This is a genomic window from Paenibacillus hexagrammi (assembly GCF_021513275.1).
Taxonomy (GTDB): domain Bacteria; phylum Bacillota; class Bacilli; order Paenibacillales; family NBRC-103111; genus Paenibacillus_E; species Paenibacillus_E hexagrammi.
Genome location: NZ_CP090978.1, coordinates 4322398 through 4553083, shown reverse-complemented (window position 1 = coordinate 4553083; position 230686 = coordinate 4322398). Strand labels below are relative to the sequence as shown.

At 48.5% G+C, this 230686-nt stretch carries 215 protein-coding genes, 1 tRNA gene, 11 pseudogenes and 2 other annotated features (2 of these 229 running past the window's edge); of the genes and pseudogenes, 179 read left to right on the top strand and 48 right to left on the bottom strand.

The window, feature by feature from the left end; all coding sequences use genetic code 11:
- A protein-coding gene (locus L0M14_RS20565) for a UDP-glucose dehydrogenase family protein (RefSeq protein ID WP_235118452.1) crosses the window boundary here: on the top strand, nucleotides 1–28 show its 3' portion. 1346 nt of this gene lie to the left of the window's left edge; only the last 28 of its 1374 coding nucleotides appear in the window; its start codon lies beyond the left edge, outside the window; the stop codon is at nucleotides 26–28.
- Nucleotides 29–51: 23 nt separating this feature from the next.
- On the top strand, nucleotides 52–822 hold the full coding sequence (locus tag L0M14_RS20560) for a HipA family kinase (RefSeq protein ID WP_235118451.1): 771 nt from the start codon (nucleotides 52–54) through the stop codon (nucleotides 820–822).
- A 46-nt stretch (nucleotides 823–868) separates the two neighbouring features.
- Here the strand turns inward: L0M14_RS20560 and L0M14_RS20555 are convergent, their stop codons facing one another.
- The 4 genes from L0M14_RS20555 to L0M14_RS20540 are packed head-to-tail and all read right to left on the bottom strand — an operon-like array spanning nucleotide 869 to nucleotide 3809.
- Nucleotides 869–1981, bottom strand: a complete 1113-nt coding sequence (locus tag L0M14_RS20555; protein ID WP_235118450.1) for a glycosyltransferase family 61 protein — start codon at nucleotides 1979–1981, stop codon at nucleotides 869–871.
- An 18-nt stretch (nucleotides 1982–1999) separates the two neighbouring features.
- Nucleotides 2000–2911, bottom strand: coding sequence for a glycosyltransferase family 61 protein (locus L0M14_RS20550; protein WP_235118449.1), 912 nt, complete (start codon nucleotides 2909–2911; stop codon nucleotides 2000–2002).
- 26 nt (nucleotides 2912–2937) lie between these two features.
- A complete protein-coding gene (locus tag L0M14_RS20545; RefSeq protein ID WP_235118448.1) occupies nucleotides 2938–3120 on the bottom strand; it encodes a hypothetical protein in 183 nt (60 codons plus the stop codon).
- 5 nt (nucleotides 3121–3125) lie between these two features.
- On the bottom strand, nucleotides 3126–3809 hold the full coding sequence (locus tag L0M14_RS20540; protein WP_235118447.1) for a galactosyltransferase-related protein: 684 nt from the start codon (nucleotides 3807–3809) through the stop codon (nucleotides 3126–3128).
- 217 nt (nucleotides 3810–4026) lie between these two features.
- Here L0M14_RS20540 and L0M14_RS20535 point away from each other — a divergent pair, with 217 nt between their 5' ends.
- The 6 genes from L0M14_RS20535 to L0M14_RS20510 are packed head-to-tail and all read left to right on the top strand — an operon-like array spanning nucleotide 4027 to nucleotide 9816.
- Nucleotides 4027–5130: a glycosyltransferase family 4 protein gene (locus L0M14_RS20535; protein ID WP_235118446.1), complete on the top strand. Its 1104-nt coding sequence runs from the start codon at nucleotides 4027–4029 to the stop codon at nucleotides 5128–5130.
- A gap of 18 nt (nucleotides 5131–5148) precedes the next feature.
- The gene (locus L0M14_RS20530; protein WP_235118445.1) at nucleotides 5149–6246 is read left to right on the top strand and encodes a glycosyltransferase family 4 protein; all 1098 of its coding nucleotides are present in this window, start codon (nucleotides 5149–5151) and stop codon (nucleotides 6244–6246) included.
- Nucleotides 6247–6259: 13 nt separating this feature from the next.
- On the top strand, nucleotides 6260–7354 hold the full coding sequence (locus L0M14_RS20525) for a glycosyltransferase family 4 protein (protein WP_235118444.1): 1095 nt from the start codon (nucleotides 6260–6262) through the stop codon (nucleotides 7352–7354).
- An 11-nt stretch (nucleotides 7355–7365) separates the two neighbouring features.
- Nucleotides 7366–8169, top strand: a complete 804-nt coding sequence (locus L0M14_RS20520) for a glycosyltransferase family protein (RefSeq protein ID WP_235118443.1) — start codon at nucleotides 7366–7368, stop codon at nucleotides 8167–8169.
- Nucleotides 8169–8480 (top strand): glycosyltransferase family protein, encoded by a 312-nt coding sequence (locus tag L0M14_RS20515; RefSeq protein WP_235118442.1) that lies wholly within the window; start codon nucleotides 8169–8171, stop codon nucleotides 8478–8480. The genes L0M14_RS20520 and L0M14_RS20515 overlap by 1 nt, the downstream gene beginning before the upstream one ends.
- Before the next feature lie 7 nt (nucleotides 8481–8487).
- The gene (locus L0M14_RS20510; RefSeq protein WP_235118441.1) at nucleotides 8488–9816 is read left to right on the top strand and encodes a UDP-glucose dehydrogenase family protein; all 1329 of its coding nucleotides are present in this window, start codon (nucleotides 8488–8490) and stop codon (nucleotides 9814–9816) included.
- A gap of 259 nt (nucleotides 9817–10075) precedes the next feature.
- Here L0M14_RS20510 and L0M14_RS20505 read toward each other — a convergent pair whose 3' ends face one another.
- Nucleotides 10076–10657: an RIO2 family protein gene (locus L0M14_RS20505; RefSeq protein WP_235118440.1), complete on the bottom strand. Its 582-nt coding sequence runs from the start codon at nucleotides 10655–10657 to the stop codon at nucleotides 10076–10078.
- 178 nt (nucleotides 10658–10835) lie between these two features.
- On the opposite strand from L0M14_RS20505, the gene L0M14_RS20500 reads away from it, so the two are divergent.
- From L0M14_RS20500 to L0M14_RS20485, 4 genes are all read left to right on the top strand, one after another.
- On the top strand, nucleotides 10836–11336 hold the full coding sequence (locus L0M14_RS20500) for a hypothetical protein (protein ID WP_235118439.1): 501 nt from the start codon (nucleotides 10836–10838) through the stop codon (nucleotides 11334–11336).
- A 295-nt stretch (nucleotides 11337–11631) separates the two neighbouring features.
- Complete coding sequence (locus tag L0M14_RS20495; RefSeq protein ID WP_235118438.1) at nucleotides 11632–11922, top strand: hypothetical protein; 291 nt, start codon at nucleotides 11632–11634, stop codon at nucleotides 11920–11922.
- A 21-nt stretch (nucleotides 11923–11943) separates the two neighbouring features.
- Nucleotides 11944–12300 (top strand): alpha-helical endospore appendage domain-containing protein, encoded by a 357-nt coding sequence (locus L0M14_RS20490; RefSeq protein WP_235118437.1) that lies wholly within the window; start codon nucleotides 11944–11946, stop codon nucleotides 12298–12300.
- Nucleotides 12297–12590 (top strand): hypothetical protein, encoded by a 294-nt coding sequence (locus tag L0M14_RS20485; RefSeq protein ID WP_235118436.1) that lies wholly within the window; start codon nucleotides 12297–12299, stop codon nucleotides 12588–12590. Before L0M14_RS20490 ends, L0M14_RS20485 begins: the two co-directional genes overlap by 4 nt.
- A gap of 84 nt (nucleotides 12591–12674) precedes the next feature.
- On the opposite strand, the gene L0M14_RS20480 is transcribed toward L0M14_RS20485, so the two are convergent.
- Nucleotides 12675–13325 carry a glycosyltransferase family 2 protein gene (locus L0M14_RS20480; RefSeq protein ID WP_235118435.1) on the bottom strand — a complete coding sequence of 217 codons (651 nt, stop codon included), beginning with the start codon at nucleotides 13323–13325 and terminating at the stop codon, nucleotides 12675–12677.
- A gap of 522 nt (nucleotides 13326–13847) precedes the next feature.
- Between L0M14_RS20480 and L0M14_RS20475 the strand changes: the two genes are divergently transcribed.
- Both L0M14_RS20475 and L0M14_RS20470 read left to right on the top strand, forming a co-directional pair.
- Nucleotides 13848–15095 carry a glycosyltransferase family 4 protein gene (locus L0M14_RS20475; RefSeq protein ID WP_235118434.1) on the top strand — a complete coding sequence of 416 codons (1248 nt, stop codon included), beginning with the start codon at nucleotides 13848–13850 and terminating at the stop codon, nucleotides 15093–15095.
- 203 nt (nucleotides 15096–15298) lie between these two features.
- Entirely contained in the window at nucleotides 15299–16123 is an 825-nt protein-coding gene (locus tag L0M14_RS20470; RefSeq protein ID WP_235118433.1) for a glycosyltransferase family 2 protein, read from the top strand.
- Nucleotides 16124–16145: 22 nt separating this feature from the next.
- On the opposite strand, the gene L0M14_RS20465 is transcribed toward L0M14_RS20470, so the two are convergent.
- Nucleotides 16146–17546: a SulP family inorganic anion transporter gene (locus L0M14_RS20465; protein WP_235118432.1), complete on the bottom strand. Its 1401-nt coding sequence runs from the start codon at nucleotides 17544–17546 to the stop codon at nucleotides 16146–16148.
- A gap of 10 nt (nucleotides 17547–17556) precedes the next feature.
- Nucleotides 17557–18696, bottom strand: a complete 1140-nt coding sequence (locus tag L0M14_RS20460) for an NAD(P)-dependent oxidoreductase (RefSeq protein ID WP_235118431.1) — start codon at nucleotides 18694–18696, stop codon at nucleotides 17557–17559.
- 263 nt (nucleotides 18697–18959) lie between these two features.
- On the opposite strand from L0M14_RS20460, the gene L0M14_RS20455 reads away from it, so the two are divergent.
- The 13 genes and pseudogenes from L0M14_RS20455 to L0M14_RS20390 all read left to right on the top strand — a co-directional run bounded on the left by L0M14_RS20455 (nucleotide 18960) and on the right by L0M14_RS20390 (nucleotide 31095).
- A complete protein-coding gene (locus tag L0M14_RS20455) occupies nucleotides 18960–19745 on the top strand; it encodes a glycosyltransferase family 2 protein (protein ID WP_235122983.1) in 786 nt (261 codons plus the stop codon).
- A gap of 4 nt (nucleotides 19746–19749) precedes the next feature.
- Complete coding sequence (locus L0M14_RS20450) at nucleotides 19750–20823, top strand: glycosyltransferase family 2 protein (protein ID WP_235118430.1); 1074 nt, start codon at nucleotides 19750–19752, stop codon at nucleotides 20821–20823.
- A complete protein-coding gene (locus L0M14_RS20445) occupies nucleotides 20820–21542 on the top strand; it encodes a glycosyltransferase family 2 protein (RefSeq protein ID WP_235118429.1) in 723 nt (240 codons plus the stop codon). The genes L0M14_RS20450 and L0M14_RS20445 overlap by 4 nt, the downstream gene beginning before the upstream one ends.
- A gap of 23 nt (nucleotides 21543–21565) precedes the next feature.
- Nucleotides 21566–22294, top strand: a complete 729-nt coding sequence (locus L0M14_RS20440; RefSeq protein ID WP_235118428.1) for a sugar phosphate nucleotidyltransferase — start codon at nucleotides 21566–21568, stop codon at nucleotides 22292–22294.
- The gene (gene lhgO / locus L0M14_RS20435) at nucleotides 22291–23499 is read left to right on the top strand and encodes an L-2-hydroxyglutarate oxidase (protein WP_235118427.1); all 1209 of its coding nucleotides are present in this window, start codon (nucleotides 22291–22293) and stop codon (nucleotides 23497–23499) included. The genes L0M14_RS20440 and lhgO overlap by 4 nt, the downstream gene beginning before the upstream one ends.
- Nucleotides 23499–24092 carry a dTDP-4-dehydrorhamnose 3,5-epimerase gene (rfbC, locus tag L0M14_RS20430; protein WP_235118426.1) on the top strand — a complete coding sequence of 198 codons (594 nt, stop codon included), beginning with the start codon at nucleotides 23499–23501 and terminating at the stop codon, nucleotides 24090–24092. The genes lhgO and rfbC overlap by 1 nt, the downstream gene beginning before the upstream one ends.
- The gene (locus tag L0M14_RS20425) at nucleotides 24089–25132 is read left to right on the top strand and encodes an NAD-dependent epimerase/dehydratase family protein (protein ID WP_235118425.1); all 1044 of its coding nucleotides are present in this window, start codon (nucleotides 24089–24091) and stop codon (nucleotides 25130–25132) included. Before rfbC ends, L0M14_RS20425 begins: the two co-directional genes overlap by 4 nt.
- Entirely contained in the window at nucleotides 25129–25971 is an 843-nt protein-coding gene (rfbD, locus tag L0M14_RS20420) for a dTDP-4-dehydrorhamnose reductase (protein WP_235118424.1), read from the top strand. Before L0M14_RS20425 ends, rfbD begins: the two co-directional genes overlap by 4 nt.
- A 49-nt stretch (nucleotides 25972–26020) precedes the next feature.
- Nucleotides 26021–27219: pseudogene (locus L0M14_RS20415) on the top strand (CgeB family protein).
- A gap of 20 nt (nucleotides 27220–27239) precedes the next feature.
- The gene (locus L0M14_RS20405) at nucleotides 27240–28343 is read left to right on the top strand and encodes a CgeB family protein (protein ID WP_235118421.1); all 1104 of its coding nucleotides are present in this window, start codon (nucleotides 27240–27242) and stop codon (nucleotides 28341–28343) included.
- A 25-nt stretch (nucleotides 28344–28368) separates the two neighbouring features.
- Nucleotides 28369–29454 carry a GT-D fold domain-containing protein gene (locus L0M14_RS20400; RefSeq protein WP_235118420.1) on the top strand — a complete coding sequence of 362 codons (1086 nt, stop codon included), beginning with the start codon at nucleotides 28369–28371 and terminating at the stop codon, nucleotides 29452–29454.
- Nucleotides 29451–30833 carry a glycosyltransferase family 2 protein gene (locus L0M14_RS20395; protein ID WP_235118419.1) on the top strand — a complete coding sequence of 461 codons (1383 nt, stop codon included), beginning with the start codon at nucleotides 29451–29453 and terminating at the stop codon, nucleotides 30831–30833. The genes L0M14_RS20400 and L0M14_RS20395 overlap by 4 nt, the downstream gene beginning before the upstream one ends.
- Before the next feature lie 7 nt (nucleotides 30834–30840).
- A complete protein-coding gene (locus tag L0M14_RS20390) occupies nucleotides 30841–31095 on the top strand; it encodes a Yae1 family protein (protein WP_235118418.1) in 255 nt (84 codons plus the stop codon).
- On the opposite strand, the gene L0M14_RS20385 is transcribed toward L0M14_RS20390, so the two are convergent.
- Nucleotides 31090–32082 carry a ketoacyl-ACP synthase III gene (locus tag L0M14_RS20385; RefSeq protein WP_235118417.1) on the bottom strand — a complete coding sequence of 331 codons (993 nt, stop codon included), beginning with the start codon at nucleotides 32080–32082 and terminating at the stop codon, nucleotides 31090–31092. The genes L0M14_RS20390 and L0M14_RS20385 overlap by 6 nt on opposite strands.
- Before the next feature lie 410 nt (nucleotides 32083–32492).
- Nucleotides 32493–32720 (bottom strand): annotated as a pseudogene (locus L0M14_RS20380) (transposase domain-containing protein); the annotation flags it as partial.
- A 589-nt stretch (nucleotides 32721–33309) separates the two neighbouring features.
- Here L0M14_RS20380 and L0M14_RS20375 point away from each other — a divergent pair.
- From L0M14_RS20375 to L0M14_RS20360, 5 genes are all read left to right on the top strand, one after another.
- On the top strand, nucleotides 33310–33654 hold the full coding sequence (locus L0M14_RS20375; RefSeq protein WP_235118416.1) for a hypothetical protein: 345 nt from the start codon (nucleotides 33310–33312) through the stop codon (nucleotides 33652–33654).
- 101 nt (nucleotides 33655–33755) lie between these two features.
- Entirely contained in the window at nucleotides 33756–35114 is a 1359-nt protein-coding gene (locus L0M14_RS20370; protein ID WP_235118415.1) for an IS4 family transposase, read from the top strand.
- Nucleotides 35086–35439, top strand: a complete 354-nt coding sequence (locus L0M14_RS32060; RefSeq protein WP_350340521.1) for a matrixin family metalloprotease — start codon at nucleotides 35086–35088, stop codon at nucleotides 35437–35439. The genes L0M14_RS20370 and L0M14_RS32060 overlap by 29 nt, the downstream gene beginning before the upstream one ends.
- 24 nt (nucleotides 35440–35463) lie before the next feature.
- Nucleotides 35464–36105, top strand: a complete 642-nt coding sequence (locus L0M14_RS20365; RefSeq protein WP_235118414.1) for a hypothetical protein — start codon at nucleotides 35464–35466, stop codon at nucleotides 36103–36105.
- A gap of 61 nt (nucleotides 36106–36166) precedes the next feature.
- The gene (locus L0M14_RS20360; protein ID WP_235118413.1) at nucleotides 36167–36475 is read left to right on the top strand and encodes a hypothetical protein; all 309 of its coding nucleotides are present in this window, start codon (nucleotides 36167–36169) and stop codon (nucleotides 36473–36475) included.
- 18 nt (nucleotides 36476–36493) lie between these two features.
- Here L0M14_RS20360 and L0M14_RS20355 read toward each other — a convergent pair whose 3' ends face one another.
- The 7 genes and pseudogenes from L0M14_RS20355 to L0M14_RS20330 form a co-directional block, all read right to left on the bottom strand.
- Nucleotides 36494–36664, bottom strand: a complete 171-nt coding sequence (locus tag L0M14_RS20355) for a hypothetical protein (protein WP_235118412.1) — start codon at nucleotides 36662–36664, stop codon at nucleotides 36494–36496.
- A 140-nt stretch (nucleotides 36665–36804) separates the two neighbouring features.
- A complete protein-coding gene (locus tag L0M14_RS20350) occupies nucleotides 36805–37836 on the bottom strand; it encodes an iron chelate uptake ABC transporter family permease subunit (RefSeq protein ID WP_311198918.1) in 1032 nt (343 codons plus the stop codon).
- Nucleotides 37751–38638: a FecCD family ABC transporter permease gene (locus L0M14_RS20345; RefSeq protein ID WP_311198752.1), complete on the bottom strand. Its 888-nt coding sequence runs from the start codon at nucleotides 38636–38638 to the stop codon at nucleotides 37751–37753. Before L0M14_RS20345 ends, L0M14_RS20350 begins: the two co-directional genes overlap by 86 nt.
- Nucleotides 38592–38906, bottom strand: coding sequence for an iron chelate uptake ABC transporter family permease subunit (locus L0M14_RS31615; protein ID WP_311198751.1), 315 nt, complete (start codon nucleotides 38904–38906; stop codon nucleotides 38592–38594). Before L0M14_RS31615 ends, L0M14_RS20345 begins: the two co-directional genes overlap by 47 nt.
- Before the next feature lie 6 nt (nucleotides 38907–38912).
- Nucleotides 38913–39881 carry an ABC transporter substrate-binding protein gene (locus tag L0M14_RS20340; protein WP_235118410.1) on the bottom strand — a complete coding sequence of 323 codons (969 nt, stop codon included), beginning with the start codon at nucleotides 39879–39881 and terminating at the stop codon, nucleotides 38913–38915.
- A gap of 96 nt (nucleotides 39882–39977) precedes the next feature.
- Nucleotides 39978–40043, bottom strand: a pseudogene (locus tag L0M14_RS20335) (hypothetical protein); the annotation flags it as partial.
- A complete protein-coding gene (locus tag L0M14_RS20330; protein WP_235122982.1) occupies nucleotides 40031–40219 on the bottom strand; it encodes a helix-turn-helix domain-containing protein in 189 nt (62 codons plus the stop codon). The gene L0M14_RS20330 and the pseudogene L0M14_RS20335, both read right to left, overlap by 13 nt.
- Before the next feature lie 799 nt (nucleotides 40220–41018).
- Between L0M14_RS20330 and L0M14_RS20325 the strand changes: the two genes are divergently transcribed.
- The 10 genes from L0M14_RS20325 (at nucleotide 41019) to L0M14_RS20280 (ending at nucleotide 55115) form a co-directional block, all read left to right on the top strand.
- On the top strand, nucleotides 41019–41507 hold the full coding sequence (locus tag L0M14_RS20325; protein WP_235118409.1) for a PCYCGC domain-containing protein: 489 nt from the start codon (nucleotides 41019–41021) through the stop codon (nucleotides 41505–41507).
- A 517-nt stretch (nucleotides 41508–42024) separates the two neighbouring features.
- Nucleotides 42025–43788: a cache domain-containing sensor histidine kinase gene (locus L0M14_RS20320; protein WP_235118408.1), complete on the top strand. Its 1764-nt coding sequence runs from the start codon at nucleotides 42025–42027 to the stop codon at nucleotides 43786–43788.
- Between the two features lie 12 nt (nucleotides 43789–43800).
- Nucleotides 43801–44673: a response regulator gene (locus tag L0M14_RS20315; RefSeq protein ID WP_235118407.1), complete on the top strand. Its 873-nt coding sequence runs from the start codon at nucleotides 43801–43803 to the stop codon at nucleotides 44671–44673.
- A gap of 167 nt (nucleotides 44674–44840) precedes the next feature.
- Nucleotides 44841–45092, top strand: coding sequence for a hypothetical protein (locus L0M14_RS20310; protein ID WP_235118406.1), 252 nt, complete (start codon nucleotides 44841–44843; stop codon nucleotides 45090–45092).
- Nucleotides 45044–46177: an ABC transporter substrate-binding protein gene (locus tag L0M14_RS20305; protein WP_235118405.1), complete on the top strand. Its 1134-nt coding sequence runs from the start codon at nucleotides 45044–45046 to the stop codon at nucleotides 46175–46177. Before L0M14_RS20310 ends, L0M14_RS20305 begins: the two co-directional genes overlap by 49 nt.
- A 301-nt stretch (nucleotides 46178–46478) precedes the next feature.
- A complete protein-coding gene (locus tag L0M14_RS20300; protein ID WP_235118404.1) occupies nucleotides 46479–47360 on the top strand; it encodes a carbohydrate ABC transporter permease in 882 nt (293 codons plus the stop codon).
- Nucleotides 47361–47444: 84 nt separating this feature from the next.
- On the top strand, nucleotides 47445–48263 hold the full coding sequence (locus tag L0M14_RS20295) for a carbohydrate ABC transporter permease (RefSeq protein WP_235122981.1): 819 nt from the start codon (nucleotides 47445–47447) through the stop codon (nucleotides 48261–48263).
- Nucleotides 48264–48326: 63 nt separating this feature from the next.
- Nucleotides 48327–50576 (top strand): FAD-dependent oxidoreductase, encoded by a 2250-nt coding sequence (locus L0M14_RS20290; protein WP_235118403.1) that lies wholly within the window; start codon nucleotides 48327–48329, stop codon nucleotides 50574–50576.
- Between the two features lie 345 nt (nucleotides 50577–50921).
- The gene (locus L0M14_RS20285; protein ID WP_235122980.1) at nucleotides 50922–54143 is read left to right on the top strand and encodes an S-layer homology domain-containing protein; all 3222 of its coding nucleotides are present in this window, start codon (nucleotides 50922–50924) and stop codon (nucleotides 54141–54143) included.
- Between the two features lie 177 nt (nucleotides 54144–54320).
- Nucleotides 54321–55115: a CAP domain-containing protein gene (locus tag L0M14_RS20280; RefSeq protein ID WP_235118402.1), complete on the top strand. Its 795-nt coding sequence runs from the start codon at nucleotides 54321–54323 to the stop codon at nucleotides 55113–55115.
- Nucleotides 55116–55181: 66 nt separating this feature from the next.
- Here the strand turns inward: L0M14_RS20280 and L0M14_RS20275 are convergent, their stop codons facing one another.
- Both L0M14_RS20275 and L0M14_RS20270 read right to left on the bottom strand, forming a co-directional pair.
- Complete coding sequence (locus L0M14_RS20275) at nucleotides 55182–56213, bottom strand: anthranilate phosphoribosyltransferase (protein WP_235118401.1); 1032 nt, start codon at nucleotides 56211–56213, stop codon at nucleotides 55182–55184.
- Entirely contained in the window at nucleotides 56210–56860 is a 651-nt protein-coding gene (locus tag L0M14_RS20270; protein WP_235118400.1) for an ANTAR domain-containing response regulator, read from the bottom strand. Before L0M14_RS20270 ends, L0M14_RS20275 begins: the two co-directional genes overlap by 4 nt.
- A gap of 544 nt (nucleotides 56861–57404) precedes the next feature.
- Here L0M14_RS20270 and L0M14_RS20265 point away from each other — a divergent pair.
- From L0M14_RS20265 to L0M14_RS20245, 5 genes are all read left to right on the top strand, one after another.
- Nucleotides 57405–58640, top strand: coding sequence for a nitrate/nitrite transporter (locus L0M14_RS20265; RefSeq protein WP_235118399.1), 1236 nt, complete (start codon nucleotides 57405–57407; stop codon nucleotides 58638–58640).
- 283 nt (nucleotides 58641–58923) lie between these two features.
- On the top strand, nucleotides 58924–61341 hold the full coding sequence (nirB, locus tag L0M14_RS20260; RefSeq protein ID WP_235118398.1) for a nitrite reductase large subunit NirB: 2418 nt from the start codon (nucleotides 58924–58926) through the stop codon (nucleotides 61339–61341).
- Nucleotides 61342–61372: 31 nt separating this feature from the next.
- Nucleotides 61373–61723, top strand: coding sequence for a nitrite reductase small subunit NirD (gene nirD, locus L0M14_RS20255; protein WP_235118397.1), 351 nt, complete (start codon nucleotides 61373–61375; stop codon nucleotides 61721–61723).
- A 32-nt stretch (nucleotides 61724–61755) separates the two neighbouring features.
- Complete coding sequence (locus tag L0M14_RS20250) at nucleotides 61756–63633, top strand: molybdopterin oxidoreductase family protein (RefSeq protein WP_235118396.1); 1878 nt, start codon at nucleotides 61756–61758, stop codon at nucleotides 63631–63633.
- Entirely contained in the window at nucleotides 63609–63863 is a 255-nt protein-coding gene (locus L0M14_RS20245) for a molybdopterin dinucleotide binding domain-containing protein (protein ID WP_235118395.1), read from the top strand. The genes L0M14_RS20250 and L0M14_RS20245 overlap by 25 nt, the downstream gene beginning before the upstream one ends.
- Before the next feature lie 300 nt (nucleotides 63864–64163).
- Here L0M14_RS20245 and L0M14_RS20240 read toward each other — a convergent pair whose 3' ends face one another.
- A complete protein-coding gene (locus L0M14_RS20240; protein ID WP_235118394.1) occupies nucleotides 64164–68567 on the bottom strand; it encodes a DEAD/DEAH box helicase in 4404 nt (1467 codons plus the stop codon).
- A 151-nt stretch (nucleotides 68568–68718) separates the two neighbouring features.
- The gene (locus L0M14_RS20235) at nucleotides 68719–68940 is read right to left on the bottom strand and encodes a helix-turn-helix domain-containing protein (RefSeq protein ID WP_235118393.1); all 222 of its coding nucleotides are present in this window, start codon (nucleotides 68938–68940) and stop codon (nucleotides 68719–68721) included.
- 193 nt (nucleotides 68941–69133) lie between these two features.
- Here L0M14_RS20235 and L0M14_RS20230 point away from each other — a divergent pair, with 193 nt between their 5' ends.
- The 7 genes from L0M14_RS20230 to L0M14_RS20210 all read left to right on the top strand — a co-directional run bounded on the left by L0M14_RS20230 (nucleotide 69134) and on the right by L0M14_RS20210 (nucleotide 73603).
- The gene (locus tag L0M14_RS20230; protein WP_235118392.1) at nucleotides 69134–69823 is read left to right on the top strand and encodes a DUF6483 family protein; all 690 of its coding nucleotides are present in this window, start codon (nucleotides 69134–69136) and stop codon (nucleotides 69821–69823) included.
- Nucleotides 69824–69895: 72 nt separating this feature from the next.
- A complete protein-coding gene (locus tag L0M14_RS20225; protein WP_235118391.1) occupies nucleotides 69896–70627 on the top strand; it encodes a class I SAM-dependent methyltransferase in 732 nt (243 codons plus the stop codon).
- A gap of 10 nt (nucleotides 70628–70637) precedes the next feature.
- A complete protein-coding gene (locus tag L0M14_RS31190) occupies nucleotides 70638–71090 on the top strand; it encodes an MBL fold metallo-hydrolase (protein ID WP_260115377.1) in 453 nt (150 codons plus the stop codon).
- The gene (locus L0M14_RS20220; protein ID WP_260115376.1) at nucleotides 70973–71617 is read left to right on the top strand and encodes an MBL fold metallo-hydrolase; all 645 of its coding nucleotides are present in this window, start codon (nucleotides 70973–70975) and stop codon (nucleotides 71615–71617) included. The genes L0M14_RS31190 and L0M14_RS20220 overlap by 118 nt, the downstream gene beginning before the upstream one ends.
- Nucleotides 71618–71769: 152 nt before the next feature.
- Complete coding sequence (locus tag L0M14_RS32055; protein ID WP_350340480.1) at nucleotides 71770–72330, top strand: DUF6597 domain-containing transcriptional factor; 561 nt, start codon at nucleotides 71770–71772, stop codon at nucleotides 72328–72330.
- Nucleotides 72245–72502: a helix-turn-helix domain-containing protein gene (locus L0M14_RS32050; RefSeq protein WP_350340520.1), complete on the top strand. Its 258-nt coding sequence runs from the start codon at nucleotides 72245–72247 to the stop codon at nucleotides 72500–72502. Before L0M14_RS32055 ends, L0M14_RS32050 begins: the two co-directional genes overlap by 86 nt.
- Nucleotides 72503–72688: 186 nt before the next feature.
- Nucleotides 72689–73603 carry a haloalkane dehalogenase gene (locus tag L0M14_RS20210; protein WP_235118390.1) on the top strand — a complete coding sequence of 305 codons (915 nt, stop codon included), beginning with the start codon at nucleotides 72689–72691 and terminating at the stop codon, nucleotides 73601–73603.
- 97 nt (nucleotides 73604–73700) lie between these two features.
- On the opposite strand, the gene L0M14_RS20205 is transcribed toward L0M14_RS20210, so the two are convergent.
- Entirely contained in the window at nucleotides 73701–74435 is a 735-nt protein-coding gene (locus L0M14_RS20205) for a phosphatidylglycerophosphatase A family protein (RefSeq protein ID WP_235118389.1), read from the bottom strand.
- The gene (locus tag L0M14_RS20200) at nucleotides 74432–74662 is read right to left on the bottom strand and encodes a hypothetical protein (RefSeq protein WP_235118388.1); all 231 of its coding nucleotides are present in this window, start codon (nucleotides 74660–74662) and stop codon (nucleotides 74432–74434) included. The genes L0M14_RS20205 and L0M14_RS20200 overlap by 4 nt, the downstream gene beginning before the upstream one ends.
- Nucleotides 74663–74946: 284 nt before the next feature.
- Here L0M14_RS20200 and L0M14_RS20195 point away from each other — a divergent pair, with 284 nt between their 5' ends.
- The 3 genes from L0M14_RS20195 (at nucleotide 74947) to L0M14_RS20185 (ending at nucleotide 77614) form a co-directional block, all read left to right on the top strand.
- Entirely contained in the window at nucleotides 74947–75996 is a 1050-nt protein-coding gene (locus L0M14_RS20195; RefSeq protein ID WP_235118387.1) for a GerMN domain-containing protein, read from the top strand.
- Nucleotides 75997–76230: 234 nt separating this feature from the next.
- Nucleotides 76231–76989 carry a ribonuclease PH gene (rph, locus tag L0M14_RS20190; RefSeq protein ID WP_235118386.1) on the top strand — a complete coding sequence of 253 codons (759 nt, stop codon included), beginning with the start codon at nucleotides 76231–76233 and terminating at the stop codon, nucleotides 76987–76989.
- Complete coding sequence (locus L0M14_RS20185) at nucleotides 76973–77614, top strand: XTP/dITP diphosphatase (RefSeq protein WP_235118385.1); 642 nt, start codon at nucleotides 76973–76975, stop codon at nucleotides 77612–77614. The genes rph and L0M14_RS20185 overlap by 17 nt, the downstream gene beginning before the upstream one ends.
- A gap of 128 nt (nucleotides 77615–77742) precedes the next feature.
- Here L0M14_RS20185 and asnB read toward each other — a convergent pair whose 3' ends face one another.
- Nucleotides 77743–79587, bottom strand: a complete 1845-nt coding sequence (asnB, locus tag L0M14_RS20180) for an asparagine synthase (glutamine-hydrolyzing) (protein ID WP_235118384.1) — start codon at nucleotides 79585–79587, stop codon at nucleotides 77743–77745.
- A 147-nt stretch (nucleotides 79588–79734) separates the two neighbouring features.
- Between asnB and L0M14_RS20175 the strand changes: the two genes are divergently transcribed.
- The 3 genes from L0M14_RS20175 (at nucleotide 79735) to L0M14_RS31185 (ending at nucleotide 80642) form a co-directional block, all read left to right on the top strand.
- Nucleotides 79735–80118 (top strand): hypothetical protein, encoded by a 384-nt coding sequence (locus tag L0M14_RS20175; RefSeq protein WP_235118383.1) that lies wholly within the window; start codon nucleotides 79735–79737, stop codon nucleotides 80116–80118.
- A gap of 46 nt (nucleotides 80119–80164) precedes the next feature.
- Nucleotides 80165–80278, top strand: a complete 114-nt coding sequence (locus L0M14_RS20170) for a DUF4023 family protein (protein WP_235118382.1) — start codon at nucleotides 80165–80167, stop codon at nucleotides 80276–80278.
- A gap of 232 nt (nucleotides 80279–80510) precedes the next feature.
- Complete coding sequence (locus L0M14_RS31185) at nucleotides 80511–80642, top strand: hypothetical protein (RefSeq protein WP_260115375.1); 132 nt, start codon at nucleotides 80511–80513, stop codon at nucleotides 80640–80642.
- Between the two features lie 151 nt (nucleotides 80643–80793).
- On the opposite strand, the gene L0M14_RS20165 is transcribed toward L0M14_RS31185, so the two are convergent.
- Nucleotides 80794–80867 (bottom strand) — tRNA-Arg (locus L0M14_RS20165).
- Between the two features lie 187 nt (nucleotides 80868–81054).
- Here L0M14_RS20165 and L0M14_RS20160 point away from each other — a divergent pair.
- The 6 genes and pseudogenes from L0M14_RS20160 to L0M14_RS20135 all read left to right on the top strand — a co-directional run bounded on the left by L0M14_RS20160 (nucleotide 81055) and on the right by L0M14_RS20135 (nucleotide 87695).
- A complete protein-coding gene (locus tag L0M14_RS20160) occupies nucleotides 81055–81936 on the top strand; it encodes a hypothetical protein (RefSeq protein WP_235118381.1) in 882 nt (293 codons plus the stop codon).
- A gap of 144 nt (nucleotides 81937–82080) precedes the next feature.
- The gene (gene tig, locus L0M14_RS20155) at nucleotides 82081–83382 is read left to right on the top strand and encodes a trigger factor (protein ID WP_235118380.1); all 1302 of its coding nucleotides are present in this window, start codon (nucleotides 82081–82083) and stop codon (nucleotides 83380–83382) included.
- Between the two features lie 244 nt (nucleotides 83383–83626).
- A pseudogene (clpP, locus tag L0M14_RS20150) lies at nucleotides 83627–84216 on the top strand (ATP-dependent Clp endopeptidase proteolytic subunit ClpP).
- Between the two features lie 12 nt (nucleotides 84217–84228).
- Nucleotides 84229–85497, top strand: coding sequence for an ATP-dependent protease ATP-binding subunit ClpX (gene clpX / locus L0M14_RS20145; RefSeq protein ID WP_235118379.1), 1269 nt, complete (start codon nucleotides 84229–84231; stop codon nucleotides 85495–85497).
- 98 nt (nucleotides 85498–85595) lie between these two features.
- Complete coding sequence (ispG, locus tag L0M14_RS20140; RefSeq protein ID WP_235118378.1) at nucleotides 85596–86693, top strand: flavodoxin-dependent (E)-4-hydroxy-3-methylbut-2-enyl-diphosphate synthase; 1098 nt, start codon at nucleotides 85596–85598, stop codon at nucleotides 86691–86693.
- Nucleotides 86694–86861: 168 nt separating this feature from the next.
- Complete coding sequence (locus L0M14_RS20135; RefSeq protein ID WP_235118377.1) at nucleotides 86862–87695, top strand: divergent polysaccharide deacetylase family protein; 834 nt, start codon at nucleotides 86862–86864, stop codon at nucleotides 87693–87695.
- On the opposite strand, the gene L0M14_RS20130 is transcribed toward L0M14_RS20135, so the two are convergent.
- A complete protein-coding gene (locus L0M14_RS20130) occupies nucleotides 87651–88361 on the bottom strand; it encodes an N-acetylmuramoyl-L-alanine amidase family protein (RefSeq protein WP_235118376.1) in 711 nt (236 codons plus the stop codon). The genes L0M14_RS20135 and L0M14_RS20130 overlap by 45 nt on opposite strands.
- Nucleotides 88362–88560: 199 nt before the next feature.
- Between L0M14_RS20130 and lonB the strand changes: the two genes are divergently transcribed.
- The 18 genes and pseudogenes from lonB to hemG (L0M14_RS31610) all read left to right on the top strand — a co-directional run bounded on the left by lonB (nucleotide 88561) and on the right by hemG (L0M14_RS31610) (nucleotide 107031).
- Nucleotides 88561–90279 (top strand): ATP-dependent protease LonB, encoded by a 1719-nt coding sequence (lonB, locus tag L0M14_RS20125; RefSeq protein WP_235118375.1) that lies wholly within the window; start codon nucleotides 88561–88563, stop codon nucleotides 90277–90279.
- Nucleotides 90280–90383: 104 nt separating this feature from the next.
- Nucleotides 90384–92731: pseudogene (gene lon, locus L0M14_RS20120) on the top strand (endopeptidase La).
- An 18-nt stretch (nucleotides 92732–92749) separates the two neighbouring features.
- Nucleotides 92750–93379: a ribosome biogenesis GTP-binding protein YihA/YsxC gene (yihA, locus tag L0M14_RS20115; protein WP_235118374.1), complete on the top strand. Its 630-nt coding sequence runs from the start codon at nucleotides 92750–92752 to the stop codon at nucleotides 93377–93379.
- A gap of 174 nt (nucleotides 93380–93553) precedes the next feature.
- A complete protein-coding gene (locus L0M14_RS20110; protein ID WP_235118373.1) occupies nucleotides 93554–93826 on the top strand; it encodes an autorepressor SdpR family transcription factor in 273 nt (90 codons plus the stop codon).
- Nucleotides 93823–94497: an SdpI family protein gene (locus L0M14_RS20105; RefSeq protein WP_235118372.1), complete on the top strand. Its 675-nt coding sequence runs from the start codon at nucleotides 93823–93825 to the stop codon at nucleotides 94495–94497. The genes L0M14_RS20110 and L0M14_RS20105 overlap by 4 nt, the downstream gene beginning before the upstream one ends.
- Nucleotides 94498–94707: 210 nt before the next feature.
- A complete protein-coding gene (locus L0M14_RS20100; RefSeq protein WP_235118371.1) occupies nucleotides 94708–95295 on the top strand; it encodes a non-ribosomal peptide synthetase module in 588 nt (195 codons plus the stop codon).
- A gap of 317 nt (nucleotides 95296–95612) precedes the next feature.
- A pseudogene (gene speD, locus L0M14_RS20095) lies at nucleotides 95613–96013 on the top strand (adenosylmethionine decarboxylase).
- 107 nt (nucleotides 96014–96120) lie between these two features.
- Nucleotides 96121–96657 carry a hypothetical protein gene (locus L0M14_RS20090; protein WP_235118370.1) on the top strand — a complete coding sequence of 179 codons (537 nt, stop codon included), beginning with the start codon at nucleotides 96121–96123 and terminating at the stop codon, nucleotides 96655–96657.
- 157 nt (nucleotides 96658–96814) lie between these two features.
- The gene (gene hemA / locus L0M14_RS20085; protein WP_235118369.1) at nucleotides 96815–98218 is read left to right on the top strand and encodes a glutamyl-tRNA reductase; all 1404 of its coding nucleotides are present in this window, start codon (nucleotides 96815–96817) and stop codon (nucleotides 98216–98218) included.
- 36 nt (nucleotides 98219–98254) lie between these two features.
- Nucleotides 98255–99085: a cytochrome C assembly family protein gene (locus L0M14_RS20080; RefSeq protein ID WP_235118368.1), complete on the top strand. Its 831-nt coding sequence runs from the start codon at nucleotides 98255–98257 to the stop codon at nucleotides 99083–99085.
- A gap of 14 nt (nucleotides 99086–99099) precedes the next feature.
- Entirely contained in the window at nucleotides 99100–99795 is a 696-nt protein-coding gene (locus L0M14_RS20075; protein WP_235118367.1) for a precorrin-2 dehydrogenase/sirohydrochlorin ferrochelatase family protein, read from the top strand.
- Nucleotides 99796–99814: 19 nt separating this feature from the next.
- A complete protein-coding gene (gene hemC, locus L0M14_RS20070; protein ID WP_235118366.1) occupies nucleotides 99815–100768 on the top strand; it encodes a hydroxymethylbilane synthase in 954 nt (317 codons plus the stop codon).
- Between the two features lie 7 nt (nucleotides 100769–100775).
- A pseudogene (gene cobA / locus L0M14_RS20065) lies at nucleotides 100776–102322 on the top strand (uroporphyrinogen-III C-methyltransferase).
- Nucleotides 102323–102357: 35 nt separating this feature from the next.
- Complete coding sequence (gene hemB, locus L0M14_RS20060) at nucleotides 102358–103359, top strand: porphobilinogen synthase (protein ID WP_235118365.1); 1002 nt, start codon at nucleotides 102358–102360, stop codon at nucleotides 103357–103359.
- 164 nt (nucleotides 103360–103523) lie between these two features.
- Complete coding sequence (gene hemE, locus L0M14_RS20055) at nucleotides 103524–104588, top strand: uroporphyrinogen decarboxylase (RefSeq protein ID WP_235118364.1); 1065 nt, start codon at nucleotides 103524–103526, stop codon at nucleotides 104586–104588.
- 1 nt (nucleotide 104589) lies between these two features.
- Nucleotides 104590–105534 (top strand): ferrochelatase, encoded by a 945-nt coding sequence (gene hemH / locus L0M14_RS20050; RefSeq protein ID WP_235118363.1) that lies wholly within the window; start codon nucleotides 104590–104592, stop codon nucleotides 105532–105534.
- A gap of 40 nt (nucleotides 105535–105574) precedes the next feature.
- Nucleotides 105575–106618, top strand: coding sequence for a protoporphyrinogen oxidase (hemG, locus tag L0M14_RS20045; RefSeq protein WP_311198750.1), 1044 nt, complete (start codon nucleotides 105575–105577; stop codon nucleotides 106616–106618).
- Nucleotides 106570–107031 carry a protoporphyrinogen oxidase gene (hemG, locus tag L0M14_RS31610; protein ID WP_311198749.1) on the top strand — a complete coding sequence of 154 codons (462 nt, stop codon included), beginning with the start codon at nucleotides 106570–106572 and terminating at the stop codon, nucleotides 107029–107031. Before hemG (L0M14_RS20045) ends, hemG (L0M14_RS31610) begins: the two co-directional genes overlap by 49 nt.
- On the opposite strand, the gene L0M14_RS20040 is transcribed toward hemG (L0M14_RS31610), so the two are convergent.
- Complete coding sequence (locus tag L0M14_RS20040) at nucleotides 107032–107691, bottom strand: Crp/Fnr family transcriptional regulator (RefSeq protein WP_235118362.1); 660 nt, start codon at nucleotides 107689–107691, stop codon at nucleotides 107032–107034.
- Between the two features lie 84 nt (nucleotides 107692–107775).
- Here L0M14_RS20040 and hemL point away from each other — a divergent pair, with 84 nt between their 5' ends.
- A complete protein-coding gene (gene hemL / locus L0M14_RS20035; RefSeq protein ID WP_235118361.1) occupies nucleotides 107776–109074 on the top strand; it encodes a glutamate-1-semialdehyde 2,1-aminomutase in 1299 nt (432 codons plus the stop codon).
- Between the two features lie 71 nt (nucleotides 109075–109145).
- Here hemL and L0M14_RS20030 read toward each other — a convergent pair whose 3' ends face one another.
- On the bottom strand, nucleotides 109146–110702 hold the full coding sequence (locus tag L0M14_RS20030) for a phosphodiester glycosidase family protein (protein WP_235118360.1): 1557 nt from the start codon (nucleotides 110700–110702) through the stop codon (nucleotides 109146–109148).
- A 260-nt stretch (nucleotides 110703–110962) separates the two neighbouring features.
- Here L0M14_RS20030 and L0M14_RS20025 point away from each other — a divergent pair, with 260 nt between their 5' ends.
- The 9 genes from L0M14_RS20025 to L0M14_RS19985 all read left to right on the top strand — a co-directional run bounded on the left by L0M14_RS20025 (nucleotide 110963) and on the right by L0M14_RS19985 (nucleotide 122562).
- The gene (locus tag L0M14_RS20025; protein ID WP_235118359.1) at nucleotides 110963–111850 is read left to right on the top strand and encodes an RluA family pseudouridine synthase; all 888 of its coding nucleotides are present in this window, start codon (nucleotides 110963–110965) and stop codon (nucleotides 111848–111850) included.
- Nucleotides 111851–111963: 113 nt separating this feature from the next.
- Complete coding sequence (locus L0M14_RS20020; RefSeq protein ID WP_235118358.1) at nucleotides 111964–113043, top strand: LysM peptidoglycan-binding domain-containing protein; 1080 nt, start codon at nucleotides 111964–111966, stop codon at nucleotides 113041–113043.
- A gap of 134 nt (nucleotides 113044–113177) precedes the next feature.
- Nucleotides 113178–113474, top strand: a complete 297-nt coding sequence (locus tag L0M14_RS20015) for an alcohol dehydrogenase catalytic domain-containing protein (protein ID WP_235118357.1) — start codon at nucleotides 113178–113180, stop codon at nucleotides 113472–113474.
- Nucleotides 113475–113497: 23 nt separating this feature from the next.
- Nucleotides 113498–114208 carry a zinc-binding dehydrogenase gene (locus tag L0M14_RS20010; RefSeq protein WP_235118356.1) on the top strand — a complete coding sequence of 237 codons (711 nt, stop codon included), beginning with the start codon at nucleotides 113498–113500 and terminating at the stop codon, nucleotides 114206–114208.
- A 15-nt stretch (nucleotides 114209–114223) separates the two neighbouring features.
- On the top strand, nucleotides 114224–114631 hold the full coding sequence (locus L0M14_RS20005) for a MerR family transcriptional regulator (RefSeq protein ID WP_235118355.1): 408 nt from the start codon (nucleotides 114224–114226) through the stop codon (nucleotides 114629–114631).
- A gap of 114 nt (nucleotides 114632–114745) precedes the next feature.
- Nucleotides 114746–114998 (top strand) — a binding site (T-box leader).
- 573 nt (nucleotides 114999–115571) lie between these two features.
- On the top strand, nucleotides 115572–118238 hold the full coding sequence (locus L0M14_RS20000; protein ID WP_311198748.1) for a valine--tRNA ligase: 2667 nt from the start codon (nucleotides 115572–115574) through the stop codon (nucleotides 118236–118238).
- Between the two features lie 71 nt (nucleotides 118239–118309).
- Nucleotides 118310–119683 (top strand): bifunctional folylpolyglutamate synthase/dihydrofolate synthase, encoded by a 1374-nt coding sequence (locus L0M14_RS19995; protein WP_235122977.1) that lies wholly within the window; start codon nucleotides 118310–118312, stop codon nucleotides 119681–119683.
- A gap of 55 nt (nucleotides 119684–119738) precedes the next feature.
- Nucleotides 119739–121073, top strand: a complete 1335-nt coding sequence (gene murC / locus L0M14_RS19990) for a UDP-N-acetylmuramate--L-alanine ligase (protein WP_405031105.1) — start codon at nucleotides 119739–119741, stop codon at nucleotides 121071–121073.
- A 184-nt stretch (nucleotides 121074–121257) separates the two neighbouring features.
- The gene (locus L0M14_RS19985) at nucleotides 121258–122562 is read left to right on the top strand and encodes a hypothetical protein (protein WP_235118353.1); all 1305 of its coding nucleotides are present in this window, start codon (nucleotides 121258–121260) and stop codon (nucleotides 122560–122562) included.
- Nucleotides 122563–122743: 181 nt separating this feature from the next.
- Here L0M14_RS19985 and L0M14_RS19980 read toward each other — a convergent pair whose 3' ends face one another.
- Both L0M14_RS19980 and L0M14_RS19975 read right to left on the bottom strand, forming a co-directional pair.
- Nucleotides 122744–123319 carry an S-layer homology domain-containing protein gene (locus tag L0M14_RS19980; RefSeq protein WP_235118352.1) on the bottom strand — a complete coding sequence of 192 codons (576 nt, stop codon included), beginning with the start codon at nucleotides 123317–123319 and terminating at the stop codon, nucleotides 122744–122746.
- Between the two features lie 2 nt (nucleotides 123320–123321).
- Nucleotides 123322–124017, bottom strand: a complete 696-nt coding sequence (locus L0M14_RS19975; protein ID WP_235118351.1) for an N-acetylmuramoyl-L-alanine amidase family protein — start codon at nucleotides 124015–124017, stop codon at nucleotides 123322–123324.
- Between the two features lie 95 nt (nucleotides 124018–124112).
- Between L0M14_RS19975 and L0M14_RS19970 the strand changes: the two genes are divergently transcribed.
- The 20 genes from L0M14_RS19970 to L0M14_RS19875 all read left to right on the top strand — a co-directional run bounded on the left by L0M14_RS19970 (nucleotide 124113) and on the right by L0M14_RS19875 (nucleotide 140943).
- Complete coding sequence (locus tag L0M14_RS19970; protein ID WP_311198747.1) at nucleotides 124113–124415, top strand: DUF4321 domain-containing protein; 303 nt, start codon at nucleotides 124113–124115, stop codon at nucleotides 124413–124415.
- 52 nt (nucleotides 124416–124467) lie between these two features.
- The gene (locus L0M14_RS19965) at nucleotides 124468–125070 is read left to right on the top strand and encodes a Maf family protein (protein ID WP_235118350.1); all 603 of its coding nucleotides are present in this window, start codon (nucleotides 124468–124470) and stop codon (nucleotides 125068–125070) included.
- A 94-nt stretch (nucleotides 125071–125164) separates the two neighbouring features.
- The gene (locus L0M14_RS19960) at nucleotides 125165–125617 is read left to right on the top strand and encodes an RrF2 family transcriptional regulator (protein WP_235118349.1); all 453 of its coding nucleotides are present in this window, start codon (nucleotides 125165–125167) and stop codon (nucleotides 125615–125617) included.
- 112 nt (nucleotides 125618–125729) lie between these two features.
- The gene (gene radC / locus L0M14_RS19955; RefSeq protein WP_311198746.1) at nucleotides 125730–126419 is read left to right on the top strand and encodes a RadC family protein; all 690 of its coding nucleotides are present in this window, start codon (nucleotides 125730–125732) and stop codon (nucleotides 126417–126419) included.
- 52 nt (nucleotides 126420–126471) lie between these two features.
- A complete protein-coding gene (locus L0M14_RS19950) occupies nucleotides 126472–127506 on the top strand; it encodes a rod shape-determining protein (RefSeq protein ID WP_235118348.1) in 1035 nt (344 codons plus the stop codon).
- Nucleotides 127507–127605: 99 nt separating this feature from the next.
- On the top strand, nucleotides 127606–128472 hold the full coding sequence (gene mreC / locus L0M14_RS19945) for a rod shape-determining protein MreC (protein ID WP_311198745.1): 867 nt from the start codon (nucleotides 127606–127608) through the stop codon (nucleotides 128470–128472).
- Nucleotides 128473–128487: 15 nt separating this feature from the next.
- Nucleotides 128488–129015, top strand: a complete 528-nt coding sequence (mreD, locus tag L0M14_RS19940; protein ID WP_235118346.1) for a rod shape-determining protein MreD — start codon at nucleotides 128488–128490, stop codon at nucleotides 129013–129015.
- A 72-nt stretch (nucleotides 129016–129087) separates the two neighbouring features.
- Nucleotides 129088–129753 (top strand): septum site-determining protein MinC, encoded by a 666-nt coding sequence (minC, locus tag L0M14_RS19935; protein ID WP_235118345.1) that lies wholly within the window; start codon nucleotides 129088–129090, stop codon nucleotides 129751–129753.
- 34 nt (nucleotides 129754–129787) lie between these two features.
- A complete protein-coding gene (minD, locus tag L0M14_RS19930) occupies nucleotides 129788–130582 on the top strand; it encodes a septum site-determining protein MinD (protein WP_235118344.1) in 795 nt (264 codons plus the stop codon).
- 6 nt (nucleotides 130583–130588) lie between these two features.
- Nucleotides 130589–131737, top strand: a complete 1149-nt coding sequence (locus L0M14_RS19925; RefSeq protein ID WP_235118343.1) for an FtsW/RodA/SpoVE family cell cycle protein — start codon at nucleotides 130589–130591, stop codon at nucleotides 131735–131737.
- 133 nt (nucleotides 131738–131870) lie between these two features.
- Entirely contained in the window at nucleotides 131871–132755 is an 885-nt protein-coding gene (locus tag L0M14_RS19920) for a peptidoglycan DD-metalloendopeptidase family protein (RefSeq protein ID WP_235118342.1), read from the top strand.
- Complete coding sequence (locus tag L0M14_RS19915) at nucleotides 132748–133623, top strand: M50 family metallopeptidase (protein WP_235118341.1); 876 nt, start codon at nucleotides 132748–132750, stop codon at nucleotides 133621–133623. The genes L0M14_RS19920 and L0M14_RS19915 overlap by 8 nt, the downstream gene beginning before the upstream one ends.
- A 21-nt stretch (nucleotides 133624–133644) precedes the next feature.
- Nucleotides 133645–134808 (top strand): Rne/Rng family ribonuclease, encoded by a 1164-nt coding sequence (locus L0M14_RS19910; protein ID WP_235118340.1) that lies wholly within the window; start codon nucleotides 133645–133647, stop codon nucleotides 134806–134808.
- 54 nt (nucleotides 134809–134862) lie between these two features.
- Nucleotides 134863–134953, top strand: a sequence feature (ribosomal protein L21 leader region).
- A 12-nt stretch (nucleotides 134954–134965) separates the two neighbouring features.
- Nucleotides 134966–135277 (top strand): 50S ribosomal protein L21, encoded by a 312-nt coding sequence (gene rplU / locus L0M14_RS19905; protein WP_235118339.1) that lies wholly within the window; start codon nucleotides 134966–134968, stop codon nucleotides 135275–135277.
- A gap of 11 nt (nucleotides 135278–135288) precedes the next feature.
- Nucleotides 135289–135633 (top strand): ribosomal-processing cysteine protease Prp, encoded by a 345-nt coding sequence (locus L0M14_RS19900; RefSeq protein ID WP_235118338.1) that lies wholly within the window; start codon nucleotides 135289–135291, stop codon nucleotides 135631–135633.
- A gap of 12 nt (nucleotides 135634–135645) precedes the next feature.
- Nucleotides 135646–135957 (top strand): 50S ribosomal protein L27, encoded by a 312-nt coding sequence (gene rpmA / locus L0M14_RS19895; RefSeq protein ID WP_235118337.1) that lies wholly within the window; start codon nucleotides 135646–135648, stop codon nucleotides 135955–135957.
- Between the two features lie 130 nt (nucleotides 135958–136087).
- Nucleotides 136088–136843, top strand: coding sequence for a Spo0B domain-containing protein (locus tag L0M14_RS19890; protein WP_235118336.1), 756 nt, complete (start codon nucleotides 136088–136090; stop codon nucleotides 136841–136843).
- Nucleotides 136844–136855: 12 nt separating this feature from the next.
- The gene (obgE, locus tag L0M14_RS19885; protein WP_235118335.1) at nucleotides 136856–138157 is read left to right on the top strand and encodes a GTPase ObgE; all 1302 of its coding nucleotides are present in this window, start codon (nucleotides 136856–136858) and stop codon (nucleotides 138155–138157) included.
- A 169-nt stretch (nucleotides 138158–138326) separates the two neighbouring features.
- Nucleotides 138327–139400, top strand: coding sequence for an anthranilate phosphoribosyltransferase (locus L0M14_RS19880; protein ID WP_235118334.1), 1074 nt, complete (start codon nucleotides 138327–138329; stop codon nucleotides 139398–139400).
- Between the two features lie 517 nt (nucleotides 139401–139917).
- The gene (locus tag L0M14_RS19875) at nucleotides 139918–140943 is read left to right on the top strand and encodes a C40 family peptidase (protein WP_235118333.1); all 1026 of its coding nucleotides are present in this window, start codon (nucleotides 139918–139920) and stop codon (nucleotides 140941–140943) included.
- Nucleotides 140944–141011: 68 nt separating this feature from the next.
- Here the strand turns inward: L0M14_RS19875 and L0M14_RS19870 are convergent, their stop codons facing one another.
- Nucleotides 141012–141521, bottom strand: a complete 510-nt coding sequence (locus tag L0M14_RS19870; protein WP_235118332.1) for an NUDIX domain-containing protein — start codon at nucleotides 141519–141521, stop codon at nucleotides 141012–141014.
- A gap of 184 nt (nucleotides 141522–141705) precedes the next feature.
- On the opposite strand from L0M14_RS19870, the gene L0M14_RS19865 reads away from it, so the two are divergent.
- From L0M14_RS19865 to L0M14_RS19845, 5 genes are all read left to right on the top strand, one after another.
- Nucleotides 141706–142191, top strand: coding sequence for an ACT domain-containing protein (locus L0M14_RS19865; protein ID WP_235118331.1), 486 nt, complete (start codon nucleotides 141706–141708; stop codon nucleotides 142189–142191).
- Nucleotides 142192–142218: 27 nt separating this feature from the next.
- Nucleotides 142219–143505 (top strand): homoserine dehydrogenase, encoded by a 1287-nt coding sequence (locus tag L0M14_RS19860; RefSeq protein ID WP_235118330.1) that lies wholly within the window; start codon nucleotides 142219–142221, stop codon nucleotides 143503–143505.
- A gap of 14 nt (nucleotides 143506–143519) precedes the next feature.
- Nucleotides 143520–144485, top strand: coding sequence for a homoserine kinase (gene thrB, locus L0M14_RS19855; protein WP_235122974.1), 966 nt, complete (start codon nucleotides 143520–143522; stop codon nucleotides 144483–144485).
- A gap of 48 nt (nucleotides 144486–144533) precedes the next feature.
- Nucleotides 144534–145412 (top strand): prephenate dehydratase, encoded by an 879-nt coding sequence (gene pheA / locus L0M14_RS19850; protein ID WP_235118329.1) that lies wholly within the window; start codon nucleotides 144534–144536, stop codon nucleotides 145410–145412.
- Between the two features lie 184 nt (nucleotides 145413–145596).
- Entirely contained in the window at nucleotides 145597–147276 is a 1680-nt protein-coding gene (locus L0M14_RS19845) for a LysM peptidoglycan-binding domain-containing protein (RefSeq protein ID WP_235118328.1), read from the top strand.
- Between the two features lie 72 nt (nucleotides 147277–147348).
- On the opposite strand, the gene sigW is transcribed toward L0M14_RS19845, so the two are convergent.
- Entirely contained in the window at nucleotides 147349–147960 is a 612-nt protein-coding gene (sigW, locus tag L0M14_RS19840) for an RNA polymerase sigma factor SigW (protein ID WP_235118327.1), read from the bottom strand.
- A 171-nt stretch (nucleotides 147961–148131) separates the two neighbouring features.
- Complete coding sequence (locus L0M14_RS31180) at nucleotides 148132–148266, bottom strand: hypothetical protein (RefSeq protein ID WP_260115374.1); 135 nt, start codon at nucleotides 148264–148266, stop codon at nucleotides 148132–148134.
- 214 nt (nucleotides 148267–148480) lie between these two features.
- Between L0M14_RS31180 and L0M14_RS19835 the strand changes: the two genes are divergently transcribed.
- From L0M14_RS19835 to yajC, 9 genes are all read left to right on the top strand, one after another.
- Nucleotides 148481–149164 carry a BofC C-terminal domain-containing protein gene (locus L0M14_RS19835; protein WP_235118326.1) on the top strand — a complete coding sequence of 228 codons (684 nt, stop codon included), beginning with the start codon at nucleotides 148481–148483 and terminating at the stop codon, nucleotides 149162–149164.
- 163 nt (nucleotides 149165–149327) lie between these two features.
- Entirely contained in the window at nucleotides 149328–149831 is a 504-nt protein-coding gene (gene ruvC / locus L0M14_RS19830) for a crossover junction endodeoxyribonuclease RuvC (RefSeq protein ID WP_235118325.1), read from the top strand.
- Nucleotides 149828–150460 carry a Holliday junction branch migration protein RuvA gene (gene ruvA, locus L0M14_RS19825; protein ID WP_235118324.1) on the top strand — a complete coding sequence of 211 codons (633 nt, stop codon included), beginning with the start codon at nucleotides 149828–149830 and terminating at the stop codon, nucleotides 150458–150460. Before ruvC ends, ruvA begins: the two co-directional genes overlap by 4 nt.
- Before the next feature lie 31 nt (nucleotides 150461–150491).
- Entirely contained in the window at nucleotides 150492–151499 is a 1008-nt protein-coding gene (gene ruvB / locus L0M14_RS19820; RefSeq protein WP_235118323.1) for a Holliday junction branch migration DNA helicase RuvB, read from the top strand.
- A gap of 276 nt (nucleotides 151500–151775) precedes the next feature.
- Nucleotides 151776–152474: an SPOR domain-containing protein gene (locus tag L0M14_RS19815; protein ID WP_235118322.1), complete on the top strand. Its 699-nt coding sequence runs from the start codon at nucleotides 151776–151778 to the stop codon at nucleotides 152472–152474.
- Nucleotides 152402–154012, top strand: a complete 1611-nt coding sequence (locus tag L0M14_RS19810; protein ID WP_235118321.1) for a SpoIID/LytB domain-containing protein — start codon at nucleotides 152402–152404, stop codon at nucleotides 154010–154012. Before L0M14_RS19815 ends, L0M14_RS19810 begins: the two co-directional genes overlap by 73 nt.
- A 10-nt stretch (nucleotides 154013–154022) precedes the next feature.
- Nucleotides 154023–155105 carry a tRNA preQ1(34) S-adenosylmethionine ribosyltransferase-isomerase QueA gene (gene queA / locus L0M14_RS19805; RefSeq protein ID WP_235118320.1) on the top strand — a complete coding sequence of 361 codons (1083 nt, stop codon included), beginning with the start codon at nucleotides 154023–154025 and terminating at the stop codon, nucleotides 155103–155105.
- A gap of 34 nt (nucleotides 155106–155139) precedes the next feature.
- A complete protein-coding gene (tgt, locus tag L0M14_RS19800; RefSeq protein ID WP_235118319.1) occupies nucleotides 155140–156276 on the top strand; it encodes a tRNA guanosine(34) transglycosylase Tgt in 1137 nt (378 codons plus the stop codon).
- Between the two features lie 15 nt (nucleotides 156277–156291).
- The gene (yajC, locus tag L0M14_RS19795; RefSeq protein ID WP_405030795.1) at nucleotides 156292–156609 is read left to right on the top strand and encodes a preprotein translocase subunit YajC; all 318 of its coding nucleotides are present in this window, start codon (nucleotides 156292–156294) and stop codon (nucleotides 156607–156609) included.
- Nucleotides 156610–156680: 71 nt separating this feature from the next.
- Here the strand turns inward: yajC and L0M14_RS19790 are convergent, their stop codons facing one another.
- Nucleotides 156681–157307 (bottom strand): phosphatase PAP2 family protein, encoded by a 627-nt coding sequence (locus L0M14_RS19790; protein ID WP_235118318.1) that lies wholly within the window; start codon nucleotides 157305–157307, stop codon nucleotides 156681–156683.
- Nucleotides 157308–157608: 301 nt separating this feature from the next.
- A complete protein-coding gene (locus L0M14_RS19785; RefSeq protein WP_235118317.1) occupies nucleotides 157609–157998 on the bottom strand; it encodes a TIGR04086 family membrane protein in 390 nt (129 codons plus the stop codon).
- 97 nt (nucleotides 157999–158095) lie between these two features.
- Between L0M14_RS19785 and L0M14_RS19780 the strand changes: the two genes are divergently transcribed.
- Both L0M14_RS19780 and L0M14_RS19775 read left to right on the top strand, forming a co-directional pair.
- Nucleotides 158096–159433, top strand: a complete 1338-nt coding sequence (locus L0M14_RS19780) for an SLC13 family permease (RefSeq protein WP_235118316.1) — start codon at nucleotides 158096–158098, stop codon at nucleotides 159431–159433.
- 129 nt (nucleotides 159434–159562) lie between these two features.
- A complete protein-coding gene (locus L0M14_RS19775) occupies nucleotides 159563–160243 on the top strand; it encodes a DUF421 domain-containing protein (protein ID WP_235118315.1) in 681 nt (226 codons plus the stop codon).
- A 5-nt stretch (nucleotides 160244–160248) separates the two neighbouring features.
- Here the strand turns inward: L0M14_RS19775 and spoVB are convergent, their stop codons facing one another.
- A complete protein-coding gene (gene spoVB / locus L0M14_RS19770; RefSeq protein WP_235122972.1) occupies nucleotides 160249–161814 on the bottom strand; it encodes a stage V sporulation protein B in 1566 nt (521 codons plus the stop codon).
- Between the two features lie 149 nt (nucleotides 161815–161963).
- Between spoVB and L0M14_RS31605 the strand changes: the two genes are divergently transcribed.
- The 12 genes from L0M14_RS31605 to L0M14_RS19710 all read left to right on the top strand — a co-directional run bounded on the left by L0M14_RS31605 (nucleotide 161964) and on the right by L0M14_RS19710 (nucleotide 175816).
- Complete coding sequence (locus L0M14_RS31605) at nucleotides 161964–162380, top strand: post-transcriptional regulator (protein ID WP_311198744.1); 417 nt, start codon at nucleotides 161964–161966, stop codon at nucleotides 162378–162380.
- A 122-nt stretch (nucleotides 162381–162502) separates the two neighbouring features.
- A complete protein-coding gene (gene secD / locus L0M14_RS19760) occupies nucleotides 162503–163735 on the top strand; it encodes a protein translocase subunit SecD (protein WP_235122970.1) in 1233 nt (410 codons plus the stop codon).
- The gene (secF, locus tag L0M14_RS19755) at nucleotides 163725–164648 is read left to right on the top strand and encodes a protein translocase subunit SecF (protein ID WP_235118314.1); all 924 of its coding nucleotides are present in this window, start codon (nucleotides 163725–163727) and stop codon (nucleotides 164646–164648) included. The genes secD and secF overlap by 11 nt, the downstream gene beginning before the upstream one ends.
- Before the next feature lie 141 nt (nucleotides 164649–164789).
- On the top strand, nucleotides 164790–165743 hold the full coding sequence (locus L0M14_RS19750) for a cation diffusion facilitator family transporter (protein WP_235118313.1): 954 nt from the start codon (nucleotides 164790–164792) through the stop codon (nucleotides 165741–165743).
- Between the two features lie 62 nt (nucleotides 165744–165805).
- Nucleotides 165806–168259, top strand: a complete 2454-nt coding sequence (recJ, locus tag L0M14_RS19745; RefSeq protein WP_235118312.1) for a single-stranded-DNA-specific exonuclease RecJ — start codon at nucleotides 165806–165808, stop codon at nucleotides 168257–168259.
- The gene (locus L0M14_RS19740) at nucleotides 168256–168768 is read left to right on the top strand and encodes an adenine phosphoribosyltransferase (protein ID WP_235118311.1); all 513 of its coding nucleotides are present in this window, start codon (nucleotides 168256–168258) and stop codon (nucleotides 168766–168768) included. Before recJ ends, L0M14_RS19740 begins: the two co-directional genes overlap by 4 nt.
- A 407-nt stretch (nucleotides 168769–169175) precedes the next feature.
- A complete protein-coding gene (locus L0M14_RS19735; protein WP_235118310.1) occupies nucleotides 169176–171362 on the top strand; it encodes a RelA/SpoT family protein in 2187 nt (728 codons plus the stop codon).
- A gap of 16 nt (nucleotides 171363–171378) precedes the next feature.
- The gene (gene dtd / locus L0M14_RS19730) at nucleotides 171379–171819 is read left to right on the top strand and encodes a D-aminoacyl-tRNA deacylase (protein WP_235118309.1); all 441 of its coding nucleotides are present in this window, start codon (nucleotides 171379–171381) and stop codon (nucleotides 171817–171819) included.
- Between the two features lie 61 nt (nucleotides 171820–171880).
- Complete coding sequence (locus L0M14_RS19725; RefSeq protein ID WP_235118308.1) at nucleotides 171881–172054, top strand: hypothetical protein; 174 nt, start codon at nucleotides 171881–171883, stop codon at nucleotides 172052–172054.
- A gap of 220 nt (nucleotides 172055–172274) precedes the next feature.
- A complete protein-coding gene (locus L0M14_RS19720; protein WP_405030794.1) occupies nucleotides 172275–173834 on the top strand; it encodes a coproporphyrinogen III oxidase in 1560 nt (519 codons plus the stop codon).
- 24 nt (nucleotides 173835–173858) lie between these two features.
- Entirely contained in the window at nucleotides 173859–175583 is a 1725-nt protein-coding gene (locus L0M14_RS19715) for an FAD-dependent oxidoreductase (RefSeq protein ID WP_235118307.1), read from the top strand.
- Between the two features lie 5 nt (nucleotides 175584–175588).
- Nucleotides 175589–175816: a hypothetical protein gene (locus tag L0M14_RS19710; protein ID WP_235118306.1), complete on the top strand. Its 228-nt coding sequence runs from the start codon at nucleotides 175589–175591 to the stop codon at nucleotides 175814–175816.
- Nucleotides 175817–175992: 176 nt separating this feature from the next.
- Here L0M14_RS19710 and L0M14_RS19705 read toward each other — a convergent pair whose 3' ends face one another.
- Both L0M14_RS19705 and L0M14_RS19700 read right to left on the bottom strand, forming a co-directional pair.
- Nucleotides 175993–176391: a hypothetical protein gene (locus L0M14_RS19705; RefSeq protein WP_235118305.1), complete on the bottom strand. Its 399-nt coding sequence runs from the start codon at nucleotides 176389–176391 to the stop codon at nucleotides 175993–175995.
- A gap of 262 nt (nucleotides 176392–176653) precedes the next feature.
- Nucleotides 176654–177046, bottom strand: coding sequence for a DoxX family protein (locus L0M14_RS19700; RefSeq protein WP_235118304.1), 393 nt, complete (start codon nucleotides 177044–177046; stop codon nucleotides 176654–176656).
- Nucleotides 177047–177167: 121 nt separating this feature from the next.
- Between L0M14_RS19700 and L0M14_RS19695 the strand changes: the two genes are divergently transcribed.
- The 6 genes from L0M14_RS19695 to ltrA all read left to right on the top strand — a co-directional run bounded on the left by L0M14_RS19695 (nucleotide 177168) and on the right by ltrA (nucleotide 185483).
- Nucleotides 177168–177473, top strand: a complete 306-nt coding sequence (locus L0M14_RS19695; protein WP_235118303.1) for a winged helix-turn-helix transcriptional regulator — start codon at nucleotides 177168–177170, stop codon at nucleotides 177471–177473.
- Nucleotides 177474–177988: 515 nt separating this feature from the next.
- The gene (hisS, locus tag L0M14_RS19690) at nucleotides 177989–179248 is read left to right on the top strand and encodes a histidine--tRNA ligase (protein WP_235118302.1); all 1260 of its coding nucleotides are present in this window, start codon (nucleotides 177989–177991) and stop codon (nucleotides 179246–179248) included.
- Between the two features lie 51 nt (nucleotides 179249–179299).
- Complete coding sequence (aspS, locus tag L0M14_RS19685) at nucleotides 179300–181078, top strand: aspartate--tRNA ligase (protein WP_235122968.1); 1779 nt, start codon at nucleotides 179300–179302, stop codon at nucleotides 181076–181078.
- 120 nt (nucleotides 181079–181198) lie between these two features.
- Nucleotides 181199–181966, top strand: a complete 768-nt coding sequence (locus L0M14_RS19680; RefSeq protein ID WP_235118301.1) for a tRNA threonylcarbamoyladenosine dehydratase — start codon at nucleotides 181199–181201, stop codon at nucleotides 181964–181966.
- An 11-nt stretch (nucleotides 181967–181977) separates the two neighbouring features.
- The gene (locus L0M14_RS19675; RefSeq protein WP_235118300.1) at nucleotides 181978–183303 is read left to right on the top strand and encodes a replication-associated recombination protein A; all 1326 of its coding nucleotides are present in this window, start codon (nucleotides 181978–181980) and stop codon (nucleotides 183301–183303) included.
- A gap of 1013 nt (nucleotides 183304–184316) precedes the next feature.
- Nucleotides 184317–185483, top strand: a complete 1167-nt coding sequence (gene ltrA, locus L0M14_RS19670; protein ID WP_235118299.1) for a group II intron reverse transcriptase/maturase — start codon at nucleotides 184317–184319, stop codon at nucleotides 185481–185483.
- Between the two features lie 155 nt (nucleotides 185484–185638).
- On the opposite strand, the pseudogene L0M14_RS19665 reads toward ltrA, so the two are convergent.
- Nucleotides 185639–185821 (bottom strand): annotated as a pseudogene (locus L0M14_RS19665) (polysaccharide deacetylase family protein); the annotation flags it as partial.
- An 80-nt stretch (nucleotides 185822–185901) separates the two neighbouring features.
- Between L0M14_RS19665 and L0M14_RS19660 the strand changes: the two are divergent.
- A complete protein-coding gene (locus tag L0M14_RS19660) occupies nucleotides 185902–186852 on the top strand; it encodes an S-layer homology domain-containing protein (RefSeq protein WP_235122967.1) in 951 nt (316 codons plus the stop codon).
- A gap of 45 nt (nucleotides 186853–186897) precedes the next feature.
- Here L0M14_RS19660 and L0M14_RS19655 read toward each other — a convergent pair whose 3' ends face one another.
- From L0M14_RS19655 to mnmA, 3 genes are all read right to left on the bottom strand, one after another.
- Complete coding sequence (locus L0M14_RS19655; RefSeq protein WP_235118298.1) at nucleotides 186898–187350, bottom strand: DUF3889 domain-containing protein; 453 nt, start codon at nucleotides 187348–187350, stop codon at nucleotides 186898–186900.
- An 88-nt stretch (nucleotides 187351–187438) separates the two neighbouring features.
- On the bottom strand, nucleotides 187439–188125 hold the full coding sequence (locus tag L0M14_RS19650; protein ID WP_235118297.1) for an AlkZ-related protein: 687 nt from the start codon (nucleotides 188123–188125) through the stop codon (nucleotides 187439–187441).
- 31 nt (nucleotides 188126–188156) lie between these two features.
- Nucleotides 188157–189242: a tRNA 2-thiouridine(34) synthase MnmA gene (gene mnmA / locus L0M14_RS19645; protein ID WP_235118296.1), complete on the bottom strand. Its 1086-nt coding sequence runs from the start codon at nucleotides 189240–189242 to the stop codon at nucleotides 188157–188159.
- Between the two features lie 256 nt (nucleotides 189243–189498).
- Here mnmA and cymR point away from each other — a divergent pair, with 256 nt between their 5' ends.
- The 16 genes and pseudogenes from cymR to L0M14_RS19565 all read left to right on the top strand — a co-directional run bounded on the left by cymR (nucleotide 189499) and on the right by L0M14_RS19565 (nucleotide 205889).
- The gene (gene cymR / locus L0M14_RS19640) at nucleotides 189499–189918 is read left to right on the top strand and encodes a cysteine metabolism transcriptional regulator CymR (protein ID WP_235118295.1); all 420 of its coding nucleotides are present in this window, start codon (nucleotides 189499–189501) and stop codon (nucleotides 189916–189918) included.
- 9 nt (nucleotides 189919–189927) lie between these two features.
- Nucleotides 189928–191076 (top strand): cysteine desulfurase family protein, encoded by a 1149-nt coding sequence (locus L0M14_RS19635; protein WP_235118294.1) that lies wholly within the window; start codon nucleotides 189928–189930, stop codon nucleotides 191074–191076.
- A 28-nt stretch (nucleotides 191077–191104) separates the two neighbouring features.
- Nucleotides 191105–191626, top strand: coding sequence for a PRC-barrel domain-containing protein (locus L0M14_RS19630; RefSeq protein WP_235118293.1), 522 nt, complete (start codon nucleotides 191105–191107; stop codon nucleotides 191624–191626).
- Between the two features lie 10 nt (nucleotides 191627–191636).
- Nucleotides 191637–191840 (top strand): hypothetical protein, encoded by a 204-nt coding sequence (locus L0M14_RS19625; RefSeq protein ID WP_235118292.1) that lies wholly within the window; start codon nucleotides 191637–191639, stop codon nucleotides 191838–191840.
- A 183-nt stretch (nucleotides 191841–192023) separates the two neighbouring features.
- A complete protein-coding gene (locus L0M14_RS19620; RefSeq protein WP_235118291.1) occupies nucleotides 192024–193094 on the top strand; it encodes an AI-2E family transporter in 1071 nt (356 codons plus the stop codon).
- 858 nt (nucleotides 193095–193952) lie between these two features.
- A pseudogene (gene alaS / locus L0M14_RS19615) lies at nucleotides 193953–196581 on the top strand (alanine--tRNA ligase).
- Between the two features lie 156 nt (nucleotides 196582–196737).
- Nucleotides 196738–196998 carry an IreB family regulatory phosphoprotein gene (locus tag L0M14_RS19610; RefSeq protein ID WP_235118290.1) on the top strand — a complete coding sequence of 87 codons (261 nt, stop codon included), beginning with the start codon at nucleotides 196738–196740 and terminating at the stop codon, nucleotides 196996–196998.
- 17 nt (nucleotides 196999–197015) lie between these two features.
- Nucleotides 197016–197432: a Holliday junction resolvase RuvX gene (ruvX, locus tag L0M14_RS19605; RefSeq protein ID WP_235118289.1), complete on the top strand. Its 417-nt coding sequence runs from the start codon at nucleotides 197016–197018 to the stop codon at nucleotides 197430–197432.
- Nucleotides 197433–197438: 6 nt separating this feature from the next.
- Nucleotides 197439–197747, top strand: a complete 309-nt coding sequence (locus L0M14_RS19600; protein WP_235118288.1) for a DUF1292 domain-containing protein — start codon at nucleotides 197439–197441, stop codon at nucleotides 197745–197747.
- Entirely contained in the window at nucleotides 197744–198040 is a 297-nt protein-coding gene (locus tag L0M14_RS19595; RefSeq protein ID WP_235118287.1) for a DUF1292 domain-containing protein, read from the top strand. The genes L0M14_RS19600 and L0M14_RS19595 overlap by 4 nt, the downstream gene beginning before the upstream one ends.
- Nucleotides 198041–198108: 68 nt before the next feature.
- The gene (gene mltG, locus L0M14_RS19590; protein WP_405030793.1) at nucleotides 198109–199215 is read left to right on the top strand and encodes an endolytic transglycosylase MltG; all 1107 of its coding nucleotides are present in this window, start codon (nucleotides 198109–198111) and stop codon (nucleotides 199213–199215) included.
- A 46-nt stretch (nucleotides 199216–199261) separates the two neighbouring features.
- Nucleotides 199262–200194, top strand: coding sequence for a peptidase U32 family protein (locus L0M14_RS19585; RefSeq protein ID WP_235118286.1), 933 nt, complete (start codon nucleotides 199262–199264; stop codon nucleotides 200192–200194).
- Nucleotides 200195–200212: 18 nt separating this feature from the next.
- Nucleotides 200213–201498 (top strand): annotated as a pseudogene (locus tag L0M14_RS19580) (peptidase U32 family protein).
- 179 nt (nucleotides 201499–201677) lie between these two features.
- Complete coding sequence (locus L0M14_RS19575) at nucleotides 201678–202667, top strand: cache domain-containing protein (protein ID WP_235118285.1); 990 nt, start codon at nucleotides 201678–201680, stop codon at nucleotides 202665–202667.
- Nucleotides 202601–203902: a methyl-accepting chemotaxis protein gene (locus L0M14_RS19570; RefSeq protein WP_235118284.1), complete on the top strand. Its 1302-nt coding sequence runs from the start codon at nucleotides 202601–202603 to the stop codon at nucleotides 203900–203902. The genes L0M14_RS19575 and L0M14_RS19570 overlap by 67 nt, the downstream gene beginning before the upstream one ends.
- Before the next feature lie 181 nt (nucleotides 203903–204083).
- The gene (locus L0M14_RS19565) at nucleotides 204084–205889 is read left to right on the top strand and encodes a peptidoglycan D,D-transpeptidase FtsI family protein (RefSeq protein ID WP_235118283.1); all 1806 of its coding nucleotides are present in this window, start codon (nucleotides 204084–204086) and stop codon (nucleotides 205887–205889) included.
- Here the strand turns inward: L0M14_RS19565 and L0M14_RS19560 are convergent.
- Nucleotides 205860–206579: an ATP-binding protein gene (locus L0M14_RS19560; protein ID WP_235118282.1), complete on the bottom strand. Its 720-nt coding sequence runs from the start codon at nucleotides 206577–206579 to the stop codon at nucleotides 205860–205862. The two genes, L0M14_RS19565 and L0M14_RS19560, sit on opposite strands and share 30 nt — an antisense overlap.
- A gap of 189 nt (nucleotides 206580–206768) precedes the next feature.
- Nucleotides 206769–207068, bottom strand: a pseudogene (locus L0M14_RS32045) (LytS/YhcK type 5TM receptor domain-containing protein); the annotation flags it as partial.
- A gap of 300 nt (nucleotides 207069–207368) precedes the next feature.
- Between L0M14_RS32045 and L0M14_RS19555 the strand changes: the two are divergent.
- On the top strand, nucleotides 207369–208046 hold the full coding sequence (locus tag L0M14_RS19555) for a lipoyl protein ligase domain-containing protein (protein WP_235118281.1): 678 nt from the start codon (nucleotides 207369–207371) through the stop codon (nucleotides 208044–208046).
- A 142-nt stretch (nucleotides 208047–208188) separates the two neighbouring features.
- Here the strand turns inward: L0M14_RS19555 and L0M14_RS19550 are convergent, their stop codons facing one another.
- A complete protein-coding gene (locus tag L0M14_RS19550; protein ID WP_235118280.1) occupies nucleotides 208189–208917 on the bottom strand; it encodes an alpha/beta hydrolase in 729 nt (242 codons plus the stop codon).
- Nucleotides 208918–209179: 262 nt separating this feature from the next.
- On the opposite strand from L0M14_RS19550, the gene pdhA reads away from it, so the two are divergent.
- The 4 genes from pdhA to lpdA all read left to right on the top strand — a co-directional run bounded on the left by pdhA (nucleotide 209180) and on the right by lpdA (nucleotide 214121).
- The gene (gene pdhA, locus L0M14_RS19545; RefSeq protein ID WP_235118279.1) at nucleotides 209180–210262 is read left to right on the top strand and encodes a pyruvate dehydrogenase (acetyl-transferring) E1 component subunit alpha; all 1083 of its coding nucleotides are present in this window, start codon (nucleotides 209180–209182) and stop codon (nucleotides 210260–210262) included.
- 103 nt (nucleotides 210263–210365) lie between these two features.
- Nucleotides 210366–211346 carry an alpha-ketoacid dehydrogenase subunit beta gene (locus L0M14_RS19540; protein ID WP_235118278.1) on the top strand — a complete coding sequence of 327 codons (981 nt, stop codon included), beginning with the start codon at nucleotides 210366–210368 and terminating at the stop codon, nucleotides 211344–211346.
- 32 nt (nucleotides 211347–211378) lie between these two features.
- Nucleotides 211379–212701 carry a dihydrolipoamide acetyltransferase family protein gene (locus tag L0M14_RS19535; RefSeq protein ID WP_235118277.1) on the top strand — a complete coding sequence of 441 codons (1323 nt, stop codon included), beginning with the start codon at nucleotides 211379–211381 and terminating at the stop codon, nucleotides 212699–212701.
- Between the two features lie 4 nt (nucleotides 212702–212705).
- The gene (gene lpdA, locus L0M14_RS19530; protein ID WP_235118276.1) at nucleotides 212706–214121 is read left to right on the top strand and encodes a dihydrolipoyl dehydrogenase; all 1416 of its coding nucleotides are present in this window, start codon (nucleotides 212706–212708) and stop codon (nucleotides 214119–214121) included.
- Between the two features lie 103 nt (nucleotides 214122–214224).
- Here lpdA and L0M14_RS19525 read toward each other — a convergent pair whose 3' ends face one another.
- The 3 genes from L0M14_RS19525 to L0M14_RS19515 all read right to left on the bottom strand — a co-directional run bounded on the left by L0M14_RS19525 (nucleotide 214225) and on the right by L0M14_RS19515 (nucleotide 217362).
- Complete coding sequence (locus tag L0M14_RS19525; protein WP_235118275.1) at nucleotides 214225–214923, bottom strand: YdeI/OmpD-associated family protein; 699 nt, start codon at nucleotides 214921–214923, stop codon at nucleotides 214225–214227.
- A gap of 219 nt (nucleotides 214924–215142) precedes the next feature.
- The gene (serC, locus tag L0M14_RS19520) at nucleotides 215143–216150 is read right to left on the bottom strand and encodes a 3-phosphoserine/phosphohydroxythreonine transaminase (protein WP_405030792.1); all 1008 of its coding nucleotides are present in this window, start codon (nucleotides 216148–216150) and stop codon (nucleotides 215143–215145) included.
- A gap of 327 nt (nucleotides 216151–216477) precedes the next feature.
- Nucleotides 216478–217362 carry a helix-turn-helix transcriptional regulator gene (locus L0M14_RS19515; protein ID WP_235118274.1) on the bottom strand — a complete coding sequence of 295 codons (885 nt, stop codon included), beginning with the start codon at nucleotides 217360–217362 and terminating at the stop codon, nucleotides 216478–216480.
- A gap of 255 nt (nucleotides 217363–217617) precedes the next feature.
- Here L0M14_RS19515 and L0M14_RS19510 point away from each other — a divergent pair, with 255 nt between their 5' ends.
- From L0M14_RS19510 to L0M14_RS19475, 9 genes are all read left to right on the top strand, one after another.
- Nucleotides 217618–218565: an aldo/keto reductase family protein gene (locus tag L0M14_RS19510; protein WP_235118273.1), complete on the top strand. Its 948-nt coding sequence runs from the start codon at nucleotides 217618–217620 to the stop codon at nucleotides 218563–218565.
- A gap of 25 nt (nucleotides 218566–218590) precedes the next feature.
- On the top strand, nucleotides 218591–220321 hold the full coding sequence (locus tag L0M14_RS19505) for a permease (protein WP_235118272.1): 1731 nt from the start codon (nucleotides 218591–218593) through the stop codon (nucleotides 220319–220321).
- Nucleotides 220322–220498: 177 nt separating this feature from the next.
- Nucleotides 220499–222856, top strand: a complete 2358-nt coding sequence (locus tag L0M14_RS19500; RefSeq protein ID WP_235118271.1) for a glycoside hydrolase family 95 protein — start codon at nucleotides 220499–220501, stop codon at nucleotides 222854–222856.
- 241 nt (nucleotides 222857–223097) lie between these two features.
- A complete protein-coding gene (locus L0M14_RS19495) occupies nucleotides 223098–223841 on the top strand; it encodes a glycerophosphodiester phosphodiesterase (protein WP_235118270.1) in 744 nt (247 codons plus the stop codon).
- A 211-nt stretch (nucleotides 223842–224052) separates the two neighbouring features.
- Nucleotides 224053–224784, top strand: a complete 732-nt coding sequence (locus L0M14_RS31600) for a 1-acyl-sn-glycerol-3-phosphate acyltransferase (RefSeq protein ID WP_311198743.1) — start codon at nucleotides 224053–224055, stop codon at nucleotides 224782–224784.
- Nucleotides 224763–226220: an AMP-binding protein gene (locus tag L0M14_RS19490; protein ID WP_311198742.1), complete on the top strand. Its 1458-nt coding sequence runs from the start codon at nucleotides 224763–224765 to the stop codon at nucleotides 226218–226220. Before L0M14_RS31600 ends, L0M14_RS19490 begins: the two co-directional genes overlap by 22 nt.
- 1 nt (nucleotide 226221) lies before the next feature.
- Nucleotides 226222–227400 carry a lysophospholipid transporter LplT gene (gene lplT, locus L0M14_RS19485; protein WP_235118269.1) on the top strand — a complete coding sequence of 393 codons (1179 nt, stop codon included), beginning with the start codon at nucleotides 226222–226224 and terminating at the stop codon, nucleotides 227398–227400.
- 526 nt (nucleotides 227401–227926) lie between these two features.
- Nucleotides 227927–229636 (top strand): methyl-accepting chemotaxis protein, encoded by a 1710-nt coding sequence (locus L0M14_RS19480; protein ID WP_235118268.1) that lies wholly within the window; start codon nucleotides 227927–227929, stop codon nucleotides 229634–229636.
- A 416-nt stretch (nucleotides 229637–230052) separates the two neighbouring features.
- On the top strand, nucleotides 230053–230686 hold the 5' portion of the coding sequence (locus L0M14_RS19475) for an S-layer homology domain-containing protein (protein ID WP_235118267.1). Its footprint extends 611 nt past the window's final position; only the first 634 of its 1245 coding nucleotides appear in the window; the start codon lies at nucleotides 230053–230055; its stop codon lies beyond the right edge, outside the window.

The following is a 230686-nucleotide window of genomic DNA, read 5'->3' as shown; positions in this document are numbered from 1 at the left end:
TTTTATTTACGAGGGTTTAGGTAAATAACTTCCTAGGAAGGGGGGGATAGTATGGGGACCATTAAGCCCGTCACCTACATTCGGCCCATGTCCAGAGGCAAATCTTCACCGCATTTGATTGCATGCAGCGACGGACGACGGTATGTGGTCAAATTTAAAAATAATCCGCAAGGAGATTGGGTACTCATCAATGAATTCATTGTTAATCATTTAGGGGCATTGCTAGAGCTGCCCATTCCCCGTTACAAAACAATCCGCATCACCAAGCAGTTTATTGAAGAGTATGACGAGCTTCGCAGCAAATCGTTCCGATCCGGCCGGCAATCGGCAAGCCGGTTTGTGGAACGAGCGTTGCATGTTACCGATCTGGATAGCAGGCCCAAAAGACACGAGATCAAGAATGTGGATCAGGTTCCGGGACTGATCGTGTTTGATCACTATACGAGTAATTCGGACCGAAATGAAAAGAATTTGCTGCTTGTGCCCAAAGGCAACCAATATGTGTTCCAGATGATAGACCATACGAATTGCTTTAATATAACGCCGGATAACCCCAGCAGGGAATTCTTGCCTTTGTCCGTCAGGAGGGGCAAAGTATTCCGCTGGTTCCATACATTGATTACCCATAAAAAGCAGCTGATGGATTATGTGGATAAAATCACGGCTATTCACAATGATGATCTTAGGCACATTATCGATATGCTGCCCGACGATTGGAACGTGTCCGACTCCTATCAGGAGGCACTGTATAAGCATTTGAAATATGCGAAAAAAGCGCTGCCCGGCGTGATGAGGGAATATATCGACAAGAATAATATATGATGTGGAAAAAAGCGTCTCCGCTTCAGGGAGACGCTTTTCTTTTGTGCTAAAGTCGGGCCATCTTCAACAGCCGGTGCAGCTCGTTCAAGTTGACGCGAATGTCAGCCTTATGGTCATGAGGGTCAATATACTCCGGCGGGCGCTCCCCTTCGCCGATGAGGTAGTAATGCTGATGCTTCATGTGGCTGCTCAGGATCGGATAACAGTTGTGTACCAACTGGGGAGAAAGCATCTCAATGACCTTGATGCCGGGGGGACTGAACACAATATTGGTCAGCCCGGCTCCATGAGGCGCCACGACAGCCTCCGCACCGGAGAAGATTTGAATTTGCTGGGAAACAGGCATCGTTTCCAGACTTACGCTTCGAAAGCCGTACTTCTGAAGAAGCCTTATGACCTCAGGCTCATTAAGGAGCTTTCTCTTACGGGCATTGGCTCTACTGATGTAAATCCGTTTATAGCCGGGAATCGGCGCCAGCTTTGGCTGGATCATCAGTTTTTTACGCAGAAATTCACACACCCACTGGGGCCGAATTCCGGAAGTAAAATGCGGCATGATCAGCTTTCTCGCTTGCAGATGCAGCTCATCGTGGCTTTCGATAATTTGGCTGCGCCGGATGCCCAGCGCCTGGAGAGTTTCATATTGAAACGGGGCCAGCCGCTTGCCGTTAATGACATATTTGTCCGCTAGGATGCCGCGTTTGTGCATGAGATAGATGCGGGGGAGCACATCGAACATCCAGTGGTAATAGATATGGCTGTCTTTGCTGCTGAGCAGTGCCACAATATCGTCTGTGTACGTAAGAGGCGGCAGCTTCTGCAGCTCAAAGATGGAATGCTTCTGCGGATCCTTATGCATCTCACGGGAATGCTCCCAGATCAGCTTATGATCGGGTGAGAGTACATCGGGCTTCGCACCGCATATCCGTCCTTTGGGCATGATGTCGATGATCCCGTTTCGCTGACGGTAAGGATCCCTCGCCTCGGAAAAGCGCAGCGTCCAGAATGTCGGGCTCTCTAACCCAAGGGGCTCGCTCAGATCAACGGGATCGTTAAAATGCTTGCGTTTTCGATGCTTTCGCTTACGCAGACTTGTCGTGTTCAGCCATTCCTTGAAGGTGCTGTAATAGCCTTCAGGCGGCAGCTCTCTATGCGTCATGCGCTCACCTCTCATCTTTTATCTTCGATCGATTCCTGCTTTCTGCAGCAATTCTTTGACAGACGTTACATCGATCTTCATATCCTCAGCCAGCTCTTTTTCAGGACGATGAGTCAAGTCTCTGTCCCCTATTAAATAGTAATAATTTAGTTTCATATAGCTGCTAATGATCCAATAATACTCTCTGACGTATTTAGGAGAGAATAATTCAAGCAGCGTCGTGCCAGGTTTCGCAAAAACGAGGTTGGTCAATGCAGCTCCGTGCGGTGAGACGATAACTTTGGCCGAATGGAAAATGTGTGCTTGCTCCGCCTGTGAAAGCTGCTCCGGATAGATGCAGCGAAACCCATATTTCTGTAAAAGTCGAATGAGCGCATCTTCGTTCGTAATTCTACGGCGGCTCGCATGTGTGCGGCTGATATAAATTCGTTCATACGCACGGGAGGGCTTTTTATTCGGATCGAGGAACTGATCTCTTATGAAGTCGCAGGCCCACTGCGGATAGACATGGGAGTGGCTTCCCCACCGTGACAGGGTGTCTGTCACTACCAGCCGGTTGGCTTCCATATGAAACTCGGGGCTGTCGGCTATCCATACCTTTTTCATTGGAATGCCTAAACGATCCAGTGTTTCTTCATATGGAAAGCTGCCGGGCTTGCTGATGATATACCGGTCGATGGGAATCCCGCTTTTACGGATAAGTTGAATCCGGGGAAGTACGTCCATCATCCAGTGAAAATAGTTGTGCGTATATTTGAATGTCAATACACCTACTGTTTTCCTTGTAATTCGGGGCCCCGGCAATGATTTGATTTCTTTATCAATTACAGCCCTTGTCACACTCTTGAGCACCTTATGGTCCGGCGTGATCACAACGCCTTTGTCTCCCCATACTCTTCCGTTTGGGATGACGGCAACCTTGCCTGGCAAGGGTTGTCTGTTGACCTTCCATACATTCAAGCATACTTGAAAATAGGGTGAAGCTTCTTATCGATGCTTATAGGCTTGATTAACGATCGGGACTTTTTCATTGGATAGGTCAGCAGGGTATGGCGATCCGCCGATCGTTGCGTCTTCACCCATTGGTCCAGGCTCATGCAGTCCTGCTTGGAAGGAACAATCATTCGGGAATCGGTCATTCTGATCACTTCCTGTTTCCAATTAATCTGCGCATGCTTTCTTTCGAATCAGCTTGTTTATAACGCTCAAGGAGCTTCATATTGTTATCGAAATTGGGATTTCCTTTTGGACCGACTCTCGGATGCCACAGGTGGTAAATGGAATGATCCAATCTTTTATACGGTCCGCAAATTGCATTCAAGGCTAGGGCAAAAGCAGTGTCTTCACAGCCCCATCCGCTGAATCGTTCATCGAGACCGCCTACTTTTTTAAACGCTTCCCGAGGCACAATGTTTAATTTCCCTGTCCACTTGGAGTATTCTCTGACTTTGGCATGTTGGATTTTTGCTTGTAACGGCCAGGCTGCTTTGCTTTCATAGATGCGTTTGGTATTCTTCTCTGACAGATTTATGACTTGGCTAAAAGGTACCACCCAAGCATGCTTTTTCAGCAATTTAATAGATTGTTTCAGAATAGCCGGATCATAGAATACATCGAGATCGGCGATGACTAGGATTTTTCCTTTGGATTGTTTAGCAGCTCTATTGAGCGCCTTGGATCTATTGAAATTGCGGCTTGAATCCTCGCCGATACAGATTTCAATGCCCGGCATCGCTCTTTTATAGAAGCTTGTCGTCCATTTGAGCGCAGCGTCTCTTGGACCCTTGTCCGGTTTATAAGCAAATAAGACGGATACCTGATGAAACATGAGCGGGCCTCCTTTACATCGTTACTTCCAATACTTCTATCGTATGTTCGACATGGTGCAGGGGTATCGGCGCTTGAAGGGATGGTTTGCAGCAGTTTTTGTAAGAAACGGGGTACCTGCCCCAACACGGGCACAACTAGGGATAAATATATTGTAGATAGAGGTCTATCGATAGAGACATCCAGACGAGCAGCGAACGTGAAGGAGGATGACGCTGTTGAATATTTTGTTCAAAGGATATTTCTATTCAGGCAGTGGATATGCGGAAGGCAATCGGGCGCTGCTGCGCATTCTTGATGGTTGCGGTTATCGCGTACGAATTGCTCCGAGAGATCGGGTGGAGGATAAGGGGATGGCTTTGACCCCTGAGGAGATCCGTTATGTCTCTTCTTTCGAGCAGACGGAGCTGCGGAGAAGCGACATTTTCCTGTACCGGGGATCGGGGGCGGCGCTTCATACTCAGCCTGAGTTTCGCGTTAATATTGCCCACACAACTTTTGAAACGGACCGTCTGCCAGCCTCCTGGGTACCTGTACTGAATCAGTTTGATGAAGTGTGGGTGCAGTGCGCATTTAACCGGGAGACGTTTGCGGCTTCCGGCGTGCAGGTCCCTCTGAGGTTTATTCCTTATTTCTTTAACGATCCGCAGTATCGTCCTCAGGGTCCTGTACTCGACCTGCCGATTGCTTCCTCTTATAAGTTTTTATCCGTATTCGATTTAATCGAGCGTAAAGGGTACGATGTGCTGCTTAGGGCGTACCTCGATGAATTCACTTCGGAAGAAGATGTAGCTCTTGTGATTAAAGTAAGAGACAGCCAAGGAACCGATAAGCTGCGCGAGCTGATCCGTTCCCACCCTAAGCCCGGACATCTGCAGCCGGCGATTTGTGTGATCGACCATATGCTGCTTACTCCGGAGCTGCACAGTCTATATAGAGCCTGTGACGCTTTTGTGCTGCCTACCCGAGGAGAGGGCTGGGGAAGGCCGTTTTTTGAAGCGATGCTGATGGAAATACCGGTGATCGGTACGAATTGGAGCGGTCAGACCGAGTATATGAACGAGAGGAATTCCTATTTAATTCGTGTGAAAAAGCTTATACCTGTACGCTTGAAGGATCATCCGGACCCTTCCAAATACGAAGGACATTATTGGGCAGAGCCTTCGATGAAGGATTTGCGCAGAAAGATGCGCTATGTCTTTGAGCACCGGGAAGAAGCACGGCTGGTGGGGAAAAGGGCGCGTGCCGATCTGCTTGAGACATATAGTCTTAAAGATGTCGGCTTGAAGGTTGCAGAACAGATCGAAAAATTTAGGATGTAGAGAAAAGTGGTGGCCTCCTTGAACATTTTGCTGGAAGGCATTTTTTACAATGGCCATGGATTTGCCGAAGGGAACCGCATTCTGCTGCGCATCCTGGACCAAGCGGGGTTCCGGGTTCGAATTGTTCCCTGGGATACGAATGAACGGAAGCTTGTGCTGGATGCCGATGAAGCGGCCTATATCTCATCCTTTGAGCACACAAGGCTAAAGTCGAACGATGTATATCTCTATAATTTCGTAGGCTCCTCCATTCGCCATCGTCCCGAGTTTCGCTTTACGATTGCCAGGACGACATTTGAGACAGACCGTATTCCGGCCAGTTGGGTGCCGCAGCTGAATCAATTCGACGAAGTATGGGTGCAGAGCAGATTTAACATCGATACGTTTACCTCTTCCGGTGTACAGGTACCTCTTCGGCACATTCCCAATTTCTTTGATACTGGCGCGTTTGATGTGTACACCGAGCCGCTGCGGCTGCCGGTCGCAGAGACCTTCAAGTTCTTATCTATCTTTGATTTGCAGCTGCGCAAGGGCTACGACGTTTTGCTCGATGCATTCCTGCAGGAGTTCTCCGACAAGGATGATGCCGCATTGATTATCAAAGTCCGAAGCGATCAGCAGCTAATTAAGCTTTTGGCCTATATCGATGATCATCCTACACTCAGAGAAAGACGTCCTCCGGTCTATATTATTGATCAAATGCTGCACATGCGGGAGCTCCTTGGACTGTATAAAGCTTGCGATGCCTTTGTCCTTCCGACGCGCGGAGAGGGCTGGGGAAGACCTTACTTTGAGGCCATGCTGATGTGTATGCCTGTCATTGCGACCAACTGGAGCGGGCATCTTGATTATATGAACGAAGAGAACGCCTACCTAATCGATGTTGACCGCTTAGTCCGAATTAAGGATAGCGATTTTCCTATGTTTAACGGACATTATTGGGCGAACCCCTCGATCAAGGATCTCCGAGCCAAAATGCGGCATGTCTATGAGAACCGGGAAGAAGCGCAATCGGTGGGTAAACGGGCGCGTGAGGATATTCTTCGCAGCTATGATATGCGCCGGGTAGCAGACATGGTCGTTGAAGAAATCTATAAGTATGCCAAGCTGCTGTAGGGAGGTGAGGAATGTGAATATTTTATTGGACGGTAAGTTTTACAACGGGCATGGGCTTGCGGAAGGGAACCGCATCCTGCTTCGAATACTGCACAAAGCCGGTTTCCGAGTTCGCATTGCCCCGAGAGACCGGGAAGAGAAGCATACGGTGCTGCCGCCCGAGGAAATTGCATTTATCTCTTCCTTTGAACATGTAGAACTGCCGAGCAACGATATATACATCTATAACTGGATTGGCGCAGGTGTGAAATATAATCCTGAATTTCGGATTAACATCGCCAGGACTACGTTCGAAACGGACCGGATTCCCGCGTCCTGGGTACCGGAGCTGAACGCATTCGATGAGGTGTGGGTGCAGAGTACCTTCAATCTGCAGACATTCTTGTCTTCCGGAGTCCGAGTCCCGCTGAGACTGATACCGAACTTCTTCGATATCGGCCAGTTTCAACCCGAGGGGCCGACGCTGGACCATTCCTTTTCTGAATCCTTCCGGTTTCTTTCTATTTTCGATTTGAAAAAAAGAAAAGGGTACGACGTCCTTCTAAATGCGTACCTTAATGAGTTTTCCATAGACGATGATGTGGCCTTAATTATGAAAGTGAGGGACAACAACAGAAACGAAAGAATTGAACAGTTCATTGCCGGACACCCCAAACCGGCTGAGCAGCAGCCCCGCATTTATATGATCGATCATATGATGCTCCTGGAGGATATGCTCAAGTTATACCGGGTATGCGACGCCTTTGTGCTGCCGACGCGCGGGGAGGGCTGGGGAAGACCGTTCTTTGAAGCCATGCTGATGGAGCTGCCTTCGATCGGTACGGAATGGAGCGGCCATACGGAATTCATGAATTCCGGCAATTCGTATTTCATTCGAGTTAAGAAGCTCATCCAAATCGAGAATGAGCTGCCGATGTTCAATGGACATTATTGGGCAGAGCCTTCCATGAAAGATTTACAGCGGAAGATGAGGCATGTATTCGAAAATCGGGAAGAAGCGAGGGAGAAAGGGAAACGGGCAAGAAGGGAACTGTTGGAGAAATTTCACGAGCAAGAAGTTGCGCAAAGGGTCATGCGGGAGATCAATAAATTTAAGATTTTGGTGTAGAGAAGGGAGCGGTGAAGAAGCCTGTGAACATTCTGCTTGAGGGCATCTTTTACAATGGACACGGACTTGCTGAAGGAAACCGTATCCTGCTTGGTATTCTGGATCGGGCGGGATATCGCGTGAGGATTGAAGCTCGCGATGCGTCGGAAAAGGATTTGACTCTTCCTGCGAGGGACGTGGCGTACATCTCTTCCTTTGAGAACAATCGACTGCCGTCCAATGATGTGTATTTGTATAACTGGGTTGGAAGTGAGGCGCGCTGCCGTCCTGAGTTCCGGGTAAATATTGCAAGGACGACATTTGAGACAGACCGCATTCCTGCGGGCTGGACCCATGAACTGAATCAATTTGACGAAGTCTGGGTGCAGAGCTGGTTCAACCTGCAGACGTTCTCTTCCAGCGGAGTTCATGTGCCGCTTCGTCATATTCCCAATTTCTTTGATATGCACCGCTTCTCTCCCAAAGGCCCCAAGCTGTCGCTGCCTATACCGGAATCGTTCATCTTTTTATCAGTCTTTGATTTGAAGAAACGCAAGGGCTATGATGCGCTGCTGCAGGCTTACTTGCAGGAGTTTCGGTACGAAGATGACATAGCACTACTCGTCAAAGTGCGAGATGAAATCGCAAAAGAACGGTTAGAGCACTACATGTCTCAGCTGAGCGTGCCGAGTGCAGGTTCCCGTCGCCCTCCCGTATATATCATTGACCAGATGATGGGACCGGAAGACATAGTGAAGTTGTATCGCTCGTGCCATGCGTTTGTGCTTCCAACCAGGGGGAGGGCTGGGGGAGGCCCTTCTTCGAAGCTATGCTGATGGAGCTGCCGGTAATCGGTACGAATTGGAGCGGGCAGACGGATTTTATGAATGAATCCAATTCATACTTAATCGATGTGAAGGCGCTAGTCCGCATATCCGATAATGAGAACCCCCTTTTCAATGGACATTACTGGGCGGAGCCATCTGTTAAGGATCTGCGGAAAAAGATGAGACAGGTTCTGGAGCGGCCCGACGCAGCTAAAGGCAAAGCGCGCCAAGCCAGAAAGGATTTACTCGAAACGTATGATCCCAAGGCTATTTCAAAACAAGTCATAGCTGAGATAGAAAAGTATCGCATAGGGAGATGACAGGATAATGAGCACTCAGAAATCTTCTTATACCATTGCCGTATTCGGTTTGGGTTATGTTGGCTGCGTGTCGGCCGCTTGTTTAGCCCAGCTCGGCAATCAGGTGATTGGCGTGGATGTGAATCCGCACAAGGTTGAATTAATAAACCAGGGGAAGCCCACGGTCATCGAGAAAGGAATTGCCGAATTGGTCGCACAGCAGCATGCTGCCGGCCGGTTATCTGCAACTAGCGATATCGGCGCCGCCGTTAAGAATGCGGATATCTGCTTGATTTGTGTCGGAACTCCATCCGATCGGCATGGAGCTCCCGATTTGTCCTTCATCTGGCATGTAGCGGAACAGATCAAAGAAGCCGCTTCCCAGCGCGAAGGCTTCCAGACGATTATTATTCGCTCCACCGTTCCCCCGGGAACATGCCACGAGGTCGAGCAGATTATTGCGAGGTCCGGCAAGAAGGTGGACGAAGATTTCGCGGTCGTCAGCAATCCGGAATTTTTACGCGAGGGAACAAGTATTGAGGATTATTTCAATCCTCCTTATACGCTAATCGGTACACAGAATGAGCGTGCGCTGGAGATGCTGAGAGGCATGTATGGACCGATCGAAGCTCCGCTGCTGGAGACGAAACGGGAAGTAGCTGAGATCATCAAATACGTCAACAATTCGTTCCATGCGCTCAAGGTCGTCTTCGCCGGGGAGATAGGTGCTCTGTGCCATTCCATGGGAGTTGACCCGCATGCTGTCATGAGCTTATTTTGCGAAGACCGGCAATTGAACATTTCACCGGCTTATCTGAAGCCAGGCTTTGCTTACGGCGGCTCCTGTCTGCCGAAGGATCTTAAAGCGCTCAACAGTATGGCGAGAAGCCGACACGTAGAGCTGGCTGTTCTCTCTGCCGTAGAACGGAGCAATGAGCTTCTGATTGAAAGAGCCGTAGACATGATCGTTGCTCAAGGCAAGGTGAAGGTTGGTGTGCTGGGGCTGGCCTTTAAAGCGGGGACGGACGATTTGAGGGAATCACCTGTGGTTAAACTGCTGGAGAGACTAATCGGCAAGGGCTACTCCATCAAAATCTATGATCAGAACGTGCTCACATCCCAACTGGTAGGGGCAAATAAGCAGTACATCGAATCGACCGTGCCGCATCTGGCGAATTTGCTTACGCCAAGTCTCGAGGAGCTTCTGGCATTCTCAGACGTCATTGTCGTGACTCAGAAAAATGAGGAGTATCGGAAGCTTGCAGAGGAAGCACTCACTTCGAAGATCGTCGTCGATTTGGTCAGAATACTAGATAAGCTTCCCGAGACCGACCGATATAAAGGGCTATTATGGTAAAAAACAGAGAGTAAGGGCTCACGTCCTTACTCTCTGTTAGTTTGTAGATCAAGTAGGGTCCATTACGAGCTTCCGTAGCTTTTCTCCAATCGCTGTTGACATTTTATTATTCGATTGAATGAAAGCTTATAAGGTGATAACAAACTGTCAAAGGCGACCGCTACGCTTCTCCGAAAACTACGGAGCTCTTCATTCCACTTTATCCACAAACATAGAGAGTAAGGGCTCACGTCCTTACTCTCTGTTTTTTCGTTACGTGTCAAGCATTCGCACTCTGAACGCTCCATGATTCATACAGACCAGAGTCCAGCGCTTTCACTTTGTGAAGGAATTGCTCCCGAAGTCCGATTGCTGCGAGCCCATTCAAGATTTTCTCGGGATATGGGGTGAGAGTGCGATAGGAGTTGACATGATCGATAACGACGATACGTTTCTCCTTTGTGATAAGGACATGTCTGGGGCTTGCGTCAAGTCTCGTGAAGTTTAACTTCTTCATATGCGTGATCATGGCTATAAATTCTTTAGCCAACCATGCCGGTACTTTCTTCTTGTCCTTCAGGAAGTCGAGGATGGGAACGCCATCAATAAATTCCATCTCCACATATTTTTTCCCTGCAGCATACAGCTTCGGAAAGTAGGGGGACTTCAATGATTTCGCAGCCTTTAGCACTTTGCGCTCCTGTTTGCAATGTTTCTCCGACATGTAGATTTTTACACATCTCTTCGAGGATAGCTGAAATACGGCCCCTTGAGCGCCTTGACCGATCTGCTTGTACGTTGTTGGATTGTGTACGATAAGCGGTTTCCCTTTACTAAGGGTAATGGACGTATATTCCTTCATAGCATTACACCTTCTCCTGGAAAAGATAGTCTTTCTATTATTCTATGTTCGAAGGCCTTAATCGGCTTGGGTGAAAAAATAGACCAATTCCTTCCAGTTTTTACCCAAGCAAATGACTTCCTACTTGCATCTATTATTCTGTAATACAAAATTCTCATTTATTTAAGGAGGAGATAGAATGGCTAGAGAAGCAAGATTGAAGTTCGTAGATTTCAGTGAACCAAGCAGTGGAATCGTAACACTTCCACCTTTTACTCCAATTTTGTTAACAACCACACCTGTTGAGCTAGCGTCTGTAACTTTACAAGGTTCCAACAGCAACGATAGACAAGTCGTTATGGGCTCTATCGGAACTCAACTTGTAGTTACTGCACAAGCTGCAGCATCCGCGACTGGACAATTTAGCGTACTTTATACGCTTACTAGAAATGGAGTAACAGTATACGAGTTTACAGACGGAGGCGCAACGCCTCCAACAGCTGCTGCGGTGGGCGCAATCTCGATTGCATCAGTAACCTCTTCCTTCCAGCATGCAGAAACAGGAAATTCGGGAACCTTAACGTACCGGTTGTTCGCACAATTAACGTTCAAAGCGGGTCAAGGAGATTCCTCTCCTGTAGCTAGCATCCCCGGACCTCTTACACTAATCGGCATGGTTATCGACAAAAACGAAGTGTAAGAAGATGATCGAAACTCCCCCAGGCTAATGTGTTAGGCGGCTTGGGGGAGTTTTTGTTGGTGAATAAGAAATGAGTTTTATATTTTGTTTTGCATCCACCTCGACTGTTGATCAAGGGATTTAGAAGGCTTTTATTCCGGAGTAAGCCGTTTATCTCAACATATAAGAATTTATAAGTTTTGGGGTGAGCGAAGCTTGCCCCTTATTTAATGTGAAAAGTTATGTATCGCACTTTCCTAAAAGCCGCATATGATATGGGGTAGTTATCCATGTGCTTCCTTGAGGAGGATCTATCATGCAGGAACGAATATCTGCCATTGTAGAGCATATGGCAAAGTCTCAGCACGAGCTGGCGCGCACATTGGAAGCCAAGCGGTCCGTTGTTGCGCATATGGCAATGCTGGTGGAGCAAATTCCCGACCATGGTCCGTCATTCGGCGAGATTGAGGCTCTCATGGAGCACTCCCTGGACGTCACCAAAGGAATTACCAGCTATCTGAACAGTTTGGCCGATTTGGAGGATGCGATCGCCGACAACTTGGCGCCTATTATGAAGGCGATGAAGGAACAGCCGGGAGAAGAATAAATCGCGACGGGGGTGAACCTGATGGATAGACACGAGAGTTATTTGTCCATACTAGACGCCACAGCGAAGATCCAGCACAATGTTGCGTTAATACTTGAGGCCAAAGCGCTCCATGCAGAAAAATCCCGCAATTGGATTTGCCATCATCTGGCGACATCTGCTTATGAAAGCAATGCCGATCATATCAAGCAAGCGACGGATATCCATGAGCAGCTTATCGCCGTGATTGACGGAATTACCAAGATGGAGGTCGCTTTCGCTAAGAATTTGAACGTTCTGATCAGCGAAGAGGAGGATGCTTCCGGAGGCGGACTAGGCGGGGGATTCGGAGATTTGTTCGGCGGACTAGGCGGCGGGTTAGGCGGGCTAGGTAAATGAGTCTGCATGACAGGGAACAGTGGATCAAGCTGGATTTGTTAAACTCCCTGGCGCTTAGCCAGCGGGCCTTAGCCCGAATTATCGAAAGTGTGGCCGAGTGTGTGGAAGCCTCACCGCCACTGGCCAAGCAAGTTGCAGAAAACTTGGATGTCATTGTACATCACCAGCAGGTTCTGACGCGCCGGATTACGGGCATCCACATCCGTGAACGGCAGAAAGGGACTCCAGGCAAGCCGTGGATCAATCGGCAGCCTGGGGTCCAAGGAACAAGCGTGCCTCCTTCTCATTGAAGTAGAAGAGGAGGTTTTTTTATACCGGTTTGCTCCGCATCAACCTAGACAAACGCAATCGTCCTGTCAGGATGGCGAGGTCTTTTATCCTTGGTTGAAAGGCGTGGCGTATACCTCTTTCCCCGTCGTTCCTCCCCATTTGGCTACATAGTAATCATGGTGGATCTTAATCGCCGATCGGTATACCCGGGTACGGTATGGATCGGATTTAGTTGTTTGTCCGCCGTGGTGAGTGACTGGCAGATGCGTCCAGGGAACACTATAGCCAGCCATCTGCATGCGCCGATGGTACTCGCAATCCGAGAAGAAGTTCGGCATAACCGTATCCCATAGTCCCACTTCCCGCACGGCATTCAGGTTGAAGGCGCACAAGATATCATACTGCGTCAAGGCAACTCCCCATCGTTCTCCCTTCGCCTGCCAATCCTCCAAAATTCCGATAAAGCGTTCCGGTGTGCCGGGATGCGCCTCCGCATCGTTGTGCATAAAGAGAACCGCGTCACAGCCCTCCTGCATGCCCCTTTTAAGCAAATAGTTGAACATCTGTGTGACCGAAAGAGGGACAGGCGGTTCAAAAACTTGAACCTTGCCTTGCAAATCATGCTCGTTACGAAGATCCTGATTGTCCGAATTGTCTACAACAATCGTATGCGGCCAATAAGCCGGAATACTGTTGATGGCTTGGTGCAGCAGATCCAGCCGATTCGCATAGCCGATACCGACGATATATTTCATCAACCTAGCTCCTTTCCGAATATCAAAATAAGCACCAGACAATGGCGGGGGTATGTACCATCGTATGTCTATGTTCTTCGGCCCGCTATAAACAAATTCATCATTCCGTGCAGGTCATTCGCCAATTTCTAGTCAAGCTAGGTTAACGCATATGAATCTGCAAATAGGTATTCATAGTATAAAAGCAGGTCGAAACGAACCCATGCAAGAGATACCTGAAAGGAGTGAAGGTGGAGTGAGGATATCGGCAAAATCCGCCAAGACCCCGCGACCTCTGATAGCGACTAGGAAACCCTTGTCTTCCGGTGCAGGCAAGCCAAAGGCAAAAAGAAAAAAAGCTGCAGCCGGCAAACGAAGCTTGAAAGCTAAATATAAAAAAAGAAGCGCCTTTATCCGGTAAAAAAAGGAATTATCGCCAAACGTAAGAAAAGACGTCTGCGCCGCCGATTGGCGCTCAGACCAAGAACTAGAGCTAGAACCAGGCTGCTGAAGCGAAGACGGAAACGCAGAGTCTTTCGTCGGTTGATTCGCCGTCGTTACATTCCCGCGCCGGTGGCAGTTCCAGCAGCTCCGCCACAAGCTGATGTGCCGCCAGCAGAACCCCCTGCTCCCCCGGAACCTCCGGCGCCGCCGCCGTACATGGGCCTTGAGCCAGGGATAAATCTCATCGGTTACATTCGAACGGAGATTGGACTGGGTGAGGCATGCCGTTTGATGGCCAAAGCGTTCGAAGCCGCTGAGCTGCCGTTTGGCATCGTTAACTTCGCTGATCCGGGGGCTAGGTCCGCGAGAAACGAGGATTTGAGCTGGGTTCATAAAGAACGAGAGGATGCTCCATTCCGGGTTAATTTCTTTCATATGAACGCCAACAATTTGCGAATGGCGCACGATCATCCTTTTCATCCTCTTGGGCAGGAGGTATTCCATAACCATTTCAACATTGGTTACTGGGCCTGGGAGCTGCCGGATTTCCCCGACGAGTGGTGCAACAGCTTTGAGCTGGTGGGCGAGGTCTGGGCGCCTTCGCAGTTTATCGTCGATGCCGTTCAAAAGAAGTCGCCGCATCCTGTTATCCGTATTCCGCATGCTGTGCATCTCAAGCAGCCGGTCTCCTACGACCGCGCATCCTTTGGGCTTCCGGACAATCAATTCCTATTCCTGTCCATGTATGACACTCACAGCTTGAAGGAAAGGAAGAATCCGCAGGCGGCCATTCATGCTTTCAAGAAGGCTTTTTCAGCAAAGGATAAATCCGTTGGACTCGTCATTAAGGTCAACAATCCGAATTCGAGTCCCGGAGATCTTGAAGTATTCAAGCAACTAAGTGAAGGGTACAAAAACATTTATTTTATTCATGAAATCATGAGCAGGGACAGAGTCAACACGTTGATCAATTCCGTAGATTGCTTCGTTTCGCTTCACCGTTCGGAAGGCTTTGGGTTGGTGCTTTCCGAGGCGATGTATCTGGGAAAACCGGTGATCGGAACGAATTGGTCGGGCAATACGGATTTTATGAATGCGGAGAATTCCTGCCCTGTTAACTACACCTTAGTTCCTGTAGGTCAAGATATCGGTCCTTACAAGGCACATCAAATATGGGCGGATCCGGATATCCAGCATGCTGCTGATTATATGCGCAGATTGGTTCAGGACACAGCTTACCGCAACTGGGTCGCCCATAACGGCATGCAAACGATTCATAACGAATATTCACCATTTGTCGTCGGGCAGCAGGTAAGGAAGCGATTGTCAGAGCTTGGCTTGTTGTAAGGAGCTTGAGGATTTCATACAGGAGGCGAAGAGATGCTCAAAAAAAGAAGCGCCGCCTTACGTTAAACAAGAAGAAGATCGGCGCGCTGAAGAAATCCCGGAAGAAAGTAACGGCTAAGAGGCGCACGGCGCTTCGTCCAAAGAAGAAAAAAACGCTGCTGAGAACTAGAAATCGCCGCATATTGAAACGGAGAAGGCGCCCCTTGCAAAGGAAAAAACGGCGAATAGTTAGGAGGGTTGTTCCGCTGCTTCCCGCTGCTGTAACTATGGAGCCTCCACAGCCGCAGGCGGAGACAGAACAACCGGCTCACGGTCCGGAGCCTGCTGAAGCAGCATTGCCTTATACGGTTGTTGTCGGATACGTCAACCGTCCGGATCTGCTTCGTCAAGCGCTCAACAGTATCGAGCCGATGTGGCCGATTACGACGGTGATCGATAATTCCAATAAAGTCAATCTGACCGACAACCCGATCGGACTTCCTGTTCGCGTCTATCAACCGCCTGACCCGTTATCCATGAGTCAAACGGTCAATCTGATGCACCGTCTGGCTGCCGAGAACGGTTCCGAGGCAGCGATCTTCCTGCATAACGATGCTGAGCTGCATCCTGGAGCCGCCGATCAGCTGCTGCAAACTCTTGAGGATTGGAAGCAGTCCGGTCGAAGATGGGGAATTCTGAAGGCAGGCGGATCTTCCCTGATCGCTTTTCATATGGAGGCAGTTCGCGCTATTGGACCGATGGATACAACGCTTCCGCATGATTACGCGCAGCAGGACTACGACAAACGAATGAGTCTGCTCGGCTACGATGTCGTCGAACACGAGCTCCCCGTTACCCATCATAACGGAGGGGGTTCGACCTACAAGGACGATGGGGATTTAAACCATATCCGGGAACTGATGAGACCCTTCTATCGGAATTATTATGTGGATAAATGGGGAGGTCCTCCAGGAGAAGAGAAGCATTCACTCTTATTCGGGGAGTTTCCATTGAATCCGAATCCGGATTACTTGAAGAGGTTTATGTAAAAGCAGACTGAGAAGCCCCTGATTAAGGGGCTTTCAGCAGCAATTGAACTTCTTTGCCATTGTTCCTCAGCTTCTCTTCCAGTCGCTTCAGAATGAGGGAGGCGGTGTGATCCGTAACTCGGGCGTTCGTCAGATCCAGCGTGACTTTCTCGTAATCGTGATGAATGTCCATTTGCTCCATCAGCTCATTGGCGCTTACGAAGAAGAGAGGGCCTTTAATATGAATAGTTTGCTCATTATCTTGGATGGTCTGCGACACTTCAACCTGAGAAGCTGCTTTATAAGCATAAATTAAGGCGCTGATCAGGACACCGACGAGCACGCCAATCGCGAGGTCGTGTGTATATACGACGACTGCAACCGTAGCAATCATGACGAAAACTTCATTTTTGGGCAGCTTCGGAATTTGCCGGATATAGCTCCAGTCGAAAATTTCGTAACATACCATCATCATAACACCGACCAGCGCTGCCATCGGGATCAGACTGACATAGGTGCCGAAGAGCTGAATGAGAATTAGCAGAAAGACGGCGGCTGATAGCGTAGACAATCGGCCTCGTCCACCGAGCTTCACGTTAATGGCGGACTCCGCCACGAGAGCGCAGCCCGCCATGCCCCCGAAGAAGCCGGTGACGACATTGGCGATGCCTTGCCCAGTGATTTCTTTGTTCCGGCTTGTTTTCGAATGGGTCATATCATCGATGATGGCTTGAGTCAGCAGCGTTTCCGAGTAACCGACAACGGCGAGAGAGAGGGAGAACGGAAGGATAATCCGCAGCGTTTCCCACGTAAAAGGAATGTCGGGTATAAGGAAGCTTGGAAGCGAAGGGACGATTTCTGCGACTTGCCCGACATTGCGCAGAGGGAGGTCCCAGATCAGCGTAGCGATCATCATAATGACTACGGCGACAAGCGGTGAGGGGATGGCTTTGGTGAGATAAGGAAACAAATAGATGATCGCCAAGGTGCCGGCAACCATCAGGTACATGGGCCAGGATTCGCCTTGAAAGTTACGAAATTGAGCCAAAAAGATCAGAATGGCTAATGCATTAATGAAGCCGGTGATCACCGCATGAGGTACAAAGTTCATGAGCTTGCCCAGTTTAAACAGACCCATCAGCAATTGAATGATGCCGGTCAGGATCGTAGCTGCAAACAAATACTGAATGCCATGCTCGCTGACTAAGGCAATCATAAGCACCGACATGGAACCGGCAGCAGCGGAAATCATACCAGGTCTTCCGCCGAAGAACGAGATTAAGAGCAGAATGCAAATGGAGGAATAAATCCCTACCATCGGATTCACACCTGCAATAAAAGAAAAAGCAATCGAGTCGGGAATGAGTGCCAGTGTAGCTGTAATTCCCGCCAACACATCCGCCCGCACGTTAAATAGCCAATTATCTTTCAAAGAATTCAGCATGGTAGACCTCCTAGTTCTTCTTCATGATGTCCTGCCATGCTAGAGAAGCGAGACTATCCGGGATATCTACATCACGAAATTGCAGAATCTGTCCGGGCTCGATATGTTCTTTAACCACGGCGTAAGATAGCAGTCCAATGGGAATGTGATTCGGATTAGCTGCGATATCGACAGCGATGCCTCTGACATCGAAGCTGCCGATTCCTTTTTTTATCACAGTTCCAGGTGTAAGGGCCCGTTTGGCTACGGCTGCTACGCTAATCTTAGGACTCGCCGAATTGTTCAGCAGCGGAGCCTCGCCTAGCAAGGTGCGGCGAATGGTCTTCACTACTTCCAAATGGCAAAGGTGATAAGGCTGCAGCAGGGTATAGAACGGACCTTTGCCCATTTTAAAGTAAGCCAGGGCATCCTTCTGCCGTTCGTCATGCTCCGCTGTAATAAATACGCCCGGGGGCGACTTGGCTGAGAGCAGATAATCGGCGATGGGCTTGCCCAGACGTTTGGCTTCCGCAGCCAAGACCTCTGCGCCTTCCTGGAGGTCTTCGGCCGCCGTACCGAGCAAGCCGTCCTTGGCTATGCCGGTACCCAGTCCGTTGGCAACTAGAGCCTGCTCAATCTGAACTTTCGTGCCGTCCGTGAATGAAGTCACCATCTGGAGACTGATACCGCTGCGCTTGCCCCAATAGAGCATGTCCTCCAAGGGAGGGTTCAGATTGAGGAAGCCCTTGATGTTGCCGTATACGAGCGGCTTGAAGCCCATGCTCTCTACATTGGCTTTGAGCGCTGCCAGACATCCGGGCTGATCTCCCTCGGCCTCCGTGATGTAGCCCTTTGATACAAAGAAAGAGCCAGTGGTCACTTGAAGCTCGGCATCCATCGTGACAACAGGGAGTGCTGCTTCCATCGCTTTGGCAATCACACCTGTGGCATGAATGACGTCTCCGCTGCATTCCACGATCAAGTCCGATTTGGCGAGCAGTTCTTGAATGGAATTCGTCAGCACATGAGGCAGAGGCACTTCCGTACATTCATTTAGCTTCCGGCGGGTTAGAACAGCTGTTACTTCCATATCCGGCATCGATGAAAGAAGCAGCAGCAAACCGCGCGCAATAAAGCCGGTTCCTACAAGGCCAATACGGTGTTTCTGCATCCTAGTTCTCCTCCTATCCTAGCAATAGACCTGCTATGTTTGTCTGCAAGTCAAAATAGGATATGAGATTCATAGAAAAGTGGCATGTATGAATAACTAGAAAGCGTAAGGTTGGGAGTCCCAAATTTTAGAATCAACCCTATAGGGTTACGCGAATGCCGTGCCCTCCCAGGTAGACAGACATACAATGGGAACGAGCAGGGCAGGAAAGAGGAAATCAGAAGGAGAGGAAGTGGTCACCGTTGCAGCGACGGAAACGAAACATGTTGAAGCCGAAAGCGCGATCTCCTCGTGTCATCAAGCCCTCTTCTGATCAAACCGTTCCGACCGTGTCCGTCATCATACCGGCAATGAATGAGAGAAGGACCATTGCCTCTGTGATTCGCCAAGCTCGTGGCGTACATCCTTCTACGGAAATTATCGTTGTCGTAAACGGTTCGCGAGATGGAACGGAGCAAATTGCGCGCAGAATGGGCGCCAGAGTATTCGCATATCCAGAGCCTCTCGGTCATGATGTCGGACGGGGAATCGGCGCCGGGCATGCGAGAGGGAGCATTCTTTTATTTATCGATGCCGATATCGTCATTAAAGCGCGCGATCTTAAACCTTTTGTAAGAGCCGTTGAACGAGGTGTCGATGTCGCGCTGAACAGCTATACCGGCAACATTCATAAGCAGGACGTTCATCCGGTTGTACTAGCTAAACACGCACTGAATCTAGCCTTATCCCGGCCAGATCTGCTAGGGGCTTCCATGACTGCGATCCCGCATGCATTAAGCCGAAGAGCGCTTGAAGTGATCGGGACTGCAGCATTGTCCGTTCCACCGCTAGCTCAGACGATAGCTGTTACCAAGGGGCTTGATCTCCATAAGGTGCATGAGGTGAACGTAGGACGTATGAACCCAAGAAAGAGAAGAACGTTCAGAGTCGACCCTCTGAGAAACCTGATTGTAGGAGATCACTTGGAAGCGATCGGATATTTGCTGGAGGCGACGAACGAGCGGGGCCAGCAGACAGATTTGTTCCGGGACCGATCCTTTGTGGGGTGAAAAGATGAAACGAAGAGCTGTCTTTCGGAAATTTCGCAAGAAGAGACCGGCCCCTAAGCAAGCCCTTCGCAGAAGACGAAAGACCGCAAGCAAGCGGGCTCCCGCATGGACGGCAGCAGCCGAGCGGGCAGGAAGCAGATACGCTGTGGATCATCCGCTTCCTGAGGGGGAGTCCCCTCATCGCTACATCAATACCTTGTGGTATTACTATTCCATCGGGGAAGGGAAGCAGATACCGCCCGGGCAGGCAGCGGCCTGCGGGATGGCGTTTCTTAAAGGCTATTGCACGAGGTCCGGTCTACAAGATGAGAATCGTGTGCCTGTTCCAACCTTAAAAAGCATCGCTGCGGTCGTGACTGTACGCAATGAAGAAGATTCGATCACCGGTGTTCTGGGGGAGCTTAGCAGGCTTCCGCTGCAGGAGCTCATCGTCGTGATTAACGGCTCGACGGACCGCAGCTTTGCTCTTGTCAGACAGAATCGCCTAGCTACGATCATCCATTATCCGGATTCGCTCGGCCACGATATCGGTCGCGCCATCGGCGCCAAGCAGACAACGGCGGACATGGTACTGTTCCTGGACGGCGATATTCCGGTCAAAGCGGAGCAGCTGGTTCCCTTTATTCGGGCCATCGATCTGGGAGCCGACGTAGCGCTGAATGATGTGAGTCCGTATATCGGCTCGTTCGCTTACCATGACGGCGTGACGATGATGAAGGAGTTCTTGAACCACATTCAAGGCAAACCGCAATTGCGTGCCAACTCCATGACGGCTATTCCCCATATGCTGTCTCGCCACGCTATCGAGCGGATCGGACCGGCGAATTTGGCGGTGCCGCCGAAAGCCCAAGCGTTAGCTGCTCAGCTAGGGCTTAGCATTGTCGCACCGGCTAGTGTGGATGTAATCAAAGGGAATAAAGTAACCCGTATGAACACAGGTGTATCCAACCCTGTATCGAGCATGATTCTCGGAGATCACATGGAAGCACTCCATATGTTAATGGCGAATAACGGTCAAAGGCTCCGCTTCGAGGACATCAGCAGGAATCGAAGAGTGCTATCGGAGGGATCTCCATGACAACGAGCATCATTATTCCTACTTTTAATGAAAAGACGCTGCTGCAGGACTGCATCTATTCGATCCGTCAGCATACGGATACTCCTTATGAAATCATCGTGGTCGACAACGGCTCGACGGACGGCACATTGGATTTGTTAATCCAAGAAAAAGTTCCTTTCATTTCTTTCTTTGAAAATAGAGGCTTTCCGGCCGCATGCAACGCAGGGATGAGAGCAGCTAAAGGAAGCGAGATTCTGCTGCTCAATAATGATGTGCTGCTTACCCCCGGCTGGCTGCGAAATATGCTGGATTGCCTCTACCATCGTAAGGATGTGGGCATTGTCGGTCCGATGACGAATTATGCCAGCGGCCGGCAAAAAATAGAGGAGCCCTATACAAGTCTCGAGGATATGACGCAGAGGTTTAATGTGGAGAAGAAGGGGACCTATTCGGAGGCTCAACGCGTCATCGGATTCTGCTTCTTGATCAAACGGGAGGTCATGAATCAGGTCGGTCTGCTCGATGAGCGATACAGTCCCGGGCATTACGAGGACGACGATTACTGCTACCGCACACGACTAGCGGGATACTCCCTTTGCCTGGCGGAGGATACGTTCATCTTCCATTACGGCAGTGCAAGCTTCGTCAAGAAGGGCGAAGAGTTTCAACGAATCGTCGATCGCTCACGGGAGCTGTTTATTGCAAAATGGGGAGTCGATCCCCAGGCTTTCATCTAAATATGGAAAGGATGGCGTTACAGATGAAGGGAGTCATTCTTGCAGGAGGGACGGGAACGCGTCTTCGGCCTCTGACCAGTATGCTGAATAAACACCTTCTTCCCGTTGGCAGGTATCCCATGATTTACTATGCCATAGATAAGCTTCGGCTTGCTGGGGTTACGGATATTTTGCTTGTGACGAACAAGCAATCTGCTCCGCTTTATGTGCAGTTTCTTGGCAGCGGAAAAGAATGGGGCGTCAAGATTACGTACAAAATCCAAGATCAAGCCGGGGGCATCGCGGATGCGCTGGAACTGGCGGAAAGCTTCGTCCATCCCGGCGAGAAACTCATTGTTCTGCTCGGTGATAATCTCTTCGAGGATTCCCTGGCAGGCTGCGTAAAGGAGTTCGAGCAGCAATCCGAAGGGGCGCGCGTATTTCTAAAGCAGGTGGATGATCCCAGGCGCTTCGGTGTTCCTGTCATGAACGGAGATCTGATAGAGCGAATCGAAGAGAAGCCGAAAGAGCCTAAGTCTTCGTATTGCGTCACCGGCATTTACATGTATGACGAGATGGTGTTCGATATGATTCGAGCGATCGAGCCGTCAGCGAGGGGAGAGCTGGAGATCACAGATGTGAATAACCTCTATGCGACCAAAGGGCTGCTAACCTACAGCATCCTAAACGGCTGGTGGATCGATGCGGGGACGTTCCCTTCACTCTACGAAGCCACGGATCGACTGCGCAATTATTCGGGTGATCCTACATGAAGCGCTATGATTACATCATTATCGGAGGCGGCATCGTCGGTTTGACGATTGCCCGGGAGCTGAAGCGGCGGGAGCCTTCAAGAACGGTTTGCATTTTGGAAAAGGAAGCCGATGTCGCGGTTCATGCCAGCGGACGCAACAGCGGTGTGCTTCATGCGGGCTTCTATTATACGGCTAACAGCCTGAAAGCCAAGTTTACCAGGGATGGCAATGCGGCCATGCGCGCTTATTGCAAGGAGCATGGCCTACGCATAAATGAATGCGGGAAGCTGGTCGTGGCCCAGGATGAGTCCGAACTTGCGGGACTAGAGGAGCTGAAGCGAAGAGCGGATATCAACGGCGTGGAGCTGGTATGGATGGACGAAGAAGAGATGAAAACCATCGACCCCAATGCCCGCACGTATGGCAAAGCCCTGTACTCCCCCAACACAGCTTCCGTCGATCCTGTCGAGGTGTGCATGAGGCTCAAGCAGGAGAACATCGAGAATGACGTTGAGTTCCACTTTCATACGCAGTACAAGAAGCACAAGGGGGGCGCGGTTTATACGACCTCAGGCGCATACCGATATGGATATCTGATCAATGCAGCCGGATTGTATGCAGACAGCATTGCCCACGATTTTGGCTTCGGCCTCACCTATACGATCATTCCTTTTAAAGGCATCTACTTGAAATATACGAAAAATAAAACCGACGTCACAACAAACATCTATCCCGTTCCCAATCTGCGCAATCCATTCCTCGGCGTGCACTATACCAAGACAGTAGACGGCAGTATCAAAATCGGACCAACCGCGATCCCCGCATTTTGGCGGGAGAATTATTCGGGCTTCTCCGGGTTCAGCTTCAAGGAATTCCTTCAAATCGTAGGCTATGAAGCCAAACTGTTCCTAACCAACTCCTTTCACTTTCGCAGGCTGGCGCTGGAAGAAATGCGCAAATATATCAAGGCTCACTTCATTCGGCTTGGCATGAGCATGGTTCAATCGATCGATCCCAAAGGCTTCGGCCACTTCCTGCGGCCGGGTATCCGGGCGCAGCTGCTTAACAAACAGACACTGGAGCTGGTCCAGGATTTTGTCATTGAAGGCGACGGCAGCTCTATGCACGTGCTGAATGCAGTTTCTCCGGCGTTCACCTGCTCGATGCCGTTTGCCGCTTATGTCGTTGATCAGATTACAGAGAAACGGGGAGGAACCCTCTAATGAAAGTAATAGCAACCAGGCTTCCCGAAGTGCTGGTATTCGAGCCGACTGCGCATGGCGATCATCGCGGTTTTTTCATGGAGAGCTATAACCGGCAGGCTCTGGCACAGTTCGGCATGCAGCATGACTTTATTCAGGATAACCATTCTTTATCGGTTCAGCCGGGCATCCTGCGCGGACTTCATTACCAGCTTGCGCCTAAGGCTCAGACGAAGCTGGTGCGTGTCCTGTCGGGAGCTGTTTACGATGTTGTGGTCGATATCCGCAAAGGCTCGCCAACTTTCGGAGAATGGGTAGGTGTTCTGCTGAGTGCGGATAACAAACGGCAAATTCTAGTGCCCAAGGGCTTTGCACATGGGGTATGCACGCTGGTACCGAACACGGAGCTTCTCTACAAAGTAGATGAGTATTACTCGCCGGAGCATGATCGCGGCATTCAATGGAACGATCCGCAGCTGGGCATCGACTGGCCTGTATCGAGCCCCGTGTTATCCGATAAGGACCGTCATCATCCGCCGCTTCAGTCGGCTGAGAACAATTTTGTCTACGAAGGCGGCACAGAAACGAGCAGCGCGAAGGAGGAGCATGAATGAATACAATCATGGTAACCGGAGCCGGGGGCTACATCGGCAGTGTCCTGGTGCCTAAGCTCTTGGATAAAGGCTATCACGTCAAAGCGGTGGACCGATTCTTTTTCGGTAAAGATAAGCTTCAGCAGCATCCGAATCTTGTACTGATCCAGGAGGATACTCGGCGGCTGAAGGAGGAGGCCTTCGCAGGTGTGGATGCGGTGATCGACCTGGTCGCGATTTCCAACGATCCTAGCGGCGAGCTGTTCCAAGAAGCTACCTATCAGATTAACCATATCTCCAGAGTCAGCACTGCGCACAAAGCGAAGAAGCTCGGCGTGAAGAGATATATTCTGCCTTCCTCCTGCAGCTTGTACGGCTTTCAGCCGCCTGAGGTCGTGGTGGATGAAACGTCGAAGACGAATCCGCTCACGACGTATGCCAAAGCTAATGAAATGGCTGAACACGGCGTGCTGCCCTTGGCAGACGATTCCTTCACGGCTGTAGTGATCCGGCAGGCGACAGTTTACGGACATTCGCCCCGCATTCGTTTTGATCTGGCGATTAACGGTATGGCACTTGGCGCCTGGAAGACAGGTGTGATTCCGCTGATGAGGGACGGCTCCCAATGGAGACCCTTCGTGCACGTGCAGGATACGACAGATGTGATGTGTCTGCTGCTCGAAGCCGATCCGGCGATCATTAACGGACAGATATATAACGTAGGCTCGGACAGCAACAACTATCAGCTCGGCAAGCTGGCTGAAGAAATTACAGGTGTGCTTCCTAAGCCCGTGACCATCGAATGGTACGGCGCACCGGACCACCGTTCATACCGCGTCAACTTCGAGAAGATTGAGAAGGCTCTGAATTGGAAAGCAAGCTGGACTGCCGCCAAGGGAGCGCTTGAAATCTATCATGCCCTCGAAGCGGGAGAGATCTCCAACATGGATCAGACGATTACGCTGAGCTGGTATCAAGAGCTGATGAAATGGCACAAGATCATTGAGGGTGTGAAGCTGTACGGAGGTATCATGGATTTGGAAGGACCGAGTGAAGGATGAGGCGGCGTGTTGCGCTGCTAGGCGCCAACGGGCAGCTGGGCACGGATATTCGCCGAGTACTGGCGGAGAGTAAGAATGTGGAGCTGATCCTGATCACACGGGAGCAGTTCAATATGGAGAATACGGAAGCGATTATCCCGTATCTGGAGAAGCTGGGGAGGCTCCATGCCGTGATCAATTGTACGGCCTTTCACAATACGGAGGCATGCGAAAGCGATCCGCTTAAAGCTCTGGTCGTCAACGCTATTGCACTGCATCGCATCGCATCCTTCTGTGAACAGCAGGATGCTGTTTTGTACCATTTCAGCACGGACTACGTGTTTGACGGCGCGAAGGGAAGCCCCTATACCGAATTGGATTCTACGCATCCGCTGAATGTGTATGGCAGCACCAAGGTTGCCGGAGAAAAAGTCATCGCCGCTTACATGGACCGCTACTTCATCTTCCGCGTTTCTTCCCTGTTCGGCGCTGCCGGCTCGAGCGGCAAGGGCGGGAATTTCATCGAGACCATGCTTCGTCTCGTGCAGCAGGGCAAACCGGTATCCGTGGTTGACGATGTCATTATGTCACCGACTCATACCCTGGACGTGGCGAGAGCACTGCACACCTTCATCCAGCAGGATATCGAGGAATACGGCATCTATCATTGCAGCGGAGAAGGGGCCTGCAGCTGGTACGATCTCGCAGTCAGAACCTTCGAGCTGTGCGAAATTCCCTATGAAGCGAAGCCAATCGTATCAAGCTCTTACGAATCCAAATGCCAACGCCCTTCGTACAGTGTGCTGGATAACAGCAAAATCAACCGGATTCATCAAATGCCTTTTGGGAGAGCTCCTTGAAAGAATACTTGCTGCTGAAAGGCTATATGAAAAGCGGGGTTGGACAGTGATGAGGAAGAGAAGAAAAGCGGTTCGAACGGGAAGGCTCGGACCTGGTATTCCGGGGAAGCGGCCTCTTCACTCTATCCGGCCGGCTGACCGGCCGATGGGGCCGAGTCCAGAGTGGCTGGCGGGCAATCAGGCCGGCTACCAGTCGGGCTGGTCGCACGGGTATCATATGGGCCGGTGCAAGAAGATTATGAAAGACATCAGACCGGGTCAAGGAATACTTTGGAACCTTAGGGTGATGTATGTGAAAGCGGATGGAGCGCCTTATGCCGCGATGGATATCGGGATCGCAGATGCCCTGCGCAAGCTGGTCAGAGAAGCGATTGTCGTGAATCCGTCGGAGGATGTGGTCGCTATTGCGCAGCAAACTAGACCGGACCTGGTGCTCGTTCTGGACGCGATCGGTCAGTCCTTCCCGGTTCACAAGGTCGATGCCATCCGCGAATCGGGGATACGTACCGCCATCTGGCTGCCGGATGACCCGTATCATTCGGATCAGACGATACAGATCGTACCGCATTACGACTATATTTTTACATTAGAGATGAGCTGTGTTGACGTATACCGGTCACTCGGATGTCCGAATGTGCATTACCTGCCCTTCGGTATCAACCCGGATACTATTGGACTCGACTACGTGTCGACTTCTTACCGGAAGGATATCTGCTTTATTGGCTCCGCCTTTTGGAACAGGGTAGCCTTCATAGATGAGATGGCCGACTATTTAAAGGATAAGAACGTGTTCATTAACGGCTACTGGTGGGATCGTATGAGTAACTATCAGAAGCTTGCGCATAAGATTCAGGGCTATTGGCTTAGTCCGGAAGAAACATTCAAATATTACTACGCCTCCAAAATTGTCATCAATCTTCACCGCTCGATCGATGACGAGTCTCATAACAGTAACAGCAGGCAGATTCCAGCCTATTCGCCGAATCCGCGATTGTTCGATATTTCGGCTTGCGGCACGCTGCAGCTGACCGATGTCCGTCAAGAGCTTACCAATCTTTATACGCCCGGTGAGGAATGGATACATTCAGCACGCCTCAGGAGCTTATGGAGAAGATTGACTACTATCTGAACCATGAAGAGGAGAGGCAGCGGATTGCGCTCAGGGGGCTGTCCCGAACACTGCGAGATCATACCTACCGCAATCGTCTTCATGAATTGCTGTCGATTACGAACGGGGAATCGCAATAACTTAGTGAGGTGCTTATCAGATGAGACGAAGCCGAACCGATTGGGATCGGGGACAGCAGGACGGTTATGAGCGCGGTTGGAGACACGGCTATCATTTGGGGCGCTGCAAGGGTATCATGAGCCGGATTCCGGAAGATAGGAAGCGGCGCGAGATCCGTGTGCTGTATGTGTCTTCCGGTCTGTGGTCATACCGTCCTCTCGATTCCGGGATCACGGAGGAGCTTGAGGCGGTGTGCGCTGAAGTCAGGGTCGCGCTTCCTACTGACCCCGTAGCGGATATCGCCAAAGCTTACAGGCCGGATCTCGTCTTATCGCTCAATTCTGTGGAACTGCTCAAGGTCCATATCATTGATGAGATTCGCGCCATGGGAATCTTAACTGCCGTCTGGTTTACGGATGATCCCTATTACAGCGATGTGACCGTTGATATCGCCAAGCATTACGACTACGTGTTTACCTTGGAAATGAATAGCGTCCCTCTCTACCGACAAGCGGGCTGCCGTCATGTGTATTATCTCCCGTTCGGTGTCAATCGCTCCTTGTTCCACCCTCAGCCCGCCAGTCCGGAGCACAGCGTCGACGTCATCTTTATCGGTAGCGCCTTTCGGAACCGTGTAGCCTTCTTTGATGAAATCGCACCGGAGCTATCGAGCATGAATCTGTTGATCGCAGGTTATTGGTGGGACCGGCTGCAGCATTACGATGTTTTGCAGTCCAAGATCCGCACCGGCTATTGGATATCACCCGAGGAAAGCGCCCGCTATTACAGCTCCGCCAAAATTGTCATTAATATGCACCGCGCCATTGATGATGAAACCAACCGCAACAGCAGCGGCATACAGGCCGAATCGATCAATCCGCGTACGTTTGAAATCAGTGCCTGCGCTCCGCTGCAGCTTACGGATGTCAGAGCGAACTTATCCGCTATGTATCGCTCGGGCCTTGACATTGCCACCTATGATTCACCTCAAGAGCTTGTTCGGCAAATTCAATATTACTTGGGTCATGAGGAGCAGCGGCAGGAGATCGCTTGGAGAGGGCTTGAACGAACGATGCGTGAGCACACGTACCGAACTCGGATCCAGCGTATGTTCGAGCCTATTTACGACGGTCATTCTGAATGAAATAAAGATGAAGGCAGGTGAACGTATGTTGCCGAAGCTGAAGAAACACCGCAGCTTGAAGAGAAAAGGAGTTGTCGTTCCTTTTTCCGAGAGTCGTGCAAGAAAAGGGCGTAAGCGAAAAGCGGTGCGCAGAATGGTAAAAAAACACCGCCACTACGCTTCGTCAGCCCGTTTGAAAGGAAGATCGGCTGCTGATGCCGTGATGGCTCCACCGGTTGAAATCCCTGTATCCGATATTCAGCATGCCTACGATCAAGGCTTCAATCAAGGGCATGACCGCGGCTTTGACAGAGGCTTTGACAAAGGCGTCCGGGAGGGCAAGCATGCCGGAGGCGAAGCCTTCGTGGATAAATACCTTGGGGAGTATGAGGCTTTGCCGGAGCATACCGTGGAACAAATCATCGCAGCGGGTATCGAGCATCTCCGTCCCCAGATTCATCGACTTCTGCGGGCGGAGGATCTAGGTGATCGCATCGTGGCAGCGATGGATAGCAAGGCTCCATTTTCACTAGTCCGCTTAGGTGACGGGGAGCTGTTGACGCTTGCGCAGCAAACGATTTTGCCCATTGAACGTATTCAGGAGGAAGGTCCGTTCCTTCCCTATGCGGGTGTGCACGTTCCCGATATGGAGATCAAGGGCAGTCTGGTTCAAGCGATTCGGGGAGCAAGTGTCGTCGGGACCCCTAAGCTGCGGCTGCCTAACTTCCAACCGCTTGCTTTCTCCATTTTCCAAGCAGAGAGCATCGATTATCGTAATCTGACGTTAACGGATTCGCTGGTTAACTATTATTTGTATCAGTGCGGATATCTATCTAGGATTACACAGGGAAGACGCGTGCTGCTGGTAGGCAACCTTGCCGGACCGCTGGCGCAAGTGCTGCGCAGCCATGGTGTTCATGTGGTTGGAGAGGTCGGACCTGTGAACGGAGTGAAGGATATCTCGAGGGTCAAAGCTTCGATCATGAACTATGATTTTGATATCGCCCTGGTCTCGGCAGGGATCTCAGCGGTCATGTTGTCCGAATGGATCGCCAGCGGCATGGGCAGGGTCGCCATTGATTTCGGCCATCTTGCGGACTCCATCGTGAAAGGAGAGGCGCCGTACCGATGAACAGAGGAAAGAAGCGGATGTTAACGAAAGGAAGAGCCGCTACGGCTCAGGCCAAACGAAGCTATAATGAATCCTACAACCGGGGCTACAATCAAGGCTATGACCTTGGACACGACCAAGGCTATCGGAATGGCTGGCAGGCGGGGGCCACGAGCTGCAGCCAGGCTTTTCAGGGTACCAGTATCATTATCGTCACCACGAATGATCAGCGCGAGCATCTGCAGAACTGTATCGAGAGCATCTACCAGTATACGCCGGAGCCGTTTGAAATCATTATTATCGATAATGCCTCCACAGATGACACGGAATCGTATCTCAAATCGTTGACCGGTAAAATCCGGTTTAAAGTGTTCAAATCGAACCTCGGCTTTGCCGGGGGCACCAATCAAGGACTGCGAATGGCCCGCGGTACGACGCTGTTATTTCTGAACAACGATACCATCGTCACGAAAAATTGGCTCTCCAATATGCTGGCCTGCTTGCACAGCAATGAGAAATTCGGCCTAGTCGGTCCAACGACGAACTATATCAGCGGTGAGCAGCTTGTTCCTACAACGTACACCTCTACAGAGGAGATGCATCGCTTCGCCGAGCAAATCAATCGCTCCAACCCGAGCCAATGGCAGGTCACCGGGAGATTGACCGGATTTTGCGTACTGATGCGCCGTGAGATGTTTGAAGCACTCGGCTATTTGGACGAAGGCTTTGAGATCGGGAACTGTGAGGATGATGATTACGGCTTCCGCGCAAGGCTTATGGGCTATGAGCTGGTCATCGCTAAAGATACATTTATCCACCATGTCGGCAGTGTTAGCATCAAGGCGCTTGGTGAGCGTTTTGAGGAAGTGTACGGCAAGAATCTGGATTTTTACTCGAAAAAATGGGGAGAATCCCACAGCCTCCTCGCCGAAGTTCAAAGAAAGCTGAATGGGGCACTTGCGACCATGAATCATTTTTATCCGACCGGTGTGGTTGTGAGAGGCGTCCTGCCTCAGCCATATTGGATGGAGAACGGAATAAAGAGACCGATCGAAGGCTTATCCGAGGCACTTGCTTCGAGCCGTGTTTCGCAGGTGGACCTGCGCAGCTGGAGCTTGGGAGATCCGATCCAGATCCAAGAGGTTCTGTACCGCTTGGAGCAGCTGAACAGCACCGCGACATCCGCTGCGCCTTTGCAGGAAGGAGAGCTGGCGGAAACTCCGGATCATACCGTTTACCAAATGAAAGAAGGGAAAATGCGCAGGCTGAATCACTGGGCATTAACGCATTGGCTGCTTCTAGAACGCGGCAAGCGGCAGATCAGCTACAGCGAGCTGGGCAGCTATGAGCAGGGACTGCCAATCATTGCTCCAGCCGTAATTGTTGCGAATAACGTGTAAAGGAGACTTGAGCCGCCATGAGACTGAGAACGAAGACGAAGATGAAGGTGCGGAAAAAAGAAAAACCCCCACAGTCAAAAAAACCAGACTGGGGGGCTTGAAAAAGCGCAGGATCATGAAGCGCACTGCGCGTCCGATTCGTCCTGCCGTTCACCGCGGAGGATATGATCAAGGCTTTGACAAGGGCTATGATAAAGGGTATGTCGAAGGCTTTGATAAAGGATTCGAAGACGGCTTCGATCACACCTATTCGGTGTCATAGCGTCCACTTGACGAGAAGGCCGGCATGCGTCAATCCGCCGCCGAAACCGTACAGCAGCAAGGTATCTCCGGACTTTACTTTACCTTCCTTGACACCTAAATCCAGCGCCAACGGAATCGAAGCCGCCGATGTATTGCCGTAATGAACAAGACTATAGAGCGCCTTGTCAAAGGCAATGCCGCTCTTCTCACAGATCGACTCAATGATTCTCAGGTTCGCGCTGTGCGGGATGAACCAATCGATATCCTCCTTCTGAAGACCGCTCTTCTCCAGTAAGGCGGAGATGCCTTGCGGCACCGTGCTGACTGCAAATTTATACACTTCGCGTCCGTTCTGCACGAGCTTCCCTTCACCGGCCAGCGGGATGCCGTTCAGCTCGGACGCAAGACCGGTGCGGTACACATGCTTGCCGCCTGTACCGTCAGTTCCTAGATGATGAGCGACGTAGGAAGGCAGCTCATCGCTTCTCTCCACAAGCACGGCTCCTGCGCCGTCGCCGAACAGGATGCAGGTGGAACGGTCCGTGTAGTCCGTTATTTTGGACAAGCTGTCGGCGCCTACGACCAGCACCTTGCGGTGGAGCCCGGCTTCAATCATGCCGCTGGCTGTGTGCAGCGCGTAAGTGAAGCCTGCACAGGTCGCATTCAAGTCATAAGCTCCCGTAGCAGGAATGCCGAAGTGAGCCTGAATCAGACACGCGACCGATGGAAAAGGAAGGTCAGGCGTATGGGTAGCTACGATGATCAGTTCAACGTCATCCAGGACTTTTTCATAACGGTCTACAAGATCCTGAACCGCCTTGATGCAAAGATGGCTGGTAAACTCATTCTCCTCTGCGATGCGCCGGGCTTTGATGCCTGTGCGCTGCACGATCCACTCATCGTTGGTATCTACCATAGCTGCCATATCTTCATTCGTTAATTGTTTATGGGGTACATAGCTGCCGATGGCGGTTATGGCTGCGTGTAAGAAAGTTGACTGGGTCAATGACCTCACTCCTTGATCGGTATATTAGAATCAAGTATTAGTACCTGGTACTAAATATAGTCTAACTAATTTAACAGTCCAAGTCAATGTTGTTTTGCTTATATAACTGGATTTGAAGCAGAATTTGCTGGATAGAAAATCGCATAATTTACTTGTATACATCGATATACATTCGTATACATTGTTATAAAATTGAGAAATTATATGGATCAATCTGAATCATTTCTGCCTTGGAAATAATAAAAGAACAATTTCTACGAACTTTTTGTTCTGAGAAATTGTTCTTTTATTTACTAGATACATTTAATTATTATTGGGACTTGGCAATTTAAGAGACAATCAATGTTTACTATGTATGCGTAAAATAGCCCACACCTAGCCATCAGGATGTGGGCTTTGCTATGCTCGAATTAGCTCTTAAATACGCGGCAACTCAGCGGAATCTTTGGTGACCATGGCATGAGATCGTCTAGCGCCTGCAGATCCTTCGGATTCTCAAGCTGCGGGAGCTGCTCGAACAGGTACTTCAAATATTGAAACGGGTTTAATCCGTTTTCCTTCGCTGTTTCAATCACACTGTAGATCGTTGCGCTCGCCTTCGCACCGCGTGGTGTGTTAGCGAACAGCCAGTTCTTACGTTTATGCTCTTAAGTACATAAACGTAAAAACTTCTTATTTAGCAACACGCCGCGAGGAGCCAAGGCAAGTGCTAAAGTTGCTGGTTTTTTAAGTGCGAATCAAAATGTTTATCAACTACTTTTTCAGGACAATTAATTTAATTTTCCAATAAAAGAGAAGTTTCATGGGGTGATCGCTGCAGAAATGTGGCAATTTTTTACGGTTATTTGGATATAACCCGAAATGAGGAGTATTAATGGGTGAGTTTTGTCGTTTACAATAGGTTAATAGACTTATATTTCGACAATTTATCCAAAGCGTTCGGGAGAATTTCCCTAGTAATTGGGATTAATGCACATGTATTATAAGTAATTTAGTAATTTTGCTGGATTTACTAACTTTTGGTAAATATATTAATATAATAGTGTCAGGCTTGACATAAAGTAAATTAACTTTGGTCGATTTCTCTTAATACTTGGTTTTACCAAAGAAAGTTTCAGATTATTAACCTATGCTTTTTGGTTTAAGCAATAACCATAATTTCCAAGAGTGAGTTTAACAAATGCATAGCAAATTATTAAAATATGGTTTTTAGGGGAGGAATAGTGTATGAAAGCAAAAAAAATAGTAACAGTAATTCTTACTACAGTTATTGGCTTAACTGTTGGGGTTAGCTCGGTTTGGGCTTATGGTACAATCTCCAGTGGTATTAGTAGTCCTCCACTCACATTTGCAAAGTGGAATGGTTTCGACCCAGCTACATATACTGCTTTTTCCAATGCCGCAGCGCCATGGAATGTAGTAAGTCAAGGGGAGATTGGTAAAGACATTATTGATCCAAATGGGTATACAACTTCTACTAATACATATCCAGTAAATGACTATACAAATTTAATAACTCAACTTTCGCACCTAATAAATCAGCGTAAGTCCAGGTGCGTACTGGATTTGTGATCGATAAGATACCCTGCTTGAAAATAGAAAAACACCGCTTCCTTTGGTAAAGTGAGAGTGTCGAAGTCACACTACTACCACACAGAAGAGGTGTCCTCTATATGATAGAGCAAAAGCTATCCATTGATCAACTGCCAGCAGAAATTAAGTTGGCTTTCCAGGAACTGAAGGTCATTAAACACTTGAATGACGCTGGCTTCAAAAAGAAGTTCGGCTTCACCTGTGCGACCTTGTTCCGAATCATATTTGTACTGTTGTTTCAGCAGAAAAATTGGTTTCGTCTGCTCGAAAGCCCTCAGGGCACAAATTATCCTGGGAAAGATGCGGTCTATCGTTTTCTCAATCACAGTGGATATGCTTGGCGACGCTTTTTAACACTACTAAGCCATGAGACCGTTCATCGCATGGAGCACCTTACCTCTGACAAGCGCGAAACGGCATTCATCTTCGATGATTCAATGTTTGAACGTAACCGAAGCAAGGCTGTCGAGATGCTCGCACGCTTTAAAGATCATGCCACAGGAGCGTACTATAAGGGTTTCCGCATGCTAACCATGGGATGGACAGATGGACATTCCTTCGTTCCAATTGACTTCGCGCTTCTCAGTTCGAACAACTCCAGCATCAATGGGATCGCCGACGGTATCGATAAACGCTCGTCAGGTTACAAGCGTCGGAAAGAAGCGCTGCAAAGTGCTCCAGATAACATCGCCGCTATGCTGGATCGCGCTATGGCTGCCGGTCTTTCCGCGTCCTATGTGCTCATGGATAGCTGGTTTACTCACGCGCCACTGATTCAAGAGATGCGTAATCGCGAATTACACGTCATTGGCATGGTGAAAAACGATAGAAAGCGATATCTAGTAGATGGGCATCGCATTTGCCTGAATTCACTATATTCACTTGCGGCTCGCATCGAGGGAAAGAACCGGCACATCCTTCGGCAGATTCGGACGGAGCTAGCTCCAGGGATCCCCGTCATGGTTGTGTTCGTCCGTCATCGATCCAAGAAGAAGGAATGGCTAGCTATCCTCTCTACCGATCTTACGTTATCTGCTTCAGACATCATTCGGATTTACAGAATGCGTTGGGAAATAGAAGTCTTCTTTAAGTGCGCCAAATCCTTGCTGCGCCTGCAGAAGGAGTTTCAAGGACGCTCTTACGATCTGCTTATTAGCCATACAACGATCGTATTCGCGCGCTATATCTTACTGGCTTGGCAGCATCGCCAAAGCACGGATCAGCGGACAATTGGCGGTCTGTTCTATTTGTTGTGTGACGAAGTTGGCACGATTGACTGGGTCGTTGCACTTCAACAACTGGTCGAACTGATGAACGAAGTTGCCACAAACGTTGGGAAGAGAATCTCAAAACTGATCCATCGTCAACTCCACGATTGGATAGCCGGTTTGCCTAGCTACATCAAGGTTTATTTGCCAATTTCAAGCTGCGAAAGTTGAGTTAATAACTAAGGGAAACAGGGGCTTAAATAAATATGTAGCGCAGACTACAACGTATAAATATATTTATCCTTGGATTGATAACCATACACTACATGCTGATATAGATATTAATGGATCATTTGCATGGTCAAATAATCTAACACCAAATACATACGATGTTTGGGATAACATGACGCACGAGTTCGGTCATGCTGCAGGGTTGGCTGATCAATATGGGTCTGGTGATTCGCAGAAAACGATGTGGGGATACTCCACATATGCTGATAGAACTCGTACAACACTTGATACTGATGATATTAATGGGATTAAAGCCTTATATTAATTGAGAGGGGATATGATAAAAAAAATGAAAAAGAAAATGATTGCATCTATATTTGCTGCATCCCTAGTTGTGGGAGCATTATCATTCCAGTTGATTCCAACCTTGTTGGGTAAGGAACTAATTCATTCAGATGGTTCTATTCCGTATAAGGATAAGACGACTTTAGTTGGTGAAGCTGATGTCATCGTTTCTGGTACGGTTTCTGAGGTTTTACCTAGTAAATGGAGTAATCCTGATGGTAGTAGAGGCGCGGATGTTAGTAACATTCTTCAAACAGACATAGTTGTGTCAGTAAACAAAACTTTTAAAGGAAATCCTACCAAAAGTGATTCTGTAGTGATCAGAATTGACTCAGGGGAAACTAAAGGTGTGAAAGTTATTTCAGAAGGATATCCAAGTTTTGAAAAAGGTGAAGAGGTTCTTGTCTTCCTCTCAAGAGATGATAGTGATGTTGCTAATACTAATGAAGATTACTATATCCTAACTGGTATGCTCCAAGGTAAATATAATCTAAAAGAAAAAAATGCTGATAAGAAGATTTTCAAAGGGGTAAGAGATGAGATAGATCCTTCAACTTTTACCAACGAAATACCAAAAGAGATAGAAAAATTCAAGGATAGACCTAAAATGAAAGATGCAAAATTATATCACATAGTATATTATTGAACCATCCTTTGGTGCTTCCAAGGATGGTTTTCTGCAAAAAAATAGAGTGAGGTGTTAATTGTTGAAAATTATTATCTATATGTTTATTTTCATTTCATTGTTTTCTGCATGTGATCAGTCCAGAGGTTCCTATCCTGCACAAGTCATGTGGGGCGATGTCATTTATTCTGAATCTGCTGAAACCGTGCCATCCAAAGATATTGGAGAGCAAATAGGTGAGACAAATAAAAGAGTGCATCCTTTGCCAAAAAATAATGGAGAAGCAAATTCAGCAGAAGTAGGGAGTAAATTATATAGAATAGTTGGCGAAGATCAACAGAAAGCGATTGCTATAAAGAAAGGTGATGTATATTTTAAAGCTACTCACTAGGCATTTTTAAGTTTTTTTTCATCTCCAATACCCCTTAACCCTAATGTCCACCATCGCCACATTCTCAAGATAACTCAGCGCATCCTTGATTTCCCTTAGCAGCTCGATTTCGTTTTTCACTTCTGGGATTTCGATCATACCGAGTTTACTCTGCTTATTTACTGTATAATCAACTTGGTAAATTGCCATTTGAATTCTCCAATCAATAAAGATAAAGCCCTCCACATTGGATGGGCTTATTTTTCGTTGTTGTATTGAATAAAACTAGCAAAATTTACATAGAATTATTAGTAGGGCGGTAAGCGTCAAATAGCCCTCATCATCACAGATCACAGCATGGTGGGGGCTATTTGACGCTTACGATTTTTAAGGGAAATATTGGCTTCGCCGCGCTCTAAACTTCCTATATATGAAAATTTAAACCCTGTCTTTTCTCCAAGCTGTTCTTCACTCAAACCGTGTTGCTTTCGGAGATCCCTGACTTTTGCACCTAATAGCACTTCCCGCGGTATGATCAGGATGCGGCCCAGACAATCGCCGAATAGCATAAGATCGGCCCCAATAAGTGCGGCGAGTGGTATAAGCCATTGGTGTCTGCTTCCGACAATGCGGCGGGAGATGTGCGGCGCAATCAAACCGACAAATCCGATAGCTCCAACCGCAGAAACAGATATGCCGGCCAGAGAGACTGCCAAAAGCAGAAGCCAGAAGCGCTGTCTTGCAATGCGTACGCCTAGCGAAGTGACTGTTTCGTCTCCAAGCTGTAAGATATCGAGCTTCGCATAATTCCGCCAAACGATGGGAAGGAGCACCGCCATCCATGGCAAAAGCGAAAGCACGTGATCCCATCTCCTGCCCCATAGGCTGCCGGCCATCCAGAGCAACGCCATGTTGATATCGGTCGGATGATTAACAATTAAGTATTGCGTGCCGGCTTGAAAGAGAGCACCGACAGCTACGCCAACAAGTGCAAGAGATGCAGGAGCTAAAGTCAATCTTCGGCTTACTAGCAGCAGTATGATAAAAGCCGCAAAAGCTCCAACGAAAGCAGCAGCGGGAAGCATATAGTTTGGCGCTTTGGGAAACAGAAAGATAACTGTCGCCGCTGTAAATCCAGCACCTTTGGTAATGCCGATGACGTCGGGGCTGGCAAGCGGATTTCGCACCAGGCTTTGCAAGATGACGCCACCTGCGGCTAGTCCAAACCCCGCTAATATTCCTGTGAACATTCTCGGCAGACGAATCTCATTGACAATAAACATGGATTTATTAGGTTCATGCAGTAAACTTGCCCAAATATCGCGAAATGATACGGAAACTGTTCCCAAGCGAATGGATGCAATGGCTAGAACCAGCAGCACTAGCAATGCTACTGCTAATGAGATTCCGTTTTTCATGACTTCGCCCCTCCTTTTTACGCGTCAAATAAATGAAGAAAGGAGCACCGATTGCAGATGTAATAATGCCTACGGGAGATTCGTAGGGAAAAGCGATGAACCGGCTGACGAAATCTGCATAAACGAGCAGCGCACCTCCAAGCAGCGCACCTCCAAGCAGCGCTGTAAACGGAACAAGAAGGGGCAGTTTATTTCCAACCAACGCACGAGCAATATGGGGTACGATCAAACAGATAAACCCGATCGGTCCGCATATGGCAACCGCCGATCCGGAGAGTACGATGACAATAAGAATGGCAATGGCCCGAACTACAGCTACCCGTTGGCCTAATCCGGCGGCAAATTCATCATCCATGGTGAGCAACCGGAAAGAGGGCAGCATGCACCCCAGAAGCAACAAGCCGCCGGCAAAGAACGGCAGGATCATCCGGACCTCCTTCCATCCCGCTTGGCTTACTGAGCCTACAAGCCAAAACATGATACTGTCCGATGAATGCTGGTTTAATAAAATGAAGCCTTCCGTCAACGAAGACAGCAAAAAATGAACGGTTATTCCTGCCAAGGCAAGTCTGACGTATTGATTAGGTCCGCCGCCTGCGAGCGACCCAATCAATAAGGCGCCGGCCGCTGCCCCAACAAAGGCGAATACGACCGAAGCGGTAGACGATACATGGTATACCACTACTATTCCGAATACAACGGCCAACGACGCTCCTGCGTTAATTCCGAATACGTGCGGAGAAGCGAGCGGATTTTTTGTCGACAAGCTGCGTCAGCAGCCTAGCCAGCGCCAATTGAATGCCGACCATGAATGCCGTTATGGTCCGCGGCAAACGAAGTGTCTGGATATATAAATGCGATTTTTCCTGCCCGTTATATGTTAAAGCCTCATACAAAGCCTGCCAGGAGATCGGAGCGGCTCCCCATTTCAAGCTGCAGAGAATGCCGACGACCAGTAATACAAAAGTTGCAGAAAATAGGAAGAGCAGTAGCCATGTTCGGCTCTGCTTCTCCAGACGATTATTTATGTGCATGTTCCGCTACTCTCCCAAATGGGCCACAATATCCTCGGCCATCTTCTCCGAGCCGATCAATCCGCGGGAAAGCGACCAATCGCGCCTTTCTACATAAAACACTTTGTTATTTGCAACCGCATCGATTTTTTTCCATAACGGATTGCTTTCCCATTGCTTTTCAATGTTTTCTTTCTCGATCGGCATTAGGATCAGCGCCTGCGGGTTCGCTTCGGCAAGCTGTTCCAGCGTTAACTGCGGGTAGGATGCATCATTTTTAACCGGATCCGTAAATCCGAGCATCGCCAAGAAAGATCCGGTATAGGAATGATCCGAATGAGCATAAAAGCCTTTCAGATTGACCACTGCAGGCAGAGCGCTCAGATTCGTATTCTGGAGCTTCTTTTTCGCCGCTTCTATCTTACTTTGATGTTTGGCCAATCGCTTCTTGCCGTCCTCTTCCATACCGACCGCTTTCGCGATAATCTCATAATTTTTCAGCATCTGATTATAATCGGCTTGATAGTCGTCCAATACAAGAAGAGGAGCAATCGTATTTAACTGTGGAATCGCATTTTTATGCTTATTCAAATCTACAATAATTAAATCGGGCTGAAGAGAACTGATCAATTCAATGTTCGGTTCGTAACGGGAGCCAACGGAGGTATAATCCTTGATTTGGCTGATTACCGCGTCCATGAATAGCTTCGGGTTGTTGTCGTCAGCAACTCCTACCGGCTTTATGCCTAATGTGACAAGAGCGTCCGTGAAGCTAAATTCCATGGCAACGATTCGTTCGGGTCTTTTAGGCAGCTCGACGGTTCCAACTGCATCTTGGACACTGATTATGCCCATAGTTTTTGTTTCCGTTGGGGGCTGGGTGGCTTGTGATTCTGCATTCGATTGGATATTCGACGTTTGACCGCAAGCGGTAAGGCTGGCAGCAAATACGATGATCACGAGCATGCAAAGTGTGCGCTTCATCATTTGAATCATTTGTGTATGTCCCTCCTGAAAATGATAATTATTCTCAGTTGTATTATAGCCGATTCCCATTTTCCGGAACATATACAATGTTAAGATGAAGCATGTCTAATTTTTAGATATTTGACTCGACTGAAGGAAGGTTGTAGGCGTACAGCCCATTATTTTTTTGAAGGTTTTACTGAAGTGAAAATAATCTGCAAATCGACTTTTTGCGCGATCTCTTTTGCAGACAGTCCAGCTTGCACAAACAGCGTCTTCGCTTTTTCAATCCGATAATGATGCAAATAATTGGTTAATGTCATTCCGGTATGTCGTTTGAATAGAACCGTGTAGTGTCCTTCGCTCATCTCGGCACGCCTTGCCAGCATGGGGAGTGTAAGCTTCATCATGTAATGTTCGTTGATATAGGAGATCGTTTCTTTGATCAAGTGATCCGACGTTTTCCCCACATGTCTGTTGCGGGATTCATACAGATAAATAAATAAAATCCGCTCCAGCATCAATCGCTTTCTGAACTGCTGCGCGGCTTCTTCCTCTTCTGAATTCGCTTGAATTTCAAAATGGGAGCGGATCAGTTCGTCCAACATGTAATGAATTTTGATTTCACTGATCGTACTTAGCAGCCCATGCAGCGCCCAAGAGCTGTTCTCAGGAAGTACGCGGTACGTGATGACCACATACTCAGCTTCTCTCGTTCTCGGTACCTGAATGTCGAAGGGTCCGCATTGCGGATGGCAAGCATAGGCTTGCGAGCAAACGACCGCCTCCTGATTCGGGGCGGAGATCGTAATATGTCCACTTCGGACGATGATCAAAGCGTGACATTCTTCCAAACAACGAATAGTTTGGGGCGTATGACGGGAAGTAATGTGAGTAAAGAACGGAATGATCTGTGGGAGTTGTTGAAAATTCATGAACGATAAGTTCCTCCAGTTTCGGCATTACCTGCTAATATGGACAGCTTCAATTGATAATGATTATCAATGTCGGACAGTATAAATATAGCTTATGCGTGGCTGCTTTCGCAATAGCCTCCATCAAATGTACCCCAAATGATACAATGTTTTGAACAATTACCTTAATGGACTTTTCCATCTGATGGTCTATGTTATATTAGTCCTAACTATTATCAACGAGGTGGCTGTATTGAAATCTAAATTATTTATTCTTATAACTGCTTTCTTACTAACACTTTCAGCATGCGGCTCTAAACAAGAAGCGTCCCACGATGAACATTCAACAAGTCAAGATCATGTTCATAATGACATTCAAGAAAAAACAGCATCCGCATACGCTTTACCTACCTTTCTAAACTCACAGAGGGATGAAATTCGGCTGGTTTATCAGCTTGCTGGAAATGCGACAGATATTATCAAATGGATCCCTTGCTATTGTGGTTGTGGAGAGAGTTCGAGACATAAAAGCAATTTAAATTGTTTTATCAAAGAAATGAACGCTGATGGCTCTGTTGTTTGGGATGATCACGGAACCCGTTGTGGTGTGTGCTTACAAATTGCAGTTGAATCCGTAAAGATGAAGCAAGAAGGTAAATCTCTTAAAGAAATACGAACAATTATAGATAACACATACAAGAAAGGTTATGCAAAACCAACGGATACGCCAATGCCTATATAAAGATCAAAGCCCCATCTTTAGAGGATGGGGTAATTGGTGATAATGGCAAACGTCGCCAAGCCGCCTAGCGCTGATATTTTTGAGGCTTGTGAAGATCATTCAAAGAAAATAATTGAGTTATTAAAAAGTGAGCCTAAACTGGAGCTTGTTACTCTTACTTTTTAATATATCGAAATAGCAAGTACCCCAACATTACGATAATGATTACAGAAATGATCTGATATATAGCTGTGGTTAGTTCGAAGTGCATCATAATCAACTCCCTTATTTTGAAGTTAACATAGAGGTAGGTTATCTTCAATATTTCGGAAACGGGCAGCTCATGATGAATGGTTTCGATGGGGAATTTGTCATAAAACATCAACAGCCGCATGCAGCAATTACCCTAATGAATAGAACAAATCTGTGTATCCAATCTTCACGGATGGAACAATTATGTGCAATTAGCTCCACCCGTTCGACCGCCTGCAGCATAGTGCTATAATAGAGCTATCCGGCATCTCGGGGGTTGTAAAGCATGATGAAATTGTCCACGCGGATTTGGCCGCAAAAGCTGAAATACAGGCTGACACTAGCCTTTTTATTATTAATCTTACTGCCCTTTGCTTTTCTCAATATCTATAATTATCAAAAGGTAGAGACGCTCGTCCAGCGTAAGATCAGCGAGCAGAGTCTAAGCCGGCTTGATCAAATCAAGCGCACGCTGGAAGATCAAATGAGTATTGCCTTCAAAACGCTCATCTTCCTGGAGCAGGATTCTTCTTTGGAAGAGATATTAAAGTCTCCCGGAGAGGACATTTTGACGGATAAGAGCCGTGTGGAGGAGAAATTTAAAAGCATTAATAACAGCTTTTTTCTCTATAATCCTTCCGTCTATTTTACTTTGTTGGATCTGCATGGTCATGTATATACATCCTATCAGCCCAAAGCTGCACTTGATTACAATCATTTGATAGCTGAAAAATATTATAAAGATATGTTAGCCGGGCAGGCCGCTTATCACTGGGTATCGGATGATACGAACGATGTTTCGCCTGACGTCTCTAAAAGCGCTGCGCTTGTTTCTTTATATGCCTTGCTGAAGGATCATGAAGTAAAGCCATACGCGGTAGCGCGAATCAGCATTGATTTTGTCCAGTGGTTCCAGTCGGTGCTCAAAAATTCGCAAGCCGATCAAGAGTATTCCATGATTACAGGAGACGGATTGCTCGTTGCGCAGCCTGAGTCGGAGAAGAAGATCCCGGAACCACTTATTCGCCAAATTACATCGGAGCAAGATGACGGTTATTTGATCGATAAGGAAACGGACAGCGTGCTTGTGTACAGCTATATGGAGACACTGGATTGGTATATCGTGAACCGGATTCCTTTGGACGTGTTGTTCAATGAAATTCAAGACCTCCAGCGCAACTATTTCGCAACGTTCATCCTGTTGACGTCAGCTTTTATTGTCCTCACTTTCATGATTTCTTCGACGGTGACTAGACCTTTGTCCCATTTACAGGTGAAGATGAGGAATGTAGTTCATAAGAGCCTAAAGACACGTCTGCCTGAAGGCAAATCCAAGGGTGAAGTGCTGGAACTGACTCGGGCTTTCAATAAAATGCTGGATGATATGAATGATTTGATTCAGCGGTTAAAAGTGGAAGAACGGCAAAAAGAAGCAGTGCATTTTCAAATGCTGCTTGCCCAGATGAATCCGCATTTTTTGATGAATACGCTCAATACGATGAAGTGGATTGCGATTCGGAACGGGCAGGACGAGATTGCCGAAATTTCAGTTTCTCTAGGCAAGCTGCTCGAAACGAGTTTGAACTCGGAGATTGAGATGATTCATTTTCGCGATGAGATCGAGCTGGTCAAAGCCTATATTTATATTCAGCAGATGCGGTATAAGCAAGTTTTTGAAGTCGACTATGAGTATGAACCTTCTATAGAATTTGCGCTTGTGCCCAAGCTAAGCTTACAGCCGATTGTTGAAAATGCGATTCAGCATGGGATCAGTACGCTTGATAGACGCAAGGGGAACATTCGCATTCACGCTTACGTGCTTAAGAAAAAGCTGATCGTTGATATCATCGACAATGGCATCGGCATGGAGAAAGCGGGCCAAATCGCTTCAACCCGGCAAAGGCGGGGGATCGGCATGGCTAACGTAAGGGAACGGCTGCGCTTACTTTTTAAAGAAGAGGGGACGCTAACGGTCATAGCCGCCGATGAGGGGACGCACATTCGGATGGAGCTTCCGGAATTGATATCCGCACCGTATGAGATGCCATAGGAGGAACCGAGTATGTGGAAAGTGCTGCTTGTGGAAGATGAGATATTCGTCAGAGAATCGGTACGAGAGATCATCAAGTGGGAGGAAATGGGTTTTACGGTTATAGGAGAAGCGGGAAACGGTGAAGAAGCGCTGGATATCATACTCAGTAACCGCCCTCATTTGGTCATCACGGATATTATCATGCCGAAGATGGACGGAGTGACCTTGCTGAAAAGAACCCGAGAGGCAGGATTGGATACCAAATTTGTGATGCTAACCTGTATGAGCGAATTTGAGTATGTCAGACAGGCGATGGAATACGGCGCCTCGAACTATATTCTAAAGCTTTCCATGAATGTGCAATCGCTGCGGGATACACTGGGCAAGGTCGGTGCGGAGCTATCTCGGTCGCGGGATTTGCAGGAGCACCAGGGTGCCAAGGAAACCAAGGAAGCCAAGGAAGCCAAGGAAGTGCCTTCCTCGGAGCCGGCGGCGACAGCTTCTGATCATCAGGTACCAGCCGCTGATTCTGTAGCTGCGGCAGATGCTGAGCCTATGCCATCCGTTATAGACGCTACCCGCCATCCCGAAGTGAAAAAAATTCTTCAATACATAGAAGAAAACTACGCGCAAGACATAACCGTCAAATCGCTGTCCCAGTATGTGATGATGGGTGAGAATTATGTTAGCGCTTTGTTTAAGAAAAAGACGGGGCAAACCATCATTCATTACCTGCATCAGGTCAGGGTAGAAAAGGCTGCTTATCATTTAATCCATACGGATTTGCCGGTCAGTGAGATTGGGCATCGAGTAGGGTTTAGCAACGATAATTATTTTATTAAAATTTTTAAAAGGCTGAAGCAGTCTACGCCGAGCCGCTTTCGTCAGCTGCATCGGCGCTAGGCGTTTTAGAACAAAACTACGATTGCTAGGCCGAGTTCCATCCTTATATTTGCATCATTTCGTTCCATAATTTCAATAGTTTTGTTCATTAAGTAAAGCGCTTACCTCCTGTTATGCTTAATTTGTGAGTCAGAAACAGCCAGAATCGAATATGGGAGGTCATCAGGATGAAGATGAGAAAATGGATACCAACACTTGCAGCGGCCGTCGTCGCGATGGGGGTAATGGCAGGATGTACCAATGGAGGAAGCGGGAATCAAGCGGAAACCAGTAAGCCGGGAGCATCAACTCCGCCTGCGACAACAACTACGAAGCCGGTTAAACTAACGATGTGGGGGGCTGTGCCGCCGGAGTCGGACCTAAAGCTGTCGTGGATTCCTGGAACAAGGATCATCCCGACATTCAAGTGGAATATGTAAGGTTCGTCAATGATGATGACGGTAACTTGAAGCTGGATACAGCGCTGATGACGGGACAGGACATTGATTTATTTGTCAATTACACCTTGTCCCAAGTGAATAAACGAATTCAGGCCGGTGCCGCGCTGGACCTCAGTGAATTTAAGGATTACAACATTGATGAGAAAATGGGTCCCGACGCCAAGCCGTGGCAGGTGGGCGGCAAGTACTACGGAATTCCTACGAAAAAGAATGCGTTCTTCGTGGCGCTGAATAAAGATGCACTGGATAAAGCTGGGCTCGCCGTTCCTAAGGAATGGACCTGGGATCAAATGAGAGAATACGCGATGAAGCTCAAAACCGACACGAGATACGGGCTGCTGCAGCATACAGAGCCATTTGTCGATCCGATCGACTCCGTGCTTGTGAAGGAAGGCTATGTAAAAGCGGACGGCAGCTCCAATCTGGATCATCCACTGGTCACCAAATGGCTGACTACACTGAATGCCATGATGCATGAAGATAAATCAACACCTCCTCTCGGTGAGCAGTTGACGAGTAAAATGCCGGTCGAGAATGAATTTTTGGGCGGAAAAGCCGCCATGCTGAACATCGGTGAGTGGCTGATCCGCAGCTCGAACGATACCAAAACGTTCCCGCGCGATTTCAAAATCGCCTTCGCCCCAGTACCGCGTCTAGAGGCAAATCAAGCGGACTTTATTAACCGCGGAGGACTTGGTGACTATATTTCCATCAATGCGAAATCAAAGAATAAGGATGCGGCCTGGAAGTTCTTAACTTGGTACGCAGACGGAGGCATGGCGCCTATGGCCGTCGGAGGCAGACTTCCGGCTTCCAAGGATGTTAACCAGGAAACGGCATTGAACAGCTTGCTTGGCGATAAAGCATCCACGTATGATGTGGAATCTCTGAAATATGTGCTCTATGGCGACAAAACGCCGACGTTCGTCCGCAGCGTGCCACAGCAGGTCATCGACTTGCGTTCTCAGGAGTATGAGAAGTATTTCTTGGGCTCAAGCAGTATCGATCAAGCAGTACAGAATATGGTGAAGCGTCATAATGACTTTTTGAAGCAGCAAAAATAAAGAGATGAGGCCGTTTCCTGTGGAGGAAGCGGTCTTTTTCAGTTGATAAGAAAGTATAAGTTTTATACTTTTGCTTCGCATCAACCTTGACAAACGCGCGGTCCCATAAGGACGACGAAGTCGATTATTCTTGTGCCCTCATCGTGGGAGGCGCCGATAGAACAAAACTACACAGCACTCCAATAATAAGGCTGCAGGGTTCACCCTTTTGTTCCATGTTTTCCGTGGATTTGTTCATTATAAGGGGGCCTGCTTGCCTGTTATGCTGAATGTATCAACAAGAAGACGAGGAGTGGGGTTCGTGGGTAACAATTGGATGAGGCGGCAGAGGATGCTGGGATACCTGTTCATTGGTCCAAATATGATCGGAGTGATTTTATTTTTTGTCATTCCAGCTGTCTATTCGTTTTTTTTAATGTTTACCGATTACAAGTTCATGAGTCCGGATGTGCATATGGTGGGACTCGATAATGTGAAACGTTTGTTTCACGATGAAATTTTTTACAAGGCCATCCAAAATACGCTGGTATTTCTTTTAGCCGTTCCTGCGAGCATCTTCTTGTCGTTTCTTGTGGCGCTTGTGCTCAATCAGTCGGTGTATATCAAAAGCACGCTTCGTGCACTGTTCTTTATGCCGTACATTACAAGCGGTGTCGCCATCGCCTTCGTATGGATGCTGCTGTTCCAGCCGAAGGAGGGACCGATCAATGCTTTTTTAAGAATGATTGGTATCGAACATCCGCCCGGCTGGTTGTCCACGACAGATACATCGATGTATGCCATCGATATTATCTGGGTCTGGTTCATGCTCGGCTATAACATGATTATTTATTTAGCGGCCTTGCAGGAAATTTCAACGGATCTTCTCGAAGCCGCCAAAATGGACGGCGCTAGAGGCTGGCGCGTGATCCGCCATATCGTCTGGCCGCTCGTAAGCCCTACGACATTCTTGCTGCTCATAACGGGACTCATCATGACGATTAAAACCTTCGGGATTATTCAAGCCATTACACAAGGCGGCCCCGGGAACAGCACGACTATATTATCGTTGTTTGTTTATCAGAACGCGTTCCGTTATTACGAGATGGGATATGCGGCTACGATTTCTTGGGCACTGTTCTTTATCATTTTGCTCATAACAGTTGTTCAATGGATCGGACAAAAACGCTGGGTTCATTACTAGGGGGAAGGAGCCAACTTCATGAGCACGAATCTTTCGGCTGAAACAAATGCAAAAGCCTCAAGCACGAGGTTTTCTATTACTAGTATGACTGTTACGAAAACGCTTGTTACCTTCATCATGCTGATCTTAGGGATATTGATGGTCGTTCCGTTTTTATGGATGATCAGCACTTCGTTCAAGACACCGGCTGAGGTGTTTGAGTATCCGATCCGGTGGATTCCCTCTACACTGCAATGGGATCATCACATCAAGGTTTGGACCGGGGATAAAAGCTTCGGCACGTATTATCTGAACTCGCTCAAAATCTCCATCATTAGCACGATAGGAGCTACATTTCTATCAGCGTTTGCCGCCTATGGGTTTTCGCGCATCGAGTTTAAGGGACGAAACGCGATGTTTCTCGTCTATATATCGATGATGATGGTTCCCCCTCAGGTGCTGTTCGTGCCGAAATTCATCATGTTCGAGTGGGCCGGCATCTATAACACACATTGGGCGTTAATCCTGCCGGGGATGTTTACGATATTTGGCGTGTTTATGCTAAGGCAATTTTTCCTTTCCGTACCCCATGAAATATCCGAGGCTGCTTTTATTGACGGTGCCGGACACTTGCGAATCTTTTTTAATCTGGTACTGCCCTTGGCTAAACCGGCACTCGCTACGCTGGCCATCATTGATTTCTCATGGCACTGGAACGATTACGAGAATGCGCTTGTCTTTCTGATCGATGAGAAGCTGTACACGGTACCGCTTGGTTTGCAAAATTTTATCTTAGAAAACAACGTGGACTATAACGGGATGATGGCGGCAGCAACGGCGGGGATTATCCCAATGATCATTGTTTTTCTTATCGGTCAACGATTCATCATTCAAGGCATATCTAGTGCGGCAGTAAAAGGGTAACTGGGTAAAACTCGATTATTAGCATTCATCTAACATTCATAAGCAGCGAGGTGTATTTCGGTTATGAAGCAAGAAATCGTAAAATCAGATATTACAGTAATCGGCGGAGGGCTGGCAGGTGTATGCGCTGCTATCGCTGCTGCGAGGCTGGGTCAAACCGTATCACTCGTACAGAATCGACCTGTCCTGGGAGGCAATTCAAGCAGTGAAGTTCGCGTCTGGGTATGCGGAGCAACGTCACATGGCGTCCATCGGTATGCGCGGGAGACAGGAATTATGGGTGAGCTGTTCGTAGAAAATCAATATCGGAATATAGATGGTAATCCGTATATTTGGGATCTCATCATATTGGAGAAAGTGAAAAATGAAAACAATATCACGCTCTTTTTGAATACGGATGTTCACGAAGTTGAGGCGGATGGCGATGAGCAGGAGCGTCAAATACGCTCGGTTACCGGATGGATGATGGGCTCAGAGCGTCGAATTCGCTTTGAAAGCAGCGTATTCCTTGATTGTACGGGGGATGGATTGATCGGCTTTCTGGCAGGGGCCAAGCATCGAATCGGACGCGAGGCGCAAAGAGAATTCAACGAAGAATGGGCGCCGCTTGTTGCTGACGACATTACGTTAGGGAGCACGCTGCTCTTTTATACGAAAGATGCAGGCCGCCCGGTCAAATACATCCCGCCCAGCTTCGCAAAGGATATTACGAAAACACTGATACCAATGAAACGTGTTATTCGAAGCGGGGATAATGGCTGTGCCTACTGGTGGATCGAATGGGGAGGGGAGTTGGATACCGTTCATGACAATGAGCGGATTCGGGACGAACTTTCCTCGGTTATCTATGGAATTTGGGACTATATTAAAAATTCAGGCCAATTTGATAGTGAGAATCTTACATTGGAATGGATCGGTTCCATCCCTGGTAAGCGGGAATACCGCCGGTTTGTAGGAGACTATGTGCTGAATCAGAACGATGTGATCGCTCAAAAGGAGTTTTCCGATCGCATCGCATTCGGCGGCTGGTCGATAGACCTTCATCCGCCACAAGGTATGTATGCCGAAGCCAAAGGCTCCAAACATATGCATATGGACGGCAGCTATCACATCCCTTTCCGGTCTTTATATTCCGCCAATGTGAGCAACATGCTGATGGCCGGCCGCAACATTAGCGCAACGCACGTTGCGTTCGGAACGACCCGCGTTATGGCTACATGCGCGGTGATTGGCGAGGCTGCCGGAACGGGTGCCGCGCTGTGCGTACAGAAAGGTGTTACGCCGCGAACGCTGCACGATGAGCATTTGAGCTGCCTCCAACAGACACTGCTGAGGCAGGATGCGTCCGTACTCGGTTTGAAGAACGCCGACCCAGATGATTTGGCCCGGCACGCGTCGGTCCAAGCGTCCAGTGAATTGACCAAGCTATCGCTCGAGCATTCGGCAGGGGTGATGCCGCTGACGAACAGCTTGGGTCTGATTGTACCTGTCTCGCCTCGGATCGAAGGATTGGAATTTCTGTTGGATTGCGTGCGGGATACAGAACTTACAGTTGAGCTGTGGAGCACAGGCAAGCCGCAGAACTATGTTCCTTACAAGCTGGAGTCATCGGCAAAGGCTAATGTGAAGGCAGGAGATCGGCAGTGGGTCAAAGTAGATGCGGTTTGGGCGCCTGGGCAGGAACAGAACGCTTTTGTCATTATTAGAAGCAACCCGGATTTGTCCGTGCATCTATCGGACCGTCCTCAGACCGGCGTACTTGCTTTCGAACATGGCGAAGATGCACAGCTTGCTAAAGATTTCGGCGATATGCACGACCACCAACCGGTAGTGGAATGGAGCGGCAGAGCGTTTTACCGGAAACCGATCTGCTTCCGCTTGTCGTCACCTACCAAGGCCTTTGCTGCAAACCGTGTTGTTGATGGTTATGTCAGACCCTATGCCGGACCGCATATGTGGTCTTCTGAAGCCATGTCGGTGGACAGTCCAGAATGGCTGGAATTCACTTGGCCGACCCCTGTTTCGATTAAGAACATCCATGTGACCTTGAACGATGACGTTCATGAGGATCTGATCAACCTACACCATCATCGAACGGAGTTCGAAGTGATCCCGGAGCTGATCCAAGCATACGAAGTGCAGGCCTTCATCCATGGAGAGTGGAAGCAAGTTGTATCGGTAACCGATAATCACACAAGAAGGCACGTACACCAGCTCGATGAAATCGTAAGCACGGAGAGGCTGCGAATTGTGGTGCACAGTACGAATGGAGCACCATCCGCAGAGATCGTTGAGGTCCGCTGCTACAGCTAGAAAGATAAAATAAAAAAGTCGCAAATCTCAATGCGACTTTTTTGTTTTGCATATATGATCAAATATGAATGGACAAGTTAAGATGTGTGATTCAGATTGTGGCATTTGCAAAAACCGACTTGCTGGCTCTTGGTCAATCTCAAGACACGTCCGAAGGTTTTTTATAGGGAGAAATGGCAAGAGAAGGTTCTTAAGGGATTCCAAGGGACGGGTCATAAAGGGAAATGTAATCGTTTACATCGATGCTTATTCTATGAATTCCTTCTTGATACGTTTTTTGAACATAGGTTAAAATTGAGCATATTACCGAATAATTATTCATCATGGAGGGAACAGAATTTGAAGATGATTCAAGGAAAAGCATTGCCCATTCTCTTGGCGCTTTCCATCGTCTCGCCTTTCTCGGCGATAGCGCACGCTGAGACGTCGAACGATCCAGCACCGTTTATTGCGGCTAAAGTCGTCAATGAGAATGCCGGTAAAAAAGTGTTATTTGACAACTCGCATGGTGAAACTTCTGGCGCAGCCGATTGGGTCATCGACGGAGGCTTCTCCGACTTCGGTAATGCACTCGCAGGGGCAGGCTTCTATGTAAAGGAGCTTCGCAAGAATTCATCGATTACCCTTTCGGACCTGCAGGGCTATGATGTGTTTGTCGTTGCAGAAGCGCAGTATCCTTTCAAACCGTCCGAACAGCAAGCGATTCTCGATTATGTCAGCCAAGGAGGATCCATTTTCTTTATCGCCGATCATTACAATGCGGACCGGAACAAGAACCGTTGGGACGGCTCGGAAGTATTCAACGGTTATCGCCGCGGCGCTTGGAATAATCCTGCTGCAGGGATGACTTCTGAAGAGGCAGCTTCTTCCATTATGGAAGGAGTGCAGAGCTCTGATTGGCTTGCCAACAATTTCGGGGTGCGTTTTCGCTACAACGCTTTAGGGGATATCAATGCCGACGGGATTGTTTCTCCGGATCAGGCATTCGGCATTACACAAGGGGTTTCCGCTGTCGCGATGCATGCAGGCTCAACCCTGGCGATCGTAGATCCGAATAAAGCCAAAGGCCTTGTGTATTTGCCTTCGACTAGTACAGCTTGGGCAAGTGCTGTTGACCAAGGTGTATACAATGGAGGCGGTCATGAGGAAGGGGCATTTTCCGCTATTGCCAAGATTGGGCTCGGCAAGGCTGCATTTATCGGCGATTCCTCACCTATTGAAGATGCGACGCCTAAGTACCTGAAAGAAGAGACGGGCGGAAGCAAAACGACTTACGATGGTTGGAAAGAAGTAGACGACGCTCTCTATGTAACTAATCTGGTTAATTGGCTGGCGAAGCAAGAAAGCTACACGTCGCTTTCGGAAGTTCCAGGCTTGGAGCTGGATCAGCCAACACCGCTGCTTTCTATGGAAGAACCTTCAACATCGACCGAGCCGCAAACCGAGCCTTGGGCTGCTCCAAGTGCCGGCTATAAATGGTGGGATTCCTCCACATATAAGGCTGGCTCTTATGGCTCTACTGCGGTTGTTGCGAATCCAACCTACGGCTCTGTCCATCAGGCAACACTGCCTAATGCAGAACCATTCCAGATTCGTGTGGAAGCGAATAATCTTACTCCGAATCAGACAGTATCGAATTTTAATATTGGTATTTATCTAGCAGGAGGAACTCAAGTCGGACAAGTTAAGAATGACGACGGAACATGGCCTTCATCTTATGGGTATAGTTCCGCTTTTTCGATGACCGCCGATTCGAACGGATATGCACACAAAGATTTGACAGTTCAAATCAAACCAGGCACGTCTGGTTCGGCAACGCTTCGGGTTCGTCAGGGAAGCACTGCACTTAAATCCGAGTCGGTTACCATTGACAATGTTCCCGCTGAATCGCTGCCTTCTGTTGATCAGCCTCAGCCTCAGCTTCCTGCTTTAAGCACCATTGCGGAAGTCCGGAATCAAGGAGCGAATCAATCAGTCACTGTAGAAGGCATTGTCACGACCGAGCCCGGCATCTTCGGAGGCCAAGCCTTTTATCTGCAGGATGGGACAGGCGGAATTTATGTCTACCAAAACACAGCGGGCTTCCATGCAGGAGATCGGGTGTCTGTTTCAGCTTCGACGAGTCTGTACAATTCAGAATTAGAATTAGCCAGTCCGCTTGATATTCATAAAACCGAGACGACGCAGGTTCCTGCTCCAAATGTAGTTACAGCTCTTAATGACAGCAACCAAGGGCAGCTAGTTACATTGAATGATGCAGAGATTACGAATATCGTCTCAGCAACACCACCGGGTTCATTTGAATTTGATGCTGATACGTCGGGCAGTATCGGCGGTACGATTACGCATGTTCGAGTGGATGCAAGAACAGGACTTACACAAACGGATTTTACGTACCAAGCTGGAGATAAGGTTACTATTACCGGAATTTCTGCCATATATAATGGTGTATACCAGCTTAAGCCTAGAGGCTTGAGTGACTTTGCCGCAGTAACGGTTGATCCTGATCCGGTTACTGCTCCAGCGCTATCCGATATTACCTTTGAGCAGCATCCATCTTCGTTAAGGGTTGGGGATTCTAAGCAAACGGTAGCTCAAGCTGTATATTCAGATTCCAGTAAGACGGACGTTACCGCTTATGCGACATGGGAGTCCGGTGATATGAATATAGCAACTGTTTCACAAGGTTTGGTTACTGCTGTTTCTGCAGGTTCTACTGTTATTGAAGCAACCTATCAAGGGATTACACGAAGCTTTCCCATTTACGTTTCCAAAAAGCATTCGGGTTCTTCCGCACCGGCTACTGCGCCTTCGGTTACATCCTCCTCCGATGAATCTGACAAGTCTGACAAGTCCGACAATCCGGCCGATTCGTCGAAGCCCGAGGATAAGCCAACATCTACGCGGCCTGACATTTTCCAAACGAAAGTTGTGAAAGCCGATACAGTCGTTCAACATGTGGAGCAGTTGATTAAGCAGGCTCGCGAATCAGCAGCACCTGCGGCTGAGCCGGCGGATACGAAGGGTCACTGGTCGGAACAAACCGTAGATACGTTCATGAAGCTTCATATTATTGAAGGATATAAAGACGGCAGCTTTAAGCCGGACAGTCCAATCACACGCGCTGAGTTCGCGGTTCTCATCTCTCGTGCTTTCCATATCACGGAAGACAACGCTTCGGCACCTGCTTTAAGCGATGTTGAAGATCATTGGGCGAAGGATGCAATCGAATCGCTTGCAGCGGTAGGCGTAGTAGGCGGATATGGTGACGGTACCTTCCAGCCTGATAAGACGATCTCGCGGGAAGAAATGGTGACGATCCTTTCACGCATTGTAAATCTGAAGAGCGTTCAAACTGATGCTAACACAGGCAGCTTTACGGATGTAGCAGACTCCTATGCAGCGCAAGCCATCGAAGAGGCTGCCAATGCGGGGATCATTGAAGGATCAGAAGACGGGGCATTCAATCCGAAGCAAAATTCTACCCGCGCAGAAGCGCTAACCGTCATTCTTCATGCACTCATTCTTAATCCTGAGGTTAAACAGCTTTTAGACTCACTTAAGTAAAGACAGCACTACTAACGGGCAGGCTTTCTCCAACTGGAGGAAGCCTGTTTTTTAGCAAAATCAGCGGGATCGTTCTCTCTTTATTTGGATAACTTTTGTCAAATAGGTCACTCTATAATCAGCGCCTTCTTCGTTATAAGGCGATAGATTCCTTCGAAGAAAAGAGGACCGATTGTTATGTTTCATGGCAAAAGAAAGCATGCCTGGATCGCGCTGGTTTGCGCCATTCTGCTGTTTACGTCTTCCACGACGGCATTCGCTTTTGGCAAAGGCTCCAAAGGACCTGACGTATATGCCGTGCAGGGGATGCTGAAATCCCTGGGCTACTACGGTGGGCCCATCACGGGATATTACGGCAGTCAGACGCAAGCCGGTGTCAAAGCCTTTCAAAACAAATACGGCCTGCCAGTGACCGGTAACATTGATGACCAAACGCTGCAATCCATTCTTTGGGCTTACGGCAATTTGAAAATTTCCAAGAAGCCTGCGCCAAACCCAACACCTGTGCCGCAGCCGTCAGCTCCGCCACAGCCGTCGGCTCCGCCGTCTGAGCCGAGCCCGCCTCCCGAAACGCCGATTGTATCCGGCTTGACAGAGGAAGAGCAGCAGATGCTGGATTTGGTTAACAAGGAACGTGCTGCTGCCGGTGTGCCGCCGCTTACCGCAGACCTCCAGCTGACCAAGACAGCCCGCTTGAAAAGTCAGGATATGGTCGACAATAATTATTTCTCACATGAATCGCCTACGTACGGATCGCCGTTTGATATGATGCAGAAGTTCGGCATCCAGTACAATACGGCAGGGGAAAACATTGCTTGCAATCAGAATGTGCAGGCAGCGCATCAAGCCCTTATGAATTCGCAGGGCCATCGCGAAAACATTCTAAACAAGGACTATACGCACATCGGCATCGGTATTGTGAACGGAGGCCCATGCGGTAAGATGTTCACACAGCAGTTTATCGGCAAATAAGCGCACTAGCACACAAAAAGCCGATCTTCCCGCGGTATTCCCGCATGAAGATCGGCTTTTGTCATGCTACAGCGTGGAAACAGGTTTAATTGCTTCCAACCATGCCTGGTAGGTTTGCAGCGCTTTTCCTTGCTCAATGGCATGCCGCGCCATGTAGATACCTTCCTCAATGGATCCGGCTTTTTTGGAAATCCAGAGCCTCATCGCACTGTTCAGCAGCACCATATTCAAGTAGGGAAGCTCGGCCTCTCCTTTCAACACAGACAAGGCGGTCTGTGCTTGCAACTCAGCAGTCCATTCCACTTCAGGCACCTCAACCATCAGCTCGTAAAGCTCTGGATCGACGATAAAGAGCTCGCTTGCTCCGTCCTGGATGAGATACGTACGTGTGCGCTTGTCGACGGCAAGATCCTCGGAGCCTTCCATTCCCTGTACGACAATACCTCTTGATACACCGAGGTCCATCAGCAAATTCGTGATTTTTTCGAACACGGTTCCGTGAAACACGCCGATCGCCATATATGGAGCATCGGTAAAGCGCATCAGCTTCTCCGCTGTATTAAAGACGGTACGGAGACCGAGTTCTTGCCGCAATCCTCTCAGCGCGGCGAGCGGAGGACACCAGGCCTCCGTTGGAACGAAGAGAAATCCGGTCCGCTGCGCAGCCGCAACCAAAGCATCCCGAGAGGAAGTAACAGCAGATACATTCATGGCTTGAAGGACGTCAGTAAGTGTAATCCCCCACTTCGGAGGCATACTTGGCGAGCCGTGCAGCGTATTTGGCAGGCCGCAAGCCGCTAGTACAAAAGCGGTAGGCAGCGTAGCGATAAATGTACGCGAGCGACCGTCGTACGGTCCTGCACAATCAAAGCTGCCCTCCATCGGAAAGGAGCTTCTGTGCTTTTTCAGCTCGTCAATGAATGCCTTCAGTTCATCCGGCGACTCCATTTTGATTCGCTCCGCCACAAGAAAAGCTCCGATTTGGGCAGGTGTAGCGGTTCCATTTATAATCTGCTCCGCAGCCTGCAGCGCTTCTTCGTAAGTCAAATCTCTTGCTCCGCGTTTGCCGCGGCCTACTTCTTTTAATAATGAAATCATCGTTTTCGACCTCCTTGATTCTGATCCTGCAGCAGCTGATACACTTTGACGATGGAGGTGGCGACGTCAACCATCCGTTTGCGTTCGTTCATGGCTTGTTTGCGCAGAAAATCGTAGGCCTCCGCCTCCGAGATATGCTTGATTTCACTAAGAATGCGTTTGGCCTGATCGATCCATTTGCGCTCCTCAAGCTTCGATAGAAGCTGTTCTCGTTCTTGATGCCACTCCGTCCGTTGAAAGTAATGATTGACACCAAGCAGTAGAGCACAGTGAATTTCAAGAGCGTTCATGGCGGAGCCGATTAGGCCGTCAATACCTGCATCAAGCTTGCATTCGTTGCTGGGAAACGTATGGTGATCACACCACCAGAAGACAGGAAGGCTTCGATGTTCAAGAACTCGGCTGCGCCAAGGCGCTACTTGCTCGGGGCTGACCGAAAGCAAAGCAGCATCCACTTTACCTATTATAAAGGAAAGCTCTTTGGGAGCAGAGGCTGTGTACACTCGAAATCCCAGATCTTTTAACGCAGCCTCTGGCATCGACTCTTTGACCAGAGATGCAGCGTCAGTCCGCGAATGCGAAGACGAGGTGGAGGAAGCTGAGCGAGTTGGAGAGAACTCGTCGATCAGTATAAATGATTGCAACATTCTTAATACCCTCCATCTTAGTTTAGCTTCATGGACATGGCAACTTCATGTCAGGTTACGTGCGGGGATGTGATTTTATATACCAATAAATATAGCACAGGGCCTTAAAATTTGTCGATAAAAACAGATCAACTTATTTTATGAAAAAACTATGTTAAGTTTATTGACACAATTTTAAAAGCGGACTATAATAAGATCATGAACCACACAAGATTACGGACACAATGGTGTGTCCAATCAACAGGCAATGGCGCCTATCCCCTTACAAATGCGTAATCGGATAGGCTTTTTCTGTTCTCTGTGTAATGAATGTTAACGTGTATGTCACAACGATGTGACTGCAGTGGCGACGAGGCCGATGAACATACCGCAATAGGTGCGGTTATGTCTGTCGGCCTTTTGTTATTGCAGCAGTGATGTAGCGTAACCTCGGAGAGCTTGCAGCTAGAGGGCAACCCAACACAAAAAAAGAGAAAAGAAAGATGCAGTCGGATGGGGAAGAAACAAAAAAAGGCGAAAAGCCGCATTTAAGGAGAGGATCCGGATGGTCGATCGGAAAAGTTTTCTACAAAGCGGGCACAAAGGTTCGCTGCTCAGCGCATTCTTGTATTTTGACATGAGCTTCATGGTATGGGTCATGCTCGGTCCGCTTGCTGTATTAATTGCGAATGACTTTCAGCTGGATGCGGCTCAGAAGGCAAACTTGGTGGCACTCCCAGCGCTTGGAGGTGCGATCCTAAGATTGGTGTTAGGTTATCTGACCGATCGGATCGGGCCCAAGAAAACAGGTATTCTGGGAATGATTTTAACGCTGGTGCCGCTCATTTTTGCTTGGCAGGTTGCTGACTCTCTAAATGATATGTATTTCGTAGCGTTGATGCTCGGAATTGCGGGAGCGAGCTTCGCAGCTGCTCTGCCGCTAGCGAGTCGCTGGTATCCACCGGAGCACCAAGGGCTAGCACTCGGCATCGCAGGTGCGGGTAACAGCGGGACGATATTCAGTACCATTTTCGCCAATCGTTTGGCACAGCATTTTGGGGATTGGCATGTTGTATTCGGTCTTGCACTTATTCCTTTAACTATCGTTTTCATTATTTTCTTATTTACTGCCAAAGACAGCCCGTCGCAGCCGGCTCCCGCAACTTTTCAAGATTACGGACGCTTGCTTAAACAAAGAGACACATGGTTGTTCTGCTTACTATATATGGTAACCTTCGGCGGATTCTCCGGTATGGCTAACTATTTAACGATTTTCTTCAATACTCAGTATAAATTAAGTGCTATTCAAGCGGCTGATTTTGCAACCATCTGTATTATTGCGGGAAGCTTCTTCCGTCCGGTTGGCGGCTGGCTGTCCGATAAAATGGGCGGTATTCGGATGCTGATGCTGCTGTATGGAGGTATTGGCGTTATGCTGGCAGGCGTCTCACTGCTGCCAAGTTTAGGTATTACAACGGTTCTCCTCTTCATTGCCATGCTGTGTATGGGAATGGGGAACGGTGCTGTGTTCCAGCTTGTGCCGCAGCGATTTGGCAACGAGGTCGGCATGATGACGGGGATCGTTGGGGCTGCGGGCGGTATTGGCGGATTTTTCCTTCCGAAAATTCTAGGCAACCTGAAGTTGTCCACAGGGTCCTTCACTCCTGGCTTCCTGGTGCTCAGCGGTATCGCAATTTGCTGCATTCTGCTCATCGCAATTGTCCAAGGTCAATGGAAGCGTTCCTGGATCGGGGAAGGCGGCAAAGTGAAGTCTTCTGGAGCAAGCGGCGTTCACGCTTAAACAATTGGGCTCTCCCGCTGGTTGAAGCAGCGGCCGGCGGGAAGAACCCCCAGTAAACGCTTTGCTCATGCAGCTTGGAATTGTTTCCAGCAAAGCAGGCTGTATGCGCAAAGACGTTTACGACCACTCGTCTTTGGTAGTTCAAATCGAACTACTCTAGCTCCATATCCCAACTATTGTCATAGGGAGGCTAATACCGCTTCCCATGACCCTTTTTTTAGAGGGATATGGTTTGAGTCACTAAGGGATATCGAGTTAGGCCATATAGAAAGGATGATTCGTAATGACACAGAAAGAGAAGTTGGTATTGGTCGGAAATGGTATGGCTGGGGTAAACGCAGTAGAGCATTTGCTGAAGCTGGCTCCAGGCAAATATGAAGTGACAATCTTTGGGAGTGAGCCGCATCCGAACTATAACAGGATCTTGTTATCCTACGTGCTCGCAGGCGACTCCAAGGTAGATGATATCGTGATCCATCCCTTTGAATGGTACACGACCAACGGCATTACCTTACACACCAATCAAACGGTTACCGATATCGATATAACGGCTCAAACCGTAACCAGCGATAAAGGCATAACGGTTTCTTACGATAAATTAATTCTGGCTACAGGCTCGAATCCGTTCATGATTCCTCTGCCAGGCGCTGATAAAGAAGGCGTGATGGCATACAGAACCATTCGTGACTGCGAAATCATGATTGATTCAGCAAAAAAATATAAAAAAGCCATCGTCATCGGCGGAGGGCTGCTAGGGCTTGAAGCGGCACGCGGCTTCCTCAACTTAGGCATGAAAGTGGATGTTGTTCATATTCTTGACACCATTATGGAACGGCAATTGGATCGCCCTGCCTCCAAAATGCTGCAGGAAGCTCTTGAAGATCAGGGAATGAACTTCTTGCTCGAGAAGCAGTCTGCGGAAATTATTGGAGATAAGCGGGTTACAGGTCTAAAGTTCAAAGACGGTACGGTTGCTGAGGCGGACCTGATCGTCATGGCAGTAGGGATTCGCCCGAATGTGGAGCTGGCCAAAAAGGCGGGGCTGGAGTGCAATCCGGGCATCATTGTCAACGATTACTTGCAAACAAGCGTGCCGAATGTGTATGCAGTAGGTGAGTGTGCGATGCACCGTGGTGTTGCTTACGGTCTGGTCGCTCCGCTTTACGAACAGGGGGCTGTGCTTGCCAAACATCTCGCAAGTGTAGAGACAGCGCCATACGAAGGTTCAGTTGTTTATACCAAATTAAAGGTTTCCGGCGTTGACGTCTTCTCAGGCGGTCAATTCGTAGATGCTGAGGGTACGAAGGCCATTCGTGTGCATGATGAATTTTCCGGTATTTATAAGAAGGTCGTCATCAAAGACAACAAAATCATCGGAGCCGTGCTGTTCGGAGATACGTCAGACGGAACACGTTTGATGCAGATGATCCGCGAAGAAACGGATATCAGCGGAATGGAGAAAACAGCTATTCTAAAGGACAACTCCGGTAGCGGTGCGGCTTCGGGCGTAGCGGATATGAGTGACGACACGATTATATGCGGATGTAATGGCGTGACCAAGGGGACGATCTGCTCGGCGATTAAAGAGCAAGGGCTCACCAGTGTGGAAGAAGTGAAGAACTGCACGACGGCTTCCCGTTCCTGCGGAGGTTGTAAGCCTCTTGTCAGCGACCTGCTCGCTTACACATTGGGTACCTCTTACGATAAAAACGCGGCAAAAGAAACGATCTGCAGCTGCACGGAACACTCTCGTGACGAAGTAGTTGAAGCGATTCGCTCCAAGGGCCTTACCCATGTTCGTGAAGTTATGAATGTGTTGGGCTGGAAGAATGAAGAAGGCTGCTCCAAATGCCGTCCTGCACTGAACTACTACTTGGGCATGGTGAATCCGGAGTCGTACCGTGATGACAGCACATCCCGATTTGTGAATGAACGGATGCATGCCAATATTCAAAAAGACGGAACGTATTCCGTCGTACCGCGGATGTACGGAGGGGTGACGAACCCAGCCGAGCTAAAGCGAATTGCGGAAGTTGCGGAGCGATTCAATGTTCCTACCGTTAAGCTGACAGGAGGTCAACGGATTGACCTGCTTGGTGTGAAAAAAGAGGACCTGACCGCCATGTGGGAAGAGCTCGATATGCCGTCTGGATATGCCTACGGGAAAGCACTTCGTACAGTAAAAACGTGCGTTGGTGAAGAGTTCTGCCGTTTCGGCACAGGTGATTCTATGGCAGTTGGTATAGCTATGGAAAAACGCTTCGAGCGTTTGAATACACCGGCCAAGGTGAAAATGGCGGTTTCCGGTTGTCCGCGTAACTGTGCGGAGTCCGGGATTAAGGATTTGGGTGTCGTTTCTGTAGACGGCGGCTGGGAGCTGTATGCCGGAGGAAACGGCGGTGTGAAAGTGCGGGTAGGCGATCTCTTAACCACGGTGAAGACGGAGCAAGAGATTATTGAATACACCGAAGCTTATTTACAGTATTACCGGGAGACAGGCAAATACGGTGAGCGTACCAGCGAGTGGGTGCACAGACTTGGCATTGACCATATCCGTGATGTTGTACAGGATGAAGCCAAGCGCAAGGAGCTCTGTGCGAGAATGGACACAGCCCTTTCTGTTACCAAAGATCCATGGAGAGCAGCAATTGACAGTAAAAAAATAAGGCAAGATCTCTACGAAGTGGTCGAATTAACATAGAAGATTTTTCTCGGTGGGAGGAGAGCGGAATATGAGCGTGAAAGAGGAGCAATTGGTTTGGGTAGAAGCCGTATCGTACGAGGAACTGGCTTTCAATACAGGGAAAACGATTCGCTATCAGGGCGAGGAAGTTGCTTTGTTTAAATTAAGCAGCGGCAAGCTTCAAGCGATTCAAAATCGTTGTCCGCATAAGGATGGCGTATTAGCGGAAGGAATCGTATGTGACGAGCATGTGTTCTGCCCGATGCATGACCGGAAAATTCACCTTCCTTCGGGATTGGTTCAGCTTCCGGATACCGGCTGTGTCAAGACGTATTCGACTAAGCTCCAGGATGGCATCGTCTATATCGGCTTCGCCAAAGCTGAAGAATTGGCCAGCTAATTCAACTTTATAGAAGCGGGGAGTGGGGAGCGATGATAGAAGCTTTGCGGACATTGCCAAAAGAACAAACCTCCTCCCACTGCTGCTTTTGCAGTATGCAGTGCGGGGTGGAACTAGTCCCCAGTGATAAAAATCCGGGCTTGGTTGTGAAACCAAGCCCTAATTTTCCTGTAGCGACAGGAAGGCTATGCCAGAAGGGACTCAATTCGCTGGAGCATGTGCTCCATCCGGAGCGGGTCACCGAACCGCTAGCCAGAATGAACAGCACATTTGGCGCTTGGAGCCCCGTAACCTGGGACGATGCGTTAGGGGATATTGCCAAGCAAATTCAAGAGCTTCAGCAAGAGTACGGCCATGATGCGGCAGCGGTATACGGCGGCGGTTCGTTAACCAATGAAGTCTGTTATTTGCTCGGTAAATTTACGAGAGTCGCTCTGCGCTCCAAGTATATTGACTACAATGGAAGATATTGCATGTCCTCCGCTGCGGCGGCAAGTAACCAGGCGTTTGGAATCGACAGGGGCATGACGATGCCCTTGTCTGAAATACCGAAGGCGAAGTATATCATTTTGGCCGGTACGAATATTGCTGAATGCCAGCCGACCATGATGCCATATTTACTAGAGGCTAAGAAGAATGGAGCTGTGATTGTGACGATCGATCCGCGTAATACGATGACGTCCAAGGTAGCGGACATTCATGTAAGACTGCAGCCTGGCTTCGATTCTGTATTTGTCAATGGGCTGCTTCACGTCATTGTGAATGAAAAGCTGTATGCAGACTCCTTTGTTCAAGAGCGTACGGTAGGATTTGAACAGCTCGCTGAGGCTGTTAAGTCATTTACGCCCGCTCGTGTGGAAGAAATAACAGGTGTGCTCGAGGGGATGGTACGAACCGTTGCCAGAGGCTTCGCCAAGGCGGAAACGGGAATCGTACTGACGGCGCGGGGGCTGGAACAACAAGTGAACGGTGTGGAGAACACCTTGAATTATATCAATCTATCTGTGCTTACTGGGAAAATAGGCCGACCAGGATGCGGATACGGAGCCGTGACGGGTCAAGCGAACGGTCAGGGAGGACGCGAGCACGGTCAAAAGGCTGATCAGCTTCCCGGCTACCGTTCCATTGAGGACCCCGCTGCACGCGAGCATGTTGCCAGCGTATGGGGAATTCGCCCGGAGGAGCTTCCCGGGAAAGGCGTTTCTGCCTATGAGCTGCTCAAAAAAGTAGATGAGGGCGAAATCAAGGCGCTCATCGTACTTGGTTCGAATCCGCTTGTTTCAAGCCCGAACAGTGGGATGGTCGAACGTGCGCTGCAAAAGCTAAAGCTGCTTGTGGTTATTGACATGTTTGAATCCGAAACTGCCCGATATGCTCATTATTTGCTGCCGGGCTCTTCTTTCCTTGAAGGGGAAGGTACGCTAACCAATTTGGAAGGAAGAGTGTTCCACCGTGGCAAAGTACTAGAGCTTCCTGGCAGCAGTAAGCTGGACTATGAGATTATCTGCGAGCTTGCAGATCGTTTGGGCAGAGGGGCGTATTTTCAATACAGCGGCATTGAGGATGTGTTCAACGAGCTGGCGCGAGCTAGCGCCGGCGGGAAGGCGGATTACAGCGGAATCACCTATGATCGACTCAAAAGTGAGAAAGGATTGTTCTGGCCCTGTCCGTCTGCCGATCATCCGGGCACGCCGTATATGTTCCAGAAGTCCTTTCATCATGCGGACGGCAAGGCCCGACTATTCGGTATCACTCCCAAAATGCCGGCTGAGCCGATAGACACTGACTACCCGTTCGTGTTAACGACGGGACGGCTGTCCAACCATTATTTGAGCGGGTACAGACGCGCAGAACGGAAGGTCTGCATAAGAAGGCTCCAGTACCGGTGGCGGAGATCCATCCGTGGTTAGCCGGTAAAATCGGATTAGGCTTGGACAGTAAAATCCGCATTACCTCAAGAAGAGGGTCGCTGGTGTTTCAGGTCAAAGTAACGGAAGGGATTCAGCCACGAACCGTCTTTGTCCCTTTTCATTGGGGCGAAGAATTGTCGATCAACAAGCTGACCATGGACGCTTTGGATCCGACAAGCCGGATGCCCGAGTTCAAAATATGCGCCGTTAAGGTAGAGAGAGCGGATTGAAGACCAATCAAGGGTTCAGCTTTGGCTGCTGTTCTCCGAGCGCAGTACTTTGAGGGCGCCCGCTAAGCTTCTTCGAGAACTACTGAGCCTCCATACTAACAGTGTCAACAGACTGAGAGCTGTACAGAGCAGAGGATCTGCTAGCTGTACAGCTCTTTTTGGCATTGTAGGCCGGGAACTTCATGATGTAGATGCTGCGGAGATTTGATACGGCTTTGAAGCTCAAGCACAGTATGTATTGCCAATTTTGTCAGTGAAGGCACTAAATTGAATAGGATTTCGACGTGTAGGCTTCAGATTTCATCCAAGAATCTGGCTCGGCCAAAGCACGTAGCTTGCACGGTCCCTCTCTGCCCCTAGCAGCTTCAGATAAGCGTGCTCAGGAGCATCCTCGATTCGGGCACCGTCCCAGCTGTCGATCACAATTTTACGAAGTTGGCTCGTTTGGAACATCAAACGGAAAATCTGTTTGAGCTGCTGGCTCATGCTAGATGCATCAACTTCAGACTTGGGGCCGTCCAAGCGATAGATCCTCTTTCCGTTATTTTCCATCCAAAGCAACCAGCGGCCATCCTGACATACTAAATAGTTGCCTGCCTTGCGGGAAAAGGAAACCCCCTGTTTCACAGGCCATGGCAGCAGCAGCCCGAATGGATTAGCTGGATCGACCGCGCCTATGAGGGTGAGCGATTCGTTATACGATCCGCCCGCAATTCGGTCGTTATCTGTATAGGGCTGTTGAAGCTGTGAAAGGAACGCTTTGGACGCGAATTGAAGCTGTGCCACGTCTTGAAGGAATAACCCCCGCACAACAAGTCCCCATTCTTCCAGCTGCCTCAGGAACGGTAGCAGTGTTTCCCAAGGATAGGGACAGAGGGAAGCGGCTAGATCTCTGGTTAAGATCCCGTACCTTTTTAATACATGCTGGATCCAGGCGGTTACCGATGCTTCCTTGTCATATTGGGGGTTGTGCAGCGAATCAAGCGCATACCATCTGCCTAGACCGGACTGGAATTTGTCCGGCTTCTTCCCTTTACTTTGCGCGTGAAGTCGCAGCGTGGCAAACTGGTCGTTGGCAGCCCGGCCGTCCCATACCAGGTCCAGTAAATCGGTGAGAAGAGATGAGGGCGTGCGACCTGTTTCGATTCCGAGCTTGCTTAGGAACGATGCCCCCTTCTCGCGCAGCAGCCGATGAAGCTCTGGATGGGATGCTGTCTTCCCCAATGCAGCCGATAGGTAGGGTTCATAGAGAGCACTGCTTTCCGAAGTGAAAAAGGCGATTTTTCCTTCTTTATCATCTGGCTCCTTGCTTCCGATCCAAAATACTTCTCCCGAAGAACAGAGCAGATCCAAATCCTGCTTTCGATAACGGGATTGGCGTGTCGGAAAGAGAAGAGACTCCCAGAGAGACACAGGCATAAAGAAGCCTTGCAAAGCCTCAATAATCTCGCGTAGTCCTTCCATTCCTGCAGCTCCCGATGGAGCAGGGACAGTCGCCATATGCCGAAGCGGCATATGCCGAAAGTAATGCAGCGCGGGCACAGCAGCTCCATTACGGCGATACATCTGCAGCGACGTGCGAATCAAGCGCGATGCGACCTTGCGGCTCGTCCAGATCTGCTCCTGCCCCGGTTCGGCAAAGGGAGCGGGTTCAACAGAGCCGGCCTCCCGTGCGGCTTGTATCCAGCTTTGAACCGATACCAGCGGAGCATCATATCTGGAAGCTGCATCTTCAGCAGTAAAGGAAAGCCGATGATCGGCAAAACGCTGGAAAATAAAGGCCTGTGCGCTCGCAGAATCGGCGAGCTCTTCATAGTACTCCGTTTCATCTGCGCATATCCAGTACGTCTGGTTGCCTAAGCGAATTTCTTTCAGTGAACCGCGGTCTTTCATATGGTTCAGCCATTCTACGATAGAAGCATCGGCTGCTAGACGCGCTTTTTTCAGCTCATCAAGAGAAGCTTCTCCGTGCTCCTTCAAATAGCGAAAAAGATCCTCCGCTTGTTCCAAAGCAACGCTCGTTTCGGATAACCGCTTCTCCTCAGCAGCTATCGCTTCGGGGCTAACTGCTTCCCTGACCGCGTCCATTCCAAACACTTCGGCGGCCATTTGACGGCTGAAGCTGAGCAGCTCAACCTGTACATCCTGTGCAAGAGCATCGGATTCGTACAAGCGGGTTTGCGCATAATCCGCATGAAATTGTCCGGCAAGAGGTGACGGGAACTGGTTGCGTTGAACGGAGAAGCGGATCTCTGCGCGAGCAATAGCTGTAAGTACCTCTCTCAAATGGGTAATGTCTACGTGTTCTTCGATACATTCGCGCATGGCTTCCTGAAAGAGGGGGAAGCGCTCTCGAAACGGCAGGGCTTCCTTGAGGAGCTCTTGTCCTCTGAGACGCTTTTTCCAAGCAGGCATTCGTGTGAAGCTTCGGCTTAGCAGCAGAGAGGTCTCCGCCATTCGCTGAAAGGCCGCTCCGAACATCGGGGATTGAGCGACTGCATCTGCAACTAGCGTCTCAGACTGCTCGGCAGTCAAAGACATGATCTCGTGTACGATAGCCTCGTCGTATTTCGGGAAAATCAGTTCAAGTCCTTGGTCCCTGGCGTTTGTGTAAAGTGGTGACAAACCGATCTGGGCCAATCTGCGGCATATGGCCATCAACCAGGTACGGTTGAATTTTCTCCCAAACAAGGAATGCAGGATGTAGTGGGTATGATTCTGTTCATCCGTAAAGCATTCGATGACGACATTTCGGTCCGTCGGAACGGCAGCAACCGCCATTTGATTACGGATCATGGCGATCAAGCTGCTGCTGGAATCTGCATCCATATGAAACGTGGCCATCAGCCAGGCTTGAGTCTCTACATCTGCTGTAGTCCTTGTTGGCAGGCTATGAGCGGATTCTCCCGCGGCCTGGAGACGGTTATGGAGCTCGCGCCATAGCGATCCTGTCTGGACGCCAATTTCGAAAGATTTACCCCCGGCCTCGCCGCGCCAGAAGGGAATCTCGCTGTAGCGGTTTTCCGCTTCGCGCACATAGATCCGTTCAGGCCGGATACGGACAATCCGCCACGAAGCGGTGCCAAGCTGGAAGACGTCGCCTACCGACGACTCTTGGATATATTCTTCATCGAGCTCGCCGAGATGGAGTCCGGTTTCACTGTGATGCACGGGGTAGGCCGTGCTTTGGGGAATGGTGCCGGCGCCAATCAGCGCCGCCATCGGTGTAACGGCTAGGCGCGTAAGCTGCCCTGAATCGCGGTTCCATTCAAGGAGCGGCCGCACGAATGGGTAGAAGCCAGACAGCACCTCAAGCATTTGCAGCAGCTTATCGCGGGTCACCCAGCGGAAGCTATCGCTGCGCGCGAGCAGCTTCGCGAGCGACTGCACGTCCCAGTCGTCGCCGAGACTGACGATGGCGACGATCTGCTGCGCCAGCACATCGAGTCCGCCCCGCGGGATGCGGATGGACTCGATGTCCCGCGCAGCGATGCGCCGGCTGAGCACAGCCAGCTCCGGCAGCAGGGTGCGGCTGCGCGCAAGCAACACGCCGCGGCTGACATCGCCGACAGCGTGCCCGGCGCGGCCGATGCGCTGGATGCCGGCGGCCGCGCTGAACGGCGAGTCGATCTGGATCACCAGATCGACATGGCCCACGTCGATGCCGAGCTCCATCGACGAAGTTGCGACGAGGCAGCGCAGCTCGCCGTCCTTCAGCATGCGCTCGACTTCGAGGCGCTTCTCGCGGGCAACGCTGCCGTGGTGGCTTCTGGCCATCTCGTAGCCGACGTGGTCGTTCAGCCGCAGCGTCAGCCGTTCACACAGCCTGCGGCTGTTGGCGAAAATAAGCGTCGAGGTGCAGCCTTCCATCAGCTGCAGCAGCCGCACAACTAGCGGCGTCCATAGCGCTTCCTTATCGGCGCTAGGGCGGGCAGGTTCCGGCATCGTCACTTGCAGGGAATAGAGCTTCTCGGCTTTACTCTCAATAATCTCCACGTGTCGCGGGGTATCGTTCTCCCAACCGCCGAGAAATTGTGCAACACGTTCAATCGGCTTCTGTGTAGCAGAGACGCCGATTCGCTGAACAGCTCGTCTGCACCACGCTTCTAGCCGCTCCAGCGTCAGGGACAAGTGCATGCCGCGCTTGTCCGCCGCAAGATCATGAATTTCATCGACGACAATGTGCCGCACCGTTCTCAAAATCTCTCTCGCTCTCGGAGAGGTTAGCAGCAGATATAGCGATTCCGGAGTTGTAACTAACAGATCCGGGGGAGTCCTGAGCATGGAAGCGCGAGTGCTTTGCTTCGTATCTCCTGTGCGAACCCCCGCTTGCAGTCCGGGCCACCGGATGTCTTGCCGTTCGTCCGATCGTTTTTGTATTTCTTCTATATATAAGAGCAGGTGATGGTGAATATCGTTATTCAAAGCCTTCAAAGGAGTGACAACCAGCGTTCTCACACCAGGCGTATAGCTCACGCCCTGCTCCAGCTTTTCTGCAGCAATTTCATGCAAGCATGGTAGGAGAGCCGCCAGTGTCTTACCGGAACCAGTAGGTGAGGAAATAAGGGTATTCGCGCCTTTTGTAATTTGGAGCCAGGCTAGACGTTGTACTTCTGTGGGCTGACCATATTTGGAGCTGAACCATCCCGTTAGTACGGGATGAAAACCGAATTCCCGCCGCAAACTCTCTTCTAAGCTCTCCAAGTATCCGTACACCTCCCGTTTCACATTTTCTTCCAAGATATCATATTCACTTTGCCGTTGCCATCAAGAGCTTGATCTCCACATAAAAAGCCCTCGACACCTCAAAAAGGATGAGGCGCGAAGGCTCGCATGGATCCATATGCTGACGGAATCAGATCTTCAATTCCCCAAGCTTGATCAGTTCTACAACCGCTTGTGAACGACCTTTTACGTTCAATTTTTGCATAACATTGGATATATGGTTGCGAACAGTTTTTTCGCTGATAAAAAGCTGCTGCGCGATATCCTTGGTTGTTTTGTCCTGAACTAAGAGCTCGAATACTTCACGTTCACGGTTGGTAAGTAGGAATTTGTTTTTGTGGTCGTTGGTCATGGATGTGTGTCACCCCTCCTTGCTCGGGTATTGGGAAATACAAGGTATAGGGATACAGTCAAAGTTAGTTTATGAAGGGCTGCTATCAATGGTGCCGTGAACCGGGAAAAATGGGCATAAGCCGCTTTTGAGTTTCCAACGGAGCCGTGTTAAGCTGAAAAGGGACCATCTGGCCCGAAAGGAGACGGCATTCATGTTCAGGCGGGATTATTTTATGCGGCAGATTGAGCAGTTGACTGTAACGCTCCATCGTATTCTTTTTCATAAAGATCAGCTTCAAATTGCAGAAGCCCAGCGGCTTTTGGAGGAAGCGAGCCGCCATGTGCTAGGGCTTAATGTTCACTCCTTGTATGCCTTGTCCAGTAAAGATATTCTTGAGTTTTTAACGTATCAGGGGAGCTTAGATTCGGGCAAAGCGCTCATCGTGGCAGACTTGTTCAGGGAACAAGGAGACTTATATGTGACAAGCGGGGAGCCGGAGGAGGCTTACGCCTATCATCTGAAATCACTGGAATTGCTGTTTGAGCTGTACAACCTTGATGATGAAGATCAGACGGAGATTCGTCAGGAGTCCTGCCCTCGGATTGAAGCCGTTATCGAAAGATTATCCGGTTGGTTTATTCCGGCACCTATCAAGTTGTCGCTCTTTGCCTTTTACGAGAGTAGGGGCCGTTACTCGAAAGCGGAAGATGTTTTGTTTCATTACATAGAAGATGCAGGGGAAAAGGAATCGGTGCTTCAGGAGGCGATTATGTTTTATAAAAGGCTTCTTGCCAAGGATGAAAAGGATCTTCAAGCGGGGAACTTTACCGCCGAAGAAGCAGTGACGGGCTTGGAGCAGCTGAAACAAAAGTATCATGCAGAGGAAAACCCCTCGGTTTAACGTAATCAGTAATCATAAATCCTTCCTTTATCCGGTTATAATTCCTTTAATACATAGAAGTAGGTGCGAGAGATGGCTTGGTATCAAGAAAGCTTTGGGAATGATTATTTAGTTGTATATAAGCATCGTGATTTACAGGGGGCTTATCATGAAGTTAAGAAAATGATCGATTGGCTTCAGTTGGAGCAGGGGGCGGAGGTGCTTGATCTTTGCTGCGGAATGGGAAGACACTCGATGGCGCTTGCCGAGTTTGGCTACAAGGTTACGGGGGTGGATTTGTCGGAGGTGCTGCTGCAGGAAGCGGTAAAGCTGGATACGGACAGTCACGTAGAGTGGCTGCGCGGGGATATGCGCGAGGTGCCGCTCGAACGTCAATTTGACGCTGTTGTGAATCTATTTACTTCCTTTGGCTATTTTGATGAGGATGAACAAAATGAGCGTGTGTTTCATGAAATACACCGTTTGCTCAAGCCTGGCGGGAAGTACATTGTCGATTTTATGAATCCGGCTTATGTCAAAGTTCATCTGGTTCCGCAGTCGGAACGAACGGAAGAAGGGATGACGATTCGCGAAAGCCGCAGCATTGAAGATGGCTGTGTACGGAAACGTATTGTGATCTCCGAGCAAGGTAAGCCTGAGCGTCACTATGTTGAGCAGGTTAAGCTTTACGGCCGTGAAGCGTTCGAAGCCATGCTGACCTCTGCAGGCTTGCAGCTGGATCATGTATACGGGGGCTATGATGGACAGGCTTATGATGAGGCGAATTCCAGCAGAATGATTTTTGTAGGACAACGGAAAGGATGAACAGCGGCACATGCTAACCACGATTGAACATTCAGATGATATTCTTCAAGTTAAAGTACCGCTGCCCTTTCCACTGCGGTGGGTCAACAGCTACCTCGTACGGGGTAGCGCGGGCTGGACCTTGATTGATCCGGGACTCCGTACCCCGGAAGCGGAGGCGCTCTGGCATGCGGTGCTGCAGGAGCGCGGAATTGCTTTTGAGCACATTGAACAAGTTGTGCTCACTCACCACCATCCCGACCATTACGGGCTGGCCGGGTGGTTCCAGGAGCGCACGGGCGCCCCGGTTCTCCTCTCGGAGACCGGATGGCGGCAGGTGCAGCTCATGTGGCAGGGGAGCTGCCGATGTCCCGGCTGCTCCTGGATTTGTTCGCTCGCCACGGGCTGCCGGCCGGCGAGCTGGAAGAGATGGAGCGGCACATGGCAGGCTTCGTGCCGCTTGTGTCCCCGCAGCCGCAGGTGACGCTGCTGGGAGAAGGGCCGGTCCGCCTCGGGGAGCGGATGTATGAAGCCATCGAGACCCCCGGCCATGCCGCGGGTCATCTTGTCTTCTACGACGCCGAGTCGGAGGTCATCTTTTGCGGCGACCACGTCCTGCCGCAAATATCGCCGAACGTCAGCTTCCTCCCGCAGGTGGAAGCGAATCCGCTCGGCGCGTACCTGCACAGCCTGCAGGAAATCGGCAGGCTGCAGGTCCGCATGGCTTACCCGGGACACCGGGAGCCATGGGCGGGGTTCAGCGCACGCGCAGCGGAGCTGGTGCGCCATCATCATGAGCGGCTTGCGCTCATGGAGGAGAAACTGCGCGAGCCGCTCAGCGCGTATGCACTGTGCCGGGCCATGTTTGGCCATCGGCTGTCCGTGCATCAACTGCGCTTCGCGCTCTCGGAGACGATCGCGCATCTCGTCCTGCTCGAAGCGGAGGGGCGGATCCGAGCGGTTTCGTGCGCGGATGACTCCGACAAGGTTCTATATCAGACAGTTGTGTAATCAATGCCTAGGACTGCTGTGGTTCGGGAAGCGGCGTTTTTGGTTTTTGCCCGATTCGGTCACCCTAATTATGAGTTGGCCAAGTCCAAGAGCTGAGGTGAATATCCCTGCTATTATTAACCTATAAGCCTCACCCTTCCATAAGTCACTGTGTGGATAGCATCCTTGTGCAGGAAGACTTCAACCCGAGTAATTATGCGAATCGGAACCCTGTAAAAGTACTGCCTTCCACGTTAGCTGTCATTGGCATTCAATACGGTCAGCGAATGAGATGCATCGGAGAGCAGGGGGCTGAATTACTTGGCAGCAGTGGCATTACAGGGCTGCAAACCTCCAGTAAGCAATATGTCAGCACAGGTAGCATTGGAACGATTATCATTACGTTTAAGCCTGGAGGACTCAAATCCTTTACACCTTACCCGATTCATGAATTTCAGGATGCTAATGTCGACCTGGATCTCGTCTTTCCCATTTTTATTATCTCTATACGAGCAAACGGTTCACTATACGCTAACCCTGGAGGCGGCCAAGCATATTCAGCTTTTAAAGGGGGATGTGTCCGTGGAACAGCTCGCAAGCAGGTTATTTGTCAGCAAGCGGACATTAGAACGAAAATTCAACGCGGAAATCGGAATTGGGCCAAAGAAGTTCGCCAACATTGTTCGATTTCAGCATGCGATTCAGCTTCGAAAATCAGGTCTCGATTATTTTGATATTATGGCAGGCTGCCATTTTAGCGATCAGGCCCATTTTACACACGATTTTAAAAGATTAGCCGGATGCAGCCCGGAACAGTTTTTCCGTGAAACCCTGCAGCCTGAGCTCGCGGCGCAATATAATGAAATCAAAGCGGACTCACCAGTTTCACATACGATGTACCAATAAAAGGCATTTCCTTCCTACAAACCATGCATGGAGGCGAATGCTTTTTTCTTTACGCCCCAGCCTCCTCATATCAGCTAACTTCCATAAATGTTGGTAGGTGAGCGCATCTTGTCGCATTTTTACAATGAGGTTCTCGGAGAAACTGGTAGAATGACCTTAAATCATTTCATAAAGGAGCTGCGTCTCATGTCCGATTTGGAGCACACAAATATTGGCATAGAATTTCCGTTTGAAGCCCGTTATCAGGAGGTGAACGGACATAGACTCCATTACATTGATGAGGGCGTCGGTCCAACGATCCTCATGCTTCACGGTAACCCTACCTGGTCTTATATGTACCGCAACATCATCCCGTATTTGAAAGATTTCTCACGATGTATCGCCGTTGATTTACTCGGAATGGGGCGGTCGGACAAGCCAGATAGCCTTTATACATTTTTGGAGCATGTAACGTACATTCGGCAATTTGTTGATGCTTTGGGACTGAAGGATTTCATTCTGGTAGGGCATGACTGGGGAATGGCTATTGGTTTGCATGTTGCCATGAGTCATCCTCATCCAATAAAGGGGATTGCAATGCTCGAACCGCAAGCTTTGTATCCTTGCCCAAGTTGGTCTGAATTTACCCCATCTGAGTCCAAGGATCTCTTCCAAACCCTGCGAAACCCTGATATGGGATGGACGTTTATGCGCGAGAATAATGTTTTCGTTGAAGGAATGCCGCATATCATCATCAATCGCAGCTTTACACAGGCTGAACATGATCATTACAGAGAGCCTTTCCAAGATCCGGATCAACGCAAGCCTTCATGGGTATTCCCGAATCAGCTTCCCATTGACGGAACGCCTAGTGAAGTCGTACAAGCCGTTGAGCAGCGGAATCAATGGCTGTACCAAACGACGATTCCTAAGCTGCTCTTTCATGCAAGCCCAGGATGCACAATCAGAGAGCCCCAAATACAGTGGTGTCTGTCACATATGAAAAATTTGACGCTTTGCGATATCGGCAGAGGCTTTCATCATTTAACGGAGGAGAACCCGCACAAGATCGGGCAGAAATTGCGTCAATGGGTCAAAGAAATAACGGCAAACATAGAATAAGCGGACAAAGCAAAGAAGCTAAGCGTATACAGGGCGCTTAGCTTCTTTGCTTTGTTTTCTTAATCTTCTATTCCACCGGTTTCCTCTAAACGGCTGCTCACTTCACCGGCTTGCTAAAGGTCGGCGTATTGTTATGCGCCAAGCGCCCGCATGCGGCCGCCACGATGCCGCAGACGATATCGTCGATGAACGTATTGCATTTGCCCTCGCCGTGATCGCTGTCCAGCTCTTTAATGATCCCGATTTTTTCCTTATCCAAATAGCCGAAATTCGTAAGGGCAATTGTACCGTACATAAGTGGAACTGCAGTAGCAATGCTTTCATCGACGCCAAACAGTCCTTCGTCACGACCCACGATGTGATTGTATTGCTCGCTGAATTCCTTGTTTTCAACAGCTGTATCGATTTTGACGCCCATTTGTATGGCGTGGAAGGTTTGCTGTTTTCTTAAAACGGCTAGAATGTGTTCCTCACATAAACTCCGCTCCATATCCGGATTGTAAGGACGCTGCAGCTGATCTAGGATATCCACCATATCTTCGAGCTGAACGCCTCTAGAAAGCAGCAGATCCAGATTTTTTTTCGTGTAATCCTCTTTGACGTTATCGGAAATCACCACACTGGCAACCGAAGCAACAATCGCACAGATCCCTTTGGAAATGAAGGACTTGGGCCGTTTGGTCGGAAAGAAGAATCGGAATTTGCAATCTACAAAACCGAACAGCGAAATGGCTCCGCTTCCATATAGTCCGCAGATGGACATGGCGATCGTTCTGTGCACGTTATAGGAAGGATCCTTCATACTGGCCAACAGCTCGGAATCGTGCTTCACTTTTTCTCAAGCTCCAGCAAAGTACTCATGACATTGTAAGTTTCGGTTTTGCTCAGTACCCCGAGCAATGTGCTTGTGATGGTTTCGTAGGGAATCTTTCGAATACCTTTTATTTCAACCAAGAGGCGTGCCACGGCTTCCTCGATGATCGCTTGCGGATAATGACTGAACACTTCCTCCCGAAATTCATTGAAAATCACCGCTTTTTCTTTAAGAAACGTTCTCATGCAGGACACCTCCAAGTGAAATCCATCTGACACTAGTAAGTATAACATATCATGCAAGCAATCCCATTGCTTTTGCGAAAGACTGGAAAAAGCAGCAACCAGACTGTTGATAAAGGAAAGTGGAGGAATTGACTCGGGTTTATCAACAAAGACGCTTCGTCCAAATTTTTGGACAAAAAGTAGTTATATTTCGGACAAAGCCCCGTATACATAGTAGTACCAAATACCAGAGTACATGCTAGGGTCACTGAGCCTACGTACTATTCTAAGGAGGAGACAGGCTTATGAAACAACAACATTGGATTCGTTCAGCTGCTATGGCGGGGGTAATTGCACTACTGACAACTGGTTGCTCCATTATGGGGTCAGGAGAGAAGAAGGATATTGACGCTCCGCCTCAAGCGGGTACGGAAGCTGATGCCCAGACGACCTCGGGAGCTGTGACGATTGACATGGCTGCCGACAATTCGTCGCAGATGACGGTGTATGTCAAAGATGCCAAAGGTTTTGTAGCACCGGTAAGTCTGGGGCTGCCCAAATCACCTTCCGTTGCGCGTACGACCCTGGAATACATGGTGAATGGCGGTCCGGTATCGAGCCTTCTGCCAGCCGGTTTCCAAGCGCTCCTGCCTCAGGATACGAAGATTCTTGGCGTCAATGTGCAGGCCGAGAAAAAACAGGCTGTCGTAGACTTCTCCAAGGAGTTCTTGAACTACGATCAACAGGATGAACGCAAAATTTTAGAAGCGATTACTTGGGCATTGACCAGCTTTCCTACAGTAGAGAAAGTTCAGCTTCGCGTGGAGGGCAAAGAATTGAAGGAGATGCCGAAGGGCAAAACGCCTCTCGAAGAGCCGATGTCCCGGATGATGGGCATTAACATCGAAAAAGCGGATGATGCCGAGTTCGGTCAATCCACGCCGGTTACCCTGTACTTCTTAAACCAAAACGATCAAAATTATAAATATTATGTCCCGGTTACACGCTTGGTAAAAAGAACCGATGATGTAGCGAAGGCTGTTGTAGATCAATTAATTAAAGGACCGGATCAAAAGAAAGGTCTGACTGCCGTCATGAACGCAACAACGGAAGTGAAGAGCGTGACCAAAGCGAACGATTTGATTACGGTCGATTTCTCCGATAAGCTGCTCGGCGCCGATCAAAAGGCATCCGCAGACGCGCTTCAATCGGTCATCCTTTCCCTGACAGAGAATACAGGCATTAACAAAGTGCAAATCAAGGTAGACGGTGCCGTAAAGATTACGTCGTCCGATGACCAATCCTACAGCAAGCCCGTTTCACGTCCTGCTCATGTGAATCCGGTGAAATTATAAATAGCTTGACCACGACCTCTGTGCGGACGCTCACTTGATGGGTGCCCTCACAGAGGTATTTTTTTCGTTTTAGAGCTTTTAGGTTATGCAGATTTTTTCCTTTCTCATGGAAATAGTATAATGGAGGACGAGAAGCGTCTTGCGCAAGTTTTTTTACAAAAGTCGTGTACTCCATTACAATGGGGCATATGGATGAAGCGGCTTCCTTCGGAAGTCAACAGGAGGAGAAACAATATGAGAAGTAACGGAAGAACGAATTCGCAGCTGCGCCCTATGAAAATTACGCCTCACTATAATAAGCACGCCGAAGGCTCTGTATTGATTGAAGTTGGCGACACCAAAGTTATTTGCACCGCTACCGTTGAGGATAGAGTGCCACCCTTTATGAAGGGACAGGGTAAAGGGTGGGTGACAGCGGAATACTCGATGCTGCCGCGTGCCACTCAAGTCAGAAATCAGAGGGAGTCGGCCAAAGGGAAATTGGGCGGTCGTACCATGGAGATACAGCGTCTGATCGGGCGTGCGCTCCGTTCGGTAGTGAATCTGGAGGCGCTTGGTGAGAGATCCATCACACTCGATTGCGACGTCATCCAGGCGGACGGTGGGACAAGGACAACCTCTATTACAGGTGCCTTTGTTGCGATGGCATTCGCGCTCGATAAATTGTCTAGAGAGAAAAATCTTAAACAGTTTCCCATCAACGACTTTCTCGCATCCGTCAGTGTCGGTGTTATTAAAGATACCCCTCGTCTGGATCTGAATTATGAGGAGGACTCTCAGGCGAAGGTTGATATGAATGTCGTAATGACCGGGTCGGGTCAATTCGTAGAAATTCAGGGGACCGGCGAAGACGCACCATTCTCGCGGAAGGAGCTGGACGAGCTTCTTGCCTTGGCGGAAACGGGCATTCGCACAATGATTGAAGAGCAGCGCGAGGTCCGTGGGCCTATCGCAAATCGTATTCGAGGTGTGGAACATGCGGCTGCAGAGTAATTTTGTCGTGATTGCGACGAGGAATGAAGGGAAGGTCAGGGAATTCGCCAAGCTTTTTGAGCCTAGCGGTTATAAAGTTCGCAGCTTGGCCGATTATACGGACCTTCCGGAGATTGTAGAGAGCGGCGAGACCTTTGCGGAGAATGCCCGAATTAAGGCGGAAATCATTTCCAAGCATTTACACGTGCCGGTGCTTGCCGACGACTCAGGTCTTTGCGTCGCGGCGCTAGGCGGTGACCCGGGCGTCTACTCTGCACGATTTGCCGGAGCAGACGCCTCAGATGCAGACAATAATGCCAAGCTGCTCAGCGAACTGAAGCTGCTGGGGGCGAAGGACAAGCCTGCCGTCCAGGGGGATCACCCTGAGCTGTTGAGTGAAGCTTCGTTTGTTTGCGCGCTTGCTTTGATTGATCCTGTGGCTAACGAAACCATTGAAGCGGAAGCAAGCTGCGAAGGATATATTCTCAGCGAGCCGCGGGGACAAGGCGGTTTCGGTTACGATCCGCTGTTCTATATTCCTGCTTTACATAAAACGATGGCAGAGGTCACCGTTGAGGAGAAAAATGAAATCAGCCACAGAGCCAAGGCGCTTCGCTGCTTTTTGGACAGGCTGGAAGCTAAATAAGCTGTTAACCTAAAAACCTGCTCCGCCTTCGATATGGAAGGATGGAAGCAGGTTTTTGTTCGTATCAACCTTGACAAACGCGCCCGTCCTTAAGGATGACGAAGCCGTTTATCCTAGGTCATCCGCTGTTAACGGATGGAGATTTTATAGGTTCGCAGCCACGTATCAACCTGGGCTAAATAAGCGAACATCTGAGGTCCTGACATTAACTGTCCGAACCAAGGGAGGTTAAAGTCGTTCCCCTCCGCTTTTGCAAGCTCGCGGACCTTCTTCACGTCAATAAATGGAAGAAGCGGGGAGGAGGAATCGTCAAGAATCTCAAGCACCCATTTTCTGACGGCGGCTAAATAGTTCGGATTGTGGGTTTTCGGATATGGACTCTTCTTGCGAGTAAGTACATCCTCAGGCAGAACGCCTTTCAGTGCTTTGCGCAGAATGCCTTTCTCCCGATCGCCCGAGGTTTTGATTTCCCACGGAATGTTCCATACATATTCCACCAACCGATGATCGCAGAAAGGAACGCGAACCTCTAACCCTACGGCCATGCTCATGCGGTCCTTGCGGTCGAGGAGCGTCGGCATGAAGCGAGTGATGTTCAGATACGACATTTCCCGCATCCGATTTTGCTGCTGGGTTTCTCCTGCGAGTCTAGGCACCTCGGCCAGCGCTTGCTGGTATCGGTTGCTGACGTACTCGAAAGGCTTAATCCAATCCACCAGATCGGGCGCGAGCAGGTCTACGCGGTTGTTCAGCTTAAGCGACCAAGGGAACGTATTGGCTTCCAGGGATTCGTCTCGGTGAAACCAAGGGTAACCGCCGAATATTTCATCGGCCGCTTCGCCGGAGATCGCAACAGTCGCTTCTTTCTTAATTTCGCGGCAGAACAGGAAGAGAGAGCCGTCTACATCGGCCATACCCGGAGTATCTCGTGCAAGCACGCCGGCTTTTAACGATTCTACGAGCTCCGGCGTATCAAACTCAATGTTGTGATGAATGGTACCAAGGAAATCCGACATTCGTTTGATCCAAGGCGCATCCGCATTCGGCTGGAAAACACTTTCCTTGAAATGTTTGTCGTTATCGACATAATCCACGGAAAATGTATGGAGCGCTCCTTTACCGCTTTCCTTATAGTGATTGGCGGCAAGAGTCGTCAAAGCGCTCGAATCGAGTCCTCCGGATAGCAGAGTACAAATGGGAACGTCGGATATTAATTGGCGCTCAGCCGTATCTCGAAGCAGCTCGCCGATACGGGCCGCGGTAGCGTCTACGTCATCGGGATGCGGATTGCTTTCCAGCTTCCAATAGGCTCGTATGGACAAGCCATTGCGGTCAAACACGGCGCAATGCCCCGGTTTGAGCTCAGACATATTCCGGTAGATGCCGTGTCCGGGCGTCCGGGCAGGACCTACGGCGAATATTTCTGCCAAGCCCTCCGCTCCTACCTCAGCCTTGAAATCAGGATGCGCTAGTATTGCCTTTGGCTCGGAGCCGAATAGAAGCACACCATTCTGATGAGAATAAAAAAGCGGCTTTACGCCGAGCCGGTCTCTAACCAAATATAACGTTTGCTCCTGGTCGTTCCAAGCGGCAAAAGCGAAAATCCCGTTAAGCCGGTCTACGCAAGCGCGTCCCCATTCGATGAAGGAGACCAGCAAAACCTCCGTATCGCATGTCGTTCGGAATACGTGACCGCGGGATTCCAGCTCCCTTTTCAGCTCGGGGGCATTATACAGCTCACCGTTATATACAATCGTGTAGGTGTAATCGCCTTGCTTCCGGATCATCGGCTGGGCGCCGTTTTCCGGGTCCATGACGCTGAGACGGCGATGGCCGAGCGCGCAGTGCTGCGAGATCCATGTGCCGGAAGCATCCGGTCCACGCAGGTTTAATGTTTCCGTCATATTCTCAAGAATGGACGGGTACTGAGTCAAGTCTTTCCGCCAATCTATCCAACCCGTGATTCCGCACATAGACGTTCATTCCTTTCCCTGAGTAAGCATGATGATAAAGGGTATGCGCCGCGCATAGGGAAAATGTCTGTCCGATTTCGGCGAAACTTGGCCCATTCAGTACTTTTGTAATTTACAACAAGTACTGTTACAATGGTTGAAATTGACTTGTTACTAAATGACAAAGGTGAGGACTATGAAAAAAAACATTCCAAAGCGCAAATTGACTATTTGGCAGCTAGAGAGCATTTTCTACAAATCAGTAAACAGGCCGATAAGCGAATTGAGCAGCTGAAGGAGCAAGGCAGAGAAGTTGGGCAAGCGGAAATGGAAGAGATTGTGGAACGTGTAGGGCTGCATCGCGCCTTCAATGAACTGACCCAAGCTGAGAACGTACTCATTAATTGGTCTCATACCGCTATAAAAACGGAGCCGGCGTTTATTGAAAATCGCGCTACGTTCGAGGAGTTGTTTGAAAAGGTAAAAACGAATGCAGAAGCTAGAGGAGCAATATTAAATCTTGCCATGCGTTTAAATTTAGAGCTTGTGTGAGATTCTATAGAGGTAGTGCCATTATTTCTTCAGGAGGCGAATGCTCATGGATAGCCATTTCATTAGCAAGCTGCATGACAAGCAGAGAAAAGCCGAGAAGAACCTTAGGACACAAGGCCACAACCGACCAGGCGATAAACTGCCGAATCACAAGCATTGATGTCTCAATGGCACCAACAAAGAACCTGCGGGATGTAAATCCTTCGGGTTCTTTTCATTTGATGTTGCCTGAGTATTCATTTGATGTTACTGAGTATCAAGTGGATGTTACCCGAGTATCAAGCCGCTGGGATACCTTCCTTAATGTAACAGAGTGACGGACTCCGAAATATATCATACTAGTTGAGCAGTCATCATCAAGAATTCTTAGAATTCTTAAGGAGGTCATCAATATGGGCAAAAAGAAAAGCATGAATGAGAAAATTCAAAGCACCATCGACAACTCCAAGCAAGCAGCGCGCGTTCAACAAAATCTGTGGTCGACAGAACCGGGACATCTGCCTCCTAACCGTCCACACGTGTAAGTAAGCTTACAACCGTAATTCCGTCTGCCAAACGGCTCCCGTAAACCGTCAGCTGCTTTGGCGGGCAGATTTCTTAATGAGCGTAAGCAAACTTTCCCTGAAACAGCAAAAAGACCGCGCAATTCGGCGGTCTCTTTGCTTATACATATGACGTCCCAGGAGGGATTCGAACCCCCGACCGTACGCTTAGAAGGCGTATGCTCTATCCTGCTGAGCTACTGGGACAAGCTTAATCCATTTACGATTGAAAACCGTTTTGGAGAAGCAAGAGTTATACTATCATAAGGAATATGAAGAGTCAACCCTTGACCAAAAATATTTTGCTTTCCTGTGTCTAATCAAGTAAACTGACTCCAACAATAGGAAGGAGTGGTTGAGGTGATGAGGTATATCTGGACATTCCAAGGATAATGTGATCCTGTTTCCGAAAACGGAACAATTTTACGAAGAAGAACTGACAAAATGTCTTCAGAAGGAGCAATACGGTGAAGCCGTATCCATGTTAACGTTCCTGCTGCAATTTCCATCGGCAGACCAGCAAAAGACGGAACAATGGCAGGCTCTGCTGAACTGGCTGCAAACGATGCAGCCCGAGACCGTTTTTCCTGCTCTCTCCTCTCAAGTGGATGAGGAAGAGGAGGAAGAGGATCTGCTTCGGCAGATGGTCGAAGAAAAAAGCACGGTAGACGCGGCTTTTGTGGAAAAGCTGCTGGGCATGCTGCGGGCAGGCTCCATGGACCAGCAGCTAGCAGCGCTCGAACAGCTGGCTTTTGTGCAGCGTGGACCGGTTGCTGAAATCAGGTCCTGGCTCCGGCAAGGTCCAAGACATCCCCACTTGCAGTTTAAGGCGCTTCAAGCCCTGAAGCATATGGGTGAAACAGGATCAATAGATTTTGTCAAAAACGGAAATCATATTGTTGTGGACATCGAAGAAACGCCTCTTAGTTCGGAGGAATTTCCGGGACAAATTCGGGATATGATCCGAAGAGTGGAAGAAATCAGCGAGATGCGACAACCCGATTTCGCTTTTTTTGCCAAACAGACGTGGCAGGAGTTTTTGTCATACGCATATGGGACACCAATATATGTAGAACTTCTCACACAAGAAGATGGTGTGATAGATATATGGGCTTCAGCTCTGCATACGGCCTTACAGGAGCAGTTGTTTGGAACGGCGAACCGTGAGGAGCTTCAGGATATCTACGGAATCGTAGACTCCATGGAAGGCTCATGGAATAACGCTTATAAGGTCCTCCGCAGGCATTTGGATACCATCTTGCTTGGTGGCAGATAGGCTCTTAAAGCCCGCCTTGAAATGAAAAAGTAATATGTTATAATAGAATGGTTATAATGGCAAGTAGAGAAGTTTGGTAGCCAAACTCCGCTAGCCAGAACGTGAAAATATGTCATGGTACATTTTTGGAGGGGAAGGCATAAAATGAAAGCAAGTTGGGAAAAAATAGAGAAGAACGTAGGAGTTCTTGAAGTGGAAGTTGGCGCGGAGCGCGTCGCAGAAGCACTTGATAAAGCATTTAAAAAAGTATCCGCGAAGGTGAACGTTCCAGGCTTCCGCAAAGGTAAAGTTCCTCGTTCAATCTTTGAAGCTAAATTTGGTGTAGAAAGCCTGTATCAAGATGCTCTGGACATTATTCTTCCTGAAGTTTATGTACAAGCTGTCGAAGAAGCGGGTATCTCCCCGGTTGACCGTCCGGAAGTGGATGTAGAACAATTCGCAAAAGGACAAGTTTTGAAGTTCAAAGCGAAAGTAACCGTTAAGCCAGAAGTAACGCTTGGCGAGTACAAAGGTTTGGAAGTTGAAGCGGCTGATGCTAATGTAACGGACGAAGAAGTAAACGAAGAACTGAAGCGTCTGCAACAGCGTCATGCTGAACTCGTTGTTCTTGAAGAAGGACAAGCTGCTAACGGCGACGTAGTGGTTCTGGATTTCGAAGGATTCGTTGACGGTGAAGCGTTCCAAGGCGGCAAAGCTGAGAAGTATTCCTTAGAGCTTGGTTCCAACAGCTTCATCCCGGGCTTTGAAGAGCAGCTGGTAGGTCTTGCGAAAGACGAAGAGAAGGAAGTAGAAGTTACGTTCCCTGAAAACTACCATTCCGAAGATCTTAAAGGTAAAGCAGCTGTGTTCAAAGTGAAAATTCACGACATCAAGCGCAAAAACCTGCCTGAGCTCGATGATGAGTTCGCTAAAGATGTGAGCGAATTTGACACGTTGGAAGAGTACAAAGAAGACATCAAAAAGCGTCTTCAAGACCGTAAGGAAAACGATGCTGAAGTTGCGAAGGAAACAGCGGTTGTCGAAAAAGCGGCTGCTAATGCAGAAGTAGAAATTCCTGCAGCGATGGTTGAGTCAGAGCTTGATGTTATGGTGAAGGAATTCGAAAGACGTCTTCGTTCCCAAGGCATGACGCTTGAAATCTACTTCCAGTTCTCCGGTCAAAACGAAAGCGTTCTGAAAGACCAAATGAGAGAAGATGCTGAGAAGCGTGTTCGCAACAATCTGGTTCTGGAAGCGATCGCTGCAGCCGAGAACGTTACTGTAACTGATGAAGAAGTTGATGCGGAATTGGAAAAATACGCTCAATCTTACCAAAGATCGGTTGAAGAGCTTCGCACTCTGTTTGCTTCCAATGGAAGCCTGGAAGGTCTGCAAAGCGATCTCGTCGTAAGAAAAACAGTAGATTTCCTTCTTGAAAATAGCAAGAATGTTTCCGCAGCAGTGTAAATAAGGTAAGTAAAGGCGCGTACGTAAAGCAACGTGCCTTTCTTTTACCCAATTTTACCCCGCTATTTTCTCAATTACATAAGCTTTACCCCTATTACATAGGCCTCACCTGAAAAAATGACTTTGCCGCTGAAACGTGTTAAACTGTAACTACGATTGGATGGAAGGGCATAACAACCGCTTACACCTTCATAACATCTTAATCTGGATGAACTTGGCTATTGCCGTCAAAGGAGTTGGTACAATGAATCTTATTCCTATGGTTGTTGAACAAGAAGCTCGTGGGGAACGTTCCTACGACATCTACTCTCGCCTGCTCAAGGACCGCATTATCTTCATCGGAAGCGCCATCGATGACGATGTGGCAAATCTGGTCATTGCCCAGCTGCTATTTTTATCCGCTCAGGATCCTGAGAAGGATATCCACCTATATATCAACTCGCCGGGGGATCGGTTACGGCCGGCATGGGTATCTTCGATACGATGCAGTTTATCAAGCCGGACGTTTCTACGATCTGTGTAGGAATGGCTGCAAGCATGGGTTCTTTATTGCTTACTGCAGGGGCCAAGGGCAAACGATTCGCGTTGCCGAATGCCGAAGTTATGATTCATCAGCCGCTCGGTGGTGTTAGAGGTCAAGCGACCGACATCAAAATTCATGCGGATTGGATTATCAAAACCAAGCAGAAGCTCAATCAGATTTATGTGGAGCGTACTGGACAACCGCTGGAAAAGATTGAAAGAGACACCGATCGCGATAACTTTATGAGCGCTGAGGAAGCGAAGGCATACGGTTTAATCGACGAGGTTATCACTCGAAACGACTTGAAATAAAGGAGTGATCCCATGTTTAAATTTAACGATGAAAAAGGTCAACTTAAGTGCTCCTTCTGCGGAAAATCCCAGGATCAAGTGCGTAAGCTGGTTGCTGGTCCTGGTGTTTATATCTGCGATGAATGTATAGAGCTTTGCACGGAAATTGTGGAAGAAGAACTGGGCCATGAGGAAGAGCTTGATCTGAAGGACGTTCCGAAGCCGAAAGAAATTCGCGCGATTTTGGATCAATATGTCATAGGCCAGGATCAAGCGAAGAAATCCATGGCGGTAGCGGTGTATAACCACTACAAGCGTATCAATTCCCAAAACAAGCTTGAAGATGTGGAACTGCAAAAGAGTAATATCGTATTGCTTGGACCAACAGGCAGCGGTAAAACCTTGCTTGCACAAACGCTTGCAAAAATTTTGAATGTACCTTTCGCCATTGCGGATGCGACTTCCTTGACGGAAGCCGGATATGTCGGTGAAGACGTTGAGAACATTTTGCTTAAGCTGATTCAAGCTGCGGATTACGATGTGGAGAAAGCGGAGCGCGGCATTATTTATATCGATGAGATTGATAAAGTAGCCCGCAAATCCGAGAATCCGTCTATCACTAGAGACGTATCTGGTGAAGGCGTTCAACAAGCGCTGCTCAAAATTCTGGAAGGCACGGTTGCTTCGGTTCCACCACAAGGCGGGCGCAAGCATCCTCACCAAGAATTCATCCAGATCGATACGACCAACATTCTGTTCATTTGCGGCGGAGCCTTTGATGGTCTGGAGCAAATTATTAAACGCAGAATCGGTAAAAAAGTCATCGGCTTCAGCACCGATGGCACCAAAACAGACTTGAAACCAGGCGAATACTTGTCTATGGTGCTTCCTGAAGACCTGTTGAAATTCGGTTTGATACCGGAATTCGTAGGCCGCTTACCAGTGATTTCTACATTGGAGCCGCTTGATGAAGAAGCTTTGGTTAGGATTCTATCCGAGCCTAAGAATGCTCTGGTGAAGCAGTATCAGAAGCTGCTAGATATGGATAACGTCAGCCTTGAATTTAACACTGAGGCGCTTGAGGCTATCGCCAAAGAAGCGATCAAGCGCAATACAGGAGCGCGCGGACTAAGAGCGATTATCGAAAGTATCATGCTTGATGTGATGTTTGAAGTTCCTTCCAGAACGGATATCACCTCTTGCATGGTAACCAAGGAAACCGTTCAAGATAAGCTTAGCCCTGTTCTGACGACGAAAGACGGTCAAACGACATCGGGCAAGAAAAAAGAAGAAAGCGCGTAACCCTATAATTTCACATTCAATCAAACAACCTCCAATCCGTTTCCCCTCAGGGGATTCGGAGCGGAGGATGTTTGGTGTCATGGGGAGAGAAACCGAAGATGTTTCACAGAAAAGATACCAGACCTGTCAAAGTCGGTAACCTGACGATTGGCGGCAGCGACGAGGTCATCATCCAGAGTATGTGTACGACCAAGACAGCGGACGTGAAAGCGACCGTTGCCGAAATTCTTCGATTGGAAGAAGCCGGATGTCAGATCGTCCGTGTGACGGTGAACAACAAGGAAGCGGCGGAAGCTATCAAAGAAATCAAGAAACACATTCATATTCCGTTGGTAGCCGATATTCATTTTGACCATCGACTTGCACTGGCGGCTATTGAGAATGGCATCGATAAAGTTCGAATCAATCCAGGGAACATTGGCCGCAGAGAGAAAGTGGAAGCTGTTGTGAAGGCTTGTAAAGAACGCGGAATTCCTATCCGTATCGGTGTGAACGCAGGATCGCTTGAGAACCATCTTTTGGAGAAATACGGCTATCCGACTCCGGAAGCAATGGTGGAAAGTGCTTTATTCCATATTAACATCCTAGAAGAGCTTGATTTTCATGATATTATTGTGTCACTCAAAGCATCTGATGTTCCAATGGCTATTGCTGCTTATACGAAAGCCGCTCAAACTTTCAACTATCCGCTTCACCTTGGTATTACGGAAGCCGGTACATTATTCTCCGGCTCTGTTAAGAGTGCTGCTGGAATCGGTGCGCTGCTCAGTATGGGGATCGGTAATACGGTAAGGATTTCTTTGAGTACAGATCCGGTAGAGGAAGTTAAGGTTGCACGAGAGCTTTTGAAAACATTCGGTTTAATCACCAATGCGGCTACGTTGGTTTCCTGTCCGACTTGTGGAAGGCTGGATATTGATCTGTTCTCAATCGCCAATGAAGTTGAGGAATATATTTCGAAGATTAAGGTTCCTATCAAAGTGTCCGTGCTTGGCTGCGCCGTCAATGGTCCGGGAGAAGCAAGGGAAGCTGATATCGGTATTGCTGGAGCACGAGGAGAAGGCATGCTGTTCCGATACGGGGAGATGGTACGCAAGGTGCCTGAAGCCGAGTTGTTGAATGAACTGAAAAAAGAGATCGATATCATCGTAGATGCTTATGAGAAAACGGGTGTTATTCCGGGTAGAAAACATTAGAAAACAAGTAGAGCTGTTCCTTAGGCAATGACCTATAGGGAGTAGCTCTTTTTTCATGGATTCAAGCGAATATTCCTTATCATCCAGACGCATACTGAGTAAATCTGGAAGCTTGACATGAATAAAGCTCCAGATAAGAAATAATACTGTCAAGGAGATAAGGATGTTATGCGCAAACGAGTATTACGATTTCAACTTATAGCAAGCGTAGGGATGCTAGTTCTTATGCTGCTCCTGTATCCATCGGAGTTAGGCGCAGCAGATGAGCCGGCAGCATCCCCACAGCCGTCACCCAACTCGCAAGCTCTGAAAAAGATAGCAATCGTGATTGACGATTTCGGTAACAATATGGATGGTACCGAGCAAATGATGAATATGCCGGTACCTTTGACAATTGCTGTGATGCCGTTTTTGCCGAGTAGTAAGCAGGATGCTGAAACAGCCCATGCCAAAGGGCATGAAGTCATCTTACATTTGCCCATGGAGCCTGTACGCGGGAAGAAAAGCTGGCTGGGTCCCGGTGCGATTACAACGGATTTATCCAATGATGAAATAAGGAAACGCGTTTTAGCCGCACTGGATAACGTGCCGTACGTAGTTGGCATCAATAACCATATGGGCTCCAAAGCTACCTCCGACCCTCGTGTTATGCAGGTTATCGTCGATATAGCTAAGGAGAAGGGTCTCTTTCTATTGGATAGCCGCACTTCACCTAGAAGTGTTGTTGTGAAGCTTGCCAAGGAGAATGGTGTTTCCTATGCTGAGAATTCATTGTTCTTTGATGATATTTACACTTATGGACACATTAGCAAGCAAATGACCAGATTCCAGAAGCTGATCAAAGACAACGAGCAATTAATTGCAATAGGACACGTCGGACCACCCGGCAAGAAAACGGCTCAAGTTATTAAAGAAGCAATTCCTGCGCTTCAAAAGAAAGCCCAATTCGTAACCGTCTCACAGCTGCTCACCGTGCCTCCTGCGAAGTTGGACGTACCATAGAAAAATACTGCTCAACCGCGCTGCTGATAGCTTCCGCGATTTTTGCTTGATGGTGGAGTCTCTCAGCAGTTTGCGGTCTTTTTTGTTAGATATAAAGCCCATTTCAATAATTACAGCCGGACACTTCGTATACCGCAAGACAAAATATTTATTGCTGGTAACGGGTTCTTCATGAGTCCCGTACAGTTCATTTAAAGAATGCTGTAGAAGGTTTGCCAACAGGATGCTTTCTGATTGATTTTGACTGATAACCAGCGGGCCATGACGATCGGGCTTACCTGACCAATTCACATGCATACTAAGCATCATACCGGGCTTAATCGTATTGGCAATTCCAGAGCGCTGTGCCAAATCCTTGCGATGCCTTCCCCCATAAGACCATGTATTCTCGTCACTTAAAGCATAGTCTGTGGTTCGGTTTATTGCTGTGCGGAAGCCCATTTTTCTGAGTAGTTTGTAGGTTTTTTTGGAAACCGCCAAGTTAATTTCTTTTTCTTCGTACTTGCCAAACATCGTTCCGCTGTCGATGCCACCATGACCAACATCGATGAGCACATCTGCAGTAGGAAGGAGCGGATTCAGCGCTTGTGTCGCTTGTGCGTTTGTTACTCCAGTCCAACAACATAATCCTGCAAACAGCAATACGGCTGCGGCTCCAACCTTCATGAAGTCACTTCCTTATCAAGTTCCTTAATGCAAGCATAATCTTCTCGTAATTGAAATGAATATCCTTATTTTCTTCGAAAAATGGTTCAGCATTCATCCTGCAAAAGTTTACATACTTTGGATTAACCTTCATCCCTGAGGGAATAATGGAGGATATCAGGATGGATTTGGCAATTTTTAAATTTGGGAGGTATGTAAGATGAGCTTGAGTATTATACTCATGGTAATTCAAGTTTTTTTTGCTGTTGTAATCGGCCTGTATTTCTGGAATTTACTTCGTAATCAGCAGACAAATCGTTCTGCTGTTGATAGAGAATCGAAGAAAGAACTGGAAAAGCTGAGAAAGCTGCGCTCCATTTCATTAACGAAGCCTTTATCGGAGAAGACCAGACCTTCAGCCATGCAGGATATTGTAGGCCAGAAGGAAGGATTGAAGGCGCTTAAGGCAGCTCTTTGCGGTCCGAATCCCCAGCATGTCATCATTTATGGTCCTCCTGGTGTAGGAAAGACGGCAGCAGCTCGTGTGGTTCTGGAAGAAGCAAAGAAGAATCAAGAATCTCCGTTTCGCCCTGAATCCAAATTTACAGAGATTGATGCGACAACCGCACGTTTTGATGAAAGAGGCATTGCGGACCCATTAATCGGCTCTGTCCATGACCCGATTTATCAAGGAGCCGGAGCCATGGGCGTAGCAGGCATTCCTCAGCCCAAACCGGGTGCAGTGACCAAAGCTCATGGGGGAATTTTGTTTATCGATGAAATCGGCGAATTGCACCCTGTACAAATGAACAAGTTATTAAAGGTGCTCGAAGATCGCAAAGTGTTTTTGGAAAGTGCATATTATAGCTCAGAGGATACCAATATACCGAACTATATCCATGATATTTTCCAAAACGGACTTCCGGCTGATTTTCGTTTAGTAGGAGCGACTACTCGTACGCCTAGCGAAATTCCTCCCGCTATTCGTTCACGGTGCTTAGAAATCTTCTTTCGCCCTTTGCTTCCCGAGGAAATTGGAGAAATTGCAGAAAAAGCACTGCAAAAAATCGGCTTCAAAGAAAGCCCTAATGCCATCAATGTCATTACGAAATATGCAACAAATGGCCGCGAAGCGGTTAATATCATTCAACTCGCAGCAGGTATAGCTCTAACTGATAAGCGGGAAGAAATTACGGCTGCCGATATTGAATGGGTAGTGAACAGCTCACAAATTCCTCCTCGGCCCGAGAAGAAGATACCGTCTCAACCTCAAGTAGGGTTTGTGAATGGTTTAGCTGTATACGGTCCGAATCAAGGAACCCTGCTCGAAATTGAAGTGATTGCGATACCGACATCCATGCCGGGAATTGGGAAATTCAATATAACCGGTGTTGTGGATGAGGAGGAAATGGGCGGGGGTTCACGCACGATTCGAAGAAAGAGTATGGCCCGCGGCTCTGTTGAGAATGTATTAACTGTACTTCGTAAGCTCGGGATGAACACAGAAGACTACGATCTTCATATTAATTTCCCAGGCGGCGTTCCGATTGACGGCCCTTCAGCAGGAATTTCCATGGCAACGGCGATCGCTTCTGCGATACATAAGATCCCTGTAGACAATAAGCTGGCTATGACAGGTGAAATGAGTATCCATGGCAAGGTAAAGCCGGTAGGCGGTGTTGTAGCCAAGGTTGAAGCGGCCTTCCAAGCAGGTGCCACAAGAGTGCTGATTCCCAAAGAAAACTGGCAGGAATTGTTTGCTGATTTGCCTGGAGTAGAAGTTACGGCTGTTGATTCAATAGAAGAAGTGCTGAGATCAGCGCTTGGAATTGAAATTCAAGACAACGTGGTTCCGATTCCGCTTACTCAGGAGCGTTCGATTTCGGGGTCAACGCTTCCTATTCTTCATGCGAAATCATCCAACACCATCGATACGTAGGATTAACCTGACATCAATTGTTAGAGTGGCGATTGGTGTTTTGATTTCGATTTTGATAAAATGGTAAAGCGTTAAAGGGATACATTTTTTAGGAGGTGCAGAGGATGGGACCTGGGAAAAATAAAGTGCGCAGACTGCCGCTTTTGCCCTTAAGGGGATTGTTAGTCTATCCGAGTATGGTGCTTCATCTGGATGTGGGACGAGAGAAATCGGTGAAAGCCCTCGAACGGGCGATGGTCGATGACAGCATGATTCTCCTCTGCTCTCAGTCTGAGATCAACATAGAAGAACCCTCCAAAGAGGATATTTATCGTGTAGGGACGATTGCCAGAGTACGGCAAATGCTGAAGCTGCCTAACGGAACCATACGTGTTCTGGTAGAGGGTGTTCTCCGTGCTGAAATCAGCGAATATCTGGTGAATGACGAATATTATGAAGTCACGGTCAAGGAACTGCCTGAGCAAGAAATTACAGATCCCGAAATCGATGCGCTTATGCGTACGGTGCTGAGTCAATTCGAGCATTATATTAACCTTTCCAAGAAAGTGACTCCGGAGACCCTTGCGGCTGTATCGGATATTGATGAGCCAGGGCGGCTTGCCGATGTGATTTGCAGTCACTTATCCTTAAAAATCAAAGACAAGCAGGAGATCCTGGAAACAGTAGATGTTCGTGAACGTCTGGAGAAGATGCTCGCCATCTTGAATAATGAGCGCGAAGTGCTGGAATTGGAACGCAAAATCAGCCAACGTGTCAAAAAACAGATGGAAAAGACTCAAAAGGAATACTATCTCCGGGAGCAGATGAAAGCCATTCAGAAGGAGCTCGGCGACAAGGAAGGAAGAGCTGGCGAGGTCGAAGATTTACGAAACCAGCTAACGGAAGCAGAGGTCCCGGACAAGGTCAGAGAGAAGATCGAAAAGGAAATCGACCGTCTTGAGAAAATGCCTGCTACTTCTGCCGAAGGCGGAGTCATCCGCAACTACATTGATTGGCTCTTGGGTCTGCCTTGGTCCAAATCAACGGAAGATGATCTCGATCTGGCTCGCGCCGAGGAGATTCTGAATGAAGATCATTACGGCTTGGAGAAGCCGAAGGAACGTGTGCTTGAATATTTAGCTGTACAGAAGCTGGTTCAGCAGTTAAAAGGACCAATCCTCTGTTTGGTAGGTCCTCCGGGAGTAGGGAAAACCTCTATAGCTAGGTCTATCGCGAGATCGCTTAATCGTCAATTTATCCGTATTTCTCTAGGCGGAGTGAGAGACGAAGCGGAAATCCGCGGCCACCGCCGCACTTATGTCGGAGCGATGCCAGGTCGTATCATCCAAGGCATGAAAAATGCGGGATCCAACAATCCGGTTTTTTTGCTGGATGAAATCGACAAGATGGCTATGGATTTTCGCGGTGACCCGGCTTCAGCTCTTTTGGAAGTACTGGACCCTGAACAAAACAGCACTTTTAGCGATCATTTTATCGAAGTTCCTTTTGACTTATCCAGCGTGATGTTCGTTACCACGGCCAATGCCGTGCATAATATTCCCAGACCGCTGCTAGACAGGATGGAAGTTCTTTATATTCCGGGCTATACGGAGATCGAGAAGCTGCAGATATCGAAAAAATACTTGCTGCCTAAGCAAAGAAAAGATCATGGCCTACAGGAAGACCAGCTTGTTGTTGATGAAGCGGCTTTAATGAAGACGATTCGTGAATATACCCGAGAGTCAGGTGTCAGGAATCTGGAGCAGCAGGTCGCAAGCATCTGCCGGAAGGCTGCAAAACAAATCGTATCTCATGACACAGAGAAGGTGCATGTCACAGAGGATACGCTCAAAGATATCCTGGGTCCGGCTAAGTTCCGTTACAATATGGCGGAGGAGAAGGATCAGGTTGGAGCCGTAACAGGTCTTGCGTGGACGGAAGTTGGCGGAGATACGCTTGTGATCGAAGTGACGGTTATGCCAGGGTCCGGCAAGCTTACGTTAACAGGTAAGCTGGGAGATGTAATGAAGGAATCGGCTCAAGCCGCCTTCAGTTATACTCGTACCAGGGCGGAGCACTTCGGTATCCCTGCGGATTTCCATGAGAAGAACGATATTCATATTCACATTCCCGAAGGTGCCATTCCTAAGGATGGACCGTCGGCAGGATCACGATGGGAACAGCGCTTATATCTGCGCTAACTAACATACCAGTATCCCGACAGGTCGCAATGACAGGTGAAATTACGCTCCGCGGAAGGGTACTTCCGATTGGAGGTCTGAAAGAAAAATCACTTGCCGCACATCGCGCAGGAATCCGCAAAATTCTTCTTCCGAAAGATAATGAGAAGGACATTGTAGAGATTCCGGAAAGCGTACGCAATGAAATTACATTTGTACCGGTGAGCCACATGGACGAAGTGCTGGAGCACGCGCTCGTGGGCAACAAGCCGCCGGCGACGGTCGGAAATTAACGAAAGTAGTGAGTTATTATGAAGGTCAATCAAGCTGAATTTGTTATCAGTGCGGTTGGACCTGGCCAATATCCACAGGATGCCTTGCCGGAAATTGCTCTGGCAGGGCGTTCTAATGTCGGAAAATCATCACTCATTAATCGAATGATCAACCGTAAAAATTTGGCCAGAACCAGCTCGCAGCCCGGAAAAACACAAACATTAAATTATTATCGAATTAATCAGGACTTATATTTCGTAGATCTTCCCGGTTACGGTTATGCCAAGGTATCCAAGACGAAGCGGGCCGAGTGGGGCAAATTTATTGAAAGCTACCTGTTGGAGCGTGAACCGCTGAAGCTGGTTATGCAGTTAGTTGATGTGCGGCATGCCCCGTCCAAGGACGACCAAGCGATGTATGAGTGGCTGCTTCATCATGGAGTGCCTGTAATTGTAGTCGCGACGAAGGCTGATAAGGTTCCCAAGACCCAGCTGCCAAAGCATCTCAAGGTCATCCGTGAGACGTTAGAAATGCCTAAGGGGCAGCAGCCGCTTCTTTTCTCCTCGGAGCTTGGACTCGGTAAGGACGAGCTTTGGGCATTGATTATGCAGCATTTGGACTTCGTTCAAACAGATCCTCAATCGGAAGAAAATACATCAAATGTGTAAAGCTTCCAAGCATGGCTAAATAGACAGCATTTCAGCATTTCTGCCTAAATCCGAAGGGATAGGTGGAAATGCTGTTTGTGCTGCTAGCTGATTGACATAAGGAAGAAAATCGACTACTATAAATTTAAACATTTAGATAATTATCTAAATATCTAAAAAGAAAGGTGCACACATATGAATGAATCATTTAAAGCACTATCCGATCCTACTCGAAGGGCAATCATCAAGCTTCTTCGAGAAAAAGATCGAACAGCGGGTGAAATTGCCGACCACTTTCAAATGACAAAGCCGAGTATCTCTCATCACTTGAATACCTTAAAAGCCGCGCGCCTCATTGTAGACGAACGTCAGGGACAGAATATTATGTACTCGCTCAATACGACCGTAGTTCAAGAAGTCATGGGATGGTTTATGAAAATTATACAAAAGGGAGAGGACGAACAATGAATAAACATACAAAATCATTTTGGGGCTGGAAGGATACTATTCTCTTGTTCATAGCGCTCATTCCGCTTATTGTTGGTTTCGTTGTATACGATAAATTACCTGTACAGATGGCATCACACTATGATTTAAGCGGTCATGTTAATGGTTACATGAATAAAACTGGATTTTTTATTATGATGGCTTGCGTTAATTTATTTTTGATGTTTACTTTAAAAGTGGTTCCACAAATAGATCCGCGGGCGAACAATTATGCGAAATTTACGGATGTTTATGAATTATTTAGATTTGTAATTTCCTTGTTTATGAGCAGCATTTTTATTATGGTCCTTTTAAATAATGTAGGTTACGATATTTCGATGAATACTGTTTTGCTCATGAGTCTGGGCATTCTATGGACGGTATTCGGCAATTACTTGGGCAGAATTCGTTCTAACTTTACACTCGGTATCCGAACTCCATGGACACTTGCTAATCAGGAAGTTTGGAACCGAACTCACAGGTTCGCTGCTCCGCTATGGGTGATCTGCGGAGTTATCATGATCGTCAGCGCTTTTATGGATAGTGGCTATACCCTATATATTCTTCTGGCTGCTCTTGTCTTATCTGTTCTGCTTCCGATTGTTTATTCCTACAGCCTTTTCCACAAGCTTGAACGGGGGAAAGATCAATAAATCGAGCAGGATCGTGTGGGAAGTTAGTAGGAAACGAAGGGATTGCGAGTTATTTTCATAAAATTCATACATCTTCATGTCTCAGGCAGTAATTTACCCGAAAACTCTTGAAATTTACGGATTGTCACGCAGGAATATTCATCCCTCATGTAGTATAATAATAAACAAAGACAACACAATGGCTTGAAAACAAAGAATCGAGGGATTTTTATGGCACAAAGGTTAGCGACTGAATATGTCAAAACCTGCCTCCAGTTAACAGAAGCCGAGATGTTCAAGTTTTTTCAAATGTTCGTGGATCATCAAGTGACGCTGCAAGTCAAGGTTTTGGAAAACGGCAATCAAGAGGTTGTCTTTCAAGACGGAGAGGGTCAAGAGATCGTCCTGTCATTTGAACAGAAATCAGGCCTATATGAATGCACGGGATCCTGTCGATTAAGCAACACGCTTCTGGCTAATTTGATGCGCAAAGCGGTTTCCGAATTTAAAGGAAGCGCAATTGTCAATCGAATTTATACCGGCTATACAATGGTGTATTACTATGAACACGGCACGGTTGTTAAGATCGTGGAGCAAAAAGGCTCCGTCACATCAGTTATCTATGAGTATAAGGATACGATCGGACAACTGGAACAACTGTTCAAAAAAAATGAAGTAGAGCGCGAGATTGAAGGGATTTATAACGAAATCAATCATCTATTGGATCTGCGCAATGCAATGCAGGACCGGCTTATCGAGCAGCAAATAGACGCACGTCTCGAAAAATTAACACATCGACTGTTCTTATTAGAAGCTTAATTCAACATAGACGAAAAATCAGGATAAAGGCCCTTTTTCAGGGTCTTTTTTGTTTGAAAGGAACTCTTTCTGTCATGGGTTCATAATGTAATAATCGTGTCGGAGCTCTTTCCTATCTCTGGCAAAAAAAAACTATTGCATTTATAGTCGATAGATGTTATTTTTATTTTCGTTGACAACAATATAGGAACCAGGATTCACTCAGGACATTGAATGTTGCGAGAGATTATTCCCTCGGGAAGTGAATGACGTAGGTCCTAGCGGATGAAATTTTTACAAACATTTTATTCCTAGGAAGGGGGAACCGAAAGATGGAAATGGAATACTCAACTTTCGGAAGACACGTTGCTGTAGATACTTGGGGGTAGAATTCGAGCTTCTGAACAATGCAGAATGGCTGCAGGCTCAGATGGTAGAAGCTGCCGAGGTATGCGGAGCAACCGTATTATCTGTACAATCCAAGCAATTTGAACCACAAGGAGCAACAGTGCTAGTCATGTTGTCCGAGAGTCATCTCTCCATTCATACTTATCCTGAGAGAGGTTTTGCCGCGCTTGACTGTTATACTTGCGGTGAAACAGTTGACCCTCAATTAGCAATTGACTTCATGGTATCCGTATTGAAACCAGATACTGTGTATGCGAAGAAATTAGTACGCGGCGTCGGTGAGTTGCAAGTAGAAAATCCAGTCATTAAGCAAGCGGAGCTTGTAAAATAAGAATCTGTATTGTGATAGCCACGGAGAAATCCGTGGTTATTTGTTTTCATTCCGTCCCATACAATGATACTGCTGTACATGTCCTTGTCATGGGAGGGGATTAAGGGATGAAGAAAAAGCTTTTGCCCAAAGCACTATTCTACGTATTGGTGCTGTTCCTGATTGGATGGCCTTTGTACCAAATCTTTCACACATTCGGTGAGCCCAAGGAAGAGCATAATGCGGAGCATCTGCTTTATCAGGTATCGTTGTTTCAAATAGAGCTTCTAAATAGCTATCTGGGTCAAGCTGGCAGTCTGAAGGATACATCAGAACTTGATGCGTGCAAGCAAGCCTTATACTCCGCGGGTTATACGCATGAGAGGCTGGTGCTGGCGGCTGGAGGAAGCGAAAAGCTAGACTCGCTGGAAAGTATCCCGCAGTTGATGCAGTACATACAGAGACTGCAAATTGGCGGAGAGCGGAAACTGAAAACGGAAGAAATAGCGACACTGCAAGAAACGGCAGAAAAGTTTAAACGTATCTATGAGGTTTATGAAAAACTAATGTCCTCGGACGGACAGATCATTACTTCGCAAAATGAAGAATTGACCAAAGCTGACCAAGATCTTTCGGAGACGATCAGGAAAAAGCTCCTTGAGTAACCAGTACTTGCACACAATTTGGTATAACCAAGCAATTTCGTGTGAAAACTAACGAGCAGCGGGAAGCATTCATAAATTAGTCAAAAAAAATGTCGGAATGCTTGTTTTGCTGTGCTATAATGAGTCTTAGAATTTAAGGGAAGGGCAGGTGGATCACATGCATATTATCACAGTAGGGCTGAACTATCGCACAGCGCCGGTAGAGATCAGAGAGAAGTTTACGTTCTCTGCAGAAGAGCTCTCGTTGGCACTTACAGAGCTTAAAGACACCAAAAGCATACTGGAATGTGTGATTGTGGCTACCTGCAACCGCACGGAAATCTATGCAGTCGTCGATCGATCGCATTTGTGCAGTCACTATTTGATGAGCTTCATCGAAAAATGGTTTAACGTGCCGAAGGATCAATTCCAAAAGCATTTATATACGTATGAAAACGATAAGGCGATTGAACATCTATTCCGGGTAACTAGCGGACTTGATTCGATGGTAATCGGCGAAACACAGATCCTCGGCCAAGTGCGGGATGCTTTTTTATTATCGCAACAAATGAAAGCGACCGGAACTTTTTTCAATACACTCTTCAAGCAGGCTGTGACGCTCGCCAAGAAGGCTCATTCCGAAACTGGGATTAATGATAATCCGGTGTCTGTTAGTTACGCGGCCGTAGAGCTGGGTAAGAGAATTTTCGGATCCTACACGAATAAAACGGTTATGATTATTGGCGCTGGTAAAATGAGTGAGCTAACGGTTAAGCATCTGTATGCTAACGGAGCGAACAAAGTGATCGTTGTGAACCGGACGTATGAGCGGGCCGTAGAGCTGGCAGCCAAGTTTAACGGAATTCCGTGCGCGGCTGATCAAATGCTTGAACGCTTGTCGGATGTAGATATTATTATTAGCTCGACCGGAGCGCCGGGGTATGTGCTTACAAAGCCGGATCTTCAAGCGGTATTAACGAAAAGAAAGTCCCGTCCGCTCTTCATGATGGATATTGCGGTGCCGCGCGACTTGGACCCACAGATTAGTGAACTCGCTAATGTGTTCCTCTATGACATTGACGATTTGGAAATGATCGTCGATAAGCATTTGCAGGAGAGGAAGAAGGAAGCGGCCAAAATCGAAACTATGATATCCGCGGAGATTGCTGCTTTTGAGCAGTGGACCCGAACGCTTGGCGTGAGCCCGGTCATTCAGGCTCTGCAATTGAAAGCAAACCAGGTCCATGAAGAAACCATGGAAAGCATGCTGAAGAAGCTTCCTGATCTCGAGGAGAGGGAAGTAAAAGTAATTCGCAAGTTAACAAAAAGTATTGTGAATCAAATGCTGCGGGATCCAATCCTTCGCATTAAAGAGATGGCTGGAGAACGTCATGGCGAAGAAGCGCTTGATATGTTCACCAAGCTGTTTGCTCTGGAAGAAGTGCTGGAACAACAAGATAAAGCTAACGAGCTTGCACAAGAAGCGCAGAGGAAAGAGATTGAAGCGGAAATGCTTCGCATGCAAGAAGAGAAGCTGCTTGCAATCGGACTAAAGACCGCTGACCCTTTGGCGCGTTCCTAAGGGGTTCAGCGACCACATTCGCCTAGGAGAGGTGCCATGGTCACACGTAGCTTGCTGCTCGATGCGATGATTTATATATATGCCCTGAGCCTGCTGTTTTACTTTTCGGACTTCGCTAGCGCGAATAAGAAGGCAAAACGGATGGGGACGGGGCTCCTTTTGTTTGTATGGGTTTTGCAAACCGCCTATCTCGCTTTCAGCTTATATACGCATTCATCGGAATTGGCGTTCTCGAGGTCGGATATTTTATACTTCTTCACTTGGCTATTGATTACGATGTCGCTGATTATCAACCGGTTTATCCGGATTGAACTTTTCGTCTTCTTCATCAACGTATTCGGTTTCGCGCTGCTCGCGCTCAATGTGTTCGGTAACCCGCAGATGATGCCGGTATCCAGTAACTGGGATGTAAACAGCGAACTGCTATTCATACATATCACCATGGCCGTGGGCAGCTACGCTGCATTTACAGCGGCTGCAATATTCTCAGGGATGTACATATTTTTGCATCGTAAATTGAAAGTAAAACAATTCTCGGATACTGTTATGCGTCTGCCATCCTTGGAGAAGATGGAGCAGTACAGCTATAGGTCGGTCATCATCGGAGGACCTTTGCTGCTGCTTGCACTCTGTTTGGGGATTGTGTGGATCTCCCTTCAAGGTGATGGGAATTTGTTTTACGATCCGAAGGTCGTTAATTCCGTTTTCGTTTTGGCTGCTTATGGGTTTTATTTGTTCCAGCGTCTGTCCATGAGGATTTCCGGTAACCGGTTGGCGCTTTGGAATATAGCAGCATTTATTATTGTCATGCTCAATTTTGTAGTATCCAATTTCTTCTCCGGCTTTCACAGTTGGATTTGGAGCTAAAGGGAGTTACGCTCATGAGGCATCCTTATCCGATTTTGCTAGATGTAAGGAATCAGCACGTTCTGATTGTTGGCGGTGGAGCCGTTGCTCTGCGTAAGGTACGTGCTTTACTAGAGGCAGGAGCCAAGATTACCGTCATTAGCCCGACATTGACTAGTGAACTTGAAGATCTGGAAGTACGCGGTGAGATCGTCTTGTTCAGGCAGAACTATCAGGCGGAATTACTAAGCAGCGTAGTATCCAGCCGTACACCGAGGTTTTTGCTAGCCATTGCAGCGACCAATGATCAAGCGGTGAACCATCTTGTGTATGAAGATATGGCTGCGCTCGGGATTCCGGTTAATATTGTCGATCAGCCGGAGCTCAGCCGCTTTATTGTTCCTTCTGTCGTGCGACGAGGCAAGCTGCTGATCGCCGTTTCGACTGGAGGGGCTAGCCCCTCCGCAGCAAGACGAATTGCAAAAGAAATCGAGCTCTCTTATGGGGATGAGTACGAAATGTATCTTGATTTTTTAAGCGAGGTTCGTCAATACGTGCAGCAGCGGGTTGATGACAAAACGATGAGACAGAGAATGTTTAAAGAGATGCTGGAGTGGGATGTGCTTGATAAAATTCGCTCCGGCTCTTTTGGGATATGGAAGCAAGAGATGTTCGCTGCACTTGCAAGAAAGCCGGATATAGAAACGATACAGGCTTTCAGTGGTCGCTAAAAGAGAGGCGGGTAAATAGATGAGAACCATAATTGTAGGAACCAGACAAAGCGCATTGGCGTTAACGCAAACCGGTCAAGCTGTGGAAAAGTTGAAAAAGCTTGCCGCTGAGCACGGTATCGAATGTGAATTTGAAATCAAGAAAATTGTGACCAAGGGAGACCGAATCCTGGATGTCACGCTGTCCAAGGTTGGCGGTAAAGGTTTGTTCGTAAAAGAAATTGAGCAGGCTTTGCTAGACGGTGACATCGATATGGCTGTTCACAGTATGAAGGATATGCCCTTCGAGCTTCCTGAAGGGCTGGTCATCGGAGCTGTGCCGAAGCGGGAAGATGCGCGCGATGCGCTTATCACGCGCGGCCCTGCTTCACTGGACGAGCTGCCGCAGGGCGCGCTCGTCGGAACAAGCTCGCTGCGCCGCGCCAGCCAGCTGCAGCACGCGCGCCCGGACCTGCGGGTCGAGTCGATCCGCGGCAACATTGATTCGAGGCTGCGCAAGCTCGAAGAGGGCAACTTCGATGCGATATTGCTGGCGTCCGCCGGTTTACACCGGATCGGTTGGCAGGATCGCATCACGGCGTACTTGCCGCCCGAGACCTGCCTCCCTGCCGTAGGGCAGGGAGCGCTGTGCATCGAGTGCCGGGGCGGCGACGACTTTGTGCTGGAATTGCTCGGCAAGTTCCAGCATGAGCCTACCGCGCTGGCGGTGCGCGCGGAACGAAGCTTTCTCGGCAGACTCAACGGAGGCTGCCAGGTGCCGATCGGCGCTTACGCGACGGTAAGCACTGATAACGGTGACAGCGGCGACGGACAGCCGCTGCTGACGCTCACCGGCATGGTCGGCACGCCGGACGGTACGACGCTCTTGAAGGAATCGGCGAGCGGAAGCGATCCAGAGGCGCTGGGACTTCTCATCGCCGAGAAGCTGGTCGCGCAAGGCGCTGACCGCATACTTGCGGAAGTGAAGGAGTGATCCGCGTATGACGACTAAAGGCAAAGGCAGGGTATACCTGGTGGGCGCCGGCCCCGGAGATCCGAAGCTCATCACGATCCGCGGCATGGAGGCGCTCCAAAAAGCGGATGTGATCGTGTATGATCGGCTGGCGAGTCCAAGATTATTAAAGCATCGGAAGCCTGGCACAGAGCTTATATTTGTAGGCAAGCTGCCGGATAAACATATGTTGAAGCAAGAAGAAATCAATCAGCTCTTGGTTGATTTGGCACTGCAAGGCAAGGTCGTCACCAGGCTCAAAGGCGGCGATCCAAGTGTCTTCGGGCGTGTTGGTGAAGAAGCGGAGCTGCTCGCCGAGAACGGCATTACTTATGACATTATTCCAGGAATTACTTCATCCATTGCTGTTCCGGCCTATGCAGGAATTCCCGTGACACATCGGGATTTCACCTCATCGGTTGCCATCGTGACCGGCCATGAGTATCCGAATAAAACATATTCAAGCCTCAATTGGGAGCATCTGGCCAAGGCCATCGGGACCATGGTGTTCTTGATGGGAGTAGCCAATCTAGAGCAGATTTGCCGGGAGTTGATCCGTTGCGGTAAGCCTCCGCAGATGCCTGTTGCATTGGTACGCTGGGGAACCTGGACGGACCAGAGGACGATCACCGGTACCCTTGAAGATATTGCCGAAAAGGTTAAACAAGCCAATTTTCAATCGCCAGCGGTTATTATCGTCGGCGAGGTGGTGAAGCTCCGGGAGAAGCTGGCGTGGATTGAAAAAAGCCTTTGTTCGGACGTAGAGTGCTGGTCACACGCGCCAGAAGTCAAGCCAGCGAGCTGGTTGACCTTATTGACGAAATGGGCGGGGAACCTATAGAGTTCCCGGTTATTCGCATGCAGCCGACAAGTACTCCGGAATCGGTTATGGAGCTTGAGGAGGCTATGGGCCGTCTAGAGGGATTTGATTGGCTGCTCTTCACAAGTGTCAACGGAGTAGACTATTTCTTCCGCAAGCTCCGCGAAATGCGATTGGATATTAGACGCTTGGGCCATGCGCGGATTGCGGCTGTCGGTCCGAAAACAGCGGAAGCATTGGCAGAACGCGGATTGCTAGCGGACGTGCTGCCGACAAAATTCCAGGGAGACGGCCTGCTGGATGCCATTCAAGACGAACTGAAGACCGGTCAGCGCGTACTGCTGCCTACTGCCGACATTGCGAAGGAGTATGTACCGGCGAGACTAAAGGAGCTTGGACTTCAAGTCACAGAAGTGGATGTGTACGAGAATGTGCTCGAAGCCGAAGGCGGCGAAGAGATCATTGATCTTTTGAACCAAAAAGGCATTCATATCGTTACTTTTACCAGTTCATCAACGGTTACTAATTTGTTAGAAGCTTTACGCCTCTCAGGAGCGGAAAACCCTGTTAGCTTGCTTGAGGGCGTAGAAATTGCATGCATCGGTCCCAAAACAGCCGAAACGGTACGGCAATACGGCCTGCCGATAACATATATGGCGGATGAAGCAACGGTTGCTTCGTTAGCTAATAGCCTTTGTGGCAGTAAGACAGAATAAAGTGAACAGATTTTCCATCAAGGAGGAGCAGCTTCATGAGTTTTCCTATCGTAAGAAACCGCCGTCTGCGCGGAACCGCAGCGATTCGTAATTTAGTCCGTGAGAATCAAGTTACGGTTCATGATTTGGTTCAACCGGTATTTGTGACCGAAGGGTCTGATGTGAAATCGGAGATTTCTTCGATGCCGGGCGTGTTCCATCTCTCGTTGGATCACAGACTGGAAGAGGAAATTAAAGAAATTACAGAGCTTGGCATTCAAGCGATTCTGTTGTTCGGTGTGCCGGACCACAAAGATTCGGTTGGTACTTCGGCTTTTGAAGAGAACGGAATCGTTCAACGTGCGACGAAACGGATTAAAGAGCTGAATCCGAATTTATTGATCATCGCGGATACGTGTTTGTGCCAATTTACCGATACCGGTCATTGCGGGATTATCCATCACCACCCGATTACCGGACAAGCTGATGTAGCTAACGATCCATCTTTGGAGCTTTTGGCTAAAGCAGCGGTATCCCAAGCTAAAGCAGGAGCGGACATCATCGCGCCTTCCAATATGATGGATGGCTACGTACATGCAATCCGTACGGCTTTGGATGAGGAAGGCTATGAGCACGTGCCAATCATGGCATACTCCGTGAAGTACGCATCGGCGTACTATGGTCCATTCCGTGATGCCGCTCATTCGGCTCCGCAGTTTGGAGACCGCAAGACCTATCAGATGGATCCGGCCAACGGACGCGAAGCGCTGCGCGAGGCGGAGAGCGATGTGATCGAAGGAGCCGATTTCCTTATGGTGAAGCCGGCGCTTGCTTATATGGACGTCATTCGTATGCTGAAGGACAACTTTGACCTTCCTGTTGTAGCGTACAATGTGAGTGCTGAGTATTCCATGATCAAGGCTGCAGCTATCCAAGGCTGGGTAGACGAGAAGGCGATTGTCATGGAGACGATGACCAGCTTTAAACGTGCGGGAGCTGATATCATTCTCACTTATTTTGCCAAAGATATCGCAAGATGGCTCCGCGGCGGAAACTAGAATTGGAGAACCATTCACCCTAGAGCGTCTAGGCGCTGGATGGTTCTTTTGTCATACATTTGTCGGAAAGCGAAAGCTAACATCAGTTGTGACAGGGGTATAATTAGGGCATAATGATGGAATAGCAGGAAACATTATGGATGGTATAAAGAGGAAGGTGCCTCGTGAGTTATAACGATAATTTTATTAAAGCTTGCCGGAAGGAGCAGGTCGATACGCTGCCTGTCTGGTATATGCGCCAGGCAGGGCGCTATGACCCCGATTACCGGAAAATTAAAGAAAAATATTCGCTGCTCGAAATCTGCAAGCAGCCTGAGTTAGCAGCCGAAGTGACGATGATGCCGATCAAGAAGCTAGGCGTAGATGCGGCCATTTTGTATTCGGATATTATGAATCCGGTAGCTTCACTTGGAATCGATTTTGATATTGTAAAAAATATTGGGCCTGTGATTCATAACCCGATTCGAACCGCTCAGGACGTTGAAGCGCTCCGTCCTATCGATGTAGAGAAGGACTTGTCTCATATTATTGAAACGATCCGCATCTTGGATAAGCAATTGGAGGTGCCTCTGATTTCTTTTGCCGGAGCGCCATTCACGATTGCCAGCTATCTGATTGAAGGAAAGCCCTCCAAGAGCTATATTCGTACGAAGCAGCTGATGTACAGCGAGCCTAAGGTGTGGTATGCCTTGATGGATAAGCTAGGCGATATGGTCATTACGTACTTAAGATCTCATATTGCTGCGGGAGCTAAGGCTGTTCAAGTATTTGACAGCTGGGTGGGAGCACTTTCGCCCTCTGATTTTCAGATCTATGTGCTTCCTACGATGAAGCGGATTTTTAAAGAACTGGCGGATCTAAAGGAGCCGAAGATTTATTTTCCAGGTGTTAGCTCTGGTGAGCTTCTCCCTTATCTGAGCGATCTGCAAGCAGATGTGATTGGACTCGACTGGAGAATTCCGATCTCCGAGGGTAGACGGAGGGTCGGTGAAAAGTTTGCCGTTCAGGGCAATTTGGACCCTTATGTGCTTACTGCGCCTATGAGTGTTATTGAAAGACAGGCGAAGGCCATCATAGACGAAGGTACGCAGCAGCCTGGATATATTTTCAATCTCGGCCATGGTTTATTCCCAGAGGCATCTCTGGAGAAGTTGAAAGAATTGACTGTCTTCATTCATGAGTATTCACATTCCTTGCTCACCAAGCAAACAGAAAAGAGTGGTGTTTAAGATGACAAAGCGCCGTATTGGTGTATTGGTAATGTCATACGGAACTCCGGAGAGTCTTGATCAGGTGGAGGCGTATTACACGCATATCAGACGAGGCAATCCTCCGACTCCTGAACAGCTGCATGAGCTGACCTCACGTTATGAGGCTATTGTTGGTGGTTTCTTTCCGCTGCGTGAGAACACGAACAAGCAAGTGCAGGGCTTAGAGCAAACGCTCAATCAGGAGCACACTGACATGGAATTTGTTTGCTATCAGGGCTTGAAGCATGCACAGCCTTACGTAGAAGACGGTGTTGAACAAATGGTGAAGGACGGCATTCAGGAAGCGATCGGCATCGTCCTCGCGCCTCATTACTCCACCATGAGTGTAGGCGGTTATGTCAAAAGAGCCAAGGATAAGGCAGCTGAGCTTGGACTGAAGATTGACTTTGTACTTAGCTACCATCTGCATCCGCTGCTTCTTCAAGCATTGACGGAACGGGTAGAAAAAGCGCTTGGCAAGTTTGCAGGTGTGGATAAAAATGATGTCCGCGTAATTTTCACGGCACACAGCCTGCCTGAGAAAATTCTCGAGATGAAAGACCCGTATCCGGATCAGCTATTGGCGACATCCAAAGCGATTGCGGAACAAGTGGGTCTGACCAACTGGCAGTTCGGCTGGCAGAGTGCGGGACAAACCGCTATGCCATGGCTAGGACCGGACATTCTGGATGTTCTGCAAACCATACGCAAGGAAGAGAATGTTGCCAATGTGCTGCTCTGCCCAATCGGATTCGTTTCCGACCATTTGGAAGTGCTGTACGACATTGATATCGAGGCTCAGGCACTGGCTAAAGAGCTGGGTATCCACCTGGAACGCACGGAATCACTAAACACCGATCCGCTCTACATGCGTACGCTTAGCGATGTAGTATATGAGAAAGTGAAAGAAGTCACGAACGGGTAAAACTCAAGTCTAGTGAGCTAACAAGAGGGGGAGATTTTCCATGAAGGCAAATCGGCCGCATATCATGATTATCGGTGGAGGCATTACAGGACTCAGCGCTGCATATTACGCCAAGAAGAAGCTGGCTGCCGAGGGGATTGACGCGCGGTTGACCATCGTGGAGAAATCCCCCTCTTTCGGCGGTAAAATTCATACAATTGAACGTGATGGCTTTGTGATTGAAAAGGGACCCGATTCCGTGTTAGCGCGAAAGCGTCCCACTATTGATTTGGCTAAAGAGCTTGGGCTGGAAAATGAGTTGACGGGCCTAAATCCGGAGGCGAAGAAGACGTATATCGTGCGCAAAGGAAAGATGCACCGGATGCCGCAGGGACTAGTGCTCGGCATCCCTACGCAAATCACGCCTTTCATGAAGACGGGTCTCATTAGCCCAATGGGGAAAGTGCGCGCGGCCATGGACCTATTACTGCCTAAGCGTGAGGCTTCCTCTGACGAATCGCTAGGACGTTTTCTGCAGCGGAGATTGGGGAAAGAGGTGCTCGACAATGTCGTTGAGCCTTTGCTTGCAGGTATCTACGCTGGAGATACATTTCATCTAAGTTTAAAAGCGACTTTTCCGCAGTTTCAAGCCATGGAGCAGAAGTATAAGAGCTTGATTCTCGGCATGATGGCGAGTAGAAAAAACGCCACGACGGAGAACGCCCATGTGCCTGATCGGTTGAAATCCTCGGCATTTGTGACCTTTAAAAAAGGGCTCCAAACGGTGGTGGATGCGCTAGTGGAGCATTTGTCGGGGGAAGATCTCCGGACTGGAGTTGGCGCCGTATCGATTCTAAAGACTGCGGAAGGTAGAACCGAGGTCGTTTTGGATAATGGAGACAGAGAGATTGTAGACGGCGTGGTTATTACCACACCTACCTATCAGGCTGCCGAATGCCTGGGACGTTTGCCAGTAGCAGCAGATTTAGGGAAGATTGAATATATATCGGTAGCTAATGTCATTATGGGATTTCATAAAAGGACATTCCATTTGCATTGGATGCATCCGGGTTCCTCGTACCGCGCAACGAAGGAAGAACGATAACCGCTTGTACGTTGACTTCAGCCAAGTGGCTGCATACAGCACCGGAGGACAAAGTGCTGCTGCGCTGCTACATTGGCCGTTCCGGTGAACAGGAGTGGCTTGGCTGGTCTGATGAGCAGCTCGTGCAAAAAGCCCGCCATGATCTTGGCGAGCTGCTTGGGCTGCATGCGGAACCTCTATTTACGGAAATTACGAGAATGCCCAAATCTATGCCGCAATATCCGGTTCATCATTTGGAGAAGCTGAAGCTGCTGCGTATGCAGATGACCGAGCAGCTGCCTGGAGTCTATCTCGCGGGGGCAGGATTGCTTGGCGTGGGTATTCCCGATTGTATCAAGCAAGGGCAGGATGCCGGCGAGCAAGTGGCGCAGCATGTTAAGGAGCAAATACTGCAGGCTGTGACTGTCGTATAGCTATCTTAGCTTGGCAAGGTCTAGCTTAAAGTCACTTGGGGAGATGCTGAGGATTTCCTTCTCCTCCAAATCTCGGATAACTTGCATGAGTGTGACCTTCTGGACACCTGCAAGCTGGGAGATTTCATCAAAGTTAAGGACAAGCTTGATCGTGATGATGTTGCCGCTGCGCATGCCGTGCTTGTTCGCCATTTTGATGAGGCTCTTAATGACTCTAGTTCTGGCGTCGAGAAAGGTAAGGTCGTAGACATGCTGGTTCGTGTCCCGAAGCCTATTACTTAGCTCTCGCATGATTCCGAGCGTCATATCGAAATGGCTGCGCAGCAGCTCAAGAAAGTTTTGCCCGGTAAGCGTAATGAGGACGCTATCCTCGAGTGTCTGTGCTGAGGCCGAGCGAGGCTTGCCGTCGATTAAAGAGAGCTCGCCGAAGCTTTCTCCGGCTTTGCAAATGGACAATATTTTTTCTTCACCGGTGTTGCTTGTTGTATAGATTTTGACGGAACCGCTGAGAACGATATAGAATACGGAGCCCATGTCTTTTTCAGCAAACAATACGGTGTTAGCTTTGTAGGTTCTTTTCGAGCAGATTTGAGCAACTGCTTGGAGCTGAGCTTCCGTAAGCTGAGAAAATAAAGGGACACGTTTGACGAATTCGATCATGTTGGACCGCCTTTTTCTATGTTTTATCAAGTATGGTTTCGGATTTATTTTACCATATATCCCCTTTGTGGAGGTAAGAAAAAAATGAATAATTCGAGCAGAATCGACAAAAAATCCGCTGCCGCGTTCAGCGAGGCAAAGAAGATTATTCCTGGCGGTGTCAACAGTCCTGTAAGGGCGTTTAAATCGGTTGGCCTGACTCCGTTATTTATCGACAGAGGGGCTGGCTCCCGGGTTACGGATATTGACGGAAATACCTTTATTGACTATGTAGGATCATGGGGACCGCTAATTGTAGGGCACGCGCATCCAGCTGTATTAGAAGCTATCCGTACAACCGCGGAAAAGGGCACAAGCTTTGGCGCTCCTACCGAGCTGGAAACGGAAATGGCACGTCTCGTTATTGAAAGGGTGCCGTCTGTTGAGATGGTTCGCATGGTCAACTCAGGTACAGAAGCGACCATGAGTGCGCTCCGACTGGCCCGCGGCTACACCAAACGCAACAAAATCGTCAAGTTCGAAGGCAGCTATCACGGACATGCGGATTCGCTGCTGATTAAAGCAGGCTCAGGTGTCGCTACACTAGGGCTTCCTGACAGTCCTGGCGTTCCTGAGAGCGTCGCTGTGAATACGATAACGGTTCCATATAACGATTTAGAATCAATTCGCGTCGTTTTTGAGAAATTCGGAGAGGATATCGCAGCAGTGATTGTAGAGCCTGTAGCCGGAAATATGGGCGTCGTGCCGCCTGCGGAAGGCTTCTTGCAAGGACTAAGAGACGTAACGAAGCAGTACGGAAGCTTGCTTATTTTTGACGAGGTGATGACGGGCTTCCGTGTACATAAGAATTGCGCACAAGGGCTATATGGTGTTACTCCAGATCTTACTTGCATGGGAAAGGTAATTGGCGGTGGACTTCCGGTCGGCGCTTATGGCGGTAGACTGGATATTATGGAACATATCGCACCTGCGGGATCGATTTATCAAGCCGGCACATTGTCGGGAAATCCTCTTGCTATGGCTGCTGGATATACGACTTTGAAGCTTCTTGGCGAGCCTGGGGTATATGAGGAGCTTGAACGTAAGTCTGCTAGGTTGGAGGAAGGCTTCAAGAAGAACGCTGCTGAATTTGGCATTCCCAGCACGATTAATCGTGTAGGCTCCATGCTATGCCCATTCTTTACTGAGCAGCAGGTGGTTAACTATGAAACAGCCAAAACATCCGACTTAGGCCGATTTAACGCATATTTTGGTCATTTGCTGGATTTAGGCGTCTCGGTTGCTCCATCTCAATTCGAAGGTATGTTCATATCAACAGTTCACACGAACGAGGATATCGAGGAGACGATTGCAGCTCACCGCGAAGCTTTGAAACGATTATAAGCTTGTATAAAGATGAGAGGGGATATCCTTCGCTGCCCAGGCAGCGGAGGATATCCCCTTTTATGTAGACATTATTTATTATTTGACTGAGCAGCAGAAGCTGGAGCTTGCTCTTGTTCGGACGCTGTCCCAGTAGGTGCTGCTGCGCCGCCAGCCGCTTGGCTTGCTGCACCTGCAGGCTTCGGGGCAGGATCTGTCACTGCAGCAGGCGTATCCGACTGCTTCGGTGCTGTTGATTGCATGGGAGCCGTGCCGGCACTGCCTGTGCCAGCAGCAGGATCGGCCGCTTGGCCGGTCCCTGCTGCTGGTGCAGCGCTTGACGTTGCCCCTGCCTTCGGTGTGGTTTGAGGAACAGGTGACTCGCCTGGTTTAGCCGATGCGCCGGGCTGAACGGAAGCTGCTGGTGTACTGCCCGGAGCGTTCGATGCACTAGGCTTCACTGAGCCATCCGGGTTCACGGACGCCGAAGGACTTGGTGATACAGTCGCTTTCGGTTTAGCAGTAGGCGCAGGTGTCGCTTTCGCCTGATTGGCTTTTTTCAGCGCTTGTTCTCTCAAATAATCGGGATGATCATAGGCGCCACCCGGGTCAATCTCTGTAAGGCCTGCCCACACATTATCGACTTGAATTTCGTCCGGATGATCGAAGACAAGGAAAGCGGATGGTAATCGGCGTTCCCCGTAACGGCTGGAAGGACTGGTGACTAATTGATCGTCCACAACCATCTCGGAGGATGCCCCACCGTCAAGGAAACCGGCATTAATGACACCTTCAGCAAGAAATAAATCCTGTACTTCTTTCAGCGTAGCTCCGACACTTTGTGCCTGTCGGCCGTCGATCACGATAAAGATGACCGTTCCGTCCGCTTTTTGACCGACTGCTGTTCTAGGGGCTCTACCCCAGCCACCGTCACCGCTTGTGATGAGTCCTTTGCCGTTAGCAATGACCCGCGGATAGAAGGAAACCGCTTCGGTTACATTAAGCTTTAACAATTCATTAATGCTGTATTTGCCAATAATGAGTGTGCCCTCTTTGGTAAAGCCGACGATCTGCTGAGGAATGGAACCTTCCTGGTCGGTGTATAGGATGTTTCCGCCAGACATAATAGCTCCAATTGGGGCAAAGCCGTTGCCCAATCCGTCTGGGTCATTGAATCCTCCGCCGTTCACGCCTGCGACAGCCCCGGTCCGTTGGACCATCGATGTAATACGCTCGCCTTCACCTTGCTTGGCCGGAACGACGACCCGAATAGTTGTCGGATCGTAAACATACATTTTTTTACCTTTCCAGAACTGTCCCGAGATATCCTCGACTTTAATAAGACTTTCCATAGAGCGGTTTTTCTCGTACTTAACAGCTTGCAGATCCTGTTTTTCCATTGAATTGATCTCGGTAAGATCCTGTACTTCCTTAACAAGCTGATCCCTCCGCTGAGCTCCGACAAAAATCCAAGCCCAATCACGGTGCTGAGTAGTGATGACGGTCTTCGCCAAGTATACGCGAATGGATTCGCCTATGGGAGTCAGAAACAGAAAGCTTGAACATAGAAATGTAAGCGCGGCAATAAGAAGCAGCAGCCGTTTCATCCAGCCCCAACTTCGTAGATGGTTCATAAATGCAGTACTCAATGAGTTCCTCTCCTGATCTCTTTTTATCTCTATATAAAATTTGTCGAAAAAAACACAATACAAGAGTTATAGTATCATATTTTTGTGTGCAACGGTTATTGGTAATTGTTAAAATAAAGTGTACTTTATTCCGCTTGATAAGGAGCTTTGGACGTGAAACGTTACTACTTTTTTGACTTTCCCATAGATTTGATGGCAGTTGTGTTTGTCTTCTTACTGGTGCTTGCTTGGATTATTTATGCTCATAGAGGCAGGCGCTCATGAAGCATTGGATTCGCAAAGGTGAATGGATGGAACTTCCTGCTCCGCATGAGGATTGGAAGCCTTTGGCTCCAGGTGCAATCGATGCCCTGAGTGTGCTGATTCCTGTGCCTAGGAAGCTTTTTTTGCGCCTTGCGTCTCAGGGAGCTGTGAAGGTTCAGGGGAGCAGTATCTTGATAAAACTGTTTCCGGAAGAAAAAACCGGTATCGAACCTGAGTACCAAGAAATCGAAATTCTTTACGAGGATGACTTTTGTCTGGTTGTGAATAAACCTGCAGGGATGTCGATCCATCCTTCGGAGCATGGACAGAAGGGCAGCCTTGCCGCTGCCGTAGCACACTATTATGCCTCCTCCGGACAAGCGCATGCTATTCGGCATATACACCGTTTGGACAAGGAAACGACCGGAGCGGTGCTGTACGCAAAGAATGAATGGGCTCATGTGCTTCTCGATGAGGCCATGCGGGAGAAGCGGATTGATCGGAGATACGTAGCGGTTGCACAAGGCGTTTTACGAGCGCGGCAGGGAACGATCAAGCAGCCAATTGGCAAAGACCGCCATCATTCCGGCAAAAGAAGGGTTTCGCCCGGAGGAGATGACGCTGTCACTCATTATAAGGTCCTAGAAGCTCTGAAGAATGCCACCATGGTAGGACTGAGACTCGAAACCGGCAGGACGCATCAGATAAGGGTACATCTAAGCTACATGGGGCATCCGCTTGCCGGCGACACGCTGTATGGAGGCTCCTCCGCTTTGTTTCACAGACAAGCACTGCACGGAGAACAGCTTCTGTTTGAACATCCTGTAACTTTGGAAAAGCTTGACATCCATGCTCCGCTACCAAAAGATTTGCAGCTTTTCATAGAGAAGCTTAGACGAACTTAAAAATGTAGTCATGCCGTCTCTCTTTCACCCATATACTTTAGAGACAGATCAAGGTATTGGTTAAACATCCTTATCGGCTTACAGCGGGGATGGAGGAAGGGAGGATTTAGTCAGTGACTGAACAACAACCAGGTTTAAGGTTTGATATTTATGAGCGTGTTCATCTGCAGGAGCAGCTCGCAGGCATTCAGGAGCTCAATGATATAGAGCTGGTGCCGCATATCCAAGTGCTGACGTTAGAGGACCAAGCGATTTTAAAAGGTAACCTGATGTTAACGGGGAGTTATTCCACAGAGCAAGAAGAGAATAGGACGCTGGAGCATCTAATTCCCGTTGAAATCACGCTTCCGCTAAACCGAATTCATCGGGTTGAAGACATTTTAGTCGAGATTGAGAATTTTGATGTTGATCTACTGTCAGCCAGAAGCTTGAATGTCACTGGAGTACTGTCCCTTCAAGGTGTTGAAATGGTATCAACGCCTGCTGACGATTGGAAAGACGACGAGGAATTGACATTCGTTCATGAAGCTGAGACTTACCGCAACGAAGTACCTCCTCCAGCCGTTGAAGCGGCTCCGGAGCCGGCAGCGGAGGTTCCTGCTGAGCCTGTACCCGTTGAACCTGCCGTACCAGCACCAGTACAGCCACCCGTGCAGGGAGAGCAGCCCGTATATGAGGCTCCAGATGTTCAAGAGCAGCCGATCGCGGAACCATCGCCGGTAAGCATGGAGCCCATGCACGATACGGATGCTGTAGGCTTGGAATCGATCCAAGCAGAGATCACCGAATTGAAGGTGACTCCCCATCCGGATAGCACGGTCGTTACGGAGGAAAAGAAGGAGCTCAAGGTCGCATTCGGCAAAAAAGCGAACGAGGCTGTGGATATCCAACCGTACGGCATTAAGTCGCTCATTTCGAAGGCAGGTTCTTTCTTTCAGGATAAGAGAGACCCTGAAACCAAAGCGGCGCCGCAGGAAGAAACGAAAATTGACGCTGTAGAGTGGAAACGATTGTTCCTCAATTCGGAATCGGGTTCTCAAGAATTCCGCAAAGTAAGAATGTGCATTGTGCAGCGGGAGGAAACGCTCGAGACGATTGCTAAGCGTTACGAGCTAAATCCACGAGAACTCCAGCTGTTTAACCGCCTTGGTGAGCAAGAGCTTACTACCGGGCAAGTGATTTATCTCCCGTAAAGCAAGGTGTACATAGATGTAAGCTACAAGGGCCTCCGGCTGCTGAGTGAAGCAGTCGGGGGTTCTTTTTTTGTTTTCACTTGACTTAGAGTCAGCTCTAAGGAGTACTGTGTTTTCAAAGGAGCTGATGTAGGATGAAAGATAAACAATCGAATGAAAGAGTAGTCGTCACGCAGTATGGAGGCCCGGGTGTGTTGAAGCTGATCGAAGAAGCTATGCCACAGCCCCTTGCAGGGGAGGTACGCATCAAAGTGCAAGCCGCTGGAGTCGCACTAGCTGATGCCATGAGGAGAGAAGGCCGATACCCTGGTTCGCCTTCCACACCATTTACACCGGGATATGATATAGTAGGAATCATAGATGCCATCGGTATTCAGGTAGACCCGCGGATCGGGCTTGGCACGAAAGCTGCAGCTTTTTTCCTGGCGTAGGCGGATACAGCCGGTATGTATGTGTGCCGGTAGAAGAGGTCATTCTTGTGCCTGAGGTGGTTCCTGCTATTGATGCGGCCGCAGTTATTCTGAATTACGTAACGGCCTATCAGCTGCTGTGCCGATGCGCTAGTTTGGTCGCAGGAGACACTGTCCTGATCCATGGCGCATCAGGCGGTGTTGGCACAGCCTTGCTTGATTTGGGCAGATTGTTCGAGCTTCGTATGTTTGGCACGGCTTCTTCGCGCAAACATGCCGCGTTGGAGTGTTACGGGGTCAGACTCATCGATTATCATAAAGAGGACTTTGTAGAACATATGCGGGAGCACGTGCCGAAGGGCGTTAAAGCAGTATTTGATCCTATTGGTTATGAAAATTGGGGACGCTCGCTACAAGTTCTTGGGCCTGATGGCGTGCTGGTCGGCTACGGATTTACCTCCATTTTGCAAGCGTCAGAAGCAGAGTCGCATAAATACGTGGAAGGCTGGAAGGCGCTAGATGGATCGGTGGAATCCGGCGCGGTTCAGCGCAAGGCTGTGACCTACAGCATAACCGGAGGCAAACAGCAGGATCCGGAAGCTTTCAGGACCGATTTGGAAGCTGTGTTTCAATTACTTGCAGATGGACAGATTCACCCGCAGATTGCACGATGCTTTTCGCTTGAGGACATTGAACAAGCCCACGTTTATTTGCACAGCCACGATAGCGTCGGCAAAATTATTTTAACCTTCTAAAAGGAGGTATTGTCTATGTTTATACGAGATGTGGAGGAGTTGACGGGACTCTCGTCCCATACGATCCGATATTATGAAAAATTAGGGTTGCTGCCTGCTGTCTCTCGCTCTGCTAGCGGCGTTCGGCAGTTTACTGAAGCGGATGTGCGCTTCTTGACCTTCGTTGCGTCTTTGAAGAAAACAGGAATGACCCTTGAGAACATCATCCTGTTTTTGCAGGAGGGCTGTCTTGTGGAGCGAGCCAAGAATGGCAAAATTCCTGCAAGAATTGTGAAGGAGCGTATTGAGCTGCTTGACCATCATAAAAAACAGCTGCTTCAGCAGCAAAAAGAGCTTGAGGCATTACTTGCAGCCGTCGACGTGAAGACGGAATATTATGAAAAGCTTCTTCAAGACCCCATGATCTTCGCGGATGAAGCATAAAGAGCAAATATTCGGTTATACTGGAAAATACGAAAAGATAGGCAACTATCGCGGTGTATATTGACTCTATTGAAAATGTTCGTTATCATATGGTGTAAATCATTTTGAGCAATATTGGAAACGTTGAAAGGGAGTAGTAAGCGGTATGCCCTTCAGAGAGTGGAACTGCAGCGCTGAAAGGTTCCATAGGTAACAGCCGATTGAAGTCGCCCTGGAGTTGTGAACGTGATTGGACCGTACGGCTTTCAGCCGCAGCGTCTTCAGCGTTTGCCGGCCACAGCCGTTATCTGTTTGAGAGCCATGTAACGCTTTTCGAGGTGACATGGAATGAAGGTGGTACCACGGAAGCAAGCCTTTCGTCCTTTGCGGCGAAAGGCTTATTTGTATTTTCACCTCCCAAACCCTCCTAATAGGAGGGCCCCAGGGGTTTCGCCCCCTGGACCACGAGCGATTGGAGCAGGGGGATAGGTAGGTGCTTGTTGGTGAATAGCGGCTGCTAGGAGCGCTTTCGTCCTGCGGAGGAGTGTCCAAGGACACTTCCTCCGCAGGACACGCTTGCACGCTAGACGCAAGAGCCGGAAGCGGAAGTTTTCCTACGGAAAACAGGGGAGCCCGTTCCTACGGGAACGAAGCTTGCAAGGGCAAAGAGCGCAAGAGCCGGAAGCGGAAGTTTTCCTACGGAAAACGTGGGAGCCCGTTCCCTACGGGAACGAAGCTCATAAGTGCCAAGCCCGTTCCCTGAAGGGAACGAAGCTCATAAGTGCCAAGCTCGTTCCCTGAAGGGAACGAAGCTCATAAGTGCCAAGCTCGTTCCCTGAAGGGAACGAAGCTCATAAGTGCCAAGCTCGTTCCCTGACGGGAATGAAGCTCGTAGAAGCGGAGAACAAATACATTAAAATACAGGTTTTGCGGCGTGCTGCAAAACCACGGAGGTAAACATATGAGCGAAACGAATCAAGCAGAGCAATTACAAATGCCTACCACCTACGACCCGAAGGAAGCGGAGCGCAAGTGGTACGACTACTGGATCAAGAATGAGTTCTTTAAAGCAGGCAACCGTCCTGACGCGGAGCCGTACACGATTGTCATTCCTCCTCCTAACGTAACAGGAATGCTGCACATCGGGCATGCCCTGGATTTTACGCTGCAGGATATTCTGGTCCGCACGAAGCGGATGCAAGGCTATGACACGCTATGGCTGCCTGGTTCGGACCACGCGGGGATTGCAACCCAAACTAAAGTGGAGCAAAAGCTGCGCGAGGAAGGCCAGTCTCGCTATGACCTGGGGCGCGAGAAGTTCCTGGAAAAAGTCTGGGAGTGGAAAGAGCATTATGCTGGCACGATCCGCGAGCAATGGGCGAAAATGGGCTTCTCGCTTGACTATTCACGCGAGCGTTTTACTTTGGACGAAGGGCTGTCCAAAGCAGTACGCGAAGTGTTCGTCAGTCTCTATGAAAAAGGCCTGATCTATCGCGGCAATTACATTATTAACTGGGACCCGGCGGCACGCACGGCGCTCTCCGATATTGAAGTGGAGTACAAAGAGGTTCAAGGGAATCTCTATCATTTGGAATATAAAACTACGGACGGCACAGGCTCCATCGTGGTAGCTACGACGCGTCCGGAAACAATGCTCGGTGATACAGCGGTTGCTGTTCATCCGGAGGATGAGCGTTACAAGCACCTCATCGGTAAGATGCTGCTGCTTCCGGTCGTAAATCGTGAAATTCCTATTATTGGCGACGAGTATGTAGAAAAAGAATTCGGGACCGGTGCGGTGAAGATTACGCCTGCTCATGATCCGAACGACTTTGAAGTGGGTAAGCGCCACGATCTGCCGCAGGTTCTTGTCATGGACGAATCAGGCACGATGAATGCCAACGCAGGGCCATACCAAGGGCTGGACCGTTTTGATTGCCGTAAGAAGCTTGTTAGTGACCTGAAGGAGCAGGGCGTTCTTCTGAAAATCGAAGAGCACGTGCATCAAGTCGGACACAGTGAGCGCAGCGGTGCGGTTATCGAGCCATATCTGTCCACGCAGTGGTTTGTGAAGATGCAGCCGCTTGCCGACAAAGCGATCGAAGCACAAAAATCCGGCAAAGGCGTGAACTTTGTGCCGGACCGTTTTGAAAGAACGTACTTGAACTGGATCGAAAATGTGCGCGACTGGTGTATTTCCCGTCAATTGTGGTGGGGACACCGAATTCCGGCATGGCACTGCTCGGATTGCGGTCAAGTGACGGTTTCTCGTGAAGATGCTGCAGTGTGCTCGCACTGCCAAAGCGCGAATATTAATCAAGATAATGATGTTCTAGATACGTGGTTCAGCTCCGGTTTGTGGCCGTTCTCGACGCTCGGCTGGCCGGAAAAAACAGCGGACTTGCAGCGTTTCTACCCAACGAACGTTCTGGTTACCGGCTACGACATCATCTATTTCTGGGTTGCTCGAATGATTTTCACGGCGCTTGAGTTTACGGAGCAAATTCCGTTTAAAGATGTGTTGATGCACGGTCTTGTGCGTGATTCTGAAGGACGCAAAATGTCCAAATCGCTCGGCAACGGCGTCGATCCGCTGGAAGTCATTGAGAAATACGGCGCAGATGCGATGAGATATATGATTTCTACAAGCAGCACGCCGGGGCAGGATTTGCGTTTCCGCTGGGAGCGCGTAGAGCAGGCGAGGAATTTTGCCAATAAGATCTGGAATGCGTCGCGCTTTGCTTTGATGAATTTGACGGATGTAACAGCAGCCGATATTGATTTGTCCGGTAAATTGGGTACAGCAGATCGTTGGATCTTGCACCGCTTAAATGAGACGGTTCGCGAAGTAACTCGCTTGATCGACAGCTATGAGTTCGGGGAAACGGGACGCCTGCTGTATAACTTTATTTGGGATGACCTGTGTGACTGGTATATCGAGTTCAGCAAGCTGAGCCTCTACGGTACGGATACTGAAGCTAAGAAGAAGACGCAGTCCGTTCTTGCCTATGTGCTTGATCAAACACAGCGCCTGATCCATCCGTTTATGCCATTCATTAGTGAAGAAATTTGGCAGCATCTGCCTCATGAAGGCGAGACGATTACGCTTGCTCCATGGCCGAAAGAGAACCCAGACTTCGCGGCGCCTGACGCGGTTCGTGAGATGGAACTGCTCATGGATGCGATCCGTTCCGTGCGTAATATTCGTGCTGAAGTGAATGTGCCGATGAGCAAAAAAATCGAACTGCTTGTTAAACCAGCTAGTGCGGAGACGCAAGCGATTTTACGCAGCAACGAAGAATACTTGAGACGCTTCTGCAACACATCCTTGCTGGAAATCGACACAGAGCTGTCCGCTCCTGAGAAAGCTATGACCGCTGTCGTAACCGGCGCAGAGCTGTATCTGCCGCTTGCAGGTCTCATTGACATCACGCAGGAGCTGGCCAGACTGGATAAGGAGCTGCAAACTCTACATGGCGAAGTAGCCCGAATTGAGAAAAAGCTCGCTAACGAAGGCTTTGTTGCCAAAGCGCCTGCCAAGGTGATTGAGGAAGAGAAGGCGAAGCTAGCAGATTATGCGGATAAGAGAGATAAAGTGATAGCTCGTTTAGCGGAATTAAAAGGATAAAGATGGAAAAATGTACGGTTGCCTAGTTGCATCAGCACGGCGATTCATATAGTAAATGAGGATGAGAAATGATGAAAGAAGATACTGTGGCGCGTGGGGCTTTCGAAAGCGCTCAAGAGGCGATTGATTGGATCGTCGGTCGAATGGAAAAGCTGGGAATCAAGCCGGGTCTTTCACGGATGCAGCTTCTTATGGAGAAGCTTGGTCATCCCGAGCGGAGACTGAAGTTTATCCATGTAGCCGGGACGAATGGTAAAGGCTCTACATGTGCCTACTTGGCATCGGTACTTCAGACTTGTGGATACGATGTCGGAACGTTTACTTCTCCATATTTGGAGAAATATACAAATCGTATTCAGGTCAACGGTACGGATATTGACGATGCTTCGCTGCTGAAGCTGGTGAATGAGATGAAGCCGATTGTGGACGAAATTGCAGAGACGGAGCTTGGCGCTCCGTCCATGTTTGAAATTTCCACGGCTCTGGCGATCCTCTATTTTGCCAAAGTGACTTACCCGGATTATGTGGTGTGGGAGACAGGACTAGGCGGAAGATTGGACTGCACGAATATCGTGAATCCTGTTGTTTCCGTCATTACCAATGTTGGACACGACCACATGGAGATTTTGGGAGATACGCTTGAACAAGTGGCGGCGGAGAAGGCTGGAATTATTAAAGCCGGAGTGCCTGTCATTACAGCTGTTCATCAGCCGGAAGTCTGGAAGGTTATTGAACAAGCTGCGAAGGAAAAGAAAGCTACACTGTACACACTAGGAACCCAATTTCGCTATTCCGTTGTCACAAGTAGGCTCGATCGCCAAACATTCGATTTCGAAGGTCCTTTCCGAGCGCTGAAGGAAGTTCCAATATCGCTAAACGGCGCCCACCAGGTAACGAACGCTGCTGTTGCTGTGATGACCCTTGAAGTGCTGCGCCAGTACTACGCTTGCATCGTTGACGACGAGGATTTATTCAAAGGCTTAGAGCAAACACGTTGGCCGGGGCGTCTGGAGATGGTTTCGAGTCATCCTCGGATTGTGCTTGACGGTGCGCATAACCCGGAAGGCGCCGAAACTTTAGCGGAAGCGCTTCGCAGCCTGTACTCGTACAAGCGGCTTCATTTTATGATGGGGATGCTATCTACTAAGAATCATACGGGCTATCTGAGGCATATACTACCATTGGTGGATACTCTCATCCTTACCGAACCAGATTTTCATAAAAAAGGGGATGCCTCCGAACTCGCAGACCTGGCGCGGGAACTCATGCATGATATGGACCGAAAGGTGGATATTGTGGTGGAGCGCGACTGGAAGCGTGCTTTGGAAGCCCTGACAAGCAGAACAGAGCAGGATGATCTGGCGGTCGTATCCGGCACGCTGTATTTAATCTCCGATGTTCGTTCTTGGATTACCAATCAAACCGATTCTGAAAAAGGATGGTGAGAACGACGTGAGTCAAGATCAACACGTACATTTTATCGGCATCGGCGGATACGGAATGAGTGCCATTGCCAAGGTAATGCTTGAAATGGGTTATCGAATTTCCGGTTCCGACTTAGCTGAGCAGGATTTAACTGCAAAGCTGAAAGCCAAAGGGGCTCAAGTATTCATCGGACATGAAGCGAGGAATGTATCCGGTGCGGATCTTGTAGTGTATTCTACGGCCTTATCGAAAGATAATGTAGAGATGCAGGCTGCTGAGGAGCTTAACATTCCCATTATTCACCGCTCACAGATGCTTGCAAGACTCATGAATGAACGCAAGGGCATCGCGGTTGCCGGGGCGCACGGCAAGACGACAACTTCTTCCATGATTGCGCTTGTTATGGAGAATACGGGACTAGACCCGACATACATTATTGGCGGAGAAATCATGAACGTCGGCAGTAACGCCAAGGCCGGCAAAGGGGAATTTGTCGTTGCCGAAGCGGATGAGAGCGACGGTACGTTCTTACAGTATCACCCTACGGTAGCTCTCGTGAACAACATTGAAGCAGATCACCTGGAGAATTACAACGGCGATTTTGAAAATTTAAAGAAGGCCTATGCGCAATTCTTGAGCCAGGTTCGTCCCGGTGGAAAGGCCGTTGTCTGCAATGACGATGGTTTCCTGCGTGAAATGATTCCGCAAATTCAAAGCGATGTGATTACCTATGGTATTCACACTGATTCCGATTATATGGCTTCTGACATCTCACTTGGTGACCGAAAAGTGACGTTCACTGTTCATTACCAAGGCAAAGAGCTTGGTCAGCTGGCTCTCTCGGTGCCAGGCAAGCATAATGTATATAATGCGCTTGCAACCTTGATCACTTGCTTGGAAGCAGGTTTAACGTTTGAGCAAGTCGCCGAAGCCATTCGCGAATTCCGTGGGGCTAAGCGCCGATTTCAGGTGCTCGGAGAAGTCAATAACATTCTTGTCATTGACGATTATGCGCACCACCCGACAGAAATTCAAGCGACGATAAGCGCGGCTAAGGCAACGGGCAAGCGAATTATTGCCGTGTTCCAGCCACAGCGGTATACGAGAACGTATTATTTATTCGAGCAGTTCAGCCGCTCGTTTGAAGAGGCTGACGAAGTCATCATAACCGATATTTATTCTCCTGCCGGAGAGAAACGGATCGAGGGCGTCGATTCCGCCAAATTGGTGGAGTTGATCCGCAGCAATAGTAACCCGAACGTGCAGCATATTCCGACGAGGGATGAAGTGCTCGAATATGTAATCGGCCACGTCGCACCTGGAGATTTGGTGCTGACTATGGGGGCAGGGGATATTTGGAAGGCTGCGGACGGATTAGCTAAAGTACTCCGCGGAAAGTATGAGACATAATGGATAGAGATATGCTGCAGGCATTAGGCTTGCAGCATTTTTTTGTCTGTATGCACATGAGTCAAACTATTGATAAATAGGAAGTAGGCTGCAAGATTTGCAAGTTTTATAGATTTGCCAGTCATAATTCAATTCTCTCTATCATATTTTAGTATCAAGATGATGTTGGACAAGGAGAGAAGATATGATGAATAAAGGAAGAATTACATATCGTTTTAATGAACAGGACCGTCAGGAGCCCACTCGAAGAGCATCTAAGAAAGAGGAAAAAGTGATTCCGCTTCATCAGGAGGAGTTTGAAGTTGTAGAAACACAAGTGGAAGATACTGCGGAACAGATCACTCATTTGCATAGAGCCGAGCGTGAACAGGTGGAGAGTATGTTTGAACCGCATGCACTCAACACCTTCACGACGGATTTTGGGAGTTGGAACAGCCCGATTGAGAGCGAAAGTGAACGAGTAGAGCGAATCATTCGAGATTCACAGGCAGAGCGAAGCAGAGAGGAACAACCTAAAGCGCCAATTCAAGGAGATTCTGATGACTGGGCCTCTTGGTCGCGCAAAGGGCCGTATATTGAGCCTGAAGTAGGGACTCGCTATGCGAAGACGACCGTTACGTCTTGGGGCCGAATCGCTACTTCTGTGGCGGGGGCCGTAATCACCGGTGTTGCTTTTGGATTTTTTGTTCTTTCCATGTTTTCGGACTCCACAGACGGACAGCCAGGTAAAATTGTTCAGTCGGCAGCCAATACACAAACAGCTGTACAAGACAAAGCGGTTGGTGCGTCTGCAGTTCCGGCTAACGCGAACGCTGCGGGGGATGCTGCTGTGCCAGTTTCGGCGGGCATTGCAGTAACACCTGTTCAACTTTCTGCCAAATCCTACGCTTTCCTGCAAAACGGCGTGTTCAGCACGAAACAGAGCGCAGTTTCCGCACAAGACGGCTTGAAGAAGCTTGGACTAGCCTCCGCATTGGATGAGAGTGATAAGCTTACTGTCTTCGTAGGCTTCGCTCCGAGCCGCGACGATGCGCTGGCATTAAGTCAGCAACTGCAAGATAAACAAGTGGAGGTTTATGTGAAAAGTATGGATATCCCGGCCGTATCCGGCATTCGTTGGAGCGGGTCTAAGCCAGACTCGGTAGCACCGTTTTTGACTGAAGGGGATAAGCTGGTCCAAACGATAAGCGGACTGACGGTAGTGCATCTGCCGGAAGCCAAGCTTACTTCCTTAAGCGATACTTCGCTGCAAGCGATTCGAACCAGCCACCAGACGATGACAGGTCTTGCGGCATCAATGAATGAAGGTCTGGCTGATCCATTGAAGCCATATGTGCAAAAAATGATTACAGCTGCTAACAGCGCCGTGCAATCCATGGAAGAGTATAAGAAAGCACCATCAACCGCTATGCTGTGGCAGGCTCAGACATCCATGATGCAATATATCATCGCAGAGAAGGCCTTACTGAAAGAAATTGCTGCTTCTTAAATCGTAGAAAAAGATGAAACTCAGCATTTTAATGGAAAACACAGTGATCGGAGAAATGCTGCTAAAGCTCGTAACGGACCCAGCCTGATCAGCAAACTAAAGAAGCATTCAATTCCCTCGCAACGGAATTGAATGCTTCTTTTTCTTTTAAACCTCATGCTCCCATGTACATAAGGCTAAGCTATTTGGCGCTAAGCGTGCTGAAATAACGATCCATCATGACAGCCGTTTCAGCTCTGCTGATAGGGAGATCCGGTTTAAAATCTCGGTCTGTCACACCGTTAATGATACCTTGCTTCTTCAGAGAATAAATGGCGTCCGCGCTCCAAAGCGAGGCAGGCACATCTGAAAAAGAAGGAGTTATTACAGCTTTTGTTATAGAAGCTGATTTTCCAACCTGTAGTAAACGGTTGAAAAGGACAGCTACCTCGGCTCTTGAGATCGGTTTATCCGGCCCAATCGTTCCATCCGAATATCCCTGCAGTAAGCCTAGCTGAGCTGCTTTTCGCATCGTGGTGCTTGCCCAATGCGTTGCAGGCAGGTCTTTGTACGATGCTGCTTGGCTTGTCCTTGTCCCGCTAGTCGCTGGTTTGCAACCATACACGGAGGATGTCACGGATACAGTGCTTGAGCAAGCTTGCAAAAGCTTGGAGAAGTCAAAGGCACGGTCCATAATGGTTACAAATTCCGCTCGGGTCAATGCGCGATTAGGCTCATATAGATTCCCGATGCCTTCTACCAATCCCTTATCCTTCATTCTTAGGATCGCTTCCCGGGCCCAATGTCCGATCGTGTCGGTGAAGACAGGAGGAGCGTAGGCTTCGATTCCTTTCTCAATGTGTTCCGCCATAGCGGCCGGATCGATGGATCGGCAAGTAAAGCCGAATCGGTGTAGCTGCTCAAGAATGCAGTTTCCACAAGAATACTAGGAATCTTCCCCATTCTCGCCACATAGACTGCGCTGGGAACTAGTCCAAGATTCTTGGTTCCGGCTGCGGTTACAAGAGAGTTCAGCACTTTTTGCGCCAGATCCTTGCTATAAGGGGTCATGATTTTCATTTCTTCGCTTGCCGGATAATCCTCCTGCGGATAATCCTTGTCGTAGTAGAGAACCATAGTCCCGTTAGTTTTCGAATTATTAATAGAATTCGCATGGACAGATACGAAAAGATCGGCATTCTGCTGATTGGTAAAAGCAACGCGATCCGCAAGAGAGATATACCGGTCGTCGGTACGTGTCATCGCTACTTCATAGCCGCTGCGAGCAAGATCGTCTCGCAGTCGTTGCGCAATATCGAGAGTCACATCTTTTTCTTGCAGGCCATTAACGCCTATCGCTCCAGGATCAGAGCCGCCATGTCCGGCGTCGACAACAACTTTGTAGGCGAATGCCTGATAAGGAAATGAAAGCATAAATACGGATGACAAAATGAGCAGTTTTTTTCGCAGGTTCATCTTAGGCTGTCCCTCCACACACTATCTTACTAGGATCAGCTCTCTGTGTAAGCAGGTAAGATACGGTATTGGGCTAACGGGCTGTGCAGTTTCGTTTGATCCATATAAGAACTTGCAAGTATAATAGGCTTGTACCTTCTGGAGAGGATGCCATTCATGAAAAAAACACGCTAACCCTTATACTGTTTTTGGTAATCGGACTTATTACAGGAATTATCGTCGGGCAGTTGCTCATGCCGGTTTCCGCGCTTTCTTTCCTGACTAAGTCTGCGCAAATCACGTGGGAGCCCAAAGCGGATTTGCAAGTGTTAAAGTACGAGCTGCACCTTCAGATTAAACTCAATTTGTGCAGTATCCTTGGGTTGACAGGCGGTTTCTTTTTATTCCGCAAGCTGTAAGTCTGGGCAAAAATAGAATGAGAACATAAAACGGATAGGAGATGTTATACATATGAGTGCTGCTAAGCTTCCCACCCTTATACTTGCTTCATCCTCGCCGCGTAGGCAGGAGCTGATCCAATCGCTCGGACTTCCTTATATCATTCGTGTCAGTGACGCGGATGAGTCCGTGGAGGGTCAAATAACTCCCGCGGAAATGGTAGAAATGCTATCGGTTCGCAAAGCGTCCACAGTTCGGGAGATGATCCAGAGTGAGGATATAGAAGGCGTGATTATCGGATCGGATACCGTTGTGGTGCATCAAGGCGAAGTACTTGGCAAGCCGGTCAACGAGGAGGATTCCTTCCGAATGCTAAAGGGCCTCCAGGGCGCAGTGCATGAGGTATTTAGTGGAGTAGCTTGTATCGATGCGAAATCCGGTAAGATGACAGTTTCTCATCAAGTAACCAAGGTGAGTATGAAGCCGTTAACGGATGAACAGATCTGGAACTATATTGCTACAGGTGAGCCAAAGGACAAAGCGGGGTCCTATGCTATTCAAGGCTTGGGCGCTACCATTGTAAAATCAATAGAGGGTGATTATTTTAATGTGGTGGGTTTGCCCATATCCATGCTCAGCGATATGCTCCTGACCTTTGATATCCGTGTACTGTGACAAGACTTTCATTGACTCGTCAATCTGTAACGGTTACAATGACAGAAAGAACTAAAAAATGAAGCGCTACAATTCTTCTAGGAGGGGAGCTGTCATGAACAGCGAATTTACGATAGCCGTGCACAGCCTCGTGTTGCTGGCCCATTTGCCTGAGCATATGGCAACCAGCGAAGAAATCGCAGCGAATGTATCTACGCACTCAGCTAGGATTCGCAAAGTAATGGGCTGTCTTCGCAAAGCCGGATATGTAGAAACCAAAGAAGGGATTGGCGGGGGATTCATTCTGAAGTGCGATCCCAGTCAAGTAACCCTTGCAGAAATTTATCGTATCACCAGTCAAGGTACACTTAAGCCAAGCTGGTGCTCCGGCGACGCGAGCAAAAGCTGCATGATATCCTCACAAATGGATAAATTAATGAGTCATGTGTTCGCTGATGCGGAGAAACAGATGGAGGCCTATTTTGAACAACATACGATTGGCAGCCTGCTTAGTCGCCTTCATTCATTTGGCTGCTCCAATTCGAAGCCTATACAACATTTATCCTAGAAGCCCTTGGATCTCAACATCCAGGGCTTTTTTATTTTGTTCAAGCAGGCTGTCCGATTATGAATGGGATGCAAGCTTGTGACACAATCTACAGGAGGGAAGAGGGGAATTCATGGAAGTAATGAACATGTTAATCAGAGAGGTGCCTGCTGATGAACGGCCGAGAGAGCGAATGCTGCAATATGGAGCGGAGGCTCTTAGCCATGCTGAGCTGCTGGCTATCTTGCTTCGCACGGGGACTTTAGCTGAGTCGGCGGTGGGGCTTGCCCGTCGAATCTTATGTGAAAGCGGGGGGCTGCGCGGCTTAGTGGATATGAGCAGAGAGCAGTTAACCGGAATTAAGGGGATCGGAGATGCCAAAGCGCTGCAGATTCTCGCAGGAATTGAGCTAGGCCGTAGATTGGCTAAATCTGCGTTAACAGAGAGAGTCACCATTCGTTCACCTAAGGATGTAGCGGAGCTGCTTAGCGAGGAGTTAAGATATCTACAGAAGGAGCACTTTGTTTGTTTATTTTTGAATACGAAAAACCATGTGCTCGCTCAGGAGACGCTGTCAATGGGAAGCTTGAATGCGTCTATCGTTCATCCGAGAGAGGTGTTCCGGGCTGCAATCAAACGAAGCAGTGCGTCCATTGTTTGTGTTCACAATCATCCAAGCGGCGATCCGACGCCGAGTCCGGAGGATGTATCGCTAACCCAGAGGCTGGTGGAAGCAGGCTCAATTATCGGCATTGAAGTGCTGGATCATGTTATCATTGGTGATCAAAGATTCATAAGTTTGAAGGAACAAGGTTTTATGTAATATAATAATCATTATGCTCATTGTCAGGCATAACAGGAAAGGAGCAACAACCATGTTCGGTGGTTTTACGAAGGATTTAGGTATTGATTTAGGCACTGCGAACACATTGGTGTATGTGAAAGGCAGAGGAATTATTGTCAGGGAGCCGTCGGTCGTTGCCCTGCGTACGGATACAAAAACAATTGAAGCTGTAGGAGATGCCGCAAAAAAAATGATTGGTCGAACACCCGGCAACATTCGGGCTATTCGCCCCATGAAAGACGGTGTGATCGCTGATTTCGAAACAACTTCTACAATGATTAAATATTTTTTAAAGCAGGCTCAGAAGCAAAGATGGCTATTCCAAAGACATCCGAACGTTATGGTTTGCGTGCCTTCCGGCATTACAGCCGTCGAAAAACGCGCTGTTGAGGATGCTACCAAGCAGGCGGGCGCCAGGGACGCATACACCATTGAGGAGCCGTTCGCAGCCGCTATAGGAGCCGATCTGCCGGTATGGGAGCCGACAGGCAGCATGGTTGTGGATATCGGTGGAGGAACGACCGAGGTGGCGGTTATCTCACTAGGAGGAATCGTAACCAGCCGCTCGATTCGGATTGCTGGGGATGAGATGGACGATGCAATCATTCAATACGTCAAACGTACATATAATCTGATGATCGGCGAAAGAACGGCTGAGCTCCTGAAGATGGAGATTGGGTCTGCGCTGCCGATGGACCGTCCAGAAACGATTGAAATTCGTGGACGCGACCTCGTTACAGGCCTGCCGAAGACGCTTAGTGTTTCTTCCGATGAGATTTCCGAAGCGCTTCAGGATACAGTAAATGCGATCGTAGACGCCGTCAAGGTAACATTGGAAAAATGTCCTCCGGAGCTTTCGGCAGATATTATGGATAGAGGTATCGTACTAACCGGTGGAGGCGGCTTGCTCCGTAATCTGGACAGGTTGCTTGCCAGAGAGACCGGTATGCCTGTGCTGGTTGCAGAGAATCCTTTGGACTGCGTAGCGGTGGGAACCGGACGTGCGCTGGAAAACATTCATCTGTTCAAGACAAGATCTGGACCAACGTCTAGATATAAGAGATAACAAACGGATGACTCCATCTAGACTGTCGGTAAAGGGAAGGTATTGGACCTGCTTTATCGACAATCTGAACGGATGAATCCGTTAAAATGGCCCTAGAAGGTGTTTACTTTGTTTAAATTTTTGGGGAATAAGAGGCTGATCTTTCTGATGTTCGGCCTGATCTGCTTTTTTATCTTAATGGGACTGACGCTTGGTCCACGTGTGCCGATGACCTGGCCGGAGAAATTCGTCAAAGATTCGGTATCGTGGACGCAAGGTCTTTTCTACAAGCCCGCTGCTGCGATAGCGGGTTTCTTTGAGGATATCCGCGAGCTTCGTGTCATCTATGAAGAGAACAAGACGTTGAAGCTAACATTAACGCAATATGCCAGGGATACGCAGCGTCTCAATGAGTTGGAGGCGCAAAACAAGCGGCTAATGGAAGCTCTCGGCTTTACAGAACGCCAAAGGCAAACGAATAACTACATCTATCGGATTGCCGAAGTCGTCACCGTAAGCACGGACCCATACAACAGCGCAACAACCATTAATTTAGGGGATACGGACGGCATTAAGGAAAATATGGCGGTTATGACGGTTGACGGCTTGGTTGGAAGGGTGAGCAAGGTTTTTGGCTTTCATTCCAATGTACAGCTGCTTAAGGAAATTACCGATACGGATAACAATTCCAAGGCGATTGCCGTAACGGTAAAAGGAAATGATGATGTATTCGGCATGATTGAGTCCTATGATAAGAGCGGAGAGCTTGTCATGAATAAAGTGGATCAAGGTGATCAAATCAAAGTCGGAGACACGATCATCACATCGGGCTTGGGCCAAGTCTTCCCAAAAGGAATTGAGGTCGGCACCGTTACATCCATCGGACCCGGGGAATTCGGCATTACACAGAAGGTCATGGTGAAGCCGAAGGCTTCATTTACTCATATCCGTGAAGTGTTTGTCGTCGAAGTCCCGGAAGTGAAATGAGGTGACGGTAACTTGGTGACGCGGCATTTGCTCTGGATCATTTTATTTGCACTCTTTGTCTTGCAAGGTTCGATCGTACCGCTGCTCATTCCTTCCTCCTGGATGGATCAGGTATACGTCAGCCCGCATTTAACCTTAGTATTTGTTATTTACATAGCCTTGTTCCATCATCGCCATTCTGCCTTGATTTATGGTCTTTTATTCGGACTTTTACAGGATTTTGATTATTATACTTCCATGCTGGGCGTGTATTCGTTCGGCATGGGGCTCACAGCATATTTAGCAGGGCTTGTCCAGAGAAGACAACCGAATCTGATCTTTTACAATTTGCTGATTACAGGCTTGGGATTGTGCTTATTTGAGGCTATAAATTACGGTATTAACCGGTTGTTTAAATTGATCGACGTAAGCTTTGAATTCGCCCTCACCCATTACATGCTCCCCAGCGTTTTGTTTAACCTGCTTTTTGCGCTTATTTGCTACGTTCCGATCCGCAAGCTGCTCGAATCCATGCTAACGCCCAAAAGTGGAGAAGATGATTAAAAAAATAAGAGCAAAGAAGGAAATTCCAGAACGCGAACCGAAATCTATAGGTTGGGGGGTCGGAACGCGCTTATGACTGCGATCAAACATCATGTTACGATAAAAGGGGTCAAAGACGGCCTTGTATTTCTGCTAAATGATACATGTGAGTGGAATGATCTGCTCCGTGAACTTCAGCACAAGCTTGAGAAAACACATCAGCAAATCTTGACAGGGCCCATCATCCATGTACATGTTAAACTTGGAGCAAGGGAAGCCACTGAGGAGCAAAAGGAAGAAATTCGGGCGATTATTCGGCAAAAAGGTAATCTGCTCATTCAATCAATAGATAGCGAGCTTCCGGCACAAGAGGACTTGGAATCGGAGGAAGCGGCGATTAAAATGCTCAAAGGGATGGTTCGCTCAGGGCAGACGCTCAGGCATGAGGGTAATCTGCTCTTCCTTGGCGACGTGAATCCGGGGGGAACCATCATCAGCACGGGAAACATTTATGTAATGGGTTCACTGCGCGGAATGGCGCATGCTGGAGTCGACGGTGATGAAACAGCGATTATCGCGGCGTCCCATATGCGCCCCACTCAACTGCGAATCGCGGGAATTATTAGCCGTCCTCCCGATGAATGGGGAATTGAAGAGGCGTTCATGGAATTCGCCTATATAAAAGACGGAAAAATGGAAATCGACAAGCTACATCAGATTCACCGACTATGGCCGGAAGCTGTGCAAGGGCAAAGCTGATAGATGGAAAATGGAAAAGTGGGAGTGAGAATATATGGGAGAAGCAATCGTAGTCACTTCAGGTAAAGGCGGCGTCGGCAAAACAACGACTTCGGCCAATTTAGGTACGGCATTAGCGCTTCAGGGCAAGAAGGTTTGCATGGTTGATACGGACATCGGACTGCGCAATCTGGACGTCGTTATGGGGCTCGAGAACCGGATTATCTATGACTTGGTTGACGTCGTTGAAGGACGTTGCAGACTTCCGCAGGCTCTGATCAAAGACAAGCGGTTTGACGAGCTTTACTTGCTACCTGCTGCTCAAACGAAGGACAAGCACGCCGTATCACCGGAAGATGTGAAAGCCATTATCTTGGAATTGAAAAAGGATTTTGATTTCGTTATCATAGATTGTCCCGCAGGTATTGAGCAGGGATTTAAGAATGCAGTCGCTGGAGCTGACAAAGCCGTTGTGGTCACCACTCCGGAGAATGCAGCTGTACGGGACGCAGATCGAATTATCGGATTGCTTGAAAATGAAAAAATATCTTCGCCTAAGTTGGTCATAAACCGGATTCGGCCGAATATGGTCAAAAAGGGTGAAATGCTCGATATTGATGAGATTTGCTCCGTGCTTGCCATTGATCTGCTGGGTATTGTGCCGGATGACGAACACGTCATCAAGGCGGCGAATACAGGTGAGCCAACAGTTATGAACCCGACATCGCGCGCAGCGATCGCCTACCGGAATATCGCAAGGCGCATTCTGGGAGACACGGTGCCGCTTATGCCGCTCGACGACAAGACAGGGTTCCTGACGCGTATGAAAAAGTTTATCGGGATAGGATGATCCTTCTTGCTTGCTAAACTGAAAAACATTGATTTACCGATTGTCGGCATTTTGATTGCATTTATGGTCATTAGTTCCATGATGGTGTACAGTTCGTCGGTAGACCATCCGAAGATTCATATTGGAGTGGGCAAAGTTCTGGCGCTGTATGCGGTAGGACTTGTCGCGTTTCTTGCGATGAGTTTGTTTGATTTTCGCGTGCTGGTTCGTGTAGCGACGTATTTGTACGCCGCCGGTGTGCTATCCTTGATCGTTGTTTATTTCTTTGGAACGGAGATCCATGGGGCCAAGGGCTGGTTCGAGCTGCCCGGCGGAATGACCTTTCAGCCTGCCGAACTGGTGAAGCTGATTCTGATTATCGCCGTGACCGCTATCTTAACCAGAAGGAACGGCGAGCCGTTGGGACTGACGAGAGATGTGATTCCCGTAGGACTGACCGTCCTTCTTCCTTTTTTGCTCGTACTCATTCAGCCCGACTTGGGGAACGCCATTATTTTTGTGATTATACTGGTCGGCATGTTCTGGATCGGGAATATTAAGTACACGCATGTCTTGATCAGCTTGGTGGTTTTGGCTGGACTGGGCTACTTGTGCCTAACGCTCTACATGCATTTTCACAGTCAGTTATATGAATTCTTAAGTAAGTACCATTTCAGTCACTGGATGGACCGAATCGATACGTACTTGTACCCGCAGGAAGTATCGGAAGACGACAGCTACCAGGTTCGTAATGCAATCAGGGCTATTGGCTCTGGCGGTCTGGAAGGGGAGGGCTACCTGAAGGGGACGTCCGTTCACAGTAATTTTATCCCGTTTGCTTATTCCGATTCTATATTTGTTGTTGTTGGAGAGGAATTCGGCTTTCGAGGCTCGGCGCTGCTCCTGCTGATCTATTTTCTGCTGATTTACCGGATGATTTTGATCTCCATCCAGAGCACTCACCTTAGCGGGGCGTACATCGTTGTCGGCGTTGTTTCGATGTTTGTTTTTCAAATCTTTGAGAACGTCGGAATGATGATCGGCATTATGCCGCTTACCGGGATTACACTTCCTTTTGTCAGTTATGGAGGTACCTCGCTCTTAATCAACATGCTGTCACTGGGGCTTGTGATGAGCGTTAAGCTGCATCAGGATAAGGAGCCTGAGTTGTTTTAAGTATAGAGTCTACCTCTTATAGAGTTCTTCGGCTTATGGGCTGAAGGACTCTTTTCTTTGTCTTGTCCTCATAATCCTGTCCTTGTCCTCATAGTCTGTAGTATGCAAGCTATCGATCAGGAGGGGGACTTCCATGGAAGTCAAGGATAAGGTAAAACAGCGGCGTCATCAGAGGCTGCGCAGTATACGCGACGCTTCGGAGCCGGTTTATATGCGGGATCAGCGGAACCAACCGCTGCCGATTCATAACGCTGCTCTCGAAGAGGATGAGCTTCCACTATATGTAGATTCGGAATGGAAACGGCGTATGGAAGACCCGGAATATGCCTGGAGGCATAAGCTGCGGACGGATCCAACACTAAGCGGCAGGGATGATCGGGACGAGGGAGGAGGACCATTCCTGCCAGTATCACCTCGTTCATTTACTGTAAAGCTGATGATCAGCGCTGTGCTTTTTGGCTGCCTTTGGGGGCTGTTCCACAGTGAGCAGCCATGGGCGGCGAAGGGAAAGCAATTCGTAACAGGCGCACTCAGCGAATCCTACGATTTTGCCAAGCTGTCTGCATGGTATTCGGAGCGTTTCGGAGGCTCTCCTTCGTTTATCCCTAGCTTTCATGGAAGCACGGCGGATGAGGCAGTTAAAGTGAACGCGGCAAAACGAACCATGTTTTCCCCGGTCCACGGACAGATTGTGAAGCCGTACGACGGGTCGGCCAGCATGGGGGTGCTTCTCCAAACAGAGGCTTCAGCCCCAGTTTATGCACTGGACACCGGCCAAATTATATTTGCAGGAATGAAAGAGGATACAGGCTTTACGATTATTATCCGTCACCCCGGAGGCTTGGAATCGATCTACGGCTCGATTAGTGAAGCTCAGGTCCACGTCAACGACTGGATCAAAGGCGGTGAAGCGGTTGGCAAAGCATCGAAGGAGGATCAGTCAAAAAGCACAATCTATTTTGCTGTAACGAAGGACGGGCATCCTGTCAATCCGACGGATGTGGTTACATTTGATTAAATGGGCAGGCACAACATACCGGTTTCACCCTTTGTTTACGTTAGTAATGATCGGATCGGCCATAACAGGCTATTTCCTGGAGGCCATTACACTTTTTGCGATCGTACTGATTCATGAGCTTGGTCATTTAGCCGCGGCAAACGGCTTCGGTTGGAGGGTGAAAGAGGTACAGCTGCTCCCATTTGGCGGTGTGGTTATCGTCGATGAATTGGGTACGCCCCCTGCACGTGAGGAATTGATAGTGGCACTATCCGGACCGCTCCAGCATGTATGGATGATTGCATTGGCAATGCTGATGAAATGGCTGCAGATTGGATCTATAGAATGGTGGGACTATTTTATTCAAGCCAATATGATGATCGGTTTATTTAATTTGCTTCCAGTACTGCCCTTAGATGGGGGCAAAGTCATGCAATGTTTGTTAGGCTATTTTCTCTCTTATCACAGCACGATCATTTGCTCAGTTTGGATCAGTATGGTGTTAAGTGCGGGGATTATTGTGGAGGCGGCACATCTACTCATTCACGGCCAACTTCAGCTGAATTTGCTCGTTATCGGCATTTTTCTGCTGATTTCCAATTGGGTATCTTACCGCCAGCTCCCTTACCACTTTATCCGATTCTTGGTAGGACGCAGCAGCAGAATTAGTCAGCTCCTCACCAAGGGGACAGTGGCCCAGCCTATCGTGGTATCAAGGAACAGGACGATGGCGGATACATTAAAATTGTTTATGAGGGAAAAATATCATCTGATTTACGTAGTCAACGAAAAGGGACGCATCCAGGCGGTGCTGCCGGAGCAGCGGCTCGTTAGCAGTTATTTGGACGGAAAAAAACCGGGGAGTGCAGTTTCCGAACTTTTCATGTAAAATAACTGTTGAGGTGAAAGCATGAAGCAGCTCATTATCCACTGCGCACCCGAACTTACTCAAGCGGCACTGCTGGAGGATGGTCGGCTGGTGGAGTACGACACGCAGTATCCGCTCGATTCCCAAAGGGCTGGCAGCATCTATATGGGCCGCGTCGTCAATGTGCTACCCGGCATGCAAGCTGCATTTGTCGATATCGGTTTAGCCAAGAACGCATTCTTATATATAGATGACTTGCTCCCCGTCCATATGGACAAACAGCCCAAAGTGAAGCCTTCCATAACCGAACTGGTAACTGTCGGACAATCCCTCATGGTTCAGGTGACCAAGGATCCGCAAGGTACAAAAGGTGCCAGGGTGACGACGCATATCTCGATACCCGGCCGCTGGATTGTGTACATGCCTGACGCAGATTACATCGCAATTTCCCGCAAAATTGATTTGGATGCAGAGCGCGGACGATTGAAACAAATCACAGAAGGAATGCTGCTCCCACAAGAGGGAGTCATTATTCGCACTGGCGCTGTAGGCCAAAGTGAAGAGAACCTCCATGATGATTTGCAAAATCTCCGTGACCTCTGGCACACGATTGTAACGAAAGCTGAAGAGGCTTCAGCACCTGAACAGCTATATCAGGATTTGGACTTGCTGCCACGACTGGTTAGAGATGTGATCGGCGATGACGTGAAAGAAGTTTGGATTAATGAACAAAAGACCTACGAAGAAATGAAGCACCTGCTGCGCAAGCAAAACCAAAGCTGGCGCGGGCGTGTAGCTTTTTATGACCGTAAAATTCCTTTATTTGATCATTTTGGTGTAACGGAAGAGCTGAACCGGAGCCTGAGGCGCAAAATATGGCTGCCAAGCGGCGGTTATCTGGTTGTTGATCAGACAGAGGCATTGACGGTAATTGATGTGAACACAGGGCGATATACCGGCTCCGTCAATTTGGAGCAAACGGTGTTCGATATCAACAGAGAAGCGGCCAGTGAGATTCCGCGTTTGCTGCGGCTTCGTAATGTCAGAGGCATCATCATTGTTGATTTTATTGATATGAATTTGGACAAAAATAGGATGGCAGTCATGGAAATTATGACTCAGGAGGTTCGCAAGGACCGTTCCAAAACGGTGATCGTTGGATGGACGAAGCTGGGACTGCTGGAGATGACCCGAAAACGCAAATAAATACATTGCAACATAGGCTGCGTGTATGATATACTGTTCGAAGTGTGTTGTTTAGGCATGCTGTAACCGCTCGAGTCGGGTATAAGCACGGGTAAGGCTTTTTAAAGGCGTCCGTCACCTGGACAAGGCGAGTCTGAGACATGAGGAGGTAAGGGAAATGTACGCAATTATTGAAACAGGCGGTAAACAGTACAAAGTTCAAGAAGGCGATGTTCTTTATATCGAAAAATTGAACGCAGCTGAAGGTGATGTAGTTTCTTTTGACCGTGTTCTTGCGGTATCCAAAGGAGAAGGTCTGGTTGTAGGTGCACCATTGGTTTCCGGCGCTGCAGTATCCGCGAAAGTGGAAAAGCACGGCAGAGGCAAGAAAATCATCGTGTATAAATACAAACCTAAAAAGAACTACCACAAAAAGCAAGGCCATCGTCAACCGTACACAAGAGTAGTTGTTGAGAAAATCCAAGCGTAATAGGTTGTTTTATGATCCATGTGACCATAAAGCGGCTAGCGAAAGATAACTCTCACATCACTTCTTATGTCGTAGAAGGCCATGCCTACTATGATGACCCTGGAAAAGACATTGTCTGCTCCGCTGTATCAGCTGTCGCAGTTGGTACGGTGAATTCGATAGAAGCACTAACCGGCATCATCCCTATTCATGAAATGGAGACCGGCTTCCTGGATATTACGATTCCGGAAATCGCGAGTTCCAATCAAGATAAGGTGAACCAAGTTCAGTTGATTCTGGAATCGATGGTTGTCATGCTAAGGTCGATAGAAGAAACCTACGGGGCATATATAACGATTGAAACATTGATAGAATAGGAGGATGACACCATGTTGAAATTGGATCTTCAGTTATTCGCTTCCAAAAAGGGAGTGGGTTCTACAAAGAACGGTCGTGACAGTATCGCAAAACGTCTTGGCGTAAAGCGTGCTGACGGACAAACTGTAACTGCAGGAAGCATTCTCGTTCGTCAACGCGGAACGAAAATTCACCCAGGTAACAACGTAGGAATCGGTTCCGATGATACGCTGTTCGCTTTGGTGCAAGGCGTTGTGAAGTTCGAACGTTGGGGTCGCGATCGCAAAAAAGTGAGCGTATACCCAGTTGATGTAGCTCCAGTAGCTGCTGCTGTAGAAGTTTAATAACGATCCCTGGCGAGCGGTAAGTTCGCTGGGGATTTTTATTTTCAATGAAGCCAGTGGTGAACTTTTCCAGATGACATGATATACTGGAGTGACGGTTACATAGCAGTTGGAAACGGAGCGAAGCGGCATGAAACGAGCAAGCAGCGCGCAGATTTATTTAATGGCTATTACACTCCTTGCATTGACGGGGCTTCTCTTCATGGAGTCCTGGGTGATTCGAACAGGCTTGCTGCTCATTACGGTCATCAGCGGGTATACGGCGATGAAGATGCAGGTCAGCAGGGTGCAGGAAGCGGCGATAGAAGAACAGCGGAGAAAAGAAACAGAGTACCATTCGAACGTTTTGCAAATCGTGAATCGTATGCGCCATGACTGGATGAACGATATACAAATTTTATTTGGATATATTCAGTTAAAGAAGTTTGATAATTTACAGCCATATATGGAAAAAATAAAGACAAGCATGCAGCAGGAAAGCAACCTATCCAAGCTGGGTATCCCTGCGCTTATTACATATTTATTTATGTTTCGCGTCCAATCCAAGTCGTTACAGCTTGAGATCGGACTGGATCAAGAAGTGAATCTCCAACAGCTCCCTGTCCGCAGCAGTCTGATCCAGCAAGTAGTGCAAAAGACGGTCGAGCTGCTTCAAAGGTATTCCATGGCAGGCGATGAGGAAATAGGCGTCATCAGCCTAGAGTTCGATATTCAGGACGATCATCTATTGCTTGATTTTGTCTACCAAGGACCTTATCGGGAGGCGGAATTGAGTCAGGCGATCGAAACTGAACGGAAGAAAGAATCAAATGAATATAAGGTGGACGAGCTTGAGCTGCACTCGGAAGAAGTGGTTCTCGCTATACGACTGCCGTTCCCATCATAATGAGGTGTAAGCATGTTCGTAGATAAAGCGAAGGTTTTTGTAAAAGGCGGCGACGGAGGCGATGGCCTCGTAGCATTTCGCCGCGAGAAGTATGTGCCGGAAGGTGGTCCGGCAGGAGGCGACGGCGGCAACGGCGGTGATGTGATTTTCCGCGTTGACGAGGGTCTTCGCACGCTGATGGATTTCCGTTATCAGAAGCATTTCAAGGCTGCGCGCGGGGAGAAGGGCCGCAATAAGGCTCAGCATGGCGCGAACGCCGATGACATGATCGTTCGCGTGCCGCCCGGCACGGTCGTGGTCGATGATGATTCGCAGGAGATCATCGCCGACCTAGTCCGTCACGGGCAGGAAGTGGTCATTGCCAAGGGAGGCCGAGGAGGTCGTGGCAACATGCGCTTCGTGACACAGCAGCACACAGCACCTGAAATTGCCGAGAATGGCGAGGAAGGTGAAGAGCGTTGGGTTGTGCTGGAGCTGAAGGTCATGGCCGACGTCGGCCTAGTGGGTTTCCCCAGCGTTGGTAAATCGACGCTGCTGTCGGTTGTTTCTGCCGCGAAGCCGAAAATCGCGGCGTATCATTTCACGACCCTAACCCCGAATCTGGGGGTCGTGGATGTCGGCGAGGGCCGCAGCTTCGTGATGGCGGACCTTCCCGGTCTGATCGAAGGGGCGCATGAAGGTGTCGGCCTCGGGCATGAGTTCCTGCGTCACGTTGAGCGGACAAGAGTGATCGTGCATGTTGTGGATATGGCCGGCACGGACGGCCGTGACCCCTACGAGGATTTTCTCAAAATCAACGAGGAAATCAAGCTGTATAATGCGAAGCTCGAACAGAGACCGCAGATTGTTGTAGCGAATAAAATGGATATGCCGGATTCGGAGGATAACCTGACCTTATTTAAGGAACAGCTTGCTGAAGATGGCAGGGAAGTGGGAGTTTGGCCAATATCGGCGATTACCCGTGAAGGTGTTCAAGAGCTTTTATACAAGATTGCTGACATCCTTGATGCAATTCCAGATGCACCTGAAGTGGAAGAGGTTGCCGAGGTTGAAGAACGCAAGGTATATCGGTTTGAGAAGCAGGATGAGCAGGATTTCACGATTACAAGAGATAATGATACTTTCGTCGTAGAGAGCCCATCCATCGAGCGCTTAATCAAGCGGACGAATTTCAGCACCCATGATGGGGTCATGCGATTTGCTAGAATTTTACGAAATATGGGGATTGATCGAGAGCTGCGGAAACGCGGAGCCGTGGATGGACAAACCATTCGCATTGCCGATTTCGAGTTTGAGTTTGTAGAGAAAGAATAACATGAAGTGCTCGCCTTCTTAGGGTGGGCGCTTTTTTTTGCTCCAATTATAGATTATATGTAACTAAACTTGACATATTTTTATAAAAATAATACCATTTTTATAAACATGAAAACGGTATGTTATATAATATAACATTTGAAAAGAGTTGACTGGAGGGGGTAATCGGGTGAAGGAGTGGATTCAAGCTATAGGTTCCGGGCAATCTCCATTAAGAAATTTGACCTATGAAGAGGCTGTGCAGGCTGCGGGGGTGATGGCGAGTGGCGAATCTACGGATGCGCAGTGCGCCGCCTTTCTAATAGCCCTTTGCATGAAGGGGGAGGTCCATGAGGAGCTAGCCGCCTTTGTTGATGTATTTCGCAGTCATGCGAAGAGGTACCAAGCTTTCAAGGACTCGCTTGTTTGTGCCGGTCCATCTGAGGGCAGACACTCGCTCCCCCTTACTTTGCCTGTTAGCCTCTTGCTCGCTTCTGTTGGGTTCCCGCAGGTCCTGCAAGGAGGGGATGCACTTCCTCCAAAGCAGGGAATATCGATGACGACCATGCTGGAAAGTTTTGGGGTTGAATTGGATTTGCCTACGAAGGCATGGGAGACGATTCTTTTTCACACGCATATCGGATTTATAAGAACTGAGCATCTATGTCCACCTATGGGACGGTTGAAGCAGGTTCGTGAACAAATTGGCTTACGAACCATAATGAATACGGTTGAGCAGGTTCTGAATCCGGTATCTGCATCGAATGCGATTATTGGTGTTCATCAGAAAAAAGGAATGGAAGCGCTAGTCCCCATTTCCGTACGCTCAGGCTTTCAAAATTCGTACCTGATTCAAGGCATTGACGGCTCCGAGGATCTACCTATTTCCCAGAACAGCGTAATTCGGATTGTTACGCCTTGGGGGGATGAATCTCTGCTGATCGAGCCGCAAAAATTCGGCTTTCAAAGCGCCCCATTGATTCCGCTGGAACTAGAAGAGCAGCTGGTGATCCTACAGCGGATTATTGCCGGAGACGACTCGCCAGAGCTGAAAAGAGAGAGGGACCATATCATTTTCAACGCGGGACTTCGGTTGAAATGGTTTGACAAGGTGGGAAGCTACGAAGAGGGCTTCCAGTTGGCGGATTCACTGCTTAGACGCAGGGAAGCTCAGAAGGTGCTGACGCGCTGGGTGGAGCAAACCAATCGATACAAGGATTTCCTCCATCGGAAGGACGAGAGCTCTTCGGAGCAAACAGGTTAGAGCTGTTCTATTAAGTGACTATGCACTTAGTGGGCAGCTTTTTTGCTATTTTTCGCTATAAAATGGGAACCCTTCTGTTGAATTTATGTCTATTATTTTCGATTGATAGATTCTTAGTCTTGGATATTTGGAATATTTTCACTGGGTAGAGGATAGGAACTGTCGTATATAGGAACCGTTTTTCTAGCAACCTCTGAAACCTGATTTAGCGTACGAATACTATAAAAAGCTGCTTCAAAAATTGCTTAAAAAGCTAGAATTGGCGCTGATTTATCGCTAATGGTAAAAGTTACAGCTAAAGGATTTAGAATGGTTATGCTACCATGTAGTAGCGGGATTCATACTAGATTACCAGATTAACTACCAACATTTATGTATATCAGATTGTGCATGCGATTCCGATGTATGTAGTACATGCTTTTACCATACCCTGTTTCAACAATTGGCGACAGCCATTCAGAATCCCCATATGAAGCAAGCTGAATATTGACCAAACTTCTTGAGGAGGCTTTTCATCATGAAAAAACAACTGTTGACGTTTATGCTCGTTCCCGCACTTGCGTTTGGAGCCATTACGGCAGCTCCGCCTAAGCAGGCATTAGCTGCATCTACATCGGGGCAGATTGTAAGCAGCGTAAGTTTCAGACAAAGTCCTGATCAGAATTCCTCTCGTATTCGTTATTTGAAAGCAGGCGAGCAGGTAACCATCCTGGAGAAGACGAACAATTGGTGGTATAAGGTTCAAGATTCAACCGGTCGAGTCGGTTACGTTTCTACAAGCGATAAATATATCCATGCCAGCACAAGCTCGCAAAGCTCATCCTCCAGTCAAGCCGCATCGGGCAATGGACGGATCGTATCTAGCGTGAATTTCCATACTGAACCAAATGCAAATTCCAGCCGTATCCGCTATTTGAAGACTGGAGAGACTGTTCAAGTTTTGGAGAAGGTGAACGATTGGTGGTATAAGGTCAAGGCATCCGACGGCCGTGAAGGCTACATCAGCACCAGTTCAAAATACATACAGACGTCAGGTGTGGCGTCTGGCGGCTCTAGCGGAGGGAGCTCTAATTCCGGTTCAAGCTCGAGTAACTTGTCTGTCAGTGAGAAAGCACAGAAGGTTATTGCAGCGGGCAAGAAGTATCTGGGCACACCTTATGAATATGGTTCAAGCAGATCCAATACCAGCACGTTTGATTGCTCCGATTTTGTCAGACAAGCGTTCCTGGATGGAATTGGCTTGACACTGCCAAGCGACTCGAGAGCACAAGGGAATTATGTGAAAGCCAATGGGTCAACAACGACGGATTGGCACAACTTGAAGCCCGGAGATCTGATGTTCTTTATGGATTACAAAGGAACAAGCGCATCCGCGTATTCAGGAGTTAACAAATCAAAAGCTACTATATCCCACGTGGCCATCTATCTGGGAGACGGTAAAATTCTTCATACGTATTCCAAGGATAGCGGTGGAGTTCGCATTGACTCCATTGAAGGACGCCATTGGGAGTACAGATTCCTCTTCGGTGGAAGCGCCATGTAAGAGAAGATTCAGCAGACAACAACAAAAGGACAGGCTTCGGAATGTTTCCGTTGTCTGTCCTTTTGTATTTATACTTGTGATGGATCAAGCAGCGGCTTCCAATGAACGGTAGGATCTCCATGCTGCTCGTCGAGACCGGCGCTCCCGACCCAAGGGTGAGAGGTGTCGCCTGTCTGAAAATAGTGTTCAAGGAGACGCCGGAAAATAAAAGGCATGGGTCGTTCCAGGACCTCATCCCGGGGTATCCAGAATAGGTCTCCTTCGTGCGTCACAATTCGAGGGTTACTATCGGTGTACCCGATATAGAAAAACTGCTGGCGAATTTCTTGTCCGTTAAGCCGAAGCAGAACGTATTGCATATGCAAATCGGCGATTTCATCGGCTTCGATGCCGGTTTCCTCATAAATTTCTCTTAAGCATGCAGTCCGAGGATCACTGAGCTCTGACGGCTCAAGATGGCCTCCGACAGCGGCCCAAAGTCCGGGGGACAAGGTACGGGTTAAAGATCGTTTCATCATAAGAAGCTCATTGCGGCTGTTCCATAAGAGCGCCGTGGACATCAAGCGCAGTGTAATCAATAGCAGGAGCCTCCTTGTTATCATAGGTAAACTTGAATCCGAATTTCATTCAGCTTACCATAAGGAAAGCGGAAGCGGCAATGAAGGTTGGAAGGAATAAGGATTGCCTATTGCTTCGAGCGTGTGAATTCGATATAATGTCCACTATAGAGAAACAGCAGTCTTTCTAGAGAGGACGATTGCCTTGGTATCTGACAGTAAGGAACTATTTGATCCTAGTAAACAGGCGGGTCACGAACGGTATTATTTGATCCGGGAGGATATATTGCCCGAAGGTGTGCTGAAGACCGTGCAGGCCAAGGAGCTTCTTGCACGCGGGGAAGTGAAGACCATTCACGATGCCGTTGAGCAGGTTGGTTTGAGCCGCAGCGCTTTTTATAAATACAGGGACGGTATACACACGTTAAGCAAGCTGGAAAGGGAGCGCATCGTCACTATTTCCATGGACCTGGAGCACAGGTCTGGCATTCTTTCTCGAGTGCTTGCGATGATTGCCCAGCTGGAAGGAAACGTGCTAACGATTCATCAGACGATTCCCTTGCAAGGAATGGCTAACGTTGTGATTTCCGTAGAAACCTCTTCGATGGGGGAAGAAATACGTGAGCTACTGAATCGCTTTGAGGCGCAAGAAGGCGTAAGACGCGCTGTCATTATTGGTCAGGGCAGCTAGATTACTAATTTGATGGAGGTATGTCATATGAAACCGATTAAAGTAGGATTGCTTGGACTGGGCACTGTTGGAACTGGTGTAGTCCGAATCGTAGAAGGACATCAGGAGGATTTACTGCGCCAAACAGGCTCACCGATTGAGATTGCCAAAATTCTTGTTCAAGATAAAAGCAAGAGCCGGAGTATTACTGTTGATCAGGACAAGCTCACAGAGAACGCATGGGATGTCATTAATGATCCGGACATTGATGTTGTCGTAGAAGTAATGGGCGGAGTGAGCTCAACGAAAGAGCACATCCTGACAGCACTCAATAACGGTAAGCACATCGTTACAGCTAATAAAGATTTGATGGCGCTGCACGGCGCCGAAATTTTGGCTAAGGCTGCTGAAAAAGGCTGCGATGTCTTCTATGAAGCGAGCGTTGCTGGAGGCATCCCGATTATCCGTGCGCTGGTAGAGGGCTTCTCTTCCGATCGTATCACAAAAATTATGGGAATCGTGAACGGCACAACCAACTACATTTTAACGAAAATGAGTCAAGAAGGGGCGGCTTATGCCGATGTCCTGAAAGAAGCTCAGGAGCTTGGTTACGCCGAAGCTGACCCGACTTCTGATGTGGAAGGCTTGGATGCAGCACGTAAAATGACGATCCTTTCGACACTGGGTTTCCATGCGAATGTAGCACTCAGTGATGTAGAGGTAAAAGGAATTTCGCAAGTAAGCAAAGAGGATATCCAATACGGTAAAAAGCTGGGTTATGAAGTAAAGCTGCTCGGAATCGCTGAAAATCATGACGGACATATTTCCGTAAGTGTTCAGCCGACTATGGTGAAGAGCTCGCATCCAATCGCTTCGGTTAACGGCGTATTCAATGCCGTATACGTGTACGGTGAAGCTGTGGGGGAAACCATGTTTTACGGTCCGGGTGCCGGAGAGCTTCCGACCGCTACTTCCGTAGTTGCGGATTTAGTTGCTGTTGCCAGAAATATCAAGCTGGGCGTTAACGGAAGAACGGTTCTGGCTCCTTATAAAGAAAAGAAGCTCAAAACGGACGAACAAATTGAATCCAAGAACTTCATCCTGCTGCATGTTGAGGATAAGGCCGGCGTTCTGGCTCAAATTACACAAATTTTTGCCCAGCATGACGTTAGTCTGGAGTCTGTGTTCCAGCATCCGAATACGAGCAATCCGAAAGCGGAAATCATTATCATTACGCACGACGCGAACCAGGCCAGCATGAAGAACGTGCTTAAGCAATTTGAATCCATGGACGTGATTCATTCCATCAAAAGCGTTTATCGCGTAGAGGGGTGAGCCGGCCAGTGAGTATGCGTAAGGTAAGAGTGAAGGTTCCAGCCAGCACTGCTAATTTGGGACCGGGATTTGATTCTTTAGGTATGGCATTAAATTTATATGCCTGGATCGATATGGCGATTGCGGAGAAAACATCCTTTCACTTGATCGGTGATCAAATGAAAGGACTTCCAACTGACAAAAGCAATTTAATCTACAAAGTAGCTCAAATGGTGTTTGAAGAGGCCGGGGTTCATCACCCCGAGCTTGAGATTGCCATGTACAGCGACATCCCGCTCACACGCGGACTAGGCAGCAGCGCTTCCGCCATTGTCGGTGCGTTGGCAGCAGCTAATGCATTAGTTGATAACAAGCTCTCAAACGATCAGCTGTTTCAGATTGCGACCCGATTGGAGAAGCACCCTGACAATGTAGGGGCCAGCTTGTTTGGAGGTATCGTGGTTGCTTTCTGGGATGGAGACCGGGCGGAGTACATTCGTTTAGAGCCTGACGAACACTTGGAAGCCCTAGTGGCCATTCCGGCCTTTCAGCTGTCTACCGAAAAGGCGAGAGGCGTCATGCCACAGCAGGTTTCCATGAAAGATGCCGTATTCAACCTCAGTCATTCTTCGCTGCTTGTCGCAGCGCTAAGCACAGGCAATCTGGATATGATTCGCCACGCGATGAAGGATGCGCTGCATCAGCCATACCGTGCGCCACTGATTCCCGGTATGAGCAAAATACTGGAAGAAGCGGTTCAGCACGGAGCCTTAGGCGCGGCTCTTAGCGGTGCGGGTCCGACGATCCTAACGCTTATGGACAGCCGCAGCGGCCGCAAGGAAGAGCTGGAAGCGTTCCTGAAGGATACGTTGAAAGCGGAACATATTGAAGCTGAGGCGTTATGGCTGAAGCCTAGCCGTGAAGGGGTTACGGTACAATTCATCGGAGCTGATGATGCTCAGCTAAGTGAGATGATTAAGAATCAAGGTGTGCGTTGTTAGTTGTTACAAGCAGGGCACTACCAAGAACGCTCTAAGGAGAAACAGACAATGAAAAAAGTCGCGCTCTTAGGTCCGAATACATTCTCGGAGGAAGCAACTCGGCATTTCCTCGGAGAAGAAGCATTTGAGTACGTTCCGTTTAAACTGATTTCCGATGTATTTATGGCTACGGCATCCGGAGAAACCGACCTCAGCGTCATTCCTATAGAGAATACGCTGGAGGGATCCGTGCATTTGCATGTGGACTGGCTGGTTCATGAAGTCGATTTGCCGATCCGTGCTGAATATGTATTCCCGATTGACATGAACTTGATCGGTTTTCCTCAGCCAAACCCGGAGCCGGATGCTTCTAATCCTTATTCGCACATTCGCAAAGTGCTTTCCCACCATGTCGTGCCTGCGCAGTGCAGCAAATTTTTTAAGAAGTATTTAAGTGGTGCGGAATTTGAGGCAGTGAGCAGTACGGCTGAAGGTGTAAGGCTAGCGACGGTTCAAAATGACTCGACGGTTGCGGCTATCGGCCCTGCAGTTGCAGCTGCGAGCTACAAGGTGCCCATCCTGCAAAAGGAAATTCAAGATCACAAAGACAACATGACCCGATTCCTGTTAGTAGGCAAGGAAGCCGAGGAGCTTCCGGAATCGGACAAGATGAAGACGACGATACTGGTGACTTTGCCTGAAGATTACCCAGGCGCGCTGCATCAAGTATTGTCTGCCTTCGCCTGGAGACGAATCAATCTATCCAAGATCGAATCAAAGCCAACGAAGAAGAAGCTTGGCAATTACTACTTTTACATTGATATTCAAGGAGCTTTAGACTCTGTGCTTCTGCAAGCAGCTATACAGGAAATCGAGGCAATTGGCTGCCAATCGCGAATTTTGGGAAGCTATCCCAGCTATTTGTTTACAAGTAAATCCGAGGCGTGATCATCATAATCTCGACCGCTAATTCGGAATTTGAACCCTTAAAAAGGAATCCCTTTCGTGTGAATGACGCACGTGAGGGATTTTTTTGTCCGAAAGAAGGTCAAAAGCCTAGATCTGTGCATAAACTGTAATGTCATGTTGAAATCAGTACCCGGAGTGGAACCCACTAAAGGAGGTATAGGGCTTGAAAATCCATATTGTCAAAAAAGGCGATACCCTGTACGAACTTGCTAAAAAGTATAACGTGGAGCTGGATGAAATCATCGCTCTGAATCCGCAGATCGCGGACCCAAATGCCATTGATGTCGGCATGAAAGTGAAAATACCTTCCAAGCCGAAGCCGATGGCGCCGCCTGTTGACTTCGCGTATAAGCATGTTGTTCAGCAAGGGGATAGCTTATGGAAGCTTGGAAAGGCATGGGATATTCCGCTTCATGAAATGATTAAAGCGAATCCCCAATTGAAAAACCCGAATGTATTAATGACCGGAGAGGTCGTGTACATCCCTAAAATGGGAGCAGGGGAGGCTGGGCAGCCGTCTCCATCCAAGCCGTCGACAGAGCCCATCGTGCAGCAGCCCGTGGAGCAGATGCCGATAGCTGAGAGTCCTGTGCCGATGACACCAAGCATGGGAACAGCACCGATTATGCCTCCGTCCATGCCGATGACACCTTCGATGCCCATGCAAAACCCTATGATGCCGATGACACCGTCGATGTCCATGCAGAATCCTATGATGCCGATGACGCCGTCGATGTCCATGCAAAACCCTATGATGCCGATGTCACCAATGCAGCCTTCTACGATGCCTTTAGCACCGATGATGGATCATACGCCTTATCAGCAAACACCGGACTGGAATGTAACACCTCCTGTTGCGGAGAGCCAGTCTCAGCCCGATATGGAATTCGGACTAAGTGAACCCTATACACAAGCGGTACATCCTTTCAAAAGCTTCCACATAAAAGCGACAGAAGTGATCGCTTACCCTGAATCGGAAGAGCCTGTTGAAGCTGGTGCTCTGCCTGACTGGGCGGAAATGTCGCACATGCAGCAGGCGCAGCAAATGCCGGCTATGCCCCAAATGCCGCAAATGCCGCACATGCAGCAGATGCAACAGATGCAACAGATGCCTCACATGCAGCAGATGCAACAGATGCCGAATATGCAGCAGATGCCGGAAATGCCGGATATGACGCAAGCAGCGCACATGCAGCAGATGCCATGGGAAGGCGCAGAAGTGAAGTCGACCGATGACATGCTGCATACGCCATGGAACCCAGCAGGACAAATGCCGTGGCCGGAAATGCCGCACGATGAGGCTCCGTGGTCAGGTGTTCCGGCAGAAGGGCCAGCAGGGGCATTTCCATTTAGCGACGGAGGATGTGGTTGTGGCGGACACATGACACCTGCGGAGCCTTGGCAAGGTCAGCAGCCGGGTATGGTAACTCATTATCCGCCAGTTGTGATGCCGATGGGCATGCCGCAAAGTCCATTCCCGCCTGCTGGCTTCCCTATGTCGCACGATGGAGCGGCATATCCCCCTGGAATGATGCCGGCATATGGCGCGACGCATCAATATCCATACCAAATGCCTTATTACCCGCCTGCTCAGGAAGCTGGAGCTGCGCACATGCCACAGGTCCAGACTCACGAGCTCGCAGAAGAGACGAACAAGGAAGAAACAATAGAAATTGATATTCGAGAAGATAAAAAGAGCGGGAAAGCAGCCAGGAGCGGAGCGAACAGTACAAGGAAAGCGAGAAGCTCCAGCAAATCCCCATTACAAAATTTTGTAAATAAACAGCAGTTTCGTACGGAGAGAGTAGAACCAAAACCGAACCTACCGTGGATTAACGTGTAGTGCAAGCAAAAAGCAGCAGGCGCAGCGACGGAGGTCGCTCTTGCCTGCTGCTTTCGTTTGCCTATATGACGATTATACAAAAACTCCGATTGTGAAGAAGGTAAGAAGACTTACAATAAAGTTCATGCCCCATTTCTTCCGAAGCAGCTCGCGTCCACGGTGCAGACGCGTTTTCACTGTAGTAACAGGCAGGTCCAGCTTCTCGCTTATTTCCTGCAAGGACAACTCCTCTAGATAATACAAAGTGATGACGCTCTTGTACTTGTCGGCCAGCTTGCTGATCGATTTCTGTACATGCTCCTGAACTTCGGATTGCAGCACCGCGTGCTCGGGAGATATGTCACCGCTGGCCAGCTTGCTGTAATAACTGTAATCGTCATCCTGCTCCGATAATTCTGCGTCTAGTGAATGGACGGGTTTCTTTTTGCGAAGCAGGTCAATGCATACGTTCTTGCCGATCCTGTAGATCCAGGTGGAGAAGCTTTGACTCTCATCGTAATGGTTCAAATTCAAATAGACGCGGATAAAAGTCTCCTGTACGATGTCCTCTGAATCCGGTTTGTTATGCAGCATCCGAAAGGCAAGTCTCTGGATTTTACTGCGATACAATTCCACCAATTCTACGAAAGCATTTCTGTCACCTGTACGCGACAGCTGTATCAATTGAAGCTCTGCTACGTTCATGCTGTTCCCCTCCTTAGCTCATATACCATGTATATCGATATTGCTGAAATTGTATGAGAAAAGTTCATCTATCTTTGACTATATCATTTCTACAGCAACAGTCAAATTCCTGTTACCGCGAAGCGGCGTGAATGCTCTTTTCCGTGTCATGGCTTCCTGAATACGGGATTTTTACCATTGTTGAATGGGGGAAGCCAGACCGCTTTCTTCCCGCTTGTATTCATTCCAAAGAGCTACTATCCCCCATAACAGGATTACGCCGATGACCAGAAGCGTTGTACGCTTCATTCGTTTTCCACGGTTCATCGGTACTCACCGTCCCTCTTCTTTTCTAAGTAGGCTTCCTATATTTTACGAGATTGTTTACAAAAAAGTTACAAAAGGCAGCTAGCGATAAAGTGAAATTCGAAGTGAGCCTGCTTCTAATAAACTCAAAAGGTATTTTCTTATGGTAAATGATGTATACAGGGCAACGCAAATGGAAAGAATACCAGAAAAACAAGAATAGAAGGGGATTCAGTTGAATGTACAGAGGTTCTTTAAGCATTTGAAAAAAAAGCTGCGTTGGAAACGGAATTGGTTGGCGCTGGGTATGTTTGTATTCGTTTGCGGGGCTGGCTATTTGCTGGTTGCTTCTGGGTTCGAGGGGCAGCAGAGGGATAAGCCTGGGATTCTGGCCCGCATGACGATGGGCTCGGTGAAGCCGGAGGAAGATTTGAAATGGCAAAAGTCCATTGCCGCCATAAAAGGAATTACGGACAGCCGGGATACCTATCTGCTTAAATCGTATGTATGCGGTGAGGAACGGCAAGCATTGGGTCATCTGACATCTGAGCAAATGCTGTCGGAGTTTACCAAGCATCCCGATTGGACACTTGATATTAACGCGCAGGGAGAAGTGACCTTTACCGAGCAGGTCGAAGACTTGTCTCCGAATTGCAAGGAAAATGCAGTGTTCAGCTTAGACGAGAGCGGCAATTTGTCATTATTTCAGGGGACACCAAGCAAGGAGAATGTGATTCGAACGTTTTTCCAGCTAAACATCCAACATTTGGAGAGCAGCCTGCCTAGCGAGACGGTCAAACAGCTAAGAGAGGGCATTCGCATCTCGGATATGGAAGAATATAATAGTGTGATTTCAACATTCAGCGATTATGCGGTCGAAGAAAGCGCAGGGGCTATGTCCCATCCAGTTGAGAAGTAATGCTGCTCACCACTACGCCATTCCGACAACTACTGAGCCTTCCATTTCGTTTATCAACAGTCTGAGATAGCCAGGGACTTGTACCTGGTCTATCTCTTTTTTTGTTATCTGCTATAATGACAATGATACATATGTTCGCTTTTTTGGGATAGGAGAGAAGCTTGTGCGCATTCTAGGAATTGATCCGGGGATAGCCATCGTTGGTTTTGGCTTTATCGACAAGCTCGGCAGCAAGCTGGTTCCTGTACAGTATGGATCCATTCAGACGGAAGCGCATACGGACCCCTCCATTCGTTTGAGGGAAGTATATGAGGCGACTCAGCAGCTAATCGACAAATACAAGCCGGATGCGATGGCGATAGAGAAATTATTTTTTAACCGCAACGTGACAACGGCTTTTACGGTTGCTCAGGCTAGAGGGGTTATGATTTTGGCAGGTGTCCAGGCAGGACTCACGATTGCCGAATATACACCTCTGCAGGTGAAGCAAGCAGTAGTTGGCTACGGGAAAGCAGAGAAGCATCAGGTTCAGGAAATGGTAAAGATGTTCCTGAAGCTTTCAGCGGTACCTAAGCCGGATGATGTGGCCGATGCACTTGCTGTTGCAGTGTGTCACGCCCACTCATCCTCCATGCAAACGATGATAAATAAGGTCGTGAAACGATGATTGATTTTGTTCGAGGGAAGGTTGCGTTTCGCGAAAGCGAATACGCCGTCATTGATGTGCATGGCGTAGGCTACCGGGTGTTCTGTCCGAATCCTTATGCGCTATCGCATAAAGAAGATGAGGATGTTACGCTGTACATCCATTATCATGTGCGCGAAGACGCGCATTTGCTGTTTGGTTTCCCAACACGTGAGGAGCAGTCGTTATTTCGGCTATTGCTCGATGTTACAGGCATAGGGCCTAAGGTTGCGTTGGGTATACTGGCAGGTGGAGGCAGGCCGGAAAATGTGATTAATGCAATTAGTCAAGAGAATGTTGCTTTTCTGACGAAGCTGCCTGGCATCGGGAAGAAGACAGCGCAGCGGATTATTCTGGATCTGAAGGACAAGCTCAGCCATGTCAGCGGCTCGATCGTACTTGAGACTTCCATTCATTTGGGAGCGTCCGCTGGCTCGTCAGTCATGGAAGGCGGTAAAGCCTGGTCTGAAGCGAAGGAAGCGTTGATGGCGCTTGGATATACGGAGACAGAGACCGATAAAACATGGGCTCAAATTAAGCTGAAGGTTTCTGATTCTGATTCCGTGGATGTTCTTATGAAGCTTGCCCTGCAAGCCTTATATACGATGTAAATTTAACAGCGGCAAGCAAGGAGGATGACCCATGGAGAATGACCGGATTATCTCCGCTAATTTGATGATGGAGGATCAAGCGATCGAGTACAGCTTGCGCCCCCGTTATTTGGCTGAATATATCGGTCAAAAGCAGGCCAAGGAGAATTTAAAGATCTATATCGAAGCGGCAAAAATGCGCAAAGAAGCCCTTGATCATGTGCTTCTGTACGGTCCTCCGGGACTCGGCAAAACTACGCTCTCGAATATTATCGCCAATGAGCTTGGCGTGAATATACGAACGACCTCCGGACCCGCTATTGAGCGTCCGGGGGATTTGGCGGCCCTCCTGACGAATTTGCAGGAGGGGGATGTGCTGTTCATCGACGAGATTCACCGGCTCCACCGTACGGTGGAGGAGGTGCTGTATCCGGCGATGGAGGACTACGCCCTTGATATTATTATCGGCAAGGGCCCGAGCGCCCGCTCGGTGCGGCTGGACTTGCCGGCTTTCACGTTGGTCGGCGCCACAACGCGCGTCGGCCTGCTCTCTGCGCCGCTGCGGGACCGCTTCGGCGTGGTGAGCCGGCTCGAATACTATACCGTGGACGAGCTCACCTATATTGTGAGCCGCACCGCCGACATCCTGCAGGTGCAGATCGTCGGCGAAGCCGCCCGCGAGGTCGGCATGCGGTCGAGAGGGACGCCTCGAATCGCCAACCGCCTGCTGAAGCGGGTGCGCGATTTCGCCCAAGTGAAGGGCGACGGTATCATCACGCTGGACATCGCGCGCACGGCACTCAAGCTGATACAGGTCGACGACCTGGGGCTTGATGAGATCGACCACAAGATGCTGCGGGCGATCATTCAGAACTTTCAGGGCGGGCCAGTCGGCTTGGAAACGATCGCCGCCACAATCGGGGAAGAAGGGCAAACGATTGAAGACGTCTATGAGCCCTATTTGCTGCAAATTGGCTTCCTGCAGCGGACTCCCCGGGGACGTACCGTGACGCCGCTGGCTTACCAGCACTTGGGACTGCCTATGCCCGAGCAGAAGTAGAAGTGAGTGCATATTCCTTGTTGGTCGGGTTCCTTCGATAGAAATGCTTGCTTCAAGTGAGCGAAAGCTTACAACTAAGACTTAAACTCTGCTCAATGAGAATATTAGGGAGCATCGGAACAGCTTGCTTAGCTCGTCGTCATGCACATTACTTGATCAATGAACAAACTCCCGCTTCTCATACGGCGGGAGTTATTTTTGTTGTTTACAAAACTTCTAATCTATCATAGAGTCTAATTTACTAGAATAGGATCGAATGAGAGGATTCGTTGTCGAATGAAACGGGAAAAACCATTCCATACATCTAAAATTGCGGCTTTGGCAGCCGCTGTTATACTAGCGGGAGCCGTTCCGGCTGTTCAGAACAGGGCATATGCCCAGGAGAGTATGCATCTGGATACCATTCGTGTAGCGCTGTTTATGAGTTCAGCCAAATTCAATTCTCAGGAGCCAGTAGTGACTATGTCATCTGCTGCAGGCTTGGAAGTCGGTGTCCAAGAGGAAGGTGCCGTGCACACCTGGGTGACTGTTCCTGGTACTGCGGTAGTCCGCGCATCTTTGGACCAATATAATGTCAAAATGTTGGAAAGTACCGATTTTAGTGCTGCATCTGCGTTGAATGCAAAGCTGCAATCCATGAAACTGGATTCGTACATACTCAGCAGGTCGAAGCAAGGAAAAATTGTATTTCAGCTATACCTTGGCGGGTATCCAACGCCGCAGGAAGCAGAATCAGCGAAGCTGCAAGCGCTGAAAGATCCTGTCGTGGCTGCTGCTGCCCAAGCTGCAGCACCTGATCTGACCGGCCCCTGCATCTTACAGCGGGGATCTATCCAACGGAGGCCGCTGCGCTCGCGCAAGCGTCCGTGTATGCTCTTGCCGGTATCGCAGCGGATATTGCGTTGCAGGAGGATGCAGCAGGCAAGCTTCAATACAGCGTCTGGCTGGGAAGCGAGGCAGCGGTGGAACAGTTGACTGTACTGAAGCAAAAAGCGGTGAAAGCAGCGCCTGGCATTCCGCTCCAGACGGCTGATACCAACAAGCCATATTTGTTGAAACGGTTGGATGTGACCGCTTCAACGACAGGAACAGACGGTGTCATTCACTTCGCAGCTGGGGTGAGCGGTCAAACAACACGAATCCATCCCAAACAGCAAGGAATCACAGTGAAGGAAAGATCAAACCGCAATTATAGAGGGGACTTGGAGCTAAGCGCTTATCATGATAAACTCACGCTCATCAATGTGCTGCCGACGGAGCAGTATTTGTACTCGGTGGTCGGTTCTGAATTAAATTCGAGCTGGCCGGCGGAGGCGCTTAAGGCACAGGCAGTCGCAGCACGTACCTATGCGATTAAACAAGGGTTGAAATATGAGATTGCCCAGGTATCCGATTCGACCATCGATCAAGCATACTACGGGCTGCAAAGTGAATTTCCTGCCGCCATTCAAGCTGTTGATGCGACCAAGGATGAAGTCATCTTGAACAAAGACGGCTTGATTATGCCGGTCTTCTCATCCAATGCTGGAGGCAAGACCGCCGACCCGTCCGAGGTCTGGGACAACCCGGCATCCTACCTGCGAAGCGTTTACAGTCCGGACCAAGGAGCGGAAGCAGGGAAAGCGAAGTGGTATAGGATCCAACTGGCGGACGGCCGCACGGGATATGTTCATTCGTTGTACTTGAAGGATACCGGACAGAAGAATGCGCAGGGTCAGCCGATCTTCGAATCAACCGATGAAAATGTTAATATCAGGCTAGCGCCTTATGTGGATAATAACGCTAACCCCGCCATCGACCAGCTTGCTCTCAAGCAAAAAGTTACGGTTCTCGATGAAGAAATGGAATCCAACGCGTATTCTTGGATAAGAGGACCTTATGATGCCGATACGCTAAAAAGCAAGTTGTCCGCAGCTGGAATTGCCATTAACGGTCCGCTCCAGTCACTTGAAGTCTCGAAGCGAGGGCCTTCGGGTCGAGTTGTAGAGATGAAGGCTAACGGTCAAGTGATTGAGGTCGAGTATCCCGATGCAATACGTTCCCTTTTTGGCGGTTTACCGAGTACCCTGTTTGAAATTGAACAAGCGGGAAGTTATACTGGTAATACTGCGAGTCCAGCGGACGGAGCTTCTGATGCACCGGCTGGTGCAGCGATTGCAGGGGCCTCTGAGACAGCCTCAGCGGGTGATCAAATGTATGTGCTGTCAGGTTCTCAATCGACGCCGACGGCCGTGAAGGCATCTGATCTTGTCGCTGTGGGAGCAACGGGCCAAGCGAAGCCGCTCTCTCAGAGCGGAGGCACGCAAACCGCCGCCGGGTCGACCCCGCAGCCATCATCAGCTTCATCCTCCGTTACTTTGAGCGGGAAGCAGCAGATCGTGTTTCGTGGCACTGGCTTTGGACATGGTCTAGGTATGTCTCAATGGGGAGCTAAAGGATTTGCGGAGCAAGGCTATGATTATAAGAAAATACTCCAAACGTATTACACTGGAGTCACCATAACTAAGGAATGAATGCGACATTATGGAAGTACAAGAATTTGATTTTGAACTGCCTGAATCATTAATCGCCCAGACGCCGCTTGCTAACCGGACGGCGTCCAGGCTGCTCACTTTAAACAAAGCAACCGGTGATATTCAGCATGGCACATTTGAACAGTTGGCGGATTATTTGGAAGCCGGGGATTTACTCGTGATGAATGATACGCGAGTCATTCCAGCCCGGCTTTTTGGTGTGAAGCGGGATACGGGCGCGAAGGCGGAGCTGCTGCTGCTCAAATCTCTCGGGGATGACCGATGGGAAGCACTTGTCAAGCCCGGTAAGAGAGTGAAGACCGGAACGATTCTTGATTTCGGTACGGATGTGGATGCAGGATCTGCTGGAGAGCCAATTTTGTCGGCTGAAGTGTTGGAAGAAGGGGACATGGGAGCAAGAATCCTGAAGTTTCAGTACAGGGGCATCTTTAATGAGATCTTGGACCAGCTTGGACAAATGCCGCTGCCTCCGTATATCAAGGAGCAGCTTCCCGAGAAGGAGCGTTATCAGACGGTTTATGCCAAGCATGAAGGCTCAGCGGCTGCACCTACAGCCGGTCTCCATTTTACGGAAGATTATCTGGAGCTGCTGCGGCAAAAAGGAGTGCGGATCGCGTTTGTAACGCTACATGTTGGACTCGGCACGTTCCGTCCAGTATCCGTTGATAACATTGAAGAACATCAAATGCATGCGGAATACTATGAATTGTCGGCCGAGACTGCAGACCTCATTAATGAAACGAAAGCAAACGGCAAACGTGTGGTGGCCATCGGGACAACCTCGGCTAGAACTCTTGAAACCGTGGCGCAGTCAAGTCGGAAAGAATCTGAATCGTCTGATGGAGCCTGGATCATGAAGCCGGCTAGCGGATGGACCAGTATTTTCATCTACCCGGGTTATACGTTCCAAGCGGTAGATGCCCTGCTTACGAATTTTCATCTGCCGAAATCCACGCTGCTGATGCTGATCAGCGCATTGGCTGGACGAGATCATATCTTGAAGGCATATGAGGAAGCCGTACGTTTGGAGTACCGGTTCTTCAGCTTCGGCGACGCGATGTTTATTTATTAAAAGAAAGTTGATATGAGAATAGGAAGTGGATCTATTGGCAGCTGTGACATACGAGCATATAAAGACATGTAAGCAATCGGGAGCCAGACTCGGGAGGGTACATACCCCTCATGGCGTCATCGAAACGCCTGCCTTCATGCCGGTCGGAACGCAAGCGACTGTGAAAACGATGAGTCCCGAAGAATTAAAAGCGATGGACGCGCATATTATTTTGAGTAATACGTACCATCTGTTTCTGCGTCCGGGTCATGAACTGGTAAAAGCGGCCGGAGGGCTTCACAAGTTCATGAATTGGGACAGGCCGATCCTGACGGACAGCGGCGGATTTCAGGTGTTCAGCTTGAGTGATAATCGCAAAATTACCGAGGAGGGCGTGCAGTTCAAATCTCATCTAAGCGGAGACAAGCTGTTTCTATCTCCTGAGAAAGCCATGGAAATTCAGAATGCGCTCGGCTCGGACATTATGATGGCTTTTGATGAATGTCCGCCTTACCCGGCGGAGTATGCGTACATCAAGAATTCGCTTGAACGTACGACTCGTTGGGCGGAACGCTGCCTTCAGGCTCATGCAAGACCACAAGATCAAGCATTGTTTGCGATCATTCAGGGCGGCATGCATGAGGACCTGCGCCGGCAAAGCGCGGAGCAGTTGACTTCCATGGATTTCCCGGGGTATGCTATTGGGGGATTAAGTGTAGGTGAGCCCAAGCATTTGATGTATGAAGTGCTGGAGTACACGACACCGCTGATGCCTGCCAATAAGCCGCGTTACTTGATGGGCGTTGGCTCACCGGATGCATTAATTGAAGGCGCGATCCGCGGCATCGATATGTTTGATTGCGTGCTTCCGACACGGATTGCCCGCAATGGGACTTGCATGACAAGCTCCGGCAGACTCGTGATCCGAAACGCCAAGTATGCGGAGGATTTCGGGCCGCTCGATCCGAATTGTTCCTGCTATACATGCTCGAACTACAGCAGGGCGTACATCCGTCATTTGATTAAAGCAGACGAGACATTTGGCATTCGACTCACAACTTATCATAACCTTCACTTTCTATTACAGCTGATGCGAGACGTAAGACAGGCAATCATGGAAGACCGTTTGCTTGATTTCCGCGATGCCTTCTTCGAATCCTATGGGCTGAATGATAATGAAAGAGGATTTTAAGAAAGGAGGACTCCTATGTTCTTGTTAGCTGATACGGCTGCGGCAGATGCCGGGCCAATGGGATATTTGTATACATATGGGCCGCTCGTGCTGATGTTTGTCGTGCTTTATTTCTTATTAATCCGTCCACAGCAAAAGCGTCAAAAAACCCGTAATATGATGCTGGGCTCTTTGAAAAAAGGGGACAAGGTTGTTACCATCGGCGGGCTCCATGGAACGATCATGGAAATTACGGACGACATCTGCGTGCTTCGTGTCAACGACGCTACCAAAATGACGTTCGACCGTTCCGCGATCAACGCTGTTGCATCTAGCGCGGCAGCAAAGGAATAAATCAAAAAAGCGAGATCCTTTATCAGGCTCTCGCTTTTTCTATGGTCTTTTTGTCCGTATCCGCTCATAGGTCACATTTCGTTTTTCTTCCATCTTTGCAGCAGAGCGCGTTCGCCAAGCACCATTCTTCCTTCGCTGAGTCGAAGTGCCAGCCTTGCGGCGAATACCCCAAGCAGAACGCCTGCGCTCATGTCGGAGAGCCAATGGATGCCTAGGTAAAAGATCGAGAAGATAATGAAAGCAGAGGAGCAGGGAACGAAATATTTCCAAAAGGTGCTGCGGTTCTTGAATGCGATAATAGCCATGGATACGCTGATGGAGGTATGCAGGCTTGGAAAGCAGTTGTCAAGGCCCGACAGCGGACGATAATCCTGCTCAAACGTAGGAAAAACGTGGGTAATGAGCAGATCGACATTTGGATGAAAGTACCAAACTTCATTGACTGGGAAGAACAGGTAGAAAGGGATAGCAATCATGTAATTGATCATAAGTGCGTAACAGATGGCGAAAAAGAGCTTGTAGTTTTTTTGAAACGTGTAAATCCCGATGGACGCAATCATCACGGATGGAAAGACAACGACATAGAAATAGCTGCTGATATAAGTAAGCACATCGTTTTGAAATAGATGCTGGATGGTAGCGACAAAATCCCCTTCGATCCGATATATGGATTTGGTGAAATCCGCGCGGTAATCCATGCTTTTTTCTACCCATAATTCAACTTTATTAAAAAAAGTATGGTCACTAAGGCGACACAGTGTAACAAAAATTTGCGGGAAGTAAAGATCTCCTGTACAAAGGTTCCGGCTATGATGAACGGATTTCTACGTGTCGAGACGGTCAAGAAAAGAAAGACTGTCAGGACAATATAGACCGTAGCATGGGTCATAGACTGAAACGGACTCATGGTGTTTCCCCCTAAATATGGAAATTATTACGGCTAGAACGAAGACATTATACCACAATCAGAGGGGAATAGGATACTTTCAAGCATGTCTCTTATTTGCGAGTATTGACGCCAAGCATACCGCCGAGCGCTCCGGAGACGAACAAGATTCCAAGAAGCTGGAGTGACTGTAGGTTGAGACCTGCGTCGAATGCCAAAAAGCCGACTAGGAAGATAAGCAGGAAGTATAGGATGCCCAGCATTCCGCCGTAATACCAGCCTCGGCTGCCGGCTCTCTTACCCGCCACCCAGCCGCCGATGAATAAAGATACGCCATGAATAATCATTGTGAGCGTATGCAAGGAGCTCTCCTGTGTGCTGGTGAGCAGTAGAAAAAGGGATGTCACGATGGTGCCGATCGTCATCATGATGAGCGCATACACGAGCCCGGATAACAAAGGAGACGTAATTCGAACCTGACTTACACTTCTCATTGGGTTCATAACCATCATTCCTTTCAACATATTCGAGGTTTTGTTAACATCATTGTATGGCCAAGCACATAGAATTAGTACATACTATTAGGGAGGAAGTGAGGATTTGAATGATTATTCGCAGGGTCCTGTAGGCTGGCAAGCGATAGCTGCCGTATTGATATACGGGGCTGCTTATATCGGGATTATTACGGAAAGATGGAATCGTTCTTACATAGCGCTTGGCGGGGCTATATTGATGCTGATAATTGGGGCCGTTCCGTTTCATCTAGCCATGGCTTCCTTTGCCAGGTGGGATACTTTGATTTGGATGACGAGTCTATTTATCATAGCGATCGGATTTCAAAGAACCGGCATGATGTCTTATCTTGCAGCAGCGCTTATAAGGAAGAATAGAATAAAACCGCTGACTATTTTGTTTGGCGTGTCGATGCTTACCGCGATAGGTTCGGCATTTGTAGACAGTGTGGTTATGATCTTGATTATTGTGCCGATCATGCTGAATACGGCGAAGCTCTTGAAGCTATCGCCGGTTCCCTTCATGCTGTCCATTGTACTCTCAGCCAATCTGGGAGGAGCGTCTACGGCAATAGGCAGTGTAACCAATCGATTCGTGGGAGAGGCGGCCGGATTTACCTTCTGGCAGATGCTGCGGACCTTAGGACCGCTGATGGCACTCCTGCTGGTTATTGTATATGCAGCCTTATGGATGATCTATGGCAGGTCGTTAGTGGTTCCCGAAGCAAATCGGAGAGAAGTGCTTGCCATTCAACCTGCTGAATTGCTTGGGGACCGGTTGCAAGTGATAGGGGGCAGTTTGATCCTACTGCTGTTTTTGATCGCGGAAATGCTTCAGGGAGTTCTGGGGTGGCGGGGGGCTTATATCGCTCTTGCAGGTGCCGCGGCATTCATCCTCCTTAACTATTCATGGATCCTTACAACGGTTCGAACCAGAGATTACCGCCTTGCCCTTCAAGGAATACTGGAGTCGCAATTTTTATACTTTTTTGGACTATTCGTGATGACAGGCGGGCTGGTTTATGCGGGCGTTACCGGTTTATTGGCGGTTAAATCGATGGAGCTTAGCCAAGGCAGCATTCCTTTCTTATCGATCATCTTGGTTGGGATAACAGGTGTTGGCTCCGCCATGATCGACCATGTTCCATTTGCAGTGGCTATGGTGCCTACCATTCATGATATTGCGGAACTCGCCAAGATTTCGGAGATGGGGCCTGCGACTTCATTATGGTGGTCGCTTATGATCGGCGGTGCGGTCGGAGGCGGTGCGACACTGCTTGGATCTACAGCCGGTATGCTGGCCGGAGGGCTTGCGATGCAGGGGCAAAGCGGGTTTAGTCAGAGGGATTATTTGAAATTTGCGCTTCCCGTTAGCGTCGTGCTATTCATTGTCGCTGCTTGCTATATTCGTATCGTTATCACGTAATTGCCAACAATTGATGAACTAAAATTTGCATGATGAAGTACGTGAGAGGTCAGAATACCATTGAACTCCGAGAACAAGCTAGAGCTTCCAAGAAGGAAGCTGCACCTTTAGATCAGGGAGGCTCAACCAATGGATATTCTGACCATTTTTTTTCGCACGGTGCTGATCTATTTTGTTGTGTTTCTGATGCTGCGCATTATGGGAAAGCGGGAGATCGGGAAGCTATCCTTATTCGATCTGGTCATTTCCATTATGATTGCAGAGATCGCGGTATTTGTATTGGAGGACGCCAATAAGCCTTTGATGGACGGTATAGTTCCTATGGCTACATTGGTGTTGATTCAAGTGGCCATCGCGTATATTACCTTGAAAAGCCGACCAATCCGGGTATTATTTGACGGGAAGCCCAGTGTGCTTATTGAGAACGGCTCCATCAATCGTGAAGAGATGAGAAAGCAGCGCTATAATCTGGATGATCTCATGCAGCAGCTCAGGCAGAATCGGGTTATGAACGTTGCGGATGTGGAATTTGCCGTCCTTGAACCGTCGGGTAAGTTAAGTGTGGTGGAAAAAGAAAGAAGAGTTTCAGACACCGCTGACAGCGGGCTTAAGGGCACGATTCGTTATGAGGGACTTCCTCTACCTTTAATTATGGATGGAAAAGTGCAGGATGAGAATTTAGAAAAGATAGGGAAGACCCGGTTTTGGCTTAAAAACCAGCTTCAAGAAAAAGGCTGCAATGATTTTAAGGAAATTTTTTATTGCTCCATTGATCACAGAGGCCGATTCTTTGTTGATCGTAAACGATAATTTCATTATCGTATGAATTTTTTACCAAGCCGCATAATTTTCAGCAAGTCCCCCTGATTCACTAGTCTCATCATGATGATTAGAATGATGTACATGACAACCCCGATCAAGCACGAAGCAGTGAAGCGAAGCCAATCGGCTTCCGACCAGGTTGTATGCATAACCACATAGCTGCTTATTCCGGATATGGCCATGGCGGCAATGATTTTGGCGAAGTCACTTCCTTGCATACGAAATTTCAAAAGACGTACCACACTGTTCCAATGCAAAATCGTAACAAGCACAATGTTGATGTTTATGGCGAATATTGCACCTTTGATCCCTAGTTCAGGCTTACTGGCCAGTATGTAAATAAGTACTAGCTTGACGGCAGATCCGATTAGCGTATTGACAAGCGCCGCTCCTGGTTTATTTAGAGCCTGCAGCGTTGATTGCAAAGGAGCTTGGAAGTAAATGAAAATGGCGATGGGAGCCATCATTTTCAGCATGATACCAACATCAGGCTGATTGTACATATACGTGCAGATAGGCTCGGCCAAGACGAACATCAGCACAGCAAAGGGAGCACCGGTTACTAATGCCAGCCGCAAGGATTGATGCAGTCTGGAATGAATGGTTTGCATATCCTTGCGAGCTGCTGCCTCGCTCAAGGAAGGGATCAACGATACCGATAGCGACATGGTGAGTGCGCTTGGAAGCAGAATTATCGGAATAATCATTCCTTGTAAAGCTCCGTATTGGGCAGTAGCCAGCGCGGTCGTCACTCCGGCGATAGCAAGACTTTGAGCGATGAGAATGGATTCAAACAAGTACGAGCATGCACCGATTAGTTTACTGCCTGTAACTGGAACAGATATGCGGAGGATCCGCTTCAGGTTGGACAGTCGTCCGCTTGTTTTCTTCGTGCCGATCTGTACGTTCGCTATGTAAGTGGTTTGTGCTTTATTTCTTTTGAAATGCAGGACAAGTACGACTAGTCCTCCAATTTCACCTGCGAATACACCTATCATTGCTCCGGCTGCTGCATATTCGATTCCGTAGGGAAGCATGAGATACGAGCAGATCAGAACCATGATAATCCGAACTACCGTTTCTGTAATTTGCGAGGTCGCTGTCGGTATCATGTTCTGTCTGCCTTGAAAATAAGCGCGATACACCGAAGACAACCCGATAATGGGAATCATGGGGCTCATGCACAGGAACGTGTAATACACGCGGGAATCTGTGAGCAAGTGATTCGTGATCCATGCGGCTCCTGCCAGGCAGACTATCGTAAAAATGATGCTAAGCCCCGTCGTAAGCAGCAGGGAAATGCGCAGAATGCTTCTGACACGTGCCTCATTGCGTTCCGCTTCCGCCTCGGCAATCAGTTTGGAGATGGCAACGGGAATTCCCCCTGTTACGATAGTCAGGATTACGACCAGAAAGGGCCACCCCATTTGATACAATCCGACCCCTTCGGCGCCAATGACCCGCGGCAGCGTAATGCGGGGAATAAATCCAAGTAACCGATTTAAAATTCCTGCGGCTAGCAGGATCATTGTTCCTTTGATAAACGACTGCTTGGTCAATGCTCCCATACCTTCTTCCGTCCTTTGATACCTTATGAATATGCAGGTTTCGGCCAAGCTCATGCTAACAATTTTGGACATGTCTGTATGGAGTGCAGGAAAAAGCAGGGTGACTATCGAATATGAGGAGCAGAGGGGAGGAAAGACTCATGGACGAACACGAAGATAACCGCACGGAAGAGCAATGGGATAGTTCGGTACATGCCGCTGAAGAGGCAAAACCGGAAGAGCAAGCAGAGAACTTTCTTTCGGATTCACATGAATCGGCCCCTATGGAGAATCGGGAAGCCTCGGACGATCAGGTGGGCGAGAATGAAGAACCGGCCATGTCCGACTATGAATTAAATGAGGTTATTGAAAGCTTGTGCCTCAGCAAAGTGGAGGAATTCAAAATGCTGGGCTATGAGCATGTAAGCGGTAAAGAGATTTGGGACTGTGTTTCGGATAAATATAGGAAAACAGGCGTCCCTCCGCTGCACCAGATTGTTAACGATATTCTGTCGCTGAAATCGACCCAATTTATGAACTGGATGACACTAAGCGCGTTTAAAGGGGCCCAATTGTAAAAAACGGGCTTATTTTTTTGCGCGTTTTGGAGCATATTACACAAAATGACGTAAATTGACTCGATTTTCGCACCTGAGTATAATAGGAATATTGAGTATGGAAGGGAGACAAGCAAGAGATGCTGGATTGGAAAAGAATCTCGATCTTCTTTTTGACGGTAGTCATCGTTCTCGGCGCCATCGCCGCAACGAGTCCGTCATTAGTAAGTCGAATCAAGCTTGGACTAGATTTAAAGGGCGGCTTTGAGATTTTGTATACAGCCGAGCCTTTAAGCACAGGTCAGCCTTTAACGAAGGAAACGCTTTCTCAAGCGGCGGAAAGCCTTGCTAAGCGCGCGGACAGTCTTGGTGTCGCTGAGCCGGAGGTATACCCTGAAGGTGAAGACCGCATTCGCGTACGCCTTGCCGGTGTTAAGAACGAGGATGAAGTTCGGTCGTTGATGTCAAAACCGGCTGTTCTCACATTCAGAGGTCCGGATGGCACCGTTTATTTGAATGGTACGGACTTTGTGGAAAATGCCGCGAAGCTCAGCTATGATCCGAACACGAAACAACCGATTGTAGAAATCAAGCTGAAGGACAGAGCGAAATTTAAAGATGTAACAACCAAGCTGACAGGCAGCACCCTCTCCATTTATTTGGATGATGAACTGCAATCGACAGCTTCCGTGCCTTATCCGATTGACAGTGATGCGGCTATCATTAATCAGTCAAGCGTAACGGAAGCGACTAAGGTTGCCAAACTGATTAACCTGGGCGCCATGCCCTTAAAGCTGAACGAGAAGTATATTCAGCGTGTTGACGCAACATTAGGTACAGCGTCACTACACGAAACTGCTTTTGCCGGTTTGATTGCATCTGTGTTAATTTTCTTATTCATGGTAATTTATTATCGCGTTCCAGGTTTGGTCGCTGCTTTCACACTCATTACGTACGTATGGGTACTGCTCGCAGTATTTGACTTCATGAACGCAACGCTCACACTGCCTGGTATTGCGGCGTTAGTGCTAGGGGCCGGTATGGCAGTTGACGCCAACATTATTACATACGAGAGAATTCGGGAAGAGATCCGTTCCGGTAAGAGTATCATGTCCTCGCTGAAGGCTGGTTCCAAACATTCCTTCAGAACCATTATGGACGCTAACGTAACGAACCTGATTGCTGGTATTGTGCTTTACTACGTGGGTAACGGTGCGATCCGCGGCTTCGCTGTGATTACCATGATCAGTATCATTATCAGTATCTTAACGAACGTTATCCTCTCCAGATGGCTGTTGCATCTGATCATTAGAGGCAACATGCTCAAGAAGCCAAGCTACTTTGGCGTGAAGGAGGCTGACATCCGTGAACTCTAAGAAACAATTTGACTTTGTAAAAAACCGGAAAAGGTTTTTTACACTTTCTCTTCTAATTCTTGCAACAGGCTTGGTGTTTCTATTGGTTTCCGGTATGAACTTCGGCGTAGACTTTAAAGCTGGTACGAATATCGACTTGGTAGTCGGCAAGACGCTGGACAAAGCGAAAGTGGATGAAATCATGAGCCAGCTGAGTTCCAGCGGTCAGGTTACATCCCGTTATGCAGATCCAACCATTGGCGGCACTAATAACGACAGGGTTTCCATCCGTTTCGACGAAGTGCTGAATGATGACGCTATTAATAAAATTCAGAGCGCCTTTGCTGCCGCATACGGCGGCGAGGTTTCCAAAGAGGTCAACACGGTCGATCCACAGCTTGCCAAGGAGCTGCTGATCAAAGCAGGCTACGCGGTCGGTATTGCAAGCGTACTGATCTGCTTATATGTCAGTATCCGATTTGAGTGGCGCTTCGCGCTTGCCGCAATTATCGCCATTTTGCACGATGCGTTTATGGTTATCGCCGTATTTGCTATCTTCCGTCTTGAAGTCAATCTTCCATTTCTGGCGGCTGTGCTTACCACGATCGGTTATTCGATTAACGATAAAATCGTTATCTTTGACCGGATCCGTGAGAACCTGCGCTTCGCCAAGCTGAAAACGGATGAAGATTTGGTGGCGCTTGTGAATGATAGTATCTGGCAGACCATGGCACGTAATATCAATACGGTTTTGGTTGTTCTAGTTGCAGCAGGCAGCTTGTATATATTCGGTAGCGAATCCATCAAACTGTTTGCACTTGCTAAACTTATCGGTTTAACGAGCGGTGCCTATTCATCGATTTTCATCGCTTGCGCCTTGTGGTATATGTTCAAAAGAAATTCTCTCAGTTCTAAAAAGAAAGCTGCAGCGTAATAACCTTAATAAATGGGCCGCGTGAACTTATGCGCGGCCTTTGTATCCGTCTATTGCCTTGATCATGGACGGATACTTTCTTGATAGGCTGCTGCTTTCAGTATGGGAGGATAGATTTTATTACCGAGGGAGTGCTTCGTATTGAGTGACAAGCGATTCGAGAAGGCTGAGTTTGCGGCGTGGGTAGGAATAGCCGGAAATTTGCTGCTGGCACTTGTAAAAGGGATTATCGGATTTATGTCCAACAGTAAGGCTTTACTGGCGGATGCGGCTCATTCCGCTTCTGACGTAGCAGGATCCATTGCTGTATTAATCGGGCTGCGAGTCGCAGGACTGCCTCCCGATGAAGATCATCCATATGGACATGGCAAAGCGGAATCCATTGCATCCATTGTTGTAGCTGTTATTTTATTACTTGTAGGTATTCAGATCGGTATTTCGTCTATAAAGACGTTGTGGCACGGAGCGGAAGCTCCGCCGAAAGCTTACGCTTTAGTAGCGATTGCACTATCTCTGATTGTGAAAGAAGCGATGTTTCAGTATAAATATCGACTGGGCAAAAAGCTGAAATCGCAGGCATTAATTACCAATGCATGGGAGCACCGCTCTGATGTATACTCTTCTATTGCAGCCCTCATAGGCGTTTTGGGAGCCGTATTGGGAGAATATGCCGGTTGGCCTCTCCTGTATGAACTGGACCCACTGGCCGGTATTTTTGTTGCCTTGCTGGTAATTCGAATGGGATACAATCTGGTTAAGGAAGCGGCGCATGCCACAATGGACCATGTGCTGCATCATGAAGATGCTTCGGAATTAATTGAATTTGTACAAAGTATCAAAGGTGTCATTTCGGTAGATGATTTGCGCGCCAGAGAGCATGGTCACTATGTCATTGTGGATACCAAGATTAGTGTCAATCCGAGAATAAGCGTGCTCGAGGGACACGACATCGCCAAAAGCGTGAAACAGCAGTTGATGAAGAAGTTTACTCATGTGTCGGACGTTTTTGTTCATGTTAACCCATACGATCCGGGATATCCTTATAAAAACAACATGGATGAAGAGGCGGGAGCTTATCCATCCGTTATTCACTAGCATTTTTAAGATTTAAAATTGATCACAGTTTTGCCTGTGGCAAAACTCCAGGGGGATCTGCAATGCTGACGCCAAAGGCAAGATGGAGTATTAGCCATGCGGAAGAATCCTTAATAGAGATGTTCGTCCGTGATTTACATATAGAACCGCTCGTCGCCAAGCTGCTTGTACTCCGTGGTCTGCGCACAGTTCCAGAGGCAGAGCAATTCATGAATGGCGGCAAGGATTTGTTTCACGATCCCTTTCTGCTGGACGGAATGCGGGCGGCTGTCGAACGAATCCAACAAGCACTTGCACGCAACCACAAGATACGTGTATATGGAGATTACGATGCGGATGGAGTAAGCAGCACCTCCCTGATGGTGCACTTACTACGGGGGTTAGGAGCACGCTTCGATACTTATATTCCACATAGAGTGAAGGAAGGTTACGGCTTAAACCGCGGTGCCATTGAATCGGCCAAAGCGGATGGAGTAGACCTATTTATTACGGTAGATACAGGGATAAGTGCTGCGGGTGAAGTGCAGTACATCCAAGAGCTCGGCATGGACGTGATCGTTACGGATCATCACGAGCCGCCTGAGGTGCTTCCCGATGCGCTGGCTGTCATCAATCCGAAGAAACCCGGATGCCCATATCCTTACAAGCATCTGGCTGGAGTCGGCGTCGCGTTTAAACTCGCTCATGCACTTCTCGGCAGGTTGCCGGAAGAATTGCTGGACTTTGCTGCAATCGGTACGGTGGCGGATCTCATGCCGCTAACGGACGAGAATAGACTCATCGTAAAATGGGGCCTTGAGCGGATGCAAGCTTCCGATTATGCCGGCATTCGCGCTTTACTGAGCGTTGCAGGAGTGGAGCGTAAGGAAGTCACAGCTACTCACATAGGCTTCTCCTTGGCTCCGCGGATTAATGCCAGCGGAAGGCTGGAATGCGCTGACGATGCGGTTAAGCTTCTGACTACAGAAGATGAGCAAGAAGCCGAGCAAATTGCTTTGGAGCTGGACTTGCTTAATAAGGAGCGTCAGCGTATTGTGGAGGAGATGGCTTCTGAAGCAATTGTGATGGCGGAAGAGCAGCGAAGCAAGGGACATGATAAAGTTATCGTCGTGGCCAAGGAAGAATGGAATGTGGGCGTTGTGGGTATCGTCGCTTCCAAGATTGTGGAAAAACACTACCGACCGACGTTAGTGCTTAGTATTGATCCTCATACAGGCATAGCCAAAGGTTCTGCTCGTTCCATTGCAGGGTTCGACATGTATAAGGCGCTTACGGCCTGTAAGCAGTGGCTGGACCATTACGGAGGCCATCAGGCGGCGGCCGGAATGAGTCTGGACCGTGCACATCTTCCCGAGTTCACAGCTATGCTAAATCAACTGGCTGAGGAATGGTTGACTGAACAAGATTTTATTCCGATGCTACATGCCGATAGTGAATGCAGTTTGGCAGATGTACCCATAGCAAGCATCGAGCAGCTCAGCAGACTTGCGCCTTTCGGAATGGGTAATCCGGCTCCGCGCTTCGTATTCTCGGACCTGGAGCTTAGCGATATCCGTACCATGGGCAAGGAGAAGCAGCATTTGAAGCTGGGACTGTCACAAGCGGTTGCAGAGACTAGCTGCTCCGTAGAAGCAGTAGCGTTTGGAAAGGGCAGCTTAAGCCATCTGATCTCACCGACATCCAAACTAGATGTGCTCGGAGAACTGTCCATTAATGAATGGAACGGCGTTCGTAAACCGCAAATTATGCTGCAGGACCTTCGCGTGCGGCATGTTCAGCTGTTCGATTGGCGTGGGGGCCAGCAAATGGCGGCAAAACTCGCTTCCTTGCTCCAGGCACTGGAGAGCGGCGTGCGAAGCGGGGGCGCTGGACAACGGCCGGCCATCATTTTATTTGATGATGCGGACGAAGAGGTTTTTGCAAAATTGCCTTTTCAATTGGAGCTTGACTTGCCTTATTGGATTGTAAAGCGGACAGGACAGATTCAAGCAGGAAATGCGCAAGCGAAGGGATTGCAATTATCCGGTATGCAGGATATTGTGCTCTACTCCGTACCTGGCAGCCTGAATGACTTGAAGGAACTCTTGTCGCAGTGTAATAGCATGATGAGATGCTTCGCAGTATTTACGGAGCTGAGACAGATGCATCAAGGGGCTATGCCAACGCGAGATATGTTCAAGCTCATGTACGGTACCTTGCAAAAGCATGGTTCGTTTAACATGAAGGATGACCGGTTCCTGCAGTCACTCAGTAGACGAACAGGGCTCTCCCCATCGATGATCGGGTTCATCTTTTCCGTATTTGAGGAGCTATGCTTTGTATCCCAGACGGACGGCGTCATTAAACCGCAGCCTGCGCCGGCTAAACGAGATTTGGCTACATCGAAGCTATACCAAGATAAATTACATCGCCAAGAGGTCGAAACGATCGTCATGTACACCTCAGCGAAAGAGCTGGAAGCATGGGTCGTGCAGCATATACAGCAGCATCCACAAGTATTGGAGGAGATAATATGAATTTTAAAGATTATGTACGTGTTATTCACGATTTTCCACAGCCTGGTATTCGTTTTAAGGATATCACAACGCTTCTTCAGAGCGGTTCTGTGTATAAGGAAGCTATTGATCAGTTGAAGCAAATGGTACAGGAGAAGGAAATTGATCTGATTGCTGGACCTGAAGCGAGAGGCTTCGTTATTGGCGCTCCGCTTGCTTATTCACTTGGGGTAGGATTCGTACCGATACGCAAAAGCGGCAAGCTGCCTGGTGAAACCATCGAAGCTGACTACGCTCTGGAATATGGTAAAGATAAATTGGCTATGCACAGCGATGCCATTAAACCGGGACAAAAGGTATTAATCGCAGACGACTTGCTCGCTACAGGCGGCACGATTCAAACGTCGATCAACCTGATCAAGCAGCTGGGCGGAGAAATTGTTGGTGCCGCATTCCTGATTGAGCTTTCGTATCTTGATGGCAGAGATAAACTTGATGGCATTGATGTTGTTTCTTTAATCCAGTACTAGGTGGCATCACTTGAAAAAAGCACGTAAATTATTGCCCAAGCAATAATTTACGTGCTTTTTACATTTCATTCGCAGATAGGATGTGTATAAAATCAATTATGTAACAATACATTCTAAAATCTGATTCATATGATAGACATCATGATCTGTGAATTCATCGACGTAATTATTCCAAATCCTTTATACAAGCAGCAGGACAGGATTGAAAAGAGGAACAACGATTAAACAAAGATCATATGGTTGATACTAGTAAAATTTCTAACTGTTCCCGACATAGGACCTTCGTAATTGTGAAAGCTTTGCGAGAAACAGCACCATTTTGTCGAAAGTAAGTGGGTGAGCAGTTGACGGGGAGCCTGACTTGCAGGCATAATGAATAAAAATCGACTAAAGGAATGGGTAGATGCATGGGTATAGAGCAGCTGCTGGAGAAGGCCTCCACCTATCTAAAGGAGAATGATTTGCAGAGGATTAGGGAGGCCTATGATTTTGCCGACGAAGCCCACCACGGCCAAGTGCGCAAATCAGGGGAACCCTATATTCTGCATCCCTTAGCTGTTGCTGAGATTCTGGTGAACATGCAGATGGATGTAACCTCTATCATTGCAGCACTGCTACATGATGTCGTGGAAGATACGACGGTTTCACTCGAAGCCGTTTATGATAAATTCGGAAAGACATGCGCAATGCTCGTTGACGGATTGACCAAGCTTGAACGAATCAAGTTTAAATCCAAGGAAGAGCAGCAGAACGAGAACTATCGGAAAATGTTTGTCGCGATGGCGCAGGATATTCGCGTTATTCTGATTAAGCTGGCGGACCGTTTGCACAATATGCGTACACTGAAGTACCAGTCTGAGGAGAGCCAAAGAAGAATTGCCGAGGAAACACTCGAAATCTTTTGTCCGATTGCGCACAGACTTGGTATTTCGACGATTAAGTGGGAGATGGAGGATATCGCCCTCCGCTATTTGAACCCGCAGCAGTATTACCGCATAGTGAATTTGATGCAGAAGAAACGCGCCGAACGCGAGCAGTACATTGAGAATGTCATCGAAAGCATCCGCGAGAAGCTTGAGGAGATGAGCATTCAAGGGGACATCTCAGGTCGTCCCAAGCATCTGTACAGCATCTATAAAAAGATGAGCTCCCGAGGCAAACAGTTCAACGAGATCTATGATCTCATGGCCCTTCGGGTTATCGTGGATAACATCAAGGATTGCTACGCATCTCTTGGTATCATACACACGCTTTGGAAGCCGATGCCGGGTCGTTTCAAGGACTATATCGCGATGCCGAAGCCGAATATGTACCAGTCCCTTCATACGACAGTTATTGGTCCCAAAGGGGAACCGTTAGAGGTGCAAATCCGTACGTGGGAAATGCACAAGACCTCTGAGTTTGGTATCGCAGCGCACTGGGCTTATAAAGAAGGCGGCTCTGTCGTTCCTTCGGGAACTTTTGAAGATAAGATGAATTGGTTCCGTGAGATTCTCGAGCTGCAGCAGGAAACGAGCGACGCTTCCGAATTCATGGAATCTATGAAGATGGATTTCTTCTCGGATCTGGTGTTTGTCTTTACGCCTAAAGGCGAGGTCATTGAATTGCCAGCCGGTTCGGTTCCGCTTGATTTTGCTTACCGAATTCATACAGAGGTAGGCAATAGGACGATTGGTGCGAAGGTGAACAGCCGCATCGTACCTTTGGACCATAAGCTGAAGACGGGAGATATTATCGAAATTCTCACTTCCAAACATTCCTACGGACCTAGTCAGGATTGGATCAAAATTGCTCAGTCATCCCATGCCAGAAGCAAGATCAAGCAGTGGTTCAAGAAAGAGAAGCGTGAGGAAAACGTAGAGAAGGGCAAGGAAATGATCGAGCGCGAGCTCAAGCGTCTTGCTATTGATCCTCCTACGCTCATGAGTGAGGAAAAGCTGCTGGAAGCGGCGAAGAAGTTTAATTTTAACGATGTGGAAGATATGCTGTCCGCAGTAGGATTTGGTGGAATTACGGCAGCGCAGATCTGTACCAAGCTGACGGAGAAGCTTCGTAAGGAAGCGGAAGAAGCGCAGATTCTGCAGCTGACAAGCGAAGTGAAGGAAGTCAAGGCCGCACCGCAAACCGAGCGCAAAAGTCGTCCGACTAATGGAGTACGCGTCAAGGGCGTTGATAATTTATTGGTGCGTTTTGCCCGATGCTGCAACCCAGTCCCCGGTGATTCCATCATTGGATATATCACACGAGGACGCGGAGTGTCCGTACATCGTCAGGATTGCCTGAATATTCCTTCAAGTGTCGGTGAAGAAGAACGCGTGATTGAAGTGGAATGGGCGGAAGCGGTTGAATCCAACTTCAATGTCGAAATTGAAATTACCGGTCATGACCGTCGTGGCTTCCTCAACGAAGTCCTTCAAGCCGTATCCGAGAGCAAGACGATGATATCCGCAGTATCCGGTCGTTCTGACAAGAATAAAATGGCAACGATTCATATGACCATTTTGATTAAAAATATCGACCATCTGCAATCTGTCGTAGAGAAGATTAAGCGCGTCAAGGATGTTTATTCGGTTCAAAGAATTATGCAGACGTAGGAGATCAGATACAATCATGCGTGTAGTTGTTCAACGATGCAAGGAAGCTTCCGTTACTGTTGATGGCCGGGTCGTCGGTCAAATCGGCAAGGGACTGATGCTGCTGGTTGGTGTTACCCATGAGGATACCGAGCAGGATGCTAAGTATATCGCGGACAAGATGGCGGGATTGCGAATATTTGAGGACGAATCGGGTAAGATGAATCTCTCCGTTCTTGAAACCGGGGGACAAATCCTATCGGTATCGCAGTTTACTTTGTACGGCGACTGCCGCAAAGGTAAGCGTCCCAACTTTATGGCAGCAGCCAGACCCGATGTGGCAGAGCCGCTCTATCACAAGTTTAATGAAATGTTGAGAGCTCAAGGGCTTCATGTGGAGACCGGGATGTTCGGAGAAATGATGGATGTGAGCCTGGTCAATTGGGGACCGGTGACGCTGATCGTAGATAGCAAATGATTAGAATACCTAGCTGCTGGAAACAATAGATAGTGAAACCAGTCAGTTAGGAGCAACCCAGATGCGGCAAGGTATCAAGCATAAAGTAATGATAGCTGCGGAACAGCAGCTGCTGCAAGGATCTTTGGCGGAGAGACTCAGTCAAGCGCCTGCACTTGGCCAGGTTGAACTGAGTGAAGAATTTACCTCTGACCAGGAGAAATTAAAGTGTATTCCGAAAAAATCATACCGATAACGTTCTAAACCCCGAGCGCTGCCGATCAGCAGACCGGGGTTTTTTCGTTGATTGAGCGTATACTCATCTTCTCGCTTCACATCAACCTTAGCTCACATGCTTGTTCTTAACGGGCGCCTGCTATTCCGCTGAATTTCTCTATGCCTCAAAATTGTGGTAAACTTACAGATGGTGTAAACCATAGGTATGAACGGTTATATCGACAACTGGAGGGCTTTACTTGAAAATTGAAGTGAGCCGTACTGGCTTTGAAGAGCTTACTACGGAAATTTTACATATTCATCGTCTATTTTTTGAAGAAACAGAAATTAGCTATACGTCGATAGAGGAAGCAGACCTTCGCATTAAGCTCGAGTTGGAGGTCTTGGAGAATGAAGATGAGGGGTTGGCAAGAGCGTCTGCTCTAGTACGGGACACCGAGCTGCCGGATGAAGAATGGACAGCCGTGAATGAACGTATGATGGGACTAAATGACCTAGCAGGCAGAAAGACGGCGATTCGACGGGCTGTTTGTACGTCACTCTTGCAGGCGCTGCAGCAGATGACGGGACTGACCCAGCCATGGGGGATCCTCACAGGTGTTCGGCCGACGAAGCTCATGCACAATTTGCTGCAAAAGCATGACCGAGAGACTTGCCTGCAGCTGCTCAAGGAGCAGCATTTGGTCAGCGATGAGAAAGCAGATCTGTTAGTCGAGGTAGCGGAGCGTCAGCTGAAAGTGATACCGGATTTATTCCATTTGGACCGGGAAGTCAGTGTTTATATCGGGATTCCTTTTTGCCCGACTAAATGCGCATACTGCACGTTCCCAGCTTACGATATTCGCGGTAATAATGGCTCAGTCCACTCCTTTCTCCATGGGCTTCATGAAGAGATGCGGTTGATGGGCAAATGGATGAAGGAAGCGGGATTGCGTATTACGACCATTTATTGGGGGGGCGGAACACCCACGAGCATCACTGCCGAAGAGATGGATGCCTTGTTCGTTACGATGCACGAATCGTTTCCGGACATGTCCGCTGTACGTGAGCTAACTGTGGAAGCGGGCAGACCCGATACTATTACACCGGATAAAATCGAGGTCATGAAGAAGTGGAACGTCGACCGTATCAGTATTAACCCGCAAAGCTTTACCCAGGAAACGCTGGATGCAATCGGACGTCACCATACAGTGGAAGAGACCATTGAGAAATTCAAATTGGCCCGCGATATGGGTCTGGACAATATTAACATGGATCTCATCATCGGGCTTCCGAATGAAGGAATGAAGGAGCTTGAGCATTCGCTCGTGGAAACGGAGAAGCTGCTGCCGGAATCGCTGACTGTACATACGCTATCGTTTAAACGGGCTTCTCGAATGACGAAGAATAGAGAGCAGTATGAAGTCGCGGAGCGGGATGAGGTAGCTGAAATGATGGAACGGGCAATCGAATGGACCACGCAGCATGAGTATGTTCCATATTACTTATACCGGCAAAAGAATATCCTCGGTAATCTTGAAAATGTAGGCTACGCCTTCGAAGGCCGCGAAAGCTTGTACAACATCCTAATGATGGAGGAACGTCAAACTATCATCGGGCTTGGGTGCGGAGCAGTCAGCAAAATTTTGTTTGCTCGCGGAGAAGAACAATCGGAGGTGCCTCAGCGCATTGAGCGCTTCCCTAATCCTAAGGAGCCCAGTGTGTATAATCAAGCCTATTTGGAATATATCGAGAAAAAAATAAAGCTGTTGGACGAAGCTTATCAACCATTGCGTGAGAAGCTGACTAGTTCGCAGTAAGTGGAGAGGTTGTGTACCAGTTCTATGTCAACTCGTTCCAATAGAAGAAGCTCCGCCTCAAGCGGTTGGCTCATCTTGATGTGGATGCTGATCTTGGGTGCTGTAGTTGCAGCGGCAGGGGCATTATTATATCAATATAAGCATAAGGTAAGCAGTAAGCCAACGGGCAATAAGCAGCAGGTTGAACAAGTCAGTTCTGTTGAAAAGCCCAAGGCTTCCTACGATGTTATCGTCGTGGGCACAGATCCTGAAGGAATTGCGGCAGCTGTATCCGCTGCGCGCAATGGCTTGTCTACGTTGCTGGTGGATGGGCGAAACAGGGATATACTGGGTGGATTGATGACAGAGGGCTGGCTCAATACCATTGATTTCAACTATGCGCCCAAGACGAATCCATTAGGTAAGCATGAAGTTTTGAATAAAGGAATGTTCTCGGAGTGGTTCAGTAAGGTAGAGGGAAGCTCCTTTGATGTGAGTACAGCGGCTAATGCTTTTAATGACATGGTCCGTCATGAACAAAATCTGGACGTTCTGATGAAGACACAGAAGATCGAACCGGTAACCGCAGCCGGAGAATCAGGAAGCACGGTCGTGCAAGGAGCATCAATTGTGCTAGAGAACGGGACGCAGCAAACTGTAAAAGCCGGAGCTGTCATTGATGCCACTCAGGACGGTGACTTTGCAGCAGCAGCAGGTGTGCCCTTTACGATGGGCCGGGAGGACTTAGGCGACCCAAAATCGAAAATGGCGGTGACGCTGGTTTTTAAGCTGGCTAATGTGACTCCGGAAGTGTGGAGCCAGATGGCGAACCGATTAAATAATGATCAATTTGCAACGACAGGTGTTGATAATGTAAGCGTTTGGGGCTACGGAGAGATGAGCAATTATCCCGCCCAAAATAAGGAACGTGCCAAGATGAGGGGCCTGAATATGGGACGTGAAAACGATAATTCCGTTCTGGTCAACTCGCTGCAAATATTTGATGTGGATGTATTAGATCCCAAGTCTGTGGAGGAAGCCTTTCAAATCGGTAAGAATGAGCTGCCGCACGTTGTGGATTATATGAGAAAAACGTTCCCTGAATTTGCCGGCGTTGAGCTTGCAGGCACAGCTCCCGAGCTGTATGTTCGCGAAACCCGTCATATGCAGGGGGAATACCGACTCAATATTGTTGATGTTTGTACGAATGGGGATCAGTGGGACCGGATTGGATTCGGCTCCTACCCCGTAGATATTCAAAGAGTATCTGCAGCCGATTCAGGGAATGTTGTATGTGAGCCGACGCAATATGCCATACCTTTCCGAAGTCTCGTACCGCAAAAGGTGGATAATCTGCTCGTTGTAGGTAGGGCCGCAAGCTATGATACACTTCCTCATGGTAGTGCACGTGTCATTCCAACTGGTATGGCGGAGGGAGAAGCGGCGGGGGCCGCTGCGAAAATCGCGCAGGACGGCAAAGTTACGTTCCGTCAGCTTTCTGCATCTAAGGAGCTTGTGGCTAAGCTGCAGAACCGTCTGATTCAGCAAGGCGTAGAACTTGCGCCGATTGAGGTGAAGCCGGAGCCTTTCATGGAGCATAAATCGTTTGATGCTTTGAAATCAGCTCTTATGCTGGGACTTGCTACAGGCTCCTACGACAATAATTTCCATTTGGATGATCAGGCTAATCCGAAACGAATGGTGAACCTGGTAAATGGGGCTAAAAAGATGAAACCTGAAGCCTTCCAAGGGATCCTTCCGCAGCTATAGCCAAGATGGAGGACTCAGATAAAATTCCTTTAACGCTATCACAAGCGGTATATACGATCACACAGGCGTTAGGCATACCTGGATCCGCGGAAGAAGCGCAGGCCGAGCTTACCCGCCGCGGGTTGCTGACGGAGCAGTCACTCATGTTAATTGCCAACAAAGAAATGTTGACTAATGCCGATACTTATGTGTTGATTCGAGATCTTAAGCTAGGCTTGACAGGTAAGCCTTAATATATAAGAGCCTTTTCTACCGTATGTTCCAGAATGGTAAAAAAGGCTCTTAGTTTATGTTCACATCATAGAACTTATTAATTTGGGATCCCAAGCAAAGTACTTGATCCAGCTTTGAGGCCAAGGCCCCACTTTGTAGGGTTATGTTAAGATGGGAGATATGTGTGCGCTTACAACTATTCGGCGGTGTCGGAAGCATCCTCGGATGAGGCGTCGGCAGGTTCATCGGCTTCATCGCCGTCTGCCTCGTCGACCTCTTCATCCTCTACATCTTCCTCGCCATCCTCTTCAGCAGCTTCCCCATCCTCCGCATCATCCCCATCGTCCGAATCATCTACAGCGTCATCCTCCGAGGCATCTTCTTCAGCTTCATCTTCGGAGTCTTCCTCATCCGAGGCATCTTCTTCCGCATCTTCCGCAGCATCGGAATCTTCAGCTTCTTCAGCAGCCACGTCTTCATCCGCCTCTGAAACTTCTTCAACTACATCAACTTCGACTTCTTCACCCTCTGTTTCATCCGAGAAGAGCACCAGGTAATCCTGCGGTTGTTCTTGGAAACGGTTTTGAATTGTCATTGTTCTCAGCCTCCTGATTGATTTTGCAAGGGCTTTCCCCTTGTTGTACATGTATATGTCCGTAGAATCCGAATATACAATCCGGCGAATGAAAATTGTTTGAAAATGATCACATCCTAAAGGTATGAGAAAAGCCCGTCTGCCATGGGAGGCGCGGGCATGATTTGTGTAAAAGCATTAGTTTCTGTAGGCTGTGTCCCATATGAAAAAGCTCAAGCAATGATTGGATAATCCCATCTAGATGTGTTTATGTTACATGGAGTTACAGGAGAGAATCGATAGAATACTCTCCGGCTCCGATGAGAGCTACACCGACAGCCACCGCGAGTAGCACCAAATTATATTCGATACCGCCTGACGTCGACCAGAAGCCGTTTTTGCCGTGAACTTTAACCATAGCCATGATCATAGTCAGAACAATGAGCACAGCCCCGATGAATGTCCAAAGTCCGACCGCAAATAGCAGTCCGCCTAGCAACTCCGCCAATCCTGCAAGAACAGCCATCGCAACCCCGGGCTTAATACCAATGGATTCAAAAAAGCCTCCAGTGCCTTTCGGTCCGTAGCCTCCAAACCAACCGAACAATTTTTGAGTACCGTGCGCGGCGAATGTAAGACCGATAATGAGACGAATAATAAGTAAACCTAAAGCCATAGATAACAACTCCTCTATAAATTATTTTTAGTAAACAACTTACTTTATGTTAGTATATTATGACGGGCACTTACTTTTGTCAAGCGACTATGCTAAAATTGTTCATAAGGAGATGATTCGTATGGAAGACTATCAACTGTGTCCAAAATTCGAAAATGCATTTGAACTGCTCGGCAAACGTTGGACAGGGCTGATTATCCATGTACTTCTGACAGGACCTAAGCGTTTTAAAGATATTTCCGAACTCATCCCCAGCATGAGTGATCGAATGCTTTCGGAAAGATTTAAAGAACTGGAGGCATCTGGAATTGTCATTCGGCATGTCTATCCGGAGACTCCGGTGAGGATCGAGTACGAGCTTACAAGCAAGGGGAAGGGTCTTAAATCCGTTATGGATGAGCTGCAAAAATGGGCGGACCAATTTTAGTCCGCTCACTTGACTTTAAAAGCTTCAATGATTACAATAAGCAATAATGTGATTGGATAAATTTGAGATCCATTGAAGGGACAAAGTAATTCGCATTCCTATATCCAGAGAGGAAAGCCGAGGCTGCAAGCTTTCTTATAATGAGCGAATGAAAGACCTCCCCGAGGACCAGCAGGGAACCATGAAGCTTTGTCACAAAGCTTCGGTGCAGTAGCTGACTGGCGTGTAGCGGGCGTTATCCGACAAGAGCAGGATACATATGCGAAGAATGATACAGTCATTGCTTGGCAATCCTGAATGTGGGTGGTACCACGGGTGAATTTGGTTAACAAATCTCTCGTCCCTGACGTAAGTCAGCGGCGAGGGATTTTTTTGTTACCATAAGAATTTACCTCTTCGAAAGACCTCGATAGAGGTTTATCTCATAACTAACTCTGTACGCGGTCAGCTCATTAGAAAGACCTCGAATGGAGTTTGACTCATAAAAGGGAATGGAACAAGGAGGGTGGATACAGATGAGTATTCAGAAGCCGAAAGGTACACAGGATCTCCTGCCAGGTGATGTCGAGAAGTGGCAGTACTTGGAGAACAAAGCTAGGGATCTATGCCGAAGATTTAATTACAAAGAAATTCGCACCCCAATCTTTGAACATACGGAATTGTTCGCGCGCGGGGTGGGGGAGACCACGGATATTGTCGAAAAGGAAATGTATACGTTCCAGGACAAAGGGGACAGAAGCATTACACTTCGACCGGAAGGTACTGCCGGTGTCGTACGTGCATATGTAGAGAACAAGCTTTATGGTGAGCCGGACGTAAGCAAACTGTATTATGTAGGCCCGATGTTCCGCTACGAGCAGCCTCAAGCTGGCCGATACCGTCAATTTCATCAGTTTGGTATTGAAGCTTTCGGATCGACGGAACCGAGTATCGACGCGGAGGTCATCGCGTTGGGCTATACGTTTTACAAGGAAATTGGACTGCAGAATGTGACCGTTGAAATTAATTCGGTGGGCACGCCTTCCGTGCGTACGGCTTATCGAACCGAGCTGCAGGCTTTCTTCGCTCCAGTAAAAGATAAGCTTTGCAAAGACTGCCAATTCAGGTATGATCGCAATCCCATGCGCATTCTTGATTGTAAAGTAGATCAAAAGTATGGTGAAGGTGCACCGAGTATTTTAGATCACTTAGATGATGAATGTAATACGCACTTTGGGGCTGTTCAAGATCATCTTACTGCGATGGAGATCCCATTCACGATTAATCCCCGGCTTGTACGCGGACTGGATTACTACACGCATACGGCTTTCGAATACAAGTCGGCAGGCATTGGATCTATCGATACGATAGGAGCAGGCGGCCGTTATAACGGGCTGGTTGAGCAAATCGGCGGCGGCGATCAGCCGGGTGTCGGACTTGGGCTCGGACTTGAGCGGATCCTGCTCGTGCTGGCCAATCAAGGTGTCGAAGTACCGAAGCCGGAACCGATTGATGTGTATTTGATTGCACTCGGAGAACCCGCTGAAAAAGAAGTCATTAAGCTTCTGTACCAGCTCAGACAGCAGGGCATAGCTGCGGAGAAAGATTATTTGGGCCGTAAGATGAAAGCACAAATGAAATCTGCGGACCGATATAACGCCAAATATGTGGCGATTCTTGGCGACGACGAGCTTGCTCGCGGGGAAATTACGCTAAAGAAAATGGAAACAGGGGATCAGCTAACCGTCACCTTGGCGGATCTGGCAGCGAATGCAGCGAAGACGCTATTCGAATAGAAGCTTTTGTAATCAGTACTTAAACCCTATGAGGAGGCAACAACAATTATGATGCTCAGAACACATCATTGCGGTCAATTGACCAAAGAACAAGTTGGACAAACAGTGATTTTAAATGGATGGGTGCAAACAAGACGTGACTTGGGCGGAGTGCTGTTCATTGATCTTCGTGACAGAAGCGGCATCGTACAAGTTGTCTTTAATCCGGATTTCTCTGGAGATGCTCTAGCAATAGCAGACCGTGCGCGCAGTGAGTACGTATTGGCTGTGCAAGGTAAAGTGGTAGAGCGCGACCCTGAAACAGTGAACAAAAATATCGCAACCGGCGAAATCGAGATTCAAGTCACACAGGTTGAGATCATGAGCCCTGCGAAGACACCTCCATTCTTCATCGAGGATGGCATCCAAGTGGATGAATCCCTTCGTTTGAAATACCGTTATCTGGACATTCGCCGTCCGGAAATGCAGAAGACCTTGATGCTTCGTTCGAAAGCGGCAAAGCTGTTCCGCAATTTCCTTGACGAGCAAGGTTTTATCGAAGTAGAAACACCGATTCTGACAAAAAGCACACCGGAGGGTGCTCGTGAATACTTGGTACCAAGCCGCGTTCATCCGGGCGAATTCTTCTCGCTTCCGCAATCTCCGCAAATTTATAAGCAGCTTCTGATGGTTGGTGGTCTGGAGCGTTACTACCAAATCGCACGCTGCTTCCGCGACGAAGATCTTCGTGCAGATCGTCAGCCGGAATTCACACAAGTCGATATTGAGACATCCTTCTTATCGCAAGATCAATTGCTCGAGCTGATGGAAGAGCTCATTGCTAAGCTGATGAACGAAACAGCAGGCGTGGACATTGCCCGTCCATTCCAACGCTTAAGCTATGCTGATGCAATGGCTAAATACGGCTCCGATAAGCCGGATCTGCGTTTTGGACTAGAGCTTCAAGACGTATCCGACATTGTTGGCGAGTCCGGTGTGCAAGTGTTTGCGAATGTAATTAAAAACGGCGGACAAGTGAAAGCCTTGAATGCCAAAGGCTGCGGCACTTGGAGCCGTAAAGAAATCGACGATCTGCTGCCTTTCGCAGCACGCTACGGAGCCAAAGGCTTAGCTTGGATTCAAGTCAAAGAAGGCGAATTCAAAGGGCCTATCGTCAAATTCTTCAATGAAGCTGAAATTGCTGCTCTTACAGAGCGTTTGGGTGCAGAAGAGGGAGACTTACTGCTATTCTCTGCGGACAAAAAGAAAGTCGTTGCAGACGTACTTGGCAATCTTCGTCTGAAAATCGGCCGCGATCTTGGCTTGATCGATGATTCCGTATTTAAATTTGCATGGGTAGTAGACTTCCCATTACTTGGCTATGATGAAGAAGAGAAGCGTTATGTCGCGGAGCACCATCCGTTCACGCGTCCTAAAGAGGAAGACCTGCACTTCTTCGATACCGACCCTGGACAAATTCGCGCCCAAGCCTATGACCTTGTTCTGAACGGCTACGAAGTAGGCGGAGGTTCCATGCGTATCTTTAAGCGCGAAGTACAGGAAAAAATGTTTGACGCTCTTGGTTTCTCCAAAGAAGAAGCAACCGAGAAATTCGGTTTCCTATTGGAAGCCTTCGAATACGGTACTCCGCCACATGGTGGTATCGCGTTCGGCTTCGACCGCTTGGTCATGCTGATTGCCGGTCAATCCAACCTTCGGGAGACGATCGCTTTCCCGAAAACGGTCAGTGCAACGGATCTGCTTACCGATGCTCCAAGCGCGCTGGAAGACAAGCAGCTTGAGCAGTTGTCCATTCGCGTTGCGTTGAAGCAGCCGGCTGGCAAGGCGTAAGAAGTATTAGAACGACTACTTTCACATACAGACGAGATTCCCGCGTTCAGCGGTTAGATGCCTTCGTGTCTAGCCGCGGCGCGGGATTCCGTTCTTTTAGACAAAGGAGGATTCAGCGGCATGCTGCATCAATTTTCCCGTACGGAGCTGGCAATTGGTCCCGAGGGACTGGAAGTTATGAAGAACAGTACGGTAGCGGTACTCGGTATCGGAGGAGTCGGCTCCATCGCAGCTGAAGCATTGGCCCGTACCGGAGTGGGACGCATCATCCTGATCGATAAGGACGTAGTGGACATTACGAACATTAATCGTCAGATCCATGCGCTGACGACCACTGTTGGACAGCCTAAAGCCGATCTAATGAGAGATCGGATTAAGTTGATCAACCCGGAGTGCGATGCGATCTCGCTGCGCATGTTTTACACGGAAGAGACGTATGAGAAACTGTTTGAATACGATCTTGACTATGTTTTGGACGCAAGCGATACAATTAGCTACAAGATCCATTTGATCAAACAATGCTTGCAGAGAAAGATTCCGATGGTGTCCAGTATGGGTGCTGCTAACAAAATGGACCCTTCTCAATTCCGTGTAGCGGATATTTCGAAGACGACGATGGATCCGATTGCACGCGTTATCAGGCACAAGCTTCGCAAGGAAGGCATCAAAAAAGGGGTAAAGGTTGTATTCTCTACCGAGGAGCCGATGAAGCCGCGTGAGGACGTCACTCAGCAGATCGTGCCCGAGAACGCTCCTGAAATCCGCAAAGCTCAGATGCCTCCGGCAAGTAATGCGTTTGTACCGCCTGTAGCGGGTTTAATCATGGTTAGCGTTGCCGTTAAGGAGCTGCTCGAGAGAGCTGAGCAAAGAGCGAAGAAAAGCGAGTAAGGATGACACGTATGGATTTGTTTACTTATGCGAGCCAGCAGGATCCTGGCGGCAAATTGTTAGCGGATCGTATGCGTCCGACTACCTTGGATGAATATATCGGTCAAGAGCATATTGTTGGCCGCGGAAAACTACTTCGGCGAGCCATTGAGGCGGATCAGGTCAGCTCCATTTTGCTGTACGGACCTCCTGGAACAGGGAAGACGACGCTGGCGAACATCATCGCCAACCGGACGCAAGGCGAATTCATCAAGTTAAATGCGGTTGATGCTTCAGTCAAAGATGTACGCGAAGTCATTGAGCAGGCCAAATCGAATAAAGCGCTATACGGCCGCAAGACGACGCTGTTTCTCGACGAGGTGCACCGCTTTAACACCTCGCGTCAGGATGCGCTGCTGCCCGCCGTGGAGCAGGGCATCCTCATCTTCATCGGGGCGACGACCGAGAACCCGTTTCACCATGTGAACGGGGCCTTGCTGTCGCGCTCGACGCTGTTTCAGCTCGAGGCCCTCACGGCGGAGCATGCGCTCATCGCCATGAGAAGAGCGCTGGCCGACCCCGTGAAGGGGCTCGGCTTTATGCGCCTCCGCGTGGACGAGGAGGCGCTGGAGCACATCGCGCGGATGGCCGTCGGCGACATCCGCCGCTCGCTGAACGCGCTGGAGCTGGCAGCGCTGACGACCTCGCCTGAACCGGACGGCACGGTTCAGATTACGCTAGAGGTGGCGGAGGAATCCATCCGCCGCCCGATCGTGAAAGCGGACGAGTCTACGCAGTATGACGTGCTGTCCGCTTTTCACAAAAGCGTACGCGGCTCCAGCGACGCCGCGCTGTTCTGGTTCCTCTATGCCGTCGAGAAGCTCGGCATGGATCCTATGACGTTCCTGAGGCGTCTGATAGTCGCCTGCAGCGAAGATATCGGCCTGGCTAATCCCCAGGCGATGATTCAGGCCGTCACCGCGATGGACGCCTACCATAAGATTGGCTGGCCAGAGTCTAAATATGTCATTTCCCAGGCAATTATTTTCGCTGTGGAGAGTCCCAAGTCGAATTCGATTCCCATTGCAATCGAGCGAGCTATGCACCTTATGGAACACGTCAAGTCCGCTGACGTTCCGCTGCATCTTCGGGATACTCACTACAAAGGGGCAGAAAAGCTAGGGCATAAAGGGTATATGTATCCTCATGATTATCCCGGTCATTTCGTACAACAGCAATATTTGCCCGATGCCATCAAGAATGAAATCATCTTTATCGCGAGTGAGCAAGGCACCGAAGAGAAGATGAAAGCCAACCAGCAAAAGCGAAGAGGAAGACAGACAGGAGACAGTCGATAAAGGGGAAATGGAGAAGCACCTTTTTCGGAGAAGCGCAGCAGGTGCCTTTAACAGTTTTGTTATCACCTTAGATCGGAGAAAAGCTGCTGAAGCTCGTAATGATCCATGCTTTATCAACAAACTGAACCGGCGAGAATGATCTCGCCGGTTTTTCTGTGCGCCTCACAGTCGCACAATCTAAGTGGTTCAAATCCACTCGGTAACTTTACCCTTTAAAGTGCCGTAGCCGAAGCAGAAGTCCTAACTCCAGTAGGAGAAGGATTGGCAGGGTGTCTCTCGCGAGGGGGAATCCGAAGGGCCTGCAGGCAAAGTCCAGCCCGGAATGCGGTGAACCAGAGGTGGCGGAGATGTTGGATGACCCGCCGGAAAAACGGGGAAATCTATGCCATAGGCATATCTTGCAGGAAAGCGCGAAAGGGATATGACCTGCAAGGCTCATCTACGTGATTAGGGTCAGGATGGATGGAACAGAATGTGCAGATAACTGAGGGAAGTCTCGTAGTTTCCTCTGCGCAAACGCGTGTGAGGTAGGCAAGGTATAACCCTAAGGGGAAAGCCAAATCGATGAACTGCGAGATGGCGGATCGTTCCGTAGTAGCGAATAAGTCTGAGCCGATGAAAGCTGGTAACAGTCTAGAGGGGAAAACTCGGATGAGTATGCGCGTGGGGAAAAAAATATTCTTAGTCGCATAACCTGCTTCCACTTCAAAAGAGGGAAGACAGAGGCAAAGGGAACGTGCTTCGTCAAAGACTGTGAGTTCAAGTGAGTGGAGATCGTAAGCGCCTTAAACCAGAGAGGGTATGACCAAGAGGGTGCGTCCCGCCGAGAGCGAGATAGCGCTTGGGGATAGAGGCAAACTGGCGACCTGAGTACACCTCAGGCAACAGGAGCGATTGAAAAAAAATTTTTTTCTAACACGCGGTTGCATGAGGTAGAACGAGTAAGGAATCGATCATCTGTAGCGCGAACAAGATCAGCTTGGTGAGTAGCAGGTAAAGGTGGTGAAACACCAATGAAACCGAAACGACGATACTACTCCCTGATCGACAAAATATATCAAATGGACAATCTGAATGAAGCCTGGCTGGCAGTAAAGAAGAATCAAGGAAGTGGCGGAATTGATGGGGTAAGCATTGGTATGTTCGAGAAGAACATAGGCATCAACCTAAAGGAAATCCAAAGGCTACTGCAACAAGATCGGTACAAACCCGACCCTGTCAGGCGACATTTCATCGAGAAGGAAAACGGGAAGTTAAGACCGTTAGGCATTCCCACAATCCGAGATCGCGTATGCCAGCAGGCTGTACGTCAAATCATCGAGCCGATCTTTGAGCAAGACTTCTACTACTACAGCTTTGGCTTCCGACCTGGATACTCTGCGCATCAAGCAATAAACACGATTCGACGAGCAAAGCGCGGCGGATACGACTATGTGGTAGACCTCGACATTATATCCTTTTTCGATGAAATTCCGCATGAACTGCTGATGGAAAAGGTTCGTGAACGAATAACCGACGGTAAAGTGCTGACGCTCATTCGCGGATGGCTCACCGCAGGAGTCATGGAAGATGATCAGTTCCATGAAACGTTAGTCGGGTCCCCACAAGGCGGGGTCATCAGTCCATTACTTGCGAATCTATATCTGAATCATTTCGACTGGAGTATGAAGGAGAAGGGGTTTGCTGTGGTCAGATATGCAGATGATGCAGTTATTCTTTGCAAAACAAAGGAGCGAGCAGAAGAAGCATACCAAACGGCAAAAACCATCTTAGAAGGGGAACTTCAGCTGAGAATGCATCCAGAGAAAACGAAAGTGGTGCAATTCGATGAAGGATTCCGTTTTCTAGGATTTGACTTCTGGAAAGAATATCTCATCTTGCCGGACGCAAAAGTGAAGAAGTACAAAGAGAAAGTCCACAAGATCACCCGAAGGCAGCAAGGTAACAACCTTAACGAAATGATGAAGAAGCTAAATGAAGTGTCACGCGGGTTTGGTAACTATTTTGGGATTGGGAACGTAAAGAAAAAGTTTCAACGCCTAGACGAATGGACACGCATGAGAGTGCGAGCTTTTATGCGGAAAAAGAAGTCTACGGTTTCAAACCGGCTTATTCCAAACAAAGTATTGGAAGAAGCAGGGATGGTATTTCTAACAAACTTACTCACCACACGTTTCTAATTCAGCAGTGAAATTTGCAATCCGGTGACGGGTGAAGACGACTCACTCCTGAAGATGGGGAACTGACGAAGGAAAGCCGTGTGCGGGAAATCCGCATGCACGGTTTGATGAGGAGTCCGGGGGAGTAATCCCCCGTCTTACTCTACTAGCTTCTTCTATTTAATCTCCAAATAATCCAGGTAAGCATCCCCGCTTTCGTCATCGGCAGCAATCACAACGAGCTGAATTTTTTGATTCCCAGGTCCATGACTAACATTGTTTAAGGTAAAGACGGCAGGTTTGCATCCGCTGAAATAAAAAGGTTGCTTTCGTCTGTTTTTATTGGAACCCCTTAAGCTCCCAGCTCTGGAATGACAGGGATTTCGGTTGTACATTTCCAGAGAAACATATATTGTAAAATATGGGGATGTGAATTGTGATGAAAAACCTTATGAAGAGGATTTGGATAGTTGGGATGTCCGCTGCGATCTACGCTCTAAACATGCATCCTGTCTTAGCTGAGGATATTTCTTTCCGAGATATTCCAACAGACTTTTGGGGATTTAGCAGTATACGTTGGGCTGTGGAGTCTAAAATCGTTGAAGGCTATTCCGACGACACGTTTAGACCCGATCAGCCTGTCACTGGTACAGAATTTATTGCTATGCTCATACGATGTTATCAAGCTGATAGTGTTAAACAAGAAGCTGCTGGTTCTTCCGATTGGTCGGATGCCTATGTAACTTATTGGTCTCGGCTTGGGTGGGGGGTGGCCGATCAACATCCATTATCGAGAGGGCAGGCAGCAATCTTTGCGGTTAATGCTGCAGGAAAGAATTATGTAATGAACGATGCCATCCAATATGTATTGGATCATCATATTGCTGAAGGGAAAACGTCTCATTCGATTGATGGTTTTCTGCAAGAGGATCTGTTAACTAGAGCGGAAGCTGTGACATTCATTCAGAAATTAAAGGAATCGAATATGAGCCTAGCTTCAAAAGTGGTAGTTCCGACGATTACCTATACAATCAAGAATATGCTTACGGTTGAATTACCGGCAAGCTGGGAAGGGAAATATGAGGTGGAAAGTGCCATTTCTGAAGATACGGCAGAAACCTTTGATTTTTTTAATAAGGATAATCGGGAATACGGAGGGTTACTGTTTACTATTAAAATTTGGCCCAAAGAGCGTTGGGAAGCCAATGAGGATCTTACAGGTATCGTGAAAATTTCAAAAATCGGCGAATTTGGAGATCAAGCAGTAACCATTAGCTTTCCATCGGATGTTAATTTTAGTCTGGACGATGCAAATCTGAAGCAGCAGTATCAAGACATGTATGAGGATATAAAGAATCAAAACGTTATCATTACAATTCTACAGCCGTGATTAGCTTACCTCATTCCAGAAGCCCATTTCCAACCTAATAATCACTCAACAAATAGAAGAGGGAGGCGGTGACTCATGAATACCGCAGGCTCCTTTTTGCTCTTCCATTTGAATGGTATAAACCTTCTCTGTCACAGAATTATATCGAATCGTTACAATCAGCGGGAATTCGTGCTTGTTCTTCTTGATCCAGAACCGGAACTGCTGTTGGTAGACGCCGGGCGCCGCGTAGGATTTTCCTAAATACTTATAATCCAGAAGTGTATAAATCTTACCGGCTTCTTTAAAAGCCATCCGGCTCCATTTCTCGTAATCGGAATCTTCTGGTTGGGGAATAGTCGCTGTAGCGTTTTGTGTGCTAGTAGGATGAACTGTCATTTGCACAGGAGCATCTGCAGCCGCAGAACACTCCCTCAGCTGCAGATGCTCTATATCCGGATCGCCAAGCAGACCCAGGCTGCCAGTAACTCCCACAAGGAACAAAGAAAAACCGTTCATGTACATGGCCACCTCCACTAGCGTAGCTTTTGCTTTTGAACGGTTCTGCATGCTTCGAACAGTACGGTAAATATTAACTTCCACGAATCTAAAGCCTGAATATCTTATAAAAATAAGCTTGTGCAGCTTCGGAACAGTGCTCACGAAGCAAAGCTCTGAAAGCAGATTTGGCTTCAGGTGTAGGAAGCACGTTCTTTTCCAGCTTGTGGAGCTCCATCCAATGGGCAGCTGTCATATAGCAGGAGCTGTTCCAGCCGCTCTTGACGCCATTTTGGTTTAACCGGTCGGTTGTTCCGGCAATGACAAGATCGGTTTTACTTTGGAGTTCAATGAGTGCCCGATCGAAATCCCCCTTGGACTCCTTGGCTTTCAACCCGGCTTTTGCCCGTAACAGCCTAGCATCAATGCCTTCATCATCAGCTACAGCCTGATAAATATCGACAGCCGCTTTAGGAATTAGTCCGTCCTGGTAGCGTTCTTCCACGGTATAGGGCTCTTCAAGCAGGTTTTTGACCAATGGAAACCATTCTGCAGATATGAGTACAGGCTTTTTGGCAAAAAATCGTCCATAGGCAGCAATACCATCTCCGGCAAACCGATCTCTCCACAGCCAAGGGTCCGTCTCCAAGCCGTTATGCCACTGGGATGGCTCCGTAATGGCTTCCAAAGAAGGATGCTCCGGTATGAAGGAGGAGAGAGGAAGAATACCGATTTGCTTGAGCAAAGGAATGGCTTCTTCATAGGTTGCTGCTTTCATGACTGAGCTGGATATCATGGCATTCTCAGCCTCCTGTCCAGATAAATTCTTACTTGTGAACCTTGTCGATAATGCCTCCGCCCAAGCACACATCCCCGTCATAGAATACGACGGATTGTCCGGGTGTTACTGCCTTTTGCGGCTTGTCGAACACGACCTCGCAGGTCCCGCCTTCGCCTATGGTCAGCTTCACGCTCTGATCGGGCTGGCGGTAGCGGAATTTGGCCGTACACGAGACGGTGCCGTCCGGTTTCTTGGGACTGATCCAGTTCAGATCTGTAGCTGTTAGCCCATGAGAGTAAAGCCCGGAATACTGCTCCCCCTGAACGACAAGCAGCACATTTTTCTCCAGGTCCTTGTCCACGACGAACCATGGCTCGCCCGTACCGGAGCCGCCTATGCCTAGACCCTGCCTTTGACCTAGGGTGTAGTACATCAGGCCGTCATGGCGCCCTTTAACCTCGCCAGTGCGAATATCTCGCATATCTCCCGGTTTGGCCGGCAGATATTGACTGAGGAAAGTCTTGAAATCTCTTTCGCCGATGAAACAAATCCCCGTGCTGTCCTTCTTTTTGGCTGTTGCCAGCCCGGCTGCTTCTGCGATTTTCCGAACTTCAGGCTTTGGCAGATGACCGATAGGGAACATAGCCTTGGACAGCTGCTCTTGATTGAGCATGTTCAGGAAGTAGGTTTGATCTTTATTGGAGTCGTTCCCGCGCAGCAGCACAAATTCACCGTCACGTTCTTCGACGCGGGCATAGTGCCCAGTTGCAATGTAATCTCCGCCCAGATCAAGCACCTTTTGAAGGAGCTCGCCGAATTTGATTTCCCGATTACACATGACGTCCGGATTAGGAGTTCGACCTTTACGGTACTCGTCCAAGAAATAAGCAAACACTTTATCGTAATACTGCTTTTCGAAATTCACTGTATAGAAAGGGATATCGAGCTGGTCGCACACCCGTCTGACATCCTCCGCATCTTCTTCCGCTGTACAATGACCGAATTCGTCGGTATCATCCCAATTTTTCATAAAGATCCCGATTACTTCATGTCCTTGCTCCTTGAGCAGCAGTGCTGCGACCGAGGAATCGACGCCTCCCGACATGCCAAGAATAACTCGTTTTCTACTCATTTGTTTCAACCTCTTTTCCAACTGCCAAAGCCATGCAAAAGCCTGCTTGCAGATCTATCTCACCATTATACATCCACCAATAATTTTTTAAAAATATTTCATGAGAATGTCATGGAATTTCACCCATAAAACAAGGAATTATGTTACCATATATATGATACGCGGATGTTTAGGAATGTTTTGGGTAAAAATGGTTACGCTGTTAATCTAGATATGGACAACTTATCGGCATATATGAAATTAATGAGGTGTTACTTTGAAAATATCCACGAAAGGCCGTTATGGCCTCACGATCATGATGGAGCTGTCTCATCGATATGGAGAAGGGCCGACATCGCTTAAAAGTATTGCCGAGAAGCACCAGCTTTCGGAGCATTACTTGGAGCAGCTGGTAGCCCCGCTGAGAAATGCCGGTCTGGTCAAAAGTATTCGAGGAGCCTACGGCGGTTACATTCTGTCCAAGACCCCGGACCAAATTACTTCCGGTGAGGTCATTCGTGTTCTTGAAGGGCCGATCAGTCCGGTCGATTTCACGGAGGAAGACGATCCGGCCAAGCGTGATTTGTGGATTCGCATTCGAGATAGTATTGCAGAAGTGCTTGACTCAACAACGCTCTCACATCTGATTTCTTTTCAGGACAAAGGCGTAAACGATAATTATATGTTCTACATCTAAAGGTGCATAATGAATCCAATTTATCTTGATCACGCTGCAACAACTCCTGTCCATCCTGAAGTGCTTCAGGCGATGCTGCCTTTTTATCAGGAGCTCTACGGAAATCCTTCCAGCACGCACAGCTTTGGGAGGGCAGCAAGGACTGCTTTAAACCGCTTTCGAGATTCGATGGCAGGGGCGCTTGGCTGTCTTCCGGCTCAGCTTGTATTCACGAGCGGGGGTACGGAGAGCAACAATATGGCGATATTCGGTTTATTGAATGCTCAATTAGACGGCAAGAAGCATATCATTACAACTCAGATCGAGCACCATGCTGTGCTGCATCCTTATGAACGGCTGGAGAGCTTGGGCTACGAGGTGACATACCTGCCAGTAGGTCCGACCGGTCTTATTCAATTGGAGGAGCTGGAAGCGTCTATACGTCCGGATACGGCTTTGATCAGCGTTATGTACGTGAATAACGAAGTTGGAACCGTTCAGCCCATTGAACAAATCGGACAGCTGGCAAGGGGCCGCCAAATTCCCTTTCATGTCGATGCCGTGCAGGCTCTGGGAAAGCTGACCATTGATCTAGGCGCACTGCCTGTTGATCTGATGAGCTTCTCTGCTCACAAGATCTATGGTCCCAAGGGCGTCGGGGCTTTGTATATAGGCAAGAACGTGATGCTTACTCCGCATACGCTCGGGGGCTCGCAGGAAAGAAAGAGAAGGTCCGGAACCGAGAATATGGCTGCAATTGCCGGTATGTCCAAAGCTGTTGAGCTTATCCTTCCACAGCTTCAGGACATCGGGCAGCATGCTTGGGAGCTCCGCTCCCTCATGATCAGCCGATTGGAGCAGCAGCTCGGAACCGAGGGCTTTACTATAAACGGTAGTTTGGAACAGTCCATCCCGCACATTCTTAACATCAGCTTCCCTGGTATCAGCACAGAAACGTTATTGATGAATTTAGATCTCGAAGGTATAGCTGCAGCGAGCGGCTCCGCATGTACTTCAGGATCCTTGGAAATATCTCATGTCTTACAAGCCATGCACTTGCCAGAAAATGTAACGAACTCCGCTGTTCGATTTAGCTTTGGAATGGGGAATTCTAAAGAGCAAATCGAAATAGCCGCGCACAAAATTGCAACCATCGTGGGGCGATTGCGTACTAGATAGTACCAGGCGGTTCTAGGAGGAATTCAGATTGCGCAAAGCGCGAGATCTTATCGGGCTGCCGGTGATCACAGTTGAATCAGGGAAACAGGTTGGCCAGGTAAAAGACTTGTGTATAGACTCAAATTGGAACATAAAGGGGATTTTTCTTGAAGCGAAGTCATGGTTTTCCTCGATCAAATGGATTGAGTGGAATCAGATAATCGCCACAGGAGAAGATGCCGTTACCATACCGAACGAAAGCGTCATTGCTGAGTACAGCCATGATGCCGGATGGATCGCTTTGATCGATGGGAGCCGGAAAATAACGGGGCTTCCGATGATTACGGTGGGAGGCCACCAATTAGGAATGGTAGAAGATGTTTATTTGGGCGAAGATTGGGGTAAACAAATAGTAGGTTATGAATTGTCCGAAGGTTTCATTTCCGACCTCAAAGAAGGGCGCAAATGGCTTCCTATGCCGGAGACGGCAACTAGAGGGGAAGATGCGGTTATTGTGCCGACCCACTGCGCCGCGGAAGTAGAAGAACTCTTCGTATCCAAAGAAGAATAGGGTGAGTAACATGATGCGTTGTCCAAATTGCAATTCCAAAGATATCGGCAAGATCGGTTCCCATCAGTTTTATTGCTGGGGCTGCTTCATCGAGCTCAGCGTGAACGGAGATAAGATGTCCGTGTATCAAGTGGAAGAAGACGGAACACTTAGCTCCCTGGACGATTTGTTTTTTGAGGAAGAAATTCCTCAAGTTCAGCTGCATGCCAATTAAGCTGGTCCATTTTTGAATTTAATTGAAGCACCGTAAATTCCCGTCATTAAGTCAGGAATTACGGTGTTTTTTTTGCTGTTTGAGTACGTTCAGCGATCTCGAAGAGAGCGTTATCGGGTTATTTTTCACAGGTTGTACATATACTGTATACGGAATCATATAGCCTGATGACGGGGTGAAACGATGGGACGTTTTTACCATAATAAATGGTTTGCAACGCTTGTTTACATACTGTTAGGACTTGCAGTGATCTACATGCTTCTATTAATCAAGCCGCTTCTGCTTCATGTATGGCAATTTCTGAAGGCGATCATAACGCCGTTCTTTATTGCAATGATCTTGTCCTATTTGCTCAACCCGGTAGTGAATATGCTGAATCAGCGCAAAGTGCCTCGAACGATTGCTGTGCTGCTGATTTACGGAGTCTTTATTACCTCGATGACCGTCATTATTATGAATGTGACTCCGATGTTTATGAACCAGCTCGATGAACTCAATGAACATATGCCGCAGATGGCCATGAGGGCGCAATCGCTCGTCGATGGCTTTAATCAGAATCAAATGCTGCCGGATAGCGTGCGGACAGGCTTTAATCATTCGTTAACGAAGCTGGAAAACAGTATTTCCATGGCGATTTCCAACTATGTGAATCAGATCGGCAATACGATTAATATGCTGTTTGTCGTGTTTATCGTGCCATTCGTCGCTTTTTATATCATGAAAGATATTCAACTGCTCGAGAAGACCGCGCTGACCATTGTACCAAAGGACCGCCGAAAGGTGACGGTTAAGCTGCTGCTTGATATTGATACGGCTCTTGGCAATTATGTGCGGGGGCAGCTGCTGGTTTGCCTCATCGTAGGGGTGCTTGCTTACATTGGATACTGGGCCATAGGTATGCCGTATCCCCTGTTATTAGCGAGTGTAGTAGCTGTATTTAACATCATCCCTTATCTGGGACCGTTCTTTGGCGCGGCGCCTGCCATTCTGATGGCTTCAACCGTATCTTTGAAAATGATGCTGTTCGTTGTTTTAGTGAACCTCGCCGTTCAGGTGCTGGAGGGCAATGTGATTTCTCCTCAGGTTGTAGGGAGATCTTTGCATATGCATCCATTGTTTATCATCTTTGCTTTGATGGTAGGGGGCGAAGTGGCGGGCATTGTCGGATTGATCCTGGCGGTTCCGTTCTTCGCTGTTATGAAGGTAATCATCCAGCATGTCGTGCTGCATTACGTTCGCAGACCGACTATATAGGATAAGAAAAGCACAAAACCCCTTTGAACGTGACTTGCGGGATCACGGTTCAAAGGGGTTTTGCACGAGGGTTGAGGATATGGGTTGAGTGGCGGTTCGAATCGAATGACTTTCAAAGGTGCCACAGAAAAAATCTTGCATCAAATGGTTCGATAATGAAAATCATTATCATTGATTTGATTATATATGGATGGTGAATCAGAGTCAACAGTGAAATGGCGCTTACGCTAAAATTTTATTGGCAGGCTTGCAGTCACACAACATGAGTCTGTCCTCATTGCTCATATTGACAGTGCTATTCCATAAAGTTATAATTTCCCTATCTATGAGTTGGAAATCGTTGATGGAACTTTAGTCAGTCATAGCCCGTCGCCAGAGAGAAGGTTCCGCATACATGCGCTGCATGTGCTGTCGGCTGAAAGAACCTTTCGATGCAAGAATGGCTGAGCGCTCGTTCCGGAGTGCGGATGAAACCCGCCGGTTGAACCCGTTACCGTTCATACAAGGAGATTTGGTCATAACCGCGGCAAGTGGGCAGCGTGGCTAAATAACCAGGGTGGTACCGCGATGATTCGTCCCTGTTTTTGACAGGGGCGATTATTTTTTATTCACCTCCCAAACCCTCCTTACAGGAGGGCCCCAGGGGTTTCGCCCTCTGGACCACGAGCGATTGTCTGATGAGTGAGCGTTGGCACGTTTGAACAGGGGTTCGTGGGGGGAGCGCTTTCGTCATTGGAAGCCAGCTATTCTGGCTTCTAGAGACACGCTTATACGTTAGGCGCGAAAAGATGTTCGATTCAGTCCAACTGCGCGGACCTGTCGAACTCATTCAATCATAAATATGGAGGCAGAAGAACCATGAAAGCTAGTGAAATACGTTCCAAATGGTTGCAGTTTTTTGCAAGTAAAGGCCATAAGATTGAGCCGAGCGCATCGCTTGTTCCGCACAACGATCCTTCGCTGCTGTGGATCAACGCAGGGATTGCGCCGCTAAAGCCGTACCTGGACGGCCGCGAGATTCCAGAAAATCCGCGAATTACGAATGCACAGAAGTGTATCCGCACGAATGACATTGAGAATGTCGGCAAGACTCGCCGCCATCACACGTTCTTTGAGATGCTGGGCAATTTCTCCATTGGAGATTACTTTAAGAAGGAAGTTATTCCATGGGCTTGGGAATTTTTGACGGGTCCGGAGTGGATCGGCTTCGATCCGAACCGTATTTCTGTTACGGTGCATGAAGATGATGAAGAAGCGTTTGAGATTTGGAATAAGCAAATCGGCATTCCTGCCGAGCGCATTTATAAACTGAAGGAAGATAATTTCTGGGATATCGGGGAGGGGCCTTGCGGACCTTGCACAGAAATTTTCTACGATCGTGGAGATAAGTACGGGGATCTGTCGGATCCAGAGTGCTGGCCGGGCGGAGAGAATGAGCGCTTCCTGGAAGTATGGAACCTCGTATTCACGCAATTCAATCATAATAAGGACGGCAGCTATACACCGCTTCCTAATAAAAATATCGATACAGGGGCAGGTCTGGAGCGTTTTGCATCCATTCTGCAGGACGTCGATTCGAATTTCGATACCGACCTGTTCTTGCCGATTATCGAGAAAACCTGTGAGATTGCTGGCGTTACGTACCACACGAACGAAGAGTACGATGTTGCACTGAAGGTCATTGCCGACCATATCCGTACGGTTACCTTCTCGGTTGGTGACGGCGTACTGCCGTCCAATGAGGGACGCGGTTATGTCATTCGCCGATTGCTGCGCCGTGCAGTCCGTTACGGCAAGGTACTTGGTATGGATAAGCCATTTCTGCACACTTTAGTGCAAACGGTTGGCGATATCATGGGCGTGTACTATCCGGAGATCGTAGACAAGCGTGATTTCATTGTCAAGGTCATCCGCACCGAAGAAGAGCGATTCCATGAGACGCTCAGCGACGGACTGAACATTCTGGCTGAGATGGTTGAGAAGTCACGTCAAGCCGGGGGCACGGTCATCAGCGGTCCTGACGCTTTTAAACTCTACGATACGTACGGCTTCCCGTTCGATTTAACGGAAGACTTCGCAGCGGAGAAGGGGATGACCGTTGACCGCGAGGGCTTTGATGCGGCTATGCAGGAGCAGCGCGATCGTGCAAGAGCAGCCCGTCATGAGGAAGCGGGAATGAAGGTCCAAGGCGGTCCGCTGGCTGACTTTACGGTTAAAAGCGAATTTGTTGGTTATAATGATTTGGTAGTTGCTGCTAACGTCATTGCCATCGTGCATGAGAATGAATTTGTTGATATTGTTGGGGTCGGCGAGACCTGCCAGGTCATTCTGGATCGCACACCGTTTTATGCGGAAAGCGGCGGACAAGTGAATGACACAGGTGTCATTCGTAACGGACAAGTAACCCTTCAGGTACAAGGAGTTACCAAAGCACCACATGGGCAGCATGTTCATACGGTTGTCGTAGAATCCGGCGTTCTCCGTAAAGGGGACGCGGTTGATGCCATAGTTACCGGAGCAGAGCGTGCTGATACGATCAAGAATCATACGGCGACTCACCTGCTGCACAAAGCACTGAAAGAAGTGCTCGGCGGGCATGTGAACCAGGCGGGCTCTCTCGTTGAGCCGGAGCGTTTGCGTTTCGACTTCTCCCATTTCGGCAGCATTAGCGCCGAGGAACTGCAGGATGTAGAGCAGCGTGTGAATCAGCAGATCTGGAACAGCACTCCGGTAGATATTTCCTTGAAGCCAATTGCAGAAGCCAAAGCTATGGGAGCCATGGCTCTCTTTGGTGAAAAATACGGTGACATCGTTCGTGTCGTGCAGGTTGGCGATTACAGCTTGGAGCTTTGCGGCGGCTGTCACGTGCAGAATACAGGACAAATCGGCCTGTTCAAAATCGTAAGCGAGTCCGGTATCGGTTCAGGTGTTCGTCGGATCGAGGCGGTTACAGGACGCAGCGCGTACGAGTATCTGGATCAGCAGCTTCAATTGTTGAAGGAAGCCGCTGGCATCCTCAAGTCCAACATTCAAGACGTTCCGAAGCGTTTGGATGGTCTGCAGGCGCAGATGAAGGAGCTTTCCCGTGAAAATGAATCGCTTCGCGCCAAGCTTGGACGCATCGAAGCAGGTTCGCTGACAGATCAAGTCAAGCAAGTGGCTGGGGTTAATGTCTTGGCAGCGCAGGTCAATGCGGCAGATATGGATTCTCTGCGAAACATCGTCGATGAGATGAAAACAAAGCTTGGATCTGCTGTGATCGTAGCTAGGCGCAGCTGCGGAAGATAAAGTGAATCTTGTTGCGGCCGTCACGCCTGATCTTGTTGCCAAAGGCTTCCATGCCGGTAAGATCATCAAAGAGGTTGCAGCGCAAGTAGGGGGAAGCGGCGGCGGTCGTCCCGATATGGCGCAAGCCGGAGGAAAAGATGCCTCCAAGCTTCAGGCTGCACTTGCCAAAGTGAATGAGCTTATTTCACAATTTGCTTAATAAATCGTCTCTGCTGGCTGCCTGAAATAATTGTCCTTAACAAATATTTTTCAACCGGACAGGAATTTTTAAGTCGGCAGAGAATATATCACAATATACAGCTAAAATTATGTAAAATTTTACAATGGCAGCAATTCGGAAAGTGGGGTGCTCCTGATGAGTTCCATGGATAAAACAATGAAGTTCAATGTCAAGGCTGAGGAAATCGAGACTTCACCGAGAGAAGTGCTACTAGCGGTTTACGATGCTCTTCAGGAAAAGGGGTATAATCCGATCAATCAGATTGTCGGTTACTTACTTTCTGGAGACCCGGCGTACATTCCTCGTCACAACAATGCTCGCAGCTTGATTCGCAAACGGGAGCGGGATGAATTGATTGAAGAATTGGTACGCTCTTATCTAGGCCAGCATAAATAGAGGAATTGAGGACCGGCATGAGATGGATGGGCTTGGATTACGGGGACAAAACAATCGGAGTAGCGCTAAGTGATGAGCTTGGCTGGACGGCCCAAGGACTTGAGGTCATTAACCGCCGCAAGCCCGAACAAGATATGGAACGCTTGTCGGCTATTGTCAGTCAATATAACGTCACCGAAGTTGTCGTCGGATTACCGAAAAATATGAATAATACGATTGGACCGCGTGGTGAAATTGCCATCGCATTTTCTGAGGAATTACAGCACAGACTAAATCTACCTGTACACTTGTGGGATGAAAGGCTGACAACGGTTGCGGCGACAAGAACGCTGCTTGAAGCTGATGTCAGCCGTAAGAAAAGGAAGCAGGTTATTGATAAAATGGCCGCTGCCTTGATCCTGCAAGGGTATATGGATGCTAATATGAAGAGGTGAACGAACATGTCCAAAGAAGAATTACGTGAAGAAGAGCCGGAAATTATTTTTATCCCGGATGACGAAGGCAACGAGGAAGAGTTCGAAGTCATCATGAAATTCGAAGTGGACGGTTCCGACAAGAAGTATATGATGGTCGTTCCGCTCGACGGCAGTGAAGAAGAGACTGAAGAAGTCTATGCGTTCCGTTACGAAGAAGATGAAGACGGCGAAGACTTGAAGCTCTTCACGATCGAGGACGAAGAAGAGTGGAATGTTGTTGAAGAAACGTTCAACACGTTGATGGCTGAATTTGAAGAGGACGATGAAGCATGAGTGTAACGCCTACATCCGTGTTGCGCAATGCATATGGGAATGATATCATTTTGTTCGATGAGCAAGACGAGTCGACAGTTTTTCATCTTCTTAAAGAATTCGTTCATGACAATGTTACATATGCGGTTCTGCAATCCGACGAGCTGAAGAAGGACGATGAAATCGCCATCTTCCGAGTCGTTCCAGGTGCAGATGAGCAGTATGAACTGGAAACGATCGAGGACGATGATGAATGGGAGACCGTCTCTGAGCTTTATGATGAGATGATGTTCCCGTTAAAGGATGACATGTAACATGACTACACCTGAGCGGAGTGCATCCGCTCTTTTTTGTTGTTTGTATACTGGCGGGGAGGTCGGACGTGGAACAATGGTTAGATGAAAGTAATGAGCTTGAAGCACCCAAACGTAAGAAATGGAAGCTGATGCTTCTCCTGATAGGACTGCTTCTCATTTTGCTGATAGGAGGCGCAGTGGGAACCGGCTTGTATATAACAAGCGCCCTGAAGCCGCTTCCGACATCCGAACAAGAGGTTCGGATTGTCATACCGCAAGGAGCGGGCTCGAAGCAGATCGCAGGCTTATTGGAGTCGACCGGGATTATCAAGAACTCATTCATGTTTACCTATTACTTGAAGTACAAGAAAGAAGGCTCCAGGTTCCAAGCAGGAGAGTATAGTATGAAGCCCGGCATAACGATCGATCAGATTATTGACAAGCTGAATAAAGGTGATGTTGTGAAGGAAGAAATGATCCGTATCACCATTCCCGAAGGATATACGATTCAGCAAATCGCGGAAAAGCTGGGTACCCAGCCGGGCTGGAGCACGGAAGCCTTTCTTGCAGAAGTGGACAAGCCGGGGGAATTCCAATCGGAGGCAGTATCCTCTCTGCCAGACAATCCGGAGATCAAGCATCGCTTGGAGGGATACCTGTTTCCGGAAACCTATGAGTTTAAAAAAGGGACCACGGAGCAAGAGTTTATCGAACGATCGCTTCAAGAGCTGGATAAGAAGCTGAGCTCCCTTCCTTCCGATTGGAAAGAGAAGCTTACCTCACGCCATTTGACCATGCATCAGATGTTAACGATCGCATCACTGATTGAACGCGAAGTGGTGGTGGATGAGGAAAGAGCGCTGGTCTCTGGTGTCATTACGAACAGGTTGAATCAAAATATGCCGCTCCAAATTGATGCAACGGTCCAGTATTTGTTGGACAAGCCGAAAGAACGGCTATTGGAAAAAGATCTGCAGATACAAAGCCCTTATAATACGTATTTGCATCCAGGCCTGCCGCCGGGACCGATTGCAAGCCCTAGTCTGGCATCAATCAAGGCAGCACTGTATCCAGAGGATACCAAATATTTGTTTTATGTTACGAAGAAGGACGGCTCCCAAGGACATCTATTTGCTGAAACCTATGAACAGCATAAGAAAAATATAGAAGCAAGTAAGAAAATGGCGAATTGACCTATACAATTGATGCTTTAGCGATGCTGGAAAGAAGGGTAATGGAATGAAAAAACCGGAGTTAATTGTGAGCTGCGGATCATTGGAAGAAACCAAAAGATTGATTGATGCTGGGGCTGATGCAGTCCTAGTGGGGGAAGAGAAATATGGTCTGAGGCTGCCGGGGAATATCGGGCTTTCCGATATGCAGGTAGCGGTAGAGTGGGCGCATGCACGCGGCGCCAAGGTTTATGCAGCAGTCAATAATATTTTCGATAACGATACATTGGACGGCTTGACGGCTTATATCGAACAATTACACCTTATCGGTGTCGATGCGCTCGTCTTCGGAGATCCGGCTGTACTCATGATTGTGAGAAGCCTGGGTAAGACAATTAAGCTGCATTGGAATGCCGAAATGACCTCCACCAATTACGCCACAGCGAATTATTGGGGCTCGCAGGGAGCTTCGAGGGTCGTACTGGCCAGAGAGCTGAACATGGAGCAGGTGCTGGAGTGTAAACAGCATACCGATCTCGAGGTGGAGGTACAGGTGCATGGCATCACGAATATCTACCACTCCAAACGTGAATTGGTCAAAAATTATATGAAGCATCAGGGACGAGATCATGCCGTCATAGAAGATCGTTCGAAAGAAAGAGGCCTATTCCTCATTGAGCATGAGCGCCGCGACCAGCGTTATCCTGTTTATGAGGATATCAATGGTACCCATATCATGAGCTCGGAAGATATTTGTATGCTGGAAAACTTGCCGGAGCTTATCGACGGTGGTGTGGACAGCTTGAAGATCGATGGACTGCTTAAACCGTTAGCCTATAACGAGGAAGTAGTGAAGAAATATCGAATGGTCATCGATAGGTACACGGAAAGCCCGGATACTTTCGAATTCCAGGACGAGTGGCTGGATGAGATTCGAAGACTCCAGAATCCGGATCGAGAGTTGTCTTACGGCTTCTTTTATAAAGAACAGGTTTATTGAGGAAAGAAGGGTAGCATCATGAGCAAAACTGCTGTAGAAGTAAGAGCACGTGGGAAGAGAGTTCGACTGGACAAACCGGAATTACTGGCCCCCGCAGGCAGTCTGGAGAAGCTGAAGTTTGCGATCCATTACGGAGCGGATGCCGTCTATATCGGCGGACAGAAATATGGCCTCCGTTCCAATGCAGATAATTTCACACTTGAAGAAATGCGAGAAGCCGTACAGTTTGCCGATGCCTATGGGGCAAAGGTTTTTGTTGCTACGAACATCTATGCCCATAATGAGGATATTGAGGGGCTGGAAGAGTACTTAAGAGGGCTTCAGGATGTAGGGATTGCCGCGATCATTGCAGCGGATCCAATCATTATGCAGACATGTAGAAGAGTAGCCCCTAAGCTTGAGGTACATGTAAGCACACAACAGTCTACGATGAATTGGCAGACGGTGAAGTTCTGGAAAGAGCAGGGCATTGAGCGGGTAGTCCTAGCCCGGGAAGCAAGCATGATGGAAATTGATGAGATCAAGAAGCATGTCGATGTGGAAATTGAGGCATTCATTCACGGTGCCATGTGCAGCTCGTATTCTGGCAGATGTGTGCTGTCGAATCATTTCACAGACCGTGACTCCAACCGGGGCGGCTGTTCGCAATCCTGCCGCTGGAAGTATGATCTATTTGCCAAAGAGCAGATATCCGGTGAGCCGCTGGCCACGGACCTGCCGCTGTTTGTTGAAGATGACGACGCATTTACAATGGGCTCCAAGGATTTGAGCATGATTGAACATATCCCTGACATGATTGAATCAGGCGTAGATAGCTTCAAAATTGAAGGACGGATGAAGAGTATTCATTACGTAGCTACGGTTGTAAATGCCTATAGACAAGCGATCGATGCTTATTTTGCCGATCCGGAAGGTTACAGGCTGAATCCTTTGTGGGTTGACGAGATTCACAAAGCGGCGAATAGACCGCTGAACAATGGTTTCTTCTATGAGGCGCCCGGTCCTGAGGATCATATCTATGAACCCGAAGATAAAGCGATAGGCTTTGACTTTGTCGGTTTGGTTATGGACTACGATACCCAGACGGGTATGGCTGTGATTCAACAACGGAATCATTTCAAGACAGGCCAGGAAATCGAATTTTTGGACCTGACGGCACTCACTTTAAACAAACGGTGGGAGCTATCTACGATGAGAATGGACAGCATCTTGATGCTGCAAGGCACCCGCTGCAGATCGTGAAGATACAAACGGAGCAGCCAGTCAAGAAGTGGGATATGATGCGCAAGAAGACTGGAAAATAGGATGAAAGAAGTCTGCTCTAGGTCTTAAGACTTGGAGAAGACTTCTTTTTATTTTTTTGATCGTGAATTAAAGGAAAATGTTAAATGGTGTCGAAAATACTAAGAGACAAAGAGTGAAACCCTTTTCAAATTTTGGCGATGTTACCCAAGATAGACAGAAACTAATGGTGGTGAAAAGAATGAAGAGTGGACTTGAGAAGATCACTTCAACTTTAGCGAAACTGGGAAAGTCCTGTTTAAACGTCATTCGTAAAGTAAAGTGGGGTCGATGGTTCAGTAAGGATTCCAAGATTAATGGAGTCATCAAGGAAATGAAGCTTGGTGAAAAGTCGAAAAATGTCAGTTCTGCTGCTTGGAAGGAAATGAGGCAGATGAAGCTGGAAAATCCAGTGAAATCTGTAGGAATGAAGCTCTTTTTCATGTTCTTTTTCAGTATCTTGATTGGTGTTTTGGCTGTGGGCTTGGTTTCCTACTCAATCTCTAAAGGTGTCATTAAGAACAAAGTTTCGGACTCTAGCGTACAGACGATTACGCAAGCAGGTCAAAAAATGGACTTTTTATTCTCAACATTTGATGATACGACCTTGCAAATTATGCTGAACAAAGATATTCAGGATTTGCTTGATAAGCAAACGGGTCTGGATAAGGGATCTTATGAGTACTTGGATCTGACTAGACAGCTGTCAGATAAGCTGAATACAGTAATTTTCTCGAATAAATCGATTAAATCGCTGCATATGTACCGTCCGGATGGCACTTTAATCATTATTTCAGGAGCTGGCGGCAGTACATTAGCAGGTAATGTGGATGAACAAGACTGGTTTAAGAAAATCATGGATGCCAACGGCAAAGTTGTTTGGTTGGACAGTAAGACAACTGGCTATTCCTCCAATTCATCTAACACGTTCGCAGTCGGCAGAGTTATGCGTAATACGTTGACCAATTCTACATCTGGTATACTTGTATTGGAATTAAGCACAGAATTGCTTAGTAAAGAAGTTAGCGGCATCTCTCTTGGGAGGGAAGCAGTGTGGTGCTCATCAACTCCTCCAATAAGTTCATTGCAACAGCAGATAACAAGGGAATGGGAGAAGATTCTCCTATGCAGCTTTCTTCGGAGCAGCAGGCTGTGGAAAAAGGCTCCTTTACGAATAAAGACGATCATATGATTGCTTATTACCACTCTCAAGTATCCGGTTGGTATTTGGTAGGTGATATCCCAGTTAGTACGCTTGTTAAAGAAGCGAAGAGCATCTTTAATGTAACGATTATCATTGCAATAATCTCTGGTATCGTAGCAATTTTAATTGGATTGTTTGTAGCCAGAATGATCGGAAGACCGCTGATTAATCTTCGTAATTTGATGCAGCAGGGCGCACAGGGTAAGCTCACTGTAAGAGCGAACTACAAGTCTCAAGATGAAATCGGACAATTAGGCGCAAGCTTCGATTTGATGATGCAGCAGATCACAGCGCTCGTTCAACAGACCAGCTCTTCAGCACAGCAGGTGTTTGAAACAGCAACTGAGCTTTCTAATTCATCGAAAGTTACAGCAACGGCAGCCCGTGAGATTGCAGTAGCAACGGATGAGATCTCCAACGGGGCTGGTGGGCTTGCTACTGAATCCGAACGAGGCAATGAGTTAACGCACCATATCGGTGAGCAGATGAAACAAGTGATTGAAGCGAATCTGGAGATGGGTACGGCAGCAGCTGATGTTCAGAGCTCAAGTGAGCAAGGAACCAGATATATGACCGAACTCATTGGCAAAACAAACCTGACTGAAGAAATGATTCGCTCCATGGTTAACAAAGTAGACCGACTCAAAGACAGCACTCGTTCAATCCGTAAGATCTTGGAAGTTTTGAACAATCTTACGAAACAAACGAATATTCTCTCGTTGAACGCTACAATCGAAGCTGCACGTGCAGGTGCTGCCGGTAAAGGTTTCATGGTCGTTGCCGATGAAATTCGCAAGCTGGCCGATCAATCCCGTCAATCGATTGATATTGTAGGTCAAACAACAGAGACGATCCAAACGGAAATTGACGAAACGGTCAAGGCTCTTTCCGAGGCAACACCGATTTTCCAAGAACAGATTCAAGCAGTGAAAGAAGCTGACCTGATCTTTAAGCAAGTAACTAATCACATGGGCGGCTTTATCGGCCAGCTTAGCGCGGTTAGCGACTCCATCAGCTCGCTAGAGCAATCCCAGGTTGTTCTCTCTGATGCGATGACGAATGTCAGTGCAGTTGCAGAAGAGTCACTGGCAACATCCGAGGAAGTGGCTTCCTTGAGCTCTGAGCAGCTGGGTATCAGCGAAGGCTTGGTCAAATTGTCCGAGAAGCTGGATCAGCTATCGAAGACTTTGAACGAATCTCTTTCCAAGTTTGAAATAGAATAACCAATAGATAACGAAGATGTCCTGAAGTCATATTATGACGACAGGACATCTTTTTTTGTTTGAAAGGCAATGAACTTGCCGGTCCTGTCGAGACCTAAGCTTACATAACACGACGAAGTTTGACAGCATAGGGAATTGAACATACTGGTAGCATGGTAACGATTGGGAAGGGGATGAGTGTATGAACTTGTCTGCTCGTGAGAAACGCAGAGTATTCCTGAGTCTGCTGCTAATTATCGCAGCAATCTTGATGATGTATGCCAAGTTGTTTTGGATTCAGGTTGCTGCTTCAGAAAGCTATACATCACGTGATGTTAACCTTGTTAAGAATTCCGTCATTCAGAGGCAGCGAGCACTTGTATTGGACAGTGGGCGCGGAGAGATCTATGACAGAAATATGGAATCCTTTACCGGGGCGCCGCAGCGGGCTTTGGTTGTTTTTCCGATTGATCAGAATTCATGGGGGAATATAGCGCAGATTGCACAGCTTGCGAAACTATTAGGCATACAACCAAATACATGGGTGAGCTACATGAAATCGCTCAAGGAGCCTCAGTTTTGGAGCCCATCTTCCTCCGTTCCGTTTCGGTTAACCAAACAGATGGAGCAGCAGCTTACAGCTCTGAGTCTTCCATACTTGAAAATCGTAGACAGGGAGAACCGCTATCCGGGTAATATGACGGCTAAGCAGTTAATTGGTTATACGGCACAGAACCCTGAACGCATCGAAGCTGAATATGCCATTGATCTTGCTAGCGGCAAGCTGCAGTTGAACAGCAAGCTTGGAGAATCCGGACTTGAGAAATCTTTCGACTATTGGCTTCGCGGTATCGGAGAAACTTCTATCTCCTATTTTACAGATGGAGGCAAAAGGCCTTTATCCGGACTGGATGCCCGGCTGATAGCACCAGACAACCCATACTATCCCGTGAAGCTCGTGACAACATTGGATAAATCCATACAGGATCAGATTGAGGCTTTCATGGACAGCATGCATATCAAAGAAGGAGCGGTTGTTGTCCAGGATGTTGAGCAAGGGGATGTCATCGCTATGGCAAGCCGACCTGATTTTAACCCTCTGCAGGTTGATCTATCCAGTAGTAGCTGGAGTAATCATGCGCTTAAGGCGATTGCGCCTGGTTCTATTTTCAAAACGGTGGTTGCCGCTGCCGCGTTGGAGGAAGGGGTGGTAGATGAGCATGAGACGTTTGACTGTGAAGGTGCCTTAGGCAAATACGGGTTTACTTGCTGGAGGAAGGAGGGGCACGGCCCCCTGACGCTCGAGGAGGGCTACGCAGAGTCCTGCAATATTGTTTTTGCCAAGGTTATGCAGCGGCTTACTGTCGAACAACTGGAGAAATACGCGAGCAAATTAGGCTTGCTTATCGATAATGGGTGGGAAGGTAAGGCGGGAACACCGGAAAAGCTCAAGCAATTCGACCAGGAGGAAGCGGGTCATCTATTTGATGCCAGAACTCCTATTCATGATGAGGGGGTACTGATGCAGACGGCGATTGGACAGCGTGATGTTCGTGTCACCCCACTCCAGGCCTCTAATATGGTGGTCACCCTGCTTCACAACGGGAAGAGCTTGTCTCCTAGAATTGTGCAATCCATTCGCTACAGTACGGACCGTGTGATGGAAGATTTTCCGGTGCATCAGCTAGATACAGAAGAGGGAAGCATCTCGGCGAAAACAAGCCGTAAGCTCTTGAGCTGGATGAGAGATGTAGTAACAGAAGGGACAGGTACAGGCTTGCAAAAAGCTGCTTGGCATTTGGCAGGCAAATCGGGTACTGCGCAAGTGGAGATTGGCAAGCAGGAAAAAATCAATCAATGGTTTGTCGGTTACGGCCCTGTAGAGAATCCGAAATATGCCGTATCGGTTGTTGTAGAAAATGTGGACCCCTCTGCGAGTACCAAGTCCATTCCGCTTTTCAAAGGTGTGATGGATATTCTAGCTGCGGATGACAACAGCAGGAAGTGAGATCTTAAAGCAGGTGCCTTTGTTCAACTGGCTGGTGACGGAGATCTCGCCGCTGAGATTTTTGATGATTCGATAGGACACCATCATACCCAGACCAGTTCCCTTATGCTTGGTTGAATAGAAAGGTGTGCCTAACTGATCGATCTGCTCGTGAGTCATGCCGACGCCGTCATCGTGGATTTCCAGAATAACGCGTCCGTTCTGCCGATACCCTCTTAATTGCAGAGTTCCTCCTTTTGGCATGGCTTCGATCCCGTTTTTCGTAATATTGACTAGACATTGAATCATCTTTTCAAGATGGCCGTGAATCCACAGGCCAGGCTCGAACTGAACCTTGATTTGAACGTCCCTGAGTGACGCATAGGGAGAGATGAGATTCATCAACTTTTGTATCAAAGATGAAATATCGATGCTTTCCAGCGTTTCAGCTTGAGGCTTGGCGAATGAAAGATAGTCGTTGATGATGCTTTGCGCACGGTCAATCTCTTCAATGACCATTGCCGTATAGATCTGCTTTTTAGATTCAGAAACTTGAGCCTGATTAAGTACCTGCATGAAGCCTCGTGCAACGGTCATCGGATTTCGAATTTCATGGGCGACAGATGCGGCTAATTCGCTTAGGACGGCAAGCTTTTCTGTCCGATGGAGCTCTCTGCGGATCGCGACGTTTTCCTTGAGCTTTTCAATCAAACAGGTTAAGACCCACATGATGAACGTGTGAATGATACACGATAGAAGGCCATATATAAAAAACAATGAGTCGACAGATTTATTGTGCAGGATGTGGTGAGTGAACTGGATGCAAAAGTAAGTTAGGGCACTAACGAAGGCAAGCAAACTCGGAAACATGACCTTAGGAGTCCGGAGCTTCCAATTGCTGATAGACATAAATAAAATCGTAAATGGAATTAAGAGAATAAGAAGGGTAGCCATCCAGAGGAAGTCAGGGTGACCGCTTATAAGCCTATAAGTGATCATGATCGCAGAAACGATAAACCCCGAAGTGATGCCACTATATAGAAATGCAGCTAATACAGGGATAATTCGAAGGTCAAATACGTATTCTGTAGAAATCAAGACAGGGTGGGAAACGCAGAATATTTCTGTTAACGAACAAAGCAGAATGATCAGCAGTTTATTCCACCGCGGATGGTATGGTCGTGGGTGCTCTATAATCAAGATGTGATACAACAGAATGGGGACTGTTAATATCAATATATTGAGCAGCAAATTATCGATGGCATTCAATGTAAGTAACTCCCTACTTATCTAAAAAATTTATGATAACAAAATTGGTTATATTTGTAGTATTTCGGCGTGAAGTTAGAAAGTCCTACCTTGGTAATTCCATTATTTTGATTAAATTCGAAAATCTTCTGAAGAGTAGACGCTATGAGTCCTTCTTCATTGCAGAGTCTGGTGTTATGTCTTACAATTCAAGAATAACGTGACTAACGTGACTTGAACGAGGAGACAGCGATGATGACAGTTGACTATGTATTGCCGCCGGATACGATGATTTGGGACAGGTCCGGAATAACCGACCGATTGGATATCTTAACTGCTTTTGCATTAGAGGAGCTTTTATGCCGGACAGTAGGGCAAGGAGCATCTCCGTTAGTTCACATATGGCGTCATCCCCGGGCATTTGTAATGGGACTTAGGGACAGCCGATTACCGCAAGCATCAGCCGCGGCTGAATGGCTCCAAAGCCAAGGGTATGTTACAGCAGTCCGCAATTCGGGAGGAGCCGCCGTACCGCTCGACTTGGGCGTGGTAAATGTGTCCTTGATTTTGCCAAAGCCAGCCGGGGATATGGAGCACCGTAAGGACTTCGAGCTGATGGTTAGTCTGCTGAGAAAGGTTATGGGCAGTTTGTCTCAAGCGATCGACCAGGGTGAAATTATCGGATCTTTTTGTCCCGGAGAATTTGATTTGAGTGTAGGCGGTAAAAGTTTTGCGGGATCGCGCAGCGAAGGCAGCAGCATGCCATTTCCGTTCAAGCCTTCATCATTGTTGAAGGAAAAGGGGAAGAGAAAGCCTTGCTTGCCAGGGGATTTTACGAAAGAGCTGCAGGAGGAGCGAAGGAAGGGGATTATCCTGAAGTTTCGCAGGAAAGTATGGCGAGCCTTGAGGAGTGTCTCGGTAAACCTGTAACATCGGAGCAGTTTGTTCGAAGTTTAGTTGATGTATTGAGGACGGAAGGCCACTTCATGATTAGCCAAGCACAATTAGAAAAAGCCCCGGACGAGGGGCTTGTTAAAGATATGATTGGAGTTATGAAATCCAGATACGGAATTCAGGCTAGAAAATAATGCAGAGCATCAGCCAGCTCCTGCTGCCAGAATCCCCAAATATGCTTGCCGGGCTTCTCGATATAGTGAAGCGCGGTTTTTTTCTGTTCCAGCAGCTCTCGTGTTGCCCTGTTTTCATGGACAAAATCAAAGGTACCCCGTTCGGTCGTCACTTCTGTTTCATCCAGCCCAATTAACATATACAGCTCAAGCCATGATAGATCCGTTTCCTTACTAAGTTGTTCTCGGGTTGTGTCGAAAAATGCGCCTGATAAGGATATAACCCTGCAAAATAGGCTACGATAATTTAAGGCAAGATGCAAAGAGACGGTCCCTCCCAGAGAGTCGCCGGCGAGAATGCGTTCCGTTCGGTCTGAGCGTGCAGGATAGCGGTCTTCGATAAATGGAATCAGCTCATCGGCAAAAAAACGGAGATATGCAGCATGTCGTTCTCCTTCAGGAGCGTACTCGGAGGTTCTGGTCGTGACATCCACGTCTACACCAACAACGATGGCAGGCTCAAGTCCTTCATCGAGAATACAGCGGGTTAACGTGGTGGCAATTCGGCCAAAATTGAAAAACTGTTCGCCGTCCTGACAGTAGACAACCGGATACGATAATAATTCATTATAGCCGGGTGGCAGGAAGATGCGGAGCGGGCGAGCTTCACTTAGATGGGTGGACACAATCTCGTCCTTGACGATAGTTCTTTTGTAATATCTTGAGTCTTCCATAACAAACAGGCACTCCTTCTATGTGTGGTTGACGGATTAAAACTTGGGAAATAATGGGCAAATTTCGGAGAGGTGTATTATAGCAGTTATGAAGATTTGGTTAACTGTATTATAATTATTGTTAAACTGTATTATTCGAAAAGAAGAAAAATAGCGGATAACTAAAGGAAACTGTTGTACAATTCACAAAAACAGGTTTATAATAATACTATAACAGAAACCAAGCTAGCAGGCATTAAAATCATATATGAGGTGAGAAGGTATGAGTAAGCCACTTGTCAGCCAAGCGAATTATGAAGTGACCACAGAGAAAGTTCAACCTTTACAGGTTCTTGCTCCAGACGGCACGATTGTCAACCCTGACAAAATGCCTAAATTGAGTGACGATCAATTAAGAGAATTAATGAGAAGAATGGTATTCACTCGTGTATGGGATGAAAGAGCTGTAAATCTTGGACGTCAAGGTCGTCTTGGCTTCTACGCTCCTGTATCCGGGCAAGAAGCTTCGATGATCGGCAGCGAATTTGCTTTGAATAAAGATGATTTTATTTGCCCGGGCTATCGTGATATGCCGCAAATCGTATGGCACGGTCTACCTATGTATCAAGCGTTCTTGTACTCCCGCGGACATCAACATGGCGGTCAAATCCCGCAGGATGTGCACGTACTTATGCCGCAAATTATTATCGGCGCACAAATTCTTCACGCAACAGGCGTTGCGATGGCGTTCAAAAAACGCGGCGAACAGCGTGTAGCGATTACTTATACAGGTGATGGAGGAAGCTCGGAGGGCGACTTCTACGAAGGTATGAACTTTGCTGGAGCATTCAAGCTGCCTGTCATTTACTTTGTACAAAACAACGGGTATGCCATTACGACTCCATATGCAAAGCAAACCGCTGCTCCTTCCGTGGCGCACAAGTCAATTGCTGCGGGTATTAAAGGCGTTCAAGTAGACGGAATGGACGTTCTTGCTGTAGTTCAAGCCGTAACTGAAGCAGCTGAAAGAGGGCGCAGAGGCGAAGGCGCTACATTGATCGAAGCTCTGACATACCGCTACCGTCCTCACTCCATGGCGGACGATACTACGAAATATCGTACAAAAGACGAAGAATCCGATTGGGAGCCTAAAGATCCGCTTACCCGCATGCGTCTGTTCCTGACCAAGAAGGGTCTGTGGAGCGAAGAGGAAGAAGCACGCGTGAAGGAAGAAGCGAAGGCTACCGTCGCTGAACATATCAAGAAAGCGGAAGCAGCAGAAAAAATGACCATTCCAGGTCTGATTGACTCCATGTTTGAAAAGACTCCTCATCACCTTGAAGAGCAAAAGCAAGCTTTTAAATAAAGCAAGACATTAAGCATGTAACAGCAGTAATTCGCTATTAACCAAACGCATTCTTACGATACAGGTTTTCTAACGAAAACTATTAGGAGGCAACGGAAAAGTCATGGCACAAATGACGATGATTCAAGCGATTAAAGACGCGATGCGCGTTGAATTAGAGAGAGATCCTAATGTACTTTTGTTCGGTGAAGACGTAGGTCACGTGGGCGGGGTATTCCGCGCTACGGAAGGCTTGCAAAAAGAATTCGGCGAAGAGCGCGTATTTGATACGCCTCTTGCCGAGTCCGCTATCGGCGGATTGGCGGTAGGTCTTGGTGTTCAAGGCTTCCGTCCCATTGCCGAAATTCAATTCGTTGGCTTCATCTATGAAGCTCTTGACCAAATTTGCGTACAAGCTGCCCGTATGCGTTTCCGCTCCGGCGGACGCTACAACGCTCCGATCGTATTCCGTACGCCGTTTGGCGGCGGTGTAAAAGCAGCTGAGCTTCACACGGATCCACTTGAAGGCTTGTTGGTTCAAACTCCAGGTATTAAAGTGGTAGTTCCTTCCAATCCATATGATGCTAAGGGACTCTTGATTTCCGCAATCCGCGATAATGACCCTGTATTCTTCATGGAGCATTTGAATTTATACCGTTCCTTCCGTGCAGAAGTACCGGAAGGCGACTATACCGTAGAGATCGGTAAGGCAAATGTTGTGCGTGAAGGTTCCGACGTAACGATCATTACTTACGGTGCGATGGTTCATACATCCTTGAAAGCAGCGGAAGAAATCGAGAAAACACAAGGCGTGAAGGTTGAAGTTATCGATCTTCGTACACTTCTGCCGCTCGATATTGACACGATCGTTGCTTCCATTAAGAAAACAAACAGAGCGATTGTTGTTCAAGAAGCTCAAAAAACTTCCGGCGTTGCTGCTGAAGTTATCGCTCAAATTAATGAAAAAGCGATTCTGCATCTGGAAGCACCTGTACTGCGCGTGGCTCCTCCGGATACGGTTTATCCGTTTGCGCAAATTGAAGATGCTTGGCTGCCAAGCCCTGCAAGTGTGATCGCAGGCATCAATCAAGTTCTCGAATTCTAATCACAGTCGAACGTAATTGGGAGGTCGTACACGTGGCATTGTTTGAATACAAGTTCCCTGAGCTTGGTGAAGGCATACATGAAGGTGAAATCGTCAAGCTGCTGGTTAAAGCTGGCGACACTGTAACCGATGAATCCATTTTGATGGAAGTTCAAAATGATAAAGCAGTCGTTGAAGTGCCTTGTCCGGTAGAAGGTAAAATCGTAGATGTGAAAGTAAAAGAAGGCCAAGTTTGCACCGTTGGTGAACTTGTCATGACCATCGAAGTTGCCGGCGAAGTACCGGCATCTGCGAGCCACGGCCACGACGCGCCTGCGGCCGCGTCGAGCAGTGCACCCGCTGCCCCTGCGGCGGCAGCGGCGGCTCCAACAGCAGCGCCTGCAGTAGCTGCTGCACCTAGCGCTGCGCCAAGCGGCGGCGCAGCACGTGAAGTGCTTGCGACGCCTAGCGTGCGCAAGCTGGCAAGAGAGAAGGGCGTTAACCTCGCAGAGGTAACGCCGACAGGCAAGCACGGCCGCGTGACACGCGAGGACGTGCTCGGCTTTGGTGGAGCTGGCGCTAGCGCAGCTCCGGCAGCGGCAGAGCCAGCTGCGATTGCAACAGCCGGCGCAGCGGCACCTGCTCCAGTAGCGCAGCAGGTGGTCGTCGGCGATCGCGTGGAAGAGCGCATTCCTTTCAAAGGAATCCGCAAGGTCATCGCGAACGCTATGGTCAAATCCGTGTACACGGCTCCGCACGTGACACTGATGGACGAAATCGACGTATCGGCTCTTGTCGCTCTGCGTGAGCGTACGAAGCCTCTCGCCGAGAAAAAAGGCGTGAAATTGACTTACCTGCCTTTCATCGTAAAGGCTCTGGTAGCAGCTTGCCGTCAATTCCCGGTCATGAATGCCATGATCGACGAAGAGAAGCAAGAGATCGTCTACAAAAAGTACTACAACATCGGTATTGCAACGGATACAGAAAACGGACTTTTGGTTCCGGTTATTCATGACGCTGACCGCAAAAACGTGTGGTCCATTGCAGCTTCCATCAAGGATCTGGCTGTACGCGGACGCGACGGTAAATTGGCTCCAAACGAGCTGAAAGGCAGCACAATCTCCATTACTAACATCGGTTCCGTTGGCGGTATGTTCTTTACTCCAGTTATCAACTTCCCTGAGGTTGCTATCCTGGGTGCAGGACGTATCACGGAGAAGCCTGTTGTGAAGAACGGCGAGATCGTTCCCGCTCACGTTATGGCGCTTTCCCTCAGCTTCGACCACCGTATTGTGGATGGAGCAACAGCTCAAAGCTTCCTGAACTATATCAAGCAGCTTTTGGCTGATCCTGAGCTTCTCGTCTTGGAGGTGTAACATCATGGTAGTAGGAGACGCTTCTTTAGATATTGATTTGCTGGTGATCGGTGCGGGTCCAGGCGGCTATGTAGCTGCCATCCGCGCCGCACAGCTCGGCAAAAGCGTATTGATTGTAGATAAATCGGATTGGGGCGGCGTGTGTTTGAACCGCGGTTGTATCCCTTCCAAAGCGCTGATCTCGGCCGCTCATACTTATGAGCACGCACAGCATGCGGACAGCATGGGGATTTCCGTAGACAACGTAAAAGTTGACTTCGCGAAAGTGCAAGAGTGGAAGAACGGCATCGTGAAGAAACAAACAGGCGGCGTGAACGCGCTGCTGAAGGGCAACAAAATTCAAATGTTCCAAGGCGAAGTGATGTTCATCAACGAGAACGAAGCTCGCGTGTTCAACGACCAGGAGGCTCCGCGCTACCGGTTCCAGAACTGCATTATCGCGACAGGCTCCCGTCCAATTGAACTAAAGGCATTCCCATATGGAGGCCGCATCATTTCTTCCACCGAAGCTTTGAACCTGCCTGAGATTCCAAAAAGCATGGTTGTTATCGGCGGCGGCTACATCGGTATCGAGCTGGGTCAAACCTTTGCCAAGTTCGGCACTAAAGTAACTGTGCTTGAAGGCTCCGATCACGTGCTGCCTGGCTTTGAGAAAGAACTGACAAAGCTGGTTGCCCGCAACCTGGAAAAAATCGGTGTGGAAGTTCACACAGAAGCATTGGCACAATCCAGTGTGAAGAATGAAAATGACGTTACAGTTACATTCACGGTTAAAGGTGAAGAAAAGCAAATTACTGCAGATTACGTACTTGTAACTGTCGGCCGTCGTCCGAATACGGATGGAGAGCTTGGACTGGATCTGATCAACATGAAGCTGACCGATCGCGGTTTGATTGAAGTTGACAATCAAGGACGCACAAGCATTCCTCATATCTTCGCAATCGGCGACGTGGTTCCGGGTCTTGCTCTCGCGCACAAAGCTTCTTATGAAGCAAAGGTTGCGGCAGAAGCTATTGCCGGCCTGCCTAGCGTTGTTGATTACAAAGCAATGCCAGCTGTCGTATTCTCCGATCCGGAAATTGCAAGTGTTGGTTTGAATGAGACAGAAGCAAAAGAAAAAGGTTATAACGTTACGATCGGTAAATTCCCTTATGCCGCTAATGGCCGCGCAAACTCCCTGAATGCAGGCCAAGGCTTTGTAAAGCTGGTTGGCGACAAGGAAACAGGCTTGCTGCTAGGTGGTCAGGTGGTAGGTCCAGAAGCTTCTAACTTGATCGGCGAGCTCGCGCTTGCAATCGAGATGGCGGCCAACTTGGAAGACATCGCGCTTACGATCCACGCCCATCCGACACTCACTGAAATGGTTATGGATGCAGCAGAAGGCGCACTTGGACATCCGATTCATCAGCTTGGCAAGTAATAGCCGGCTGGTTATATATAGATCTACAAATAAAGTCCCGGAAGACTGGCAGGATGCCTCTTCCGGGACTTTTCACGTTGATGGATATGTTTTTCATGTTTCTCTACTTGCTGTTTGCAGCTATTCTTTTATAGTTGGATTTTTTTATGCCCCGCGACAGCTTGTCGAGCGTTTTTTCGATCCGTCCTTGCCGCGTCTCAGCCCTTTTGGCATCCGTAATCCAGCGGACATACTCCTTACGATGGGAATATGCGAGCCCTTCGTAGAAGGCGGCAGCTTCCGGATTCGCTTGAAAAGCGGTGGCCAAATCGCCGGGAACAGTGACAGTTTTGTCAGCGCTTTTGCTCTGAGATACCGAGCTGCCCTGTGCTGCTTGGCGCTGCTCCGCTCGAGCGCGGCTGTCTGCCGGTACGAGATCGCTGGGGCGGAACCGCATGGCTGACCATGTATCGTCAAGGGATACCAGGGATATGCCTGTGAAATGATGAGGTGACATGTGCTGCCATAGAATATCGCGATTCAGATCACTCTTGACTTTGCTGGTTCCTTTGGGGTAGCAGATCCAAAAGAGGCCGTCTCGCACAACGGCTCTTGCCGCGGATCCGATCCACTGGCTCCACTCGTCAATATTGTTGACGAAAAGCTGAACGAAATCGTACCCTTCGTTACCTTGCTGTTCCTTAGTCAGCGGAACATCCTCGATCAGAAGTCTTAGATTATCGATATACCCGTCCGGTGCATTCAGAATTAATGCTCTTGAGCGGTCAGCCAAGCGCAGCTTTTTTATTATTTCAGTGCTCATACTAGGGATGCCTCATTTCCAAATAAACTCGTTTGACATCATTCTAGGATGAAGTGAACATCTTGTCAAAACGACTGCGGAGCTCGTAAATGCTCGTAAATGGGTAGAATCGAATCGATTCTTAGCCTAAACTTTTATTCATACTTCTTCTGAAAATGGACCATAAAGTCCGCTAGAGCGCGGCAAGCTTCCAAAGGAACTGCATTGTAGGCAGAAGCTCTAAGTCCACCTACGCTGCAGGTGCCCGGCCAGACCCTCAAATCCATGTTCCATGCTCTCACGGATAAAATTTTTTTCTGCAGCTTCATTCCTCATTGTCCAGGTGATATTCATATGGGAACGATACGGAGGATCAATGATTCCTTTATAGAAGCCCCCGCTTTCATCGATGACACGATATAGCAGTTCGGCTTTTTGTTGGTTGAGCTGCTCCAGCTTCGTGATCCCGCCTTGCCGTATGAACCATTTCAAGACAAGATTCATCATGTAGATGGAATGAACTGGAGGAGTATTATAAAGCGATTTATTTTGAGCAAAGGTTGTATAGCGAAAAATAGTGGGTATATCGTTGGAGGCTTGTTTGAGAAAATCATCTCGAACAATGACCGCGGTCACGCCTGCCGGCCCCAAATTCTTTTGTGCTCCGGCATAAAGCAGGGAAAATTTGCTCAAATCAAGCTTACGGCTGAGTAGATCACTGGTCATATCTCCAACCAAGGCAGAGGAGCCGAGATCAGGTATCCGCTTATAGCAGGAGCCCTCGATTGTATTGTTAGTCGTAATGTGAACATAGGCAGGGCTACTAGGGAGATCAGATTCAGTGAGATCAGGTACATGACGCCATCCGTTATCACGTGAGCTTGTGATGATGTGAGTACGTCCGATAAAGCTGGCTTCTTTGTAAGCTTTTTCTGCGAAGCTTCCTGTCAGTGCGTAGGCGGCTGTTTCATTCGGTTTTAGAAAATTAAGGGGGAGTAGAGCGAATTGAGTGCTGGCTCCGCCACCCATAAACAGTACATGGTAATTTCCTCCCTCTAAATCCAATGCTCGAAGAAGCAGCTGCTGTGTTTCTTCGTTTAGCTGTTCAACGTCTCGGCTCCTGTGAGACATCTCCAAGAGCGAGATGCCCTTGCCTCCATAGTAGACGAATTGTTCCTTAGCTTCTTCCAGTACCTCAAGCGGCAGCGCGGCGGGTCCAGGATTAAAATTGTACAAGCGTGTTGTCATCGTTTAGTTCCTCCCGTATAGGTTGTAGAAAACAAAAAACGCCCTCATCCGATTGGGACGAGGAGCGTTTGCTCGCGGTGCCACCCAAATTAAGGAACGAAAGTTCCTTCTCTTGGTTCCGCGGTAACGGGCGGTTCCGGTTAACTTAGTTCGGCAGTGAAGCAGCCGTTCTTGGCGATAACGCCTCCGAGTTGGATTCTCTTCATAGGCATAATCTGGTATTCATTGTTTTATGAAGTATAGCGTAAAGTCAATCAAACGGCAAGAGGCAATCTGTTTAGATCGAGTGGGGGATGTACTTACCGCTAGTCTAGTGTGCGCGTCCAATTATTTTTTTGCAAACTGCTGACGGTAGGTCCTGGGAGTAATCCCTTCGTATTTGGAGAAGCAAGAGGTGAAGTAGGCCGCATGGTTGAAGCCGACTTCCTCGGCAATATAAGCAACAGGAAGATCCGTTTGCAGCAGCAGCAGCTTGGCGCGCTCCACCCGGTATCGGAGCAGGTAATCCATCGGTGAGCAGCCGAATTCTTTTTGCATACAGCGTGCAATATAAACCGGATGGAAGTTGATAGCTTCTCCGAGCTCCTGTGCAGTTACACTATCCCGATAATGAAGGCGCAAATACGAAGCCGCTTGGTCGGCAACAGCAGCCGAAGGCTTAACAACCTGTGATTCCAAGGATGCGCTGAGCTGCCCGAGTATTTCCTGCAGAATGGTTTGCTGCTTCCAGCGAACCCAGTTCTGATGGGAATCTTTTTCCAACGCTTGGAGCTGCTGAAGGCTTTCATACACTTTTGCCGGCTGTAAAAGCTTTGTGAATTGCGGGATTTGTATGGTGAAGGCTTGTCCTCTGAAATTGTTAGATTCTTGCGTACGTTCCTCCGGATCGGAGTAGCTAGTATGTAGGTCTCTCTGCTCGATAGCTCTCCAAGAGCCTTGCGTCTGAAAATGCAGCCAGAAGGTACCGGTCTCCGTTCGGTTGCCTTCCGTGGGATAATGATGAAGATCCGGCCGGAGGACTAGCGCATGACCTTCGGATACCTCATAATGCTTGTCTTCTTCGCCTACATAGAGGCAGCCTTTATTAACAACGAGCAGATCAAATTCCCCGATTTGATAACGTTCGGGATGTTTTCTTCCAATTTGTGCCATACTAAACCCGGTTGAGATGTAGTAGGGCAGCGGAGGGGCTGTAAATTGCAGAATGGTCATGGTTATAAACTCCTGTGAATGAGCAGTATGGAAAAGTTGGAATATTGATAGATTAGGTTGAAAATATGATACTCGAATTCTAGTATACCATCTATAATGTGAATGAACGAGAATTAACGCGCGTTTATTCAAAGGATGGGATGGGGATCTTCGGCAGCTCAGAGCAGCGCCTAAGTTATCAACCAACTCATCATGTACTGAACACGACGTTGCATCAAAAAATAAGATTAAGAGCTGAAGTGAGGAGCATGAACAATGAAATATCGTAAATTAGGAAGAACCGGTTTACAAGTAAGTGAAATTAGTCTTGGCAGCTGGTTGACATACGGTAATTCCGTAGCCGAAGAAACAGTTGCTAAACTAACGAAGCGAGCGTTCGAGCTTGGGATCAACTTCTTGGATACTGCTAACGTATATGCACAGGGCGAAGCCGAGATTCTGCTGGGTAAAGCACTGAAATCTTATAAACGCGACTCTTACGTTCTCGCAACCAAAGCATTTTGGCCCATGGGGGAAGGCCCCAATGATAAGGGCTTGTCCCGCAAGCATGTGTTTGAGCAGATTCATGCCAGCTTAAAGCGGTTGCAAACAGATTATGTGGACATTTTTTACTGCCATCGCTATGACCCCGAGACGCCTGTTGATGAAACGCTGCGCACCATCGAGGATATGGTTCGTCAAGGCAAGGTGCTTTATGTCGGCGTGAGCGAATGGACTGCAGCTCAAATTCAAGAAGGGCTTGGAGTGGCTGATAAATATTTGCTGGATCGTATTGTCGTCAACCAGCCTCAATATAACATGTTCTACCGCGGCATTGAGTCAGAGGTCATTCCGGTGAGCGAGAAAAACGGCATTTCGCAGGTTGTCTTTTCACCGCTTGCTCAAGGTGTTTTAACAGGTAAATACCGTAAGGGACAGCAGCTTCCTGAAGGCAGCCGCGCTAATGATCCTACAGCGAATGCATGGATTTTTAACTTCCTGAGTGAGGGTCATATGGATAAGGTGGAACAATTGATTGGACTTGCCAATGAACTGGGGATGTCAATGTCCACACTTGCGCTAGCTTGGATCCTGCGTCAGTCTAATGTAGCTAGTGCTCTTGTTGGCGCCACCCGAATTGATCAGCTTGAGGAAAATGTGAAGGCCTCCGGTGTTGTGCTGGATGCTGAAACGGTACAAAAAATCGAAGATATTCTTGCCTGAATCTAAGTTGCCGAGGAGTGGTCGTATGGGGAAGGGTTACGAGAATTTTAAGCTGGCTATTTATTGTACGGCAGGTTGTCTGAACAGCAGTCTGGAGCAGATTGCCCAAGAGATGGATTTCTTTGAGAAGCACCTCAAGGTTTCTAAAGTGTATATAGAGAATCATCGCGGCGACGTGTCATTGAGTCGAGAGCGGTTGATGGAGCTGAAGAGCTTCTTCGAAGCTCGAGGCATCCAGACTGCCGGCGGCATTACGCCGACATTGGGTGAAGCTTATCGTCCGGGTTACTCGCGATTGTTCGGCGGCATCTGCTACACGGAAGAAGCGTCTCGCGCCAAATTCCAGGAAGCTGTTGAGAATGCGGCAGCTGTATTCGATGAGGTTATTTTTGACGATTTCTTCTTTACGAATTGCGGCTGCGACGATTGTCTGGCCCGCAAAGGTGACCGTTCCTGGGAAGAATTCCGCCTCGAGCTGATGACAGAGGTATCGGAGAACCTCATCATGAAGCCGGCTAGAGCCGTGAATCCGAATTCCAAAATGATCATCAAATTCCCTAACTGGAATGAGGCTTATCAAGCGACGGGCTATAATACGGAGAAGCAGCCGGTCATTTTTGACGGCATCTATACAGGCACCGAAACCCGCGACCCCGCGATCAGCCAACAGCACATTCCGCGGTATGCGTCTTATTCGCTGCTTCGCTGGATGGAGAATTTGAAGCCGGGCAGCAATGGCGGAGGATGGTTTGACAGCTTAGACTGCACGTATATCGACTACTACCTCGAGCAGGCCTATTTGACGGTATTCGGGAAAGCCAAAGAACTGACCTTGTTCTGCTATAGCTTGCTTAAAGATTCTCTCTACATACCGCCGCTCGGTTTTCAGTTGGATAAGCTCGACCCGCTCGCAGGGAGACTGGGACAGCCTCTTGGTGTCCTTGTTTACGAACCGCATCATGCTAAGGGCGAGGATCATTTGTACGATTACTTGGGCATGCTCGGTATCCCGATGGAACCCACACCACAATTTCCAAATTCGGAGTCGGGAGGAGCACCTCTTCTTCTTACAGCAGATGCTGCAAGAGACAGTGAAGTCCTCGAACGCATGAAGCTGTATCTGAAAGCTGGCGGACAGATCATCATGACCTCAGGTTTCATCGAGAAGCTTCAGGGCAAAGGTATCGAAGAGTTTACAACTCTGCGTGTCACAGGGAAAAAGCTGGATGTCAGCCGTTTTGCTGTGGATACATCCATTTGCACCTTTGATGAGTTTACCAGATCTGCTGAGACCATTACCTACCCGGTATTGGAGTATAGTACAAACGGTACCTGGCAATCGATCGTTGCTTTGGAAGGACAGAACAATATTCCTGTTCTCATGTATGACAACTACAGTAAGGGGAAGGTTTATACACTGGTCATACCGGATAACGTAGATGAGCTGCGTAAGCTGCCAGTCCCTGTTGTGACAAAGATAAGGGAAATATGCACGTCCGGCATGATTCCGTCCTATTCGCTGCAAGGGTCAGGCGGCGCCGGTTGGTTTGCTTATGACAATGATACCTTCGTTGTGGAAAATTTTTCTGTTCTGCCGGAAAAATGGAACTTGAACGTGCGCGCAGGTTATCAACTGGAGACACTATCTGGCAGGCCGCAGGCTCGTAAATCAAGCGTTTTGGAAGATGGAAGTTCGCAGTATGAGATCAAGATCTATCCATCATCCTTTGCAGCATTCCGGATACAGCCGGTCTAACTGAAGAATTGATCCATAAGTGGAACTCCTCTAAGGTAATGAACAGCGTTTAAGCTGCGTACCTGGGGGAGTTTTTCATTGTAATAAGGTTGAGCTCATACTAAAATAAATTTGAGAAGGAAGATTTTACAAATTAGAGTTACCGATAACATTCAAGGTGAGAAAGGGGTTTGAACGTTGGACGGCAAACCATCAAACAATCTAGCCTTATGGTATAAACAGCCGGCTGCACAGTGGACGGAGGCGCTCCCGATTGGGAACGGACGCTTGGGAGCCATGATTTTTGGCGGGGTACGTGAGGAACTTTACCAGCTTAACGAAGATACGCTGTGGTCAGGCTATCCGCAGGATAAGCTCAATCGGGAAGCGATTCAACATGTACCTCTCGCAAGAGCGGCTTTGTTGAATGGCGAATATATGAAGGCGCAGGAAATCATTGAGTCCAACATGCTGGCTCAGGATAGCGAAGCCTATCAGCCGCTTGGGAACCTGAACATTAGAACCCTGCATGATGCGGATGAAATCGGATATAGAAGAGAGTTGGATTTACATACGGCTTTGTCCAGCGTGAAATATGAAGTGAATGGTGTTCAGTACAAAAGGGAATCGTTTCTATCCGCTGCTGATCAGGTGCTAGTCGTTCGGATCGAATCTGATTTGCCCGGTCAAGTTACACTGGGCGTTTCGCTCGACAGTCCGCATCCATATGCTTGCTCTGCCACGGAAAGTTATATTCGATTGAACGGGGCAGCACCATCGCAGATTTGGCCGGAAATTACCTATGACGGCAAAGGTATGGGCTTCGAGGTCTGCATGAGCGTACTAGCTGAGGGCGGAAGGTTAACGATATCGCAAGATCATGAAATCGAGGTAAACGGCGCTCATTCCGTCGTTCTGCTGCTCACGGCTGCAACGACATTTAACGGTTACGAAACGGACCCTGTGGAAAATGGAAAGGATGCTTACGCCATTTGTGAGCGCATCCTACAAGAAGCAGGAAGAATTTCTTACGAAGAACTGAAAGAGCGGCACCTTGCGGACTATCAACAGTTATTTAATCGGGTAGAGCTGGGGCTGGGCGAATCAGATTCCAGAGACGAGGCAGCCACAGATGAGCGGCTTGCCCGGGTTCAAGCTGGTGAGCAAGACACCGGACTGGAAGCGTTATTGTTTCAATACGGTCGATACCTGCTGATTAGCAGCTCGAGAAGCGGGACAGAGCCAGCTAATTTGCAGGGGATCTGGAACCGGGAGATACGTCCGCCATGGCGCAGCAATTATACGGTTAACATTAACACGCAGATGAATTACTGGCCGGCAGAGCCGGCTAATCTAAGCGAGTGTCATGAACCGATGCTGAGGTTTGTTCAGGAGCTTAGCAGAAGCGGACGAAGGACAGCAAGTCTGCACTACGGCTGCCGGGGATGGACAGCTCATCATAATATTGATCTTTGGCGCCATACTGCGCCGGTTACCGGATCGGCGAGCTGGGCTTTTTGGCCGATGGGGGGCGCATGGTTGTCCAGGCATTTATGGGAGCGCTATCTATTTACTGGGGACCGGGAATATCTGAAGCATGAAGCCTACGAGCCAATGAAGGAAGCGGCTTTGTTTTGTCTGGATTGGCTGATTGAGAGAGAGGATGGATACTTGGTAACCGCACCCTCTACGACCCCGGAGAATCTATTTCTAACTCGTGATGGTGACAAGTGCAGTGTCAGTGTTGCCACGACCATGGATATGGCTATTATCCGTGAACTATTTGGGCAGGTGATTGAAGCTGCGAAGCTATTAGAGGTTGATGGTACACTGCAGGGACAACTGGAGAGTGCGCGGTCGCGATTGCTGCCATATCAGATCGGACAGCATGGGGAGCTTATGGAGTGGTCTTGTGATTTTGAGGAGGAGTCCCCGGGGCATCGTCATCTATCTCACCTGTACGGCTTCTATCCGGGAAGTGAAATTGATTTGTATGAGACACCTGAGTGGGCGGCAGCTGTACGTACCTCGTTGGAGCGCAGACTCGCCCATGGCGGCGGGCACACGGGCTGGAGCTGTGCCTGGATCATTAACGTCTGGGCTAGACTGGGGGATGGCGAGCAGGCTCACCAATACGTCAGGACGATGCTGGCAAAATCCTCGTATCCGAACCTGTTCGACGCACATCCTCCGTTTCAGATTGACGGTAATTTTGGTGGAACGGCCGGTATGGTGGAGATGCTTGTGCAGAGCCATAACGGTGAAATCAGGCTGCTGCCTGCGCTACCTAAGGCATGGAGCAATGGCTCGGTGAAAGGCTTGCGGGCAAGGGGCGGCATGGAGATTGATATGCAGTGGCAAGGAGGCAGATTGCAGCACGCAGTCATACGTGCCGAGCAGACGGGGATTTGCAAGCTTCGGTGCTCAGGTCTGATCCGGATTGAAGCTGCTGACGGTACTATGGTTAAGCTTGCTGATGCAGTGGAGAGCGGTGAGCCATCTGTGACAAGCTTTACCGTGCAGGCGGGTCAGACGTATTTGATATATGCCAGGTAAAGGCAGCATTGCCGCACACATGCAGCATGATTGCTTTTTGAATAGGCGGATTAGACACACAATATGCCGCTAATCGCAGCACCATCAGATGATGGAAATTCAAGGAAGGCCCTTCATTTGGCGAGCCAAATTCGAGGCTTCCACCCGGTGATTTTGGTTTATAAAATCTTAACTGGGCATAGCGAATAGAATTCATCTATAATGAATCACTGGTAAATTCTAACGAAGCAGGAGTGTGAGTATGAACCAAGTGAAGCGACCTTTGATTATCGGTCATAGAGGGGCCGCTGGCGAAGCGCCCGAGAATACATTGGCATCCTTCGAGCTTGCTTTGAAGCAAGGAGCAGACGGTATTGAATTGGATGTCCACTTGACGCAGGACGGGCAGATCGTAGTGTGCCACGATCCGACTCTGAATCGGACGACAAATGGAACGGGCTATATCGTTCAGCAGTCCTTGGAGTCCATTCAACAACTGGATGCGGGGGCTTGGTTTGGGGATGCGTTCCGCGGTGAGCGCGTTCCTACGCTGCGCGAGGTTTTTGAAGCGGTGCCGGAAGGCAAGCTGATTAATGTAGAGGTCAAGCATGCGTATGAGGGAAGAATGGAGCATGTGCTGCTGTCCTTTTTGCGCAGGAGCGGCCGGATGCAGGATGTGGTCGTGTCTTCCTTTGACCATAAATGCATCAAGCGGTTGAAGGTATCTGAGCCTGAGCTTCAAGTGGGGCTTCTCTATGCGGCGAACCTGATTGATCATTCGGCCTATGCCGAGCTGTTAGGCGTAGAGGTCTATTCGTTGCACCCGCACTATGAGGGAATCGGAGCATCAGATATTAAGCTTGCTGTGGAAAAAGGTTTGCACGTATATCCCTACACGGTAAATCGGGAAGAGGAGTATCGACGTTTGATTGAGGCTGGCGTTTCCGGTATCATTACGGATTTTCCGGCGCGTTTGGCGGATGTGATTGGTAGCAGACATACATAGAAGAGCTTGCTTGACTTGCAAGTAGTAGAGCAGCAGCCTTAGGTGATTCGACGACCTGAGGCTTTCTTACTAAATGGGCATTGGCTCCGGTACTACCCAAAGTTAGTACTACACGAAACGGCTGAATTGCATACAATGTAATTAAGACCTGGTAATAAGATGTGCCTTCAAGACTAGGCGCAAATGACCCGGCTGTTTAGGAGGATGCCATATGCTCAAGCAACTGTTTGCGATCATTTTCAGATTGCTTCTTCCCTGTTTGCGTCCTTTACTGCGTAGCTTGTTCCGCCTACGAGTGGAGGGCCTCGAGAACCTTGATTTTAACAAACATACCGTGATGATACCGAACCATGTGTCCTTATTGGATGCCGTTCTACTTGCTTTATATTTGCCTAAGGAAGCCGCTTTTGTCGTCAACACCCAGATTGCCAAACGATTCGCCTGGCTTCTTATGTTTCGTACCCATATTCCCGTTGATCCCTTGAATCCCTATTCCGTTCGAAAAATGCTCAAAACCGTACAGCAAGGAACGCCGCTTGTCGTTTTCCCAGAAGGACGAATCACCACGAATGGCGCGATGATGAAAGTGTACGGGGGAATTGGTTACATTGCTCTAAAATCTCAAGCGCTGATGGTGCCCATAGCCATTCATGGACTTGAGTATTCCAAGCTCTCTTATATGAAAGGGAAGCTGAAGCAGCGTATGTTTCCAGCTGTGAGTATTGTGATCGGGAAGCCTTTTCAAGTGGAGCTGCAAGGCCAGGATTCGATGCGAGTTCAAAAAGAACGGGCCACCGAAACGATCCGAACCCAGATGCAGAACCATCTGTTTGCCAGCCGAATGAAGCAGGAGCTGAATTTATTTAATGAGCTGCTGGCTGCAGCCAAGCTGCATGGTTCTTCTTTCCGATCTGTGAGGATATGGTCAGCAGCACGAATTTGACTTATAAGAAGCTTATTCTGAGCACCTATACGATGGCTGCGCGATTAAAACCGGTATTGTCGGGGCAAAAGTACACAGCCGTTCTGCTGCCGAATTCCGCGGCACAAGTTATTACTTTGTTCGCTATGTTCCGTTTGGGCTTGGTTCCTGCCCTATTGAACTACTCCGCCGGTAAGATGACCATGCTGGATGCATGTGAAACAGCGGGTGTGAGGAGCATTTTAACATCAAGGGCATTTGTAGAAAAAGCCGGATTAGCAGATTTCGTAGAAGAAGCTCAGCGTGTTTATAAGGTTATCTATTTGGAGGATGTAAGAGCCTCCATCTCGTTGAGAGAGAAATGGATCGGGTTTACCGATTATTTGCGGCAGGCAAAGGGACCGGTGAGCGAAGATTTAAATGAAGTTGTCCTCTTCACATCGGGAAGTGAAAGCAAGCCTAAGGGCGTTGTGCTTTCTCACCGTAACGTGTACGCCAACATCCAGCAGGCCAGGACGGTGATCGCTTTCAATTCGACGGACAGCGTGCTAGGAGCTATGCCGATGTTTCATTCTTTTGGACTTACTGCCGGTACGATGCTGCCGATTCTATCCGGAATGAAGGTGGTCATGTACCCGAATCCGCTGCATTACAAAGTCATTCCTGAGCTTGTCTATGACCGCAATATCACGATTTTATTCGGTACTTCCACCTTTTTGTCGGCCTATGCCCGCACGGCACATCCGTATGATTTTGCCCATTCGCTGAAATATGTGGTTGCGGGAGCCGAGAAGCTGAAGGAGGAAGTGCGCCAGGTGTGGATGGATAAATTCGGTATTCGCATCCTGGAGGGGTATGGAACTACAGAGACGGCTCCTGTAGTCAGCTTGAATACACCGATGCACATGAAAAAAGGGACCGTAGGCCGCATACTGCCAGGCATGGAATACCGGTTGGAGACGGTAGAAGGCATTGAACATGGCGGGAACCTGGTTGTGAAAGGTCCTAACGTGATGAAAGGATACCTGATTCATGAGCATGGCTTTGTTCCTTGTCCGGAGTGGTACAGCTGTGGGGATGTTGTGCAAGTAGATCAGCAGGGGTTTATCACGATTCAGGCGAGATTGCAGTCCTTTGCCAAAATCGGGGGAGAGAAGGTGTCGCTGCCGATGGTGGAGGAATGGGTTGCAGCCGCTATGGCGGGCGCGATGTGTGCTGCGGTTAGTGTGTCCGACGCGAGAAAGGGAGAGCGCATCGTGATCTACCACAATGATCCTGACGCCCATATTCAGAAGGTGAAGGAATATATGAAGCAGCAGGGCCAATCGCCGATTTACATGCCATCCGAGCTGCGCTATGTAGAGAAGCTGCCTCTTCTGGGCAGCGGGAAAGTCGATTACGTGACATTACGGAAGCTAGCCGCCCACTATGAAGTCCACGGACAGGAGCGAAACTAATATGAAAATAAAACCTTTGAATACCTTGTATCTGACGCAGTTTCTATCCGCTTTTGCCGATAATATGATCTTGTTTATCACGCTGGCAATCATCCAAAGGGATGCTTATCCGGATTTTTATATTGGCGTTGTGCAGGCTTCCTTCTTGGTTGCGTATGTCATTCTGGCTCCCTTTGTCGGTGCGTTTGCGGATAAGAATGCCAAATCTTCGGTGCTTTTAATAGGAAATGCGATCAAATCTTTAGGCATCATCGCTTTATTTGCACATCTCGACCCGGCTGTTTGTTACGGTATTGTCGGGATCGGGGCAGCCATTTATTCTCCAGCAAAATACGGCATTCTACCAACGCTGACCCACTCGGATACGGAGCTGCTCAGTGCCAACGCCAAGATCGAAGGATATACGATCCTTGCTATTTTGACCGGCTCTGTTTGCGGAGGATTGCTGGCTAAGTATTCGCTACCCATTTCGATTGCCGCTTGTCTGGCGCTTTATCTGCTATCCTTGGCGATGACCACGCTCATTCCGCGGGTTGCAGGCAATCCGGACATTCACTATGGCAAGGAAGCAAAGCTATTTTGGAAGGATCTGGCCGTTCTGATGAAAGACCGTACAACGAGATTCTCGCTGGTCGGCACGGGCTCGTTCTGGATGGCATCTTCCGTTGTGCGACTGGCCATTATCGCATGGGTTCCTATGCACCTGGGCATTCATTCTGTCGATCAAATCTCTATGCTGGTGGCTGTAACGGGAATCGGCATCATGATCGGAGCTTTGACCACGCCGAAGCTGATTCCAGCCCGCAAGTATTACAATTCCTATGTGTTCGGCATGATCATGATTGTCGCGATTCTGCTGTTTACCGTCATTTCCAACCTCTATCTCACGATTGCGCTTCTGCTCTTGGTTGGATTTAGCGGCGGAGTCTTCATTGTTCCGATGAATACCGTTTTGCAGGATAAAGGACAGAATATGGTCGGAGCGGGAAAAACCATCGCGGTTCAAAATTTGGTTGAAAATGCGCTTATGCTGCTTGGGGTAGGCGCCTATACACAAATCTCTCAAGCAGGCATATCGACAGACATATCCATCGTTGGCATCGCGGCGATACTGGCGGGATTCATTGCTTACCTGGTCGTTCAGCGAAAGCGGCTGAAGGCAGTTCAAGCAGCCGTATAAGAAGGAATTGGCGAAACAACTTTCAATGATTAAAGCAGGGACTTTGTATGGTCCTGAGAACTGTTGATAAATCTAGAACGGAGTAGTTTTCGGAGAAGCGTATCGGGCTCCTTTGACAGTTTGTTATTACCTTAGAAAGCTCTTATTTCAAACGAATAACACAATGTCAACAGCGCTCGGAGAAAAGCTACTGAAGCTCGACGGATCCAGGGACCTTATAGGGTCCTTTTTTTGTGCCTGACTTGCCTATCACTTCACGTGTGAGGTCACCTATCATAATTTGGTGAACCAATCCAGAATTCATGTATGCATCCCCCAATGTTACTAAAAAGATGAAGAGATGCGTACGAATTCATGTATGCGTTTACTTCATTTTTCGCTTTACAGCACCCATTTGCTTTTGTAAAATAACCGTAGGTTAATTACTGTGTTATGTTATCTTACATAATAGAAGACATCAAGAATGGGGTTGTGCACTATGTGGAGAAATTGCATACAATTACTGGAAAGAAGGGGGCTATGGAGCTTGTCCCTGTTAAGAAATATGAGACTTCGATTCAAGCTTTTGCTCATGAATGGGATCGCCATTGCTTTTATGCTGATGGTAGGTATTTCAGGCTATTATTATATGGACAAGATGGCGGATGGGTCATCCATTATGTACGAGGAAGGGCTTCTCTCGGTGAAATGGATCAATCAATTGAAAATCAGCTTTACCGAAACGGAATCGGACATGTTCGAGATGATGCTGACTCTTGATATGAATGTTAAAAATAAGCTGAAGACGGGGCTGGAAACTTCGTTCAAAACGAATGACGATCTGGTAGAAAAGCTGTCTCATATGCCGATGAATGTCGAAGAGCAGGCAAGCTTCGAAACATTCAAGGAATCCAATTCGAAATACAGAGAGGTCATGGCCAAAGCGATCGAACAAGCTACGCAAAATAATCAAGTGGCCTATCAGGTTTATAACAACCAGGTATCCCCGCAAAGCGAAGCGACCATTGATTCTCTGAATGAGCTGATCCGCTTAAAGGAGCAGGGAGCGGAGAACCTGAAAAACAGCAATGCGCATGATTCTGCAAACGCACACGGCTTCATCCTTGTATGTATCGCCCTTGCCATAGTCGTGATGACGTTAAATGCGATTGTTCTAAACCGCCTGATCAGTAGTCCGATCAAAAATTTGCAGACCCAGCTTGAAAAAGCAGCTGGCGGTGACTTATCTGCAAAGGGCCACTATCCATATAACGATGAAGTCGGCAGTTTGACCAGAGCTTTTAATGTCATGATGGATAATTGGAGTGGACTTGTCAGTCAAATTGCCGATAACGCTTTGACCTTATCCGCGAGCTCTGAGGAGCTTCTGGCTAGCGCCGAGCATAGTTCAGTTGCTGCCAAGCAGGTTGCCGCATCGAGCTTGCAGCTTTCAGAGGATTTTGACAAGCAATTTGCAGGAGTTACGGAAGCGAATGAGGCTGTGCAGGTCATGTCGGTGAGCACCAAACAGATCGATCATTCCGCAAAAGAGGTGGCGGTATTGGCGGATGAAGCAACGTCTGCTGCCCGCAACGGTCAGGAATCCGTAGCTTCCATTGTTGGACAAATGCATGAAATAGCAGGGTCCGTTCAAGAAGTGAACGGCGTCATTGAAGCGCTGGGCGGCAGCGCCCATGAGATCGGTAGCATCGTCAAGATTATCAACGAAATTGCAACGCAGACGAATCTGCTCTCTTTGAATGCTGCGATTGAAGCAGCCAGAGCCGGAGAGGCGGGACGAGGATTTGCCGTCGTAGCGGGTGAAGTTCGTAATTTAGCGGAGCAGTCGTCCGCATCGGCTCGTACCATTACGGGACTGATCGAGACCATACAGACACATATTCATCAAGCGGTGGTCTCCATGCAGGGGGAAGCGAATAAGGTTGAAGAAGGCTTAGCGGTATCCGAGCGAGTGCAGCAATCCTTTGCCCGAATTGCGGCGTCTGTTGAGAAAGTGAATGCCAAGGTGGATGATGTTAATCAGTCTATCCATCAGCTAGTAGACTCCAACACGCGTATCGAGCAGGTTATGAATGTAGTGAGCTCTGTCTCCCAGACGGGAATCGGCGTGAGCCAGGAAGCATCGGCCGCCAGTCAGCAGCAGCAATCCACCACAGAGGAGATCGAGAATTCGGCAAAAGCCTTGGCTGGCCTTGCGGAGGAACTGCAAATTTCGCTGCACAAATTTGTGGTCTAGCTAGGCGTAAACAAGTAAGGGCTATTGTAAACTACTATTGAACTATCTACTAGAATATGGTATTTTGGGGGAGACAAGCGGAAGAACCGCCTGTATGATCGCTGAATTGGCGACGTACGGGCGGTTTTGTGTTTATTTGGGAGTATTGGGTAGTTTATGGTAGACGTTTACAAAATGATTGTGCCATACTACCAATAAGTGATGAAGTCACATTTTGGATGGGGGAGTATCGAGAGTTAAACATCCACGTAGCCCAGCAAAACAGCGACTTTATTGTTTGGCTGCATAAAAGAGAGTACTTGTTCCTGCTAATTATGAAGGAAAGGAGAAGGAGTAGAACCCACATGATGAGGGGCTATAAGGAAAAAATCGTATAGCTTCTACACGCTAGATTTTTAAATGAGGAGTGATTAGTAGTGAAGGAATTGAGCTTTACAAATCAAACAAACCCTAGAAATCAAACAAGCATTAAGAAGAAGCTTTTGACCATCTCGGTAGGAATACTCGTACTATCTACGTTACATACCATGCCAATCATGGCAGATGATAACCCGACTGGGTTCGCTGATATGCGTGATCATTGGGCTCAGAAAGCTGTAGCAACAGCTATTGCTAAGAAATATGTAGATGGCTATAGTGATGGTTCCTTTAGACCGGAGAATTACGTAAGCACTGCGGAATTTATCAAAATGGTTGTTACCGCTACTCAGTTGCCGGTTTCGGGCAGCACTGATGGAAGCGAGTGGTATGTACCGTATATGAAAGCAGCGGTTGAGAAAGGGATTGTGCGTGAGGACTCGATTACATCGGATACGCTTAATAAGCCAATTTCCAGGGTGGAAATGGCGAAGATCGTGGTTAGAGCAACGGATCCAGCTCTACAGCAAAAGATCGTAAGCTTAAATGACCAAGGTGCGATGTATATGGCCACGAGCAAAGGGTTAATTCAAGGGCTAGCTAACGGGGAACTAGCTCCGGACGGAAGCACGACCCGTGCCCAATCCGTTACAATAATCGAGCGAATTTTGAGCTTGAATAGTGGCCAGAAGT

What these genes read in the sequence shown, in the direction of transcription:
- L0M14_RS20560 (WP_235118451.1), top strand. Translation starts at nt 52, where the DNA reads ATGGGGACCATTAAGCCCGTCACCTACATTCGGCCCATGTCCAGAGGC.
- L0M14_RS20555 (WP_235118450.1), bottom strand. Translation starts at nt 1,981, where the DNA reads ATGACGCATAGAGAGCTGCCGCCTGAAGGCTATTACAGCACCTTCAAG.
- L0M14_RS20545 (WP_235118448.1), bottom strand. Translation starts at nt 3,120, where the DNA reads ATGACCGATTCCCGAATGATTGTTCCTTCCAAGCAGGACTGCATGAGC.
- L0M14_RS20540 (WP_235118447.1), bottom strand. Translation starts at nt 3,809, where the DNA reads ATGTTTCATCAGGTATCCGTCTTATTTGCTTATAAACCGGACAAGGGT.
- L0M14_RS20515 (WP_235118442.1), top strand. Translation starts at nt 8,169, where the DNA reads ATGGAGCTGCCGGTAATCGGTACGAATTGGAGCGGGCAGACGGATTTT.
- L0M14_RS20510 (WP_235118441.1), top strand. Translation starts at nt 8,488, where the DNA reads ATGAGCACTCAGAAATCTTCTTATACCATTGCCGTATTCGGTTTGGGT.
- L0M14_RS20505 (WP_235118440.1), bottom strand. Translation starts at nt 10,657, where the DNA reads ATGAAGGAATATACGTCCATTACCCTTAGTAAAGGGAAACCGCTTATC.
- L0M14_RS20500 (WP_235118439.1), top strand. Translation starts at nt 10,836, where the DNA reads ATGGCTAGAGAAGCAAGATTGAAGTTCGTAGATTTCAGTGAACCAAGC.
- L0M14_RS20495 (WP_235118438.1), top strand. Translation starts at nt 11,632, where the DNA reads ATGCAGGAACGAATATCTGCCATTGTAGAGCATATGGCAAAGTCTCAG.
- L0M14_RS20490 (WP_235118437.1), top strand. Translation starts at nt 11,944, where the DNA reads ATGGATAGACACGAGAGTTATTTGTCCATACTAGACGCCACAGCGAAG.
- L0M14_RS20485 (WP_235118436.1), top strand. Translation starts at nt 12,297, where the DNA reads ATGAGTCTGCATGACAGGGAACAGTGGATCAAGCTGGATTTGTTAAAC.
- L0M14_RS20480 (WP_235118435.1), bottom strand. Translation starts at nt 13,325, where the DNA reads ATGAAATATATCGTCGGTATCGGCTATGCGAATCGGCTGGATCTGCTG.
- L0M14_RS20465 (WP_235118432.1), bottom strand. Translation starts at nt 17,546, where the DNA reads ATGCTGAATTCTTTGAAAGATAATTGGCTATTTAACGTGCGGGCGGAT.
- L0M14_RS20460 (WP_235118431.1), bottom strand. Translation starts at nt 18,696, where the DNA reads ATGCAGAAACACCGTATTGGCCTTGTAGGAACCGGCTTTATTGCGCGC.
- L0M14_RS20455 (WP_235122983.1), top strand. Translation starts at nt 18,960, where the DNA reads ATGTTGAAGCCGAAAGCGCGATCTCCTCGTGTCATCAAGCCCTCTTCT.
- L0M14_RS20450 (WP_235118430.1), top strand. Translation starts at nt 19,750, where the DNA reads ATGAAACGAAGAGCTGTCTTTCGGAAATTTCGCAAGAAGAGACCGGCC.
- L0M14_RS20445 (WP_235118429.1), top strand. Translation starts at nt 20,820, where the DNA reads ATGACAACGAGCATCATTATTCCTACTTTTAATGAAAAGACGCTGCTG.
- L0M14_RS20440 (WP_235118428.1), top strand. Translation starts at nt 21,566, where the DNA reads ATGAAGGGAGTCATTCTTGCAGGAGGGACGGGAACGCGTCTTCGGCCT.
- lhgO (WP_235118427.1), top strand. Translation starts at nt 22,291, where the DNA reads ATGAAGCGCTATGATTACATCATTATCGGAGGCGGCATCGTCGGTTTG.
- rfbC (WP_235118426.1), top strand. Translation starts at nt 23,499, where the DNA reads ATGAAAGTAATAGCAACCAGGCTTCCCGAAGTGCTGGTATTCGAGCCG.
- L0M14_RS20425 (WP_235118425.1), top strand. Translation starts at nt 24,089, where the DNA reads ATGAATACAATCATGGTAACCGGAGCCGGGGGCTACATCGGCAGTGTC.
- rfbD (WP_235118424.1), top strand. Translation starts at nt 25,129, where the DNA reads ATGAGGCGGCGTGTTGCGCTGCTAGGCGCCAACGGGCAGCTGGGCACG.
- L0M14_RS20405 (WP_235118421.1), top strand. Translation starts at nt 27,240, where the DNA reads ATGAGACGAAGCCGAACCGATTGGGATCGGGGACAGCAGGACGGTTAT.
- L0M14_RS20400 (WP_235118420.1), top strand. Translation starts at nt 28,369, where the DNA reads ATGTTGCCGAAGCTGAAGAAACACCGCAGCTTGAAGAGAAAAGGAGTT.
- L0M14_RS20395 (WP_235118419.1), top strand. Translation starts at nt 29,451, where the DNA reads ATGAACAGAGGAAAGAAGCGGATGTTAACGAAAGGAAGAGCCGCTACG.
- L0M14_RS20375 (WP_235118416.1), top strand. Translation starts at nt 33,310, where the DNA reads ATGAAAGCAAAAAAAATAGTAACAGTAATTCTTACTACAGTTATTGGC.
- L0M14_RS20370 (WP_235118415.1), top strand. Translation starts at nt 33,756, where the DNA reads ATGATAGAGCAAAAGCTATCCATTGATCAACTGCCAGCAGAAATTAAG.
- L0M14_RS20365 (WP_235118414.1), top strand. Translation starts at nt 35,464, where the DNA reads ATGAAAAAGAAAATGATTGCATCTATATTTGCTGCATCCCTAGTTGTG.
- L0M14_RS20355 (WP_235118412.1), bottom strand. Translation starts at nt 36,664, where the DNA reads ATGGCAATTTACCAAGTTGATTATACAGTAAATAAGCAGAGTAAACTC.
- L0M14_RS31615 (WP_311198751.1), bottom strand. Translation starts at nt 38,906, where the DNA reads ATGCACATAAATAATCGTCTGGAGAAGCAGAGCCGAACATGGCTACTG.
- L0M14_RS20340 (WP_235118410.1), bottom strand. Translation starts at nt 39,881, where the DNA reads ATGATTCAAATGATGAAGCGCACACTTTGCATGCTCGTGATCATCGTA.
- L0M14_RS20330 (WP_235122982.1), bottom strand. Translation starts at nt 40,219, where the DNA reads ATGAGCGAAGGACACTACACGGTTCTATTCAAACGACATACCGGAATG.
- L0M14_RS20320 (WP_235118408.1), top strand. Translation starts at nt 42,025, where the DNA reads ATGATGAAATTGTCCACGCGGATTTGGCCGCAAAAGCTGAAATACAGG.
- L0M14_RS20315 (WP_235118407.1), top strand. Translation starts at nt 43,801, where the DNA reads ATGTGGAAAGTGCTGCTTGTGGAAGATGAGATATTCGTCAGAGAATCG.
- L0M14_RS20310 (WP_235118406.1), top strand. Translation starts at nt 44,841, where the DNA reads ATGAAGATGAGAAAATGGATACCAACACTTGCAGCGGCCGTCGTCGCG.
- L0M14_RS20295 (WP_235122981.1), top strand. Translation starts at nt 47,445, where the DNA reads ATGACTGTTACGAAAACGCTTGTTACCTTCATCATGCTGATCTTAGGG.
- L0M14_RS20290 (WP_235118403.1), top strand. Translation starts at nt 48,327, where the DNA reads ATGAAGCAAGAAATCGTAAAATCAGATATTACAGTAATCGGCGGAGGG.
- L0M14_RS20285 (WP_235122980.1), top strand. Translation starts at nt 50,922, where the DNA reads ATGATTCAAGGAAAAGCATTGCCCATTCTCTTGGCGCTTTCCATCGTC.
- L0M14_RS20280 (WP_235118402.1), top strand. Translation starts at nt 54,321, where the DNA reads ATGTTTCATGGCAAAAGAAAGCATGCCTGGATCGCGCTGGTTTGCGCC.
- L0M14_RS20275 (WP_235118401.1), bottom strand. Translation starts at nt 56,213, where the DNA reads ATGATTTCATTATTAAAAGAAGTAGGCCGCGGCAAACGCGGAGCAAGA.
- L0M14_RS20270 (WP_235118400.1), bottom strand. Translation starts at nt 56,860, where the DNA reads ATGTTGCAATCATTTATACTGATCGACGAGTTCTCTCCAACTCGCTCA.
- L0M14_RS20265 (WP_235118399.1), top strand. Translation starts at nt 57,405, where the DNA reads ATGGTCGATCGGAAAAGTTTTCTACAAAGCGGGCACAAAGGTTCGCTG.
- nirB (WP_235118398.1), top strand. Translation starts at nt 58,924, where the DNA reads ATGACACAGAAAGAGAAGTTGGTATTGGTCGGAAATGGTATGGCTGGG.
- nirD (WP_235118397.1), top strand. Translation starts at nt 61,373, where the DNA reads ATGAGCGTGAAAGAGGAGCAATTGGTTTGGGTAGAAGCCGTATCGTAC.
- L0M14_RS20250 (WP_235118396.1), top strand. Translation starts at nt 61,756, where the DNA reads ATGATAGAAGCTTTGCGGACATTGCCAAAAGAACAAACCTCCTCCCAC.
- L0M14_RS20235 (WP_235118393.1), bottom strand. Translation starts at nt 68,940, where the DNA reads ATGACCAACGACCACAAAAACAAATTCCTACTTACCAACCGTGAACGT.
- L0M14_RS20230 (WP_235118392.1), top strand. Translation starts at nt 69,134, where the DNA reads ATGTTCAGGCGGGATTATTTTATGCGGCAGATTGAGCAGTTGACTGTA.
- L0M14_RS20225 (WP_235118391.1), top strand. Translation starts at nt 69,896, where the DNA reads ATGGCTTGGTATCAAGAAAGCTTTGGGAATGATTATTTAGTTGTATAT.
- L0M14_RS31190 (WP_260115377.1), top strand. Translation starts at nt 70,638, where the DNA reads ATGCTAACCACGATTGAACATTCAGATGATATTCTTCAAGTTAAAGTA.
- L0M14_RS20220 (WP_260115376.1), top strand. Translation starts at nt 70,973, where the DNA reads ATGTCCCGGCTGCTCCTGGATTTGTTCGCTCGCCACGGGCTGCCGGCC.
- L0M14_RS20210 (WP_235118390.1), top strand. Translation starts at nt 72,689, where the DNA reads ATGTCCGATTTGGAGCACACAAATATTGGCATAGAATTTCCGTTTGAA.
- L0M14_RS20200 (WP_235118388.1), bottom strand. Translation starts at nt 74,662, where the DNA reads ATGAGAACGTTTCTTAAAGAAAAAGCGGTGATTTTCAATGAATTTCGG.
- L0M14_RS20195 (WP_235118387.1), top strand. Translation starts at nt 74,947, where the DNA reads ATGAAACAACAACATTGGATTCGTTCAGCTGCTATGGCGGGGGTAATT.
- rph (WP_235118386.1), top strand. Translation starts at nt 76,231, where the DNA reads ATGAGAAGTAACGGAAGAACGAATTCGCAGCTGCGCCCTATGAAAATT.
- L0M14_RS20185 (WP_235118385.1), top strand. Translation starts at nt 76,973, where the DNA reads ATGCGGCTGCAGAGTAATTTTGTCGTGATTGCGACGAGGAATGAAGGG.
- asnB (WP_235118384.1), bottom strand. Translation starts at nt 79,587, where the DNA reads ATGTGCGGAATCACGGGTTGGATAGATTGGCGGAAAGACTTGACTCAG.
- L0M14_RS20170 (WP_235118382.1), top strand. Translation starts at nt 80,165, where the DNA reads ATGGATAGCCATTTCATTAGCAAGCTGCATGACAAGCAGAGAAAAGCC.
- L0M14_RS31185 (WP_260115375.1), top strand. Translation starts at nt 80,511, where the DNA reads ATGGGCAAAAAGAAAAGCATGAATGAGAAAATTCAAAGCACCATCGAC.
- tig (WP_235118380.1), top strand. Translation starts at nt 82,081, where the DNA reads ATGAAAGCAAGTTGGGAAAAAATAGAGAAGAACGTAGGAGTTCTTGAA.
- clpX (WP_235118379.1), top strand. Translation starts at nt 84,229, where the DNA reads ATGTTTAAATTTAACGATGAAAAAGGTCAACTTAAGTGCTCCTTCTGC.
- ispG (WP_235118378.1), top strand. Translation starts at nt 85,596, where the DNA reads ATGTTTCACAGAAAAGATACCAGACCTGTCAAAGTCGGTAACCTGACG.
- L0M14_RS20135 (WP_235118377.1), top strand. Translation starts at nt 86,862, where the DNA reads ATGCGCAAACGAGTATTACGATTTCAACTTATAGCAAGCGTAGGGATG.
- L0M14_RS20130 (WP_235118376.1), bottom strand. Translation starts at nt 88,361, where the DNA reads ATGAAGGTTGGAGCCGCAGCCGTATTGCTGTTTGCAGGATTATGTTGT.
- lonB (WP_235118375.1), top strand. Translation starts at nt 88,561, where the DNA reads ATGAGCTTGAGTATTATACTCATGGTAATTCAAGTTTTTTTTGCTGTT.
- yihA (WP_235118374.1), top strand. Translation starts at nt 92,750, where the DNA reads ATGAAGGTCAATCAAGCTGAATTTGTTATCAGTGCGGTTGGACCTGGC.
- L0M14_RS20110 (WP_235118373.1), top strand. Translation starts at nt 93,554, where the DNA reads ATGAATGAATCATTTAAAGCACTATCCGATCCTACTCGAAGGGCAATC.
- L0M14_RS20105 (WP_235118372.1), top strand. Translation starts at nt 93,823, where the DNA reads ATGAATAAACATACAAAATCATTTTGGGGCTGGAAGGATACTATTCTC.
- L0M14_RS20100 (WP_235118371.1), top strand. Translation starts at nt 94,708, where the DNA reads ATGGCACAAAGGTTAGCGACTGAATATGTCAAAACCTGCCTCCAGTTA.
- L0M14_RS20090 (WP_235118370.1), top strand. Translation starts at nt 96,121, where the DNA reads ATGAAGAAAAAGCTTTTGCCCAAAGCACTATTCTACGTATTGGTGCTG.
- hemA (WP_235118369.1), top strand. Translation starts at nt 96,815, where the DNA reads ATGCATATTATCACAGTAGGGCTGAACTATCGCACAGCGCCGGTAGAG.
- L0M14_RS20080 (WP_235118368.1), top strand. Translation starts at nt 98,255, where the DNA reads ATGGTCACACGTAGCTTGCTGCTCGATGCGATGATTTATATATATGCC.
- L0M14_RS20075 (WP_235118367.1), top strand. Translation starts at nt 99,100, where the DNA reads ATGAGGCATCCTTATCCGATTTTGCTAGATGTAAGGAATCAGCACGTT.
- hemC (WP_235118366.1), top strand. Translation starts at nt 99,815, where the DNA reads ATGAGAACCATAATTGTAGGAACCAGACAAAGCGCATTGGCGTTAACG.
- hemB (WP_235118365.1), top strand. Translation starts at nt 102,358, where the DNA reads ATGAGTTTTCCTATCGTAAGAAACCGCCGTCTGCGCGGAACCGCAGCG.
- hemH (WP_235118363.1), top strand. Translation starts at nt 104,590, where the DNA reads ATGACAAAGCGCCGTATTGGTGTATTGGTAATGTCATACGGAACTCCG.
- hemG (WP_311198750.1), top strand. Translation starts at nt 105,575, where the DNA reads ATGAAGGCAAATCGGCCGCATATCATGATTATCGGTGGAGGCATTACA.
- L0M14_RS20040 (WP_235118362.1), bottom strand. Translation starts at nt 107,691, where the DNA reads ATGATCGAATTCGTCAAACGTGTCCCTTTATTTTCTCAGCTTACGGAA.
- hemL (WP_235118361.1), top strand. Translation starts at nt 107,776, where the DNA reads ATGAATAATTCGAGCAGAATCGACAAAAAATCCGCTGCCGCGTTCAGC.
- L0M14_RS20025 (WP_235118359.1), top strand. Translation starts at nt 110,963, where the DNA reads ATGAAGCATTGGATTCGCAAAGGTGAATGGATGGAACTTCCTGCTCCG.
- L0M14_RS20015 (WP_235118357.1), top strand. Translation starts at nt 113,178, where the DNA reads ATGAAAGATAAACAATCGAATGAAAGAGTAGTCGTCACGCAGTATGGA.
- L0M14_RS20005 (WP_235118355.1), top strand. Translation starts at nt 114,224, where the DNA reads ATGTTTATACGAGATGTGGAGGAGTTGACGGGACTCTCGTCCCATACG.
- L0M14_RS20000 (WP_311198748.1), top strand. Translation starts at nt 115,572, where the DNA reads ATGAGCGAAACGAATCAAGCAGAGCAATTACAAATGCCTACCACCTAC.
- L0M14_RS19995 (WP_235122977.1), top strand. Translation starts at nt 118,310, where the DNA reads ATGAAAGAAGATACTGTGGCGCGTGGGGCTTTCGAAAGCGCTCAAGAG.
- murC (WP_405031105.1), top strand. Translation starts at nt 119,739, where the DNA reads ATGAGTGCCATTGCCAAGGTAATGCTTGAAATGGGTTATCGAATTTCC.
- L0M14_RS19985 (WP_235118353.1), top strand. Translation starts at nt 121,258, where the DNA reads ATGATGAATAAAGGAAGAATTACATATCGTTTTAATGAACAGGACCGT.
- L0M14_RS19980 (WP_235118352.1), bottom strand. Translation starts at nt 123,319, where the DNA reads ATGAAGGATAAGGGATTGGTAGAAGGCATCGGGAATCTATATGAGCCT.
- L0M14_RS19975 (WP_235118351.1), bottom strand. Translation starts at nt 124,017, where the DNA reads ATGAACCTGCGAAAAAAACTGCTCATTTTGTCATCCGTATTTATGCTT.
- L0M14_RS19965 (WP_235118350.1), top strand. Translation starts at nt 124,468, where the DNA reads ATGAGTGCTGCTAAGCTTCCCACCCTTATACTTGCTTCATCCTCGCCG.
- L0M14_RS19960 (WP_235118349.1), top strand. Translation starts at nt 125,165, where the DNA reads ATGAACAGCGAATTTACGATAGCCGTGCACAGCCTCGTGTTGCTGGCC.
- radC (WP_311198746.1), top strand. Translation starts at nt 125,730, where the DNA reads ATGGAAGTAATGAACATGTTAATCAGAGAGGTGCCTGCTGATGAACGG.
- L0M14_RS19950 (WP_235118348.1), top strand. Translation starts at nt 126,472, where the DNA reads ATGTTCGGTGGTTTTACGAAGGATTTAGGTATTGATTTAGGCACTGCG.
- minC (WP_235118345.1), top strand. Translation starts at nt 129,088, where the DNA reads ATGACTGCGATCAAACATCATGTTACGATAAAAGGGGTCAAAGACGGC.
- minD (WP_235118344.1), top strand. Translation starts at nt 129,788, where the DNA reads ATGGGAGAAGCAATCGTAGTCACTTCAGGTAAAGGCGGCGTCGGCAAA.
- L0M14_RS19920 (WP_235118342.1), top strand. Translation starts at nt 131,871, where the DNA reads ATGGAAGTCAAGGATAAGGTAAAACAGCGGCGTCATCAGAGGCTGCGC.
- L0M14_RS19910 (WP_235118340.1), top strand. Translation starts at nt 133,645, where the DNA reads ATGAAGCAGCTCATTATCCACTGCGCACCCGAACTTACTCAAGCGGCA.
- rplU (WP_235118339.1), top strand. Translation starts at nt 134,966, where the DNA reads ATGTACGCAATTATTGAAACAGGCGGTAAACAGTACAAAGTTCAAGAA.
- L0M14_RS19900 (WP_235118338.1), top strand. Translation starts at nt 135,289, where the DNA reads ATGATCCATGTGACCATAAAGCGGCTAGCGAAAGATAACTCTCACATC.
- rpmA (WP_235118337.1), top strand. Translation starts at nt 135,646, where the DNA reads ATGTTGAAATTGGATCTTCAGTTATTCGCTTCCAAAAAGGGAGTGGGT.
- L0M14_RS19890 (WP_235118336.1), top strand. Translation starts at nt 136,088, where the DNA reads ATGAAACGAGCAAGCAGCGCGCAGATTTATTTAATGGCTATTACACTC.
- obgE (WP_235118335.1), top strand. Translation starts at nt 136,856, where the DNA reads ATGTTCGTAGATAAAGCGAAGGTTTTTGTAAAAGGCGGCGACGGAGGC.
- L0M14_RS19875 (WP_235118333.1), top strand. Translation starts at nt 139,918, where the DNA reads ATGAAAAAACAACTGTTGACGTTTATGCTCGTTCCCGCACTTGCGTTT.
- L0M14_RS19860 (WP_235118330.1), top strand. Translation starts at nt 142,219, where the DNA reads ATGAAACCGATTAAAGTAGGATTGCTTGGACTGGGCACTGTTGGAACT.
- thrB (WP_235122974.1), top strand. Translation starts at nt 143,520, where the DNA reads ATGCGTAAGGTAAGAGTGAAGGTTCCAGCCAGCACTGCTAATTTGGGA.
- pheA (WP_235118329.1), top strand. Translation starts at nt 144,534, where the DNA reads ATGAAAAAAGTCGCGCTCTTAGGTCCGAATACATTCTCGGAGGAAGCA.
- sigW (WP_235118327.1), bottom strand. Translation starts at nt 147,960, where the DNA reads ATGAACGTAGCAGAGCTTCAATTGATACAGCTGTCGCGTACAGGTGAC.
- L0M14_RS31180 (WP_260115374.1), bottom strand. Translation starts at nt 148,266, where the DNA reads ATGAACCGTGGAAAACGAATGAAGCGTACAACGCTTCTGGTCATCGGC.
- ruvA (WP_235118324.1), top strand. Translation starts at nt 149,828, where the DNA reads ATGATTGATTTTGTTCGAGGGAAGGTTGCGTTTCGCGAAAGCGAATAC.
- ruvB (WP_235118323.1), top strand. Translation starts at nt 150,492, where the DNA reads ATGGAGAATGACCGGATTATCTCCGCTAATTTGATGATGGAGGATCAA.
- L0M14_RS19815 (WP_235118322.1), top strand. Translation starts at nt 151,776, where the DNA reads ATGAAACGGGAAAAACCATTCCATACATCTAAAATTGCGGCTTTGGCA.
- queA (WP_235118320.1), top strand. Translation starts at nt 154,023, where the DNA reads ATGGAAGTACAAGAATTTGATTTTGAACTGCCTGAATCATTAATCGCC.
- yajC (WP_405030795.1), top strand. Translation starts at nt 156,292, where the DNA reads ATGTTCTTGTTAGCTGATACGGCTGCGGCAGATGCCGGGCCAATGGGA.
- L0M14_RS19790 (WP_235118318.1), bottom strand. Translation starts at nt 157,307, where the DNA reads ATGGATTACCGCGCGGATTTCACCAAATCCATATATCGGATCGAAGGG.
- L0M14_RS19785 (WP_235118317.1), bottom strand. Translation starts at nt 157,998, where the DNA reads ATGAACCCAATGAGAAGTGTAAGTCAGGTTCGAATTACGTCTCCTTTG.
- L0M14_RS19775 (WP_235118315.1), top strand. Translation starts at nt 159,563, where the DNA reads ATGGATATTCTGACCATTTTTTTTCGCACGGTGCTGATCTATTTTGTT.
- L0M14_RS31605 (WP_311198744.1), top strand. Translation starts at nt 161,964, where the DNA reads ATGGACGAACACGAAGATAACCGCACGGAAGAGCAATGGGATAGTTCG.
- recJ (WP_235118312.1), top strand. Translation starts at nt 165,806, where the DNA reads ATGCTGACGCCAAAGGCAAGATGGAGTATTAGCCATGCGGAAGAATCC.
- L0M14_RS19740 (WP_235118311.1), top strand. Translation starts at nt 168,256, where the DNA reads ATGAATTTTAAAGATTATGTACGTGTTATTCACGATTTTCCACAGCCT.
- L0M14_RS19735 (WP_235118310.1), top strand. Translation starts at nt 169,176, where the DNA reads ATGGGTATAGAGCAGCTGCTGGAGAAGGCCTCCACCTATCTAAAGGAG.
- dtd (WP_235118309.1), top strand. Translation starts at nt 171,379, where the DNA reads ATGCGTGTAGTTGTTCAACGATGCAAGGAAGCTTCCGTTACTGTTGAT.
- L0M14_RS19725 (WP_235118308.1), top strand. Translation starts at nt 171,881, where the DNA reads ATGCGGCAAGGTATCAAGCATAAAGTAATGATAGCTGCGGAACAGCAG.
- L0M14_RS19715 (WP_235118307.1), top strand. Translation starts at nt 173,859, where the DNA reads ATGTCAACTCGTTCCAATAGAAGAAGCTCCGCCTCAAGCGGTTGGCTC.
- L0M14_RS19710 (WP_235118306.1), top strand. Translation starts at nt 175,589, where the DNA reads ATGGAGGACTCAGATAAAATTCCTTTAACGCTATCACAAGCGGTATAT.
- L0M14_RS19705 (WP_235118305.1), bottom strand. Translation starts at nt 176,391, where the DNA reads ATGACAATTCAAAACCGTTTCCAAGAACAACCGCAGGATTACCTGGTG.
- L0M14_RS19700 (WP_235118304.1), bottom strand. Translation starts at nt 177,046, where the DNA reads ATGGCTTTAGGTTTACTTATTATTCGTCTCATTATCGGTCTTACATTC.
- L0M14_RS19695 (WP_235118303.1), top strand. Translation starts at nt 177,168, where the DNA reads ATGGAAGACTATCAACTGTGTCCAAAATTCGAAAATGCATTTGAACTG.
- hisS (WP_235118302.1), top strand. Translation starts at nt 177,989, where the DNA reads ATGAGTATTCAGAAGCCGAAAGGTACACAGGATCTCCTGCCAGGTGAT.
- aspS (WP_235122968.1), top strand. Translation starts at nt 179,300, where the DNA reads ATGCTCAGAACACATCATTGCGGTCAATTGACCAAAGAACAAGTTGGA.
- L0M14_RS19680 (WP_235118301.1), top strand. Translation starts at nt 181,199, where the DNA reads ATGCTGCATCAATTTTCCCGTACGGAGCTGGCAATTGGTCCCGAGGGA.
- L0M14_RS19675 (WP_235118300.1), top strand. Translation starts at nt 181,978, where the DNA reads ATGGATTTGTTTACTTATGCGAGCCAGCAGGATCCTGGCGGCAAATTG.
- ltrA (WP_235118299.1), top strand. Translation starts at nt 184,317, where the DNA reads ATGAAACCGAAACGACGATACTACTCCCTGATCGACAAAATATATCAA.
- L0M14_RS19660 (WP_235122967.1), top strand. Translation starts at nt 185,902, where the DNA reads ATGAAAAACCTTATGAAGAGGATTTGGATAGTTGGGATGTCCGCTGCG.
- L0M14_RS19655 (WP_235118298.1), bottom strand. Translation starts at nt 187,350, where the DNA reads ATGAACGGTTTTTCTTTGTTCCTTGTGGGAGTTACTGGCAGCCTGGGT.
- L0M14_RS19650 (WP_235118297.1), bottom strand. Translation starts at nt 188,125, where the DNA reads ATGATATCCAGCTCAGTCATGAAAGCAGCAACCTATGAAGAAGCCATT.
- mnmA (WP_235118296.1), bottom strand. Translation starts at nt 189,242, where the DNA reads ATGAGTAGAAAACGAGTTATTCTTGGCATGTCGGGAGGCGTCGATTCC.
- L0M14_RS19635 (WP_235118294.1), top strand. Translation starts at nt 189,928, where the DNA reads ATGAATCCAATTTATCTTGATCACGCTGCAACAACTCCTGTCCATCCT.
- L0M14_RS19625 (WP_235118292.1), top strand. Translation starts at nt 191,637, where the DNA reads ATGATGCGTTGTCCAAATTGCAATTCCAAAGATATCGGCAAGATCGGT.
- L0M14_RS19620 (WP_235118291.1), top strand. Translation starts at nt 192,024, where the DNA reads ATGGGACGTTTTTACCATAATAAATGGTTTGCAACGCTTGTTTACATA.
- L0M14_RS19610 (WP_235118290.1), top strand. Translation starts at nt 196,738, where the DNA reads ATGAGTTCCATGGATAAAACAATGAAGTTCAATGTCAAGGCTGAGGAA.
- ruvX (WP_235118289.1), top strand. Translation starts at nt 197,016, where the DNA reads ATGAGATGGATGGGCTTGGATTACGGGGACAAAACAATCGGAGTAGCG.
- L0M14_RS19600 (WP_235118288.1), top strand. Translation starts at nt 197,439, where the DNA reads ATGTCCAAAGAAGAATTACGTGAAGAAGAGCCGGAAATTATTTTTATC.
- L0M14_RS19595 (WP_235118287.1), top strand. Translation starts at nt 197,744, where the DNA reads ATGAGTGTAACGCCTACATCCGTGTTGCGCAATGCATATGGGAATGAT.
- L0M14_RS19585 (WP_235118286.1), top strand. Translation starts at nt 199,262, where the DNA reads ATGAAAAAACCGGAGTTAATTGTGAGCTGCGGATCATTGGAAGAAACC.
- L0M14_RS19575 (WP_235118285.1), top strand. Translation starts at nt 201,678, where the DNA reads ATGAAGAGTGGACTTGAGAAGATCACTTCAACTTTAGCGAAACTGGGA.
- L0M14_RS19570 (WP_235118284.1), top strand. Translation starts at nt 202,601, where the DNA reads ATGCAGCTTTCTTCGGAGCAGCAGGCTGTGGAAAAAGGCTCCTTTACG.
- L0M14_RS19565 (WP_235118283.1), top strand. Translation starts at nt 204,084, where the DNA reads ATGAACTTGTCTGCTCGTGAGAAACGCAGAGTATTCCTGAGTCTGCTG.
- L0M14_RS19555 (WP_235118281.1), top strand. Translation starts at nt 207,369, where the DNA reads ATGATGACAGTTGACTATGTATTGCCGCCGGATACGATGATTTGGGAC.
- L0M14_RS19550 (WP_235118280.1), bottom strand. Translation starts at nt 208,917, where the DNA reads ATGGAAGACTCAAGATATTACAAAAGAACTATCGTCAAGGACGAGATT.
- pdhA (WP_235118279.1), top strand. Translation starts at nt 209,180, where the DNA reads ATGAGTAAGCCACTTGTCAGCCAAGCGAATTATGAAGTGACCACAGAG.
- L0M14_RS19540 (WP_235118278.1), top strand. Translation starts at nt 210,366, where the DNA reads ATGGCACAAATGACGATGATTCAAGCGATTAAAGACGCGATGCGCGTT.
- lpdA (WP_235118276.1), top strand. Translation starts at nt 212,706, where the DNA reads ATGGTAGTAGGAGACGCTTCTTTAGATATTGATTTGCTGGTGATCGGT.
- L0M14_RS19525 (WP_235118275.1), bottom strand. Translation starts at nt 214,923, where the DNA reads ATGAGCACTGAAATAATAAAAAAGCTGCGCTTGGCTGACCGCTCAAGA.
- serC (WP_405030792.1), bottom strand. Translation starts at nt 216,150, where the DNA reads ATGACAACACGCTTGTACAATTTTAATCCTGGACCCGCCGCGCTGCCG.
- L0M14_RS19515 (WP_235118274.1), bottom strand. Translation starts at nt 217,362, where the DNA reads ATGACCATTCTGCAATTTACAGCCCCTCCGCTGCCCTACTACATCTCA.
- L0M14_RS19510 (WP_235118273.1), top strand. Translation starts at nt 217,618, where the DNA reads ATGAAATATCGTAAATTAGGAAGAACCGGTTTACAAGTAAGTGAAATT.
- L0M14_RS19505 (WP_235118272.1), top strand. Translation starts at nt 218,591, where the DNA reads ATGGGGAAGGGTTACGAGAATTTTAAGCTGGCTATTTATTGTACGGCA.
- L0M14_RS19495 (WP_235118270.1), top strand. Translation starts at nt 223,098, where the DNA reads ATGAACCAAGTGAAGCGACCTTTGATTATCGGTCATAGAGGGGCCGCT.
- L0M14_RS31600 (WP_311198743.1), top strand. Translation starts at nt 224,053, where the DNA reads ATGCTCAAGCAACTGTTTGCGATCATTTTCAGATTGCTTCTTCCCTGT.
- L0M14_RS19490 (WP_311198742.1), top strand. Translation starts at nt 224,763, where the DNA reads ATGGTCAGCAGCACGAATTTGACTTATAAGAAGCTTATTCTGAGCACC.
- lplT (WP_235118269.1), top strand. Translation starts at nt 226,222, where the DNA reads ATGAAAATAAAACCTTTGAATACCTTGTATCTGACGCAGTTTCTATCC.